General features: G+C 58.1%; 180 protein-coding genes, 2 tRNA genes and 1 rRNA gene (2 of these 183 running past the window's edge). 94 read left to right on the top strand and 89 right to left on the bottom strand.

The genetic code is table 11. The features are described 5' to 3' along the window. Nucleotides 1-353 carry the end of a SusC/RagA family TonB-linked outer membrane protein gene (locus tag MWH26_RS13180; RefSeq protein WP_247974647.1) on the top strand. 2,836 nt of this gene lie to the left of the window's left edge, so the window shows 353 of its 3,189 coding nt (coding positions 2,837-3,189); its start codon lies off the left edge, out of view; it ends in the stop codon at nt 351-353. Between the two features lie 54 nt (nt 354-407). Beyond that, on the top strand, nt 408-1,892 hold the full coding sequence (locus MWH26_RS13175; RefSeq protein WP_247974646.1) for a SusD/RagB family nutrient-binding outer membrane lipoprotein: 1,485 nt from the start codon (nt 408-410) through the stop codon (nt 1,890-1,892). Between the two features lie 73 nt (nt 1,893-1,965). Here MWH26_RS13175 and prfB read toward each other — a convergent pair. The 8 genes from prfB to MWH26_RS13135 form a co-directional block, all read right to left on the bottom strand. Further along, a protein-coding gene (gene prfB / locus MWH26_RS13170; RefSeq protein WP_247974645.1) for a peptide chain release factor 2 occupies nt 1,966-3,043 on the bottom strand; the annotation gives its coding sequence in 2 pieces (ribosomal slippage) (nt 1,966-2,982 and nt 2,984-3,043; 1,077 coding nt in all). A 178-nt stretch (nt 3,044-3,221) separates the two neighbouring features. Beyond that, complete coding sequence (locus MWH26_RS13165; protein ID WP_247974644.1) at nt 3,222-4,286, bottom strand: branched-chain amino acid aminotransferase; 1,065 nt, start codon at nt 4,284-4,286, stop codon at nt 3,222-3,224. A gap of 170 nt (nt 4,287-4,456) precedes the next feature. Continuing rightward, nucleotides 4,457-5,005: a cob(I)yrinic acid a,c-diamide adenosyltransferase gene (locus tag MWH26_RS13160; protein WP_247974643.1), complete on the bottom strand. Its 549-nt coding sequence runs from the start codon at nt 5,003-5,005 to the stop codon at nt 4,457-4,459. Between the two features lie 94 nt (nt 5,006-5,099). Continuing rightward, entirely contained in the window at nt 5,100-5,819 is a 720-nt protein-coding gene (locus MWH26_RS13155; protein ID WP_244697065.1) for an ABC transporter ATP-binding protein, read from the bottom strand. A gap of 15 nt (nt 5,820-5,834) precedes the next feature. Continuing rightward, nucleotides 5,835-8,891 (bottom strand): tetratricopeptide repeat protein, encoded by a 3,057-nt coding sequence (locus MWH26_RS13150; RefSeq protein ID WP_247974642.1) that lies wholly within the window; start codon nt 8,889-8,891, stop codon nt 5,835-5,837. A gap of 6 nt (nt 8,892-8,897) precedes the next feature. Continuing rightward, nucleotides 8,898-9,185 (bottom strand): Asp-tRNA(Asn)/Glu-tRNA(Gln) amidotransferase subunit GatC, encoded by a 288-nt coding sequence (gatC, locus tag MWH26_RS13145; protein WP_110977075.1) that lies wholly within the window; start codon nt 9,183-9,185, stop codon nt 8,898-8,900. A gap of 70 nt (nt 9,186-9,255) precedes the next feature. Next, nucleotides 9,256-10,101, bottom strand: coding sequence for a lysophospholipid acyltransferase family protein (locus MWH26_RS13140; protein ID WP_247974641.1), 846 nt, complete (start codon nt 10,099-10,101; stop codon nt 9,256-9,258). Between the two features lie 148 nt (nt 10,102-10,249). Next, nucleotides 10,250-10,813, bottom strand: a complete 564-nt coding sequence (locus MWH26_RS13135) for an NUDIX domain-containing protein (RefSeq protein WP_244697062.1) — start codon at nt 10,811-10,813, stop codon at nt 10,250-10,252. Nucleotides 10,814-11,254: 441 nt separating this feature from the next. On the opposite strand from MWH26_RS13135, the gene MWH26_RS13130 reads away from it, so the two are divergent. Further along, nucleotides 11,255-11,497: a hypothetical protein gene (locus MWH26_RS13130; protein ID WP_244697061.1), complete on the top strand. Its 243-nt coding sequence runs from the start codon at nt 11,255-11,257 to the stop codon at nt 11,495-11,497. A gap of 185 nt (nt 11,498-11,682) precedes the next feature. Continuing rightward, nucleotides 11,683-12,258 carry a ribonuclease HII gene (rnhB, locus tag MWH26_RS13125; RefSeq protein ID WP_244697060.1) on the top strand — a complete coding sequence of 192 codons (576 nt, stop codon included), beginning with the start codon at nt 11,683-11,685 and terminating at the stop codon, nt 12,256-12,258. A gap of 233 nt (nt 12,259-12,491) precedes the next feature. Here rnhB and MWH26_RS13120 read toward each other — a convergent pair whose 3' ends face one another. From MWH26_RS13120 to MWH26_RS13110, 3 genes are all read right to left on the bottom strand, one after another. Further along, nucleotides 12,492-12,935: a response regulator gene (locus tag MWH26_RS13120; protein WP_244697059.1), complete on the bottom strand. Its 444-nt coding sequence runs from the start codon at nt 12,933-12,935 to the stop codon at nt 12,492-12,494. A gap of 88 nt (nt 12,936-13,023) precedes the next feature. Next, nucleotides 13,024-14,529, bottom strand: coding sequence for a sensor histidine kinase (locus tag MWH26_RS13115; protein ID WP_247974640.1), 1,506 nt, complete (start codon nt 14,527-14,529; stop codon nt 13,024-13,026). Between the two features lie 27 nt (nt 14,530-14,556). After that, on the bottom strand, nt 14,557-14,922 hold the full coding sequence (locus tag MWH26_RS13110) for a CZB domain-containing protein (protein WP_247974639.1): 366 nt from the start codon (nt 14,920-14,922) through the stop codon (nt 14,557-14,559). Nucleotides 14,923-15,166: 244 nt separating this feature from the next. Between MWH26_RS13110 and gcvT the strand changes: the two genes are divergently transcribed. The 4 genes from gcvT to mltG all read left to right on the top strand — a co-directional run bounded on the left by gcvT (nt 15,167) and on the right by mltG (nt 20,048). After that, entirely contained in the window at nt 15,167-16,273 is a 1,107-nt protein-coding gene (gene gcvT / locus MWH26_RS13105) for a glycine cleavage system aminomethyltransferase GcvT (protein ID WP_247974638.1), read from the top strand. Nucleotides 16,274-16,423: 150 nt separating this feature from the next. After that, a complete protein-coding gene (locus tag MWH26_RS13100) occupies nt 16,424-17,158 on the top strand; it encodes a 2-phosphosulfolactate phosphatase (RefSeq protein ID WP_247974637.1) in 735 nt (244 codons plus the stop codon). A gap of 306 nt (nt 17,159-17,464) precedes the next feature. Further along, nucleotides 17,465-18,949 carry a helix-turn-helix domain-containing protein gene (locus tag MWH26_RS13095; RefSeq protein ID WP_244697054.1) on the top strand — a complete coding sequence of 495 codons (1,485 nt, stop codon included), beginning with the start codon at nt 17,465-17,467 and terminating at the stop codon, nt 18,947-18,949. A gap of 64 nt (nt 18,950-19,013) precedes the next feature. Next, the gene (gene mltG, locus MWH26_RS13090) at nt 19,014-20,048 is read left to right on the top strand and encodes an endolytic transglycosylase MltG (RefSeq protein ID WP_247974636.1); all 1,035 of its coding nucleotides are present in this window, start codon (nt 19,014-19,016) and stop codon (nt 20,046-20,048) included. Between the two features lie 98 nt (nt 20,049-20,146). Here mltG and MWH26_RS13085 read toward each other — a convergent pair whose 3' ends face one another. Further along, complete coding sequence (locus MWH26_RS13085) at nt 20,147-21,616, bottom strand: hypothetical protein (protein WP_247974635.1); 1,470 nt, start codon at nt 21,614-21,616, stop codon at nt 20,147-20,149. A 174-nt stretch (nt 21,617-21,790) separates the two neighbouring features. Here MWH26_RS13085 and dtd point away from each other — a divergent pair, with 174 nt between their 5' ends. Further along, nucleotides 21,791-22,237: a D-aminoacyl-tRNA deacylase gene (gene dtd / locus MWH26_RS13080; protein ID WP_247974634.1), complete on the top strand. Its 447-nt coding sequence runs from the start codon at nt 21,791-21,793 to the stop codon at nt 22,235-22,237. Between the two features lie 88 nt (nt 22,238-22,325). Next, the gene (locus MWH26_RS13075) at nt 22,326-22,652 is read left to right on the top strand and encodes a nucleotide pyrophosphohydrolase (RefSeq protein ID WP_244697050.1); all 327 of its coding nucleotides are present in this window, start codon (nt 22,326-22,328) and stop codon (nt 22,650-22,652) included. A gap of 78 nt (nt 22,653-22,730) precedes the next feature. Here the strand turns inward: MWH26_RS13075 and MWH26_RS13070 are convergent, their stop codons facing one another. Next, nucleotides 22,731-23,906, bottom strand: a complete 1,176-nt coding sequence (locus MWH26_RS13070; protein WP_247974633.1) for a ribonuclease D — start codon at nt 23,904-23,906, stop codon at nt 22,731-22,733. Between the two features lie 304 nt (nt 23,907-24,210). Here MWH26_RS13070 and MWH26_RS13065 point away from each other — a divergent pair, with 304 nt between their 5' ends. Beyond that, complete coding sequence (locus tag MWH26_RS13065) at nt 24,211-27,279, top strand: SusC/RagA family TonB-linked outer membrane protein (RefSeq protein WP_247974632.1); 3,069 nt, start codon at nt 24,211-24,213, stop codon at nt 27,277-27,279. Nucleotides 27,280-27,331: 52 nt separating this feature from the next. Next, the gene (locus MWH26_RS13060) at nt 27,332-28,720 is read left to right on the top strand and encodes a RagB/SusD family nutrient uptake outer membrane protein (protein WP_247974631.1); all 1,389 of its coding nucleotides are present in this window, start codon (nt 27,332-27,334) and stop codon (nt 28,718-28,720) included. 76 nt (nt 28,721-28,796) lie between these two features. On the opposite strand, the gene MWH26_RS13055 is transcribed toward MWH26_RS13060, so the two are convergent. Continuing rightward, nucleotides 28,797-29,279 carry a hypothetical protein gene (locus tag MWH26_RS13055; protein WP_247974630.1) on the bottom strand — a complete coding sequence of 161 codons (483 nt, stop codon included), beginning with the start codon at nt 29,277-29,279 and terminating at the stop codon, nt 28,797-28,799. A 172-nt stretch (nt 29,280-29,451) separates the two neighbouring features. Between MWH26_RS13055 and MWH26_RS13050 the strand changes: the two genes are divergently transcribed. Further along, nucleotides 29,452-29,712: a hypothetical protein gene (locus tag MWH26_RS13050; RefSeq protein WP_244697046.1), complete on the top strand. Its 261-nt coding sequence runs from the start codon at nt 29,452-29,454 to the stop codon at nt 29,710-29,712. Between the two features lie 94 nt (nt 29,713-29,806). Here MWH26_RS13050 and MWH26_RS13045 read toward each other — a convergent pair whose 3' ends face one another. Further along, on the bottom strand, nt 29,807-31,753 hold the full coding sequence (locus tag MWH26_RS13045) for a CocE/NonD family hydrolase (RefSeq protein ID WP_247974629.1): 1,947 nt from the start codon (nt 31,751-31,753) through the stop codon (nt 29,807-29,809). Between the two features lie 183 nt (nt 31,754-31,936). On the opposite strand from MWH26_RS13045, the gene MWH26_RS13040 reads away from it, so the two are divergent. After that, nucleotides 31,937-34,537 (top strand): M14 family metallopeptidase, encoded by a 2,601-nt coding sequence (locus MWH26_RS13040; RefSeq protein ID WP_247977097.1) that lies wholly within the window; start codon nt 31,937-31,939, stop codon nt 34,535-34,537. A gap of 82 nt (nt 34,538-34,619) precedes the next feature. Here MWH26_RS13040 and MWH26_RS13035 read toward each other — a convergent pair whose 3' ends face one another. The 3 genes from MWH26_RS13035 to MWH26_RS13025 all read right to left on the bottom strand — a co-directional run bounded on the left by MWH26_RS13035 (nt 34,620) and on the right by MWH26_RS13025 (nt 37,690). Next, nucleotides 34,620-34,937, bottom strand: coding sequence for a hypothetical protein (locus tag MWH26_RS13035; RefSeq protein ID WP_188559146.1), 318 nt, complete (start codon nt 34,935-34,937; stop codon nt 34,620-34,622). A gap of 570 nt (nt 34,938-35,507) precedes the next feature. Further along, on the bottom strand, nt 35,508-36,740 hold the full coding sequence (locus MWH26_RS13030; protein WP_247974628.1) for an S-adenosylmethionine:tRNA ribosyltransferase-isomerase: 1,233 nt from the start codon (nt 36,738-36,740) through the stop codon (nt 35,508-35,510). A gap of 176 nt (nt 36,741-36,916) precedes the next feature. Further along, nucleotides 36,917-37,690, bottom strand: a complete 774-nt coding sequence (locus tag MWH26_RS13025; RefSeq protein ID WP_244697042.1) for a class I SAM-dependent methyltransferase — start codon at nt 37,688-37,690, stop codon at nt 36,917-36,919. Between the two features lie 227 nt (nt 37,691-37,917). On the opposite strand from MWH26_RS13025, the gene MWH26_RS13020 reads away from it, so the two are divergent. Next, on the top strand, nt 37,918-38,505 hold the full coding sequence (locus MWH26_RS13020) for a hypothetical protein (protein WP_247974627.1): 588 nt from the start codon (nt 37,918-37,920) through the stop codon (nt 38,503-38,505). 167 nt (nt 38,506-38,672) lie between these two features. Next, nucleotides 38,673-38,873, top strand: a complete 201-nt coding sequence (locus tag MWH26_RS13015; protein ID WP_247974626.1) for a hypothetical protein — start codon at nt 38,673-38,675, stop codon at nt 38,871-38,873. A 16-nt stretch (nt 38,874-38,889) separates the two neighbouring features. On the opposite strand, the gene priA is transcribed toward MWH26_RS13015, so the two are convergent. The 6 genes from priA to rpsF form a co-directional block, all read right to left on the bottom strand. Then, complete coding sequence (priA, locus tag MWH26_RS13010; protein WP_244697039.1) at nt 38,890-41,436, bottom strand: replication restart helicase PriA; 2,547 nt, start codon at nt 41,434-41,436, stop codon at nt 38,890-38,892. A 70-nt stretch (nt 41,437-41,506) separates the two neighbouring features. Then, entirely contained in the window at nt 41,507-43,528 is a 2,022-nt protein-coding gene (locus MWH26_RS13005; RefSeq protein ID WP_247974625.1) for a thioredoxin domain-containing protein, read from the bottom strand. A gap of 112 nt (nt 43,529-43,640) precedes the next feature. Further along, nucleotides 43,641-46,025, bottom strand: a complete 2,385-nt coding sequence (locus MWH26_RS13000) for a GSCFA domain-containing protein (RefSeq protein ID WP_247974624.1) — start codon at nt 46,023-46,025, stop codon at nt 43,641-43,643. A gap of 295 nt (nt 46,026-46,320) precedes the next feature. Beyond that, nucleotides 46,321-46,764 carry a 50S ribosomal protein L9 gene (gene rplI, locus MWH26_RS12995; RefSeq protein ID WP_188559153.1) on the bottom strand — a complete coding sequence of 148 codons (444 nt, stop codon included), beginning with the start codon at nt 46,762-46,764 and terminating at the stop codon, nt 46,321-46,323. Nucleotides 46,765-46,785: 21 nt separating this feature from the next. Then, nucleotides 46,786-47,037 (bottom strand): 30S ribosomal protein S18, encoded by a 252-nt coding sequence (rpsR, locus tag MWH26_RS12990; RefSeq protein ID WP_044002832.1) that lies wholly within the window; start codon nt 47,035-47,037, stop codon nt 46,786-46,788. Between the two features lie 8 nt (nt 47,038-47,045). After that, a complete protein-coding gene (gene rpsF / locus MWH26_RS12985) occupies nt 47,046-47,420 on the bottom strand; it encodes a 30S ribosomal protein S6 (RefSeq protein WP_247974623.1) in 375 nt (124 codons plus the stop codon). Nucleotides 47,421-47,799: 379 nt separating this feature from the next. On the opposite strand from rpsF, the gene MWH26_RS12980 reads away from it, so the two are divergent. The 19 genes from MWH26_RS12980 (at nt 47,800) to MWH26_RS12890 (ending at nt 73,354) form a co-directional block, all read left to right on the top strand. After that, complete coding sequence (locus MWH26_RS12980; protein ID WP_247974622.1) at nt 47,800-49,149, top strand: c-type cytochrome; 1,350 nt, start codon at nt 47,800-47,802, stop codon at nt 49,147-49,149. A 153-nt stretch (nt 49,150-49,302) separates the two neighbouring features. Then, on the top strand, nt 49,303-52,335 hold the full coding sequence (locus MWH26_RS12975; RefSeq protein ID WP_247974621.1) for a TAT-variant-translocated molybdopterin oxidoreductase: 3,033 nt from the start codon (nt 49,303-49,305) through the stop codon (nt 52,333-52,335). 78 nt (nt 52,336-52,413) lie between these two features. Beyond that, a complete protein-coding gene (nrfD, locus tag MWH26_RS12970) occupies nt 52,414-53,871 on the top strand; it encodes an NrfD/PsrC family molybdoenzyme membrane anchor subunit (RefSeq protein ID WP_247974620.1) in 1,458 nt (485 codons plus the stop codon). Next, nucleotides 53,864-54,388, top strand: coding sequence for a DUF3341 domain-containing protein (locus MWH26_RS12965; RefSeq protein WP_244697035.1), 525 nt, complete (start codon nt 53,864-53,866; stop codon nt 54,386-54,388). Before nrfD ends, MWH26_RS12965 begins: the two co-directional genes overlap by 8 nt. Further along, the gene (locus tag MWH26_RS12960; protein ID WP_311136862.1) at nt 54,388-55,131 is read left to right on the top strand and encodes a c-type cytochrome; all 744 of its coding nucleotides are present in this window, start codon (nt 54,388-54,390) and stop codon (nt 55,129-55,131) included. The genes MWH26_RS12965 and MWH26_RS12960 overlap by 1 nt, the downstream gene beginning before the upstream one ends. A 9-nt stretch (nt 55,132-55,140) precedes the next feature. Further along, nucleotides 55,141-56,469, top strand: a complete 1,329-nt coding sequence (locus MWH26_RS12955) for a quinol:cytochrome C oxidoreductase (RefSeq protein WP_244697034.1) — start codon at nt 55,141-55,143, stop codon at nt 56,467-56,469. An 86-nt stretch (nt 56,470-56,555) separates the two neighbouring features. Beyond that, nucleotides 56,556-57,626, top strand: a complete 1,071-nt coding sequence (locus tag MWH26_RS12950; protein WP_247974619.1) for a cytochrome c oxidase subunit II — start codon at nt 56,556-56,558, stop codon at nt 57,624-57,626. A 25-nt stretch (nt 57,627-57,651) separates the two neighbouring features. After that, nucleotides 57,652-59,511 (top strand): cytochrome c oxidase subunit I, encoded by a 1,860-nt coding sequence (locus tag MWH26_RS12945; RefSeq protein WP_244697032.1) that lies wholly within the window; start codon nt 57,652-57,654, stop codon nt 59,509-59,511. A 177-nt stretch (nt 59,512-59,688) separates the two neighbouring features. Then, nucleotides 59,689-60,771: a COX15/CtaA family protein gene (locus MWH26_RS12940; RefSeq protein ID WP_262921954.1), complete on the top strand. Its 1,083-nt coding sequence runs from the start codon at nt 59,689-59,691 to the stop codon at nt 60,769-60,771. Between the two features lie 54 nt (nt 60,772-60,825). Beyond that, nucleotides 60,826-61,677 carry a heme o synthase gene (gene cyoE / locus MWH26_RS12935; RefSeq protein WP_247974618.1) on the top strand — a complete coding sequence of 284 codons (852 nt, stop codon included), beginning with the start codon at nt 60,826-60,828 and terminating at the stop codon, nt 61,675-61,677. A gap of 102 nt (nt 61,678-61,779) precedes the next feature. Further along, nucleotides 61,780-62,367 carry a cytochrome c oxidase subunit 3 gene (locus MWH26_RS12930; RefSeq protein WP_247974617.1) on the top strand — a complete coding sequence of 196 codons (588 nt, stop codon included), beginning with the start codon at nt 61,780-61,782 and terminating at the stop codon, nt 62,365-62,367. Nucleotides 62,368-62,390: 23 nt separating this feature from the next. Continuing rightward, nucleotides 62,391-63,161 carry a cytochrome c oxidase subunit 3 gene (locus MWH26_RS12925; protein WP_247974616.1) on the top strand — a complete coding sequence of 257 codons (771 nt, stop codon included), beginning with the start codon at nt 62,391-62,393 and terminating at the stop codon, nt 63,159-63,161. A gap of 75 nt (nt 63,162-63,236) precedes the next feature. Next, nucleotides 63,237-63,578, top strand: a complete 342-nt coding sequence (locus MWH26_RS12920; protein WP_244697028.1) for a cytochrome C oxidase subunit IV family protein — start codon at nt 63,237-63,239, stop codon at nt 63,576-63,578. Nucleotides 63,579-63,582: 4 nt separating this feature from the next. Continuing rightward, on the top strand, nt 63,583-64,242 hold the full coding sequence (locus tag MWH26_RS12915; RefSeq protein ID WP_247974615.1) for an SCO family protein: 660 nt from the start codon (nt 63,583-63,585) through the stop codon (nt 64,240-64,242). Then, entirely contained in the window at nt 64,229-64,783 is a 555-nt protein-coding gene (locus MWH26_RS12910; RefSeq protein WP_247974614.1) for a DUF420 domain-containing protein, read from the top strand. Before MWH26_RS12915 ends, MWH26_RS12910 begins: the two co-directional genes overlap by 14 nt. A gap of 90 nt (nt 64,784-64,873) precedes the next feature. After that, nucleotides 64,874-65,134, top strand: a complete 261-nt coding sequence (locus MWH26_RS12905) for a CAMCR motif-containing small membrane protein (RefSeq protein WP_188559167.1) — start codon at nt 64,874-64,876, stop codon at nt 65,132-65,134. Then, entirely contained in the window at nt 65,127-65,522 is a 396-nt protein-coding gene (locus MWH26_RS12900) for a DUF983 domain-containing protein (RefSeq protein ID WP_247974613.1), read from the top strand. The genes MWH26_RS12905 and MWH26_RS12900 overlap by 8 nt, the downstream gene beginning before the upstream one ends. A gap of 101 nt (nt 65,523-65,623) precedes the next feature. Next, nucleotides 65,624-69,364 carry a sensor histidine kinase gene (locus MWH26_RS12895; protein ID WP_247974612.1) on the top strand — a complete coding sequence of 1,247 codons (3,741 nt, stop codon included), beginning with the start codon at nt 65,624-65,626 and terminating at the stop codon, nt 69,362-69,364. A 126-nt stretch (nt 69,365-69,490) separates the two neighbouring features. After that, entirely contained in the window at nt 69,491-73,354 is a 3,864-nt protein-coding gene (locus MWH26_RS12890; protein ID WP_247974611.1) for a DUF8818 domain-containing protein, read from the top strand. 94 nt (nt 73,355-73,448) lie between these two features. On the opposite strand, the gene MWH26_RS12885 is transcribed toward MWH26_RS12890, so the two are convergent. The 7 genes from MWH26_RS12885 to MWH26_RS12855 all read right to left on the bottom strand — a co-directional run bounded on the left by MWH26_RS12885 (nt 73,449) and on the right by MWH26_RS12855 (nt 82,610). Further along, nucleotides 73,449-75,560 (bottom strand): beta-N-acetylhexosaminidase, encoded by a 2,112-nt coding sequence (locus MWH26_RS12885; protein WP_247974610.1) that lies wholly within the window; start codon nt 75,558-75,560, stop codon nt 73,449-73,451. A 205-nt stretch (nt 75,561-75,765) separates the two neighbouring features. Continuing rightward, nucleotides 75,766-77,121, bottom strand: coding sequence for a DUF58 domain-containing protein (locus MWH26_RS12880; protein ID WP_247974609.1), 1,356 nt, complete (start codon nt 77,119-77,121; stop codon nt 75,766-75,768). A 139-nt stretch (nt 77,122-77,260) separates the two neighbouring features. Then, a complete protein-coding gene (locus MWH26_RS12875) occupies nt 77,261-78,253 on the bottom strand; it encodes an AAA family ATPase (protein WP_262921953.1) in 993 nt (330 codons plus the stop codon). A gap of 210 nt (nt 78,254-78,463) precedes the next feature. Next, nucleotides 78,464-79,741 (bottom strand): DUF4350 domain-containing protein, encoded by a 1,278-nt coding sequence (locus MWH26_RS12870; protein ID WP_247974608.1) that lies wholly within the window; start codon nt 79,739-79,741, stop codon nt 78,464-78,466. Between the two features lie 14 nt (nt 79,742-79,755). After that, nucleotides 79,756-80,565, bottom strand: coding sequence for a DUF4129 domain-containing protein (locus MWH26_RS12865; RefSeq protein ID WP_247974607.1), 810 nt, complete (start codon nt 80,563-80,565; stop codon nt 79,756-79,758). Nucleotides 80,566-80,581: 16 nt separating this feature from the next. Next, nucleotides 80,582-81,613: a hypothetical protein gene (locus MWH26_RS12860; RefSeq protein ID WP_247974606.1), complete on the bottom strand. Its 1,032-nt coding sequence runs from the start codon at nt 81,611-81,613 to the stop codon at nt 80,582-80,584. A 46-nt stretch (nt 81,614-81,659) separates the two neighbouring features. Beyond that, on the bottom strand, nt 81,660-82,610 hold the full coding sequence (locus tag MWH26_RS12855; protein WP_247974605.1) for a stage II sporulation protein M: 951 nt from the start codon (nt 82,608-82,610) through the stop codon (nt 81,660-81,662). 105 nt (nt 82,611-82,715) lie between these two features. Here MWH26_RS12855 and MWH26_RS12850 point away from each other — a divergent pair, with 105 nt between their 5' ends. Further along, nucleotides 82,716-83,453, top strand: coding sequence for an RDD family protein (locus tag MWH26_RS12850; RefSeq protein WP_247974604.1), 738 nt, complete (start codon nt 82,716-82,718; stop codon nt 83,451-83,453). 84 nt (nt 83,454-83,537) lie between these two features. Here MWH26_RS12850 and MWH26_RS12845 read toward each other — a convergent pair whose 3' ends face one another. After that, on the bottom strand, nt 83,538-85,550 hold the full coding sequence (locus tag MWH26_RS12845) for a DUF4394 domain-containing protein (protein ID WP_247974603.1): 2,013 nt from the start codon (nt 85,548-85,550) through the stop codon (nt 83,538-83,540). A gap of 257 nt (nt 85,551-85,807) precedes the next feature. After that, nucleotides 85,808-87,451, bottom strand: coding sequence for a bifunctional GNAT family N-acetyltransferase/carbon-nitrogen hydrolase family protein (locus tag MWH26_RS12840; RefSeq protein ID WP_247977094.1), 1,644 nt, complete (start codon nt 87,449-87,451; stop codon nt 85,808-85,810). Nucleotides 87,452-87,763: 312 nt separating this feature from the next. On the opposite strand from MWH26_RS12840, the gene MWH26_RS12835 reads away from it, so the two are divergent. Further along, nucleotides 87,764-88,240 carry a hypothetical protein gene (locus MWH26_RS12835; RefSeq protein ID WP_247974602.1) on the top strand — a complete coding sequence of 159 codons (477 nt, stop codon included), beginning with the start codon at nt 87,764-87,766 and terminating at the stop codon, nt 88,238-88,240. Between the two features lie 171 nt (nt 88,241-88,411). Here the strand turns inward: MWH26_RS12835 and MWH26_RS12830 are convergent, their stop codons facing one another. The 8 genes from MWH26_RS12830 to MWH26_RS12795 form a co-directional block, all read right to left on the bottom strand. After that, nucleotides 88,412-89,068 carry a CoA transferase subunit B gene (locus MWH26_RS12830; RefSeq protein ID WP_244697007.1) on the bottom strand — a complete coding sequence of 219 codons (657 nt, stop codon included), beginning with the start codon at nt 89,066-89,068 and terminating at the stop codon, nt 88,412-88,414. 107 nt (nt 89,069-89,175) lie between these two features. Continuing rightward, entirely contained in the window at nt 89,176-89,880 is a 705-nt protein-coding gene (locus MWH26_RS12825; RefSeq protein ID WP_247974601.1) for a CoA transferase subunit A, read from the bottom strand. 169 nt (nt 89,881-90,049) lie between these two features. Continuing rightward, nucleotides 90,050-90,994, bottom strand: a complete 945-nt coding sequence (locus MWH26_RS12820) for a bifunctional riboflavin kinase/FAD synthetase (protein ID WP_247974600.1) — start codon at nt 90,992-90,994, stop codon at nt 90,050-90,052. 65 nt (nt 90,995-91,059) lie between these two features. Beyond that, a complete protein-coding gene (truB, locus tag MWH26_RS12815) occupies nt 91,060-91,920 on the bottom strand; it encodes a tRNA pseudouridine(55) synthase TruB (RefSeq protein ID WP_247974599.1) in 861 nt (286 codons plus the stop codon). Between the two features lie 139 nt (nt 91,921-92,059). Beyond that, entirely contained in the window at nt 92,060-92,848 is a 789-nt protein-coding gene (locus MWH26_RS12810; protein ID WP_244697004.1) for an undecaprenyl-diphosphate phosphatase, read from the bottom strand. A gap of 108 nt (nt 92,849-92,956) precedes the next feature. After that, nucleotides 92,957-93,283: a DUF3098 domain-containing protein gene (locus MWH26_RS12805; RefSeq protein ID WP_244697003.1), complete on the bottom strand. Its 327-nt coding sequence runs from the start codon at nt 93,281-93,283 to the stop codon at nt 92,957-92,959. A gap of 147 nt (nt 93,284-93,430) precedes the next feature. After that, nucleotides 93,431-94,318, bottom strand: a complete 888-nt coding sequence (locus MWH26_RS12800; protein ID WP_244697002.1) for a cell division protein FtsX — start codon at nt 94,316-94,318, stop codon at nt 93,431-93,433. Between the two features lie 91 nt (nt 94,319-94,409). Continuing rightward, nucleotides 94,410-98,999, bottom strand: a complete 4,590-nt coding sequence (locus tag MWH26_RS12795; RefSeq protein WP_247974598.1) for a translocation/assembly module TamB domain-containing protein — start codon at nt 98,997-98,999, stop codon at nt 94,410-94,412. 334 nt (nt 99,000-99,333) lie between these two features. Here MWH26_RS12795 and tsaD point away from each other — a divergent pair, with 334 nt between their 5' ends. From tsaD to MWH26_RS12775, 4 genes are all read left to right on the top strand, one after another. Then, nucleotides 99,334-100,341: a tRNA (adenosine(37)-N6)-threonylcarbamoyltransferase complex transferase subunit TsaD gene (gene tsaD / locus MWH26_RS12790; RefSeq protein WP_247974597.1), complete on the top strand. Its 1,008-nt coding sequence runs from the start codon at nt 99,334-99,336 to the stop codon at nt 100,339-100,341. A gap of 175 nt (nt 100,342-100,516) precedes the next feature. Further along, nucleotides 100,517-100,990 carry an SsrA-binding protein SmpB gene (gene smpB, locus MWH26_RS12785; RefSeq protein ID WP_244696999.1) on the top strand — a complete coding sequence of 158 codons (474 nt, stop codon included), beginning with the start codon at nt 100,517-100,519 and terminating at the stop codon, nt 100,988-100,990. A gap of 172 nt (nt 100,991-101,162) precedes the next feature. Beyond that, nucleotides 101,163-101,969: a C40 family peptidase gene (locus MWH26_RS12780; RefSeq protein WP_247974596.1), complete on the top strand. Its 807-nt coding sequence runs from the start codon at nt 101,163-101,165 to the stop codon at nt 101,967-101,969. A gap of 109 nt (nt 101,970-102,078) precedes the next feature. Then, nucleotides 102,079-102,573, top strand: coding sequence for an HNH endonuclease (locus MWH26_RS12775; RefSeq protein ID WP_188559190.1), 495 nt, complete (start codon nt 102,079-102,081; stop codon nt 102,571-102,573). A gap of 330 nt (nt 102,574-102,903) precedes the next feature. On the opposite strand, the gene MWH26_RS12770 is transcribed toward MWH26_RS12775, so the two are convergent. Then, nucleotides 102,904-103,770, bottom strand: coding sequence for an alpha/beta fold hydrolase (locus tag MWH26_RS12770; protein WP_247974595.1), 867 nt, complete (start codon nt 103,768-103,770; stop codon nt 102,904-102,906). A gap of 143 nt (nt 103,771-103,913) precedes the next feature. Here MWH26_RS12770 and MWH26_RS12765 point away from each other — a divergent pair, with 143 nt between their 5' ends. From MWH26_RS12765 to cphA, 6 genes are all read left to right on the top strand, one after another. Next, nucleotides 103,914-105,182: a PdaC/RsiV family protein gene (locus tag MWH26_RS12765; protein ID WP_247974594.1), complete on the top strand. Its 1,269-nt coding sequence runs from the start codon at nt 103,914-103,916 to the stop codon at nt 105,180-105,182. 181 nt (nt 105,183-105,363) lie between these two features. Further along, nucleotides 105,364-106,428, top strand: coding sequence for a fatty acid desaturase family protein (locus MWH26_RS12760; protein WP_244696993.1), 1,065 nt, complete (start codon nt 105,364-105,366; stop codon nt 106,426-106,428). 86 nt (nt 106,429-106,514) lie between these two features. Further along, nucleotides 106,515-106,961, top strand: coding sequence for a DUF7878 domain-containing protein (locus MWH26_RS12755; protein ID WP_247974593.1), 447 nt, complete (start codon nt 106,515-106,517; stop codon nt 106,959-106,961). 171 nt (nt 106,962-107,132) lie between these two features. Beyond that, nucleotides 107,133-108,959: a 30S ribosomal protein S1 gene (gene rpsA, locus MWH26_RS12750; RefSeq protein WP_244696991.1), complete on the top strand. Its 1,827-nt coding sequence runs from the start codon at nt 107,133-107,135 to the stop codon at nt 108,957-108,959. Nucleotides 108,960-109,289: 330 nt separating this feature from the next. Then, nucleotides 109,290-109,360 (top strand) — tRNA-Cys (locus MWH26_RS12745). A 278-nt stretch (nt 109,361-109,638) separates the two neighbouring features. Beyond that, entirely contained in the window at nt 109,639-112,263 is a 2,625-nt protein-coding gene (gene cphA, locus MWH26_RS12740) for a cyanophycin synthetase (protein WP_247974592.1), read from the top strand. Nucleotides 112,264-112,430: 167 nt separating this feature from the next. Here cphA and MWH26_RS12735 read toward each other — a convergent pair whose 3' ends face one another. Then, nucleotides 112,431-113,378, bottom strand: coding sequence for a DUF8428 domain-containing protein (locus tag MWH26_RS12735; protein ID WP_247974591.1), 948 nt, complete (start codon nt 113,376-113,378; stop codon nt 112,431-112,433). Between the two features lie 113 nt (nt 113,379-113,491). On the opposite strand from MWH26_RS12735, the gene MWH26_RS12730 reads away from it, so the two are divergent. Next, on the top strand, nt 113,492-114,112 hold the full coding sequence (locus MWH26_RS12730) for a methyltransferase domain-containing protein (protein WP_247974590.1): 621 nt from the start codon (nt 113,492-113,494) through the stop codon (nt 114,110-114,112). Between the two features lie 68 nt (nt 114,113-114,180). Further along, nucleotides 114,181-115,005, top strand: coding sequence for a 3-deoxy-8-phosphooctulonate synthase (kdsA, locus tag MWH26_RS12725; protein ID WP_247974589.1), 825 nt, complete (start codon nt 114,181-114,183; stop codon nt 115,003-115,005). A 463-nt stretch (nt 115,006-115,468) separates the two neighbouring features. On the opposite strand, the gene MWH26_RS12720 is transcribed toward kdsA, so the two are convergent. Together MWH26_RS12720 and apaG are read right to left on the bottom strand one after the other, a co-directional pair. Continuing rightward, on the bottom strand, nt 115,469-116,299 hold the full coding sequence (locus MWH26_RS12720) for an O-methyltransferase (protein ID WP_247974588.1): 831 nt from the start codon (nt 116,297-116,299) through the stop codon (nt 115,469-115,471). A 183-nt stretch (nt 116,300-116,482) separates the two neighbouring features. Next, nucleotides 116,483-116,869, bottom strand: coding sequence for a Co2+/Mg2+ efflux facilitator ApaG/CorD (apaG, locus tag MWH26_RS12715; RefSeq protein WP_188559201.1), 387 nt, complete (start codon nt 116,867-116,869; stop codon nt 116,483-116,485). Nucleotides 116,870-116,980: 111 nt separating this feature from the next. Between apaG and ung the strand changes: the two genes are divergently transcribed. After that, entirely contained in the window at nt 116,981-117,646 is a 666-nt protein-coding gene (gene ung, locus MWH26_RS12710) for a uracil-DNA glycosylase (RefSeq protein WP_247974587.1), read from the top strand. A 189-nt stretch (nt 117,647-117,835) separates the two neighbouring features. On the opposite strand, the gene lepB is transcribed toward ung, so the two are convergent. From lepB to MWH26_RS12680, 6 genes are all read right to left on the bottom strand, one after another. Next, nucleotides 117,836-119,044 (bottom strand): signal peptidase I, encoded by a 1,209-nt coding sequence (gene lepB / locus MWH26_RS12705; RefSeq protein WP_247974586.1) that lies wholly within the window; start codon nt 119,042-119,044, stop codon nt 117,836-117,838. Nucleotides 119,045-119,204: 160 nt separating this feature from the next. Continuing rightward, on the bottom strand, nt 119,205-119,924 hold the full coding sequence (gene dapB / locus MWH26_RS12700) for a 4-hydroxy-tetrahydrodipicolinate reductase (protein ID WP_247974585.1): 720 nt from the start codon (nt 119,922-119,924) through the stop codon (nt 119,205-119,207). Nucleotides 119,925-119,991: 67 nt separating this feature from the next. Beyond that, nucleotides 119,992-120,570, bottom strand: a complete 579-nt coding sequence (locus MWH26_RS12695; RefSeq protein WP_247977093.1) for a DUF5683 domain-containing protein — start codon at nt 120,568-120,570, stop codon at nt 119,992-119,994. 281 nt (nt 120,571-120,851) lie between these two features. Next, a complete protein-coding gene (locus MWH26_RS12690) occupies nt 120,852-121,808 on the bottom strand; it encodes a ParB/RepB/Spo0J family partition protein (RefSeq protein WP_247974584.1) in 957 nt (318 codons plus the stop codon). 257 nt (nt 121,809-122,065) lie between these two features. Next, nucleotides 122,066-122,881 carry a ParA family protein gene (locus tag MWH26_RS12685; protein ID WP_188559207.1) on the bottom strand — a complete coding sequence of 272 codons (816 nt, stop codon included), beginning with the start codon at nt 122,879-122,881 and terminating at the stop codon, nt 122,066-122,068. Nucleotides 122,882-122,984: 103 nt separating this feature from the next. Further along, on the bottom strand, nt 122,985-123,665 hold the full coding sequence (locus MWH26_RS12680) for a metal-dependent hydrolase (RefSeq protein ID WP_247974583.1): 681 nt from the start codon (nt 123,663-123,665) through the stop codon (nt 122,985-122,987). Nucleotides 123,666-123,751: 86 nt separating this feature from the next. Here MWH26_RS12680 and MWH26_RS12675 point away from each other — a divergent pair, with 86 nt between their 5' ends. Continuing rightward, complete coding sequence (locus tag MWH26_RS12675) at nt 123,752-125,425, top strand: ABC transporter substrate-binding protein (protein ID WP_247974582.1); 1,674 nt, start codon at nt 123,752-123,754, stop codon at nt 125,423-125,425. Between the two features lie 504 nt (nt 125,426-125,929). Here MWH26_RS12675 and yidC read toward each other — a convergent pair. Next, on the bottom strand, nt 125,930-127,774 hold the full coding sequence (gene yidC, locus MWH26_RS12670) for a membrane protein insertase YidC (protein WP_247974581.1): 1,845 nt from the start codon (nt 127,772-127,774) through the stop codon (nt 125,930-125,932). A 7-nt stretch (nt 127,775-127,781) separates the two neighbouring features. On the opposite strand from yidC, the gene MWH26_RS12665 reads away from it, so the two are divergent. Then, nucleotides 127,782-127,943 (top strand): hypothetical protein, encoded by a 162-nt coding sequence (locus MWH26_RS12665; protein ID WP_247974580.1) that lies wholly within the window; start codon nt 127,782-127,784, stop codon nt 127,941-127,943. A 213-nt stretch (nt 127,944-128,156) separates the two neighbouring features. On the opposite strand, the gene pyrG is transcribed toward MWH26_RS12665, so the two are convergent. Together pyrG and MWH26_RS12655 are read right to left on the bottom strand one after the other, a co-directional pair. Beyond that, on the bottom strand, nt 128,157-129,800 hold the full coding sequence (pyrG, locus tag MWH26_RS12660; protein ID WP_247974579.1) for a CTP synthase: 1,644 nt from the start codon (nt 129,798-129,800) through the stop codon (nt 128,157-128,159). Nucleotides 129,801-130,041: 241 nt separating this feature from the next. After that, nucleotides 130,042-131,478, bottom strand: a complete 1,437-nt coding sequence (locus MWH26_RS12655; RefSeq protein WP_247974578.1) for a Gfo/Idh/MocA family protein — start codon at nt 131,476-131,478, stop codon at nt 130,042-130,044. 328 nt (nt 131,479-131,806) lie between these two features. Here MWH26_RS12655 and MWH26_RS12650 point away from each other — a divergent pair, with 328 nt between their 5' ends. After that, a complete protein-coding gene (locus MWH26_RS12650) occupies nt 131,807-133,168 on the top strand; it encodes a D-alanyl-D-alanine carboxypeptidase/D-alanyl-D-alanine-endopeptidase (RefSeq protein WP_247974577.1) in 1,362 nt (453 codons plus the stop codon). Nucleotides 133,169-133,351: 183 nt separating this feature from the next. On the opposite strand, the gene serA is transcribed toward MWH26_RS12650, so the two are convergent. The 3 genes from serA to gloA2 all read right to left on the bottom strand — a co-directional run bounded on the left by serA (nt 133,352) and on the right by gloA2 (nt 137,281). Next, entirely contained in the window at nt 133,352-135,253 is a 1,902-nt protein-coding gene (gene serA, locus MWH26_RS12645; RefSeq protein WP_247974576.1) for a phosphoglycerate dehydrogenase, read from the bottom strand. Between the two features lie 98 nt (nt 135,254-135,351). Then, nucleotides 135,352-136,800 (bottom strand): ATP-binding protein, encoded by a 1,449-nt coding sequence (locus MWH26_RS12640; protein WP_247974575.1) that lies wholly within the window; start codon nt 136,798-136,800, stop codon nt 135,352-135,354. Between the two features lie 88 nt (nt 136,801-136,888). Next, the gene (gene gloA2 / locus MWH26_RS12635; RefSeq protein WP_244696977.1) at nt 136,889-137,281 is read right to left on the bottom strand and encodes an SMU1112c/YaeR family gloxylase I-like metalloprotein; all 393 of its coding nucleotides are present in this window, start codon (nt 137,279-137,281) and stop codon (nt 136,889-136,891) included. A 45-nt stretch (nt 137,282-137,326) separates the two neighbouring features. Here gloA2 and MWH26_RS12630 point away from each other — a divergent pair, with 45 nt between their 5' ends. After that, a complete protein-coding gene (locus MWH26_RS12630) occupies nt 137,327-138,121 on the top strand; it encodes an alpha/beta hydrolase (RefSeq protein WP_247974574.1) in 795 nt (264 codons plus the stop codon). 34 nt (nt 138,122-138,155) lie between these two features. On the opposite strand, the gene MWH26_RS12625 is transcribed toward MWH26_RS12630, so the two are convergent. From MWH26_RS12625 to MWH26_RS12615, 3 genes are all read right to left on the bottom strand, one after another. Continuing rightward, a complete protein-coding gene (locus MWH26_RS12625; protein WP_247974573.1) occupies nt 138,156-138,869 on the bottom strand; it encodes a DUF421 domain-containing protein in 714 nt (237 codons plus the stop codon). 112 nt (nt 138,870-138,981) lie between these two features. After that, nucleotides 138,982-139,458 carry a GNAT family N-acetyltransferase gene (locus MWH26_RS12620; RefSeq protein ID WP_244696974.1) on the bottom strand — a complete coding sequence of 159 codons (477 nt, stop codon included), beginning with the start codon at nt 139,456-139,458 and terminating at the stop codon, nt 138,982-138,984. A gap of 255 nt (nt 139,459-139,713) precedes the next feature. Beyond that, nucleotides 139,714-140,664 carry an aldo/keto reductase gene (locus MWH26_RS12615; RefSeq protein WP_247974572.1) on the bottom strand — a complete coding sequence of 317 codons (951 nt, stop codon included), beginning with the start codon at nt 140,662-140,664 and terminating at the stop codon, nt 139,714-139,716. A 143-nt stretch (nt 140,665-140,807) separates the two neighbouring features. Between MWH26_RS12615 and MWH26_RS12610 the strand changes: the two genes are divergently transcribed. The 3 genes from MWH26_RS12610 (at nt 140,808) to MWH26_RS12600 (ending at nt 143,978) form a co-directional block, all read left to right on the top strand. Beyond that, the gene (locus MWH26_RS12610) at nt 140,808-141,332 is read left to right on the top strand and encodes a YdeI/OmpD-associated family protein (protein WP_511186308.1); all 525 of its coding nucleotides are present in this window, start codon (nt 140,808-140,810) and stop codon (nt 141,330-141,332) included. Between the two features lie 69 nt (nt 141,333-141,401). Then, nucleotides 141,402-142,217 (top strand): class D beta-lactamase, encoded by an 816-nt coding sequence (blaOXA, locus tag MWH26_RS12605; protein WP_247974570.1) that lies wholly within the window; start codon nt 141,402-141,404, stop codon nt 142,215-142,217. Nucleotides 142,218-142,397: 180 nt separating this feature from the next. Further along, on the top strand, nt 142,398-143,978 hold the full coding sequence (locus MWH26_RS12600) for an N-acyl-D-amino-acid deacylase family protein (protein ID WP_247974569.1): 1,581 nt from the start codon (nt 142,398-142,400) through the stop codon (nt 143,976-143,978). A gap of 48 nt (nt 143,979-144,026) precedes the next feature. Here MWH26_RS12600 and MWH26_RS12595 read toward each other — a convergent pair whose 3' ends face one another. From MWH26_RS12595 to MWH26_RS12575, 5 genes are all read right to left on the bottom strand, one after another. Further along, nucleotides 144,027-145,373 carry an alpha-amylase family glycosyl hydrolase gene (locus MWH26_RS12595; protein ID WP_247974568.1) on the bottom strand — a complete coding sequence of 449 codons (1,347 nt, stop codon included), beginning with the start codon at nt 145,371-145,373 and terminating at the stop codon, nt 144,027-144,029. A gap of 202 nt (nt 145,374-145,575) precedes the next feature. Continuing rightward, nucleotides 145,576-146,982, bottom strand: coding sequence for an alpha-amylase family glycosyl hydrolase (locus MWH26_RS12590; RefSeq protein WP_247974567.1), 1,407 nt, complete (start codon nt 146,980-146,982; stop codon nt 145,576-145,578). 302 nt (nt 146,983-147,284) lie between these two features. After that, entirely contained in the window at nt 147,285-147,677 is a 393-nt protein-coding gene (locus MWH26_RS12585) for a DUF983 domain-containing protein (RefSeq protein ID WP_247974566.1), read from the bottom strand. Nucleotides 147,678-147,768: 91 nt separating this feature from the next. Continuing rightward, nucleotides 147,769-148,674, bottom strand: coding sequence for an AraC family transcriptional regulator (locus MWH26_RS12580; RefSeq protein WP_247974565.1), 906 nt, complete (start codon nt 148,672-148,674; stop codon nt 147,769-147,771). A gap of 53 nt (nt 148,675-148,727) precedes the next feature. Next, nucleotides 148,728-149,189: a hypothetical protein gene (locus tag MWH26_RS12575; protein WP_247974564.1), complete on the bottom strand. Its 462-nt coding sequence runs from the start codon at nt 149,187-149,189 to the stop codon at nt 148,728-148,730. 688 nt (nt 149,190-149,877) lie between these two features. Here MWH26_RS12575 and MWH26_RS12570 point away from each other — a divergent pair. The 4 genes from MWH26_RS12570 (at nt 149,878) to MWH26_RS12555 (ending at nt 158,863) form a co-directional block, all read left to right on the top strand. Next, entirely contained in the window at nt 149,878-156,921 is a 7,044-nt protein-coding gene (locus tag MWH26_RS12570; RefSeq protein WP_247974563.1) for a cadherin-like domain-containing protein, read from the top strand. 413 nt (nt 156,922-157,334) lie between these two features. After that, nucleotides 157,335-157,676: a hypothetical protein gene (locus MWH26_RS12565; protein ID WP_244696960.1), complete on the top strand. Its 342-nt coding sequence runs from the start codon at nt 157,335-157,337 to the stop codon at nt 157,674-157,676. Nucleotides 157,677-157,804: 128 nt separating this feature from the next. Then, on the top strand, nt 157,805-158,188 hold the full coding sequence (locus tag MWH26_RS12560) for a hypothetical protein (RefSeq protein ID WP_244696959.1): 384 nt from the start codon (nt 157,805-157,807) through the stop codon (nt 158,186-158,188). 309 nt (nt 158,189-158,497) lie between these two features. After that, on the top strand, nt 158,498-158,863 hold the full coding sequence (locus MWH26_RS12555) for a hypothetical protein (protein ID WP_244696958.1): 366 nt from the start codon (nt 158,498-158,500) through the stop codon (nt 158,861-158,863). Nucleotides 158,864-158,959: 96 nt separating this feature from the next. On the opposite strand, the gene ggt is transcribed toward MWH26_RS12555, so the two are convergent. Then, nucleotides 158,960-160,693 carry a gamma-glutamyltransferase gene (gene ggt, locus MWH26_RS12550; RefSeq protein ID WP_247974562.1) on the bottom strand — a complete coding sequence of 578 codons (1,734 nt, stop codon included), beginning with the start codon at nt 160,691-160,693 and terminating at the stop codon, nt 158,960-158,962. A 171-nt stretch (nt 160,694-160,864) separates the two neighbouring features. Here ggt and MWH26_RS12545 point away from each other — a divergent pair, with 171 nt between their 5' ends. Beyond that, on the top strand, nt 160,865-162,922 hold the full coding sequence (locus tag MWH26_RS12545; RefSeq protein WP_247974561.1) for an alpha amylase C-terminal domain-containing protein: 2,058 nt from the start codon (nt 160,865-160,867) through the stop codon (nt 162,920-162,922). Nucleotides 162,923-163,017: 95 nt separating this feature from the next. On the opposite strand, the gene MWH26_RS12540 is transcribed toward MWH26_RS12545, so the two are convergent. After that, nucleotides 163,018-163,500, bottom strand: coding sequence for a YdeI/OmpD-associated family protein (locus MWH26_RS12540; protein ID WP_244696956.1), 483 nt, complete (start codon nt 163,498-163,500; stop codon nt 163,018-163,020). Continuing rightward, complete coding sequence (locus tag MWH26_RS12535; RefSeq protein ID WP_247974560.1) at nt 163,497-164,639, bottom strand: glycosyltransferase; 1,143 nt, start codon at nt 164,637-164,639, stop codon at nt 163,497-163,499. The genes MWH26_RS12540 and MWH26_RS12535 overlap by 4 nt, the downstream gene beginning before the upstream one ends. Nucleotides 164,640-164,858: 219 nt before the next feature. Between MWH26_RS12535 and MWH26_RS12530 the strand changes: the two genes are divergently transcribed. Then, nucleotides 164,859-167,291, top strand: coding sequence for a glycoside hydrolase family 31 protein (locus MWH26_RS12530; RefSeq protein ID WP_247974559.1), 2,433 nt, complete (start codon nt 164,859-164,861; stop codon nt 167,289-167,291). Nucleotides 167,292-167,588: 297 nt separating this feature from the next. Here the strand turns inward: MWH26_RS12530 and MWH26_RS12525 are convergent, their stop codons facing one another. The 4 genes from MWH26_RS12525 to MWH26_RS12510 form a co-directional block, all read right to left on the bottom strand. Next, complete coding sequence (locus MWH26_RS12525) at nt 167,589-168,740, bottom strand: esterase/lipase family protein (RefSeq protein WP_247974558.1); 1,152 nt, start codon at nt 168,738-168,740, stop codon at nt 167,589-167,591. A gap of 158 nt (nt 168,741-168,898) precedes the next feature. Continuing rightward, nucleotides 168,899-169,831 carry a T9SS type A sorting domain-containing protein gene (locus tag MWH26_RS12520; protein WP_247974557.1) on the bottom strand — a complete coding sequence of 311 codons (933 nt, stop codon included), beginning with the start codon at nt 169,829-169,831 and terminating at the stop codon, nt 168,899-168,901. A gap of 93 nt (nt 169,832-169,924) precedes the next feature. Further along, entirely contained in the window at nt 169,925-170,770 is an 846-nt protein-coding gene (locus tag MWH26_RS12515; protein ID WP_247974556.1) for a rhomboid family intramembrane serine protease, read from the bottom strand. A gap of 109 nt (nt 170,771-170,879) precedes the next feature. Continuing rightward, nucleotides 170,880-171,728: a hypothetical protein gene (locus MWH26_RS12510; RefSeq protein WP_247974555.1), complete on the bottom strand. Its 849-nt coding sequence runs from the start codon at nt 171,726-171,728 to the stop codon at nt 170,880-170,882. 156 nt (nt 171,729-171,884) lie between these two features. Between MWH26_RS12510 and MWH26_RS12505 the strand changes: the two genes are divergently transcribed. From MWH26_RS12505 to MWH26_RS20155, 5 genes are all read left to right on the top strand, one after another. Then, entirely contained in the window at nt 171,885-172,190 is a 306-nt protein-coding gene (locus MWH26_RS12505; RefSeq protein WP_247974554.1) for a hypothetical protein, read from the top strand. Between the two features lie 29 nt (nt 172,191-172,219). Continuing rightward, complete coding sequence (locus MWH26_RS12500; RefSeq protein ID WP_247974553.1) at nt 172,220-172,438, top strand: hypothetical protein; 219 nt, start codon at nt 172,220-172,222, stop codon at nt 172,436-172,438. A gap of 137 nt (nt 172,439-172,575) precedes the next feature. Further along, entirely contained in the window at nt 172,576-173,790 is a 1,215-nt protein-coding gene (locus MWH26_RS12495; protein WP_247974552.1) for a serine hydrolase, read from the top strand. 84 nt (nt 173,791-173,874) lie between these two features. Further along, the gene (locus MWH26_RS12490; RefSeq protein ID WP_247974551.1) at nt 173,875-174,507 is read left to right on the top strand and encodes a M15 family metallopeptidase; all 633 of its coding nucleotides are present in this window, start codon (nt 173,875-173,877) and stop codon (nt 174,505-174,507) included. 227 nt (nt 174,508-174,734) lie between these two features. After that, nucleotides 174,735-176,513: a glycoside hydrolase family 10-like protein gene (locus MWH26_RS20155; RefSeq protein WP_262921952.1), complete on the top strand. Its 1,779-nt coding sequence runs from the start codon at nt 174,735-174,737 to the stop codon at nt 176,511-176,513. A gap of 108 nt (nt 176,514-176,621) precedes the next feature. Here the strand turns inward: MWH26_RS20155 and MWH26_RS12475 are convergent, their stop codons facing one another. The 3 genes from MWH26_RS12475 to MWH26_RS12465 form a co-directional block, all read right to left on the bottom strand. Further along, a complete protein-coding gene (locus tag MWH26_RS12475) occupies nt 176,622-177,893 on the bottom strand; it encodes a hypothetical protein (RefSeq protein WP_247974550.1) in 1,272 nt (423 codons plus the stop codon). 31 nt (nt 177,894-177,924) lie between these two features. After that, nucleotides 177,925-179,490 (bottom strand): SusD/RagB family nutrient-binding outer membrane lipoprotein, encoded by a 1,566-nt coding sequence (locus tag MWH26_RS12470; protein ID WP_247974549.1) that lies wholly within the window; start codon nt 179,488-179,490, stop codon nt 177,925-177,927. 102 nt (nt 179,491-179,592) lie between these two features. Beyond that, entirely contained in the window at nt 179,593-182,733 is a 3,141-nt protein-coding gene (locus MWH26_RS12465; RefSeq protein WP_247974548.1) for a SusC/RagA family TonB-linked outer membrane protein, read from the bottom strand. A 401-nt stretch (nt 182,734-183,134) separates the two neighbouring features. On the opposite strand from MWH26_RS12465, the gene MWH26_RS12460 reads away from it, so the two are divergent. From MWH26_RS12460 to MWH26_RS12450, 3 genes are all read left to right on the top strand, one after another. After that, entirely contained in the window at nt 183,135-184,313 is a 1,179-nt protein-coding gene (locus MWH26_RS12460) for an acyltransferase family protein (RefSeq protein WP_247974547.1), read from the top strand. 75 nt (nt 184,314-184,388) lie between these two features. Then, on the top strand, nt 184,389-184,892 hold the full coding sequence (locus MWH26_RS12455) for a DUF2059 domain-containing protein (protein WP_244696937.1): 504 nt from the start codon (nt 184,389-184,391) through the stop codon (nt 184,890-184,892). Nucleotides 184,893-185,677: 785 nt separating this feature from the next. Further along, nucleotides 185,678-186,736, top strand: a complete 1,059-nt coding sequence (locus MWH26_RS12450; protein ID WP_247974546.1) for a phage holin family protein — start codon at nt 185,678-185,680, stop codon at nt 186,734-186,736. A 169-nt stretch (nt 186,737-186,905) separates the two neighbouring features. On the opposite strand, the gene MWH26_RS12445 is transcribed toward MWH26_RS12450, so the two are convergent. From MWH26_RS12445 to MWH26_RS12425, 5 genes are all read right to left on the bottom strand, one after another. Then, entirely contained in the window at nt 186,906-187,211 is a 306-nt protein-coding gene (locus MWH26_RS12445) for a hypothetical protein (RefSeq protein WP_247974545.1), read from the bottom strand. A gap of 68 nt (nt 187,212-187,279) precedes the next feature. After that, nucleotides 187,280-188,194, bottom strand: a complete 915-nt coding sequence (locus MWH26_RS12440; RefSeq protein ID WP_247974544.1) for a DUF6565 domain-containing protein — start codon at nt 188,192-188,194, stop codon at nt 187,280-187,282. Between the two features lie 320 nt (nt 188,195-188,514). Then, the gene (locus MWH26_RS12435; RefSeq protein ID WP_247974543.1) at nt 188,515-191,673 is read right to left on the bottom strand and encodes a serine hydrolase domain-containing protein; all 3,159 of its coding nucleotides are present in this window, start codon (nt 191,671-191,673) and stop codon (nt 188,515-188,517) included. A gap of 204 nt (nt 191,674-191,877) precedes the next feature. After that, complete coding sequence (locus MWH26_RS12430; RefSeq protein WP_247974542.1) at nt 191,878-194,787, bottom strand: endo-1,4-beta-xylanase; 2,910 nt, start codon at nt 194,785-194,787, stop codon at nt 191,878-191,880. Nucleotides 194,788-195,080: 293 nt separating this feature from the next. Next, nucleotides 195,081-196,106: an alkaline phosphatase D family protein gene (locus MWH26_RS12425; RefSeq protein WP_247974541.1), complete on the bottom strand. Its 1,026-nt coding sequence runs from the start codon at nt 196,104-196,106 to the stop codon at nt 195,081-195,083. Between the two features lie 197 nt (nt 196,107-196,303). Between MWH26_RS12425 and MWH26_RS12420 the strand changes: the two genes are divergently transcribed. The 4 genes from MWH26_RS12420 to MWH26_RS12405 all read left to right on the top strand — a co-directional run bounded on the left by MWH26_RS12420 (nt 196,304) and on the right by MWH26_RS12405 (nt 201,357). Further along, nucleotides 196,304-196,684: a hypothetical protein gene (locus MWH26_RS12420; protein WP_247974540.1), complete on the top strand. Its 381-nt coding sequence runs from the start codon at nt 196,304-196,306 to the stop codon at nt 196,682-196,684. Nucleotides 196,685-196,802: 118 nt separating this feature from the next. Next, nucleotides 196,803-199,181, top strand: a complete 2,379-nt coding sequence (locus tag MWH26_RS12415) for a TonB-dependent receptor (RefSeq protein ID WP_247974539.1) — start codon at nt 196,803-196,805, stop codon at nt 199,179-199,181. A 179-nt stretch (nt 199,182-199,360) separates the two neighbouring features. Then, nucleotides 199,361-200,920 (top strand): PepSY domain-containing protein, encoded by a 1,560-nt coding sequence (locus tag MWH26_RS12410; RefSeq protein ID WP_247974538.1) that lies wholly within the window; start codon nt 199,361-199,363, stop codon nt 200,918-200,920. Then, nucleotides 200,920-201,357 carry a hypothetical protein gene (locus MWH26_RS12405; RefSeq protein WP_247974537.1) on the top strand — a complete coding sequence of 146 codons (438 nt, stop codon included), beginning with the start codon at nt 200,920-200,922 and terminating at the stop codon, nt 201,355-201,357. Before MWH26_RS12410 ends, MWH26_RS12405 begins: the two co-directional genes overlap by 1 nt. A gap of 312 nt (nt 201,358-201,669) precedes the next feature. On the opposite strand, the gene MWH26_RS12400 is transcribed toward MWH26_RS12405, so the two are convergent. Next, the gene (locus MWH26_RS12400) at nt 201,670-202,419 is read right to left on the bottom strand and encodes a superoxide dismutase (RefSeq protein ID WP_244696927.1); all 750 of its coding nucleotides are present in this window, start codon (nt 202,417-202,419) and stop codon (nt 201,670-201,672) included. A 252-nt stretch (nt 202,420-202,671) separates the two neighbouring features. On the opposite strand from MWH26_RS12400, the gene MWH26_RS12395 reads away from it, so the two are divergent. After that, complete coding sequence (locus MWH26_RS12395) at nt 202,672-203,889, top strand: carboxypeptidase-like regulatory domain-containing protein (protein WP_247974536.1); 1,218 nt, start codon at nt 202,672-202,674, stop codon at nt 203,887-203,889. 81 nt (nt 203,890-203,970) lie between these two features. Here the strand turns inward: MWH26_RS12395 and MWH26_RS12390 are convergent, their stop codons facing one another. Next, complete coding sequence (locus MWH26_RS12390) at nt 203,971-204,687, bottom strand: 3-ketoacyl-ACP reductase (protein ID WP_244696925.1); 717 nt, start codon at nt 204,685-204,687, stop codon at nt 203,971-203,973. A gap of 425 nt (nt 204,688-205,112) precedes the next feature. Here MWH26_RS12390 and MWH26_RS12385 point away from each other — a divergent pair, with 425 nt between their 5' ends. The 4 genes from MWH26_RS12385 to MWH26_RS12370 all read left to right on the top strand — a co-directional run bounded on the left by MWH26_RS12385 (nt 205,113) and on the right by MWH26_RS12370 (nt 209,977). Continuing rightward, the gene (locus tag MWH26_RS12385; RefSeq protein ID WP_247974535.1) at nt 205,113-206,432 is read left to right on the top strand and encodes a hypothetical protein; all 1,320 of its coding nucleotides are present in this window, start codon (nt 205,113-205,115) and stop codon (nt 206,430-206,432) included. Between the two features lie 191 nt (nt 206,433-206,623). Next, entirely contained in the window at nt 206,624-208,477 is a 1,854-nt protein-coding gene (locus MWH26_RS12380; RefSeq protein WP_247974534.1) for a DUF885 domain-containing protein, read from the top strand. A gap of 94 nt (nt 208,478-208,571) precedes the next feature. Continuing rightward, complete coding sequence (locus tag MWH26_RS12375) at nt 208,572-209,078, top strand: hypothetical protein (protein WP_247974533.1); 507 nt, start codon at nt 208,572-208,574, stop codon at nt 209,076-209,078. Between the two features lie 389 nt (nt 209,079-209,467). Beyond that, nucleotides 209,468-209,977 carry a DUF4126 family protein gene (locus MWH26_RS12370; protein ID WP_244696921.1) on the top strand — a complete coding sequence of 170 codons (510 nt, stop codon included), beginning with the start codon at nt 209,468-209,470 and terminating at the stop codon, nt 209,975-209,977. Nucleotides 209,978-210,102: 125 nt separating this feature from the next. Here the strand turns inward: MWH26_RS12370 and MWH26_RS12365 are convergent, their stop codons facing one another. Continuing rightward, the gene (locus tag MWH26_RS12365; protein ID WP_247974532.1) at nt 210,103-210,423 is read right to left on the bottom strand and encodes a hypothetical protein; all 321 of its coding nucleotides are present in this window, start codon (nt 210,421-210,423) and stop codon (nt 210,103-210,105) included. A 105-nt stretch (nt 210,424-210,528) separates the two neighbouring features. Here MWH26_RS12365 and MWH26_RS12360 point away from each other — a divergent pair, with 105 nt between their 5' ends. The 5 genes from MWH26_RS12360 to MWH26_RS12340 all read left to right on the top strand — a co-directional run bounded on the left by MWH26_RS12360 (nt 210,529) and on the right by MWH26_RS12340 (nt 214,075). Beyond that, the gene (locus MWH26_RS12360; protein WP_247974531.1) at nt 210,529-211,296 is read left to right on the top strand and encodes a Dph6-related ATP pyrophosphatase; all 768 of its coding nucleotides are present in this window, start codon (nt 210,529-210,531) and stop codon (nt 211,294-211,296) included. Between the two features lie 56 nt (nt 211,297-211,352). Next, nucleotides 211,353-211,763 (top strand): thiol-disulfide oxidoreductase DCC family protein, encoded by a 411-nt coding sequence (locus MWH26_RS12355; RefSeq protein ID WP_244696918.1) that lies wholly within the window; start codon nt 211,353-211,355, stop codon nt 211,761-211,763. A 46-nt stretch (nt 211,764-211,809) separates the two neighbouring features. Next, complete coding sequence (locus tag MWH26_RS12350) at nt 211,810-212,811, top strand: zinc-binding dehydrogenase (RefSeq protein ID WP_247974530.1); 1,002 nt, start codon at nt 211,810-211,812, stop codon at nt 212,809-212,811. Between the two features lie 209 nt (nt 212,812-213,020). Further along, the gene (locus MWH26_RS12345; protein WP_247974529.1) at nt 213,021-213,650 is read left to right on the top strand and encodes a hypothetical protein; all 630 of its coding nucleotides are present in this window, start codon (nt 213,021-213,023) and stop codon (nt 213,648-213,650) included. Between the two features lie 143 nt (nt 213,651-213,793). Beyond that, nucleotides 213,794-214,075, top strand: a complete 282-nt coding sequence (locus MWH26_RS12340; RefSeq protein WP_247974528.1) for a hypothetical protein — start codon at nt 213,794-213,796, stop codon at nt 214,073-214,075. Nucleotides 214,076-214,189: 114 nt separating this feature from the next. On the opposite strand, the gene MWH26_RS12335 is transcribed toward MWH26_RS12340, so the two are convergent. Together MWH26_RS12335 and rfaD are read right to left on the bottom strand one after the other, a co-directional pair. Next, nucleotides 214,190-215,599, bottom strand: coding sequence for an FAD/NAD(P)-binding protein (locus MWH26_RS12335; RefSeq protein ID WP_262921951.1), 1,410 nt, complete (start codon nt 215,597-215,599; stop codon nt 214,190-214,192). 249 nt (nt 215,600-215,848) lie between these two features. Next, the gene (gene rfaD / locus MWH26_RS12330; protein ID WP_247974526.1) at nt 215,849-216,814 is read right to left on the bottom strand and encodes an ADP-glyceromanno-heptose 6-epimerase; all 966 of its coding nucleotides are present in this window, start codon (nt 216,812-216,814) and stop codon (nt 215,849-215,851) included. 176 nt (nt 216,815-216,990) lie between these two features. Between rfaD and MWH26_RS12325 the strand changes: the two genes are divergently transcribed. The 4 genes from MWH26_RS12325 (at nt 216,991) to lpxB (ending at nt 220,660) form a co-directional block, all read left to right on the top strand. Next, nucleotides 216,991-217,911, top strand: coding sequence for an ABC transporter substrate-binding protein (locus MWH26_RS12325; protein ID WP_247974525.1), 921 nt, complete (start codon nt 216,991-216,993; stop codon nt 217,909-217,911). A gap of 18 nt (nt 217,912-217,929) precedes the next feature. Next, nucleotides 217,930-218,931, top strand: a complete 1,002-nt coding sequence (locus tag MWH26_RS12320) for a FecCD family ABC transporter permease (RefSeq protein ID WP_247974524.1) — start codon at nt 217,930-217,932, stop codon at nt 218,929-218,931. 89 nt (nt 218,932-219,020) lie between these two features. After that, nucleotides 219,021-219,437 carry a 6-pyruvoyl trahydropterin synthase family protein gene (locus MWH26_RS12315; protein ID WP_244696907.1) on the top strand — a complete coding sequence of 139 codons (417 nt, stop codon included), beginning with the start codon at nt 219,021-219,023 and terminating at the stop codon, nt 219,435-219,437. Between the two features lie 113 nt (nt 219,438-219,550). Further along, nucleotides 219,551-220,660 carry a lipid-A-disaccharide synthase gene (lpxB, locus tag MWH26_RS12310; RefSeq protein WP_247974523.1) on the top strand — a complete coding sequence of 370 codons (1,110 nt, stop codon included), beginning with the start codon at nt 219,551-219,553 and terminating at the stop codon, nt 220,658-220,660. A 155-nt stretch (nt 220,661-220,815) separates the two neighbouring features. On the opposite strand, the gene clpX is transcribed toward lpxB, so the two are convergent. From clpX to MWH26_RS12290, 4 genes are all read right to left on the bottom strand, one after another. Continuing rightward, nucleotides 220,816-222,039: an ATP-dependent Clp protease ATP-binding subunit ClpX gene (gene clpX, locus MWH26_RS12305; protein ID WP_244696906.1), complete on the bottom strand. Its 1,224-nt coding sequence runs from the start codon at nt 222,037-222,039 to the stop codon at nt 220,816-220,818. 237 nt (nt 222,040-222,276) lie between these two features. Beyond that, nucleotides 222,277-222,984 carry a ClpP family protease gene (locus MWH26_RS12300; RefSeq protein ID WP_262921950.1) on the bottom strand — a complete coding sequence of 236 codons (708 nt, stop codon included), beginning with the start codon at nt 222,982-222,984 and terminating at the stop codon, nt 222,277-222,279. A 113-nt stretch (nt 222,985-223,097) separates the two neighbouring features. Then, the gene (gene tig, locus MWH26_RS12295) at nt 223,098-224,426 is read right to left on the bottom strand and encodes a trigger factor (protein ID WP_247974522.1); all 1,329 of its coding nucleotides are present in this window, start codon (nt 224,424-224,426) and stop codon (nt 223,098-223,100) included. Nucleotides 224,427-224,552: 126 nt separating this feature from the next. Next, nucleotides 224,553-224,634: transfer RNA gene (locus MWH26_RS12290), tRNA-Leu, on the bottom strand. Nucleotides 224,635-224,954: 320 nt separating this feature from the next. Here MWH26_RS12290 and MWH26_RS12285 point away from each other — a divergent pair. The 5 genes from MWH26_RS12285 to MWH26_RS12265 all read left to right on the top strand — a co-directional run. Further along, nucleotides 224,955-227,162, top strand: coding sequence for a RelA/SpoT family protein (locus MWH26_RS12285; RefSeq protein ID WP_244696904.1), 2,208 nt, complete (start codon nt 224,955-224,957; stop codon nt 227,160-227,162). Nucleotides 227,163-227,328: 166 nt separating this feature from the next. Next, on the top strand, nt 227,329-227,820 hold the full coding sequence (locus MWH26_RS12280) for a Fur family transcriptional regulator (RefSeq protein WP_188559270.1): 492 nt from the start codon (nt 227,329-227,331) through the stop codon (nt 227,818-227,820). Then, nucleotides 227,817-228,164, top strand: coding sequence for an STAS domain-containing protein (locus tag MWH26_RS12275; protein WP_188559271.1), 348 nt, complete (start codon nt 227,817-227,819; stop codon nt 228,162-228,164). The genes MWH26_RS12280 and MWH26_RS12275 overlap by 4 nt, the downstream gene beginning before the upstream one ends. Then, the gene (locus MWH26_RS12270; protein WP_247974521.1) at nt 228,164-229,435 is read left to right on the top strand and encodes an adenylosuccinate synthase; all 1,272 of its coding nucleotides are present in this window, start codon (nt 228,164-228,166) and stop codon (nt 229,433-229,435) included. Before MWH26_RS12275 ends, MWH26_RS12270 begins: the two co-directional genes overlap by 1 nt. Nucleotides 229,436-230,373: 938 nt before the next feature. Continuing rightward, a 16S ribosomal RNA gene (locus tag MWH26_RS12265) occupies nt 230,374-230,686 on the top strand (it continues 1,202 nt past the right edge of the window).

The following is a 230,686-nucleotide window of genomic DNA, read 5'->3' as shown; positions in this document are numbered from 1 at the left end:
GTGTAGTGCGTAATGCTGACGGTACTTTTTCGCCTAATACAGTGCGTGTCTCCTCAATGGACTGGCACCAAGCGTACTACTACAACGTGCGCTCTAGCAGCGTATATGATGCTTCGTTTGTGAAACTTCGCGAAGTGCGTTTGGGTTACCAACTACCTAAATCTCTTATCGAGCGCACTCCTCTTAAAGGTGTAGGCTTCTCATTTGTGGGCCGTAACCTATGGTTAATTGACTCGAAGGCGCCGGGTATTGATCCTGAAACGTCGTTTAACAATGGCAACGTGCAAGGACTTGAATCCACACAGATTCCTTCAACTCGGAGCTACGGTTTCAACGTGAACCTGACACTGTAATGATTAGGGCCGTTTACAAGGCGGCTCTTTCCTCTCTTTTTAGCCTTCCTCCCTATGTCATTTACTAACAGCAAACTCGCGCTAGTTCTACCGCTGGTTCTGGGCCTTAGTGCCTGCGAGAACAATTTTGACGCGCTAAATACCACCCCCAATAATTCAGAGGTTTCTAACCCTGCGTTTATCTTAACGGGTGCGTTGCGTTCAAATGTATTTCGCCTTTACGATGTACCCGCAAGTCAAGATGGTGCATTGCTGATTATTCAGCATTGGGCCAAAGTGCAATACACTAACGAAGACCGTTACGCATTCCGTGCAGGTTCGTATCAGAGCATCTGGGATGGTTTCTATGCCGGTGGTTTGCAAGACTTCAACTTGCTTGTTAGAACGGGCCAGGAGCAAAACAATCCGAATATGCAGGCAGTAGGTCGCATCATGCGCAGCTACTTCTTCTCTATTCTGACTGATTACTACGGAGATATTCCTTATTCCCAGGCGTTGCGGATTGAAGAGAATGTTTTGACGCCTAAATATGATACTCAGGAGCAGGTATATACCGGACTGCTTACTGATTTGAAAGAAGCATCCAACCAGATCCAGATCAACGGTCCAGCGGTGGGTGGGGACATCCTGTATAACGGTGACATGGATAGATGGAAGCGCTTCGCGAATTCGTTGCGCTTGCGTTTGGCCATGCGGATATCAGATGTTAAAGAAGCCCAAGCTCGTGCGGAAATAGCCGAACTCCTAAACGGTTCTACTCCACTTATTAGCAGCAATGCCCAAAACGCGCAGTTAGTTTTCTCGGGTTCAGCCCCTAATACTAACCCAATTGCCGTAAACCGTTCAACACGGGATGATCACCGAGTAAGCCGTTCGATTACAAAGCGTTTAGCTGTATTGAACGATCCACGCTTACCAATTTATGCTAAACCTGCCGAATGCAAAGCATCTAACGATGCAGCCGCACCCGATTCCACTGGTTTATTCCGCGGGGTACGTAATGGTCTAACAAATGGCAACGCATTGGCCTTAGGACCTTTGTGTAGTACTTCTAAAGTCGGTGATGCCTTCACCAAGGCTGATGCTCCTGGAGTACTTATGACGTACGCAGAAGTATTGTTCCTAAAGGCAGAAGCGGTTGCCCGAGGCTTCGTAACCGGCGTAGCTCAAGCAGAATATAATAACGCTATTACTGCTTCGATGAACCAATATGGGATTACGGGTGCTCCTGTAACCGCTTATTTGGCTCAGCCCTCTGTAAGTACTCCAATTACGCAAGCTAACTACCGTGAGGTCATTGGTAATCAAAAGTGGATTGCGCTTTACGGCCAAGGTAGCGAAGCTTGGTCGGAATGGCGTCGCCTTGATTACCCACGTTTACCTGTAGCAGCAGCTTCGACGGGTACGGGTGGTCGCATTCCAGTTCGTTTCCGCTACCCTGCAAATGAGCAGTCGCTAAATACAGCTAATTACCAGGAGGCTGTAGCCCGTCAGGGTGCTGATCTGCTAGTGACTAAACTTTGGTGGGATAAATTTTAAGCCTATCAGATAGTAAGTAAAAAGCCCGTTGGTGATTGACCAACGGGCTTTTTACTTACTATCTGATAGATACTCAGTTCTGCATCAAATAACCCTTGATATATTCCTCTAGGTCACCGTCCAATACATTCTGCACATCGGTGCGCTCGATGCCGGTACGGAGGTCTTTGATGAGCTTGTAGGGGTGCAGCACGTAGTTGCGGATCTGGGAGCCAAAGTCAATGCGCTTTTTCCCCGCCTCTACTACTGCCCGGGCTTCGTTGCGCTTGTCCAACTCTAGCTGATATAGGCGCGACTTTAGCATGCGTAAGGCGTGTTCTTTGTTCATGAGCTGGCTGCGCTCAATCTGGCATTCGATGATAATGCCGGATGGTGCATGGCGCAGGCGGACGGCCGTTTCTACCTTGTTTACGTTTTGTCCGCCGGCACCCCCAGCCCGGTAAGTGTCCCACGTAATGTCGGCTGGGTTAATCTGAATATTGATGGTATCATCTACCACGGGGTAGGCAAAAACCGAGGCGAAGGAAGTATGGCGGCGGCCGCTGCTGTCGAAAGGGGAGATGCGCACCAAGCGGTGAACCCCAATTTCGCTTTTAAGGTAGCCGTAGGCAAACTGACCGTCGATTTCCAACGAGGCGGATTTAATACCGGCTCCTTCGCCGGGCTGGTAGCTAACCTGACGCACGGAGAAGCCTTGCTTTTCACCCCACATGATGTACATGCGCATGAGCATTTCGGCCCAATCCTGGCTTTCCGTACCTCCAGCACCGGGGTTGATGTCAATGATGGCGGAAAGCTGGTCCTCCTCATCGGAAAGCATGCGCTTAAACTCCAGTCGCTCCACGGCCTGCTGCGCCCCCTGAAACTCGCGTTGTATTTCCTCTTCCTCTACGTCGCCTTCGCGGTAGAAGTCATAGAGTACCTCAACGTCGCTAACGAGCTTCTCAACGGCCTCGTAATCATCCGTCCAGACTTTAACCGATTTGATTTCCTTCATAACGGCCTCGGCTTTTTTGGAGTCATCCCAAAAGCCGGGCGCTGTGGTTTGCTGCTCGGTGGCTACTATTTGCTCTTTGCGGGCATCGTAGTCAAAGATACCTCCTCAGGGCCTCGGCACGGCCCTTCAACTCCTTCACCTGGTCGTAGGTCATGGAAAAAAGAATGAATGATAAAATGAATGAACGGGGCGTAGCATCTACCGATGCACGAAGGCAAATGTCCGGATAAATTGCGAGGGTAGTCTTACCGTACTAAAAACACTGTAAACAAGAAAAGACGGCCCCATGTGGGGCCGTCTTTTCTTGTTTAATCGAAAACTGGTTAACGGAGCTAGACTCGCACCATCCAATCGTGCTGGTCGGCAGCTTCGCCGCTACGAATGGCGGCCAGTGCAGCCGATACCCGGTGCGAGAAAGCGTCAGCCGGTGGGGTGGGGAGGGCATAGTCCTGGCCCTGGTAGCCGATGGTAGCAATAGGAGCAATGGTAGCCGCCGTGCCTACCCCGAAGGCCTCTTGCAGAGTGCCGTTGGCTTGTGCTTCCAAAATCTCTAGGGCCGACACTTTGCGCTCCTCTACGGGCATACCCCAGTCGTGGGCTAGCTGCAGCACACTACGACGAGTGATGCCGTCAAGGATGGAGGTGCTTAGGGCCGGCGTTGTCAACCGGTTGTTGATAACGAACATGGCGTTCATTGTGCCCGATTCCTCTACGTACTTGTGCTCCGAGGCATCGGTCCAGATGAGCTGATTATAGCCTTCCTGCTGGGCCAGCTTGGTAGGGTACATGGCCGCACCATAGTTACCCGCATTTTTGGCAAAGCCTGCCCCGCCTTCGGCCGAGCGCACGTATTTCTCCTCGAATCGTACCCGCAGCGGCTTGTTGTAATACAGGCCAACCGGGCACGTGATGATCATGAAGCGGTACGAATCTGAGGGGCGGACGCCCAGCATGCCATCCGTGGCAAACATGAAGGGGCGAATATAGAGGGCACTACCCGTGAAATTCGGTACCCACTCGGCATCCAAGCGAATCAATTGGCTCAGGCCTTGCATGAAAATTTCTTCCGGCACGGCCGGCATGCACATACGCTCAGCCGATAAGTTAAGCCGGCTCAGGTTGTCGTAGGGCCGGAAGATGTAAATATCGCCCTGCTGATTTTTGTAGGCCTTCATACCCTCAAAAATGGCCTGACCGTAGTGCAGAGCCGAATTAGCCGGGCTTACCGTCATGTCGCCGTAGGGCACAATTTGCGGCTCCTGCCACTCGCCATCATGGTAGTCAACTACCAGCATGTGGTCAGAGAAGGTCTTGCCGAATTCGAGCTGGTCGAAATCTACGGCAGCCAAACGCGAGGCGGTAGTCCGCTGCGTGGGAATAGTGAACGTGTCGAGCATGAGGAGTGGGGTGGGAAAAGGGTAACAGGTACACAACCAACATGTCCGGAGCCAACGGGTGGCCCTAAGAAGTCAGGTTGTGTTGGCGTGGGTGGGAAGAGGATCGGTGCGGTATGGTAAAGGTGCAGAATTTCTTCCGAACACTTGTTAGTTTAGATCAGTGCCAGCCTTTACATACGAGGCTCCCACTTCACTTCCTCGGCCTGTAGCTCATGGGCCATCTGGCGGCTTAGCACGAAGAGATAATCGGAGAGGCGGTTGAGGTACATCACCACCAGATCGGCCACGAATGAATCTTCGCGGAGCTGAATAACCAGCCGTTCCGCCCGCCGGCACACGCAGCGGGCCACGTGGGCAAAAGACACCGACTGATGGCCCCCAGGAAGCACGAAAACCCGTAACTCGGGTAGGGTTTCGTTCATGCGGTCCATCTCGCGTTCCAGCAGGGCCACATCCTCGGCATGTAAATCCGGAATTTTCATCTTGGATTTCTCCGGGTCAGAGGCCAAAGAGGAACCGATGGTGAACAGACGGTCCTGAATTTCTTTGAGCAAGTCGCGGCGACTAGCATTTACCGCTTGGTCACGGACTAAGCCCACGTAGGAATTCAGCTCATCCACGGTGCCGTAGCAGTCAATGCGCAGACTTGATTTGGGCACGCGGGTGCCGCCGATGAGGGAGGTGAGTCCCTGGTCGCCCGTTTTGGTATAGATTTTCAACAGGAAGGCAGAAAACAGTGGAACGTAAAGTCCAACTACTACTTATTGGCCCTAAATGTTAGAATCCGGACCACGTCTTGGGGGCGGCGCAAGGCTAAGAAGTAGTTAACTGCTGGGTAGCCACCGCGTTATTCACCACATCTGATTCAATCAAGCCGTCGCGCAGGCGCACGATGCGGTGGGCGTGGCGGGCAATATCCTCCTCGTGCGTTACCATAATAATGGTGTTGCCGCGCACGTAAAGGGCCTCAAATAACTCCATAATCTCGTGGCTGGTGCGAGTGTCAAGCGCCCCGGTAGGTTCATCAGCCAGAATGATGCTGGGGTTATTGACCAAGGCACGGGCAATGGCTACGCGCTGACGCTGACCACCGCTAAGCTCATTGGGCTTGTGCATGGCACGCTCCGCTAAGCCTACGCTCCGTAAGGCCTCGCGGGCCATTTCCTGCCGCTCACTTTTTCCGTAGCCAGCATAAATGAGAGGAAGCGCAACGTTGTCGAGTGACGTAGCCCGGGGCAGCAGGTTAAACGACTGAAACACGAAGCCAATTTCCCGGTTGCGCACATCGGCAAGCTGGTTGTCGGTCATGTTGCTTACGTCCTTGCCATTCAGAATATAGTGGCCGCCGGAAGGCGTGTCGAGGCAGCCCACTATGTTCATGAGAGTAGATTTGCCCGAGCCGGAAGGGCCCATGAAGGCAACATATTCGCCGCGCTGAATGGTAATGGATACCGATTGCAGAGCGTGAATCTCCTCGGACCCCATACGGTAGACCTTGGAAATGTCAGTGGTTTCAATGACGGGATACAGCATAACCAGAGGGCCGGGTTAGTTCCAGGGAGCGGCGGAAGTGGCGTAAGACGCACGACGTGCCTCGTACTGTGTACGAAAGGTAGCGTAATCTGCGGGTGAAAGCAATGCCCCCAAGTGGGCCAATGGCGCAGCAGCGTATTCGGTAAGCCCCACAGGAACAGCCGCCAGCACATAGGCCTTGAGTAAAGCAGCCGACTCCGGGTTGTACTCAATTCCGCGCAACAGGGTGTTATAGGCCGCCGGAAAGTCGCGCTGCCGGGTGTGAAAGTTAGCCGCCGCTACCAGGCCATTTTCTACAAACGGAGCCTCGCGGACCAGCTGGGCGTAGAGGGCCGCTGCTTGCTTGGGCTGTTTGTCCGTCTCGGCCAAGGCGGCTCGAAAATAGAGGCGGTAGAATTGGTCGAAACCCTCAAAAAGGCCTTGCTTGACGAGCTGCCGTAGGGCAGGCCATTGTTGAGCCCGTGCGTACAACTCGCCCCGCAGCACGTTCCAGGCCGAAGCATTCGGTGCCGTAAGGACCGGCGCAAACTGGTTAAGTGCCTGCTCAGCTGCTGGTAACTGACCCGCCTGAATAGCCCTCGGTAGCTGGGCCAGCAAGGCAACCTGCCGGAGAGCAGGAGCCGTAATAGCGGTGGCCGCCGACAGCAGTTCAGTTGCGGGTAGCTCGTCGCCGCGCAGGACCACGTATTGTACCCGTAAAGAGTCCGGCGCTTGCTGAAAACTGGCCCGGAAATCTGGCTCCAGCACTACTTGTAACCGGCGCGCCGGTCTGATACTGGCCAAATCTGGGCCGGTAGCAGCCCGCCGCGCAACACGCCGCGCCGAGTCGGGTTGGTTGCTGAGGGCCAAAGCATACGCGGCCGGTAGCGCGGCCGAAGCGGTGCCATTCTGGCGGGCCTCGGTCAGACGGCCGGCGGCCGGCGCGGGTAGGTGCTGATCCAGGAGCCACAGGCCCTGTAACTGCTGATAATAGCCAGTAGCTGATCCTGAGCCGGTAGCCAGCGGTAGGATAGTTGTTTGAGCCGCAACGGGCCGACCCCCGTAGTGCTGGGTAAAGGCGCGCAGGAAATTTAGCTGGTCGAGGTAGGCGCTGTTCGCGGGCTGAGCCGTCAAATAAGGCAGTACCGACAACAGAGTGGTGTCGTGGCGAAGGGCGCGGTTCAGCCCGTCGTGGTAGAGGCGGGCAAACCGGACGGGGGTAAGCGCCGCCGCAGTATCAGGAACCGGAGCGGCAGTAGAAGTCTTGTTGGTGAGGCGGGCCAGAAGCAGGCCGTTGCTTTGCAAGGCCTCATCCGGGGAGGCGGCGTTGCGCTGGGCCAGTTGGGTGGCGGCGGGCCACTGCTGCTGCCCGATGAGGTAGGCCAGCCGGTTGGCCTGTAGCACAGCATCATCGGGAGCGGCAGCTTCGGCGCGGTCCTGGTAGTATAGCACCGAGTCGGCAATGGCGGAGCGAGTGTAGAGCTGAGCCAAGTCGCCGTTGAGACGGGCGCTCCGGGGCGTGGCTTTCAGGGCCTCGCGCAGCACGGTGAGCCGGTCGAAGAAATCCTGGGGCTCATTGTAGAGCGCCGCCAACCGGAGGGAAATCTTCTCGGACGGACGGCGGCTCAGCGCGCGGCGCAGGATGTTAATTTCGTTTTGTCGCTGCAGGCGAAAGCGGTACAGGGCTGCCCGGCCCAGGCTGGCCTTGTGGTTGTGCTGATCGAGGGCGTCACTTTCGGCGTAGTAGCGCTCGGCTAGCAGCGCCTGCGAGAGGTCATCGGGCGTTACCTCGCTTTGCAGGCGGGCCAAGTCGCCAAGGTTATTGTAGTAACCCGCCTTTACCTGATCGGCAATGATGAACTGGTTACGCAGCAGCACTACCCCTAGCAGCGCTACGCCAAGAGCATACATGGCATAGAAAGGAAAGCGGCGCGGCTCATACACCACCCGGTACACGGGTAGCTTCTGGCGCAGCAGAGTAGCAAAATTCAGCAGAATGTAAATCAGAAAGGCTCCGCCCACGCACAGCAAGGCCAGCGCCGTAAAGTCGCGGGCGGCCAGCAGAAGCGGGTCATTGGCCGTAGCCAGGGCATAGCCCAGAGCTGCTGCCCCAAGCAGTACCAGCACCGGAAACAAATGAATCATGCCCGGCTGGTACGGCACCCACGCGCCGTAGGTAGCTGCTCGTCGCCGTAGGCCCAGCCAGCTCACTACCACCGCCGGTACTAGCAGAATGAGCGGATCGAGGTGCCAGCCGGGCAGCACTTCTACCACTCCATTGTTCCAGTAGTACATGCCCAGGGTGCCGAGGTATAAGCCACTGGCCAGCAAAAACGGTAATAGGCCGAAACGGCCCGCTGGCGTTTCGGCCTGGGTATTGAGCCACAAGAGGCCGTACACATTCTCGAACCCAACCCACAGCACCAGCAGGGCAAAAGCCACGGCCCCGCTCACGGTAAAAAAGCCGCTTAAGTGTAGGGCCGTAACTTCAGCCGGGTTGGGATTACTGCCAAACAGTAACGCCCCTAAGCCCAGCACCAGCACGCCAAACAGCAGCAAGCGCTTGCCTAGTGCAACGTTGGGCCGGAAGGCGTGAAAGTAGTAGGCCGGCAAAGCCAACACGGCCAATGCCAATACCAGAAAATACTGCTGCCCAGCATCGAACACGCCCAGCAAGTCGGCGTTGAGCGACATCAGGAGGAAAATAACCAGTGCCATGCCCGCCACGAAGGCCGGCCGGGCGAAGCTGCTTACTACCGCTAGGAAGTATACCAACGCTACCCCCAACAACCCAACCAATACCAGCGCCGCTTCCGTTTGCAGAAAGGGGCCGGCCACGTCGTAGGTTTGGGTAATGAGGTAGGTGTTGGCCTGCACGGGTAGGGCCTCTAGGCCCACGCGCACGGTGGCTACGGTGGTCGGGACGGGCGTTAGCTGGGCCACCGGGCGTACCGGCAACACCGTGTCATCGGCGGTGACATAGTACCAGCCAGCCGCTACTACGGCCAGCACGGCACACAGCGCCAGCAACAGGAAGGAGCCGCGCCACCAGCCGGGGCGGGGCGCAGTGGCGGAAGAAGCGGGAGCAGGCACCAACAGTTAGTCCAGTACTTTAGGTACGCGGAAGTAATCGGAGTCTTTGCGCGGAGCGTTGCGCAGACCATCCTGGTGACTCACCGTGTTCTGGGGCTCGTCGGGGCGTAGCACATTGATTTCCTGTGAGAGGTGCACCAGAGGTTCCACATCGGTAGTATCAAGCTGACGCAACTGGTCTACCCAATCCAGAATCTTGTTCAGGTCGCCGAGCATCTGCTGCTCTTTCGTGTCGTCAAATTCGAGGCGGGCCAAATGGGCTAAGCCGCGGAGAGTAGCAAGGTCGGTGCTCACGGGTAAGAGAAGGTAAGTAGGTATGATGAGGAAATAAGCCAGGCAATTCCGCTTTGATGCGGCCTGAGGCTTAATGGCGGTTGGCCAACAACTCAGGCTGCTGCGGGCTTGGGGCGGCGGGGCTAGCCAACTGCGGCCCTGGCCCGCGCCAAGTGCTTGGCTCCGGAATGCCACCTGCCTCAGGGCGGAGGGCACTGGCAATGGTCGTATACACCTGCTGCTTAAGGGCCAGTGCATCAGCGGCCGTAAGGTTGGTGGTAGGAATAGGTTCGTGCAGAATGATGGCCAGGGGCGAGTAGCGTACCCGCAGCCCGTCAACATCGGGCATGAAGCGGTGGTTCAGGGGCATGGTAATGGGCACTACCGGTACCCCAGCCGCAATGGCCAGTTGAAAGGCCCCATCTTTAAACGGTTCCAGCTGCTGACCGGGCGTTTTGGAAATGGCACCCTCCGGAAAAATAACCACTGAACGCCCCGCTTCTAGGGTCCGGCGGGCTTGCACCATGGCCCGGCCCCGGCTAATGGCACTGTCGCGGTCCACGGTGATGTATGCCCGCCCGAAAATCGGCCCCCAGATGGGCACCTTCGCCAGGGAGCTTTTGCCCATGATGTTCAGCCAGCCCGGAATGGTTTTGAACAGCAGCGGAATATCGATGTAGGAGCTGTGGTTGGCCACGTACACGCAAGGCTGCCCGGCTGGCAGCGGGTGTTTGCGCACTACTTCCACCGGCATCCCCCACATGCGAATGAAGAGCTTGCTCCAGTAACGGTTCAGCGTGTGCAGGTAGCGGTGCCACTGGGGCCGCCGGCTCAGGGCCCACTGCAGCGGATACGTCAGCACGAACGGCATTACAAACCAGAACGTAGCCCAAGTGGTATACAATCGGTGGCCGATAAAGCGGAGGAGGCGCGACATAGGTGCAAAAGTACGGGGAATATGAGAAGGGCCCTAGCAGCACGTAAGAACAGTACCCGCGCCGGAGCCCGGGTTGCATCCTGCCCGCCTACCACGCCGCCCCGGCTCAAGCCTGTAATACAACAACCTCAGGCGTCCGGCGGGCCACTTACAGGTTCAGCAGGCGGGCCGCTTTCAACAGGCCGGCCACGCTGATAGCGTCCGTGATGCGGCTGTCCATAACCAGTTGCACGGCCTCGGTTAGCGGAAGTTTCCAGAGACGCAGGTCCTCGGTTTCCTCGGGCTCCACCTCGCCCTGAGTTAGCTCCTGAGCCAGGAACACGAACCCTTCCTCATCGGTAACTGAGTTGGAGGTGTGCAGGCGCATGATGTTAGTCCAGCGGGCGGCGCTCAGGCCGGTTTCCTCGCGCAGTTCCCGTTGCGCCGATTCCAGAATATCAAGCTCCACCGGACCGCCGCCCATCGGTATTTCCCAGCTGTACTCGCTCAAGGAGTAGCGGTACTGGCCCACTAGCCAGGTATTACCCTCCGCATCCACGGGAATGATGCCCAGGGCTTTATTCTTCATCGACACTACCCCGTAAATACCTGGGTTACCAGCCGGGTTAATGATTTTGTCTTCCCGGACCCGAATCCAGGGATTCTGGTATTTGATTTCGGAGCCCAGCAGCTGCCAGGGGTTATGGGTTTCATCAACAGCGGGAGCAGCCATAGCAAACGGACAAGTGGAGTAACGAACAAGTAGCGTGAACCCTGCAAAGGTAGGGCGCGGCGCGGGCTTACCGGGCTGTTCAGCTACCCTCGCCGGTTGGAACAAGCTGTTGGCCGGCGTAAGGAGGCTGTTAGTCCAATATTGCAGCGCAGGGCCTAAGTGCGGGCATACCTTTGACTCATTAAGTATTCAGCGCGCGTAGGGTTTATGGAAAGGAAGGCTCGTACCGCGTAGTGTTGACCCCGGCAAAAGGAGTAGGGTGGATGAATGATAATTGCCGGCCAATGCGACGGAAAAGGCCGCTGCCTCGGGCAGCGGCTTTTTTATTTTCTGGCGGCCAGCTGCCCAAATCATGTAAGCAACTCCTGCCAACCTCTACTGTGTAGCGCGCGTAGGAAGCCAGTATCGGTCGTTCATTTCCCGGCCGACACTGTACTTTTTATGGCTAATCAACCAAAAAACCAGGCATCTCAACTACAGGAAGGCGACCCACTGTTCAATCTGAAGCACGCCCAGGCCGAATCTGAGCTGGCCGAAAAAACGGGAGGCTTAGGCCCCACTACCAACGTGTACATCACCACCGATGAGGATGACGCCATTGATGAAGGCCCCCGCGACAAGCAGGGTTTCCGCCGCGGCGAATCGGCTGGTCCGGATGCGGGCACTACGGCTGGCAGCCACTAGCCCTGCTGATTTTTAGGGCTAGATATTCCCTTTAGCCCATTAGTTTTTACCCATAGAAAAGCCTCCGCGGGTGCTTCGGCCACCGCGGAGGCTTTTCCCGTTTTCGGGTGGTGCTCCGTGGTGGCTGGTCAAATTGTGTCATTCAGTAGCCGAATAGCATGGTCTGAGCCGTATTTTTGGGGCATATGCTACTAGTTTCTTACTCCGGCGAGCCCCTGGAAGCGGGCCTCGATGAAGCCGGCCGCGGCTGTCTGGCCGGGCCTGTGTTTGCCGCCGCCGTTATTCTGCCGCCCGACTTTGCCCCCCGCTACCTCAACGACTCCAAGCAGATGACAGCCAAGCGCCGGGAGCAGGTGCGGGCCGAAATATGCCGCGAAGCCGTGGCCTGGGCTGTAGCCGAAGCCTCGCCTCAGGAAATTGCCAGTATCAATATCGCCCAGGCCAGCTACTTGGCCATGCACCGCGCCGCCGACCAATTACAGCCGCGCCCCACGCACCTGCTAGTCGATGGCAACCGCTTCCGCTCGCACGCCACCCTGCCGCACACCTGCATCATTGGAGGCGACGGTATCTACCGCAACATTGCCGCCGCCTCCGTGCTGGCCAAAACCTTCCGCGATGAGCGCATGCGGGAGTTGGCGGCTGAGTATCCGCACTACGGCTGGGAGCAAAACGCAGGCTACCCCACCGCCCGCCACCGTACCGCCATCCGCGACTTTGGTCCCACCGAGCACCACCGCATGGGCTTCCGCCTTTTGTGAAGCAGTGAGGTGGTGAAGTAGTCAGGTAATGAAATGGCGAATGAATTTTCCGTGCTGTCATGGCGAGGCACGAAGCCGTCCTTCCTGACCAGTGCGCTACCCTGCTAAAATGTGACAAGCCCTTACTTCCGCGCTGGAAGTAAGGGCTTGTCAGGTTATTGAGCTTCGGGCAAATGAGAGGAAGGGTGGCTTGGTCGTGCCTCCTCGCCAGGACAACTCACTCAGTTACCATTTCACTCTTTCAGGCGCAGTAGGTCTAAGAAGAGGCTGAAGCCGTCTACGGTGGTGCCGCCCTCGCCGAAGCTGTCGAAGCTCAGGGGTTTGATGATGTAACCGCTAACGGCGAGGTCCTGGGCCTTGAGGCGGTCGGTTTCCAGGTCAGACGTTGTGGTGATGAAGACGTTAAGGCCCACGAACTCTGGGTCAGAACGTAGGGTAGAGAGCAGTTCCAGCCCGTTCATGCGGGGCATGTTTAGGTCCAGCATTACCACGCTGGGCTTGGGAATGGCCTCTTGGCCACCCTCGCCGCGCAGCATGTTCAGGGCCTCGCGGCCGTTGCGGGCAATGTGCAGGGGCACGTCCACGTTATGCTTGCGCAACTCGCGCTGCACGTTCATTATATCCATCTGGTCGTCCTCGACGAGCAGAATACTGGGTTGATCAGGGGTAGAAGCCATAAGGAAAGGAGCAGGATAAATACCAGGTGGCAGCGGCATTTTTATACGGCAACTACCGCATAATGGCGGTGTTCGGAACCAGCGCGGCTCAGTTTTCCAGGCGGCGGGTACGCTCCTTAGGCCAGGTGAAGATGAAAGTGGCCCCCTGACCCTCAGTTGATTCAACGCGAATGGTGCCGCCCTGGCGCTCCACAATTTTCTTGACAATTGCCAGGCCTACCCCGGTGCTTTCCAGGGTATCACGCTCCGTTAGGGTCTGGAAAATGACGAATATCCGCTCGTGGTACTCCGGGGCAATGCCCGGCCCGTCGTCGGCTACGGAGAAGGTGTAGAACTGCGGCCCCTCTATGCAACCGATGCGCACGTTGCCGTGCTCGGGGCGGTCGTGGTATTTTACGGCGTTGCTGATCAGGTTGGTAAATACTTGCTGGAGCTGAACGCGGTTTGTGTGTAAGGTCGGCAGGTAAAATGGCAGCTCCACCTCGAAACCCACGGGCAATTCCAGGGAGTCAATGATTTCCCGCAGCAGCTGGCGTACGAAAACCGGCTCGTCGGCCTGGGGTGTGCGGCCTACCCTAGCTAAATCCAGAATACCGGAAATCAGGCTTTCCATGCGTCGCACCCGGGTACGCATCAGCTTCAAGAACTCCCGGATGTGTTCAGGCAAGTCTTTGCCCATATCCTCTTCAATCCAGCGCGAGGCCGTTTCAATGCCCCGCAACGGCGCCTTCAAGTCGTGCGACACCACGTAGGCAAACTGGTCCAGCTCCTGGTTGCGCCGCTCCAGCTGTCGGATGTTCGTGTTAATGGTGTCGGTCATGGTATTGAGCGAGTCGGCCAGCTCCGTAAGCTCATCCTGCTCCGTGTCGTGCACTTGGGCCGTATAGTTGCCGGCCGCAATGCGCTGGGCCTGGCTCACCATGCCCCCAATGCGGCGCGCGAGCTGCCGCACCAGGTAGGAGGCGTACAGCAGGCCCAGAAAAATGGTGGCCAACGTAATGCTCACCGATAGAATGCGGGTTTCCCGGATACTGTCGCCCAGCTTCACGCGCTGCTTAATGCGAGTTTGGGTTTCTACCTTCTCGAAGGCCGCGAACAGCACCCGAATCTGATCCATCAGGTTCTTGCCCGTCAGATCGGTAGTCAGGTTGCGGTGCTCCAAGCCATCGAGGCCGGTTTGGCTGGAGTTGCGGCGCAGGGCCTCCCGTTTCTCGCTGATGAGCAAGTGGGAGTAAGCGGCCCACTGCTGGAACAGTTGCTGGGCCCGAATCATGCGCTCGTACTGGGGCGTGGCCACCGTTAGCTCGTCGCGCAGCTGGGCAAACCGGCCCAGCAGGTTTCGTTCGCCTTCGTAATAGGGCTCCAGCACGGTTTCGTTGCCGATGAGCAGGTAGCCCCGAAAACCGGTTTCCATGTCGATGATGTTGCGCAGCAGGGTAGTGGCCTCGCCCGTAATGCGCGTGGAGCGCTCTACCCGCTGCGAGTTGCGCAGCACCGCCCGCGAGAGTTGGTAGTTAATGGCAACTACCCCGGCAAACAGCACCGAGATGGCCACGAAACCGGCAAAGAGTTTAGTAGAGATTTTTAGCTTCATGCAGCACGGTAACAGGAAACCGGCCGTTTACTGCTCGGCGCGGAGTTTTTGCTCCATCGTACGCAAGAGCTTGGTAATATGATCAGCCAGGGCGTTTATTTCCGACAGGCCCGCAATAGCTTCTTCCTTGTGGCCACGTTGGTGCAGGTCCATGAGCCGGTTGGCCACGTGGTGAATCTTGATGTGGGCGCGGTCTAGCTCCCGCGTTTCGGGCAGATGCCCAAAATCCGGCAGGGCCCGCTCGGCAATCCAGTGCCCAAAAATGCACGCCTGTGGGTCGCGAATGGGCGCCTCACTCGTGCCGCTGCCGTACAAAAAAGAGCGCAGCTTCGACTTAAAAAGCAGATGCTTAATGCTGGCTGATTCGAATTCCTGTTTTAAATCGTAGGGCATGGGAGGGGAGAAACTCTGAACCATGCCGCGGCAGGGAACAAGCGGGGAGTGGCAAAAGGCTAGGCGGCTGGAAGCAGCATTCCAGGAGGAACAAAGATAACAAACCTGCTCGCGCCAGCCCGGCATAATTGGCTACTTTCGCCCTGCCAATGGCTTGCTGGCTTCCCAGCCCGGGCCCCGTGGGGCTAGCCGCCCCGCTTGGCTACCAACCTCAATTTGCTATTTCTACCTCATTTCCCACCCCATGTCTGAAACGCTCAAAACCGTTCCTCTCAACGACGTGCACCAGCAGCTAGGTGCCAAAATGGTGCCCTTCGCGGGCTACAACATGCCGGTGCGCTACTCCTCCGACCTCGACGAGCACCACACGGTGCGGCGGGCCGTGGGTATCTTCGACGTGTCGCACATGGGCGAGTTCCGGGTACGCGGCCCCCAGGCCCTACCCCTAATTCAGCGCGTGACTTCCAACGATGCCAGCAAGCTCAGCCCCGGCAAGGCGCAGTATTCCTGCCTGCCCAACCAGGAGGGCGGCATCGTGGATGACTTGCTGGTGTACATGCTGGGTGAGGAAGACTACCTGCTGGTGGTTAACGCCTCCAATATTGACAAGGACTGGAACTGGATTCAGCAGTTCAACACCGACGGCGCCGAGATGCAAAACGTGTCGGACGACATCAGCCTGTTTGCCGTGCAAGGGCCCAAAGCCATTGCCGCGCTCCAGGGCCTGACCGATACCGACCTGAGCACCATTCCCTACTATTCTTTCGTGCAGGGTACCTTCGCTGGCGCGCCTAACGTCATTATCTCGGCCACGGGCTACACCGGGGCGGGCGGCTTTGAGCTGTACGTTCCCAATGAACACGCCCAGCAGGTGTGGCAGAAAATTATGGAAGCCGGCCAGCCCCACGGCCTGAAACCCATCGGCCTGGGAGCCCGCGACACGCTGCGCCTGGAAATGGGCTACTGCCTCTACGGCAACGACATCACCGACGAAACCTCACCCCTAGAAGCAGGCCTCGGCTGGATTACCAAATTTACTAAGGAGTTTACCAACGCCGACAGCCTGAAAAAGCAGAAGGAAGCGGGCGTAGAGCGCAAGCTGGTGGGCTTCCTGATGGACGGCCCCGGCATTCCGCGCGGGCATTACGAACTGGTGAACGAAGCCGGCGAGAAAGTAGGCGACGTAACCAGCGGTACCCAGTCGCCGAGCCTGAGCAAGGGCATTGGCCTGGGCTACGTGCAAACCGAACTGAGCACACCCGGTAGCAAGATTTTCGTGCAGGTGCGCGGCAAGCAACTGCCCGCTACCGTTGTGAAGCTGCCCTTCGTGAAAGGCACCGAGGAAGCGTAAGTGACTTCAACCAGAAGATAAAACGTACAGGAACGTCATTCCGAGCGAAGCGAGGAATCTCGCGTGCTGATGTTGTAACGGTTACTCAACATCAGCACGCGAGATTCCTCGCTTCGCTCGGAATGACGTTCTGCTTAATTACTGCATGGTATGTCATCCTCCCGTCTCCCCACTCTCGACATCTGCTTTTCGCCTGAGCTGCTACCTGTGTTCAATCTGCAAGGTAGGGTAGCAGTAGTGGTGGATATTTTGCGCGCTACTTCTTCCATTGTAACGGCGCTGGCTCAGGGCGTTACCCACTTGGTGCCGTTCAGCGAGCTGGCCGACTGCCAGGCTATGGCGGCCGAGGGTTACCTCACGGCCGCGGAGCGCGACGGGCAACAAGCAGCCGGCGTGGACCTGGGCAACTCGCCCTTCGGCTACCTCAATGGGGTAGTGCCCGTGCGCGGCCGCGGGGTCGCCATTACTACCACCAACGGCACCCGCGCCCTGCATCTATCGGCCGCCGCCGAGGAAATTGTGGTGGGCGCGTTCCTGAACATCGGGGCCGTGGCGGAGCATCTGCGGCAGGTGGGGAAAGATGTGGTAATAGTGTGCGCCGGTTGGAAGGGTAACTTTTGCCTGGAAGATACCTTGTTCGGAGGAGCCCTGGCCGCCCGCCTGCAGGCCGATTTCCAAACCACGGACTCCGATGCCACCCTGGCCGCCCTTGATTTGTGGGCCCTGGCCCAGCCTGATCCGGCGGCCTACCTGCTCAAATCTTCACACGTACGACGCCTAAACTACCTGGAGGCCCACAAAGACATGGAGTTTTGCATGCGCCAAGATGAATACGCGGTAGTGCCCGTGTTTCGGAATGGGCAAATAACGAGTCTGCCGAAGTAGGTAGCCCCACTCCCCCCGTGACGCAAGTAGCCGGCGAGTAAGAAGGCGTTAGCTGTGGCTGATAACGCGACTACGGTCAGGTGAAGATTCGCTAATTTCTTAAAGCCGATGCATAGGCCTAGATTTGTAGGTTTTTGATGTAAAATGTGCTTGCTTCCTGACTCGGCTGTTCCGTCGGTAGTCGTGCTACCTAGCAAATAGCCCGCACAGGCATCATGTATTTGCCTTAATGAGGCAGCCGATGCCCCAGTCAGGACGTCCATCACCGCATCTTTACCCGCCACACGTTCTACCTCATTCCTAGTTATGCTGAGTCACGGTCAGGTTGTCCGGTTGATTTTTGGGCTGAAACTGCGGGAGTTGCGCCAGGAGCGCGGCTACACCCCCGCGGAGCTGGCCCGCGCCTGCGACGTCTCGGTTTCCTACCTCAATGAGATTGAGAAGGGCAAGAAATACCCCAAGGCCGATAAAATTCTGAGCCTGAGCAAAGTATTGGGCGTCAGCTACGACCAGCTCACCTCCCTGACTCTGAGCCGGCGCTTGGAACCCATTTCCGAGCTGCTGCAGTCGGACTTGCTCAAGGAGTTTCCGCTGGACATGTTCGGGCTGGACCCACTGCGCATTGTGGAGCTGATTGCCGATGCGCCAGCCAAGATGAACGCCTTTATCAGCACCCTGTTTGAAATTGCGCGCAACTACGAAATGCGTCAGGAGCACTTTTTCCTGGCTGCGTTGCGCTCTTTTCAGGAGATGCACGACAATTACTTTGAGGAGCTGGAGCAGGATGTGCGCACCTTTATGGTGGAGCACAAGCTGCCCGCCGCAGCCCCCCTCGACCGGAGCCAGCTGGAGCGGGTGCTGGTGGAAACCTACGGGTATACCATTGACCGGAGCGGCCTGGATCAGTACGCCCACCTCGGGCGACTGCGCTCCGTATTCCAGCCCAAAGCCAAGCGCTTGTTGTTGCGGCCCGGCATGAGCGGGGCCCAGGAAGGTTTCGTGTTGGGCCGGGAGGTAGCGTTCAACTACCTCGCCCTGCGGGAGCGGCCCTACGTGAATGCCTCCTTCCCGGTGCGTTCCTTCGAGGAAGTACTCAATAATTTTAAGGCATCGTACTTCGCAGGGGCTTTGCTCATGGACGAGGAAATGCTGGTGCGTGACCTCACGCGCTTTTTCAACTCCAAGAAGTGGGACCCAGCCTTGCTGCTGGAGTTGCTGGCCAAGTATGATGTGTCGCCGGAGATGTTCATGCAGCGTATTACCAACCTGCTGCCGCGCCACTTCGGTATCCAGAGCCTATTTTTCCTGCGCTTCGACCAAGCCAATGCCTCGGCCGGCTACAAGCTAACCAAGGAGCTCCACCTCTCGCGCCTGCATAACCCCCACGGCAACGAATTGCACGAGCACTATTGCCGCCGCTGGATTTCCCTGCGCATGATTGCCGAGTTGCGCCAGCAGCCCGCCACCCACGCGCCGAATTATACGCTTGGGGCCCAACGCTCCCACTACCCCAACAACGACGAGTACCTCTGCCTGACCCTGGCCCGCGCCGGCGCCGCTACTGAGCCCGCCGTGAGCGTTACGGTGGGTTTGCTCTGCGACGAGAACCTGCGGCAGAAAATCCGCTTCCTCGACGATGTGGTTATTCCCCAGAAGGAGGTAAACGAAACCTGCGAGCGGTGCACCATTCCGAACTGTGAGGTACGTGCGGCGGCTCCGGTGGAAGTGGAGCGCCGCCAGCGCCAGCAGGAGCTGGAAGCTGCCGTAGCGGCACTGGTAAACGGGGCCTAGGGCTAAATCGGCTATTTTTGGAGTTTACCTATCCCGTTTTCGTTTGACTGCTGCTCGCTCCCTTATGCAACGTCTCCGGTGGCCGGCCCTGCTTGCTGCCTTGTTGCTGCTTCTGGGGGCGCTGGGAGCGGCCTGGTACGCGTTGTGGAAGCCCAACGTGCGCTACTCTGCCTTCGGGCCGGCCTACCTTTACATCCGGACCGGCACGGGCTACGGGGCCGTGCTGGATTCGCTGCGCAAATACGACCTCCTGCACGATGTAAGCACCTTCGAGCGGGTAGCACGCTGGCGCGACTATCCGCAACAGGTAAAGCCTGGGCGCTACCTGCTGCGGCCGGGCCTGAGTAATGCGGCGCTGGTTGAGTTGTTGGCCCGCGGGGAGCAGGACACCGTTGCTTTCACCCTCGATGTCTTCAAGTACAAGCCCCAACTGGCCCGGCAGGTAGCCCGCCAACTTGAAACTGACTCGCTCCGTTTGCGCCGGTTGTTGCAGGACAACGCCTACCTCCAGCGCCGCTACCAACTCGATACCACCACAATTCTGACCCTGTTCCTGCCCGGGCCCTACCGCCTGCTCTGGACTACCTCGGCCCCGCAGTTTCTGGATTCGGCCGCCGCTACCCACCGCCGTTTCTGGACGGCGGAGCGTCGCCGCCGCGCCGACTCGTTGGGCCTCACGCCGGCGCAGGTGCACGTGCTGGCCAGCATTGTACAGCGCGAAACGGCCAAAAAAGAAGACAAGCCGCTGATTGCCGGCACCTACCTCAACCGCCTCCGCCGCGGCATGCGCCTGCAAGCCGACCCTACGCTGCTCTGGGCCATCGGTAACTTTGGCGTGAAGCGGGTACTGAACCGGGATAAGCTGGTCGACTCGCCCTACAACACTTACAAGCACAAGGGGCTACCGCCCGGACCTATCACTTCCGCCAACCGTCAGAGCCTCGACGCCGTTCTCAAGCCCGCCCGGCACGATTACTTCTTTTTCTGCGCCCGCCCAGGTGGCAGTGGCTACTCTGATTTTGCCGCCACTTTCGCTGAGCACAAGCGCAATGCCCGCCGCTACCAGCACTGGCTCGACAGCCTGGGAGTGAAGCGGTGATTCGGTGAATGAGTGACTGAATGAGTTGTCATGGCGCGGACAGATGGCTTCGGTACCCTTGCCATCCCACAAGTTCGCCCAGTCACTACCTCAGACTTTTACAACCTGATAAGACGTAACTGCACTGAGTCGCGGCGGGCTGCTTGCTGCCGGGCTAGGGTTGCCTCATACCCCAAACCCGTAAACTCTGAGTGCTCCAGAAAGAGAAGGGGAGAAGTCAGCAGCGGCTCGCGCCAGGCGGCTACAACGGGTTGACGCTGCAGCGTGTCGAAGGCGGCTACATTGGTTACGCGCCAGTAACTATCCAGCAATACGTATTGGTAGCCGCGCTGGCGCAGGGCCGGCAGCGCCCGACTGGACACTACGGCGCGTACCGAATCGGAAGGCCGCTGAAACGGCGCCAACCCAAGCCCAACAGTACTCACTACGGGGCCGGCCTGGTGAGCTTGTAACCAAGCTGCCACAGCGGGGTAGCTGGAGGGGGAATACGCGTAAATCTGCTGCTGAATACGGTGCAGGTTCAGCCCCACTGCCCCGAGAACTAGGACCACCATTGGCACGGCCGGTAACCGTCGGAGCTGCAGGAAGGCCAGCGCGTACCAGATGCCGTAGCCCCAGAGCAGGCCCCGCGGCGCCTTAATCAGCAGCGACATGCCTGCCAGCAGGCACCATCCCCAGCTTGCCAAGTACAGCTCCAGCGAGAGTGCCTTACCGCGCCGCAGCTGGCGAAGTGCAACCAAAGGCCCCAGCAGCCCCAGCCATACTAGCCCCGACTCGAAATCCCAGAGGTAGCGCAGGTAATAAAGCCCATCGGGCCGGATGGTAGCGGCCCGCCCCGCTGCGTTGGCCGCATCAGGAAAAGCCACTTTGTAGTAGATGGCAGGCCACAAGTACCAGGGCAATCTGGCTAGTACTCCTACCACGCCAAACAGCAGGTAGGGGGCGGCCAGCAGCCCGGCCACGCGCCACCAGTGCCCACGGCGCCAAAGTAAGCCATCGGCCCGCCACCATTCCAGCACCCCCAGAATGGGGAGGGTAAGCAGGAACTTGTAGTTAAAGCACAACCCCAGCACCAGCCACCCTACTGCCCAGAACAACGTCGCGGCCGTAGCCTGCCGAAGCCGCTGGTAGTAAGCCCGTAGCAAGCCCGTAAAGCACAACAGGCTCCATGAACTCATCGTGAAGTCGCGGCCGGAAAAGGTAAGAAACAGGCTCGTGCCGAGCAGAATGGTGAGCAAGCCAACTTGCCAGCCGCGCAGGCCAGCTTCGCGGGCTATAAAGTCGGCCATAAAGGCCAGGGCCGCTACGGCCACTAGCGCGTTCAGATGCTGAAATACACGATAATCCGTGGTGAGCCACACTACTGGGGCGTACACCAAGGAAAATAGGGGGCTGCCATGATGGAATAGGTGGCGCAGGTTGCCGTGCGCCACTTCCTGCACAATTTGCCAGTTGCGCACCGAGTCGTAGTCGGGCAGGGCGGCATCAGCCAGCCCGTGCAACCGCACGGCTGCTACCAGCAGCAAGGCCGGTAGCAACCAGAGCGCACGAGAATAGGGTGAAGGCAAGCTAGGCACAAGTCAGGGGTGAGGTGCTCCGCCAAGCGGCGGCAGTAGGGCAATACTAGGTTTTCGGGTTCAATAGTACGAACTGCTACCTTCAAGAGCGTACTTGCAGCTGTAACGGCCGCCAACGCGTAGCACGGCCGAGAGCTACTGTTTTCCTTTATCACCTTTTTCAGTATGCGTATTGTGCTGCAACGTGTCCGTCAGGCTAGTGTTACCGTGGCTGGCCGCGTAACCGGCCATATTGGCCCCGGACTCCTAGTGCTGGCCGGCTTTGCTCCCGCCGACACCCCCGAGGCCCTGGAATGGATGGCTCGAAAGCTGGTAAACATGCGGATTTTCTCGGACGAGGACGGCAAAATGAACCGCTCCGTGCTTGATATAGCCGGCGAGGTTCTGGTAGTAAGTCAGTTCACGCTGCTGGCAGATGCACGCAAGGGCAATAGGCCCAGCTACATTGGCGCAGCGCCGCCGCCGCTAGCTATTCCCTTGTATGAGCAGTTCGTGACGCTAGTAGCTGCGCAGCTCGGGCGGCCCGTAGCTACCGGCGAGTTTGGGGCCGATATGCAGGTAGAGCTCCTCAATGATGGCCCTGTCACCATCGTGCTCGACTCGCCCGAGTAGCCCTTAGGCTCCTGCCTCTGCCTGCCGTGAAACCTGCTACGTAAGCCGCCGCCTCATTCCAGAACTCATCTTTATTTTCCTGCCAAGTATGACAATCGAGGAAGCCCAGCACACCGTGGACCAGTGGATCACCACTACCGGCGTGCGCTACTTTAATGAACTAACCAATATGGCTATGCTGACGGAAGAGGTAGGCGAGGTAGCCCGCATCATTGCCCGGCAGTACGGGGAGCAGTCGTTCAAGGAGTCGGACAAGGACAAGGTGCTAGCCGATGAGCTGGCTGATGTGCTGTTTGTGGTTATCTGCCTGGCCAATCAAACAGGCGTTGATTTAACCGAGGCCTTGCGCCGGAACCTGGACAAGAAAACCCAGCGCGATGCTACTCGGCATCAGCAAAATGAGAAGCTTCGGTAACATTCCCGCGCACGTAAAAACCCGCCGGCCGATACGATGATTACCGTATCAGCCAGCGGGCTTTGTAGTACTGGTTAGCTAAGCCTTCAGGTCGAAGGGTAGCGCTACGTCCTGGAAATTGATGCCGTGCTGGATAGCAGTATGCTGCAATAGCTCATGCTGCCAGGGCCGCAAGGTAGCATCAGCGCCCTGCTCAATAATGTCGGCAATCAGGCGGTTACTCAGTACCAAGTTGGCCATAACGGGGCTGTGGTCTTCTGCCAAATGCGTTTTCAGCGCCATCAGCAGCGCTTCGCGGGCATCGGCCTGGGCCGCTTTGGCTCCCGTGAGCCGCCGCCGAAAGGGAAAGCGCCGCTGTTCGGCGGGCAGGGGAGGCTCCGGCTCCCGGTCTTCCTGGGTCAAGGAAATCAGGCGCTCCGCATACGGGCTGCGCTTTAGCTCCGGGTGCAGCCCGGGAGCGTTGCGCAAATGGCCGGAGCTGGTAACCGGTAGGCGCGTAAGTTCGGCCAGGCGGTCATTACTGGCTACCATATAGGTGGGCCGGTCGATGGAGCGCGCTACCTCGTCGCGCAGCAGAAACAAATCCCGAAACAACGGCAGCTCCTGGGGCTGAATGCGGTATTTGCCAGCCAGACGCAGGTAGGGCCGTTCATCACGGGCGTAGCGCACTTCTTCTAGCGCCCGGTTTTCCTGCTCCGACCAGCTCGTGCGGCCCAAAGCAGCCAGCTTGTCGGCCAAGCGGTCAGCCAGCTCAAACAGATAAAGGACGTCGTTGGCGGCGTAGTGCTTTTGGGCCTCCGTGAGCGGGCGCTTCAGCCAATTCGACTTCTGCTCGCCCTTATCTACTTCCAGCCCTAGTTCCTGTTGAATCAGGCGCCCCAAGGAAATATTATTGTCGGCTTCTGCTAAAAGCGTATATTGAACACTTGTATCCGTAATGGTGCGCACATGCACGCCGTACAGCTCGTCCAGAAGCAGGATATCGGATTTGCAGCTATGGAAGACTTTCTCTACGGCGGGGTCCCGGAGTACGGCCCACAGCGGCTCTAGCTCCTGAGCAGGATTAGTAAGAGGAAGGGGGTCGATCAAAAAAACAGTTTCACCGTCATAAATCTGAATCAGGGCCAAATTGCGGCCGTAGCGGTGGCGCATGTCATCAAATTCCAAATCGACGGCCACGCGGGCGCGCTGGTGAAGGGCCTGGGCGGCTTGTGCTACATCAGGTCCTTCCGTGATATACTGTATATCAGGCATTAATACGACGGGTTCGGGGGAGTAGAAAGTTGGCGAGCCGATAGGCAGCTTCACCTAGCAAGTAGTAAAGGTAGTCAGCCCAAGCTATCAAAACCACAAGCAACAGTCTGGATGAAGCCCTACTTTTTCCAGTTAAGATTTTATGTTGCTAATTGCGAACATCCTAGTTCCCACCCGATCCTAGCTGCTAGCATTTACGATGCATGCAGAATAAAAGCATGTACTTTGCATGCTTACCCGCTTTTGCCGGAACAGCGGACCGGCTTTTTTTCACTCTAATCGGCCTCAAGGAGGGCCAGGTTGTATGAAACAAAATTTCCTCATCCCACTAGCGTGTGGGGTGCTGTTGGCTACTTCCGCAACAGCTCAGACACGCACAGTAAGTGGACGCGTAACCGATGCTACTGGCTCGGGCCTACCCGGCGTAACAGTGCTGGAACGTGGTACCACTAATGGTACCAGCACCGGCGCTGATGGCAGCTTTTCACTGACCGTGCAGCCCGGCGCTACTCTCGTACTCAGCTCCATCGGTTTCGAATCGCAGAGCGTAGTAGTTGGCGACCGGACGACGGTGCCCATTACGCTGCGCAGCAGTGCTACTGAATTAGGCGAGGCAGTAGTTGTGGGCTATGGTACACAGTCGAAGGCGGACCTGACCGGCTCGGTGACACAACTCAGCAGCAAAGACGTAGGCAACCAGCCCGTACAAAGCTTTGAGCAGTCCATCCAAGGCCGTGCGGCGGGGGTATTTATTGAAAACAGCAGTGGTAAGCTGGGTCAGGGTATTCGGGTGCGGGTACGAGGCGTTTCTTCCATTAGCGGTGATACTCAGCCCCTGTACGTGGTAGACGGTATTCCGGTGCTCGCCGACAACCTCTCATCAACTTCAGCCGCCACTAACCCTATTGCCGATATCAACCCCAATGATATTGAGAGTATCACGGTGCTCAAAGATGCTTCTGCATCGGCAATCTATGGCTCACGAGCTAGCAATGGGGTAGTGCTTATTACAACAAAGCGCGGTAAATCAGGCGCCACCCGATTTACCTTAGGTTTCCAAACCGGTAATAGCAGTCCAACTCGCAAACGGGAGTTTCTCAATAGCCAGGAATACGTTACCCTACTAACAGAAGCCTTGGTTAACAGCGGCCGTTCCGCATCGGCTAACACCACCCGCCTTCGGACATATGCAGCTGGCGCAACAGACCCCTTGACCTACAACACTGATTGGCAGGATCAAGTGTTCCAAGATGCTCCGTTCAGCCAGTATGACCTAAGTGCCAGCGGCGGCAATGAAAAAACCAGGTTTTTCGTCTCGGGACAATACAGCAATCAGAATGGCATCATTGTAGGCAACAAGTACGAGCGTATTTCAACTCGTTTTAACGTTGACCACAAAGCCAATGATAAGCTTGCCATTGGTATAAATGCTGCCTTGTCTCGTTCGCGGAACCAGCGTCTGCCAAACGACAATGCTTTTAGTAACCCAATGCAAATTGTGGCGCTAGCTCCTATTACTCCGTTGATAGACCCACGCACTGGCCTCCTAAGCGGCTCTTTGGACCCTGCTACGGGGCAGCCTAACACCACATTTCCCTTCTACTACAACCCGCTACTGAGCATCGAGAACGGTTCTTATAATACTATTGTATATCGGACGTTGAGCAATGTCTACGCTCAGCTAGATATCGTGAAAGGACTTTCCTACCGTTCAGAGCTTGGAGTTGACGTATTAAATCAAAGCGAAGATCAGTTCTTAGGCCGTGTCACGTCCCGCAATACAGGTCCAACTAATGGTTTCGGCTTTAGTGCTCGCTCTACCAACGCCCGAGTAGTAGTCAATAACTTCGCTACATACCGCAACACGTTCAGTGAGCAGCACTCGTTAGAATTGACGTTGGGCACTTCTTTTGAATCGGCTCAGCTTACGAGTAACAACGTTACCGGTACCCAGTTTGCCTCCGATGCCTACAAGACCCTGGCCAACGCTAGCTTGATTACCGCTGGTGGCTCCAATCGCACCAACAATACTCTAGTTTCCTACTTTGGCCGGGCTAACTACGCCTTTGCGGGTAAGTACCTGATCGGAGCAAGTGCCCGTTATGATGGATCCTCCCGTTTTGGAGCCAACAACCGCTACGGTTTCTTCCCGGCTGCTTCGTTGGGCTGGCTGGCAACGGAAGAAGCTTTCCTGAAGGATAACGCGGTGCTAAGTATGCTCAAGCCTCGAATCAGCATCGGACGGACGGGTAACCAAGGTTTCACAAACTTTGCCTCGCGCGCCTTATTTGCGGGTACATCGGGCTACGTTGGCATACCCGGTCAGCGGCCTATATCCTTAGCTAGCCCTGACCTAACTTGGGAATCCACTACGCAAGCTGATGCTGGTATCGAGTTTGGCTTCTTCAAGGACCGTATCTCAGGCGAGATAGATGTATACGAAAAGCGTACTACGGACTTGGCATTATTCGGACCAGTACCAAGCACTACTGGTTTCACCTCCCTATTCCGCAATATTGGCAGCCTACGCAACCGTGGTGCTGAATTTTCGCTTACTACCCGCAACTTCGTGGGTGACTTCACTTGGACTACTTCGTTTAACGCCTCGCGCAATATTAATCGGATTACTGACCTCGACGGCCCGCCTATCCTAGGTAGCTTCCTCAGTCGTGCTCAGGAAGGAGAGCCACTAGGTGTGTTTGTTGGCCCTGAGTATGCCGGTGTAAACCCCGATAATGGAGATGCACTTTACTATTTGAATTCGACAAATGCAGACGGAACTGTCAACCGCGCTACCACGAATAATATAAACGAGGCTACGTCGGTAGTGGTAGGAAATCCTAACCCAAAATGGACAGGCGGCATAACAAATACTTTATCGTTTAAAGGATTTGATCTGACCGCGACCTTGGTAGGGGTGTTTGGAAACAGTATTTTCGATGGAGCAGGCCAGTATTACTCGGTAGGCTTTAACAACGGTCCAGATAACCAAACCCGCGACCAACTGCAGCGCTGGCAGAAACCCGGCGACATTACGAATGTTCCCCGCGCTGAATACTTAGGCGGTAATGGAATTGGTTTGTCTTCTCGTTTCGTGCGAGACGGGTCCTATGGTCGTTTGCGAACGATAGCGCTCGGCTACAACCTGCCAGCTGCTTGGGCTCAGAAAGTTTTTCTACAGTCGGCACGGGTATTTGTGCAGGGTCTGAATCTGGTGACGTTTACGAAGTACAAAGGCTGGGATCCTGAAGTAAGCACTGACTACTTAACTGGGTCAGCTAGCCAGAGTCAGAATAATATTAACCAGGGTATTGACTTCTATACTGCTCCGCAGCCGAAGACTTATACCTTTGGGGTAAACATCGGATTTTAAAGCGTAAAACAGCTTTTATTAGCGCTTTTCACTTTCCTAGCGAGCATTCATCATGAAAAAAATACTGTACGGGCTGTTCACTGCCTGTCTGCTTACGGGATCATTCACCTCTTGCAATAGTAAGCTCGACGTTGAACCTACAGACAGCATCGATGCCACAAACGCTCTAAGAACTTCTGCTGATGTAGAAGCCGCTCTGGTTGGCTGCTATACGGGCCTTCAGAATGCGGATGCTTATGGCGGTAATATCCAGTTGCTGTCCGATCTGCTGGCTGATAATGGCGAAATTTCGTTTGTAGGCACGTTTATTCCTCCTAACCAGGCTGCCCGCAAACAAATCCTGAAGGATAATGGCTTTGTTACATCTATTTGGACTAACGCCTATGATGTCATCAATCGCACGAATAATGTCCTAGCCAACCTGGACAAGCTTGACACGCCCGCAAAGCAGGCCCGGGTAGAAGGAGAAGCCAAGTTTATTCGCTCCTTGCTGTACTTCGATCTGGTTCGTCTGTACGCCCGCGACTGGAACGATGGCAATCCTCAAACTAACCCTGGGGTGCCACTTGTGCTTGTGCCTACCACTATAATTTCAGGAGAGAGCCAAGTACGTCGCAATACAGTTGCGGAAGTGTATACCCAGGTTGTGACGGACCTCACAACAGCGGAAGCTCGCTTGATAACGGCTAATCCTGCAAACAATAATGGATTTTTTGCTAACCGGTACGCCGTAGCCGCCCTGCTTTCTCGGGTGTATTTGCAGCAAAGCAAATTTGCAGAATCTGCTGCTGCCGCTAATCGGGTAATTAGTTCCGGACGCTACTCACTGGTTCCCAGTTATGCCGATGAATTTACCTCTTCAAATGATTTATTAGGTAACACGTCGGAGGACATCTTCGCTATTCAGATTAGCTCGCAAAGCGGACTAAATGAATTGAATACGTACTACTCGGTTAACCGACGGGCTGATGTAAATATCAATGATCAACTGATTAATCAGTTTGAGCCTGGCGATGAGCGCCTGGACTTGATTTCCATTGATCCGACAGGTGGACCTGCCTACTCAGGCAAGTATGATGTGCTATATGGCAATATCAAACTGTTCAGACTGGCAGAAATGTATTTGAACCGAGCAGAAGGTAATTTTCGAGCCGGTACCTCCGTTGGCGCTACGCCTTTGGCTGATATCAACCGCATTCGTCAACGCGCCGGCTTAACTCCGCTGACCATGCTGACCATCAATGATATTTTGAAAGAGCGTCGGCTAGAGTTGGCACTAGAAGGTTTCCGCTTAGGAGACTTGAAGCGGAATAAGGAATCAACGGTAGACTTGAGCAATCCTCCCGTTACGCTACCTTACAACTCGCCTCGCTTAATTTTCCCTATTCCATTACGGGAAATTAATGCTAACCCTAACTTGGTGCAAAACGAGGGATACTAGCTTTAGCAATCATAGTTGTACATAAGAAGGCCCGCTTCAAGATCTTGAAGCGGGCCTTCTTATGTACTAGTGGTGTTTACCCCTCATCTTCGTCTTCCTCTGTTAAGTGAGTGAAGTCCAGGTTAGGAGCTAGCTTCAGAGCCTCGCGAATCACATCGTCCATAAGGGGCTGGGAGTCGGCGTCGAGGGCACGCTCGAAGAGATTTAGGAGCTGCTCGCCTTCTTCGTTAACGTACAGATTGGTGTACAGGCGCTCGAAAACATTGGCTTCCTTGGTAATGGTGGCGTCAATGGCGGCAACGGAAGGTGCCCGCAGCGCCCGGTGCAGCACATCTAGCACACGGCGGCTTTCCTCCAGGTCGCCGAGGTCGGAGAGCAGCTTCATCAGGGCTAGTGCTACCCCTAGGCGCACCCGCTCAAAGCGGTAAACTAGCTCGGCGGGAGCTGCCTGCTCGAAGGTGCGGTAGGCGGCTAGTGTGGTGGGGTGGAGGTAGTGAGCGGCGTCGGCTTCGGAAGAGAAGGCCAGCTGCAGTAGCCGCTGATAGGGAGGAACAAGCATAGGTAGTAGGTAGCGGGCAGGAGCCTAGCTGCGCGGAGTTAGGCAAAGATTGATGAGGCTACATGTAACCCCACGCCACAAAGGTACGATTGTGTACTTTGAGGTAGCCAACGTTTCTTATCTGCCGTTGCAGTCGTACCTTCCCTTATCACCTACCAGCTCCCTCCCTCCAATGACGCACAAAGAAAAATGGTTAGCATTTGCCCCCGCCGGGCTGATAGTAGTTGGCTTTGGTACCTGCCTTGTACAGTGGGCCACGGAGAAAAAGCGCCGGGGAGAGTCAACGGGCGAGTGGGTGGCAGCGGGCACGGCGGCCCTGACGGTATTCAACGCAGGGCTTTGTCTGTTTGGACGAGGAGTAGCAGAAAGCGTCTTGTATCAGATAAAAGAAAAACCGCGCGAAATGGACTACGGCAACGTAGGCCGCCTCTAGCGGTGAGATAGTGAACTAGTGAGATGGTGAGTTTACGGTTCTGTTTGTGCTACCTGCGCGGACAGAACCGTAAACTCACCATCTCACTAGTTCACTATCTCACCGCTAGCACCCGCACTTTAAGCTGTGAGGCGTGCTGGGGTGAGTGGTAGAGGCGGTGGGTAGCGGCCTGGAAGTCCTTTTCGTCGGCCTCGAAAATATTGGGCACGAAGGTTTGGGGGTTGCGGTCAACGAGCGGGAACCAGCTGCTTTGCACCTGTACCATTAGGCGGTGACCCTTCCGGAAGGTGTGACACAGGTCCTGAACGGTGAAAGGCACGGCCGTTACCTGGCCTGGAACAAAGGCCTCGGGCTTGCTGAAACTGTTACGAAACCGCCCGCGCATCACTTCAGAACGCACCATTTGCTGGTAGCCCCCCAGTTTCACGGCGGGGTTCAGGCGGCTATTGTTGGGCGTATTGTCGGGGTACACATCAATGACCTTAACGACCCAGTCGGCATCGGTGCCGGTAGTGGCTACCTGTAGCAGGGCCTCAATCGGGCCGGCCAGGGTCATATCCTCCGTAAGCACTTCCGTTTGGTAGGTTAGCACGTCGGGGCGGCGGCTAGCGAAGCGCTGGTCGTCGGTCATGTACTCGCGGGTCATGCCCGTGGCCGTAGCCTCCGTAAAGGGTACCGGGTGGGCCGGGTCGCTGAGGTACTGGTCGAACTCAGAGCCAGTGCTAGGCTGTTCGAAGCCGATTTTGCCGTTGGGCTGAAAGTACAGGGTGCGCTCCTTGGTTTCGGTAGGCGGCCACGCCGCAAAGGTGCGCCATTGGTTGGTGCCGCCCTCAAATACGGTGGCTTCGGGCGTAGCGGCCGGCTTGCCATCCTTCAGGTAAGACTTGAAAAACGGCGCCTCAATTTCCTTTTGGTAGTACAAAGAAGGCGATTCGCCGTAGGCCACGTTGCCTACCACCTCGCCGGTGCCACGGGCCCAGCCCCCGTGTACCCACGGGCCCATCACCAGGCCGTTGCGCATGCCGGGGTTTTGCTTTTCAATGGTTTCGTAGATTTTCAGAGCCCCAAACAAGTCCTCGGCATCGTTGAAGCCACCAACAGTAAGCACGGCTGTGCCTTTATTCAGGTTTTTGAGGTGGGGCCGCAAGTTGCGTGCCTGCCAAAACTCGTCGTAGTTGGGGTGCTGGGTCATTTCGTTCCAGAACGCCACCTTGCCCTTGTAATACTGAGCATCGGCATTTTTCAGCGGCCCCATGCGCATAAAAAAGTCGTAGCCGTCGGGGGTGCCGTGCTGAAAGGCCGGGTTGCCGGTAGGGGTAGGCTGGGGGCGAGGTAGGCCAAAGGAGGCCAGGAAGTTGAACGCGTGCGGCAGGAAGAAGGCCCCATTGTGGTGGAAGTCGTCCCAGAACCAGTCGGCAATGGGAGCCTGGGGCGAGGAAGCTTTCAGGGCCGGGTGGCGGCTGAGCAGGCCAGTAGCAGTGTAGTAGCCGGGGTAGCTGATCCCCCACTGGCCCACCCGACCATTATTTTTCGGGCCTTTTTTGAGCAGCCACGCAATGGTGTCAAACGTGTCGGTGCCCTCGTCAATGTCATTTTTGCCCTTGTAGGTGTCCTTCTCGGGCCGCACATCCACAAACTGCCCCTCCGACATGTACCGGCCCCGCACGTCCTGGTAGGCGAAGATGTAGCCTTCGTGCATCATGGTGCTGCTTGGGCCTAGGCTCTTTTTGTACTTCCCCGGACCGTAAGGGCCTACCGCGTAGGGCGTGCGGTTCAGCATAATGGGGTACTTAACCTTATCGGCGTCCTTAGGAGCATATACAATGGTATAGAGCTTTACTCCGTCGCGCATCGGAATTTGGTACTCCAGCTTGTTGTAGTGCTGCTGAATGTAGAGCGTATCGGCTATGGTAATGGCCAACTGCTGCTTTTCGGTCTCGGAGGGAAGGGGGTAGGTAACAGGGGTTTGCGCCTGAGTAATGCAGGCACCGCTGGCGAGTAGGGCGGCCAGGGCAGCGGGGCGGAGGTAGGGGTAGAGCATACGGTGGAGGATGGGGTAGAAGTAAAGGGATGAGGTGAGGTTAAGGTAAGCAGTAGCTGGCACGGTAGCCCTACACGCCCCGAAGAAAACGGGCAGCCAAAGTGCCTGTGTAGCATCTTTTCCGGCATTACACCGCACATTCTGCTTTCTTTGACTAGCAAACCTTTCCTTAATCCGCTGGCCATGGCCGGCGCTACCCCTACTTCCGTGCTTTACTCCCGATTACGCGCTGCCTGGCTTTGGCTCTGCGGTCTGTTGCTGGCGGCGTCGCCGGCGTTTGCCCAGTCGGCCGCTACCTCCGCCGGCCCGTTGCTTACTCCCCGCCAATTCCTGGGCTATGAACTAGGTACCCGGTTCACGCCCCACGCGGAGCTGCTCCGCTACGTCGACCACGTAGTGCAGCATAGCCCCAGTCAGATGAAGCTGCAGCGCTACGGCCGCACCTACGAGAATCGGCCCCTGGAACTGGTATATGTGGCTACCCCTGCCAATCTCAGCAGCCTCGATGATATCCGGCGCAACAACCTGCGCCTGGCCGGCCTGGAAAGTGGTGCTGTTGCTACCAAGCAGCCGGCTGTGGTGTGGCTTAGCTACAACGTGCACGGCAACGAAGCTGTGTCGTCGGAAGCCGTGATGCAAGTGCTCTACGACCTAGCCAATCCCCAAAACCAGCAGATGCAGCAGTGGCTCCAGAACCTGGTGGTAATTGTGGACCCCTGCGTCAACCCCGACGGGCGCGACCGGTACGCGCAGTGGTACAACCGCGTGGCCAACCAGCAGCCCAACGCCTCGCCCCTGAGCTGGGAGCACCACGAACCCTGGCCCGGCGGGCGCTACAACCACTATTACTTTGACCTGAACCGCGACTGGGCCTGGCAAACCCAGCAGGAAAGCCGCCAGCGCATTGCCGTATACAACCAGTGGCTGCCCCAGGTACACGCCGATTTTCACGAGATGGGCCCCAATAACCCCTACTACTTCTCGCCCGCGGCCAAACCTTTCCACGCCGACCTCACGGAGTGGCAGCGCAAGTTTCAGAACATCATCGGCGACTACAACCGTAAGGTGTTCGATAAAAACAACTGGCTCTACTTCACCCGCGAAACCTACGACCTGTTTGCCCCTTTCTACGGCGACACGTGGCCTTCCTTTAATGGAGCCATTGGCATGACGTACGAGCAGGGCGGTGGTGGCCCGGCCGGCATCAGCTACACCAAAACCGATGGCGATACGCTGACGCTAACCCAGCGCATTGAGCACCACCACGCCACTAGTTTGGCTACCATTCAGGCTGCCGCCGACCGCCACGACGAGTTGATTCGGGAGTTCCAGAAGTTCTACACCGATGCCCGCACCAAGCCCCGCGGCGAGTACAAATCCTACGTACTAGCTGGCTCCTCTGACCCCGGTCAGGTGCGCGCCCTCACCCAATACCTCGACCGTCAACATATCAGCTACGGATACGCTACCAAGCGCAGCAAGCAGCAAGGCTACAACTACGCTACCGGCAAAACCGAAGGCGTACAAATTGAGCCCCGCGACATTGTGGTGAGCATGTATCAGCCGAAATCGACCTTGGTAAAAGTGCTGTTCGAGCCCCAGGCCGCGCTGGAAGACTCCTTGACCTATGACCTCACGGCGTGGTCCTTACCGTATGCGTTCGGCCTGAATGGCTACGCCCTGAAAAGCAAGGTGGAGGCAAATGGCTCGCCAGCCGCCACTCGGCAACCGACATCGGCCAACTCGCAACCAACAGTTAATCAGCCTTACGCCTACCTGGCGCGTTGGAATAACCTGCAGGATATCCGGTTCCTGGGCCGTTTGCAGCAGCAAGGCGTGAAAGTGCGCGTGGCCGATGAGCCATTTGAAACCGAGGGCCAGAAGTATCAGCGGGGTACGCTCATCATTCCGCGGACCGGTAATGAGCGACTTGGGGGGCGCTTTGATCAGCTGGTGCGCGCCCAAGCCGATTCGGCGGGGGTGCTGGTGCAGGCCGTGCAATCGGGCCTTTCTACCACCGGCGGCGACCTAGGCTCTCGCTCCGTACGCCCCCTGAAGCAGCCCAACGTGGCTATTCTGGCAGGCCCCGGTGTTGATGCTACGGCTTTCGGAGAAGTATGGCACTTCTTCGAGCAGCAAATCGGCTACCCCGTGTCGGTGCTAGGTACCGACTACTTCAACAGCGTGCCGTTAAGCAATTTTGACGTGCTGATCCTACCTGACGGGGGCTACGACAACATCCTGACGGAGCGCGGGCTGGAAAATGTGAAGACATGGGTTCGGGCTGGGGGCCGGCTGATTGCCTTGGAAGGAGCGTCGCGCTTTTTGGCGGGTAAGAAGGATTTTCTGCTGAAATCGAAGCCGGCTGATTCCGCTGGGACCAAGAAAAGCAATCCGTACGCCTGCTTGCGCCGCTACGCCGATGCTGAACGGGAACAGATTGGAGAGCGGGTGCAAGGCAGCGTCTACCGCGTACAGCTGGACAATACCCATCCTCTGGCGTTTGGCTACGGCAGTACCTACTATGCACTGCTGCGTGATACGCCTAATTACCGCTTCCTGCCCCAAGGGGGGTGGAATGTGGGCGTGTTAAAGAAAAACAGCTACGCCGCCGGCTTCACTGGCCGCAAAGCCCAGCGCGCCCTCACCGACACGTTCGTGCTGGGAACTCAGGACTTGGGCCGGGGCCAAGTAGTGTACCTAGCCGACAACCCTTTGTTCCGAGCCTTCTGGCAGGGCGGAAAGCTGCTGTTCGGCAACGCTGTATTCATAGTAGGGCAGTAAATACCAGTACTGTGCTAGATATACAAAAGGCCCCGCCGATAGTACCGGCGGGGCCTTTTGTATATCTAGCACAAAGAGCAGATTAATCTACTACGTCTTCGGCTTTGTTTTTAACAGCTTTAGCACCCTTTTTAACGGCACGGCCGGTTTTGTTGGCACCTTTCTTTACTACGCTACCCGTTTTCTTGCCAGCGTACTTTACGTCTTCTTTGGTGTTGTATGCCTTTTGGCCAGCTTTCGTGCGGCCCGAGCGGGCTTCTACTTTCACCGTGCCATTGTCACGCTCTTCAATGGTTGTTTTAGCACCGGAAGCGTCGTCGCGGACAGTAGTTTTGTCGCCTTGAGCGAAGGCAGCCGTCGAGAAAACCACAGCGGCAGCCAGCATTAGTATCTTTTTCATGAGGAGAGTCTGATTGGAAAATAGATTCTGTGTCCTTATACGGCGTGGTAAAAATTGGTTGTGGAATCCTGCAGTCGTCCGGGATTCATCTAGCTGATGGAAGTGCCGCGGAATATCCTCTTGCCCAAAGCATTTTGCATGCTATATAGCAATGAAGAGCGTGAGCCCTTTGCGTGAGGTCACCACAGATTCGTCACTTCCAAGTAGAATTATGAAGATGTGAGAGACCTTACCGGGTTAGCCTGAATGGCCTTTTATTGCATGCAGTGCAGGTTTTTGCGCTGCTTTTTATTTGAGCTTTATAATATACGAAAAAGAAAAAATCGTAAAGCAAAGCGGGGTGTTTTATGCTTCACTATATTGCGTATTTCAATATAGTGAAGCATAAAACACCCCGCTTTGCTTTACTTATATAGAAAAATTGCATCAGTAAAGCGCCTGCAAAAAGCGCTCAGGAGCGTAGCCAAGCGCTTTATAGCGGCGGCAAGATAAGCCAGGCCGCAATAGGTGCAAGTATTCTGAGGTAGTCGCGCGGGAAAAGTGCCTTTCGCTTCCGCTATTACAAGCGCCTTAGGGAAGCAACAAGGAAGAGTCGCCGTAGCTTAGGAAGCGGTAGTTGTGGGTTAACGCGTAGTCATACACGCGCCGCCAATCCGGGCCAATGAGGGCCGCCACGAGTAGAAGTAGTGTGCTTTCGGGCTGGTGGAAGTTGGTGATGAGGCCGCGCACTATCCTGAACTGATAGCCAGGAGCAATCAGCAGTTGTGTGGTGGCGTGCAGCGTGTCGGAACCAGTGGCCTCCAAGTGCGCTAGTAAGGCAGTTAGTGCATCAGTAGTGGCTACAGCTGGCCGGCCCTCGTAAGGTTGCCACTGGCTTACGTGCCAGGTAGGCTCGGCGGTGGGCTGCTCCACTAATCGAGCCCCGAGCCAATACAGGCTCTCCAGCGTGCGTAAGCTGGTAGTACCCACCGGAATAATAGGGTGGGGCATGTGTTCCAACAGGTGGCGCAGGGTAGCAGCTGTCACGCTGATGGGTTCCCCGTGCATGGGGTGGCCGGCCATCGACTCGGCCTTGACTGGTTGAAAGGTGCCCGCGCCTACGTGCAGGGTCACGTGCGTGGTAGCAACCGCGCGGGTTGTCAGCTCGGCCAGTACCGCAGCGGAAAAGTGCAGTCCGGCTGTGGGGGCGGCTACGGCTCCTTCATGAGCAGCGTATACGGTTTGGTAGCGGACCGCATCGGCCGCCGTATCGGTTCGGTTGAGATAGGGGGGGAGAGGTAAGTGGCCGGCTCCGCGCAGTACTTCCGCAAAGGGCAATTGAGCCGGTTCCCAGCTAAACTGGATCAGGGCATAGCCTTCGCCTTGCTCTATCCGCTCCGCCGCAAGCAAGGAGGGTTGACCTGCTACCTCGAATTCTATCGTTACCAGGCCGGTTTTCCACCGCTTACCGTTGCCTACCAAGCATTTCCACACGCAACTACCCGTTTGCTGCATGGCCGGCTCGATAGCCCGGTGAGGGGCTACCGGCTCCAGGCAGAACAACTCCACTATTCCGCCCGTCGGCCGCCGGGCAAACAGCCGGGCCTGCACTACCTTGGTATCATTGAAAACCAAGAGGCTGTGGGGCGGTAGAAGCGCCGGCACTTCTACGAAGTGCCGGTCCGTCAGCGCGCCACCTTGGTACACCAAGAGCCGCGACTGGTCACGGTCGGGCAAGGGCTCAGACGCAATTTGTGCTGGGGGCAGCTGGTAGGTAAAGTCGTGGATGGAAAGCTGACGGGGGTCGGGCGTAGGAGCACTCATAGCCCGCAAAGATACTCCAGGGCGTAGCAGTATGACCTACTATACAGCACGGGACGAAACGCACAATGTCTATTGTATAGAGTCTTTGACTCTATACAATAGACATTGTAGTGTTAAAAACGGCCTTTTCTGCTACCCCGCCACTCGTTCGAATAAATGTTGTGCCAATGCGCCTGCTATTTCTGGAAAAACAGCAAGTGCTGCTGGGGTAGGGTTTCAACGGAATCTGTAAGCCGCAGCCCTATGGCCGCCATTTCGCGCCGGACCTGGGCTACGCTCATCTTGTGAATGCGTTTGATGGCAACTTTCGGGTCTTCGGCTCGATACTCAACCAGTGCTACCCGGCCCGTAGGAGTTAAAGAATTACGGATGGCACGCATCATTTCCCGGGGGTGGTCAAACTCATGGTAAGCATCTACAATGAGCACCAGATCGACGCCTTTGGCCGGGAGGTTCGGGTTATCAGTCGTGCCCCGCACCGGTACCACGTTATGGATGTGTCGTTTCTCGGTGGTTTCGCGCAGGGCGGCCAGCATTTCCGGCTGAATATCCACAGCCAACACTTTGCCTTTAGGCACCAGCGGACTCATGCGAAACGTGAAGTAACCCGTGCCGGCACCAATATCAGCTACCACATCCGTTGGCTTTAGTTTTAGCTCTCGTAACAGAATATCGGTACCTTCCTCCTGCTGCCGGTCACTGCGTTCCAGCCAACTGGCACCTTCGTGGCCCATTACGTGCGCAATCTGCCGGCCCATGTAGTAGGTACTGATGCCATTAGGATCCTGAGGGGCCCGCCGCTCATAACCGCTTGTATCGGGTAAGGCGCGGCGCTTTTCTTCCACCAGCTGCGCGGCAGTGCTTTCGGTGAGCGGCTGCGTGCAGGCCCACTGCCCGAGTAGGAAACCGGCTGCGCCTAGGGAAAGCAAGTACTTTGTTGGGAGAGACATATGCACGGGTGCAAATAAACAGCGCAACCTTAACATCCTGACGAGCGGAACCGTTCGACTAGGCCAAAATCAACAAAAAATAACCCTCGCTTGCATGCCTGCGTAGCCGAATAGAGGCCGAATTCAGGGAAACAGAACCACAGATTTAATCCAGCTTTCTGTTTTCGTTTTTTACTTTGGCCCGTACAAGACCCGTTTCCACACTATTCACCCTAATTTTTTCGCACATGAAACACCTATCCGGACTCCTGCACAAGCTGACGGCCGTAGCTGCTGTGGCCGTAGCCCTCACTAGCTGCAACCGCGCCGAGTATGCCTTGCTGCCCAAAACCTCATCTGCCTACCACGGCACCCAGCGGGGTGTGGTAGTAGCCCCTGCTGTTACGCCCGTTGCCCCGGAAACTACTGTCTCGGCTGCTTCGGAAACGGTAGCAGTTGAGGCTCCGGCTACCACCGCTACCCCCCAGGCGCCGGCAATGGAACGCAAAGCTGTAGCTAGTGCTCCCCGCAAAGTAGCAGCGCCGGCTAAAACAGCTGCTGCACCCAAGCTTAACTTCGCTCAGAAAGCCATGGTAGCTAAGCTGACTAAGAAGGCTGATAAGCTGGCCGCTAAAGTGCAGGTAAGCAAGAAGTCGGAAGTTGCTTCAAAGGAAGACGCTAACGCCATTAGCCGCAACATCAAACTGGGTATTATTCTGCTGTTGGTAGGTGCTCTCATAGGTGGCATATTCAGTGGTATCCTTGGTTTGCTGGGTGGTCTTATTGCTATTGTTGGTGTAGTGCTGATTGTACTAGGCCTGCTCGACGAAGTATAAGCTCATTACTTGTCTAAATAAAAAGCTCCGACTGTTAATACAGCCGGGGCTTTTTTCGTAAAAAGTACTCTCGAGCTTAGAGCAATATTTCCTGCATCCCTATTCCATACCGTTGTTCTTCTAAGGAAAACGGCCGGCGTCGTTTGCGGCGGGAAGCTCGAAAAAACATGACCCAGCCCGTGGGTAAACCGACGGCCGTTTCATCCGGCGACAATCCTCTGCGGCGGGTAGGATTAGGCCTGATTATCGGTGGTGAGCTACTGGCCGTAGCTGGCCTCGTATTAGGCGGTATTGGGGTAGGCTTGCTGGGAATTCCAGCCGCACTGCTGTTGATAACCGGTCTGGTGCTCTACCTTATTGGCTTCTAATTCGCACGACCTGACCCTACATCGGGTCCACGTCGGCGGCTATGCGCACCTGCTTGAACTCCTTCTGGTCGCGCACTAGCTCTACGGCCGCTTGAATATCGGCTTTGGCTGCGCGCAGAACCGTGTGCTCACGACTGAGTTTAATGGTGATTTCCTGCAGGTAGAAGTTGCGAATACGGAAAATGTAGGGTGCTTCCGGCCCTAACACCGCTTCCCGGCCCAGCCGCTCGACTAGCTCTTGGGTGAGCAACAGGGCGGCCCGCTCGCCTACTACAGCATCCATGTGTTTTACCGTGAGCCGAATGATGCGCATAAACGGCGGGTAACCATGCTCGCGTCGCTGCAGAATTTCGTACTCGTAAAACTCCAGGTAGTCGTTGCGAATTACCTTATCGAAGATGACCTGCTGCGGGTCGCCTGTCTGAATAATAACTCGACCCTTCTTGCCTTTGCGGCCTGCCCGCCCGCTTACCTGCACGAACATCTGGAAGGCCCGCTCATGGGCCCGGAAGTCGGGGTAATGAATGATGGAGTCGGCATTGATGATGCCTACCAGGCTCACGTTGGCAAAGTCCAGGCCCTTGGTTACCATTTGGGTGCCTACGAGTACGTTGGTGTTTTGCTTCTCGAAGTCGGCAATGATTTGTTGGTAGGAATTCTTGGCGCGGGTGGTGTCCAGGTCCATGCGCTGCACGTTGGCCTGGGGTAGCATTACCTTCAGGTCGTCTTCCAGCTTCTCGGTGCCAAAACCCACAGTTTTTACGTTGCGCGACCCGCAAGCCGGACACTGCGCCACCATCCGCTCGTGGTAGCCGCAATAGTGGCAGCGCAACTCGTGGCTATGTTTGTGGTAGCTCAAACTCACGGCGCAACTCTTGCACTTGGGTATCCAGCCGCAGTCGAGGCAGTTGATGAAGGGCGCGTAGCCGCGGCGGTTCTGAAACAGAATTACCTGCTCTTTGAGGGCTAGCTTGGTTTCCATTTCCGCCATCAGCTCCGGCGTGAAGTGGTTGTGCATGGTTTTCTGCTCCCGGCTCTTACGGGTGTCGACCAGCACAATTTCCGGTAGCCCGGCCTCGCCGAAGCGCTTAGTAAGAGAAACGAGGCCGTAGCGGCCGGCGCGAGCCTGGTAGTAAGTTTCCACGGCGGGCGTGGCCGAACCCAGCAACGTCTTCGAGCCCTGAAAGTTGGCCATCATTAGGGCTACTTCGCGGGCATTGTAGCGCGGCGAGGGGTCGTACTGCTTGTAACTCGACTCGTGCTCCTCATCCACAATGGTCAAGGACAAGTTATCGAAGGGCAGAAACACCGAGGAACGTACCCCAATTACCACTTGAAACCGCCCCGACAGCACCCCATTCCACACTTCCACCCGCTCATTGTCGGAGAACTTGGAGTGATACACGCCCAGCCGCGAGCCAAACACGCGCATCAGGCGGGTTACAATCTGGGCCGTAAGGGCAATTTCGGGCAGCAGGTACAGCACCTGGCCGCCTCCATCCAGCGCTTGCTTGATTAGCTCAATGTAGATTTCCGTTTTGCCCGCACCCGTTACGCCGTGCAGCAGCACAATGTCCTTTTCCTGAAACTGCCGCATGATGTCGTCGCGGGCTTCCTGCTGGGCGGGGCTCAGGGTGAAGTGCATCTTGGCCTCCGCGTCGTCCTCGTCCAGCGGAAAGCGCGACACGATGGTATCAAACTGCTCCAGAATGCCGTTTTTGATGAGCGTATTCACGGCCGAAGGCGAGAGGTGGGGCGCCGAGGTCAGGGCCGCCTTTTCAATGCCCTTGTGGTTGGCATGTTCGCTCTGGTACACCGGCACCCGCTGCAGGTAGCGCATCAGCACGTCCAGTTGCTTGGCTTTGGAGGACAGCTGCGCGAATAGCTGTTCCAACGCTGCCTCCGCTACCAAATGGTGGGCCAAGCGTACTTTCTTCACCACTTTAGGCGAGTACTTATCCTGCAGATGCTCAAACAGAAACACCACGTCCTTTTGCATCAGGGACTTGATGTACTTGTGAAAAGAAGCAATACCCAGCAGGTCGCCTACCTCAGTAAAGGTCAGAGACTTTCCTTCCTCGCCGGTGCTTAGCGCATCCACTACCTTCTGTTCCTGCTCACCAAGGGGGTAGGGGTTGGTTTCCGCGTCGAAGGCTGGGTGGAGCTGTACGCGGCTTTCGGAACTGAGCTTCAGGGCCGAGGGTAGGGCCGCGTTGATAACCTCGCCTAGGGTGCAGAGGTAGTACTCGGCCATCCAGCGGAAGAGCTTCAACTGGGGCTGCGTTACTACCGGCGCGTCGTCGATAAACTCCAGTATGTACTTGGCCTGATATTCCTTGGGCGGCGTTTCGTGCACGGCGGCCACAATGCAGCTGAGCGTGCGCTTGGCCCCAAACTGCACAATCACGCGCCCGCCTACTACCACTTGGTCATTCAGCTCGAAGGGGACGCGGTAAGTGTACAGCTTGGGCAGCGGCAGCGGCAGAATCACGTCGGCAAACAGCGTTACGCGGTCAGCGGCGGGTTCCGGCTGGGGCTGAACAAAGTCAAACGTGAGGCTCAAAGGGAAATCGGACTGGAAGCGGAGGGTAAAGATAACACGGTGGCGGCCGGAACCGGCAGTTGCTTGGGCATCAAAGCTGGGCCAACGCCTCCGCCACGGAGTGCACCGGCTGCTGACAGGCCCGGTTAAAGCAGACATAGATGGTGGTCTGTCCGTTCCGGGCAGTGCGGTCTTGCAGCAGGGGCAGAGAGCTGCCAGCGCTGCCGCCGGACACCACCGCGTGGGGTAAGTAACGGCGGCTTAGCTCCTTGCGAAAATCTTCCGCTTCCGGCCCAACAATAGCAATTTCTGCTGCCGGCCGAAGTAGGGTTGTGTACAGGCCGGCCCAGTTGGCCATGCTCTGGGGCTCGTGCACAACTAAGGGTAGCACCTGCTGGAGCATGGTAGCAGCCAGTTCCAAGTATTGACCGTTTTCCAAATGCAGGCCTAGGCGATGCAGGTTGCGCGCCATTACGGAGTTGGATGCCGGAATGACATTATCAAATAACTCTTTTTTGCGCGCAATCAGCGTTTCTCCATTATCAGCCGTGAAGAAGAACAAGTTTTCCTGAGAATCTAGGAAATGGTCGAGCACGTAGGCTTTCAGGCGGTCGGCTTCGCGCAGCCACTCCTCCGCAAAAGTTGCCTCATACAAGCTGAGGTAGGCCTGAATCAGCAGAGCATAATCCTCTAGAAAAGCCGGAATGGTTGCACGCCCGTTTTTGTAGTTGCGGTGCAAGCCCTGGTCAGTACAAAGGTGAGTGCGTAAAAAACGGGCATTCCGGAGCGCCAGCGCCAGAAACTGCGGCTCAGCGAAGGCGCGGTAGGCATCCAGTAATCCCTGCAAGGCCAGCGCATTCCAGCCCGTCAGAATTTTGTCGTCCAGGGCTGGGCGCACCCGGGCCGCGCGGGCCACCAGCAGCTTCTGACGCCAGCCTTGGGCCTGTTCCGCTAATACTTCAGGGGGAAGCTGATGCGCTTGGGCAAAGGCAGCATCCGGGGTGCTGCGGTGCAGAATATTTACGCCATGCTCCCAATTGCCTTCGGCAGTACACTGGTAATAAGCAGCGGCCAGTTCGGCTTCCGTACCCAACACCTCTCGTAGCTCATCCATCGTCCAGACGTAGAACTTGCCTTCCTCGCCTTCACTATCAGCATCCAGGGAGGAATAAAATCCACCTTCCGGGCTTGTCAGCTCACGGCTCAGAAAGCCAACGGTGTCGTATACAACGTGGCGGTACAAGGGGTCGGCAGTTACCTGGTAGGCCTCCGCATACAAGCTCAGTAGCTGCCCGTTGTCATAGAGCATCTTTTCGAAGTGAGGCACTAGCCACTGCTCATCCACGGAGTAGCGAGCAAAGCCGCCACCAACCTGGTCATATAGTCCCCCCCAGGCCATGTTGCGGAGCGTCAGGTTGAGTTGGGCAAGTATGGCAGGACTGCCGGAAACGGCGTGGGCCTGCAGTAAAAAGCGCCAGATGCTGGGCATGGGAAACTTTGGGGCCCGGTTCAGGCCGCCTTGCTCCCGGTCGAACTTAGCTGCGAGATTGTACACCAGCAGCTTAAACTGCTCGTCTGATACGCCGGCGGTAGTATCGGGAGCCCGGTACTTATCCAACTCGCTGGCCTGAAGCACTTGCACAAACTGCTCGGCGGAGGCATTCAACTCGGCCCGGTACTCCCCAGCGTACCCCCGACCGATACTGGTAAGCAAGGACAGCCAATTGCCCGACGGAAAATAAGTGCCGCCGTAAAACGGTTTGGCATCGGGGGTAAGAAAAACATTCAGCGGCCAGCCGCCCTGTACCCCCATGGCGTGCAGGGCATCCATATACACCTGGTCCACATCAGGCCGCTCCTCCCGGTCTACTTTAATGCACACAAACTGCGCGTTCATCACCGCCGCTACCTGCAGATTCTCAAATGATTCGCGCTCCATCACGTGGCACCAGTGGCATGCCGCGTAGCCAATACTGACAATAATGGGCTTCCGCTCGCGCTGGGCCCGCTCCAAAGCCTCCTGCCCCCACGGGTACCAATCAACGGGGTTGTGAGCGTGCTGCAGCAGGTAAGGGCTTGATTCCTGGGCGAGGCGGTTCGGGTGAGCAGCCATGGGTAGTAAAAGTTGGAGCGAAGAAAAGGTCAGGCTTGCCCACTGGCAAGTAAAGGCAACGGCAGTGAGCAGCGCAAAAAGAAAACCCGGCCACTAGTGGCCGGGTTTTAAATCAGGTGTTTTCCGGAGCCTGAGGATCCGCGTCGGGCTTGCGGCGCGGGGGGCGGGCTCGACGTTTGGGAGGCTCCGGGGCGGCTTCTGGCGCAGCTTCCAGGGTAGGCGCACTAGAAGCGGAAGCTTCAGCAGCAGGAGCTGGACGGCGCGGGGCTCGTTTTTTAGGAGTAACCGGCGAAGCTTCAACCGAAACTGGAGCAGCAGGAGCCTCGGCCGGAGGAACTGAAGCTTCCTGGGCCGCTGGGCGCTTCCGACTACGAGCTTTGGGAGCCGCTGGCGCTGCGGGCGGAGCTACCACAAGTGGTGTTGTGTCAGTAGGTGTTGGCGGAATAGGGGCGGCAGACTCGACAGGAGCGTCTTCAGTAACTGTGGCTGCTTGAGGCTTTTTAGATCGGGCCGGCCGATTTGGGGTAGCCGGGGCTGTCGAGTTCCGATTGCGGCCAGTGGGTTTAGCCGCTACCGTAGGCTCTGCTTGGGCTGCTACTGGCTCTGGAGAAACACTTGGAGCGGCTGAGGAGTCAGCATCTGAGGAAGATACTATGGGAGCCGGTGTTGCTGGTGTTTCTGCAACAGGAACAACTGCAGATTCTGGAGCGGCAGGCTGGGAAGTTACATTGGCCTCATCTGGTACGGATGAGTTTGCCTCTACCTCATCCGGTGCAGCGTACAGTGGCCGGCGGGAAGTGCGACCAGCCGGGCGGTCTGCTTGCTCTGGCCTAGGCTCCCGTCGTTTGTTGCGGCTGCGTCGGGGGCGTACTTCCATAGTATGCTCGGAGGCAGATTCAGTGCTGTTGGCTGTATCGTGTTGCTCAATTACTTCTGGAGCTGGCTGGCTGACTTCGGGTTCTGGCTCAGGGGTAGGAGTAGGGCGGTTGCCCCGTCGCAGCTCCTCTTCCGTGATATACACCACTTCTGAGTCCGGCTCAGTAACTGATACTTCCTGGACCTCTGCAAGTGCCGCGGGAGGAGTAGGCTCCGTAGCTTCCTCCGCACTAACCGAAGAGGTAGCAGCGCCAGCAGTGTTTTCAGCGGCCAGGCGAGCGTGTTTACGCTTGGTGCGCTTGGCTCCCCCTCGGGAACGACGTTTCTTTTTGCGAACGGGCTCGTCGGAACTCTCCACCGAATCAGTATCGGCCGATTCCTCTGTCTCGTCGTCCTGGTCTTCGGCTTGGGCTAGCGTGTACGCGTGCTCATAGGCTGATTCCGGGGTAATATTAGCCTCGTCCTCAGCTTCTTCATCGACTTCCTCCGGCTCAACTAGTAGGCCAGCACCGGGGCGCACTAAACTAGCGGCCGATTCTTTGCCTTCCGCTTCCTCATCAGGAGCTACGCTGCCGATATCTATCCGCTCTTCATCGTCATCATACTCGTCTACCTCCGGCTCCTCTGGTTCAGGCGCTGGAATGGGTAGAGCTGCTAGCTCACGTTCCACATGCAGCATTTCCATGCGCACATCGGCCTGAGAGCTAATTTTGCGCAGTCGCTCCAGCGTTGCTTCCAAAAACTGGCGGTGCTCAGGAGCAGCCGCGTGTAAAGGTCGGTGGCCCAAAGCCTGCCGAATACCTTCCCACTCCTTTTTAAAGCGCCCGAAAGCGGTATCAAAGTAAGTACGGGTAAACCGCTCCCAGATGTAATTTTCCGCTACCTCCGAGGGGTGAAGCATGTCGGAAGCGTAAAACCGGTAGTCGCGCAAATCATCCAGCAGCAACTCGTAGGCTGGGAAGTAGGAAACATCCGGTAGCAGCTCGCTGAGGTAATGACACGCCACCCGTAGCATCGACTTGCTAGCGGAGTTCAGCACCAAGGTTTCCTTTAGGTGCCGAACTGGGCTTACGGTCAGGATGAAGCGCAACTTGGGGTTGATGCGCCGCAAATAGGCATGCGTTTCTGCTACGGCTGCAATAATGTCATCGGCCGTGAGCATTTCCCGCTCAAACTTCTCAGCCGGGACCTTGTGGCAGTTGCTGATGATTTCATCCGTTTCGCGCAGGCGGTAGGCGTATGCCGTGCCTAAGGTAAGCACAACGGCATCGGCCGTTGCCAGAAACACACCAGCCTCCCGCGTAAGGGTTTGGATGTGTTGAAGCAGAGCTACCGGATTATCAGCCCCTACCTCGGCGTGCAAGTCATAGCTCTGCCAGCGGCCCCGGGCTTCCACCACATGTTGTTGCCAGTCTATGTCCTCGCCCGCTGCGGCTCGCAGCAGTTTGCAAGCCGAAAGTGGGTTGAACACGGTTCCGAAGGGATTTACCATCGTCGCAACCTTAAAGTCAACGAGGCGCGAGCCAATAGAATCCGAAAAGCAGGAGCCTATAGTCAGCACCCGCGCCGAAAGGGGCAGCTGTTGCGAATGGGGCGTGAGCGGTAGTTCAGTACGAAACATGTGTGTGAATACGGCCTTTGGCGGGCCAACGGATAGGCAACCTACTCAACATCCCGCGTTCAGCCAAAAGTGCTGTCCAAGGAGAGAAGGTAGCCACCAGGGGAGAGGCGAGGATAGAAATTAGCTATACGATAGAGAAACCCCGATATGTTTCTCATTGCTAGTGCCACCCGCTTAATGGCAGCCTGTATTGGCCCAACCGTGAGGCGGCACAGGTTTACCTAAAAAGAATAAAGTAAAAGCGCCCGGCTGCCAAAGCAACCGGGCGCTTTCAAAACGCTGGTTCGTGCGTAGCTTACTCGGCTACTACGTTAAAGCGAACTTTGTGCTTCACCTCGCGGTGCAGATCAACCGTGGCGGTATACGAACCTACTACGCTGGGCTCTGAGTCGAACGAGAGACGCTTGCGCTCCACGTCAACACCTTTCGCCTTGAGGGCGTCGGCCAGCTGCAGGGTAGTTACGCGGCCGAAGATTTTGCCGCTCTCACCTACTTTGGCAGGAATGTCGAGTACTACGTCACCGATTTTGTCGGCAATAGCCTGCGCATCGGATTTCACCTTCTCAGCCTTGTGGGCAGCCTGGCGTACGTTCTCCGCTACGATTTTCTTGTTGGTTTTGTCAGCCAGAACGGCCAGACCCTGCGGGAGCAGGTAGTTACGGCCGTAGCCGGGCTTTACAGTAACAACGTCGTTCTTGTAGCCCAGGCCTTTAACGTCGTCTTTCAGAATTACTTCCATGTCAGTACTACGGTTGGCGGGTTACTTCAGCGAATCAGTTACGTAGGGCATTAGAGCCAGGTGACGGGCTTTGGCCACGGCCTGAGCAACTTTGCGCTGAAACTTCAGGCTGGTACCAGTGATGCGACGGGGCAGGATGCGGCCCTGCTCGTTTACGAACTTCAGCAGAAAGTTCGGGTCTTTGTAGTCTACGTACTTAATGCCGTTCTTCTGGAAGCGGCAGTATTTCTTGCGCGTATCCTGCTTGTGGATTTTTTCGTTGGCGAGGCTCATCTTTTCTACTACTGGGCTACGGCTTCCGATTGTTTAGCTTTCTGCTGGTTCATTTCGCCCTTGCGGCGACGCGCACCGTAGGCTACGGCGTGCTTGTCCAGTACAGTGGTCAGGAAACGGATAACCCGCTCGTCCCGGCGGAACGCAAGTTCCAGCATGTCTACGACGTTACCTTCGCCGGTGAACTCCACGAGGAAGTAATACCCGGTGTTTTTTTTCTGAATTGGGTACGCCAGTTTCTTGAGGCCCCAAGCTTCAGTGTTGATGATGTCGGCGCTATTTTCCTTAAGCACCTGCGAGAACTTCTCGACCGTCTCTTGCACTTGGCTCTCGTTCAACACGGGAGTCAGAATGAAGACCGTCTCGTAATTTCTTACTGCCATTACGACGGGGTGAAAATTGTGTGAAAAACTAAATGAGGGGCAAAGATAACAGGATTTGCCGCAACAACTACGCTACCCTCCAGTTAAAATTACAAAACCCAAAGTTCTAAGATTTTGACTCTCAGCAATGAAACCTTCTGCCGCGTGAGAAGTTGGCAAGTAGGAGGGTGTCGCAAACTGAGGTTGAACTAAGGAAGACAGCTAGTTTGCTAGCACATACACCTATATATAAGGTGAGTGATTTCTGCATTTTAGAATGATTCTAAGCTTGCCAGCACGGGCGAAAATTAGCCAAGCCTGGTTTGTTCTCTGGGTTTCCCGACCTACATTTGTGGCCTTGAAGCACCCCCGCGTTTCTTTTTTCCAGTCAAATTGTGCTATGAATAGCATCCGACTTCGTCCCCTTTCCCGCCTTTTTCTCGCTCTGTTCCTGACCGTTGCTACCCTTGGTGATTCTTTCGCCCAGGCTGTGGGCTCGGCTCCGGGCGTGAGCAAGGAAGGCGTGGCCCCCGGCGCTACGGCTGCCGCAACTCCCGCCACGGCGGTCGCCCCCGCTGCCGGTGGTGGCGACGCTGCTGCAATTGCAGCTGGCGATGCTCTTTTCAAAGGTAACTGCGCCCAGTGTCACGCCGTGAATGAGGTGATAGTGGGCCCAGCTCTGGCTGGTATTGCCAAACGCCGGCCCATGTCCTGGATTATTCCATGGGTGAAGAACTCCAGTAAAATGGTAGCCAGCGGCGACGAGTACTCGGTGAAAATCTTCAACCAGTACCAGAAGCAGCAGATGCCTAGCTTCCAGCTGTCAGATCAGGAAATCACTTCCATCGTGGCCTGGGTTACCTCGCAGGAGGGTCAAGCTACGGGTCCGAACGACAACGCAAACGGTACGGGTATTAAGCCCGGTGAACAGGGTCCCGCTGGCGCTGACGTAGCTGACGCTGGTGCCGGTAGCAAGTCGATGAACATCCTGCTCATCGTGCTGGTAGTGGTGCTGATTGTACTGGTGGTAACGCTGGTCATCATCGCCAACATTATGAAGGACGTGCTCCGCGGCCGCAAAGACCTTGATGGTCGCGACCGGGAAGTACTTGAGCAGCGTTTCGATTTCTCGAAAATCTATAAGTCGACGGCTGTTCGTGCTATTGTGGGTGTTGTATTCGTGTTGGCTGTGCTGTACGAAACCATCCAAGGCGCTATGGGTGTGGGTCTCACCCAGGGCTACCAGCCTACCCAGCCGATTGCTTTCTCGCACAAACTGCACGCCGGTGAGCACCAGATCAACTGTGCTTACTGCCACACCTCGGTGTACAAGAGCCGTTCGGCTAACATTCCTTCGGCAAACATCTGCATGAACTGCCACTCGCAGATCAAAACGGAGTCGCCGGAAATCAAGAAGATCTACCGCGCCATTGAGCGTAAGCAGCCTATCCAGTGGGTGCGCATTCACAACCTACCTGACTTGGCTTACTTCAACCACGCCCAGCACACGCAGGTAGGTGGCGTTGAGTGTCAGACTTGCCACGGTCCAGTCCAGAACATGGACGTTGTGTACCAGTATTCTCCCCTGACTATGGGTTGGTGCATCAACTGCCACCGCGAAACGCCGCTCAACACCAAAGGCAACGGCTACTACGACAACCTCGTGAAACTGCACGATAAGTCGAATGGTGCTGTACCCTTTACAGTGTCGTCGAACGGTGGTACGGAATGCTCGAAGTGCCACTATTAATATCATAGGGCCTCCGGCTCTGGAAACTTGGAAATCATTGCCAAATTCCTAGAGCTGGAGACCCCACTTCCCTTTAAAAAAGCCTGCTTAGAGACCGTACGGAGCTGATATCCGCGTCCCTAAGTCTCTAAGACCCTAAGTTCCAAAAACACGATGCAAGAGTCGCCTAAGTACTGGAAGGGAATTGAGGAACTGGAGAACTCACCGGAGTTCGTGAAGAATGCACTCACTGAGTTTGCTGACTTCCTGCCGGTGAAAGAATCCCATGGCAGCGCTGATGCCACGGTTGCGCCCCGCCGCGACTTCCTTAAACTAATGGGCTTCGGTCTTGCCGCTGCCACCCTCGCCAGCTGCGAAACCCCCATTCGAAAGGCTATTCCCTACCTCAACAAGCCAGAAGAGGTTGATCCGGGTATTGCCAACTTTTACGCTTCCACCTTCTTCAACGGCCAGGATTACAACAGTATCCTGGTGAAAACCCGCGAGGGTCGTCCGATTAAGTTTGAAGGCAACCCCGAATCGCCCATTACCCGTGGTGGTTTATCGGCTCGTGCCCAGGCGGTAGTACTCAGCCTCTACGATGGCGGTCGTCTGCAGCACTTCGCTAAAAAGGGAGTTAAGATTGACAAGGATCAGTTGGACCAGGAGGTACGTAATGCTTTGGCTGGCGCTGGCCGCGTAGCTATTGTATCTCCTACCATCATCAGCCCTTCTACCAAGAAGGTTATTGCTGAGTTTGGCGCCCGTTTCGCGGGTACTGAGCACGTAATGTATGACGTCGATTCGGCTTCCGGTCTGTTACGGGCTAATGGTGGACTCCTACCAGCCTACGACTTCAGCAAGGCCGATGTAATCGTGAGCTTCGGTGCTGATTTCCTAGGCACGTGGTTGTCACCGGTTGAGTACGCTCGCCAGTACATCACAAACCGCAAGGTGTCGCGCGAGAAACAGACAATGTCTCGTCACTTCCAGTTTGAGAGCAATATGTCGCTGACCGGCTCCAATGCCGACGTGCGCATACCGCTCAAGCCCTCAGAAATGGGAGAGGCAGTACTGGCAGTCTATAACGGCTTGGTCGGCGGTGCTACTTCAACCGATAAGCGTCTGCAGACGGCCATCTCTGAGCTGAGCCGGGCCGGCGCGCGTGGCTTGGTAGTAGCAGGCTCTAACGACCCGGCTATTCAAACACTGGTAACGGCCATTAATCAGCGCCTTGGTTCAGCTGCTGTTGATGTTGCGAATCCTTCCATGGTTCGCCAAGGCGACGATGCTCGGATGGCTCGGTTGCTCAATGACATCAAAAATGGTCAGATAGGTGCGGTTGTTTTCTACCATGCCAACCCTGTGTTCGACCACCCCATGGGTGCTGACCTGGCCGCCGCCTTGAAGGCTGGTAAGGTTAAGACTACAATTTCGCTTAACGACCGGCTGGATGAGACCGGCGAGCTATGCACGTATGCTGCTCCCGATCATCACTTCCTGGAGTCATGGAATGACTACGAGCCAAAACGTGGCTCTTTGAGCATCGCGCAGCCCGTAATTACTCCGCTATTTGCTACCCGTCAGGCGCAGGATTCACTGCTGACTTGGGCCGGCAGCCCCACCACTTACTACAACTACTTGCGCACGCAGTGGCAAGGTGTACTGGGCGGTGACTTTAACAAAGCTTGGGACAAAGCAGTGCACGATGGTGTGGCTACGGGAACAGCTTCCCCAGCTCCAGTAGCTCAAGTTGGTGCCGCTTTAGACGTCAATGGAGCTATCAGTGCCATCAAGTCGGCACCCAAGCCTTCGGGCATTGAGCTAGTAATTTATGAAAAGGTAGGTATCGGTAACGGTTCGAACCTCTTCGCAAATAATCCCTGGTTACAAGAGTTGCCTGATCCGGTAACAAAAGCCACTTGGGGTAACTACGTGACAGTACCACGTGCCTACGCTGCTGAGCAGAAGTGGGAGCAAGGCGACGTAGTTAAGGTTACAGCCAACGGTAAATCAGTTGAGTTGCCCGTGCTGATTCAGCCAGGCCAGGCCAAAGGAACTGTAGGCATTGCATTAGGGTACGGCCGGGTGCGCGGTGGTAAAGTGGCCAATGAAATTGGCGAGAACGTGCTACCGCTGGCTACGATGCGCAATGATGCCATCATCTACAGCAACGCCGTTCAAATTACCCCCACGGGAGCTAAGTCGCCAATTGCGCAGACGCAGACTCACCACACCATCATGGACCGCAAGCAGGTAGTTCAAGAAGCTACGCTGAAGCAGTACATCAAAGACCCCAAGGAGGTAACGGAATACGAAAAGATTTCTACCCCCGAAGGCTTGGAGAAGCCCAACAAGGTTTCTCTGTGGCAGGACTACGAGTATAAGAACCACCATTGGGGTATGGCCATCGACCTCAACTCCTGCATTGGCTGCGGCTCATGCGTGATTGGGTGTCAGGCTGAAAATAACGTTGCCGTAGTTGGCAAGCAGGAGGTAATCAACCGGCGCGAAATGCACTGGATGCGTATCGACCGATACTACAGCTCCGCTGCGCACAAGTCAGACTTCGAAGATAAAGGCAAGCTAGATACCTATGCAGCCATGGAAGATCCTTCGGAGAACCCGCAGGTGATTTTCCAGCCCATGCTGTGTCAGCACTGCAACCATGCTCCCTGCGAAACGGTGTGCCCAGTATTAGCTACTACGCACAGCTCGGAAGGTCTCAACCAGATGACCTACAACCGTTGCGTAGGTACGCGTTATTGCGCTAACAACTGTCCGTACAAAGTGCGTCGTTTCAACTGGTTCTCGTACTACTCTAACGAGAAGTTCGAAACTGTGAACGGCCACATGTTCACTGACCTCGGCCGCATGGTGTTGAACCCGGAAGTAACGGTTCGGGCCCGCGGTGTAATGGAGAAGTGCTCGTTCTGCGTGCAACGGATCCAGCTCGGTAAACTGGAAGCTAAGAAGCAGAAGCGTCGTCCGCAGGATGGCGAGGTTGTTTCAGCCTGCGCCCAGTCCTGCCCCACGCAGGCCATCGTGTTCGGCGACATGCGCGACCCCAACTCCCGTATATCGCAGATTCTGCGTCGCGAAGATGGTGAGCGTGCATTCCACGTGCTTGACACCATCAACACGCAGCCGAACATCACGTACCTGACGAAGATCCGAAACACGGAGTCGTCGGAGTTTAACGCCTAGAATTTGAGCCACGGGGGAGGGCAGTAGTGCCTAGTGTAGTATTGCCCTCCCCATCTACTCCTTTAAGTCCAAAAAACTATGCAGCACGTATCGCCTGTACGGGAGCCGCTCGTTACCGGGGGGAAAACGTACCACGACGTCACTCAGGACGTGTGTCGCCAGGTAGAAGCCGCCCCAAACATCCGCTGGATGGCCGCTTTGAGTGTCGCCCTCTTACTCCTCGGTGTCTTCTTCTATTCCGTTTACCGCACCCTATGGTATGGTATCGGAGAGTGGGGCCTAAACAAAACCGTTGGTTGGGCTTGGGACATCACCAACTTCGTGTGGTGGGTAGGTATCGGTCACGCCGGCACCCTGATTTCAGCAGTATTGCTACTATTCCGTCAGAAATGGCGTACCTCCATTAACCGGGCAGCTGAGGCAATGACCATCTTCGCTGTAATCTGCGCGGCGATGTTCCCAGTTTTGCACATGGGCCGCCCCTGGCTGGCTTTCTGGGTATTTCCTTTCCAGAATACTTTCGGTTCGCTGTGGGTAAACTTTAACTCACCACTGTTGTGGGACGTGTTTGCCATTTCGACCTACTTCTCTGTGTCGCTGGTGTTCTGGTATACGGGTCTGGTTCCTGACTTTGCTACTATTCGTGACCGGGCCAAAGGTCCAATTGCTAAAGTTGCTTACTCGCTGTTGAGCTTTGGCTGGAAAGGTTCGGCTAAGCACTGGTCGCGCTACGAAACGGTTTCGCTGATTCTGGCCGGTGTTTCTACCCCGCTGGTACTATCGGTACACACCATCGTATCGATGGACTTCGCAACTTCGGTTGTACCGGGTTGGCATACTACCATCTTCCCTCCCTACTTCGTTGCGGGTGCAATCTTCTCCGGCTTCGCCATGGTGCTCACGCTGATGCTGATTACCCGTGTAGTATTCAAGCTGGAAGACTACATCACGATTGAGCACATTGCCCTCATGAACAAAATCATGATGATAACGGGCTCCATTGTGGGGGTAGCGTATATCACTGAATTCTTCATTGCTTGGTACTCCCAAGTTGAGTTTGAGCAGTACGCCTTCATTAACCGGGCCACGGGTCCTTACTGGTGGGCTTACTGGTCGATGATGACCTGCAACGTAATCACTCCGCAGTTGGTGTGGATCCGCCGCGTACGTTATAGCATTCCTCTGACTTTCATACTGTCCATCATTGTGAACATCGGTATGTGGTTCGAGCGCTTCGTAATTATCGTAACCTCACTACACCGCGACTACCTGCCTTCGAGCTGGGTAATGTTCTCACCCTCCATTATCGATATCGGTATTTACGTGGGCACGATTGGTCTATTCTTCACCCTGTTCCTGCTATTCGCCAAGTTCTTCCCCGTGATTAACATGGCCGAAGTGAAGTCGGTATTGAAGTACACAGTGGATAATGGCCCGACGTACACCGGTCACGATCCGCATCACCACACTCCTCAGCCTGCTACCACCCACGGAGTTCCCGCCTCGGCCTCTGTAAACTACGATAAGCATGACTAAGCGCTTCGCCCTCGGCATCTTCGACGACGAAGACGTGCTGCTGCACGCCGTTGAAAACGTCCGCGAAGCGGGCGTTAAGATCTACGAAGTTTTTACGCCATTCCCCATCCACGGAATAGATGACGCTCTTGGTATTGAGCGTTCACGCCTTCCTATTGCGGCCTTCTTTTTCGGCCTCACTGGGTTGAGCTTTGCCCTCTGGATGCAGATCTATATGCTGGGTTTTGACTGGCCTATGATCATCGGTGGTAAGCCTCACATTGCCCTACCGGCTTTTATTCCTGTATCCTTCGAATTGACGGTACTGTTTTGCTGCCACGGTATGGTGATTACTTTCTATACCATCAGCAAGCTTTATCCGCGTTGGAAAACACCCGTGCTGGATGTGCGCTCAACAGACGACAAGTTTGTGATGGCTATCGAAGTAAATGAGAACACCGATATGACGAAGCTAACTCAGTTGCTGCGTAATAATGGTGCTTCGGAGGTGAACCAAAAAGAAATGTCTAAGTTCTAATGACGCATTCGCTGAAAGTAACTCTGCAAGCGTCGGCGGTTCTGCTGGCATCGGTGTTCACCACCGCCTGCAACCGAGCCGATGACCCCGGTTTGGAATATGCTCCTGAGATGTACGCCTCACTTCCGTATGAGCCGTTGAAGCAGGAGCAATCCAACAAGATAAATCCCATGGGCCTGAACATGCGCGTTCCGGCAATAGGAACAGTGCCGCGTGGAAAAGCCAACTACTACACGCACATTGCCAAGGATGATATTGCTACGGCTGAAACAAGCCTGCGCAATCCTTACTCCTACACCAAAGACGCTTTGGAGGAAGGCAAAACGCTCTACGTCCGTAATTGCCAGCATTGCCACGGCGAATCGGGGGCTGGTGATGGACCGGTAGGAGCGAAATTCAAAGGTGTTCCGAATTACTCGGTAGGGACCTACAAAACCATGAATGACGGGCATATTTACCACGTTATTCAATGGGGAAAAGGCCGTATGATGCCCCACGGCTCCCAGGTCAATCCGCAGGAACGCTGGAAAATTGCCATGTACGTTCGCATGCTGCAGCAAGGTAAAGGCCCAGATGGAATGACTGATTTCCTCAAGGCTAGCGGTGTGGCGAATGCCTCTGTTGCGGATTCCTCGCAGACTACCGATTCTCAAACGCAAGCACCCGTACAGGAAGCTCAGGCCGATAAGGCCTCTCAGACTCCTGGCGCAGGTGACAAAGCACGTAACGGCACGGCACTTTAATCTACTCCTATGGCAACTCTGACGCATCACGAAAGCGTTACGGCTGAATACCTGGAGGTTTCGCCGAATGCTCGTAAAAAGTTTATCCTGATCATCGTAGCCGGTGTCATTGTTCTAGCAATCGGCTTATTGCTGGCTGCTTTAGGAATTGGCGCTGAGCACCACGAAGGTGCCGCAGCTGCGCATGGCGCTACTAGCCACGGGGCCGGCCCCGCTGCTGGTCACCACGGTAGCCCCGCTTGGCTGAAACGCCTTATCGTAAGCCTTTGGCATAACAACGTATTCTTTACCGGCGTTTCAGCCATTGGTACGGTGTTCATGGCTATTCAGTATGTCGCTTACGCTGGCTGGTCGGTGCTGATTAAGCGTATCAACGAAGCACTTAGTGCTTGGCTGCTTCCTGGCTTGGTAATCATGGTTGCCGTATTTCTGGTAAGCTTGATTAACAATGACATCTTCCATTGGACGATGCCTGGCATCATGGAAAAAGGCAATGCCAACTACGACGCAATTATTGCTGGTAAGTCGGGGTTCTTGAATATTCCGTTCTATCTGATTCGGATGGTCTTGTTCCTAGGCCTGTGGGCGTTCTTCACTAAACGCCTGCGTGACCTATCATTGGCCGAAGACCTAAATGGTGGTACTGAGTACTTTCACAAGAGCATCAATGTCTCGGCTTTGTTCCTAGTTATCTACGCGGTTACGTCGTCGATTTCCGCCTGGGACTGGGTAATGTCGGTTGACACGCACTGGTTTTCTACTATGTTCGGCTGGTACGTATTCGCCTCTTGGTGGGTATCAGGTATTGCTGCCGTAACACTGTGCACCATTCTGCTTAAGCAAGCCGGCTACCTGCGTTTTGTGAAAGAAGGCCACTTGCACGACTTAGGTAAGTTCATGTTTGGCTTCAGCATCTTCTGGACCTACGTGTGGTTCTCCCAGTTCATGCTGATCTGGTATGCTAACCTGCCTGAAGAATCAGTGTATTACAATCAGCGCTTAGGCGGCTTCAACGGCCAGTATACTTGGATGTTCTTTGGCAACCTGATTATCAACTTTGCATTCCCCTTTCTAGTGCTCATGACTCGGGATGCAAAGCGGCAAATGATCATGCTCAAAATTGTAAGCATTGCTATTCTAATTGGTCACTGGTCGGACTTCTATCTAATGCTGATGCCCGGAACGATGAAGGCCGAAAACGGGTTTGTAATTGAGATTGGCACGGCTTTGATCTTCCTTGGTGCATTCTTGCTTCTAATGACGAAGCGCCTTTCTCAGGCGTCCTTAGTACCGGTTCACCATCCGTTCTTGGATGAAAGCGTCCACCACACCACCTGATTTCAGCCGCTGAGTTGGGAGTGGAGAGGAATGAAGCTCTTCTCTTCTCACCACTCGCTCTCAGTACTCACTTCTACCTCCTGATAATGACTACTCTTGGTATTCTTCTGGTGCTGGTGTTGCTGCTGGTCGTGTTTGGCCTGCTGTTCCGCCTCCAGATTCTAACTTCAATCTTTTCGGGTAGCTCAACCCGAGAAGTAGGGGTTAGCAACCGTGTAAACGCCATTCTTTTCATCATATTCCTAGTTGTTGGAGGAGCTGCTTTTGCGTGGTCTTTTGCTGACAACTACGATAAGATGAACCCACCCATTGCTTCCGTACACGGTCATGCCACCGAACGGATGTTTTGGACTACCATGATTATCCTGGGCATTGTGTTCACGCTGACCCAGGTATTGCTGTTCGTGTATTCTTACAAGTATCAGCATAAGGAAGGCCGTCGGGCTTTCTTCTTCCCACATAACAACAAAATCGAAGTAATCTGGACGCTGATTCCTGCCATTGTAATGGCAGGCTTGGTATTCGCTGGTTGGAAAGAATGGACGCGTATCACTGGTCCGGCTCCTAAGGACGCCGTAGTGGTAGAGGTTATGGGCAAGCAGTTTAACTGGTTAGTTCGGTACCCCGGCCGCGACCAGAAGCTTGGTGTAGTTAACTATCGTCTGATTGATGCTACCAACGAGTTTGGTTTTGACCTAAGCGACCAAAACGGCATCGACGATTTCGTGGCACCTGAAATTCACGTTCCCAAGGGACATCCAGTGCTATTGAAGATTCGTTCGCGTGATGTGCTGCACGCTGTCTACATGCCTCATTTCCGTGTGCAGATGTACGCTGTACCTGGCATGCCGACTAAGTTCTGGTTTACGCCTACCATGACAACTGACGAAATGCGTGCTCAAACTGGCAATCCAAAATTCACTTATGAATTGGCTTGCAACCAGATTTGCGGACGTGGCCACTTCGCTATGAAGCTGAACATTGTAGTGGATGAACCAGATGACTATGTTGCTTGGTTTGCCCAGCAGAAGTCTTTCTCGGAGCAAAATCCCGATGTACTGGCTAGCTTTAAACAGAAGTCGGATAAACTGGTTGAAAAAGAAACTACTCCAGCTGCGGCGGCTGTAGTTCCTGCTACGGCCAAGGCTTCGCTCTAATCTCATTTAATTGCACGCTTCTACTATGGCTGCTAATCTTCCTACTCAAGCGCAAGTGCAAGGCGGCGCCGGTGTAACCGAGCCGGGTATTTCGCACGACGAGCACGCGCACCACGACGAGCACCACGAGCAAAGCTTTCTGCAGAAGTATGTCTTCAGCACGGACCATAAAGTAATTGCTAAGCAATTCCTGATTACAGGTATTATCTGGGCAATTATTGGTGGTACCCTGTCGAGCCTCTTCCGTCTGCAGCTGGGTTGGCCCGAGTCTACCTTCGAATGGCTTTCTCCGTTCTTGGGCAAATGGATTGAGGCTGGTAAGCTGAACCCAGAGTTCTACCTAGCATTGGTGACAATGCACGGCACCATCATGGTGTTCTTCGTGCTGACGGCTGGCTTGTCGGGTACATTCTCCAACTTCCTGATTCCGCTGCAAATTGGTGCCCGTGATATGGCTTCGGGCTTCATGAACATGCTTTCCTACTGGTTCTTCTTTGCTTCCAGTGTAGTTATGTTCGTTTCACTGTTCCTGGAAACGGGTCCTGCTTCTGCTGGTTGGACAATTTACCCCCCGCTGAGCGCATTGCCTCAAGCTATTCCTGGTTCGGGCGCTGGTCAGACATTCTGGCTGGTATCTATGGCCTTGTTCATTGTTTCGCAGTTGTTGGGTGGTGTAAACTATATCACTACTGTTATCAACCTGCGTACCCAAGGCATGAGCATGAGCAAACTGCCGCTCACTATCTGGGCTTTCTTCTTGACGGCTATTCTTGGTCTGCTTTCTTTCCCGGTACTTTTTTCGGCAGCTCTACTGCTGATTTTCGACCGCAGCTTCGGCACCTCGTTCTTTCTTTCGGACATTTACATTGCCGGTCAGGCATTGCCAAACACAGGTGGTTCGCCCATCCTGTTCCAGCACTTGTTCTGGTTTTTAGGTCACCCCGAGGTGTACATCGTAATTATGCCTGCTATGGGTATGGTATCCGAGATTCTGGCTACGAATGCTCGTAAACCTATCTTCGGTTACCGCGCCATGATTGGCTCCCTGTTGGGTATTTCGTTGCTCTCCTTTATTGTGTGGGCTCACCACATGTTCGTGACGGGTATGAACCCTTTCCTGGGTTCGGTCTTCATGTTCCTGACTTTGATTATTGCCGTTCCTTCAGCAGTGAAAACTTTTAACTGGTTGGCAACCCTGTGGCGTGGTAATATCCGCTTTACCTCAGCTATGTTGTTCTCCATCGGTTTCGTATCGTTGTTCATTGCTGGTGGTCTGACGGGTATCGTACTAGGTAACGCTGCTCTCGACATTCAGATGCACAACACGTACTTTGTGGTAGCTCACTTCCACTTAGTAATGGGTTCGTCGGCTTTCTTTGGTTTGTTTGCCGGTGTGTACCACTGGTTCCCGAAGATGTTCGGTCGTATGCTGGACGAGAAGTTGGGCTACGTACACTTTTGGCTGACCTTCCTCGGTGTATATCTGGTGTTCTTGCCGATGCATTATGTTGGTATCGCTGGTTTCCCCCGTCGCTACTACGCTTGGACTGGCTTCGATAGCTTCAGCCAGTTTGCTGATCTGAACAAGTTTATCTCGGCCGCTGCCATTATTGCCTTCTTCGCTCAGTTCGTTTTTATCTTCAACTTCTTCTACAGCATCTTCCGTGGTCGTCGGGCTACCGAGAATCCTTGGAATTCGACGACGCTGGAGTGGACGACACCGGTAGTACCCGGCCACGGCAACTGGCCTGGTGCAATTCCAGCCGTACACCGCTGGCCCTACGACTACAGCAAGCCTGGTGCTGCTGAGGACTTCATTCCCCAGCATATACCATACTCGCAGACGCAGTCTTCTAACTTGCCATATGAGAAGGAAATGGAATAAGTGCTTTGAGCACTAGCCTCCTAAACGGGCCGCTGTACCAACGGCGGCCCGTTTTATTTGCTTCCGCTAAGGGAAATTCGGACCGGCTGCGCCGAGATGAGTTTCCCTTCAGTTTTATAAGCAAAAAGCTGATTCAGCAGTTTATATAATGAATTTTCTTGCTTAGTCACGTTCAGCATGTCAACTCCCACATTCGTGCGCCGTTTCCGATTTGTTGGAATTCTGACGGTAGCAGCCGTGTACGTTCTAATCTTGGTTGGTGGTATAGTTCGGAGTACTGGCTCCGGAATGGGCTGCCCCGACTGGCCAAAGTGCTTTGGTAGTTGGGTACCGCCTACGCACATTAGCCAACTACCCCCTAATTATAAGGAAGTATACACTGCACAACGGGTTGAAAAGAACAAGAAGTTGGCTGCGAAACTGGAGCGCCTGGGTTTTCATCAAGTAGCTGGTGAAATTTTTGCCCATCCTACCCAGTACATTGAGACTGATTTCAACCCGGTGAAAACGTGGATTGAATACGTGAACCGACTAGTAGGAGCACTGATTGGCGTGTTCGTCTTTGGCACAGTGCTATTTGCCTTACCCTACTGGCGCCGCGACCGTGCGGTGTTCTGGCTAGCTTTAGCGTCTTTCCTTTTGACTGGAGTACAGGGCTGGCTGGGCTCATTAGTGGTTTCCACGAATCTGCTGCCAATTATGGTGACCATTCACATGGGCCTAGCCTTGGTAATTGTAGCTATGCTGTTATACGCCGTTGACCGCTCTCAGCGGGGGCTGGAAGCAGAAATGCGTCCCGTGCGAGAGGTGACAGGACTATCTGGTGTGTTGTGGCTGGCTGTATTGCTCACTTTTGGTCAGATTGTATTGGGTACGCAGGTGCGTGAACAAATTGACCTGGTTGCCTCGGCGGCTAACTACCTTAATCGAGGAAGCTGGGTAGAGCAGTTGGGCAATGTGTTTCGTTTTCACCGCTCTTTCTCGGCGCTGCTCCTGCTTATAAATTTATACTTGGCGTATCGGCTATACACACTACCCTCACGCCGCCTACATGGTTTAGCCACGGCCATTTTGGTCTTGATAGGAGGGGAAATAGTGGCGGGCATTGTTTTAGCCTACTTCTCATTCCCGGCCGCGGTGCAGCCCGTTCACCTCACGCTGGCTACCTTACTCTTTGGCGCTCAGTTTTTAGCTGTAGTAGCGTATCGGCAAGCCACGAAGTTGCGGCGGCAGGTGGCTACTCCGGCCGTTGTTGCGTAACTTTGCGGCCCCGTTTGGCGCATCTTCTCGCCGCGCACTCTGTTCCACCCGTTGATGAGTAAGGCTAGGGCTTTCTTCCAGTTACTTAAATTTCGCCTGGCGCTTACGGTGGCCTTTTCCAGCGCCATTGGCTACTTGCTGGGCGCTCATGAGCTGAACTGGGGGCGGGCAGCGTTAGTGATGCTGGGCGGATTGGCAGTTACGGGCTCGGCTAACACCATTAACCAGATCTTTGAGATAGATCTGGACAAAATGATGAAGCGTACGGCTCAGCGGCCACTGCCTTTAGGGATTTTGAGTATTCGGGAGGCCTGGGTATTTGTGGCAGTTCTTGGAGTAGCGGGACTATCTTTGCTAGCCTACTTTTTCAACCCAGTAGCTGCCGCTCTCTCCCTTATATCCCTAATTCTATACGGCTTCATTTATACCCCACTGAAAACAATTTCACCTATTTGTGTAGCGGTAGGGGCTATACCAGGAGGAATGCCGCCGCTAATTGGCTGGGTGGCGGCTACGGGCTTCCTAGGGTTAGAAGGGTGGATCTTGTTCGGAATTCAGTTCATGTGGCAGTTTCCGCACTTCTGGGCCATTGCCTGGGTGCTAGACGATGACTACAAGAAGGCGGGCTTCAAAATGCTGCCTACACCCGGTAAAAAAGACCTGCGCACGGCGTTTCAAATCATGACGTACACGCTGGTACTCATTCCGCTCAGCTTGCTGCCGTTTTACTTTGGCATGACCAGTACTACGTACCCTATGGTAGCTGCTATTTGCGGAGTATTGTTCTTAATGCAGACTTTCTACCTCATGCGCACCATCAGTAAAAAGGCGGCCATGAGCATCATGTTTGGTTCCTTCCTCTACCTGCCCATTGTGCAGATAGCGTTGGTACTGGATAAGATATAATCAGGTTCAGAGTGCAAACTAAGCCGTGAGAAGCGGGACAAAGCGTCGCCAACTCATGTTTACTAGCTGACACTCTTTTGTCCTACAACTCATTTCTTCTTTATGCATTCCTCCGAAGCATTAAACACCAAGCAGCCAGCCACGGGAATTCACCCGTTGCGGTTTGTGCTGGTGCTGATGATGGTCAGCATCTTCATGATTTTCGCTGCGTATACCAGCGCTTACATCGTGCGGCGCAACGAAGGCAACTGGCTAGAATTCAATTTGCCCTTTGGCTTCCTGATTACTACCCTGATCTTGGCCGCTAGCTCCGTGACTGTACAGTGGGCGTGGTTCGCGGCTCGTAAGGATGAACTCAAGCAAGTGCGCACGGCACTTATCCTAACCACCGTACTAGGTATTGCCTTTCTAATTGGGCAGTGGGAACTGTGGGGCGTCTTGGTGGGGCAGCGCATCTTTTTTGCGGGCACTGATGCCAACCCTTCCGGCTCATTTCTGTATGTATTAACCGGCGTCCATGCATTTCACCTGGTTACGGGACTTATCTTTCTGCTGATCGTATTGCGTAAAAGCTTTAACTATCAGGTGCATTCCCGGCAGATGCTCTCCATCGGCAACGTCACGATCTACTGGCACTACCTTGGCGCGCTTTGGTTGTACCTGTATTTGTTCCTACTTTTGAACCACTAGAATTTCGTCAACCCCCGCACGCTATGTCCACCATTTCCACGACGCAGGTAATTTCTGATTCCGCCCTGGATAAGCCGCGCACCGGCACCTGGGACGGCGGGAACGAGCCTTTCAAAGCAAGCTACGGCAAGCTGATGATGTGGTTCTTCCTGTTGTCGGACGCCTTCACGTTCGCCGCCTTCCTCACCACGTATGGTCTGATTCGTCACCGCCACGGCGTGTACGAGGGTACGGCGGAAGCCTTCAAGTTCTCGTCCAACTACTGGCCCATCCCCGAGAAAGTATTTGATGCCTTCCCCGGTCTGCACGGTTACCACCTACCGCTGGGTTTCGTGGCCTTGATGACGATGATTCTCATCTTTAGCTCGGTAACGATGGTACTGGCAGTAGAAGCTGGTCACCGCTTCGACAAGAAGGACGTACAGAAATGGCTGCTGTGGACGATATTATTCGGGGCTACCTTCTTGAGCTGCCAGGCCTGGGAGTGGAGCCACTTCATCCACGGCACCCAGGAAGGCACGCTGATGAACGATGGCTCGGTATTCCACGGCGCTAACCTGGCCATGAACCAGTACGGCCCGGTCCTGTTTGCCGATCTGTTCTTCTTCATCACCGGTTTCCACGGCACGCACGTATTCTCGGGCGTTTGCCTGCTGATTTGGGCGTTTATCGCCACTACGAACGGTACGTTTGAAAAGCGCGGCCACTATGAAATGGTGGAGAAAATTGGCCTGTATTGGCACTTTGTAGATCTGGTGTGGGTGTTCGTTTTCACCTTCTTCTACCTCGTTTAATTTGATTGAGTACCGGGGCGAGCAACTGCTGAAGTTGTTCGCCCCGGTGTTTACTTCCTTAGCTACTCCATTACCATGGCTCAGCACGCAACGCACGATCCTGCTCCGACTGGCGAAATTCCTAAGCCCAATACCGCCTGGATCTGGAAAACCTTCTGGATTATTTCGGCTATTACGGCACTGGAATTTGTTATTGCCTACATCATGCCCGCCAGCACGTTCCGCAATTCCATCTTCATCATCCTGACCATTTTCAAGGCCTTCTTTATCGTGGCTGAATTCATGCACTTGAAGCATGAGACGAAGGGCCTGATTTGGACCATCTTGATTCCAATGTCTTTGCTCATCTGGCTGCTCGTGGCCTTGATTACGGAAGGCTCCTACATCGGCGAGGCAGTACAGAACCTAGTCAGCTAGCAGTATGCGGCCCCAACAAGTTTTAGTGTTGGGCCTGATTCTGCTGGTCCCGGTTCTGGCTTTCCTGTTCCTCAAAAGCTTCGGTACCAACCGTTACGCGCTGCCAACTTTCCTGCCCGACCGAGTAGACTCTACTCAGGTTGCGGGAAAGTGGCAGCGCGATACTGTTTATCACCAAATCGGTGGTTTTCGGTTAGCGTCGCAATCAGGCCGGGAAGTGACAGGGGAGGAGATGCAGCGGAAAGGCCTATACGTAGCTAATTTTTTCTTTACCACCTGCCCTGGCGCCTGTCCGCGCGTAACCAGCCAATTAGTGCGGGTGCAGGAGAAGTTTCGGCAGGAGCCCCGGGTAGCTTTGGCATCAATTACTGTAGATCCGGCCCACGATTCCGTAGCGGTGCTAGCGCGCTATGCCGAGGAGTACGGGGCCATTGCCGGCAAATGGTTTTTCCTGACTGGTGACAAAACCGTTGCTACCCGGTTAGCTACTGAGGAGTTCCGTCTTGCACCCAGCATTGACCCCGGAAGCCTGCACAGCCAGCAAGTCTTTCTGGTTGACCGCGCCGGGCACGTGCGCGGCCGCTACGACGGGACCAGCGAGCGGGACGTGAATCGCCTCATCACCGAAATTGAAGTGTTGCTTTACACCTATGACCACCAATAACACTGCCGTTAACCCCGGCAACTTCACCAAGTACAAAATAGCCGCTGGCGTCCTGGGAGCCGTGGTGCCCCTGGCCGTGGCCGTGCTTTACTTTCTGCCCGGCGTTTTTCGTATTCCCGGCGCCAATGTAAAAATGCTGCCGGCTGTTAATGCCGTGCTTAATTCCCTCACGGCGGTTTTCCTGATGCTGGGCTACTACTTCATCCGGCGCAAGAACGTAGCTAAGCACCGCGCCATGATGGGCATGGCTTTCCTGCTGGGCTCCTTGTTTCTGGTGTCTTACGTGGCGTACCACTCCCAAGGCATTGTGACGAAATACGGTGGGGTAGGCCTGATGCGCGGCGTCTACTACTTCATCCTAATAACCCACATTCTGCTGGCGGCCATTACCGTAGCGCTGGTGCTATTTACGCTGTATTTCGCCCTGACTGAGCAATTTCAGAAGCACCGCCGCATTGCCCGCTGGACTTACCCAGTGTGGCTCTACGTTTCTATTACGGGCGTAATTGTGTACTTCATGATTGCGCCTTACTACACCTAGTACTTTTCGCAAACATCTTCATGAAGGCTTCTGGTAACGAACCAGGAGCTCACCCAGACGGTTATTCTTGCAACGAAATCAGTTGATGTCATGAAAAAAGTAGTTTATAGCGGACTGGTAGCCTTGTTTTTGGGAGTGTTGTTGAGTGTACTACCCTTGAGTGTGCAAGCGCAGTGCACCATGTGCAAAACTCAGGTGGAAGCTTCGCGCCAGGAGAAGGACGGATACGACACAACCGGCCTCAACAAGGGAATTTTGTATCTGATGACGATTCCCTACGTACTGATTGGAACGGTTGGTTATTTCTGGTACCGTCACAGTCAGCAGAAGAAAAAAACGGCCCATGGCTAACTCCGATTCTACCCTGGTAAGCGTTCTGCAGCAGCGCTGTCCGCGCTGCCACCAGGGGCAACTGTTCACACACTCGGCCCTAAACCTGGCGCATTTCACCGAAATGCCGCCCGCCTGCCCAGTATGCGGACAAGCCTATGAACCGGAGCCAGGGTTTTATTGGGGAGCTATGTATATCAGCTTTGCCTTTTCCACGGCTATTATGCTGGTCGTCGGTTTTGCGGTGTACTACCTGCTCGATGACCCGGATACTTGGGTATACATTACGGCCGTGGCCATCTTCTCTTTGCTGTTCACGCCCTTGAGTTTGCGCTATTCTCGCACCCTGATGCTGTATTTGTTTGGCGGGGTGCATTATGATGCGCGCTACGCCGCTAGTCGCCGCTAAACTCGCTCCTTCTAACCAGAGCTAGGAAATGCCGCCGTGGGGCGGCATTTTTGTTTGGTATCAAGGTTGCTACTGTCCCGATTCCATCATTTCCCCTCCCGTTGAAATTTTTCCGCTTCCCTCCGGTCTGGCTGCTATCACTGGCCCTGCTTTGTTTCGGGGCTGCTTACCTGAGCAACCGCTATAGCCAGAATCCGGAGGTAGTACTGCAAGCTTCGGCTACCCGGCTGCAGGAGCTGTTGATGGAGGCCGAGCTTACGGGGGAGCGGGAATCGACGGATGTACTGCAGCGGCTGGCAACGCGCCAAGTCAGCTTTCAAAGCCTGACTAGCCACACGACCTACCCCACCTTCATTTTCCGGGGCGAGCAGATTGTCTACTGGTCTGACCATAGCGTGCGGCCCGACCCAGAACAGGCCTTGCAGCGCTACCACGAGCGCCTGCTGGAAACCCGATTTGGTAAGTTTCTGGTGCTGCGGCACACGGAAGGCGAATACGTCATCCTGACTTATATTCCGCTGGAAATCAGCTACGGCATTAGCAACCGTTACTTGCGGGAGGGCAACGGCCAAGGACTCTTCCAGGGGCAGAATGTGCGGCTGGTAGTGGAAAAGACTACCTCTAACCGTCCGCGGCTAGTTTCCAATGAAGGCAATTATCTCTTCTCAATAGAAAGCCTGCAGGCCGACCCCATTACGGGCAAGTACGTGCCGCTGCTGCTGCTGCTACTTGGGTTCGGCTTTTACGTGGCCGGCTGGAGCTACGTGGCCCGGCAGCAGTTTGCACAAGGGAAGGTGTGGGCCGGAGCACTGGCCGTGGTGGTTCCGCTGGTGTTGTTGCGCGCGGTAATGCTCTCATTGGGGCTGCCGTTTTCCTTCTTGGAAGTCCGCCTGTTTGACCCACGCGTGTACGCGGCTTCCTGGATTTCGCCTTCCCTAGGCGATTTGCTCCTGAATGCCGCATTGTTCGTGGTGTCTTCGTACTACGTGCTGCTGCTCTTCCGGCGCTACGGCGTGCTGCGCATCACTCAACGAATTCGCCGCTGGCCCCAGCGCGTGGGAGTGGGTGCGCTTACCGTGCTCGGGTTTTATGGCCTGCTGGAGCTGCTGTTCGACTTTTACACTAGCAGCTTCACTAACTCTCAACTCATCCTGGACATCACCCAGGATATTCAGGTAAGCGTCTTTAAGTCCCTGCTGCTGCTAGCCATTGTGCTGCATACTGGCAGCTATTTAGTGGGGTTTTACTTACTCTCGCAGCTGTTTACCGGCATAGTTCGGCCCTCTACCCGCACTATTGGGTTGCTGTTGCTATTTGTGACGGCAGTAATTTTCCTGTCCACGGGGCTGGGGTTGGGGCTGGTGCACTGCACTATTTTGGGCATCACCCTGCTGTTTTTCTTCGTGTTGCGCCTTACGGGGTTGAAGTCAGCGGGCGCGGTGCTGCCTTATCAGGTGTATCTGTTCATCTTCCTGATGGTAGGCGTCAGCTCGGCGGTGGGTGGCTTGGCTCTATACGAGCACTTTAACCGTCAGCTGCAGCTCAACAAGCAAAACCTAGCAAGTAATCTGCTTACTGACAATGATTTGCAGGGTGAATACCTGCTGGTTGAACGGGGCCAGGAAATGGCCCAAGACCCGGTGTTGCGCACTATGCTGGCTAGTCCGTTCATTAACCTGGACCTGATCCGCCAGAAAATTGTCAAGTACTACCTACGCGACTACTTCAATAAGTATGAGGTGCGCGTGATTCTCTTTAATCCGGCGGGGCGGGGTGTGGCCGTGGGCGGCAGTTTAGAGCAAACGCGTGAGTTCCTGCTGCAAGGTGCCACCCGCACCGACCACCCCAATATCTACCTCATCCGGGATGGGAACAATTCGTTTAGCTCCCGCCGGTACGTGGCCTTTGTGCCAGTGCCTACCCCCAACCCGGAGCTAGATGCCGGCAACAGCACGATAGTGCTGGAGCTGACCCTGAAGAAGCTGACGGCCAACAGCGTGGTGCCGGAGCTACTGGTAGATCAAAATTTCTTTCAGCCCCGCCTGGGCACGGAGCTCAGCTACGGGGGCTACCAGAAGGGCCAACTGGTTTACAGCGAAGGTGACTTTGATTACATTAACCGCTTGCCCACCAGCCTATTCCGTGACCCGCGGCTTTATACGACTGGAGTGGCGCTCGGCGGCTTCCATCACCTGGGCATTCGGGCCACGGACCGCTCCGACCGGATGGTGGTTGTTACCACGGCCACGTATTCTTTCTCCGACTGGCTGGCGAATTTTTCCGCGCTATTTCTACTGCACAGTTTCTGCTGGCTCTTGCTCATGGGGGCGTTTCTGCTGGCGCGGGGCCAGTACCGGGAACTGCTGCGCACCAACTTCAGCACCAAGATTCAACTCTTCCTGAACTTCGGCATTCTAGTGCCCCTGGTTGTGGTGAGCGTGGCTATTGCCAGCCAAGTTACCAACTCCTACAAGCACGATTTGCTGCGGAGCTACCAGCGCCGGGGGCAGGCTGTGCAGGAAAATCTGCTCAAAAACCGCAACCTACTCACGGAGTCCGGCAACCGGGCCGACCTAGTAGACCTGGCCGAAAACGTAGCCGCCCTCACCGAAACCGACCTAAACCTCTACGATGCCCGCGGCGAGCTGCTAGTGAGCAGCCAGCCCCTCATTTTCGAGGCCAGCCTGCTCAGTACCCTCATGAACCCCCAGGCGGTGGCGGCCCTCACCGAGGATGGACAACCACGCATTCTGCTCACGGAGCAAGCCGGCACGCTTTCCTTTAATGCACTGTACTTGCCGCTCCGGGCCGGAGCCGTGCAGTCGGGGCGGCCGGGCGCGGTGCTGGGCTACGTTGGAATTCCCTTCTTCGACTCCGAAAAGGACCTTGATAACAAGCTCACGGAGCTGGTATCTACCATTCTGAACATCTTCACCGTGATGTTTATCCTGTTTCTGGTGCTGGCCTTCCTGGCGTCCCGGATTCTGACGGAGCCGCTTAAGCTGATCACCGAAAAGCTGCGTCAGACCACGCTTACGGGCCAAAACGAGATGCTGGCCTATGAATCGGAGGACGAAATTGGCTTGCTGGTGCGCGAGTACAACCAGATGCTGCTGAAGCTGGAGGAAAGCAAGCAGGAGCTGGCCACCCAGGAAAAGGAAGCCGCCTGGCGCGAAATGGCCCGGCAGGTGGCCCACGAAATCAAGAACCCGCTTACGCCCATGAAGCTGAGCCTGCAGTTTCTGCAGCGCGCCATCCAGGATCAACGTCCCAACCTGGATGAGCTGATGAACAAGGTGTCGCAAACGCTTATCACCCAGATTGACGTGCTGACCGACATTGCTACCTCCTTCAGCAACTTCACTAACCTGCCCGCCATGCGCCCCGAGCGCCTGGACGTGGCGCCCATTCTGCGACGGTGCGTGGGTTTGCACCAGGGGGGCGCGGCCGGAACGGGCATTCGACTCACCTTGCCCGAGGACGCCGATACGGGTCGTTACGTGGTGTACGCCGATGAAAGTCTGCTGGTGCGTACCTTCAATAATCTTCTGATTAATGCCCTGCAAGCCATTCCGCCCGACCGGCGGCCGGAAGTGGAAGCGCAGCTACAAGCCCAGCCGAACAACCGCATCCGCATCTGCATCCAAGACAATGGCACCGGCATTCCGGCCGACGTGCAGGACAAAGTGTTTGTGCCCAACTTCACTACCAAGGAGAAAGGCTCCGGTATTGGGTTGGCCGTGGCCCGGCGTGGCATCGAGAGTGCCGGGGGCACCATCTGGTTTGAAACCAAGGAGGGCGCTGGAACACTGTTCTGCATCGAGCTGCCGCTGGCCGGGTAGGAGCCCGCACCTACGCACACCCAAAAGTCCTGAATAGTAAGCAACTGTTGAGGTAGGAATTGGCACGAATTCAGGGCCTTCCGGCGTTATGGTGGCCCCGACGTCTTGGCCTCGTATTTTTACTGAATGATCAGCAGCTCTACGCCCTCTTTTCTGCGCTTGTGTGGGCTGCTGATGGGCCTGTGGTGGTGGGGTAGTGCGGCGGCCCAGGCCCAGCAGCGCCCCGCCGCCCCGCCTACTACCCGCCGCTGCACCTGGGTACGCCTGGCCCTTAACCGGGATACCACGGAGTTCGGCTTGCGCGACTCGCTGACAATAGTGCCGACCTCGGTGAGCGTGGACGGCCGCGGCCTGGCGTATGACGCCCGCACGGACCGTTACCGATTTGTGCGGCCTAGTACGCGGTTTCCTTCTCCCGAGCCGGGCCAGCCCGATATGGTGCTGCCCGGTGGCCCCGACTCGGTGCTGGTGTGCTACCGGGTACTCCCCGTGCAACTGGCTGCGCCCCGGTCCCTGCGCCCCGCTCGCCTCATGGACAGCGTGGATTTCTGGCGGCGCCCCTCAGTAATGGGCCTAGAGGACTTTGCGGTGAAGGAGCAGATTCTGAGCACGCCCGGCATTAACAAAACGGGTAACCTGTCCCGGGGCGTCTCGTTTGGCAATGCCCAGAACGTTTTCGTTAACTCCTCACTTAACCTGCAGCTAGAAGGTCGCCTCACCGACCAGATTACGCTCACGGCGGCTATTTCCGACCAGAACGTGCCTTTCCAGCCCGAAGGCAACACCCAGCAGCTCCAGGAATTCGACCGGATTTACATCACGCTTACCCACCCGCGCTGGAACCTGACGGCCGGCGACGTGGTGCTGCGCAACAAGCCCGATTACTTCCTGCGCTTTTATAAAAACATTCAGGGAGCGGCCCTGGAAACCAACTTTGGGCGGCTGCCCACCGGTGGGTTTGGTGGCGGAAGCGGGCCGGGCGTGAGCAATCCGCAGCTGTTTCAGTACCCCAACGCCAGTGGTACCAGTACCGGCACCTTCGTGACGGTGCCGCCCACCGTACCCCCGCCTGCCGGCTCAGGCGCCACCCAGAACGGCCAGCCAACCAGCCCGGCCAGTCCTAACGGCATTACGCCCAACGGGGTAGGGCCAAACGGAGTCAGCCAAACGGTAACCAGCGCCACCAGTGCCCCCCGGCGCAACGGTTTGCTTGGCTTCAGGCCCGGCGAGGCATTTGCCACTACCTCCGTGGCGGCGGGGGTAGCCAAGGGCAAGTTTGCCAGCATTGATATTGCCCCCCTGGAAAACGTGCAGGGCCCCTACCGCCTGCGCGGGCCGAACGGGGAGCAGTTCATTATTATTCTGGCCAACTCCGAGCGGGTATACCTGGATGGCCGGCTCCTGGTGCGCGGCTTTGATTTCGACTACGTCATCGATTACAACCAGGCCGAGCTGACGTTTTCGCCTCGCCACCTGATAACCCGCAATTCCCGCATCAAGGTCGATTTCGAGTACTCCGATTTCAACTACTCCCGCTCCCTGCTCCAGGCCAGCCACTACCAGCAGCTGGGCCGCCTGCAGGTGCACGCCAACTTCTACCGCGAGTCAGATAACCCCGATAACTCGCCCAACCTCAGCCTCAAAGAGTCGGAAAAGCAGCTGCTGCGCTCCATTGGCGACAATGTCAGTCAGGCCGTGGTGCCGGGTGTGGATACCGTAGCTTACGACCGGCAGCAGGTGCAATACCGCCAGGAAACCCAGCTCGACCCCACTACCCAGCAGCCAGTGACGGTGTTCGTGTATCCGCCCCAGGATACTACCCGGGCCGTGTACAACGTGCGTTTCACCAACGTGGGGGCGGGCCAGGGCAGCTACAACCTGGGTACTAGCGCCGAAGAGGCCCGCGCCAATGGCCGCGTGTACCAGTTCGTGGGCCAGGGGCGCGGCTCCTACGAGCCCATTCGGGTACTGCCCACGCCCTTGCAAAAGCAGCTGATGACGGTGGGCACCAGCTACCAGCTTGATTCCACGGCCACGGTGTTCGTGGATTTGGCCGCTTCCGACCTGGATTTAAACCGCTTTTCGCCGGAGTCGGCGAAGGGGCGAGCTATGCGGGTGGGCTACGTGGTGCAGGACCGGCCCGTGCGCCTACCCGGCTTGCAGGGCTACAAGCTGCGCAGTGCCCTTGACTACGAGTACACCAGCCGTCGTTTTGCCCCCATCGACCGGTACCGCGACATTGAGTTTGACCGTAACTGGAGCACTTCTAACACCCTCGTTACCAACAATCAGCAGCCCCGCGAGGACAATATTCTCAACGCCTCGGTGGGGGTAGTAAAAGACGCTAACAATGCCCTAGGCTACCGCCTGAGCCGACGCTACCGGGCCGGGGAAGTTAGCGGAGTGCAGCACTGGGTAGATGTGGCCCGGCAGGTGGGCCCGGTGCAGGTGCGCGGCAACTTGTTTCTGCTCAACTCCGAGGCCGGCAGCCGCACTTCGCGCTGGGCGCGGGGTGAAGGCACGGCCCGCTACGTGGGCGGCCCCGTGGTGCCCGGCTACGCCTACCGCTTCGATAAAAACCGCGTTGCCAAGTCTAGTGGTGACTCGCTGACTTCGGCCAATTACTTCGACGAGCACGCTCTGTTCCTGCAAAGCCGCGACTCGGCCCGTACCCGCTTCCGCCTCGACTACAGCTACCGCCGCGACCAGACCCCAAACCCCGAGCAAACCCGGCTGCAGGAGCGGGGCCGGGCCCAAACCTGGCAGGGCACACTCGTCTCGCGCCTGAGTGCCACCCAGGACCTGGCTATACTGGCTACCTACCGCGACCTGGCGGCCCGCGACTCGGCTCGGCAGCGCACCGTGCTGGGCAAGCTCGACTGGAACGCTAGCTTTTTTCAGCAACTGCTTCGTTCCGAACTGAGCTACGCCGTGGCCACGGGCCGGGAGCTGAAGCGCGACTACACGTTTCTGGCCGTGCCCAACGGCCAGGGCACGCACTACTACGGCGGCGACGTGGCGACCAGTAACCGCCCAACCAACAACCGCCAGGACAAGGACGAATTCTTTGAGGCCCAGACCCCCGACGCCCAGTACCGCACCCATATCAAGGTGTTTCTACCTACCGACGACTATATTCCGGCCTTCACCAACCGCTTTAGCTACCGCCTCACCACTACTGCCCCGCGCGGGTGGCGGGAGCTGCCGGGTTTGCGCGGCTTCGTGGGGCGGTTTTCGGCCCTGAGTACCATCACCCTGGACCGCCGCACCACCGAAAATACCCTGTCGTCGCGCCTGAACCCGTTTGCCTTCCAAACCGCCGATTCCCTGCTACTGAGTTTGAACAAGCTGCTGCGTAACACGCTTTATTTCAACCGGTCCAATCCTATTTTTGGGGCCGAGCTGACGGTGCAGCAAACCCAGCAGAAGGTGCTGCTGACCCAGGGCTCCGATACGCGCAACCTCGCCAACCAAAGCCTGCTGCTCCGCCGGACCTTAGCACAGTCGTTCACGGGGCGCTTTACGGCTGCACGCAGCATCCGCGAAAACCTATCGAACTACCTGGAAGCCCGTAACTTCCGGGTGCTGCAGTACGAGCTGGCGCCCGAAATCAGCTACCAGCCCACCAACGTGCTGCGCCTGACGGGCACCTACCTGCGCACCACCAAGCAAAACACCAACGGCCCCGACGAAGACGCAGCCGGTACGTTTGATGAGTTGGGAGTAGAAACCCGCGTCAGCCAGGTGGGCAAGCGCACCCTGTCGGCTACTACCCGCTACGTGCGCGTAGCCTTCGAAGGTGACCAGGCTTCCCTGGTCGGGCTGGAAATTCTGAACGCCCTGCGCCCCGGCAGCAACTTTACCTGGAACCTGAACCTGGAGCAGCGCCTCAGCAACGGCCTCAACGTAACCCTAGCCTACGACGGCCGCAAAGCCAACGGCCTGAACGCCGTGCACACCGGCCGCATGCAGGTATCGGTGCTGTTTTAAAGGTCAACTAGTGAGATGGTGAACTGGTGAGTTGGCTGTTCAACCCGCGCAGGTAGCGCTTATTGAACAGCCAACTCACCAGTTCACCATCTCACTACTTCGCCTCCACCAGCCGCCGGATGGCGGGAACTACGGCCAGCTCCGTTTGGCCGGCGGGGGCTTTGGCGGCATCGAGTTGCTTGAGGGCATTGGCTTGCCAGGCGGGGGTAGGGGCTTGGCCCTTTTCCAGCATCTTGAGGCGTTCCAGGCCCAAGGTGGCAATGGTTTTCAGGCGGACAGAATGCGGCGCGTACTCCTGCAGGCTGGGGTTTTGCTTCAGCAGGGGCTGCAGTAGCGCATCGTTGGCCTGCCAGTACTCCAGCTCGTTGCTGAGGTAGGCGACTAGGGCCTTGCCGGGTTGACCCCGGAACCGGTCGGAGCTACCGGCGGCAGTGCGTCCGTAGGCCAGCAGGCCATCCACGGCCACGCCAAACTGCCGGGCCTCTTCTGATTCAGCCGGGGCGGCGTCCACCAGGCGGTTCAGTGGGGTTTGAGTCGTGTATTTGAAGCCCTGAAAGTGGCGCTTGTACTCCTTTACCGGCTCCAGCACGTGGGCCAGGGTGCGCAGGGGCGCCACGGCCGTCTGCCGGCCACCGGCCTGGGTCAGGAGCTGCTCCGGGGCCCGGCGGTGCTGCAGGCCTAGGCTTTCCAACTGCTGGCTTACCAGCCCGAGGCGGCGGTACATATCCGGCACGTCGCGGACGGTAGCGGCGCTCCAGAGTCGCTCGGCTACGGCCGCGGCCCGGGGCCAGATGCGCGAATCTACGATGATGGAGTCGGCAAACTCGCTCCACATGGTGGCCTCGCCGCCCAGTACTAGCTTTTGCTGTTCGGGCGTTAGGGGAGCATCCTGGGGAAGCGGGTCGGGGGCGTAGTGCGAGGCTGCCGTCAGAAATAGGTCGATGTAGTAACCGTTGGAAAGCAGGGTAGGATGGCCGCTTTTCGCCGCCTCATACAGGCCTTTTTTGCCGCGCCAGCTCTGTATTACCGCTTCCGGAGCCAGGCCCGGACCCAGAATTTCGTCCCAGCCCACCATGGTTTTCTGGTAGCGGGTCAGCATCTGCAGCACCCGGCGGTTGTAGTAGGTTTGCAGGGCGTGCTTGTCGGGCTGGCCTTTGGCGTCCACCATGCCTTGCTGCTTCATGAAGGCCACGATGCGCGGATTTCGCTTCCACTGCCGCCCATCGTTTTCATCGCCCCCAATGTGAAAGTAGGGGGCCGGAAACAGCCGAGTCATTTCGCTTAGCAAGGAATCGATGAGGGTATAGGTAGTTTCCTTGGTGGGGTCCATGGCAATGTTGAGCACGCCCCATTTGCGCGCTACGCCATAGATGGAATCGTTGGAGGCCAGGCGGGGGTAGGCCGCCAGCCAGGCCGTGGCGTGACCGGGCATGTCGAACTCCGGAATTACTCGAATGCCGCGCCGGGCCGCGTAGCGGATGATGTCGCGCACCTGGCTTTGCGTGTAAAACTGTCCTTCGCCGCCCACCGTGTGCAGGCGCGGCAGCAATTTGCTTTCCACCCGGAAGCCCTGGTCGTCGGAGAGGTGCCAGTGCATGACGTTAAACTTGGTAGCCCACATGCCGTTGAGGTTACGCTTTATCACGGAAACGGGCATAAAGTGGCGGGCCGGGTCCATCAGCAGCCCCCGCCACGGAAAGCGCGGGGCATCCAGCACATCTACCTCCGGCAGCCACACCGCCTTCTTTTCGGTAGTTGCTAGCTGCCGCAGCGTTGCCAGTCCGCGCAAAATACCCAGGTGGGTAGGCGCATTCAGGGCCACGCCCATGGGCGTCACGCGCAGGGTATACGACTCATCCTCGCCCAGTTTCAGCAAATCAGCGGGACGACCATACTGCAGTACTAAGCTGGCTGTAGGCAAGGGCGAAGTCTGACGGCGCGACGCGGCCAGCCCACTACGGCCGGGCAGTAGCACCGGCAGTACTAGTTGTTCCACGGCTTCGGCTACGGCAGAGTCGGCGGCCTGGGCCGCTGGCGTTTGGGCGGGCGTAAACACCTGCCACGACAAATCTGGCTTGATGGTAAAGCGGCTCGCGCCCCAGGTCGCCTGGGTTGGCACCGGCAGCAACGTGCGGGTATCGGGCGTTTGGGCGGCAAGCGGGTAAGTCAGAAGTAGCAGGAGGTAGAGCAGGAAAGGACGCATCATCGGGAAAGCAAAGGGCAGGAGGGTAGAGCCCGAAGGTAGCAAGCCCCGGGCCAGAAGTAGCAGTGAACAGAACGAGGTACTATCTGAAAAGGCCGTCATCCAGCATAAAGCAAAGGACCTTCCTACGCGTCAATAAGTTGGGCTGACGTGAGAATGCACTTCGCGCCACGCAGGATGACGGCCTCTTTCATGACCAGAATAGCCGCTAAATCAGTCCGCGGGCCTTGAATTCTAGGTACTTGTTGATGGTGTTTACCGTCAAATTCTGGGGGGCGGTGAGCAGGGCGTGGATACCGTAGCGGTTCAGCTCCCGCACAATCTGGCGTTTTTCCTGGGCAAATTTCTCAGCTACCGTCTGGTTGTAAACGTCCTGGGTAGTGCTGGTGGGGCCGTCGAGGTAGGCGCGCAACTCAGTATTTTCGAAGAACACCACCAGCAGCAGGTGCTCTTTGGCGAGGCGGCGCAGGTAAGGCAACTGGCGCTGCATGCCGTAGAGCGTCTCGAAATTGGTAAACAGAATCAGCAGGCTGCGCTGCTTAATCTGGGTCCGGACCGACACATAGAGCCGCTCGTAGTCGGTTTCGAGGTACTTGGTTTTCTGGCGGTAGAGCACTTCCAGTAGCTTGCGCAAGTGGCCGCTACGGCGCTCGGCCGGTACCAGGGTGCCGGGCTGGTTGGAGAACGTCAGCAGCCCGGCCTTGTCGTGCTTGAGTAGGGCAATGTTGCTGACGACCAAGGTGGCGTTGATGGCGTAGTCGAGCAAACTCAGCCCCTCGAAGGGCATGCGCATCACCCGGCCCTTGTCAATGAGGCAGTACACCTGCTGGGCCCGTTCGTCCTGGTAGTGGTTGACGACGAGGGCATCGGCCGCGTGCGGGGTAGTGGCACGGCGGGCGGTGGCTTTCCAGTTAATGGCCCGCGGGTCGTCGCCGGGCACGTAGGGCCGCACCTGCTCAAACTCCATGCTGTGGCCCACCCGCCGGATGCGCTTCACGCCGGCCTCCGTGAGGCGGTTATGAATGGCCAGCAGTTCATACTGGCGCATCTGCAGAAACGAAGGATACACGGGCACCACCCGGCTTTCGTCAAACCGAAACCGCCGCCGCGCCAAACCCAGCGGGGAAGCCACGTACACGTTCAAGGCGCCAAACTCGTACTCGCCACGCTTGGTAGGCCGCAGCTGATAGCGGATGATACTCGTCTCGGCGGGCCGAATGCTGGCCCGAAACAGCACGTCGCGGCGCTGAAATTGGTGCGGAATCTCATCAATGATGTGCGTGCTAATCGGAAAGCGGTAGCGGTTCTCGATGTAGAGGGCCACGTCATTGTCGGAACCATTGGCCAGCTTGTCGCCCAGCACCCGCCGCCCGAACACGCCCCCACCGCCGGCCGCCGTTGTACCGTAAAGCAGCACGAGGTCTAACAAGATGAAGGTCGCCAGCAACCCCGCAGCCAGCTGCAAGGGCACTAGCCATCCAGGCACGAAAAACGCCACCACTAGCCCGGTAATCAGAGCTAGCAGGAGCAGGAAAAAGCGGCGAGTGAGAAATAAGGACTTCAAAAGGAAGGAAATAAGGTATTGTCCTGCTGAACTAGTCGGAGCATCTCTACCGCCTCGTCGCCTTACTTGAGTTAGCCAGCGGTAGAGATGCTTAGACCAGTTCAGGATAACATGCTGTCTGCTTGCTGCCTATTCGCATTTACCTCGGAACCTCGATTTGCTGCAGAATCTGCTTGACAATGTCGTCGGGAGTGCCGCCTTCCATTTCGCGCTCCGGCGTGAGTTGGATGCGGTGGCGCAGCACCATAGGAGCCAGGTACTGTACGTCTTCGGGCGTCACGAAGTCGCGGCCCCGCAGGGCAGCCAGGGCTTTGGCGCCGTTGAGCAAAGCCAGGGAAGCCCGGGGCGAGGCGCCCAAGTAGAGACCCTTGTGGGCGCGCGTCTGGCCTACGAGGCGGGCAATGTATTCGAGCAGCTTGGGCTCCACGTGCTGGCGGCGCACCTGCTCACGCAGCTGCTGCAGGTCCTCGGCTGATACTACGGCTTGCACGGCCTCCAGGGGCGTACCGCCGAAACCTGCGTGATGGCCCTGCAAAATGGCTACTTCTTCTTCCACCGTGGGGTAGCCTACGCTCAGCTTGAACAGGAACCGGTCGAGCTGGGCTTCGGGCAAGCGGTAGGTGCCTTCTTGCTCAATCGGGTTCTGGGTGGCCAGCACCACAAAGGGCGCGGGCATGGGGTAGCGGGTGCCATCTTGGGTTACCTGCCGCTCCTCCATCACCTCAAATAGCGCCGACTGGGTTTTGGCCGGGGCGCGGTTAATCTCATCAATCAGGACGATGCTGGCGAAAATGGGGCCGGGCCGAAACTCAAACTCCGACTTGTTAGGCCGGAATACGGAGGTGCCTAGCACGTCGGAAGGCATCAGGTCGGGGGTGAACTGCAGGCGGCTGAAGGGTACGCTCAGGGTGTGGGCCAGCAGTTTGGCAGTAAGCGTTTTGGCTACCCCTGGCACGCCCTCCAACAGCACGTGGCCATCGGCTAGGAGGGCCGTGAGCAACAGTTCCGCCAGGTCCTGCTGTCCCACAATCACCTTGCTCAGCTCCCGCCGGATAGCCTCGGCATGACGGCTCAATTGGCTGAAGTCGGTGCGCGGGGCTTGGGTTTCGGCAGCAGAGGGTACCGCACTCATGGCAGTAACGGGTGGTAATGAACTAGGAGGTGTAGCGAAAGAATCCGGAGTATTTTCCATCTTACAGAAGTTAAAATCAGTAAACAGAATAGAACATAATTCAATTAGGTGAGCTATATGTATAGCGAAATACTTGTGCTAGTGTTAAGAGAGCAGTTATAAGAATAGTTATAAATAATTTAAGTGCAATTTTATGTGATAGTGCAAAAATTACGCAGCCTCATTACGAAACTGGTTAATGGCGCGGTTTAGCTCCAGCAATTCCACGTCCGAAACCTGCCGGGCGGTTCGTATCAAATTAATGCGGCGCACTAAGGCATCCACAGTTGCGCGAGGCAGCCCCGACTTTTGTGCCACCCGCTCCCGAGTAGCTTCGTCGGCCAAGTCCAGGGTAGGCTCGTGGTAGCGGGTGCGCAGATATTCCAAGAACAGCCCAATTTTCTTTTCCGCAATTAGGGCGTGGTTGGAGCCCTGCCGGTACAGGCCCGCCACCGTGCGCGTAAACAGTAGGGTAGTATTTGGGAGTGGCTGGAGTATGGGGATAATACGCTGACGTCGGCGGGCCTCAAACACCACAAAAAGCACGGCTCCCAGCAGCCCAAGCCACAGGGCCCAACGTAGCGCCTCGTGCTGCTTTATAACGCGCAGCAAAGACTGCTCGCCCAAAGGTCCTTGTTTCTGATACTCATCCCAAAAAACCGGCCGTGCCGCTGGCAACCCCGACAGCGCCGCAAAGGCGTAACCGGCCGTAGCGGGCCGCAGCAGCAACAGATTGCTGAAGGCAGCGGGGGTAGTACTCAGCAGCAGGCCTCCCCGGCCGATGGGCGCCCACACCAGTACCGGCCGCCGGCGCTCGTCATGGGCCAGTACCGTGGCGCGGGACCCCTTGCGGGCCCGGAAATAGGCGGGCACTTCGCTTTGCGGAAACCGGTAGCGGCGGGCCGCACCACGCGGCGGGTTCACGAGCGTGAGCGTGGTTGTAGCGCGGCTCAGGCCGTGGTTACCCTGGGCCCGACTCAGCAGCAGACTATCTAAATCCAGCACCGGCTCAATATCCAGGCGCAAGGTGTCCAGCAGCTGACTGGTCATGCGCTCAGCGGCAACAAAGGCTTGGTTGCCGCGGCTCAGGTACCGCAGCAGCGCATCCCGATCAAGACGGGAGCACACAAACTGGTCGTTGACAAAAAGGTAGGTAGCCGCTTCGCGGCGCAGGACGGGGCCGTGGACCGTCAGGGCGGAGTCACGGTCTGCATCCACGCCGAGGGTAGGCAGGAGCTGATTGGCAATGGGCAGGCGAACAGCGGTAATTGGCTGACCCGGAAAAAGGGTAGGCAACTGGTCGTAGAGCACGTAGGTGCCGTAGGGAATTTTGTCGCGGTTGATAAAGGTAGGCGACCAGTCCGTGGGTTGGGGGCGGAAGTACTCCACGGCAATGAAGGCCCCAAACAGCAGCCCCAGGCCCAGCAGAAAAGCACGAAAACGGGTCATGTCAGGCAACTAACTCAAGCCGCAGCGCGGGTAAGGTGGCGAATAAATTCCTGCCGGGCCTCGCGCAGGGCGGGGTAGGCCGGGGCAGTAAGCAGCGTCTCCCCGTACCACACGTACTCAAACTGGCGGGTTAGCTCCTGAAATGCAGCAAACCAAGGCGTACCACGCAGCTCGCGCAGGTAGTCGTGGTTGGTTTTGTCGGGCTGCCACCGGATCAGGCCCCGCTCGGTGAGGTGGCGCAGGCTGAGCAAATAGCCCAGCCGGACCGCCAGCCGGTAGTTGCCAGTGGCTTCAGCTTCTGCCAGCGCGTCTTCAAAATCAACGCCGTGAATCTGCTCCCCGGCCGTATCGTAGGGCAGAGGCACCGTCTGGCCCGGGCGATGAAACAAACCCGTCAAATCCAGGCGCAGAAGCCGCACTACTACGTACAGGAACGCCGCGCCAAAAAGCGCATATACCACGTAGCGGCCCCGATGCTCGTAGCCCGGCCCCGAAAACAGGCCCAGGAACCACTGGATCAGCCGCCACCAAAACCGCGACCAAAGGCTGCTGCCGCTGCCCGGCTCCGGCGTCTCGGGTTCAACGTATTGAAATTCGCGCTGCCCGCGCAACTGCCGCAGCCGAGCGGTTTGGGGCGCGCGCATGGTTCCGGCCGGCCGGGTGTCGGCGGGTAGGCTTATAAAGGTGGAGCGGGCTGGCGCCGCTGCCAGCGTATCGGCCGGGGGAGGAGTCAGCACGGGTTTGGGCGGCTGGCTGGCGCGAGCCGAGCCTACCGCACCGGCCAGCAACAGCCCAGTCAGGAGCGCCGGGCAGCTTCGTCCCAAGGCTGAAAAAAGCCGGTTAGTATTCACCTTCGTCGTCGGGGCGCAGGGCCTGCGGGGCAGCCGTTGGGGCGGTTTGGCCAATAGAATCAACCAGCAGCCGGGTGCCCTCGCCGTCCCGGCGCTCAACCAGGTTGAAGTACTGGAAGCTGATGGCAATCATAATCAGGGGGTAAAAGACCAGCGAAATCAGGGTCTGGATGGCGGAATAGACTATAAACAGTACCCGCACCAGGGGCGAAAGATCAGTGGAGCGCCCGCTCATTAAGTCGGTAAACGGCAGGCCTGCCGTGGACAGGACCACCAGTACCAGCACCATAATCAGCCATAGCATCAGAAACATAACCATGATTAGGCCGAAGGTAGACCACCACTTACCCCAAACCAGCTGAAAGCAGCGCCGAATAGAGCCAAAAAAGCCACGTTCTTCGCGCAGCCACACCACAAAGTACAAGCTCAGCGCCACCATGGCGTAAATCATGAACAGGTAAATTGCCAGCACTGCCACAATGCCCACCCAGGCCCCAGCTACGGCTGCTAGCGCAACGGAAAATAAGCCGATGAGCAGGCCTACTGCCATCATGCCCACGATAAAGAGCACGCCCAAGCCAATAAATGACCCAACCATGCCCAGGAAGCGGCTTTTTACCAGGGCCCACACCTCGGCGGGCGTCACTGGGGCATCAGAGTCGGTTTTGCTGGCGCGCAGCACCACGTAGCCGTATACCACTAGGTGCAAAATCACAAAGAGCAGCAGGCCGCCCAGCATGGTTATCCAGAGGCTAGGCGAAGTGAAAATGGGCGGCAGAATGTCGCGGGGTAGTCCCAGCCGAGCCTGGCGGGTCATGTCGCCGAAAGTGGACAGCATCTGCCCTTGTAGCAGCCCTACCCCGATGCCGGTAACCAGGGCCAGGGGAAGTACCAGCGTAGCCAGCACCCGCCCCAGCGGAGTAGCATGCACGCGGATGAAATCAAAGGTAGCTTCAATCTTCTGGCTGAAATCCCGCTCGCGCAGAAAATCAGTGGGTTTGGTAAACGCGAGGTGGCGCATGAACAGGGTAGAATTGGTACCGGTAAGCAAGCAGAAAAATGAAAAATCAGGCGGCTGGACGCTGGCGGTGCAGCCACCACGGATACACCACAAAGTAGCCCAGAATGAAGGCCCCCGATACGCCAATAATGCTTAGGCTGGCGTACAGCGGCATTTCGGTGTGGCGCGTCACGAAGCCTTCGAGAAAGCCCGCTACCACAAAAATTGGGACCAGGCTCAGCACGAGCTTCATACCGTCGCGGGCCCCGCGGCGCAGGGAGTCGCGGCGGGAATAGGTGCCAGGAAACAGCAGGCTCTGGGCCATCACGGCGCCCGCCCCGCCCGCCAACACAATGGCCGATATTTCCAGAGTGCCGTGAATCCAGATGGTCAGCACCGAGGGCAGCAGCACCCCTTTCTGGTAGAAGAAGTACTGGAAGGAACCCAGCATCACCCCGTTCTTGAACAGCATAACCAGTGTGAGCAGGCCGGCAGTAATGCCGCCAGCAAAGGCGTAGAGAGCTACCTTCACGTTGTTGAGCGTGATTTGCAGAAACATCACCGTTTCCTCCTCGCCCTTGTAAATAGCCATGGGGTCGCCCTTGTCAATGTTGGCGAGGGTCTGGTTCACGTAGTTGTCGCCGAGCACCACGCGCACGAATGTTTCGTCGCGAGCCGCCGACAAAGCCCCTATGAAGGTCGCCAGCACGAAGAAGGCCAGCGTACCCAGCAACACCCGGTGGTGGCGGATCAGCACCTGGGGTAGCTCGTGGCGCCAGAAGTGGCCCAGGCGGTTCGTCTCCTGCTTTTTGTTTTTATAGAGGGCCTGGTGTAGCTTGCCCGTTAAGCCATTCAGGTAACTGGTCGTGGCCGAGTCCGGATAAAAGGTGCGGGCATACGACAAGTCGTCGGTTAGCTCCACGTAGCGCCGGGCCAACTCATCGGGGCCGGTAGGCGGCGTGGCCTCGTACTGTTGCCACCGAGCTTGGTTCAGGCGTAAGAATACCGTTTCGCGCATAACTAACATACTGCCTCAGCGGCATCTATAAGCACTGGCCCGCGGGGCGCGCCGGGCTAAATATACAGGATTCAGGCGGCCCTTGGCAGGGCATTTTCTTACTTTATGAGCACCATCCGCATCCACACTACCCAAAACGTTGTCCTGGAATACGAAGCAGCCAGCGTGGGCGACCGGGTAGTAGCCCAACTGCTAGACCTGCTGGTGATGGGCCTCTGGGCGCTGGTAATTGGGTTTTTGATTGAGCAGCTCACCAACTCTTCCAATGAGCAGCGGATTATTTCTTATGTGCTCGTCTCGGCGCCCTTGCTGGTGTATCATCCCATCTGCGAGGCGTTTTTCAATGGGCAGAGCCTGGGCAAGCACCTGCGCCACCTCAAAGTAGCCCGCCTCGATGGCACCCGTCCTGGCCTCGGCGACTACCTGCTGCGCTGGCTAATTGGGCTGGTGGAAATTGGGCTGACCGTAGGTTCGCTGGCGCTGGTAGCAACCCTGCTTAACGGCCGGGGCCAGCGCCTGGGGGATATGGCCGCCGGCACTACCGTGGTGAGCCTGCGCCCGCGCACGCCCGATGTGCAGGCCATTACGGCCGGAACTCAGGTACCGCTCGGGTACCAGCCGGTGTTCCAGCAGGCCGCTTTGCTCTCTGACCAGGATGTGAACTTGGTACGGCAGCTCCTGCACCAAGCTGCCCGGCGCGACGATTTTCTGCTGCTCAACGAAGTAGCCGGCAAGGTAAAAGGCGTTACCGGCATCCAAACCGACCTGCACGACGAGCCCTTTCTGCGCACCATCCTGCGCGACCATGCCTACTTCGCCTCCCGCGACAGCGCCCACGGCTAAGTAAAGCGGTATTCTACAGAATACTGCATAAAAAAAGAGCCGCGCTACCTCAGGTAGCGCGGCTCTTTCTGTAACAGGCTCAGCTTATTGAACAACTACACGCTGGGTGCCGGCCGTTTGACCGTCTACAGTCAGGCGCAGGAAGTACACGCCGGCACGGTGACTGGCGGGCTGCCAGTTCAGAGTGTGGGCACCGGCATTCAGGGTTCCAGCGGCTTTGCGCTCCACCGTCCGGCCCAGCGCATCAACGAGGGTCAGTTCTGCCTGGCCAGCGCGGGGCAGGCGGAAGCTTAGCTGCGAAGTAGCGCTAACCGGGTTTGGGTACAGCGAGAAGCCAGTGGCCACCTGGGGCTGGCGGTTGCCCGTCGTGACGCCGGCAGCGCCCGCAATGGCCAGGTCCCGGACCGTAATACCATTACCAATCAGCATAGGAGCCGTAGCGGCACCCGAGGTCAGGTTCAGGGAGTACAGGCTGGAGTTAGCGGAGGTGCCCGAAGAAGCTACTAGGTAGGCCGTGTTGGTATTCTCAGCGGTGCTGAAAATGTCCATGTCCACGTTAGCACCGGCAGTTACCGTAACGCCCGAACCGCCTATGGTATTCAGGGTGCCGTTATTCGGTGGGTCCTGACGTACGAGTATGTTTAGGGCCTCGTCGTAACCGAAAAGAGTAGTGGTCCGGGGAGCCGTAGCAGTACCAACTCCACCCGGGTAGCTATTGGTGTAGGCCACTGAACCGATGGCCGGGGTAGCAGCGGCGTTTGCGTCACCGGTGGCGTAAGTGAGCTGACCATCCACAGTGGGCGCGGCCGAGGCATCATTCGGGTTGATGCGGAAGTTGGCGCGGTTTACACCTTCCACCCGAATCCGGTCGACGGTGGGGTTGAAGTCAAAGGCAATGCTACCGGTGCCGAGGGGCAAGGCCAGGGCGCTACCCAGAACGGTGGCTACCCCCGTGGCGGCATTGATGGTATAGAGCTGCCCGGTTTGGGCGGTGGCGTCATAACCCAGGGCGTACAGGGCATTGTTCAGGGGGCGCACATCCATGCCCACAATCGTCTGGGTAGTTGCTACCCCCGTAATGGCCACCGAAGTCCGGATGGTGCCGGGCATAGCGGTATCAAAGGTGACCAGGTTGTTGTTGCTGGTCAGAGCATAGGCCAACTGGCCCGTTACAGCCGGCAGGGTAGCCGGGCGGCTGATCTGGAAGGCAATATCCGTTACAGCTACCAGGGGAGCGGCACCGATGGTGCCCACTGAGGTAGCAGCGCCCGTGGTCAGGTTTACGGTGTACAGTGTAGTTGAGGTGGCTGTGGCGCTGGCTGTGGCTACGGTCATGTAGGCCGTGTTGGTGCCGGTAGTCGGATTGAAGTAAATATCTAAGTCCGAGTTCTGACCAGCGCCGTTGAGCGTTACGCCCAGTGGAGCAGTACCCACCGTGTTCAGGATACCATCATTGGGCGGAACCTGAGTTACGAGGCGGCTGTTCGTTTCGTCGAGGTTGTAGAGGGTAGTGCCAGTAGCGCCAATGTAGCTGTTCGTGTAGGCGGAAGAGCCGATACCCGGCGTTTGGGCGGCATTGGCATCACCCGTGGCGTACGTCAGTTGCCCATCCGTGGCCGCTAGAGCGCCGTTGTTGGGGTTAAGGCGGAAGTTGGTGCGGGCGCCTGAGGTTACCCGAATGCGGTCAACCGTGGGGTTGAAGTCAAAGCCAATCCGATTTAATTCCGTACCCAAATTCAGGGTCAGGGCCGAGCCCACGGTGGTTGCTACGCCGGTGGTGCGGTTGATGGTATACAGCTGGGCCTGCGTGCCAGTAGCGGCGTAGCCTAGGGCAAATAGCTCACCAGTGTTCGGCCGGAAATCGATGCCTACTACCGTTTGTCCCGCGGTAATGCCGGTGATGGGCACAGTAGCAGTGAGGGTGCCGGGAGTAGCCGCATCAAAAGAAACCAAGCTAGTTGCTGCCGGAGCGGTAGCAACGGATAAGCCATACACAGTTTGAGCCTGCGCCGTGCCTACGGTAGCAGTTAGGGCCATAGCGCCCAACAGGAAGCCGCCCCGACGGGCCACCTTCCGGCGAGTAGAATGTGTAAACATGAAATAAGTAGAAGTGGTGAATGGATGAGCGCGTAAGGTGGAAAGCCTATATAGGCACGTCTAGATACGGGGTAAAACAAATTCTGGCTTTAGGTTCGGCAGTAATTAATGCTTTTTTAATACTATTTGCCAAGGAAGCCGGCTTCCGCTCCTAAAAGACAAAAAGCTATACCCATAGCAGACAACGAAACGGCCTGTCAAACTACTTGACAGGCCGTTCGTAATACGAAAAAGCTTTGGCTTTAACAAGCAAACACTTAGCCTGCCGCTACCGCTTTGCGGCGGCTAGTGCTTTTGGGGGCGCGCTCCTCGCCCTGGGCCAGAAGTTCGTCGTCGCGCTCCGTTTTCTTGGCCCAGCTCAGCGAGTACAGGTCCTTGCGCCGGTCGCGGAGGTTGCGCACGGCCCCGCTCGTGTTCAGGTCCTTGAGCAGGTCGAGGTCGAGGTCGGCAATGAGGGTCATTTCCGTGTTCGGGGTTGCTTCGGCCACAATGGCGTCGTGGGGAAAGGCGAAGTCCGAGGGGCTGAACACGGCACTCTGCGAGTACTGAATGTCCATGTTCTCGACGCGGGGCAGGTTGCCCACCGAGCCCGTGATGGCCACGTAGCACTCGTTTTCAATGGCCCGAGCCTGGGCGCAGAGGCGCACGCGCTGGTAAGCATTCTTAGTATCGGTCCAGAACGGCACGAACAGAATCTTCATGCCCTCATCGGAGAGCATGCGGGAGAGTTCAGGGAACTCCACGTCGTAACAAATCAGGATGCCTATTTTGCCGAAATCCGTGTCGAAGCAGCGTAGCTTGTCGCCGCCACGCATGCCCCAGTAGCTGGCTTCGTCGGGGGTTACGTGCAGCTTGTACTGCTCGTCCACAGTACCGTCGCGGCGGCAGAGGTAGCTGACGTTGTAGAGCTTGCCATCATCATAGAGCGGCATGGAGCCGGCAATAACGTTGATGTTGTAGCTCACGGCCAGCTCCATCATCTTGGTTTTGATGGGTTCGGTGAAGGCCGCCATCGAGCGGATAGCCACCGAAGGCGACTCCTCGTTGGTAAGCGCCATCATAGGAGCGTTGAAGAACTCCGGGAACAGCACGCAGTCAGCCTTATAGCCCGACACGGTGTCCACGAAAAACTCCATTTGCTGGAAAAAGTCCTCCAGATTTTTGGTAGCCCGCATCTGCCACTGCACAATGCCAATGCGCACGTTCGACTTCTGGTTACCAATCAGCTTGTCGGATTCCTCGTCGTAGTACACGTTAATCCACTCCAGCAGGGTAGCATACGCCTTCGACTCGGAGTCGTAGGGAAGGTAGCCCCGAATGATTTTACGAACGTGAAACTCGTTGGAAAGCTGGAACGTGAGAATGGGGTCGGTTATTTCCTTGGCCCGCACCATTTCTACGTACTTAGCCGGCGTCATTTCGTTGGCATAAGCCGCGTAGCCCGGAATCCGGCCGCCGGCTACCATAGCGCGCAAGTTCAGGTTTTCGCAGAGCTCCTTACGAGCGTCGTAGAGGCGGCGGCCCAAACGCAGGGAGCGGTACTCGGGGTCCACGAACACGTCCACGCCGTAGAGCGTGTCACCGTCGGGGTTGTGGGTGTTGAACTTGCCGTGACCCGTGATTTTAGCGTAGGTGTGTCGGTCGCCAAAGTCGGAGTACTGCACAATGATGGCCAAAGCGGCAGCTACTACCTGCCCGTTGTCCTCAATGCAGATCTGGCCCTCGGGGAATTTCTTCAGCAGGGCGTTGTACTCGTCCTGCGACCAGGAGCCCTCCATGTTGGAGTACACCTTGTCCATGATTTCCTTCACGGCCTTAAAGTCGCCACGCTTTAAGGTGCGCAACACCAGCTTGTGGGCCGGAATGGCCGTGGGCGTCAGCAGCTCCGGATTCGAGGGCATGCCGGGTAAAGTTTGTTTTTTGGCGTGGGCACCATTGGCCTTGCCGTTAGAACTCGTTGCCATAGAAGTGTCAGAGGAGAATGTCGGGGGAAGAAGCGCAAAGATACCGCCCGGTTCTTGGGCGCGGCGCTTGTCTTACGACGACCTAACAAATTAGGTAGTAAAAAGGCTCATTACGCCTTTGGTAGAAAGTTAACCCGGAGCGGCCCCACTACCAGAAGACAAACAAGTCCGCACAGGCTACCAAGTGCCGGGAGTTGCCAAAAGCCTGGTGGTACATCCCCATCCGCCGGTATCGTCGTACCTTGCCGTATGCTACCGCCCGAAGAACGACGTCTGCAAACGCTGGAGCGCATCTTGCGTGCTCCGGAGGCGTTTCTGCCCACGGCCTGGCTGTGTGCCCCGCCGGATACCACACGTTGGGCCCCCGAAAGCCCCGCTGCCGTGCTGCTGACCGCCGTGGCAGGCCAGGCCGTGCCCGCCCCTCACGGCCTGGCCCGCACCATGTTCATGGATGAAGTGCAACTGCTGATGGAGCGGCTGCTGCGGCAGGTACCCGGTGCTTCGGCCGAACTGCGCGTTTCTATCCTGAGCCGCTACAAAGACCACCATGAATTTCCGGCCCTCACTGGCCAACCCGACACGCTAGCCCTTTACCTGGCCGATGCCGTGCGAGCCGGCGGCCTTACTCCGCCCGAGGCCCTAACTCATTTCCGCCGCCACTTTTCCCACTTTACCCTGGAAGCGGCCAAGCACATCATGGCCAAGGCATTTTTCAACTCACAGTAAGTAGTAGCAAGTAAACCGGCATTATAAAGCGGCTGCGCCCCGGCGGGGCAACACCAATCGTTGAATAATTGGTGTTGCCCCGCCGGGGCGCTGCCCTATACATTATAGCTTGTTCTGCCATTATGCGGCTCCGCTGGGGCTAGCGGAACGCCAAATCAACCACTTAGCGGATTAGACACCAGTCATTTCGGGTACCTCATCTGGTACCACCAGTTTCCCCGCCGTGGCGGCTTTAATCTGCTCTACGGTGACGCCGGGCGCCCGCTCGCGCAGCACAAAGCCGTCGGGCGTAACGTCTAGTACGGCCAGCTCGGTCACGATTTTCTTGACGCAACGCAGACCGGTAATGGGTAGCGTACAGGCGGGCAGCAGCTTGCTGGAGCCGTCCTTGGCTACGTGCTGCATGGCCACGATGATGTTTTTAGCCGAGGCCACTAGGTCCATGGCGCCGCCCATGCCTTTCACCATTTTGCCCGGAATCTTCCAATTGGCAATGTCACCGGTTTCCGAAACCTCCATGGCACCCAGAATTGTCAGGTCCACATGCTCGCCGCGGATCATGGCGAAGGAGTCGGCGGAGCTGAAGAGGCTAGAGCCGGGCAGCGTCGTTACGGTTTGCTTGCCGGCGTTGATGAGGTCGGGGTCTACCTGGTCATCGGTGGGGAAGGGGCCCATGCCCAACAGCCCGTTCTCGGACTGCAGCTCCACGTTGATGCCCTCGGGGATATAGTTGGCAACCAGCGTCGGAATACCAATGCCGAGGTTGACGTAGGAATTGTTTTCTACTTCTTGCGCAATGCGCCGGGCAATGCCGTGTTTGTCGAGCATGATTTCAGTTAAAAACGAAGAATTAAAAATCAAAAATTGAGGTAAAAACTGGTCGTCGTCAAGTGCGCTGGAGCGAGGCCGTGTGACCAGTTTTTACTTTTTAATTCTCAATTTTTACTTGAAGAAACCGTGCGCTGCTCAATGCGCTTCTCGTAGTTTTCGCCTTCGAAAATACGCTGCACGAAGATGCCAGGCGTATGAATCTGGTTGGGGTCCAGCTCGCCGGCAGGCACTAGCTCCTCCACTTCCGCTACCGTGATTTTACCGGCTGTAGCCATCATGGGGTTGAAGTTGCGGGCCGTGCCTTTGTAGATGAGGTTACCGGCCGTGTCGCCTTTCCAGGCCTTCACGAAAGCAAAATCGGCGTGCAAGGCGGTTTCCAGCAGGTACATTTTGCCATTGAACTCCCGGCTTTCCTTGCCTTCGCCTACCTCCGTGCCGTAGCCAGCCGGGGTGTAGAAAGCCGGAATGCCCGCGCCGCCGGCCCGGCACCGCTCGGCCAGGGTGCCCTGCGGAATCAGCTCTACTTCCAACTCGCCCGAGAGCAACTGGCGCTCAAACTCGGCGTTTTCGCCCACGTAGCTGGAAATCATCTTGCGCACCTGCTTGGTTTGCAGCAGGCGGCCAATGCCGAAATCATCGACGCCGGCATTGTTGCTGATGCAGGTAAGGTTGCGTACGCCCAGGCGCAAAATTTCTTGGATGGAGTTTTCGGGAATGCCGCACAGGCCAAAGCCGCCGAGCATCAGGGTCATGCCGTCGGTGAGGCCGCGCAGGGCCTCGGCCGGACCGGCCACTACTTTGTTGATCATGGGGTGGGAAGAATTTGGAGCAGCAAGATAAAGAAGTGAGGTAACAGGTGAGGAGGTAAAGAAGTGATAGGTAAGAAAGAACGTCATTCCGAAGGGAGTGACGTTCTTTCTTACCTATCACCATTATGAGGTTGTGGCCTTTACCTACTATGCTTCAACTCAACACCCTTTACAAAGCCGCCCGAGCTGCCTCCGCATCTTGGGCTAGCTGGGCTTTCAGGGCGTCAAGGCCATTGAACTTCTGCTCATCACGCAGGCGGGCTACGAATTCTACTTTTAGGCTCTGATCGTACAGGTCGCCCTCAAAGCCTAGCAGGTGGGCCTCTACCGTTTGGTCGAGGCCACCGGCCACGGTGGGGCGCACGCCAATGTTGAGCATGGCAGGGTAGGTAGCGCCCGCGGCCGTGGTGGCGCGCACGGCGTACACGCCCCGAGCCGGAACCAGCTTCAGGGGCTCCGGGCAAACGATATTAGCTGTCGGCCACCCGATGGTGCGGCCCAGCTGCCGGCCTTTCACAACTAGGCCCGTGAATGGGTAATTGTAACCCAGGTAGCGGTTGGCGGTTTGCACGTCGCCGGCCTCCAGGGCCCTCCGGATGCGGGTGCTGCTCACGCCCACGGCGTCCACATCCTCGCGCGGAATCTCCTCTACGCTCATGCCGTAGCGGCCCGAGTGCTGGCTCAGGTACTCAAAGCCGCCCTCCCGGTTTTTACCGAAGCGGTGGTCGTAACCAATAACTAAGGTGCGGGTGCCCACCGTGCGCAGCAGAATGTTCTGAATGTATTCCTCGGAGGTCCAGGCGGCAAACTCGCGAGTGAAAGGAACAATCAAGAGGTAGTCGACGCCTAATTCGGATAGCTTGGCACTGCGCTCCTCCAGGGTATTGAGCAGGTACAGGTCCAGAGGCTCGGGGTGGGTAGGCGGCGGAGCCAGCACCAGCCGGGGATGGGGCCAGTAAGTAATAACTACCGTGGGGCCGCCCGTGTGCTGCCCCACCTCGCGCAGGCGCCGCAAAATCTGCTGGTGCCCCACATGAACCCCGTCGAAGGTGCCGCTGGTAACCACGGCATTGCCAAGGTGCGGAAACTGCGTGGGGTCCTGAATGACGTGCATCAGCGGTGAAGTAGTGAAAGAGTGAGTGGGAGAGCCCTACTGTGCTAGAGTGTACTGGCTAGAACCTATTGGGGTTCGTTGGGAGGAGTACCGTGGGTGGCGTTAAAGTAATCGAGGCCGGCCCGGCGCTCCGGTTGGCGCTGCCGCCGCGGGCGTTCCGGGCGCTCCGTTTCTCCGGCCGGGCGCGGCGGACGCAGGGCCTGAATGGCCTCCATGGTCAGGGCGTCGGAGAGCCGGTACTGCCCAATGCGGGTGCGCACCAGCTTGGTTAGGTGGGCACCGCAGCCCAGGGCAGCCCCGTAGTCGCGGGCCATGCTGCGGATGTAGGTACCCTTGGAGCACACCACCCGGAAGTCAACCTCGGGCAACGCAATGCGCGTCAGCTCAAACTCCCGAATGGTAATCTGCTTGCTTTTGATTTCGGCCTCGCCACCCCGGCGAGCTACTTCATACGCCCGCTCCCCGTTCACTTTCACGGCGGAAAAGAGCGGGGGCGTTTGCTCAACCAGCCCGGTAAAGGGTTGCAGGGCGGCGCGGAGCTGCTCCTCGGTTAGCTGCGCGTAAGGCAACTCCTGGTCCACGGGGGTTTCCAGGTCGAAGCTAGGAGTCGTTTGGCCAAGGCGGAACGTGCCGGTGTACTCCTTTTCCTGGGCCTGAATTTGGTCGATTTCCTTGGTTTTCTTGCCCGTACACAAAATCAGCAGGCCCGTAGCCAGCGGATCAAGGGTGCCCGCGTGCCCGATTTTCTTAATGCGCAACGTGTTCTTGACCTTACGCACCACGTCAAAGGAAGACCACGTCAGGGGCTTGTCCACCAGGAGCACTTCGCCGGCTTCAAAGTCGAAAGCCGGCAGCGGGGTAGCGGGCGGCGCGGTAGCTGCGGCATCGGCGGGCAACGGCGCAGAGGAGTGTTCGGGGTGTTCCATAAGCGAAAGGGGGTAGGGGCTCGGCCAACTACCCTTTAACAAGCGGCGACCTGTCCCGTCGACGCCGGCAGAAGCTGGGTTAAGCCGTTGAACTTAGTAACTCAGCTTCCTCCGGCGTCGGAAGGACAATACAACGTGCCTAAATGATTTGAAGCGGAATGCCCAGCGCCAGCATCACCAGAATGATAACTCCTACTACAATGCGGTACAGGCCAAAGGCCCGAAACCCAAAGCGCGACACAAAATCGACGAAGGACTTAACGGCCAGTAGGGCCACGATGAAGGCCACGACGTTGCCAAAAAGCAACACTTTAATGTCTTGAGCGCCCGGAGCAGCTATTTTGAAGGTTTTGTAGAGCTGATAGGCCGTGATGACAAACATGGTGGGTACGGCCAGCAGAAAGGAGAAATCGGCGGCTGAACGCCGGTCAAAACCCTGGGCCAGACCGCCCACAATAGTAGCGGCGGAGCGCGAAACACCCGGAATCAGAGCAATACACTGGAACAAACCAATACGTACGGCCTGGGCAAAACTGGGCGTAGTAACCTGCTTCCGCTCCCCGGTGAAAAGCCGGTCAATGAAGAGGAGCACCACGCCGCCCAGCACCAGAGACCAGGCTACTACCGCTACGTTCTTCAGGAGTGCCTCAATGACATCTTTTAGCAGAAACCCCAGGATGCCAAAGGGAATGAAGGCCGCCGCCAACTTCAAGTAGAAGTCAAGGCTCTGCAGAAAACGCCGCCAGTAAAGCACCACTACCGAGAGAATAGCACCAAACTGGATGGACGTAATAAAGGTATCGGTGAAAGACAGCTGTCCGATGCCGAGCAGGTTGGCGACGATAATCATGTGCCCCGTGCTGGAAACGGGTAGAAACTCGGTCAGACCTTCCACAATAGCTAGCAGCAGGGCGTGCCAGTACGACATAGTCAGGAGATTAGGATCAAGGCGACGTGGGGCTTGGGGGCTGGCGTGTGCTGTCCAATGCAATTTTATTGCACGACACGCAGGCCCTAAGCCCTACGTCCTCAGAAATTAACGCTTATAGCTAGGAGCTTGCGGAGGCACCGTGGGCGCTACCGGCGCGGCCGGTACGGGCTGGGAAGGGACGGTAGTGGTGGTAGTGGGGTCCAGAGCCGTTGGAGCCGTAGTGCCGGGGCGGGTCATGATGGCCCAGAACTCAATCACGAAGCCGATGGCCAGCAGAATGGGACCCAGCGTAATGCCCAGAAACCCTTCGCCGTAATCTTCCGAGTCCAGCATCATCGTGATAAAGCCCGCAGCCAGCACAGCCAGGCCAATAAACATCAGCCGGTAGTTGCGCGGCCCGAAGGCAAAGCGAGGGGTTGTGTTCGGTTCCATAGGGCAAAGGTAGGGAATGTGAGGTGGCGAAATAGTGATTGTGAGGTGATGAATGAGTGAGTGAGCTACAACCGCCTGTTATCCTTTGCTAAGCTCAAGATGACGGTCTTGTTGTAACGGCTAACGCACCAGCTTACCACCTCACCTTTAATACAATTCATCGAGCGACATGCTGGTGTACTTGCGCACGGCGCGCCAGGAACTAAGGAAGCCGATGCCCATGCCTAGCACAATAAGCGCCGCCACCAGAACCCCAATCAGCTGCTCGTCGCGGAAGAGACGTAGTTCCTCCAGTTGCAGGTAGGCGTACTGCAGCAGAGCCAGTAACAGCAGCCCGGCCAGCACGCCACTTACCAAACCCTGCCACACCGCCCGCCGCAGAAAAGGCCACTGAATAAAGGAAGAGGTAGCCCCCACTAGTTGCATGCTCCGAATCAGAAAGCGCTGGGAGAACAGGGCCAGCTTGATGGTATTGTTGATAAGGACCACCACCACAAACGTCAGTACTGCCGCAAAGCCGAGCAGCACCAAGCTCACGTTGCGCAAGTTTTTGTTGACGGAGGTAATCAGGCTTTCCACGTACTCCACCTCGAACACGCCCGGCTCTTGCTTCAGCTCCTGCTTGATGCGGGCCAGGTTTTGGGCATCGGCGTAATCGGCGTTGATTTTCAGCAGGTAGGCGTCGCGCAAAGGATTGTCGCCGAGAAACTGCTGGAAATCCTCGCCGGTCTGGTCGATAAGCTGCTTGGCGCCTTCTTCCTTGGAGAGGAAGCGCACCTGGGGTTGGCGGGCTTTCACGGCCACGTAGGGCTTGCGGGAGAGGTCCTGCTGGAGGCGTAGTAGCTGGGTTTCGGGCAGGCCGCGCTCCAAGTACACCTGCATTTCCAGGTTCTCTTTTACCAGGGTCGAAATCTTGTGGGCATGAATCAGCAGCAGCCCGAACAAGCCAATCACCAGCAGGGCCAGCGTGATGCTGAACACCACCATCGTGTGCGGGTAGCTGCCCAGCTTCTTCTTGCGGGTTGGTCGGTTCATGGATAAGAGTGAAATGGTGAAGGGTGAAGTTGTGAAAATGTGTGAAGAGTGCCTTGTGTATTTCACAACTTCACCCTTCATAATTTCACCTTTACATAGCCGTTCGGGGGTCGTCGTCGATTTGTAATTCGCGGGCTTTGCGGGCGTTCTGGTCGCGGCGGCGCAGGCGCTTGCGGGCCACCAGCTCCCGGAACGAGTCGAATTGCTCGGTGTGTAGCAGCGAGACGCCAGCGCGGGCCTGATTAGCTTGGCTGAGGCCGGTTAAGTCGCGCGGGGTTGTTTCGTAGCGCAGCTTGGCCCGGAATTTTCCGTCGGGGCGCAGGTAGTATTCCAGGCTCAGGTCGCCGAGTAGGGAGCTTTGCGCGTTGGCAATGGGTTGAGTGCCGCCCCCAGCCACGCCATTGCCCACGTTGCCGCCTAGGCTGCCCTCGCGGGTGATGCGCAGGCGGCCGTTCAGAAAGGAGTAGCTCAGGCGCAGCTGCAAGGCTTGCAAGTCCTCGGCCGTCAGACCGTTCAGGTTAAAGCTAATTTCCAGGTTGGGGTCAATCTGGGAGGTAAGCAGGCCAAGTTGGGTGGAAATAATCTGGCCCAGACTATTGCCCAAGGCATTGTTGCCGCCTTCCAGCCGAGTAACGGCCAACGAGCCCACCGGCGTCAGCTGCCGGAATACTACTAGGCTGAATACTTGGCGATTAAGCTCCTGCTCATCGTTGCGAATGGCGGAGAGGAAGGGCGCTAGGTCGCCTTCTAAGGAGGAAGGGATGTCGTTAAACTCCAGGTTCAGCCGGATAATGGGTTGCAGCAGTGGCCCGGTCAGGTTCATTACGGCTGTTACGGGTACCACTACCGTGTTGGTGCCCGTGGAGCCCGTATTAAATACAATAGGGGCCAGGGAGGTACGCTGGGTGTAGGTGGCCGTCACGTTCATTTCGCCGGCCAGCGGGTCGCCGTTCCAGACAATGGTACCACCGGGACGTACCACAAATTCCTTGTTCACCAGCCCTTGCAAGGTGAAGTTGTAAGCTCCGCGCACAATCTCTACCTGCCCGTACATATTGAAGTCGCCGCGGGTATCAATGTTCAGGCGCAGCTGCCCAGTAGCCGTACCCCGGATAATGTCGCCGGTGCTTTCATCAAGCAGCAGCTCCACGTAGGCATCAGGCGTAATATCCAAGTTCATGTTCAGCCGGATACCGGAAATATCCGTGGTGCCGGCTACCTCCACCCGGGCCGTACGGGCTGTGTCGGACAGGTTGCGGTTCACGAACTTGATGTACTTGGCTTGCTCGGCCTTGGCGGCGTTATCAAAGGGTAGGGAAACGCGGGTACCCGCTTCCGAGCGGGCCGTCACGTTTATGAACAGGTTGTCGGCGGGGCCGCGCACGATGGCTGTGCCCGTAGCGTAGGCCTGCCCGAAATACAGCTCGTTGTCCTTGCGGGTAGTGTTGAGCACCTGCAGCTTGCGGAACGAAGCATTCAAATCTAGCCGCATGTCCTGAAAGCCCCGTTGGAAAATGCTGCCGTTTACTACCCCCGTATTGCCCTGGGGGTCACGAACAGCAATATTTTGCAGGGCAATCCGGTCTTCCAGGAAGCGAATCCGGTCGGCGAAGGTGTAGGTGGTGCCCAGGTAGATAAAGGTCAGCTGTCCATTCGTCACGTCGAGGTTGCCGGTGAGCACGGGGGCAGAGAGCTTGCCGGTCAGGCGCAGGGTGCCCACGGCCGTGCCCTGCAAGTCTCGAAACAAGGTGTTCAGGAAGGGCTCAGCCAGCTTAATCGGCGCATTATCAAGTACGCCGGTCAGGTTGAGCTGCTGGGTTTCGGCGCTGGGCGTGTAGGTGCCCGTTACCGTAACGGCGCGCTGCTGGTCTCGCTCCACATCCAGGTTCACGGCCAAGCGTTTGGCGCCGTTGTCCCAGTCACCGCGGCCCTGCACGTTGCCGATGAGCACGTTATCCATGTGCAGGGAGTCAACCTTGAGCGAGGAATTGATAACCAGCGGCCCGTACACGCCGCTGATGGTTCCCAGGGCATTTACTCGGCCCGCAAACTTCTGCCCGCCCGTCAGCCCATTCAGGGTAGAAAGCTCAAAGTCCTTGACCGTGAGGGCCAGGGGCTTGTTGGGGTTTTGGGAAAGGAAACCCTGGGCGCTGATGCTCTGGCTGCCGTTACTCAGAGTCACGTTCTGAAAGTCGAACTCCTTGCCGCCCCCCGAAATCAGCAGGGAGTTATCCGGCGCAATGGTCCATTCCTTGCCCAGCACATTCACCCCCGATTGCCGGAAAGTAATCTTGACGGCATCTTCCAGGAAGGCCAGCGCCCCGTTAATCTGGGCTTTGTTGGTGGTACCAGTTTGGGCCAGGGAGGTAGAAAAGTTGATCCGTTCCTGGTCCCAGACGCCCTCCACGTAGAACTTCTCGGTAGCGCCCAACCCCGGCACCCGCTGCCGGGCGGAGGTGATGTTGGCCTGGGCCAGTACCTCGGGCTGGTAGGGTAGCTTGGACGTGTTGAGTTCGAAGTCGCTGTCCGTGAGCTGCAGGCTGTCGTAGCGGAACTGATCCACGTGGCCCCCGAGCTGGAAAATAGACGTCTGCCCGTTGCGGAAGGACCCATCGATGCGGGTTGAATCCGAGATAGACAGCTGAGGCATGAACAGGCGCAGCACCGGGTTCGGGCGCTTCAGGTACAGGTTCAGGGCAATCTGGTAGTCGGGAAGAGGACGCTGGCGTTTGCGGCGGTAGTAGGCGGCAATGTCGGCGTCGTTGCTCCGGAAGTTGAGCTTATACTCCGCTACCAGCGTGGTTACGTCGCGAATGACCGTGGTAGGCGTGAAGTTGCCGGCCAAATCCAGGTTCAGCACTTCAGAGCGCACCGTAAGCAGCCGCTGCCCATTCCCGTAGCGGCTGATGATGTCGAGGGTATCCACGGGTACAGTGCGGCCGGCGTAGCTCAGGCGCGAATTGCGCAACCGCGCGTAGCCCAGCAGGTTGTCCAGCTTCAGGCCCTGAAACTTCACGTCGGCGGTAGTGGCTATGGTCACGCTTTGCTTGGTCAGGCCCAGGGCCCGCAAATCGGCGCGGCGCACCCGGGCCCGCAGGTCGAAGGCCTGGCGAGCCTTGTTGAGGTCAATGGTTCCGTCGGCGTCAAACTGCAAGCTGGGGTCGTTGGCGGCCACCTGGCCCGTGAACGACTCCCGGCTGAACTTGCCGTTGGTGGTGATGTTGCGGTAGCGGTAGCCGTTCAGCCAGATGCTTTGCACGGTGGCATTGGCCGTGAGGCGGGCCGTGCGCGCATCAAAGCCTACGCCGGCTACCTTGCCGTTCATGGTGATGTCGCGCACCATGCTTTCGTTGCCCAGCAGCTTGCCCAGCTGGAAACCGGTCGTGCGCACCTGGCCCTCGTAGCTGGAGAAGCGCGGGTCGTCCTTGAACTTCAGGTTCACGTCGGATACCACTGAGCCCAGGGCCGTTTGGAAGGAGCCGTTGGCCACGAAGTCGTTGTAGAAACCCAGGAACTGACCTTTCAGCCGCACCGTGCCCAGGCGCTGCACGTAGGGCCAGCCCGAGGCCGGAATGTAGCGCCGAATGTCACGGCCATCGACCACGGAAGGCTGCAGGCGCATTTCTATGAAGCTCTCCTTGAAATTCGGCAGCCCTTCCACGTTAATGTCGCCCTTCACCCGGGAATTGCGCCCGTATTGGATGTCGAGGTTTTTGGTGGTGAAGTTGCGCACATAGCCCTTGGCCTGCCCCGAAATCAGCACAGTTTCCTTCAGGTCGCGCATGAAGGGCTGGGGCGCGAACTTGGCAATGTCGTCGGAATAAACGCGGCTGGGCTGCAGGCGGGCAATAACCTTTACCGAGTCGTTGAAGTCCGTGAAGTTGAGGAAATGGTCGTACTCGAAGCGGATGTAGTCGTGGAGTTGGCTGTTCTGTACTCGCAACATCAGCTTGTCGAACTCCCAGAACTTGCCCGCGTAGGTCATGTTCGAGGTCAGCTCGCGCAGGCGGGTGCCGGAGGGCGTGTCCACGGTGCGCAGGCCCCGGATGTTGGCGTGAATCGTGTCACCCTTAAACCAAAGCTGGTCGGCATCGGCGTAGATGCTGTCCAGCTGCATATGGGCGTAGTCCATGGTGCGGCCGTACTCCGGGATGCGCGGTACATCCTGGCGCTCCAGCACGAAGCGGCCGTTACGCAGGCCAATGGCCTCAATCTTGAAATCGAAGGGCTTGCTGACCTTGGTGGTATCCGGCGGGCCCAGCAGGCGCTTGATGGAGCTAATGAATTGGGTAAGGGTAGTGGAGTCGGGCTGGTCTTTGTAGGTAATCAGGTTAAAGCGCGGCTCCTCCAGCGTGAGCTTGCCCACGTGTAAGTGGCTGGGGTCGAAGACGGTAAACAGGCGAATGTCCGCGTCGGCCCGGCCAATGTTAAACAGCTCATTGCCGCGCCTATCCAGCACCCGCACGCCTTCCAGCAGCACCCGCGAGAACGGGCGCACATCTACCCGGCCCACGATTACCTGCTGCCCGAGCTTGTCGGTGAGGATGCTGGCGGCCCGCTTGGCCAGGTTGGTTTGTACGCTAGGCACGCGCAAGGCCACCAGCGCACCCACCACCGCCAGCAGAACCAGCAGGAGCAGGGCAAACAGAACCTTGAGCGTTACGGACAGAAAACGAGGCACGGACAGGCGAAACAGGAGAAGCGAAGGGCAGCCCGAAGCAAAGATACAGGGTTCACCCCGACCGTTGCCTGGCAAGTTGGCCCCGCGCAAAAACGTTACCAGCGGGGCCAGGGTTAACGTAAAACGCCGGAAAGCGGCAATGTGGTGTTTTGCCCCGACCTTTGAAGGGAATTAAGAATTAGGAATGAAGAGTTGAAGATGGCGGACACTTGTATGCAGGTGGCGCTTGTCTATGCTTCTTAATTCCTTGTGGTCGTCTCCCATTCACCACTACCAACCGCAACGTAGGGCCAGCCCAGTTCTTCCTTCCTCATTCTTCATTTTTAATTCCTCCATGCATCCCGTCATTCTCGCCATTGAGTCTTCCTGCGACGATACGTCGGCGGCCGTACTGGTCGGCGGCGAAATCCGCTCCAACGTGGTGGCTACCCAGCAAGTACACGAGCAGTACGGCGGGGTAGTGCCGGAACTGGCGTCCCGGGCCCACCAGCAGCACCTGATTCCGGTGGTGGAAGCCGCCCTGCAGAAAGCCGGCATCCGCAAGCAAGATCTTGATGCGGTGGCCTTTACTCAAGGGCCGGGCCTGCTAGGTTCGTTGTTGGTAGGCGGCATGTTCGCCAAAACCCTGGCCCTGGCTTTGGGCAAGCCGCTGATTGCTGTGAACCATATGCGGGCCCACATTCTGGCCCACTTCATTGACGCGCCCCGGCCCGTATTTCCCTTTCTGTGCCTGACCGTGAGCGGCGGCCATACCCAGCTGGTAGTCGTGCGTAGCGCCCTCGACATGGAAATCATCGGCCAAACCATTGACGACGCCGCCGGCGAAGCTTTCGACAAAACGGCCAAGCTGCTTGGGCTGCCTTACCCCGGCGGCCCGCACTTAGACAAGCTGGCCCGCGAAGGAAATTCGACACGCTTTCCGTTCCCAGTTGGGGCTATGCCCGGGTACGATTTCTCGTTTAGCGGGCTGAAAACGGCGGTGCTGTACTTCCTGAAAAAGGAAACCGCTCAGAACCCCAATTTCATCCAGGAAAACCTGCCCGACCTCTGCGCCAGCATCCAGCATACCATCATCCAAACCCTGCTGCGCCAGTTACGCCGCGCCGCCCACGACCAAGGCCTGGCCCAGATTGCCCTGGCCGGTGGGGTAGCCGCCAACAGCGGCCTGCGCCAGGCCTTGCAGGATGAGGCTACCACCCAGGGTTGGCAGGTGTTCATTCCGGCCTTTCAGTACTGCACCGATAACGCTGGCATGGTGGCTATGACGGCCCAGTTTCAGTACGAGGCCGGCGACTTTGCCGACCAGCTCGTCAGCTCCGATCCGCGCCTGAAGCTGGCGTAGCCCGGCCCGGGAGAAAGGGTTGTTATTCCGAGCGGAGCGAGGAATCTGGGTTTACTACCCAACGGCTTAATCCGGATTCCTCCTGCGTCGGAAGGACAGGTAAGCACGCCTGATTTCTTTGCTCCGGCCAGCCTCCTCCGTGAAATCAACGTAATCTTGCCTAATCAGTAGTTTTATGGCAACCAAAAAAGACGATACGCCTAAGCGCGTCAATATTCTCAACCGCCGCGCCAGCCACGAGTATGCTTTCCTAGTAAAGTACGACGCGGGCATCATGCTGCAGGGCACCGAAATCAAGAGCATCCGGGAGGGTAGCGTCCAGATTCAGGACGGCTTCTGCACTTTCCACCCCGACGGTAGCCTGTGGGTGCACAACCTCACCATTGCCAAGTACACCGAGGGTACCTACAACAACCACGAGCCCACCCGTGCCCGCAAGCTCCTGCTCAACAAGCGCGAGCTGAAGCAGCTAGCCAACAAAAACCAGGAGCAGGGCCTCACCATCATTCCCATTCGCATGTTCGTGAATGAGCGGGGCTTTGCCAAGCTGGAAATTGCCCTGGCCAAAGGCAAAAAGCTTTTCGACAAGCGCGACGACCTTAAAGCCAAAGATCAGAAGCGCGAAATGGACCGCGCCCGGGATTATTAAGTGAGATGGTGAAATTGTGATTCAGTGAGTTTTTGGATAGATGTTTGGCTGGTTGCCGATTAAGCGGGAGCTTCGCGTCCGTATATTAGCAGCCGACTACCCACGTAGGTAGTCTACTTCTGCGCATGGTGAACAGCAACTCACCATTTCACCATCTCACCAGTTCACCGTCTTGGATTACGGAATCTGCGCCCTGAGCGCCGTGCCGGTACGAGCCGAACCTTCCGATAAGGCCGAAATTGTCACCCAGCTTATCTTCGGAGAGTGCTATACCATTTTGCGCGCCCAGGAGCAGTGGCGGCAGATTCGGCTGGCCGCCGACCAATATGTGGGCTGGATTGATGGCAAGCAGCACCTGCCCGTAACGGCGGAGTACCTGCAGGCCTGGCAGGCCCAGGACCATCCCCGCACCCTCGACGTGGTGCAGATGGTAAGCGACGAGGCCACCCGCGTTCCAGTAACGCTGGGCGCCCGCCTACCCTTTTTCGACGGCATGACCCTACGCCTGGGCGAGCGGCAACTGTTTTATAACGGCGCCGCTACCAACCCGCAGAACGGCCACGGCCCCCACGGCCCCGTCGACCAGCGCCTCCGGTTGCTGCAGAAAATGGCGCTTACGTTTCTGAAAGCACCCTACCTGTGGGGCGGTAAAACCCTGTTCGGCATCGACTGCTCGGGGCTGATGCAGCAGCTGTATGGCTTGGTTGGGGTGCAGCTACCCCGTGATGCCCACCAGCAAATCAACTTGGGGCAGCCGGTGCACTTCGTGGCCCAAACCCGCCCCGGCGACCTTGCCTTCTTTGATAACGCTGAGGGCCGCATCATTCACGTGGGCCTGCTGCTGGAAGACCAACAGATATTGCACGCCAGCGGAGAGGTGCGCATCGACCCCTTGGACCACAACGGTATCTTCCGCCGCGACCAGCAGAAGTACAGCCACAAGCTCCGCCTGATTAAGCGAATTTTACCCGACGAATAGTCGGGCTTGCTGTCCGCATTAGCCTACCGAACTAAACCGGGTAGCTATTGTTAATACGCTAAGAATCATCTAGCTTTCTGCCAGACCAGATTCCTTTTTCTTAGCGTGTATGGACCAAAAAGTGCTTGTGTTGAATGGTGACTACACGGCTATTACGCTGTGCAGTGTACAGAAGGCCTTTGTACTTCTGTTTTTAGAAAAAGCCGAACTGATTGCCAAGTCGGAAAACGGGGTGTTGCGCACGGTAAGCAAGGCGTTTCCCAAGCCCAGCATCATCCGGTTGCAGCGCTACGTGCGGGTGCCGTACAAGGGCATTGCCCTGAGTCGGCACAACGTCATGAAGCGGGACCATTTCGAGTGCCAGTACTGCGGCTCCACGAAAAACCTGACCCTGGACCACGTGTTGCCCCGAAGTAGGGGCGGCGACTCGAGTTGGGCTAACCTGCTCACGGCTTGCGCGCGGTGCAACCACGCCAAGGGCCACCGCACCCCCCAGGAAGCCGGCCTTACCATTAGGCAGCAACCCAAAAAGCCTACCCTCACCGGCTTCCTCAAACTCAGCGCCGGTACCCTCGACCAAAACTGGCACCCCTACCTTCACTAACAAAACCGGCAGCCCAACGGCTGACCGGTTTTTTTGTGCCTAGTGAGGGTACCAGAATGGTGTGTGCTACTGACTAACCTTCCACGCCACATAAGAACGTCATGCAGAGCCGGAGGCGAAGCATCTCGCGTGCTGAGGTTGGGAGTAGTACTTATACCTCAGCACACGGGATGTTTCGTCTTCGGCTTTGCATGACGTTTTTCAGTTGTGCACCCAGAACTGCCGTATGGGCGCCTCAGATAATGAAAGTCTTGGCTTGAGGCACATAAAAAAAGCGCCCCTAGCGGATAGCCGGGGGCGCTTTTTTATAATTCCAGTCGGAAACTACATCTAGTACTGATCAGATGTGCCGCCTACGGTGCCCCCGCTGGCAAAGGCCAGCAAGTCGCGGTTCAGGCGGTCTTTTTCCGTTACAAACAGGCCGTGCGGGGCGCCGCTGTACTCCACGAATTGGGCGTGGGGCACGTATTGGGTCATCCGCTCCCCGCTGTTTTTCGGCGGCACGGTTTCGTCGCTGCTGCCGTGGATAACAAGGGTCGGTACTTTAAGCGAAGCTAGGTCCTGGCGGAAGTCGGTGGCGGCAAAGGCGTATACGCACTGCTCCGTGGCGCGGGGCGAGGCCAGCTGGCACATCGACTGCATCCAATCCAAGGTAGCCTGGCTAACCGGGTGTTTGATGACGCCCACACCGAAAAACTTTTTCCCGAAGCTCTGCAGGAAATCGAACCGGTCTTTGCGGATATTCTCCACCATGTCGTCAAATACCGATTTATCGGCCCCATCGGGGTTATCATCGGTTTTGAGTAGGAACGGCGTTATGGCCGAAACAAAGGCTACGCGCGCTACCCGGGCCCCGCCGTAGCGGCTCATGTAGCGGGCTATTTCGCCCCCACCCATGGAAAAGCCGACCAAGGTTACGTTCTGCAGGTTCAGGGTTTCCAGCACCGCATTCAAATCGTCGGCAAACGTGTCGTAATCGTTCCCCTCCCAGGTTTTGGAGGAGTTACCGAAGCCTCGGCGGGTGTAGGCTACTACCCGGTTGCCGTGCTTAGGCAGCTCGGCCAGCTGATATTCCCACATTTCATAGGTAGCGGGCCAGCCGTGAATCAGCACGATAGGGTTGCCCTGGCCCTGGTCAATGTAATGCAGTTTAACGTCTTCGCCGTTGGCGTCTTGGCCTGCTTTAATGTAGCTCATAGGAAAGAAGGTGAAAGGTGTTAGGAACAGCGTACAAAGGATACAATGTCTGTACATACGCTTGGGCTTAGTGGAGGATAGACGGATGCCAAGATGTTGCACACCCCTGTAAGAACCGCCCGAATTCTGCGTTCTTTGGGCCGATGAGCCTCTCCTTTGTTCCGCGCCTGCGTGCCCTACCGCGGCTGTTACTTTACACCGCCGCCGCCCTCGGGTTACTGCTAACCGGCTGCAATTCCAACCCCAATACTTCCGCCGCGCACACCACTACCGCCAAGTCGCCCGTAGCGGCTGGCAGCGCCGAGCCGACTGATTCGCCGGGCACCTGGTACCGGCAGTATAGGGGCGTGCTGCCCGGCTCCTCTGACAGCATCACCCTGCACCTACAATGCTTACCCGAAAGCCTGGGGGAGGCCTCGCCCAGTCGACTTGTCGGCTTTTATTCCGCCGCCGATGGACGCCCGTACGAGGTTATAGGCAACCGGTCAGCCGCCACCGACAGTCTTACCCTGCAGGATATGAGTGCGGAAGTAATGCCGCCACATCAGGAGGGGCCGCGCTGGCAGCTTGCCTTTCAGGGCCCCGATTTAATGGGTACCCGCGCCGGCAAAGCGGTGCTTCTTCGGCGGATACATGTGCCGTTGGGTATGCAATTAGTTTCGCGCAGCTTCACGGCCAACGTACCGGCCCGTCCCAATCATCCGGAAGACACCATCACCGGTAGGGTAGGGCTGCATGCCTTGCTACCCGTGGCAGGTGGTAGCCGTGCTGCATTAACGGCCACCATGCTGCAGGACCTGCGCGGCGACTCCCTCACTACCCGCCCGGCGCCTACTCTACGCGCACTGTGGGAAAAACAGCTCAGCAGCTTCACCCAAGACTATCAGCAGGAAGCCGGCCCCATGCTAACCGAACTGGAAGCGGATACTAGCACCTACCGCCCGCTGGCTGCCTTCCGCTACGAGCAGCAAACCAGCACCCATGTGCTCTGGAACGAGGGTACTTTACTCAGCATCGGGTATGCCAGGTATGATTACAGCGGCGGTGCCCACGGTAACTACGCTACCACCGTTTGCAGCTACGATACTCGCACCGGCCGCACCCTGCGCTACCCTGACATTTTTCTTCCTGGCACCGAGGCCCAGCTAGAGCAGCTGCTAGGCCGTTACGCGCGCCTAGTTTTGGGGCTGAGGCCAGGGCAACCGCTCTCGGAGGTACTGTTTGAGAACACGCTACCCGTTACCCGCAACGTGTACCTGACCAGCGGCGGGGCCGTGTTTGTATACTCGCCCTATGAGGTAGCGTCGTTTGCCCAAGGAGAAATTCGGGTGTTTGTACCCGTATCCGCGTTACGACCCCTGCTAAAGCCGGATTTACCGCTTGCTGGTAAAGCAGAACTGGTGCGGAAATGAACGAAGCGCATCTGCTTGGGCTTACAGAGGTGGCGCGGCCCTGCATACCCAGCGAACAGGGCACCTCGCCTCCCGCAAACGAGCCAATCATGGTGGTGCAAAATCCCGCCTTTCCTACCCCAAACGCCGAAGAGGAAACCTGAACCGGTATCTTTGTCTTCGTTCTTCTTGACCACCCCTTATGCAAGCACCCAAATTCGCGGCTTCCCGCTCCTTTCACCAGGAACTGAAGCGCCGCACCAACGCCTACTTTGCCGAGGCTGGCAAATCCACTACGGGAGGTAAAACCCTGTTCTTCAAAGCAGTGTTGCTAACGGCCGCTTTTGTAGCCGTTTACCTGCATCTTGTGTTCTGGACGCCCACTGCCTGGGTAGGCGTGGCTGAATGCGCCCTGCTGGGCTTTATTGGAGCGGCCATCGGCTTTAACGTCATGCACGACGGGGCCCACGGTTCCTTCAGCAAGAAAAAGTGGATGAACCAGTTTGCCGCGTTTACCCTGAACGTAATGGGCGGCAACTCCTACATGTGGAACGCCAAGCACAACCTCATCCACCACATGTACACCAACGTGGAAGGTGTGGACGACGACCTCGACGCCCAGCCCTGGCTGCGCCTGAGCCCGGAGCAGCCCCGTCGCAAGCTCCACCGCTTCCAGCACCTCTACTTCTGGTTTTTCTACGCCTTGCTCTTTATCGCCTGGATTTTCTACATGGACTATCAGAAGTATTTCCGCGGCAAAATCGGGGAGATGCCCATCAAGAAAATGACGGCCTCGGACCAGGGCGTGTTCTGGGGCTTTAAAGTGCTGCACCTGGGGCTGTTCGTGGCCCTGCCTATTTATATGGTAGGCGTGGTAAGCTGGCTAGTAGGCTTCCTGGTATTCATGGCCGTAGCGGGTTTCACCCTGAGCATCGTGTTTCAGCTAGCGCATACGGTAGAGCACACCAGCTTCGTAGTGCCCCACGAAACCACCCGCAAGATTGAGGACGAGTGGGCCATCCATCAGATCAAAACCACCGCCAACTTCGCTACGGATAACAAGGTGATTAGCTGGCTGGTAGGTGGCCTGAACTTCCAGGTTGAGCACCACCTGTTTCCTAACATCTCCCACGTGCACTACCCCGCCCTGAACAAAATCATCCGCCAGATGTGCGCGGAGTTCGGCGTAGAGTACAACGAGTACCCCAAGATGCGCTACGCCGTAGCCTCCCACGTTGCCCACTTGCGCGAGTTGGGTAGGGCGTAAGGTTAACTAGAGTTTCAATAATAGAAATAGCGGCTTTACTTGAAGCCGCTATTTCTATTATTGAGCTACCTGATATTTCAAATCCAATGATAGATACAGAACTCAAGTTGGAATTTACTATTCAAAGATGCCCAGTTGATGATCAAATTAAATACGCTGTAGCGTACTTGGAAGGAGAATTGATGATCAAAATTGACGGACAGGTATTTTTTCAGGAGCCCGATATAATGTTAGTCGAATTCGGAACTGAATTAAATAAGTGGCTAGGAAAGCTTATTGCAACAAAAAAGCCAGTGTCTATGGAGTATTTCACAATGGATCATGATGAGGCAGAAGGAGCAATACTGACACTAGAACCTGTTGCTAATACTCGTTACCTCATTCATTCTATCTGGCAAGAATTTACCTGCTCTAGGTCTATTAGTGAGCATGAGTTGATAGTGGCAACTACGACATTTATAGAAGGACTAAATATAGAGTTAGGCCGGAGAGGCCTAGTAGGGTTGGGTAACACACTGTCTCAGATAGGATAAAGTTGGTCGAGTAATAACCCTTTGTACTGTAGCAAATAGTCTCAAACTCCGTATCTTTGCCGCCCCGCCAGGGTGGCGAGGCCGGCGCTTCGGTGCTGTGTATCAAACAAAAACGCGCTCCGGGGGTGGGCCCTGCGCCGGACGTGTACATGAGGGCCACTGCATCATATCATGGCAGAAATAGTAGACAACTTCGACTGGGACAACGTTGGAGCAAACAGCTTTGGTGGTAACTACACCGCTGAGCAGCGCGCCGAGATGGAGGAAATGTACAGCGGCACGCTGACTACCGTCCAGGAGGAAGAAGTAATTAAAGGCACCGTAGTGGGCATCACTGACCGCGACGTAATCCTGAACATCGGCTTCAAATCCGATGGTCTGGTGCCCCTCTCCGAATTCCGCGACCTGCCCGAGCTGAAAGTGGGCGACGAGGTGGAGGTGTTCATTGAGGACCAGGAAGACCAGAACGGTCAGCTAATCCTGAGCCGCAAAAAGGCCAAGATTAAGCAGGCTTGGAAAGCTATTTACGACGCTTTGGAGAATGACACCGTTCTGGAAGGCGTAGTAAAGCGTCGCACCAAAGGTGGTCTGATCATGGATCTGGACGGCGTAGAAGCCTTCCTACCCGGCTCGCAGATTGACGTGAAGCCCATCCGTGACTTCGACATCTATGTAGGTCGTCGTATGGAAGTGAAAGTGGTGAAAATCAACGCCGCTTTCGACAACGTGGTAGTTTCGCACAAAGTCCTGATCGAGAAAGACCTCGAGAAGCAGCGCGAAGCCATCCTCAACAACCTGGAAAAAGGCCAGATCCTCGAGGGCGTTATCAAGAACATGACCAACTTCGGTGTGTTCATCGACCTCGGTGGCGTAGACGGTCTGCTGCACATCACCGACATCTCGTGGGGCCGCATCGCTCACCCGAGCGAAGTACTGCAGCTTGACCAGAAGCTGAATATCGTAGTGCTTGACTTCGACGAAGCCAAGAAGCGTATCAGCCTCGGCCTTAAGCAGCTGACTCCCCACCCATGGGATTCGCTGGGCGCCGACATGGGCGTAGGCTCGAAGGTGAAAGGCCGCATCGTGAACGTTGCCGACTACGGTGCGTTCATGGAAATCATTCCCGGCGTAGAAGGCCTGATCCACGTTTCAGAAATGAGCTGGAGCCAGCACCTGCGTAACCCGCAGGACTTCATCAAGCAGGGCGACGTAGTAGAGGCGCAGATCCTGACCCTCGACCGCGAAGACCGTAAGATGAGCCTGGGTATCAAGCAACTGAGCGAGGATCCATGGACCCGCGGCGACTTCGCTACGAAGTATGCGGTAGGTACCAACCACAACGGTCTGGTGCGCAACCTGACCAACTTCGGCCTGTTCGTAGAGCTGGAAGAAGGTGTGGACGGCCTCGTGCACGTTTCAGACTTGTCGTGGACCAAGAAGATCAAGCATCCTTCGGAAGTAGTGAAGGTGGGTGACCGTCTGGACGTAGTAGTTCTGGAGCTGGACGTAGCCAACCGTCGTCTGGCCCTGGGCCACAAGCAGCTGGAAGAAAACCCCTGGGATACGTTCCAGACGGTATTTACTCCCGGCTCGGTGCATAAGGCTACCATCACCGAGAAAAACGACCGTGGTGCGGTGCTCGAGTTGCCCTACGGCATCGAAGGCTTCGCGTACCCCAAGTCGCTGGTGAAGGAAGACAACAGCAACGCTGAGAACGGCGAAACCCTGGACTTCCGCGTAGTTGAATTCTCGAAGGATGACCGTCGCATCGTGCTGTCGCACACTGCTGTGTTCAACCAGGCTCAGGAAGAAGACTCCCGCGCTTCGAAGTTCGCGAAGAAGAAGCCTGCTACGGGTGCCGCTGCTGGCGCTCAGGGTGAAGGCAAACTAAGCGACCTGAAGAAGCCCGCCACGGCTGAGAAGTCGACCCTCGGTGATCTGGACGCTCTGTCCGCACTGCGCGACAAGATGCTAGGTAACGAGCAGGGCGGCGAGTAATTTCGCCAGCCATTTGGCTTGATAAACAAGAGGCCCCGGAGCAATCCGGGGCCTTTTTGTTGCAGAGGTAAGCAAGGCTGTTTTTCCGAGCCTGGGCGCATCAAGCCAGTGACGAGGAATCAGGGTTCCGACTAAAAGGCCAATCCAAATTCCGCGTTACTAGCTTGATGCGCCATAAGCTCGAAAGTACAGTTCCCGCTGTCGCGGAAACGAAAGAGCTATAAAATTTGCCGCAGAAATCCAGTAACTTAACCGGTTAACAAGCGAAAATACGCTGATTAGCTTGGCTGAAGTCGGATTAAGGCGTATGTTTGCATCCTCAAAACCACTGGTGACGTGACCGAGTGGCTAGGTAGAGGTCTGCAAAACCTCCTACAGCGGTTCGAATCCGCTCGTCACCTCTTTTTCCTGTTTTCAGAGTGCCTAGTGCCCCGGTCGATTAGCCCCGACCGGGGTTTTTGCATTTAATAGCCTTAAAGCAGAGTTGAGCTTGCAGCCAGCCTGTTGCAATGTAACAGAACTAAGGGACGGCAGCTTGTAATAAATATTTATACCGCAAATATTGCCACGGCGTGGATTATCCCTCCAATAGGCTAAAAATGATTACAACGGCATTATCCCTACATTTCATTCCCGCGTAGAGAAGCGTACATCCTTATTCCCTTTTCATCTTTTTCCCATGAAGATTATTGACCTCCGCACAATGCGCGGCCCCAGCTACTGGTCTGTGAAACATCACAAGCTGATTGTGATGAAAGTAGACCTGCAGGATCTGGCCGATACGTGGTCGAACAGCGTGCCGGCCTTAGCTGAGCAGCTGCCGAAGCTGTTGCCTGAACTAGCCCAACCGCAGACCGGCGATTTAGATAAATCGTCGACGAAAAACCCACCGCTTACCGAGGAGCAGCTAGCCGACGGTGAACCCCTGGGCTACGTAATTCTGCAGGTAGCGCTGGCCCTGCAGCGCACGGCTGGTATGCCGGTAATCTGGGGCAAGTCGTACCCGGCGCATCAGGAGGGCGTAGATTTTGTGGTGTTCTGCTACCAGGAGGAGCGGGCCGGGCGCGTGGCCGCTGAGGCCGCCGTGCACATCGTGGAGGATCTATGCAAAGGCCAGCCAGTGGACCTGAAACCCATCATTGAAGAGCTGCACGAAATCCGGGAAGAGGAGTTTTTTGGTCCGAGTACCTACAGCATTGTGGCCGAAGCGGCTTCGCGCAACATCCCCTACATCCAACTCAAGAATAGCAATATTATCCAACTGGGCTACGGAGTTAACCAGAAGCGCATTTGGGCTACTACTACCAGCTATACTTCCCACGCGGGCGTAGAGGTAGCGGGTAATAAAAACCGCACCAAAGCCATGCTGAAGGACGCGGGCGTACCCGTTCCCTATGGCACCACAGTGTACTCGGAGGCGGGCTTGCGTGACGCCGTGGAGGACTTGGGTTTTCCCATCGTGACCAAGCCCCTGGATGGCAACCACGGCAAAGGCGCTACCATCCGCATCATGAATTGGGAAGATGCCGTGGAAGGGTTACAAGCCGCGCAGAAGTACTCACGGGCCGTTATTGTGGAGCAGTTCATTGAGGGCCACGATTATCGGCTCTTGGTAGTTAATGGTAAACTCATTGCCGCTGCCAAGCGCACTCCGGCGGCCGTAACCGGGGATGGAGTTAGCACCATTCAGCAGCTTATTGATAAGATTAACGAGGACCCACGCCGCGGTGTCGGCCACGAAAAGGAGCTGACCAGCATCAAAGCTGATCAGCACACGCTGGACATTCTGCGCGTGCAGGACCTGACCATAGATTCCGTGCTGCCCGCGGGCAAGGAACTCTACCTGAAAAGCACGGCTAACATCAGCACAGGCGGCACCGCCACGGATGTCACTGACCTGGTACACCCGTACAATGTGTTACTAGCGGAGCGGGTAGCCGGCATTATCGGCTTGGATATCTGTGGTATTGACCTACTGACGTCTGACATTGCCATTCCGCTGAACGAGACGCGCGGGGCCGTTATTGAGGTTAACGCGGCGCCTGGTTTCCGCATGCACATTGCCCCCACCGAGGGCCTGCCCCGGAACGTGGCCGCGCCGGTAGTGGATATGCTATTCCCAACCGGCAGCACGGCTCGTATTCCGATTTTCGCTGTAACCGGTACCAACGGCAAAACCACTACTACTCACTTGCTCTCCCATATTGTAGCGTCCAAAGGCTACAAGGTAGGCCACACTACCACCAGCGGCATTTATATACAAGGTGTGCAATTGCAGAGTGGGGACTGCACCGGAGGGCAAAGCGCGGAGTTTGTGCTGAAAGACCCGACGGTAAACTTTGCGGTGCTGGAAACGGCGCGGGGCGGCATGCTTCGCTCAGGCCTGGGCTTTCATACCTGCGACGTGGCCATCGTAACCAACGTAGCGGCTGACCACCTGGGGATGCGCGACATTTATACGGTGGAGGAAATGGCGGCCGTTAAGGGCGTATTGCCTCGTACGGTGCACAAAAACGGGTGGGCTGTACTCAACGCCGATAACGACTTGGTGTACGCCATGCGGGAGAAGTTGGAGTGCAAAGTGGCGCTTTTTAGTATGAATGAGCACAGCCCCCGCATCCGGGAGCACGCCGAAAGTGGTGGGCTGGCCGCCGTGTACGAGGAGGGCTACATCACCATTTATAAGAACAGCTATAAGCTGCGCATCGACCGCGCCTCGGAGTTCCCCATCACGTTTGGGGGTAGGGCTACATTCAACATTGAAAATTCGCTGGCTGCGGCCCTGGCTTGCTACTGCTACGGCTTCGACAAGGACGATATCAAGCAAGCCCTGCGCACGTTTATACCCTCGGCCGCCAAAACGCCGGGCCGCATGAATGTATACAAGTTTCCGACCTTCGAGGTAATTGTGGATTATGCCCACAATACCCACGGCATCGAGAAATTTGCCGAGTTTCTGAACGCCACGGAGGCGACCCGCAAGGTAGGGGTGGTGTCGGGCCTGGGCGACCGGCGCGACGAGGACACGCTTAGCTTCGCCCGGGTGGCGGGCCGTATTTTCGATGAGGTGGTGCTGCGTCAGGATCGGGACTTGCGCGGTAAAACCGCCGAGGAACTCCACGAAATCATGACCCGCGGCCTACGCCTGGATAACCCGGAGCTACCCATTACCTACATCGAAAACGAAATGGACGCCATTGACCACGTGCTCAACACGGCGCAGCCCGGCTCGGTCGTCGTGCTGTTCACGGAAAATATCAAGGCTACCCTCAAGAAGCTAGACGACTACGAATCACAGATTTAGCCGGATTCGTCGGTTTACACGGATTTGCTCTACGTCCTGCATCCTCCAAATAAGAAAGGCCTTCCAGATGGAAGGCCTTTCTTGTTGTCCTACTCTGTCATTCTACTCTGCCCGCAGAAGGCTAGAACGAATCCGTGGCATTCAATAAATCAGGCTAAATCCGTGATTTATTTGAGCGTGAAGGTGGTTTTGCCAATCATTACGCCGCCTTCATACAGCTCTACGGTGTGGAGGCCGGTTTTGTAGCCGGCACCTTTAGCGTACAGAAATTGCACGGGCTGACGGGTGTTGTCGAATACGAGGTCCTGTTTGGCAGTGTAAAATGCCTCGGCGCCGTCAATCATGAAGGTGCCGCCCCCGGTGCTCAGGTTGTATAAGGCGGCGCCGTCGGGCTCAATCAGACGCATCAAAATCTGCTTGGTTTCCTTCGGCGACACGTCGTTGCGAGCGAGGTTGAAGGTCACCTTAATTTTCTCGACACGCTTGGCCTTGAACTCGTTGTCTTCATCCGACTTTTCTTTCTCGCGGCTGTTGACAACTCCCACCCGAATGTTTTCAGCTTGCAGACGAGAAGCAATAGTTACCTTCTCATTTAGCTCCTGGTTGGAGCGCACTACCGTTGAAATAGTGTCCGTAAGCTTGTTTTGGCGCTCTTTCAGCGTGGTCGTCTCGGTGTACAGCGCTTCGTTGTCGGCTTTCAGCTGGGCAATTTCCTCGTCTTTCTTCCGCAGTTGGGCCTCGAAGTTGGTGGCGCGCTGCTTGAACCGATTCTGCTCGGCAATGCTGAAGCTACCGGCCCGGAAGGAGCGAAGCTTCAGTAGGTCGGCGTTAATTTGGGCTAGCTTGGCCTCCAGCGAGTCATTGGCTAGGCCCATGCCCTGCACTTCCTGGCTTTGCCGCTCATAATCGGCTTTCAGGGCCTCATACTGCTTAATCTGCTCTTCCAGCTTGGCATCCTTGGTTACTACGTCGGCTTGGAGCTGTTCATTCTGCTTGGATTTCTGCTGATTCATGTAGAAAAGCAGGCCGTTGATGCCAAGCAGCACCAGAATCAGGGCCACAATCAGGAGGACGCGGTTGTTGTTCTTCGGCTCGGGGCTCTGGTCTTGTTCCATCGCAAGAGGGGTTAAGTGAGGCCCGGAGAGTCCGGGCGGAGGTAGTACCTTTAGGGCAAAAATAACGGAGTTCCGTACCCAGGCAAGTGCCGAAGGTACAACCTCGCTACAATATGCACCCGGATTCGCAACTTGACGCGGCGTATTGGCAGCAGCGCTACTTGGCCGGGCAAACCGGCTGGGATGCGGGCAGCATAACGCCACCGCTGCTGGATTATTTCAGGCAGCTAGGACTACCCGACGAGCGCCGCATCCTGATTCCGGGCGCCGGCCGGGCCTACGAGGCCGAATACCTGCACCGCCAGGGCTGGCCCAACGTGTGGGTGGCCGATGTAGCGCCCGCGCCCCTGCACGACTTCCAGCAGCGCGTCCCGACTTTCCCGGCGGCTCATTTGTTGCAGCAGGATTTCTTCGCCCTGGAGCCTACCCCGGCGTTTGACCTCATTGTGGAGCAGACCTTCTTTTGCGCCCTCGATCCTAGCCTGCGGCTGGCTTACGCCCGGCAGTGCGCGCACCTGCTGCGGCCCGGCGGCACCCTAATGGGCTTACTCTTCGATACAGAGTTCAGCCAGCCGGGCCCGCCCTTCGGTGGCTCCCGCGAAGAATATCGTGCCTACTTTGCGCCCTATTTCGACTTCGCTCATTTCGAGACGGCCACCAACTCCTTGCCCCCACGCCGGGGGCGAGAGTTGTTTATATGTTTAAAAAGGAAGCGGCTGCCGGGTTCTTACTAGCAACTCGCTCAACCGCTTTCCATTCATTTACTAGCTGCCACGCTTTAGGCGGCCCATCTTCGTCTACCATGATTCAAGCTCTTGCCAACGTTCTGCCCCATTTTCGCCACACCGATTCCGGTCAGTTTTTCCTGATGGCGGGCCCCTGCGTGATTGAGGGTGAGGACATGGCCCTACGTATTGCCGAGCAAGTCCGCACCCTTACCGATAAGCTGCAGATTCCCTACATCTTCAAGGGCTCTTACCGCAAAGCCAACCGCTCCCGCCTCGATTCTTACACGGGCATCGGCGACGAAAAAGCCTTGCGCATTCTGCAGAAAGTAGGGCGGGAAATCGGGGTGCCTACCGTGACGGACATTCACGAGTCGGAGGAAGCCGCGCTGGCCGCCGAGTACGTGGATGTGCTCCAAATTCCGGCTTTCCTGTGCCGGCAAACGGATTTGCTGGTAGCCGCCGCCAAAACCGGAAAAGTCGTGAACGTGAAGAAAGGGCAGTTCTTGAGCGGCGAATCCATGCAGTTTGCCGTGGACAAGGTGCGCCAGTCGGGCAACGAAAACGTGATTCTGACCGACCGGGGCAACTCTTTCGGCTACTCCGACCTGGTAGTGGACTTCCGCAACCTGCCCGCTATGCGCGAGTTTGGCGTGCCCGTGGTGATGGACGTGACCCATTCCCTGCAGCAGCCCAACCAGAGCAGCGGCGTGACGGGCGGCAAGCCCCAACTCATTGAAACCATTGCCAAAGCTGCCATTGCCGTAGGCGCCGACGGCCTGTTTATCGAGACCCACCCCACGCCGGCCACCGCCAAATCGGACGGGGCCAACATGCTGGCCCTGGACCGGCTCGAAGATTTGCTCGTGAAGCTCACGCGCGTGCGCCAGGCCATCCGGTAGCTTAGTTGCAGGTAGGGGAGCCTGGCAATTTGCTAGCCGGAAACCCCCAACGAATGGTATAACTTGTTTGCCAAAACATCCAGTATATTTGCTTCGTTGAAAACAAAAGTAGCAGGAGGCTTACCGCCCCCTGCTACCGTTACCGCTAAGGATTAAACAGGAGGTACAAACCTCCCATTCCGCCTAAAGCGGCCACTACCTTTACTACAAAAGTAGTGGTCACATGAATGGAGCATTGGAAACGAAGCCCATCCATGTCAGTACGACCCTGTCCCATACCAATGGATTTGAGGGTGGCCTAAACACCCTACTTATCCCGAAGCCCGTGCTACAACACGGGCTTCACTGCTTTTAAGGCAGCCGTGTTGGCGGGGTGACAACCGCACGTATGCCAAATATACTAGTATTCGGCGGCTTTGTTTTGCTATTTATTTTAGTAATTCTCTTGCGGTTGAGCTTACCACTACGAAGCAAGCCATTTAACTCGCTCTAACAGGTTATCAAACGGGTTATCAAAACGAAGCGAAAAATGCTGTTTTGGCTGATTTCGGCGAAAGAAAACTAGGCCGATGAAAAACAGATCCACGGTAACAGTCACGTCGGGGTGCTGCTTGATAGTAGCCCAGGCCTGCTCCATTTCTTCGGACCAATGAATGTCGTCCAGCACGAACACGCTTAAGTCGGTGCGGTAGCGGTTCAGCTGCTCGAAGTAGCGCACTGTGGGCTCGTAGCGGTGGTTGCCGTCGAAGAAGGCAAAGTCGACGGGCGTGGGTAGTGCGGCGAGGGTAGGGGCTAGGGTATCATCCAAGTTGCCTTCTATGAGCTCCACGGCCGGCAGCTCCAGCTGCTGAAAGGTCTGGCGGGCAACGGCGGCAGTTTGAGGGCAGCCCTCGAAGGTGAGTACGCGGGCCCTTGAGTTGGCGGCGCTGAGGTAGGCGGTTGTCAGGCCCAGGGAGGTACCCAGCTCCACAATGGTGCGCGGCTGAAAGTGGTTGACTAGGCGGAATAGCAGCTGCCCCAGCTTGGGCGGCTTGGCGGCTGTCCGGGCAATATCGCGCAGGCGGCGGGTGCGGCCCGCCCCAGTGTGAGAGCCCGCTCCGAAGTCCCGCACCTGAATAGAGGTAGGGTCGGCTAACAGCTCCTGGCGCCGGGTTTCTACGGCCTCATACGCCGCGAAATGCCCGCTGTGGTTGACTACGTGCGCGTACAGGCCGAATACAAACGGCGAATGGAGCCCGTGCGCGTTACCGGACCCGGCCAGAAAGCGGAGGTAGCTGAGAATCTGAAATAGCAACGGCGGAGAAGCGCAAGAACCCGGCGCGGGCGAGTTGTGGTAAAATGAAAGAAACTGCTGGGGCGAAGATACAGCACGCGCCGTCGAAGCCGGCTAGGAAATCAGAGGGAGCAGCCAGGCACAAAAAAGCCGCCCCGAAAGCTCGGAGCGGCTAAAGGTGCAGGCTAGCAAGCGCCAACTGCGCTAATTGAGGCGGTAAGGCACCACCAAGGTAAACTCCGGAATTTCGACCGTAAACTCGCTGCCATCCATGAGGCGCTCCATTTGGTAGGTGCCGCGCATCTTGCCCAGCCCCGACTTTAGGTTGCAGCCCGACACGTACTGGTGCGACTCGCCGGGCTCCAGCACGGGCTGCTGGCCCACTACGCCTTCGCCCTCCACCTCCCGAACAACCCCGTTGGCGTCGTAGATGTACCAGTGACGACGCAGCAGTTTAACCGTGTATTCGCTGTCGTTGCGGATATCAATTTTGTAAGCAAAAACGTAGTGTTCCTGACCCGGACTGGAGTAGTCGGGTAGGTAGTTGGTGGTAACGCTAACGGTTACTCCCTGGGTGGAAATGGTATTCATAGCGCCTGGGGTACGGGTAGAAAAAGCTAACAGCCGTATGCGGAATTTGGTTTATCTACGTAGCCACTGCACTGCAAGGCCCACTCAACCGAAAAAATAATCCTCTCCCGTATGTCTGTAAAGATAGAAGAAAGCTGGCGCAAGGTCCTAGCGGCCGAATTCGAAAAGCCGTATTTCAACCACCTCATTGCCTTTGTAAAAGGCGAATACGCAACCGCCACGGTGTATCCGCCCGGCCCGCAGATATTTCACGCCTTCGACGCCTGCCCCTTTGATGAGGTGAAGGTGGTTATTCTGGGCCAAGATCCCTACCACGGCAAGGGGCAGGCGCACGGCCTGAGTTTTTCGGTGGCTGAAGGCGTCCGGACTCCGCCTTCCCTGCAGAACATTTTCAAGGAACTGCAGAGCGATTTGCCCGGTACCCCACCCGCTCCCAACGGCAACCTCGACCGATGGGCTCAGCAGGGTGTGCTACTGCTGAACGCCACCCTGACGGTGCGAGCTGGGGAGCCGGCCAGTCACCAGAAAAAGGGCTGGGAGCAGTTTACCGATGCCGTTATTCAACAGATTTCCGACCACAAGAAAAACGTCGTATTTATTCTCTGGGGAGCTTCCGCTCAGAAAAAAGGTGAAATCATCGACACCCGCAAACATTTGGTGCTCAAAGCCGCTCACCCCTCACCCTACGCCGCCGATCGGGGCTTTTTTGGCTCCCGGCCCTTCAGCCAAACCAATGCCTACCTAGAGCAACACGGTCAAGCTCCCATCAATTGGTAAAGCACAGTTTTAGCCGGATTTGTCGAATGCCACGGATCTGTTCTGCGTCCAACATGTCACAACAAAAAAGGGCTTTCCAGCTGGAAGGCCCTTTTTGTTTTTCAAGTTCTATTTATCCGGCTTCAGAAGTAGGTCATGTCTAGAACGAATCCGTGGTGGTATCCGACAAATCTGGTTAAATCCGTGATGTTAATTGACTAGGTCGAACAAGCGGTTCCAGCGGATTTTCTGGGCGAAGGAAGCAGTAGGATCTACGGACATCCAGATAAGCACGGCTTTGCCTACAATGTGGTCTTCGGGCACGAAGCCCCAGAAGCGGGAGTCGAGCGAATTGTGGCGGTTGTCGCCCATCATGAAGTAGTAGTTCTGCTTAAACGTGTAGCTCTTCAGAGGCTGACCGTTCTGCAGAATCTGGCCGCTGGCATCCACGCTCATGCCTTCATTATGCTCGTAGCGCAGAATGATTTTCTGGTAGATGGGCGAGTTCTGCGGGGTTAGCTGCACCGTCTGGCCCTCTTTCGGGATTTGCAAAGGCCCGTAGTTGTCCTTGTTCCAGGTAGGGAAGGGCGGGGTAGTTAGGGGCTGGCTATAGGGCGAGTCGGGGTTGTTGGGGAACACCTGCTGGCGCTCGGGCTGGCCCACGGGCGTCTTCAAATCAATGATGCCCTTGATGTAAGGCTGCTGCTTGAAGTACTCGTAAGCAGCTTGGGTCATGTGCACCTCGTAACCCAGCCCGTATTGGGCCGTCTGCATCTGAAAGGGCATGCCATCGGGGGAGCTTTGCTCCCACACACCAAAGCGCTTGAAGGCGTCGGCTAGGTCGTCGTTGGGCTGCGGTACTTGCAGAAAGTAGCTGCTCTGCATCTCCGGATAATTAGCAGCCTGCTTTCCATTCACAAACACTTGCCCCTGTTTAATTTCCAGCACGTCGCCGGCAATAGCAATGCAGCGCTTGATGTAGTTTGTGCGCAAGTCGGCGGGATGCTCCGCCTCGAAGGGCACGTTGAATACCACCACGTCGTTATTCTTCACCTCTGAGAAACCCGGCAGACGGTAGCTCGGCAGCTGAATTAGGTCAGAGTAGCTTTTCAGGCTGGTTCCCCAGATAGTTTGGTGCGTTAGGGGCACCTGCAGGGGCGTTTGGGGCGTGCGCGGGCCGTAGTGCAGCTTGCTCACGAACAGATAATCGCCCACTAGCAGAGAGTGCTCCATGGAGGGCGTCGGGATGGTGTAGGCCTCAAAGGTGGCCCAGCGGATAAGCGTAGCCGCCACCACCGCAAACAAAATGGCATCGCCCCATTCCCTAACCACGCTCTTGCGCTTTTTAGGTTCTCCTGCGGGAGGCGCGGGCGCCGGCTTATTCTTCTCGAGGTATTTCTCCCAGGATTGTACTGCCATAATGAATCAGAGGCCAGAAAATACGAACAGCCGGCACGCGCCGGCCTCTTTCCGGATGAACGCCGGAAGATGCGAAATAATGCGGGAAGCGGTGAAGTTGCGCAAGGTGAAAGTGTGAAAGAAGCATTTTTCACACTTTCACCTTGCGCATCTTCACCCATTACAAGCCCAGCAAGTCCTTCATGCCGAATACGCCCTGGCGACCGGGAAGCCACTCAGCCGCCAACAGCGCGCCCTGCACGAAGCCTTCGCGGGTATGAGCCTCGTGCTTAAGCTCAATGCTGTCGGCGGGGGAGGAGTAAGTAACGATGTGGGTACCTACTACCGCCCCCTCGCGCTCCGAAAGAATGGCCAGCTCCGTGGGGGTAGTAGTTGCTTCGTTGCGCCACGTGGTTTTGCCGGGGAAATGACGCAGGATGCCTTCCGCCGTTGTTAGGGCCGTTCCGCTGGGCTGGTCCACCTTCTGGGTATGGTGAATCTCCCGGACCTGCACATCGTAGCCACCAAACTGATGCATTTTGGCAGCTATGTATTCATTGAAGTGAAAGAACAGGTTTACGCCTACGCTGTAGTTGGAGGCATAGAACAGGGGGGTAGTCGTTTGCTGGCTCAAGGCCTGAGCCTCGGGAAAATGATGCAGCCAGCCGGTGGAGCCGCATACTACCGGAATGCCCTGTTTCAGACAAGCTACCACATTTTGGAAGGCCGCGTCGGGATGGGTAAACTCGATGGCCGCGTCAACCTGCTCGGTTGTAAAGTCGGAGATGCGCACATCGGGCCGGGTAGGGTCCACGATGCCGGCTATCTGGTGGCCCCGGGCAATGGCCTGGGCTTCGATGGCCCGGCCCATTTTGCCGTAACCAATCAGGAGGAGCTTCATTGAAAAAATGCTGGCAGCGGACAGCTGGTTGCGGCGGCTGGGACAAGCAGCGCCGGAGGCAGGTGCGCTATTTTAAGTAGAAAGTTAGTGCCAGCCCTGTGCGTGGCACTGGTGAAGCAGAAGGAAGCAAGGCGGGGTCAAGACGCAAACTTAAATCTTCGCTGATGTCAAAGTCGCGCAAGTGGGCATCAACCAACGCGTCCAGAATGGTAATGCCGTAGGCTAGGGCCGTGTAAGCAATAAACGTGTCGCGGGAGGTACGGTAGTTATTCAGGCCCGTTTGGACGCCTTGAGCATTTACCTCGTCAACTAGGTTATTAGTAACCTGCGCTACCGTCTTGCCGGCGAGAAGTTCGTTTTTGGCCTTGGCGTAGGCCTTGTAGCGTATCTGGTAGAAGTACAAGCCGTAGCCCGTGCCCCCAATGGCCCCGTACACCAAGGGCAGCTTCCAGTACTTGTGATTATATACCTGCCCGGCCCCCGGTAGCACCAAAGCCAGTAGAGCAGCTTTTTGCGGCCGGGTAACGCGCATCCCCAGCAACCGCTCCGTGCGCCGCGACGAATCGGGGACAGCCTGGGTAGCTACCCGGGCTGAATCGGGGCCAGCCGTGACGGTTTGTGCCTGCGCACTCTTTCCCAGCAGCACCAAACCAACCAGAAGCAGTAGCTGAAGGAAAAGACGTGAACAGTGCATAAATCGTGTTTCTGCTCGGGCCCACAACAAGGGGAAGGCTACGGATAGGTGAGGTTGACTACGCTTTCGAAACCCGGACCCTATGACTTCGGCCATAAAGCTTACCATCGGCTAACGCCTGGTTTGTCCGGTTAGTCTAACGGCAAGCAGGGAGGGCCGAAGAGCAGATTTTCGGCCCGCGCCCTGAAACCACCTGCGTAGCAGGCAAGCAGGTAGGCGCGGAACTAGAGGGTTTACGCGGGCTGCAGGATGTGCAGAATACGCTGCATGTCCTCTACTGAGTCGAAGGCAATTTTGATTTCGCCCCGACCTTGGGGCCCGGGCTTCACCATCACGCGGCTGCCGAAACGTTCCGAGAGGTGACGCTCGGCGCGCTTGAGTTCCGCCGGCGGTACTATTGGGGCTGCTGGTTGGGTAGGCTTCTTTTCCGTGTCGGGGGTAGCGCCGGCACCGGCGCGCACCAGCTGCTCCACCCGGCGCACGGAAAGGTCCTCATCCACGATGCGGCGGAACAGGTTAATCTGCTGCTCGGTGTCCTCCACGTTTACCAGGGCCCGGGCGTGGCCCATGCTGATAACATTGTCGCGCAGGCCGATCTGGATATCGGGGGGGAGCTTGAGCAGGCGCAGGTAGTTGGTAACGGTAGAGCGGTTTTTACCCACCCGGTCGCCCAACTCTTCCTGCTTCAGGTTGCACTCACTCACGAGGCGCTGGTAGCTCAAGGCAATTTCAATGGCGTTGAGGTTCTCGCGCTGAATGTTCTCGATGAGGGCCATTTCCAGCATCTGCTGGTCATCAGCCTTGCGGATGTAAGCCGGAATGGCATCGAGTCCGGCCAGCTTGGAAGCCTGCAAACGCCGTTCCCCCGAAATAAGCTGGTAGGCATTCGTGCCGGTTTGGCGAACCGTAACGGGCTGAATGATGCCCTGCAGCTTGATGCTTTCGGCTAGCTCCTGCAAGGCCGCCTGGTCGAAGTGGGTACGGGGCTGGTAGGGGTTGGCCTCAATCTGATTCACGGCAATCAGGCCCACCGAATTGACGGGATGCGGGACCAAGCCCAGCCGCTCGCTTTTCTTCTCGTAGCTGCCCTCAATCAGTGCATTCAGTCCCCGGCCCAAGCCGCCAACCTTGCGCTTAGCGGCTGCGGAAGCCGCGGCCGGCGTATTCTTCTCTTCGTTTTTCTCTGACATACCTGCAATCAGCCCTCGCCCAATAGCACGGGGCGAAAGCGGGATTCAAAAATACACAAACGCCTGGGATGGCGGGGAAATTTTGTTCCACGTCTTTAAAAAACGTGAAACACTACCTGTCAGCTACCTATTGTTTAAGTACAGAAGGGTAATAGGGTGGCACAAGGCGATGCTGAAAAGAAAAAGCCCCGGCAAGATGGCACCTGTCGTTGAACGATTCAGTGCCGTCTTGCCGGGGCTAACCATCTGCGGTAGCGCTACGCGGCCGTGTCTTCCGCGGCCTGCTCCTGCTCGGGGTCAGCCGAAACCACGTTCTTCTCCACAATTTCGCGGGCCAGGTTGAGGTAGCTGATGCTGCCCTTGCTTTCCGCATCGTGCAGAATAACCGGAATACCGAAGCTCGGCGACTCCGACAGCTTCACGTTGCGCGGAATGATGGTATCGAAGACCAACTGCTGGAAATGCAGCTTTACTTCCTCCACTACCTGGTTCGAGAGGCGCAAACGCACATCGTACATCGTGAGCAGAATGCCCTCAATCTCCAGTTCCTCGTTCAGGCGGCTCTGGATGATTTTGATGGTGTTCAGCAGTTTACCCAAACCTTCTAGCGCGAAGTATTCGCACTGCACCGGCACAATCACCGAGTGCGCGGCCGTAAGGGCGTTTACCGTAATCAAGCCCAGGGAAGGGGAGCAGTCGATGATGATAAAATCGTACTGATCGGCTAGGGGGCGCAGGGCCTCCTTCATCTTCTCCTCCCGGTTGGGCAGGTTGATCATCTCAACCTCGGCCCCTACCAGGTCAATGTGGGAGGGAATCAGGTCGAGGTGGGGTAGCAGGGTTGTTTGCAGGATGATGTCCTGCACGTTAATCCCGTCTACCATGCACTCGTAAATGCTGTTCTGAATGTCCTTCGGGTCGAAGCCCACGCCGGAAGTGGCGTTGGCCTGGGGGTCGGCATCCACGAGCAGGGTCCGATATTCCAGCGCCGCCAGCGAGGCCGCGAGGTTGATCGAGGAGGTGGTTTTACCGACCCCGCCCTTTTGGTTGGCTACCGCAATGATTTTGCCCATGTGGTTGGAAGCTGGTGGCTAGCAGCGGGAAGCTGTTAGCTTGTCTCAGGTAATGCAAGAAATAAAAAAAGCTGGTAGCTAACCGAAGTGAGCTGCTTGCTTTTTACAGCGTAATCGTTTCGCCAATGTTCAGCAGCACCAGCTCTTTGCCGGCCTGCTGGGCCTGGGTTTTGGCTTCTTCGTGGTTGATAACCAGGGGCGGGAACGTGTCGTAGTGCATCCCAATAACCTTGGGAGCACCCGTCCAGTCGGCCGCAATTAAGGCATCGTCCACGCCCATGGTGTAGTGGCCTCCAATGGGTAGGATGGCAAAGTCAAGCTGGTGCCGCTCCCCAATGATTTTCATGTCGTAAGTCAGAGCTGTGTCGCCGGCGAAGTAGAAGGTTTTGCCTTCGGTTTCGATGACAAAACCGGCCGCTAAGCCGCCGTAAGAGCCGTCGGGTAGGGAGCTGGAGTGCGCGGCGGCTACCATTTTCACCGTGCCGAAGGGCAGCTTTACCGTGCCACCCAGGTTCATGGAGTAGGTAGCCTTCAGGCCTTTCTGCTCAAACCAGCCCAGCACTTCCACCATCCCGAGCAGGTCGGCGCCGGTGCGCTGCCCGATTTCCTCCGCGTCGCCTACATGGTCGCCGTGGCCGTGGCTGAGCAGAATGAAATCCGCCTCAATTTTATCCACGTTCACGTTCTGCGCCAGCGGGTTGTGGCGGATGAACGGGTCGAAAAGCACTTTGCTGCCACCGGCTTCGAGCAGGAAGCAAGCGTGGCCGTAGTAGGTCAGGTTCATAAAGAAAGGCTAGGTAGGCGCCGCAGGGGGGCCGCAAACCCCGGATGTGGGATACCTTTGCAAATATACACTGTTTCGCCGTTCCCATGCTCCCGTTTTCGCGCTGCGCCGCTGGTTCCGCTTTGCTCCTGACCGCCCTGCTGGCCGCCTGCTCGGGCCCTACCGCTACCACCGATGCGCGCCGGGTGTTTCGCTACAACCAACCCGAAGGCCTTACTTCCCTCGACCCCGCCTTTGCCCGCAACCAGGCCAACACCTGGGCCGTGACCCAGCTCTACAATGGGTTAGTTGAATTGGATAACAGCCTGAAGCCAGGTCCTTCCTTGGCCCGCCGCTACGACATTAGCCCCGACGGCCGGCGCTACACCTTCACCCTGCGGCCCAACGCGTTTTTCCACGATTCGGAGGTGTTTGCGGGTGGCAAGGGGCGGCGCGTTACGGCTCAAGATTTCGTGTACAGCTTCCGGCGGCTACTAGATGGGGGCACGGCCAGCCCCGGCGGCTGGATTTTCCGGGGTAAAGTGCTGGAAAACAGCCAGGGCGAGCCATCGGATACCTGCTTTGTGGCCGTGAATGACTCCACGCTGCGCATTCATTTGCAGGAGCCGTTCATTCCATTCCTGGGCATCCTGACCATGCCTTACGCCTACGTGGTGCCGCGGGAGGCCGTGCAGAAATACGGCAAAGACTTCCGGGAGCATCCGGTGGGCACGGGGCCGTTTCGGTTCAAGGAGTGGGACGAGGGCAACGCCATCATCTACCACCGCAACCCCACTTACTGGAAAAAAGACGCGCAAGGAAAACAGCTGCCCTACCTCGATGCGGTGCAGATTAGCTTTATCCAGGACCGCAAATCGGAGTTCCTGACGTTTATGCAGGGCAAGCTCGACTTTGTGAGTGGCATCCGCAGCGGCTCCCGCGACTTAATTCTCTACCCCGATGGCACCGTGCGGGAAGACTTCCGGGGCAAATTCCGGTTCCAGAAAGTGCCCTACCTTAATACCGAGTACCTGGGCATGCAGCAGGACCCCACCAACCTGCGCGGCGACAATGCCGAAACCGGCCGCGCCCTCCAGGACAAGCGCGTGCGCCAAGCCCTGAACTACGCCCTCAACAAGCCCGAGTTTCTGGCCTACTTCCTGAACAATGTAGGCAAACCCGGTAACTCGGGCTTCGTGCCGGCTTCTCTGCCTTCCTTCAACGCTACCCTCGTGCCCGGCTACACCTACCAGCCCGACAAAGCCCGGCAGCTGCTGCGCGCCGCGGGCTACGGCCCCGGCAAACCGCTGCGCCTGCGCCTGAGCACCGTGGCCGAAACCAAGGAATATTGCGAGTACTACCAGAAAAAGTGGGCCGAAGTAGGCGTGCAGGTGGACATTGACGTCAACCAGGCCGCCGCCCACGGGGAGCTGATCGACAACGGCCGCGCCGCCTTCTTCACCCGCAGCTGGCTCGGCGACTACCCCGACGCGGAAAACTACCTGGCCCTGTTCTACAGCAAGAATTTCGCCCCGGCTGGCCCCAACAAAACCCATTTTAAAAGCGCCGCCTACGATAAGCTCTACCAGCAAGCCAAGCTGGAGCAAGACACCGAAAAGCGCTACGCCCTCTACCAGCAAATGGACCGCCTCGTGGTAGAAGAAAGCCCCGTTATTGCCGTGTACTACGATGAGGTAGTGCGCCTGACCCAGAACAACGTGCAGGGCCTCACGCCCAACCCCATGAACCAGCTGGTGCTGGAGCGGGTGCGGAAAGAGTAAGTCTGGTTATAGTACTAGGAGCAGTAGCAATACAAGTAGCACCATCTGTCATTCCGACACAGGAGGAATCTGGGTTAAGGCATCCGATGGATAACCCAGATTTCTCACTGTGCTTGGAATGACAGGAGAGAGGAACTGCTAACGTCAACTCAAAGGCCGTCATGCAGACCGGAGCGAAGCATCTCGCGGGCTGACGTTGCCAAACTAACTGTCATGCTGAGCGCAGCCGAAGCATCTCTACCGCTTCGTCTGAGCAAGCGTTGGAATTAGCCAGAGGTAGAGATGCTTCGCTCCGCTCAGCATGACGGCCTTGTGCAATCCATAAGCCTTGGCTGTTCACTCGGCTTAGTTAACCGGATATAAGGTAGGTCGCTGCAGAAAAGAACAACAGGCGGTACTGAGGGGTAGGGAGCTACCTCACTCTATATATAGACCACGTAAAACGACAACGCCCTGCTACCGGAAGGCAACAGGGCGTTGTCGTTTCTACGCTACTGCTCCGAATTACGACCGGCGCGTTTTGCGGGGGCGCTTGGGCGAAATATCCGAGGCACCGGTGCCGGGCTCAGTGTCAGAATCATCCGTATCATCGGCGGCGGTGTTGCGGCCGGCCTGGCGAGTCTGGGCTTCTTTCTCCTGGGCGGCTTTCATGGCGTCGGCGAGGCGGGCACCCAAGCCGGAAGGCTTCTTGTCTTTGTTCTTCACCTTGTTGGCTTCCAGCTTGGCGCGCACCTTAGTGTCGTCGACGAACCGGCGGGTGAGGGCCTGCTGGCCCAGAGTTACCAGGTTCGAAACCAGGTAGTACCAGGTCAGGCCCGCGGCGAAGTCGTTAAGCACGAAGAAGAACACCAGCGGCATGAGGTAGCTGTAAAACTTCATCGGGCCCTGCATGGCCGCCGGGTTGGCCTGGTTGCTCTGGTAAGTCATGGCCAGGGTCGAAATCGTCATCAGCAGCGTGAACAAGCTGATGTGGTTGCCCAGGAAGGGTACGTTGAAGGGCAGCTTGATCAGGTCGTCGTAGGTGCTCAGGTCATTTGCCCACAGGAAGTGCTCCTGCCGCAGCTCAATGGCGTTGGGGAAGAACTGGAACATGGCGAACAGGATCGGGATGGTCAGCAGCGTGGGCACGCAGCCGCTCAGCGGCGAGACCCCCATGGTCTGGTAGAGCTTCATTTGCTCCTGCTGCTGCTTCATCTGGTCGTCGGGGTACTTTTCCTTGATGGCATCCAGCTCGGGCTTGAGCACCTTCATGCGGGCCTGCGACTCGTACGTCTTATAGGTCAGGGGCCAGGTCACTAGCTTAATCAGCACCACCAGCAGGGCGATGATGATGCCGTAGCTGCTCACGAATTTCTCCAGCACGTGGAACACGGGCAGAATCACGAACTGGTTAACCCAGCGGAACAAGCCCCAGCCCAGGTACACGTTCCGGTCGAAGCCGGGCGTTACTTCCTTCAGGATGTTATAGGCGTTCGGCCCGAAATAGAAGCGAAAGTTAGCCTTGCCCTGCTGCACGTCGGCAGCTGGAATGCTCAAAGTAGAGCTCAAGGTCTTGAGGTAGGTCGTGTCCTCCAGGTTCACCGAGGAGTTGAACTGCCCGTTGCTGAACTGGTTATCGGCAATGATGCCGGCCACGAAGAAGTCGTGCTTGTGGGCGGCCCACTTCACGGGCTCCGTTATCTTTATTTCCTCCGGATTCTCGGAGGCCTCGGTCAGGGCGGCATGGTCGCCGGAAGCGAGGTAGTGGTTGATGGTGGTGTGGTTGCGGTTCTGCTTGGCCACCTGCTCGGTCTGGCGCACCCGGTCGAGGAAGGTGAACGTTACCGGCTCCTGGGCTAGGGTCGCCGTCAACCCGTTGAAGCGCAGCTTGTAGCCTACCTCAAAGCTATTGGCGGGTAGTGTATACAACTGCTCGATCTGGCCGCCGGCCACGTCGGCCACGAAGCGCAGTTCGTTGCTACCCTGAGGCTCAGGGCGGAAGTACAGGTCGGAAAGCTTGATCTGGCGGCCGTCGGTGGTGCGGAAGCGCGTATCCAGCTGGGCGCTCTGAGCATCGAGCAAATCCAGGGGCTGGCCCCGGAAGGTCTTGTACTTGTTCAGGCGCACGGCCTCAATCCGGCCGCCTTTCGACGAGAAGGTAATCGTCAGGTTCTCGTTTTGCAGCTGAGCGGTTTGGGCAGTGCCCTGGGCCGCGGCGGCAAACGAGCCAAGCTGCTGGGCCAGAGCCGCCGAATCGGGAGCCACCGGAGTGGCACCGGGCGTGGCCGCGGCAGTTTTGGCGGGCTGCAGCGCGGGCTCGGGTTTCGGCTTGGGCGCGAACTGCAGGTAAATCAGAAGCAAGGCAGCCATCAGGAAGATGCCTATTGCTGAATTTCGGTCCATTCAAATACTAGTGAAGGCGAATAAAGAAGAGAAGGTACGCCGCCAGCAAAAATCCGGCGCCGCTGCCGCAAAGGTCGGACTTGTCAGGCGAATATTTTTCGCGGCGGCACTTTTGTCAGGTGGAAAGGCGAAATAGAGGGGTAGGTAGAAGCCAAAGTGAGTTAGCTACAGCCAGAAAATGCAAAAAGAACGTCATGCCGAGGCGCAGCCGAAGCATCTCGCGTGCTGACGTTGTAGTGATAACTCAACGACTCGAGCGAGATGCTTCGGCTGCGCCTCGGCATGACGAATAACTAGTGAGTGAATGAGATGTACCAGCTCACTAGTTCATCATTTCACCTCACCGCTGCTACCCCTTGCGGTTCTGGATAGCGGCGCGCACAAAGCGCACGAACAGCGGGTGGGGGTTCTGGACGGTGCTTTTCAGCTCGGGGTGAAATTGGCCGGCCACAAACCACGGGTGGTTGGCTAGCTCCACTACTTCCACCAGCCCGGTTTCGGGGTTGAGGCCCGAAGGAATCATGCCAGCTTCCTCGTACTGCTTCAGGTACTCGTTGTTGAACTCGTAGCGGTGCCGGTGCCGCTCACTGATGTGGTTACGGCCGTAGGCTTTGGCTGCTTTCGAGCCCCGGCGCAGCTCACAGTCGTAGGCCCCGAGGCGCATGGTGCCGCCCTTCTGGGTAATGCTTTTCTGCTCCTCCATCATGGCAATGACGGGAGCCGGCGTCTGGGCGTTCATCTCCGTAGACGAGGCTTCGGGCAGGCCCAGCACGTTGCGGGCAAACTCTACTACCGCTACCTGCATGCCCAAACAAATACCGAAAAACGGAATGTTGTTCTCGCGCACGTGCTTGACGGCCAAAATCTTGCCTTCGAAACCTCGCTCGCCAAAACCAGGTGCTACCAGCACGCCATCCACGCCGTGCAGCAGTTGGGCCACGTTGTCGGGGTTGATATGGTCCGACTGAATGCTGCGCACCGTCACTTTGCACTCATTCTGGGCGCCGGCGTGCACAAAGGCCTCATTAATAGACTTGTAGGCGTCGGGCAGCTCCACGTATTTGCCCACCAGCGCAATCGTCACTTCCTCAGTGGGGTTTTTCAGGCGGCCCAAGAAGTCTTTCCAGGCTTCTAAGTCAGGTTGGGGCGCGCCACCTTGCAGCTTCAGCTTCTTGATAACCCGCTCATCGAGGTGCTCTTTCAGCATGAGCAACGGCACGGAGTAGATGCTGTCCGCGTCCAGGCTCTCGATTACGGAGTTAATGTTGACGTTGCAGAACAGGGCAATTTTGCGGCGCATTTCGGCCGGAATCGGGTACTCGGAGCGGCACACCAGGATGTCGGGCTGCAGGCCGGCGCTGCGCAGGTCGCGCACGGAGTGTTGGGTGGGCTTGGTTTTCAGCTCGCCGGCCGCCTTGAGGTAGGGCAGCAGGGTGAGGTGAATAACCAGGGAGCTGTTTTCGGGTAGCTCCCAGCGCAACTGGCGCACCGATTCCACGAAAGGCAACGACTCAATATCACCAATGGAGCCCCCGATTTCGGTAATTACCACGTCGAAGTCGCCGGTCTGGCCCAGCAGCAGCATGCGCCGTTTAATCTCGTCGGTGATATGGGGCACCACTTGCACGGTCTTACCGAGGTAGGCGCCCTCGCGCTCCTTCGTGATGACGTGGTCGTAGATGCGGCCGGTCGTGACGTTGTTAGCCTGGGAGGTCGGTACGTTCAGGAACCGTTCGTAGTGGCCCAGGTCGAGGTCAGTTTCGGCCCCGTCGTCCGTGACGTAACATTCGCCGTGCTCATAGGGGTTGAGCGTGCCGGGGTCGATGTTGATGTAGGGGTCGAACTTCTGGATGGTGACGCGGAAGCCGCGGGCCTGCAGCAGCTTGGCCAGGGAGGCCGAGATGATGCCTTTGCCCAGCGAGGAGGTCACTCCACCGGTGACGAAAATGTACTTGGCCGTTGCAGCCGTGGGGGTAGGGGTTCGGTCTGGCATAACGGGAAACAAAGTTAGCGGATATATCCAGGCGGAGCCGCGAAACTTTGTGCTACGCGCGAAGGGGCAAGTGTGCAGTTCGCTTTCCAGGTCTATCTTGATGTGCTTATCCCCAAAGCCTGTCATCCTGAGCCCAGCGAAGGACCTTATCACGCTGAAACGACTATCGTAACAACGACTCGTCCTGGCGTGATAAGGTCCTTCGCTGGGCTCAGGATGACAGGGTGTTTAATCAGGTGTTTTACGCCTGTTTCGGTTCGGGGCCGCGGAATACATCGGTGCCTTGCACTGGCGTCAGCTTTACCGGGCGGCCCTCACGGGCCGATTGGTAGATGGCCTCCATGATGCGCTGGTCCTGCAAGCCTTCCTCGCCGGGAGTGTGGGGCGGCTTGTCTTCCAGCACGCACTCTGAAAAGTGGTCCATTTCAGCGGCAAACTGGTTCTTCTCGCTCAGCACCACCTGGTTTTTCATCTTGGCGGGCCCTTCGGCGTGGGAGGTTTGCAGCTGCTGGCCGGTGTAGGCGTAGGCGTTATCCACGTGAATCCAGCCTCGCTCGGTGTTCACGCGGTAGAAACGGGAATCGTGGGTATTGTAGTGGGTAATGCAGTTGACAATGACGCCGTCGGGGAAGCGCATCTGCCACGACATGGCTTCCTCTACCTCCTTGAACAAGGGGTTGCCGGGCGTGCTGTGGGAGTAGGCAAAAACCTCGGTGGGCTCCGTGCCCAGCACAAAACGGCTGGTATTGAGACAATAGAGGCCAATATCGGGGAGGGCACCGCCGCCGGCCAGGTCCTGTTTGTGGCGCCAGTGGTCGGGGTTGGCGGAGCTCTGGCTGTTCTGGGCTTCGATGTACTTGGGCTTGCCGAACTTGTTGCCGCGCACCATCTCTTTTACCTGCCGGTTGTAAGGCTCGTACTGAATGCGGTAGGCCACCATGAGCTTTTTATTGGCTTTTTTGCAGGCCGCAATCATGGCCTCGCACTCGGCCGAAGAGTTGGCCATGGGCTTTTCGCAGAGGATGTGCTTGCCGGCCTGGGCCCCCCGGATGGTGTACTCAGCGTGCATGGAGTTAGGTAGTACAATGTAAATAACCTGCACTTCGGGATTGTCCTTGAGCTTATCATAATCCTGGTAGCTGTAGCAGCTTTCGGGCTTGATGCCATATTGCTGAGCCACTTTCTTAAGCTTCTCCGGTGAGCCGCTGACCAAGGCCACCGGCTTCGATTTTTTGCATTCTCCAAAGGCTGGCAGTAGCTCCTCCAGGGTGAGGTGGCCCAGGCCCACCAGGGCGTAGCCCACGCGTTTGTCGGGGGGCAGGGGGGTAGGCACCGGCCCCGATTGGGGGTCCACGTCCGACTTCCAGGCTTCCAGTTCGATGGGCTTGTTCAGGTCGGCGGGTACCTTGGCCGGCGGCGACACTGCCTCGGAAGAAGGTATCTGCTGGCCACCTGGGGCCGCATACACCGTGCTGGCATCTACCTCCGAGGCGGGCGTGCCCGTAGTGGGGGTAGTAGCGGCCGAAGCGGAAGCCGACTTATCCTGGCAGCTGGCTAGCGTGCTGGTTGCTACGCCCACAGCTAGCCCGCGTCCGGCAAGGCTCAGAAACTCCTTGCGCGAAACCTCTTGGCTGGCGTGGCGCAACACGGTATGGAACAGTTCATTGGTGATGGACATAGAAGCAGGCTGTAGGTGATGGATATACCAACTCATACTGCCAGGTTGTGAGCGGGTTGCCTTTGCCCGCGGGGCCACCCCTACGAAATTATGGCTTCCCAAGGCGCGGGCTCGAGGAAATGACTGTCTATTGCCCGGGGAATAGTTGGGTTTGCAACTGATTACGAGGCAAAACTGCCCTGGCGCAGATAATAGGTAAAAGCCCGTCGTGCCGGGCGCAGCGAAGCATGATAGTAGAAGCCTCTACTACCCTCAAACAAGCGCAGCAGTTGAAAAGCGCGGTGGTTTTGCCCAAGTTGCGGGTGTTTTGCTTATCACTTCTGCCTTGATGCCGTTTTTTCGCTTGCTGCAACGCGCCTTGCTCGTGCTGCTATACCTGCTGCTTGGGTTTCCTGTTACTGCCCAAATACTGCCCACTGCTACTCCTGCACCTGCTTCTGGTTTGCCGTGGCTAGAGCAGTTGCTTACTTCTTCGGCGGTGTTGCGGCGGCACCACGTGGGCGTGTGCCTGACGGATGTAGCCACGGGGCAGCAGCTATTTGGGCTGAATGACGACCGATATTTCACCCCGGCCAGCACCATGAAGCTGTTCAGCCTCTACGCCGGGCTGCGCTTGCTACCCGATTCCTTGCCCAGCCTGCATTACGTGGTGCGCCCCGACAGCCTCGTGTTCTGGGGAACTGGCGACCCTACCCTGCTCCACGGCGACGTACCCTTCCGGCGGGCTTTCATCTTCTTGCAAAATAGGCCCGAAAAGCTGTTCTACGCCGAGGTGCCCACCGTTACCGCCTTCGGGCCGGGGTGGAGCTGGGACGACTACAACTACTACTTTCAGCCCGAGCGCGGGGCCTTTCCGGTGTACGGCCACACGGTGCGTTTTTACGGCAAACCAGGTCCGGCGCTACCCCGCGTGCATCCGCGCTTCTTCCGGCCGCTCACAGAACTGGCCCCGGCTGGCACGGCTAATCCGGCCGATGACCACGTGCGCCGTACGCCGCTGGAAAACCGCTTCACCGTGTTTCCAGCCACGAAAAACTGGGTCGATGAAACCCCGTTTCGAACTAGTTCGGCGCTGCTCCTGCAACTGCTTCAGGACACCCTGCGCCGCCCCGTGCTTCCCGTGCCGCTGCGCCTGCGGCCCCAGGATGCAGTGTACACGCTGCGCGGGCTACCCGTCGATTCGCTCTATCGTCGCATGATTCGGGTGAGCGACAATTTCCTGGCCGAGCAGCTCCTGCTGCTGTGTTCCTCCTCGCTCCGCCTTGACTCTTTGAACACGGCCCGTACTATCCAGGTAGTGCAGCAGCGCTACCTCGCGGGCTTGCCCGATGCCCCAGTGTGGGTTGATGGCTCCGGCCTCTCGCGCCTCAACCTCGTGACGCCTCGTACGCTGGTGGCGTTGCTGTTGCGTCTGCACCAGGAGGTAGCGGAGCCGCGCCTGCTGAGCCTGCTGGCCGCCGGCGGCGGACAAGGTACTCTGCGTCGGCGCTACCGCCCCGTGGCGGGTAAACCTTGGCTGTGGGGCAAAACTGGTACGCTCACCAACAATCACAACTTAGTAGGCTACATCAGGACCAAGTCCGGTCGGCTGCTGGCCTTCAGCTTCCTGAACAACAACCTGCCCGGCGATGATGCTCCCGTACGCGCCGAGATGGAGAAGATCCTAGGCCAGGTTCGGGAGCGGCTGTAGAAACGGGGGTAAGATCTATCTTGTAAGAAGGCGTGTGAATTTATTTCACGAAGGCTGTCATGCAGAGCCGGAGGCGAAGCATCTGGCGTGCTGACGTCTGAGTACTATGGCAACGACTGCACGCCAGATGCTTCGCCTCCGGCTCTGCATGACGGTCTAGTGAATCTTCTTAGGCACACGCCCTTAATACAGCACTCGAAACTTAATGGTGTGCTTCACCTTGCGCAGCTCGCCGATTACCTCCGACTCGTACTGCTTGTCGATGTCGGTGATGACGTAGCCGATGTGCTCGTTGGTTTTCAGGTACTGCCCCAGGATGTTGACGTGGTGTTGGGCCAGCACGTTGTTGATGCGGGCCAGCACGCCGGGCACGTTGTGGTGAATGTGGATGAGGCGGTGGGCCTGCTGCTCGGGCAGCTGAATGTTGGGGAAATTGACACTCTGCTGGGTGTTGCCGGTGTTCACGTACTGCATAATCCGCTCGGGCACAAACTCGGCAATGTTGCGCTGAGCTTCGGCCGTGCTACCCCCCACGTGGGGGGTGAGCAGCACATTGGGCAGGCCGCGCAGCTCACTCTCGAAGCTTTCTTGGTTAGTTTTGGGCTCGTAGGGAAACACATCCACGGCGGCCCCGCCCAGGTGGCCGGAGCGAAGCACGGCGGCCAGGGCCGGCACATCGACCACGTGGCCGCGGCTATTGTTGAGCAGCAGGGCGCCGGGCTTCATCATGGCCAGCTCCGTGGCCCCGATGAGGTTGGTATTGGCCGGGCGGCCGTCTACGTGCAGGGTTACAATGTCGGACTGGCGGAGCAGTTCCTCCAGGGTGCGGCACTTCACGGCGTTGCCGAGCTGCAGCTTCTCGGCCACGTCGTAGTACAGCACCTGCATGCCCACGGCCTCGGCCACTACCGAGAGCTGGGCGCCGATATTGCCGTAGCCGACGATGCCCAGCTTCTTGCCCCGGATTTCAAACGACCCCTTGGCCGATTTATCCCACTCGCCCTCGTGCATTTTGGGGCTTTTCTCGGGGATGCGGCGGGCCAGCATGATGATTTCGCCCAGGGCCAGCTCCACCACTGAGCGGGTGTTGCTGAAAGGGGCATTGAATACGGCCACGCCCTTTTTCATGCAGCCCGTCAAATCAATTTGGTTGGTACCGATGCAGAACGCCCCGATGCTGATGAGGCGGTTGGCGGCCTCCAGCACCCGTTGCGTTACCTGGGTTTTGCTCCGGATGCCCAGAATGCTCACGCCCTCAATCTGCTGCACTAGCTCGTCTTCGTCGAGGCCACCGGGCACGGTATCTACCTGGTAGCCTTCCTGGCGGAACAGCTCGGCGGCGCGCGGGTCGGGGTTTTCGAGCAGCAGAACTTTGATGCGGTTTTTGGGGTAGGAGAGGGTCATCGGGAGCTTGTTCTGGTAGAGAAATTCGTCGAAGGAAGGCAGCACCTCATCGGCGCGGGCTACTACGGCTGCGCGGTGCACGTTTTCGGTGAAGGCGTAGAAGCGGTTGGCCAGCCCAGCCTCCCGAATTTGGTAGTCGGTGTACCCGTCGCCGAGGGCGTACACGTCGCCGTCCAGGTCGAGCTGGCGCAACTGCAGAATCTTGCCCCCGTCGCGGCTGAGCACGTTTTCGGGGTCGAAGCCGGTAATGCGGCCCTCGGCATCGAAGGAGAAGGTATTGGCCAGCACGTGCGCGGCGTCGATGCCAAACTCGGCCACCACCGGCTCAATAAACTCCCGGAAGCCGCTGCTGACAATGTAAATGCGGCCCTGAAACTTCTCAAAAAAGCTGCGGTTACGCTGAATGCTTTCGGATACTTTGCCGCGCAGGCGCTCCACTAGCAGGGGCAGGTGCTCCCGCCGGGCCGGCAGCAGGGTCAGCCGCTGCTTCAACGACTCCGAGAAGTTTAACTCCCCGCTCATGCCCCGGTCCGTCAGGGCCCGGATGGCGCTTACTACCTCCTCCCGGTTCGGCTGACCTGTCAGGGCAATGTCGGCCAATTCATCGAGGCCTTCTACCTGCGTGAAGGTGCTGTCGAAATCGATAATGAGGTAGGGGAGTGGTTGCGGCTGGTTGGGCATAGTAAGGGGAGTTACATAACCGTTACATAAAAAAACAGATAGTATGGGATGGAAATGGCGTTTTTATATTCGCCAGTTACACAGCCGTTACATAAGATTTAGTTTAAAACTGGTACATACCGAGCTTGCTTTTTCGACTTGTTATCCGGATCATATGGTTTTATAAGACCAGCTTCTAGTGTATCAGAGATAATACGTGAAGCCATAGGATAGTTTTTTTCAGCTATTCCCATTCTTTCTCTAAAAGACTGGTTGGACATAGTTTCACCATTAGCTAGCTTTAAACAAGCATGTTGGTAGCACGCTCTTACTTTGTCTCGGGCACTCATTTCACGTAGCAGCCTAGGCGCGTATAAAATAGCTTGGGTAAAATTGTCCCCCCGAATAAAATCTGGAGCTGGGAGTAAGTGTTTTTCACACTCCTCTACAATGCGGTCAATACCACTACCTCGTCGTTCGCAAAAGTCAAGGGCATGCATAGTGGCTGCAATAGCTTCATTACGACTAACCGGCAGATGATTGAGAAACTGAAGCACGTTAATTAAGGGCACACCAGGATTACTTACTTCAATACGATTAGTAAATACTTCGACCATTGGTGCAGAGCCAGATGTATCGAAGTTCTGATGAATTAATGCATTGGCCAATAGTTCTCTAATAGCTTTGGGTGGATACGTAGCAATATGTACTCGTCTTGCCGAACCAATTTCCTCTCGGTTAGGTAGCTTTTCATTCAGCCAATTGAGTGCGTTTTCAAACCCTAGAGCATACCCACGATGACCTGTGTGCTCTTGCTTACCTCCGGTGCGGCCAGTGCCGTCATAGAAAATTATCCGTAGCCGTTTGTATTCTAACTGGTCAAACTGTCGTAAGTCGCGGGCAAATAACACTGCGCCAAGGTTAGTAATATGAAGAACTTGATTCTCTCGGATCACTATCTTATCCATCACGAAACGAGCGACAACATCCTGCGCGTTGGTGGGCTTTGGATAGTTGAAAAGTTTGTAGTAACCCTCCCAGTCGAGTAGACTAAGGATATGCGAAACGCTAGCATTAAGGAATGCAAAACGACGCTCAAATGGCGTAATGGTTTGACCTTGCCATTCAAGACGACGACGCTCATCGGGGTTCAACGGACCTAGACTTTCACCATCGCGGCCGTAGTAATGGCCTTTCCAAGAAGTAGGGGAACCTAGAGCAGCAGGAGGAATTTCAAACAGAAGTACTCGTTTTTCCTCACAAAATATTTCGTGTATTGCACGAAATGTGAGCCGGTTGCCTGTTTGGTCAGCAATTTCGCGGTAAAGACTCTGCAACTTACCACTATCCTGCCGAAACGAAGTCCCTACTACTTGCTTCTGATCATCGACCCCAAAAACAAGCCAAGCCGCTTCCGTACCCTGTAAGCTAGCTTCGTTGCTTAACGCACTGAAATACTGGCCTAACTTGTCGAAGTCGAACGTGTTTTTTGCCTCTTTGAACTCAACAACTTCGTTTTCACTATGCAGCTGTAAAAGCTGATCTAATTGGTCAGAACCATCTCTCATACTGTTGTTGTCATTAGAAGCGAGCTAATGCATAGGTAAGGGATAAATGGATAGATATGGCTCTGCAATATAGCTCCAACCAGCTGAGTTAATGAGTCTCATAAAACTCCAGCGGCAGCCCGTCGGGGTCCTGAATGAAGGTGAAGCGGCGGCCGGTAAACTCATCTACCCGCACGGGCTCAGCGGCTACTCCGTGGCTGGCGAGGTGGCGCACGGTGGCTTCTATGTCCGACACGGCGAAAGCCAGGTGGCGCAAGCCAGTGGCCTCCGGCTGACTAAGACGGGCGGGCGGGGCAGGAAACGAAAACAGCTCAATACTATACTGCTCGCCTAGCGCTAGGTCTAACTTCCACGACTCCCGCTCGGCCCGGTGCACCTCCCGAATGATGCGCAGGCCTAGCACCTGGGTGTAAAACTGCTTCGAGCGGGCGTAATCGGCGCAGATAATGGCAATGTGATGAACGCGGAGCAGGGGTAGCATGGGCAACAAGAGAAAACAAGCAGCGAAGAGGCGCAAAGCTATACGATGCGCTGGCAAGCGGGCCCTACGGAGAACCTCAGCGGCATCCATTTCGGGCCGGAGCAGTACACCTTACCAAGTACCACCAACGCCGGCGCACCCATGGCACAGCAGCAACCGCAAGAGTATGAGTTAGAAGTCGTAACGCTAGACCGGTACGCGGCAGGAGTAGAAGAGCTCACCCTGCACACAAATGCCGGCCCAATAACCGCCCGCCTGCACCCGGCTACCCCCGGCGCGGCCGTGGTAGTGTGGGTAGGCGGTTCGGGCGGGGGCCTGGATGGGCCCGCTGGCGGGATGTATCCGCGGCTGGCGGGGCAGCTGGCGGAGCGCGGTATTGCTTCCCTGCGCCTGCATTACCGCCAACCTAATTACTTAGAGGACTGCGTGGTTGATGTGCTGCTGGCCGTGCAATACCTGGCGGAGCAGCGCGGCTACGGGCCAGTTGGGTTAGTTGGACATTCGTTTGGGGGTGCCGTGGTAGTGAGTGCCGGTGCCCTGAGCCCGGTGGTGGGAGCAGTGGTAGCCATGAGCAGCCAAACCTATGGCACCGACCTGGCCTCACAAGTAAGCCCGCGGCCCCTGCTGGTTTTGCACGGCACCGACGATGAAATACTACCTCATCGGTGCTCGGAGAACATTTACGAACGGGCCCAGCAGCCCAAAGAACTGCTGCTTTATCCCGGTTGCCGCCACGGCCTAGATGAGTGCCGCGACCAAGTGGATGCAGACGTAGTACATTGGCTGACTACTCAGCTACGCACCGCGTCCTTGCCGCCCGTAGGCGACGCCGGAGAGTAGCCGCCGCTTTCTACAGTGATTGAAATGGAGTGCGTTACTGCACCCGCTTGTCGTCGCAGGTGGGCACCCACTTGTCGCACTGGCAGCTGGGGCAGGTGGCGACGCCGCCGCGGGGCAGCAGCTGCACGGTGCCACACTGGGCGCAGGCAAAGTTGCCGGCCTCACTCACGCGGCGCACGGCGGCGTCTACCCGCTCGGGCCAGATGGGGAGGCCAGGTCGCACGTCCGTATCATCGAAAAAGAAAATGCTCATTTCGCCGGTGGCCTCAATGTATACGCGCCGCACCTGGCCCAGGTGTTCGATCTGCTGCTGGCGCAGCTCCCCGAATAGTTCTTTCTGGTTGAGGCGTTGCTTGCGGAAGTTGCTCATGTTCACGACCCCTTCCTCTACCAACAGCACCGGGGCACCCTCCAGCCAGTCAGAAAAGCGCGGCAGGTGCTCGGTGAGGCGGTTAAAGCCGACGTACATGAGGGCCACGGCCGCAAACACCACCACGACGTGGCTCAGGGGCACGTCGTCGTAGAACATGGCGTCGCCGGCCGCCGAGCCCAGAGCCAGCACAATGCTCAACTCAAACAAGGAAAGTTGCTTGACCCCGCGCCGCCCGGTAATGCGCAGCACCCCCAGTGTCAGAATATAAGTGAAAACGCAGCGCGCCGCCACTTCCAGAAGGTACAGTGGCGGCGCGTCGTCGGACCAAAGGATGCGGTTCCAGTCGAAGGGGGTAATGGAGGCGGCAAGGAGCATACACAGCGAAATGGCAAACCGGCCGATACGGCCGTGTTTGGTCTAACGCAGGTAACAACCATACAGTTAATTAAATCGGCATTAACCCCACCCAAGCCGGAAAGCCAGCGCGTTAGCGCGGCGGCGTCAGGGGCAAGACGAAGTGGTAGGTGGAAGGCGCAAAGCCCAGCGCTGTCCAGAACTGCACCCCGGCCGGGTTGGCCACGGCCACCTGCAGCTCTAAGTGGTCGGCGCCTTGGCGGGTAAGCCAGTCTTTGGCCGTCTCAAACAGCAGCCGGCCCAGGCCGTTGCGCCGGTACTGGGGGCGCACAATGGTTTCGGCAATGTAGCCGCGCCGGTTGAAGTGCATGCCGTTGTTGCCAATCTGGTACATGGCCACGAGCAACCCCATCAGACCGTCCGCATTTTCCACCACAAAAAACCGGGTGTACGGCTCCTGCAAGCGTTGGAGCAGCACGCGTTTCAGCTCCGGCTCAGCCTGGCGGTAGTACCCGAAAACGGGGTGGTAGGCCTCGTGGGAGTCCATTAACTCACACCAGATGGAATACAGGGCGTCAAGGTCGGGCCGGGTAGCGGTACGAATGGTCATAGGTAAAAGCCGGGGAAGCGCAAAAGTTGCAGAAGGAAGGTCACAAACCAATAGCTTCCCGTCGTTGGTTGCAGGCTTGTCGGCAGTAAGCACCTACCTCTTGCCTTCAGTTGGGGCTGGCAGAAGTTGCCGGACCGGAGTACCAGGCCCTTGCCTCGCGGCAACGTCTAAACCCAAAACCTTTCACAACTGCATGCGCCGCGAGTAGGGTAGCTGTTCCCTCATCCGCGGCGCATGTGGTTGTGGGGGCATAAGCTAGGCGCTGGCCTCGTTCAGGGTTTGTATATCGTCGGGGCTTAGCTGCAGCTCGGTGGCGTGCAGCAGCTCCGTTACCTGCTCGGGGCTGGTGGCGCTGGCAATGGGTGCCGTAAGGCCGGGTTGGGCCATAATCCAGGCTAGGGCCACCTGGGCGGGCGTGGCTTGCTGGCGGGCCGCCACGGCATCAAGGGCGCCAAGAATTCGCAGGCCTTTTTCGTTCAGGTATTTCTGGCCTACGCCGCCCCCGCGGGCACTTTTCTGCAGGTCGGCCGCGGTGCGGTACTTGCCAGTGAGGAAGCCCGCCGCCAGCCCGTAGTACGGAATCACGCCGATGTGGTGCTCCTGCACCAGCGGTAGCAGCTCCTGCTCAAACTCGGCCCGGTCGTAGAGGTTGTAGAGTGGCTGCAAGGACTCGTAGCGCGGGAAACCCAGGCGGGCGCTAGCTTCCACCGACTCCCGGAGGCGGGCCGCATCGAAATTCGAGGCCCCAATGACGCGCACCTTGCCTTGCTGCACTAGCTGGGCGTAGGCTTCCAGGGTTTCCTCCACGGGTGTCGTGGGGTCGTCTTTGTGCGACTGATAAAGGTCGATGTAGTCGGTTTGCAGGCGCTGCAGGGAGCCCTCCACGGCCCGCAGGATGTAGTCTTTTTTCAGGCCCTTGTTTTCGGGGTTTACTTCCCAGCCGACTTTGGTGGCAATAACTACATCGTCGCGGCGGCCGCGCTGGCGCAGCCACTTCCCAATAATAGTTTCCGACTCGCCGCCGACGTGGCCCGGCACCCACACAGAGTAGCCATCGGCGGTGTCAATGGCGTTGCCGCCCCCGCCCACAAAGGCGTCGAGAATACGGAAGGAAGTAGCTTCATCGGCGGTCCAGCCGAAGACGTTGCCGCCCAGCACAAGCGGGGCAATGCGCAGGCCGGAGCGGCCCAGTTCACGGTGTTGCATAAGTAGGTACGTAAGGAAAGGAAACGATACCGTAAACCGGCGGGCCGCCCGGAGGTTAGGACGAGGGCGCGCCAGCTCGTATTTTCCCGGATGGCTACCAAACTCGATATCCTGGAAATAGTAGATGCCCCCAGTCGGGCGGAGTGGCGGGCGTGGCTAGCCGCCCACCACACCCAGCCGTAGGTATCTGGCTGGTACTCTACAAGAAAGGCAGTGGACCTCAGCGCCTTTCATACGCCGAAGCCGTGGAGGAAGCCCTGTGCTTCGGCTGGATCGACTCTTCACCGCGCAAAGTTGATGACACGTGCTTTCAACTGTACTTTTCGCCCCGAAAAAAGGGTAGCGTGTGGTCGGCGGTTAATAAAAAGCGCATTGAGCAGCTAGCCGCCGCGGGCCTGCTCATGCCGGCCGGGCAAGCCAAAATAGCCGCCGCCCAGCACGACGGCAGCTGGGCCGCCCTGGATGAGGTAGATGCCCTGCTAGTGCCGCCCGACCTGGCCGCAGCCCTGGCCGCTACCCCTGGCGCTGAGCAGCACTTTGCCCGTCTGGCCCCCAGCCGCCGCAAACAGCACCTTCAGCAACTGGCCGCCGCGCGCCGCCCCGAAACGCGGCAGCAGCGTATTGCGCGCCTTATTCAGCAGCTCGTCCCGCCACCGCCGGCCCAATAGGAGTTCTGAAAGCGCAAAAGCGTAGCTGCCGGCGCGCCCGGCTGCGGTGCGGCTCCTATCTTCGCGGCCATGCTACGGATTTGCTACCTTCTGCTAAGCCTCGGTTGTTTGCTGCTTGGTGCCGCGCCCACGCCCCGGGTTACGGAGCGCAACCTGCAGCAACACTTCGACCAGTACGGGGTGCGGGGCTCATTTCTGCTCTATGAAACGGCTACTGGGCGCTTTACCGCCTACCAGGAAAAGCGCTGCCGCCAGGGCTTTCTGCCGGCCTCCACCTTTAAAATTCCGAACACGCTCATCGGCCTGCAAACCGGTGCCCTGCCCGATACGGCCACCATCTGCCGCTGGGATGGAGTGCAGCGCTACTTCCCGCAGTGGAACCAGGATATGCCTTACGCCCGCGCCCTGCGCGTTTCCTGCGTGCCGTGCTACCAGCAGCTAGCCCGGAAGGTGGGTGTGCCGGCCTACCAGCAGTGGCTGCGGAAGCTGCGCTACCCCGGCATTGTCGTCACGCCTGGTACCCTCGATACGTTTTGGCTCGATGGTAACTCGCGTATCAGTCAGTTTGAGCAGGTGGATTTCCTTCGGCGCCTGCAGGCCGAAACCTTGCCCCTGGCAGTGCGTCATCAGCGGGCGGTAAAGCAACTGCTCATCTTGCAGAAAACGCCGGCCTACACCCTGTATGGCAAAACCGGCTGGCGCTTTCACTCGGCTACTAACCCCGACAACGGGTGGTTTGTGGGCTGGGTAGAGCGTGCCGACGGCCGCACGGCCATTTTTGCCCTCAACGTGGAGCCTCAGCGCGGCCCCAAAGCCGACGAGCGGTTCCTAGCCGGCCGCCGAGCCCTCACGGAAGCTATTCTGCGGGAAATGCAGTGGCTGTAGCAGAAAGCCTCAGGTGCCACGCTTGGCGTTAAAACAGCTAACGGCAAGCCGCGAGGCACTGGTCAGCGCTGCCAGGAAGCGCAGCTCGACAACCGCACAACGAAACCAGGGCTACCTGCACCACGCTGCACCTGTAGTGGATTCGAAAAGTAGCCTGCTCTGGCGCTACCTTACGTTTCTATGCGCTGCACCCTGCTGATTTTCCTTCTTTTGCTTACTGGCCTGGCCGCGGCCCAAACCCCGCGGGCCGACATCCTGATCCGCAACGGCCGCCTCTACGATGGCACCGGCAACGCCTGGACGCTCGGCGACGTGGCCGTGCGGGACGGCCGCATTGTGGCCGTGGGCCGGCTGCCCGCCGATTACCCCGCTGACACCGTGCTGGACGCCCGCGGCCTGGCCGTGGCCCCAGGCTTTATCGATGTGCACACCCACATCGAGGACGATGAAGTGCGCCAGCCCACCGCCGATAACTTCCTCTACGACGGCGTCACGACCGTAGTGACCGGCAACTGCGGCTCCTCCCGCCCCAACCTGGCCCGCTACTTCCGCACCCTCGACAGCCTGCATCTATCCGTAAACACCGCTTCCTTGGTGGGCCACGGCACCGTGCGCAAAGCCGTCATGGGCCGGGCCCAGCGCCAGCCTACCCCCGCTGAGCTAAGCCAGATGGAAAACCTAGTGGAGCAGGCCATGCAGGCCGGTGCCGTGGGGTTATCGTCGGGGCTGATTTACGTGCCGGGTACCTACTCCCGCACGCCCGAACTGGTGCAACTGGCTCAGGTAGCGGCCCGCTACCACGGCCTCTACGCCACCCACATGCGCAACGAAAGCGACAGTGTGCAGTTGGCCATGCAGGAAGCCCTGCGGGTAGGGCGGGAGGCCGGGCTACCCGTCCAGATTTCCCACCTCAAGCTGGGCGGCCAGCAGAACTGGGGCCGCACCGCCGAGATGCTGGCCCTGCTGGATCAGGCCCGCCACGGCGGTCAGCAAGTCACCATCGACCAGTATCCGTACACGGCCAGCTCTACCTCCCTGAGTACCCTGCTGCCCGATGCCGTGCAGGCCGATGGCCGCGACTCCCTGCGCCAGCGCCTAGCCCGCCCCGCCGTGCGCCGGGCCGTGGAGGCCAGCATGCTGGCGCGCCTGCGGGGGCGCCAGCTCAAGCACTTTAGCTACGCCGTAGTAGCCAGCTTCCCACCCGATACCAGCTACCAGGGCCTGAGCATCGAGGAAATCAATCGCCGCCGGGGGCGCCCGCACAAGGCCCGCGCCGAGGCCGCCACCATTCTGGAGCTGGTACTGCAGTACGACGCCGGCATGGTATTTCACGGCATGAGCGAAACCGACGTGCAAAACATCCTGCGCTACCCCCAGAACATGGTAGCTTCCGACGCCAGCATTCGGGTGTGGCGGGAAGGCGCGCCCCACCCGCGCGGCTACGGCTCCAATGCCCGGGTGCTGGGCCGCTACGTGCGCGAGCTGCGCATCATTACGCTGGAAGAAGCTATCCGCCGCATGACCAGCCTGCCGGCTCAAACCTTTGGTTTCGCGGACCGCGGGCTACTGCGCCCCGGTTTTGCCGCCGATGTGGTGGTGTTCGACCCCGCCACCGTGCAGGACCGCTCTACCTTCGAGCAGCCCCACCAGTATTCCACCGGCATGAAGTACGTGCTGGTGAACGGCCGCCTCACCGTCCGGGCCGGGCAGCACACCGGCCAGCGGGCCGGGCAGGTGCTCTACGGACCAGGCAAGCGGTAGCCCGGTAAGGTAGAGACGTTCAGAAGGATGCTACAGGGTAGGCGGACCTTACTGTTTTTCCAGCACCCGCCAGCCCTGGGGTGGCAACATCAGTTCTTCGCCTGACCGGAACATGAGCTGTTCACCGCTGAACGCATCTAGCCAGGTGCCGGCGGCCTCCGCGGGAAGGTGAAGCACCTGCGGCTCAGGGCTGCTATTAATGCCAGTGAGTACGGCCGCCAGTCCCTTGCTGCGCAGAAAACAGTACGTGTCATCAGGGCCCGGCAGGCGCTGGAAGCGGCTGAGCGGGTCGCCGTTCTGCAGGGCAAAGTGACGGCGCTTGAGTTGGAGCAGGCGGGTATAGAATTCCTGGAGGGGGTAGTTCTGCCAGTCGACGGGGTCTTTATCGAAGAAGGCCAGACGCTTGTTGAGGGCCGCTTCCTGGCCGGTGTACACCAGCGGCATACCCGGCAGCAGCACCGTGAGCACGGCGAAGGGGAGGGCCAGCGGGCCGAGGCGCTCGTACTCGGTGCCGTCCCAGCTGTTTACATCGTGGTTGCTGGTGAAGTGCATGAGGTACACCGAGGGTGGGTATTTGGCCCGCTCATCGGCCAAGTACTCGTCAATTGCGGAAAGTGGCTGCTTGCCCTCGGCAATGTGGTCGAGCAGGTAATGCAGGCGCAGTCCAAAGGTCATGTTAAAGGCCTTTTCCAGCAGCTTGGTGTCGGAGTTGAACTGCTCCCAGCTCAGGCCGCCCGAGGGGTACAGCTCGTCCCACTCAGCTAGCATAAACAGGGGCTTCACGGCGTCCAGCTCCCGGCGGGCGGCGTCCCAGAAGTCGGTGGGCACCAGCCCAGCCACGTCGCAGCGGTACCCGTCAATGTCGGCCTCGCGCACCCAGTAGAGCAGGGCATCGGTCATGTAGCGGCGCAGCTCGGGGTGGCTGTAGTCGAAGGCTACTACATCAGTCCAGTCGGCTACGGGAGGCACCAGCTGGCCGTGTTCGTCGTGCTGGTACCACTCGGGGTGTTCCTGCACCAGTAGGTTATCGGGGCTGGTGTGGTTGGCTACCCAGTCGAGCAGTACGCGCAGGCCTAGTTGGTGGGCGGTGTGCACGAGGTGGCACAAATCGTGGAGGGTGCCAAACTCCGGGTTCACCCCGAAGTAGTCGCGCACGGCATATTGGCTGCCCAGCGTGCCCTTGCGCTCCACTTCCCCAATCGGGTGGATCGGCATCAGCCACACGATGCTGACACCCATGGAAGCCAGCCGGGGCAAGTGGGCCTCAAACGCTCGAAACGTACCCTCCGGCGTGTATTGGCGCAGGTTAACTTCGTAGATGGTGGCGTTGGCGGCCCAGTCGGGGTGGCGCACCTGAAACAGGTGGGCGCTGGGGTGCAGTTGAGGTTCAGACACGGTACGAGGGGTAGGTGAGAACAAGTAAAACTGCTTCTGCCTACGCGAAATCAGCATGCTATAGCCGAAACCAGGGAGTGTCTACCTCATCCTGTAAGGTAGAGGGGCAGGAACAAAAGAACGTCATGCCGAGCGCAGTGCAGGAGGCTCGCGTGCTGATGTTGCCATGCTAATCTGGCCGACAATACCCGAGATTCCCGGCCTAAAACCAACTGTTATCCGGGTTTGGGAGCTGCTCATATACCTGGTAGCTGTGCGGGGTTAGCAGCAGGCGGGAGCCTGAGCCTAGGCTAAGCACCTTGCCCGTAAATACCTCCCGGTAAACGCCCGGACCCAACCCGCTCAGGAGCAGCTCGTGGGGCTGCTGGCCTAGGTTAACGGCCGTCAGGACGCCCGCCGGGCCTTTGCGGCGCACGAAGGCGTAGGTATCGGGGCTGGCCGTGGGGGCCATGCGCGTAAACTCGCTGCACGGGTCGCCGTTGCGCAGGGCCGGGTGGCGCTTCTTGAGCTGGAGTAGGGTGGTATAAAAGTCCTGCAAGGGGTAGTCGTTCCACGGAATAGTGTCCTTGTCGAAGAAGCGCAGCCGCTTTTTTAGGGCCGCTTCCTGGCCGCTGTACACCATCGGGATGCCGGGCAGCAGGGCCGTTAGCACGGCCTGGGGCAGGGCGTCCTTGCCCAGGCGCTCATACTCCGTGCCATCCCAGCTATTGATGTCGTGGCTGGTGGTGAAGTACATGAGGTAGGCCGAGGCGGGGTAGCGGGCGCGCTCTACCTCCCGGTAGGCATCGAGGGCCGTGAGGGGCTGCTGGCGCCGGCTGATGCTGTCGAGCAGGTAGCGCATGCGCAGGGCGTAGGTAGCATCGAAGGCCTGCTCCAGCATGCCGGTGTTGGGGTTGAATTCGCCTTTTTTGAGGAAGGGCGGGTCGTGCAGCTCGTCCCACTCGGCCAGCATGAACACAGGCTTTACCTTTTCCAGCACGGGGCGGGTCTGGTTCCAGAAATCCATGGGTACGAGGCCAGCCACGTCGCAGCGGAAGCCGTCGAAACCAGCTTCGCGCAGCCAGAACACCATGGTTTGCTGCATGTACTGGCGCAGCTCAGGCTTGCTGTAATCCAGGTCGATGACGTCCTGCCAGTCGGCCACGGGCGGCACCAGCTGGCCCTGGGCGTTGCGCGTAAACCACTCGGGGTGCTGTTGCAGTAACTGGCTGTCCCAGCTGGTGTGGTTGGCTACCCAGTCCAGAATGACGTGCATGCCCAGCTGGTGCGCCGTCCGGATCAGGTGGCGCAAATCGTCCAGGGAGCCAAACTCCGGGTTTACGGCCCGGTAGTCCCGAATAGAATACTGGCTGCCCAGCGTGCCTTTGCGGTTCAGCTGACCAATAGGCTGCACCGGCATCAGCCACAGAATCCCCACACCCATTTTCTGGAGGCGGGGCAGGTGGGCCTCAAACGCCCGAAACGTGCCCTCCGGCGTGTATTGCCGAATATTGACCTCGTAAATACTGGCCGAGTCGGCCCACTGCGGGTGACGGATGGTATAGGCGTCGGGAGCGTCGGGGGCGCAGGTGATGCTGGGCTCCTGGCGGCAGGCACCAAGTAGCAGCAAAGGAAATAGCAGGCAAAGAAAAGCACGGGACATGGCGAAACTTACCGCTTTTCCCGCATTTGCCAGGGAGAAGGGGTAGCAGGAGGCGCGGGCCAGCGTAAACTGAGTAGCGCAAGGAGCTAGGCAGTGTCAGGACTAGGTCGTGTGAACAGTCAGGGCTTGTGAATTGCATCAGCCCGTCCTGCGGAGGTGGAGCCGAAGCATCTCGCGGGCTGACAGCTGAGTTACTAGCCAACTGTTTGAGCGAGATGCTTCGGCTCCGCCTCTGCAAGACGGTCGATTTTCATTACCGACCACTACTCCTAGCTGGGTTCCAGCTCTCGGTGGCGGTAGGCAACACCGCCGAACCAGTACAGCATTATGGTGCGGGAGTAGCGCAGGCTAAGCGGGGTCAGGAGCACGGCTACCACGGCTACGCTCGTCACGTACACCCACACGGCCGGGTCGTGGAGCAGGAAGTACACTAAAAACCCCGTTATCAGCATAATGGCCGTGGAAAAGGCGTAACTGATGAACATGGCGCCCCAGTAAAAGCCCGGTTCCGGCTCGTAGGCTTGCCCGCACACGGGGCAGTGCTCGGGCATTTCAGCAAAGTGCACGGGGTTGAGCGCCGAGTGCGTAAACAAGGGGCCTTCGTGGCAACGGGGGCAGCGCTGTTGCAGCATGGCCAGGGCCGTCGAATCTAGCTTTGTCATGATTTCTTATGGAGGTGGTGAAATCGTATGACAAAGGTAAAATGCCGCCCACGCGCCCGTAAGAGCTATTTCCGGGTTTGTGTGGTACAAATCAACGCGGGCTACTTGGGGCTGGGCGGCCTTCCTGCTGCTGCTCCCGAAACGCCTCGGGTGAGTGGCCGGCGTGCTTGCGAAAGTAGCGGCTGAAGTAAGATGCATCGTCGAAGCCCAGAGAGTCGGCTACCTGCGCCACGGTAGCGGGCGTGTGGCGCAGCAGACGACGGGCTTCAATGAGCAACCGCTCCTGAATCAGGGCGCTGGCGGTTTTGCCCAGGTGGCGCCGGCACAGGGCATTGAGGTGGTTGGGCGAAACGTGCAGCAAATCGGCGTAGAGCTGCACCTCGCGCTGAGTGCGGAAGTACTGGTTAATCAGGGCCCCAAACTCGCGAAGCAGCTGTTGGGCGTGGCGGGGCTCCCCGGCGGCAGCTGGCTGATCTGGGCTGGTGGGGTAGTGGCGGGCGGCTAGTTCCAGGCAAATGTGCAGGTAGGAGCGAAAGACTTCGTCTTGCTGGGGAGCGGGCGCCAAGTGCTCCTGCCACATGCGCTCAAACAGCGGTAACAGCTCGGTTTCGGTGGGGCCCAGTTGCAGCACCGGTGGGTGGCTGTGCTGAAAGAAAGGGTAGTCAAACAGCCGGGCGCCGGGGTAGCGAAACAGGTAGAAATCAGCCTCGAACAGTACCACGTAGCCCTGGGCGCCCTCAGAAAGCTGCCAGTGGTGCACCTGTCCGGGCGTCATGAAAAACAGACTACCCGGCCGCAGCTCGTAACGAACCAAATCAATGGTGTGGGTGCCGTGGCCGCCAGTGACGTAGAGCAGCAGGTAAAAGTCGTGGGCGTGGGGCTGACTAACGCCGGGAAAGTTGGCCACGTGCCTAGCTAGCTGCTCCAGGTACCAGGGCCGCGGCTGCCCCTGCGGAAATGAGTTGAGGGTAAGAACGGGCAGGCCAGGCGGGTTCATGGGCGCAGGGTGGGGTAGGGGAGCCAGCAACTCAGGCCAACTAAGCCCGGTAGTTAGTCGCCGAAATTACGCAGGCGCTTCTTGCTGAGTTCGTAGCTGATGATGGCGGGAATGTAAAAGGTCACGTCGGCCGCGAACTTGGCCAGCAGCACGCCGCCCGCCCGGCTGCCGGTCCAGCGCGGTAGCCAGTACAATAGAGCCGGCCGAATCAGCAGGCTGTCCAGTAGCTCTGCCGGCCCAAATTCCACCACCAGCGCCCGCAGGTTGCGCCCCAAGCTGCGGCGGGTATAAGGGCGGCCCTGGGCCCGAAGAGTACGGCGGGCCAGCTGCACATCCTGCCCCAGCAGCCAGCCAAAGTAGGCTACGTTGCCGGCCCAGGTGCCCGCCAGCGCTGCCCGCAAGTCCTGATTTGGGGCCAGGTGCCACACCAGGCCCGCCCCGGCTAATGTGGCCCCCACGGAAAGCACCTCGGCCAGCAGGTAACGGCGTAGCCACTCCCGAATTTTCTGTTTCATAAGCGGCCAGCGGAACCTACCAATGCAAGGCGCCTGGTGAGTTACAGCCAAAAATAGCAAGCTGGGGCAGAAGAGTAGCCGGTTTACGCCCCCGTTTCATAAGGAAGCTAGCCCGTAAGTAGTAGGTAACGTGCGTAGCTGATGGCTACCAGCGCCGCTGTGCCCCGCAACTTCAATCGTGGCATAATGGGCTGCTCTGGGGCCAGCTCCGCAGCGCTTGGCGGTGGCATGCTGTGGATGGTGCCGAAAAGGTAGTAGTAAGCTGTCAGTCAGGTGGTAAGAGTGGGGTATAGCGGGCCTATTGGCAGCTAGATTAGTGGGCTGCCAACAAAAAAAGTGCAACAATCAGAAAAAAAGTGAGCGAAAAAGGATGCTCACTCCTCCCAAATTGAAACAGGAAGTCTAGCGGATAATGAGGTTTAAGAAGACGCATGCATGTCTGGTTTCATAATTGGATATAATCATTGTAATACGATTCAATATGGGATGATATTCCAAATATTAGAATTGCATGTAAAGTATTAATAATCAAACAAATAAGCTTACAAAACTTGATTTATGGCTCATTTTACGGGATGCACTGGACTGAATATGAAATTGAACTTTATAAGGTATATGGTAGTAAATTTGGCATTGCTAGCGGGGCAGCTTGTGATGGATGCCCTCAGATACACCTATTTATTTCTGCATGAAGACACCTTTACGCTACTTGTTCCCCTTGGGGCTCGTTTTGGGGGTTGGAACTTGGAACCAGGCAGCGGCCCAGTGCGCGGCTACCACTACGTTCGCTTTTTCCAGCGACGCGGCCAACGGCGACTGGAAAGCACGTCCGGCCTTAGCAGTGCCCACGGGCTCTGCCCTGACTACTCTTGGCAGTGAGGGCTACTACTCCGGCGCTTCGGGTACCAACGCGGTGTTGCGCACCCAGGCCGTAAACGGGGCCGACATGCTGAGCTGGTCCAACGACTACCCCGACAACTCAGCTGCCAACGAGCGGTACTCTACCATCACGTTTACTTTCAACCGGCCCGTTGCCAACCTCACCATCCGGTTGCAGGACGTGGATATGGCCGCTGGCTTTACCGATGAGGTAACGTTTGCCGGCAGCAACGGCGGGATGCCCGTAGTGCCAACGCTTACCAAGCCTACCGGCAGCAGCACGGCCATTTCGGGAGCTATAGCTACCGGCACGCAGAACGTGGACAACAACACGGGCGGCACCGTAACGGCCAGCTTCGCCGGGAGTATTACCCGCCTGACACTTACTTACCGCAACACCGTTAGCGGGGTGCCCGGCAACCACATGGTTGGCATTGAGCAGATGACGTGGTGCCGTAGCGTGCCCGTAGCGGCCAACGTAACCAACGCAGCCAGCCTGGCTAACTCCCTGGGCCAAACCGACATCGACTCGCCCACGGCCCAGGCCGAAGGTACCATTACGGGCTACACCGTTACGCAATTGCCGCCGGCCAACGAAGGGGTACTCTATTACAATGCGCCCGTACTACTGGGCATCCCCAACTACATTGCCCTGCCGGCCGGCACCACCATTTCGCCCGATCAGGCGGTTGGACTGCGTTTCGACCCGGCCCCGACTTTTGCGGGTGGCACTACCACGTTCCGCTACACCGCCACCGACAATGCCGGTCTGGTGTCGGCCGCCGCTACCTTCAGCATTCCAATTCAGGCCATTGCCGGTCCGGCGGGTTGCGCGGCTTCGTATTTCGACAACACCAAGTCGTCCAGCGGCCTGACGGCGGAATACTACGCGGGCTACTTCAACGACAACCTCGCCTTCTTCGGTGGGCGCACGCCCAACCTGCGCCGCATTGATGCCCAGGTCAACTTCCCGGAAACCAACAGCTTCGGTAGTGACCTGATTAGCACAAACGCCGCCGCCGGCACTGCCGCCAACCCCGAGATGTTCAGCACCCGCCTGCGGGGTAGCATCTACGTGCCAGTTTCTGGTAGCTACACTTTCTATATTTCCTCCGATGACGCCGCTTACCTGTGGCTGGATGCGGCGGCCCTAGCAACTACCCCCACCGCGGCCACGGCTACCGTTGACAACGGCACGGCCCACACCGTGCGCGAGCGGCAAGCTACCGTCACCCTGTCGGCGGGCCTGCACAACCTGCTGCTGGTGTACGGCGACAATGACCGTGAGAACAGCCTGGTATTCTCTTACTCCAGCGCCATTTCGGGCGCTAGCATCTCCAAGCAACCAGTTCCGACCTCGGCTCTGTGCGCGGGCCCCAGCAACCTGCCGCCGGTGGCAAACAACGTGACGGCTACGCTGCCCACGCTGGGCTACGCGCTGGCTCCGCTCAGCGGCACCGACCAGGATGGTAGCATTACCAGCTTCACCATTGAAACCCTGCCCGCCAACGGCCGGCTACTGCTCGGCAACACGGCCGTAACGGCTGGTCAGGTAATTCTAGCGGCTAATGCCGGCAATCTGACTTTCGTGCCGAATGCGGGCTACGTGGGCACCGCCAGCTTCACCTACACTGCTACCGACAACGCCGGGCTGCGCTCCAACCTGGCCGCTACCTACACCGTGAATGCCCCCAACCGCCCGCCCGTGGTGGCTGGCGACTCCCGCGATGTGCCCCTGAACACGGCCGTGAACGGCAACGTGGTGCTCAACGACTACGACCAGGAGCAGAACGGCTTCACTGTAGCCCTGGGCACGGCCCCAACCCACGGTACGCTCGTGCTCAACGCCAACGGCACCTACACCTACACGCCCGCCACGGGCTACACCGGCCCCGACAGCTTCACCTACACCGCCTGCGACAACGCCGCTACCCCTCTCTGCTCGGGCAGCGCCACGGTAAGCCTGCGCGTATTCAGCACGAACACGGCCTGTACCTCCGCTACGGGCTCCAACCTGCTAGCCAACCCCGCCTTCACCAGCGGCAACACCGGCTTCGCGACCAACTACAGCTACGTGGCTTCGGCTTACGTAGCGGGCAACACTAGCACGGGTATTTATCCGGAGGGCACGTACACGGTGGGCCCCAACGCCACCACCTACCACCCCAACTTCCAGGGCACCGGCCGCACGGGCGGCACCTCCGATAATTTCCTGATGGTAAACGGCGCCGCTTCCATCCGGACGCTGTACGCCCAGACCGTGACCGTGCAGCCCAACCGCTACTACACGTTCTCGGCCTTCTTCAACAATCTGCTGGCCCCCAACAGCGGCCAGGGTATTCCGGAGCTGGGCTTCGTTATCAATGGCGAGTCTGTGTCGGGTACGATTCAGCTGAACGAGTCACCTGATCAGTGGGTGCAGTTCTCGGACGTGTGGTACTCGGGCAACAGCACCTCAGCTACCTTCGAGATTCGCAACGTGAGCACCGCTACCGGCGGTAACGACCTGGGCGTGGACGACGTGTACTTCGGCTCCTGCAACCTGGCCCCCACGGCCGTAGCCGACGTGGCCGCCACTACCTCGGGCGCCAGCACCAGCCTGAACGTGCTGACCAACGACATCGACCCCGAGAATTCATTTAACGTGGCTACCGTCGACCTGAACCCCGGTCAGGCCAACCGCCAGCTCAGCGTGACTACCGCCGAGGGCACCTTCACGGTGGACAACAGCGGCGTAGTAACCTTCGCGCCGGTAGCCGGCTTCGTGGGTACGGCTACGGCACCCTATACCGTGCAGGACGCGGCCGGAGCTCCTACCAACCAGGCCAACATTGTGGTGATGGTGCAGCAGGCCACGGCCGATGTAGTAGTAGCCCTGACGGCTCCGGCCAACAACGCTACCGCCACGGCTGGTCAGCCAATTACCTTCACGGTGCAGGCGACCAACAACGGTACCGTAACGGCCAGCAACGTAGCGCCTACCCTGCAACTGCCCGCCGGCCTGCGCGGCCTGGGTGCCAACGGCGCCCTCACGTTCAGCCACGGCGGCACGTACAACAGCAGCACTGGTCTGGTAACCTTCCCGGCGGTTAACCTCGCGGGCGGTGCCAACGCTCAGTACAGCGTGACTTTCCTGGTGCCCGGCTCCGGCCCCTTCATGGGCACGGCCAGCGCTGCTTCCGCCGCCGTAGCCGACCTAACCACCGGTAACAACACGGCCAGCGCCACGGTAAACGTGACGCCCGCCTTCGACCTAACGACTACCCTGCAAGCCCCCGCCAACGCGGCTACCGGCTCTACGCTCACTTACACGGTAGTAACCCGTAACAACGGTCCTTCCCTGGCAACGGGCGTCGTGCAAACCGTATCGTTGCCCGGCAACCTGACCGGCCTATTTGTGTCCAACAACGGCAGCTACGTTTACAATTCGGCCTCGAACACGACGGACGTTACCTTCCCGAGCATTAGCGCCCTGCCCGCCGGCCAGACGGTGAGCAACACCATCAGCCTGACCGCTCCGGCCACGGCGGCTACTTTCACGGCTACGGCCAACGTAACGGCCAACGGCGAGACGGTGCCCGGCAACAATTCGCTCACGGCTTCCACGGCCGTAGCGGCCAGCGCCGACACGCCGGCCAACGTATACACTTCCCTGGCCCTGACCAGCAACGGTGTGGCCGTAACCTCGGCCGCTCCCGGCGCCCAGCTGACTCTAACGGCGGCAGTAACCAATGCTGGTCCTGGCACCGCCACTGGGGTAGTGCAGCAGCTTGCCGTTCCCGCCGATTTGGCGCCTAGTGCTCTCACGATTTCCGGCGGCGGCACCTACAACGCCAGCGCCGGCGTGGTTACCTGGCCCGCTACCAGTTTGGTGAGCGGCACCAGCCAGACAAATACCGTGCAGTTGAACACCCCGGCCTATGGTCCGGTGCTGTTCAACTCCAACGCGGCTACCACTACTCCCGACCCCGTTGCCGGTGACAACATTGCCAGCCTCATGCTCACGGTTCGGCCGGCGGCTGATGTGGTGACGACCCTGGTAGGCCCCACGGCCGTAACGGCTGGTCAGCGCGTGACCTACACCCTGACGACGACCAACAACGGTTCCGTAGCGGCCGCTAACGTGCAGCAGTTCCTGCGCGTGCCCCCAGCCGTAGCCAACCTGACTTACTCCAGCAACCTGCCGGCCGGCACCACCGGCACGGTAGACGTGCAGCCCAACCAAGCTCTGCTGGCCTACCCGGTTATCAGCAGCCTGGCTCCCGGCCAGACGGTAGTGAACATGGTGTCGTTTGATGCGCCCGCGGGCTCTTTCACCAACACGGCCTTCGTTACCAGCACCACTCCGGATAACGCCACGGCCACCAATACCAGCACCCTGGCCGTTACGGCCAGCCGCGCCTCGGATGTGGTGGCCACCATTTCGGGTCCGGATGTGGTAGTAAATGGTACCCCGGTTGTGCTGACGGTGCGCACCCTGAACACCGGCACCTCGCCGGCTGCTGGGGTAACAACTACGGTGCAGCTGCCCGTCGGCCTAACGGGTGTGACGGTGCGCGATGCGGCGGGCGTAGCTATTAACAGCGCTTACAACGCCACCACCGGCCGCGTAACCTTCCCCGCGCAAACGGAGGTAGTAGCTGGCCTGGCCGGTTCTGTAACGAACACCATTACCTTCAACGCCCCCGACGTGGCCGCCATCAGCGCCACGGCCATTGCTACTGCCAGCTCGGCGACCAACGACGTGAACGGCACCAACAACGCCACCACGTTCACCACCAGCGTACTGCGCCCGACCCTAACGGCCGCCGATGTAGTGGAAACGCTCAGCTCGAATGTAGCCAGCCAGACGGCCGGTCAGCCGATACTCTTCACCCTAACGGCCACTAACAACGGCACGGCTCCAGCCACCAACGTGGTGCAGCGCGTGGCTCTGCCCGCCGGCCTCGACCCAGCTAGCCTGAGCATCACCAACGGTGGTACCTACGACCCGGCTTCCGGCCTGGTAACCTTCCCGGCCCTGACCCTGCAAGCCAGCGGCACTGCCGGCAACGCCCAGACCAGCACCATTACGGTAGTAACGCCCGGCGTGGGTCCTGTGACGGCCGTGGCCAGCGTAGGCTCGGCCTTCAGCGACGGTACGCCCGCCAACAACACGGCCGTAGCCAGCGTAACGGTTAACTCGCTCAGCAACGTGCGCGCCATTGTACGCGGCCCCAGCGCCCAGACCTCGGCCCAGGAAGGAACGGTGCTGCCGGGCCAGCCGGCTACCTATCTGGTACGCGTGCTGAATGATGGCCCTTCGGCCGCAACCGGCGTGAGCATTTCGGCCCAGATTCCGGCCGGCCTGAACCCAACGGATGTAGCTATTACGGGGGGCGGCAGCTACGCTCCCGGCACGGGCACAGTGACGTTCCCGGCCGTGGGCACCCTGGCTGCCGGTCAGGCCGCCTCGGTAGGCTACACCATCACCTTCCCGGTGCCTGCTACCGCCGCTTCATTCCCGGTGTCGGCCACGGTAGGCGCATCCTCGGCGCAAACCACCACCGCCGACGACACCCAGACCTACACGACCACCCTGGCCAACCAGGTAGCCGTGGCCAACCAGGTGGTGAACAACCTAACGGCCCCCGACGGCAACACCGCCGTAACGGCCCTGGCCCTGTCGCCGCTCAGCGCTTCCGATGCCGATGGTTCTATCACGAACTACGTCATTACCTCCCTGCCTGATGCCGGCACCCAAGGCACCCTGTTCTACGCCGCCGACGGCACCAACTTCGCGCCGGTAGCGCTCAGCAACGGCCGCTTCACGCTGGCCGCCGCTACGGCCGGTAACCTGCGCTTCGATCCAGTAGCCTCCTTCGTGGGTAACGCCTACTTCACTTTCTTGGCCATTGATAACAGCAATGCTGAGTCGGCGCCGGTGCTCTACACAATTCCGGTAGGCCAGGACAACACTACGGTCTTCACGGCGGCTACCGTAAAAGGTGGCAGTAACGGAGCCTATCAGAACGGTGACGTAATTACCAGTGCCTTTGATGCCAACGGCGGCGAGTACAGCCTGAACACCACTACCAAGGTGAACAGCGTGACCGACACCGGCATCCGGGTTGCTACCACCGATGCCGCCAGCACTACCCGCCTGGCGAGCATGGGTCTGGCCCTGAATGTGGCTACCGGCACCATCACGGTGGCCGACCGTACCCTGCTGCGCACCGGCAGCTACGACCTGACCGTAACGACCACCGACGAGTTCGGGGGCACGAGCAGCCAGCTGGTGGCCTTCACCATTGGCGGGGCTCCGCTGCCCGTGCAGCTGGTGAGCTTCTCGGCCAAAAGCCAGGGCGCTAACGCCCTGCTGACCTGGGCTACCACTCAGGAGCTGAACAACGCCCGCTTCGAGGTGGAGCGCTCCGTAAATGGTAAGAGCTTCGAGAAAATCGGGCAGGTAGCCGGCCACGGCACCACCACGGCAGCCCAGCAGTACAGCTTCCAGGATGCCGGCGCCAGCCGCCACGGAGCCGTAGTGTACTACCGCCTCAAGCAGGTAGACACCGATGGGGAAGCCCACCTAACGGAAGTGCAGGTAGTGCGCTTCGAGCTGAGCCAGACGCCGGAGCTGGTACTCTTCCCGAGCCCCGCCACCGATGTGCTGCACGTGCGCCTGTCGGCTACGGCCAGCCAAGCTAGCGTAACGGTGTACAGCGCCACCGGCGCCCAGGTGCTGCAAGCCCAGCTAGATGCGGCCCTGAGCACCACGCTTCCGGTAAGCAACCTGCCCGCCGGTACCTACCTCGTGAAAGTGCAGACCTCAAACGGCGTTTCCCTGATGCGTCGCTTCGTGAAAGAATAGATTAGCCTCCTGTAAGGCCTAAAAAAGCCGCGGTCTTCTAGGCCGCGGCTTTTTTCATATTGGTTTATCAGCGTTATGAGGAAAGCACAAACTACTTGCACGGCTAGCGGCACAGATGGCTGCCTCAAGATGCCTCGGCAAACTCCTTGAAACGTCATGCAGAGCCGGCGGCGAAGCATCTCGCTCGAATCGTTGAATTACTACTCCACATCAGCCCGCGAGATGCTTCGCCGCCGGCTCTGCATGACGGCCTTTTAGGTTGGTTGTAGCTCACACACTCTGAGTAGTATAAGTAGGGAAGGCTTCTCTGCCTCGTGCGCTGATTCTTCACTGACGGGGCGGTCAAGGCAACGCCTGGGCCGCTGCTGGCGTACAGTTCCACTACCTCTTCATTCTTCCCAACCTCCCGCGTTATGAACCACGCCGACCGCATCGAAGAAACTATTGAGGGCATCTACCGTGCCCTGGAGCAACACAGCAACCACCCCGTTGATGCCGGGCTAGGACATATTGACAGCTGGATTCAAGCCCTTGATGGGCTGGGCGGCTCGGCCCTCACGGGTTTGCAAGGTGAGCTGCGTCACCTGCGTACCCACGTGGAGCGCGACGACCGGCCCGCCATTGCTGCCTCCCTGCAGCAGCTGGGCCAGCAAACCTCCCTCATTGCCCGCGACATGCACGACGGGGTAGGTGACCACCTACGCCACCTGGGCCAGACGCTCATTGCCGCCGCCGGCAACCTGAAGGTTTCCTAAGCTACCACGTTTTTGACCGCCCCAGTGCCGCAGCCTTGCCTACCGGGCGAGGCTGTTTTTTTACCGGTTTGGCCGATTTCGGCTCAGGTCATATAATCGATTTTCTGTCACTCAATTTACTTACTGATATGAGCACGAACTCCCCTGACGCGGGTGCCGGGCATGCCCCCGGCTCCGTTCTGGCCGGCAGCCAAACTCACTTGGAAGCCACCCTGCACGCCCTGCAAACCGACCAGCTACCCCACTTACTGCCGGCCGCCGGCGACAACCTCTACCGCTGGATGAATCTGCTCCAGACCGTAGAGGGTGACCGGTTCGCGCCTCTGATTGAGGAACTGCAGAACCTTTACAACGCCATCGACCACGGCAACCCCAACGGCGCCCAGGTAAAGGAGTGCCTGCACAACCTGGCCAACCTGACTACCCAAGCCGCCGCCAGCGCCGATGCTCAGTCGCAGCCCAAGCTGCAGCAGCTAAGCCAGGCCCTCCAAAACGCCGCCGCCACTTTATAACCTCCTTTTCCCTGCGCCCTCATCGAAGTCGGCCTACTTCCTAAGAGGTAGGCCGCTTTTGTGGAAGAAGGGATACAGAACGCAACGCAGCCGCGCTGGCGTGTTTAGGCCAGCGCGGCTGATGGAACAAGTGAGGTGAGGCTGCCGGGGGAGGGGTGAAAGGCAATTTACCTGCCTTCGAAGCGGGTGCAGCGCACGCAACGAAGCTGAACTACAAGCCAAATGTTGTACCCTGGTTGCTACCAACCCTGAGAGTAAGGAAGTAGTACACAGGCTAGTATCTCTGTGTTTCACTCAACCTCCTTTCCTATGTCCATTTCGCATTCTGCCAGCGCCGACCAACTGGAGGCAACCCTCCGCATCCTTCGCAGTGAAGACGTAACGCAAGTGGTAGCCCGGGCTACGGAGAACATCGACGGCTGGATTCAGATGCTGCGTTCCTCCGGCGAAACCGCCCACGCTACCCTCGCCGCCGACCTGGTAAAGCTCAAAGGCTTCTTTAGCGGCACAGACCCCAACCCCATCAGCGACGTGCTGCAAACGCTGGCCGAGCACATCAACAGTTTCGTGGACAATGCCAACCCGCGCTACATCGAATCCCTGGACCAACTTTCCAAGCAGCTCACCGAGGTAGCCCGCAACCTGCAAACTGCCCGCGACGCCCAGCAGCAGTAAGCAATCCGCTTCCGGCTCCAACTCAAAACCCACCTAGCCTTGCAGTATGCAAAGCCGGGTGGGTTTTGAGCTGATAGGCGGTAGACCAACAGCCGCTTAGTAACCGGCCGCAGCGTCGTCGCCGCGGGGGTCGGCGCCGCCTTCTAGCTGGCCACCGGGCAGCACCCGAATCACCTCTACCCGGCCCCAGGGTGCACGCGGGTTGAATAGGTAACCGCGGGCCCGCAGCGTGTCTTGAGCGGCGGGTAGCAGGGCGCCGGCTTCCACGTCAATCTGGTCGGGGAGCCACTGGTGGTGCAGGCGCGGGGCGGCCACGGCTTGCTGGGCGTTCAGGCCGTAATCTAGGGTGTTGAGGATGGCCTGCATGACGCTGGTAATGATGGTGCTGCCGCCGGGCGTGCCCACTACCAGGGCCAGTTTCTTGTTTTTGGTGAGAATAGCCGGCGTCATGGAGGACAGCATGCGCTTGCCGGGCGCAATGGCATTGGCCGCGCCGCCTACCAGTCCGTAGGCGTTAGGTGTGCCAGGTTTGCTACTGAAATCGTCCATCTCGTTGTTAAGCAGAAAACCCGCTCCGGCCACTACCACCTTGCTACCGTAAGCCCCGTTGAGGGTGGTGGTGCAGCTGACCGCGTTACCCTGCGCGTCCACAATGTTGTAGTGCGTGGTCTGGTCCGACTCGTAGCCGGGCAGGCCTGTGCCGGCCGTTACCTGGGCGCTGGGTGTGGCCCGGTAGGGAAGGATAGAGGCCATGCGCCGCTGGTTGTACGATTTTTCGAGCAGCTGCGCCACCGGCACCCGTCCAAAGTCTGGGTCGCCGAGGTAGGTAGCGCGGTCGGCGTACACGCGGCGTTCGGCCTCCGTAATCCAGTGCGTGGCCTGGGGCGAATGCCAACCAGCCTTACCTAGGTTGTAGGGCTCCAGCATCTGCAGCATTTGCAGCAGGGCTACCCCGCCGGAGCTGGGCGGCGGAAACGTCAGCACCTCGTAACCCCGGTACTTGCCGTGCAGGGGCGTGCGCCACTTGGGCTGGTAATTCGCTAGGTCCTGTTTGGTGATGATGCCCTTGCCGCGCTGCATCTCTGCCACGATATAGTCGGCAGTAGCGCCTGCATAGAAACCGGCGCGGCCCTGGTCGCGGATGCGTTCCAGCGTGCGCGCCAGTTCACTCTGCACGAAGTTTTCGCCGGTTTTCCATTCGTCCTGGGGACGGATAAGGGCGGCGCTTTGGTTTACCTTCAGGAACGTGTCGCGCTGGCGGTTCAGCCCGGCGGCTTCCTTCTCGGTCAGCACTACGCCCTTGGCGGCTAGGTCCACGGCGGGCTGCACCACGTCTTTCCATGGCAGCTTACCCAGTTTTTGGTGCAGCTCTGCCATGCCGGCCACGGTGCCGGGCACGCCGGCGGCCAGGTGGCCCAGCGTGCTCAGGTCCGGAATTACGTTGCCTTGCTTATCTAGGTACATGTCGCGGGTAGCGGCGGCGGGGGCGGTTTCCCGAAAATCTAGGGCGCCCTCCTGGCCATCGGCGCCACGGTAGAGCAGAAAGCCCCCGCCCCCGATGTTGCCTGCCACGGGAAACACCACCGCCAGGGCAAACTGCACGGCCACGGCCGCATCGTAGGCGTTGCCACCCCGGCGCAGAATCTCTACTCCCACGCGCGTGGCCTCCGGATGCGCCGATACAACCATCACCTTATCCGTGACGACGGGGGTAGCTGTGGGCACCGGGGCGGCCAGGGTAGCGGCAGCGCCGGGGGCAGTAGTGTGCTGCGGGGCTGAGCAGGCCGCTAGCACCGCCAGGAGGGCCAGCGGGGACAAAAAGCGTTTCATGCCCGCAAAGCTACGGTAAGTTTAGGACCCCCGGCGCGGCCTGGCCCGGCCGGTTCCGCTCCCATCCCTCTCTTGGGTCAGATGTTGCGTATGTGCCTCCCGGCCGGTTTGTCCTACTAAGACTTCCCTGAATCCTGTAGCTTTGGGCCGGACCAGACTTGTGACTGCGCTATGACTCCCGACCTGCCTACTGCCCCCGGTGCTACCGAAACTGCCCCTGCGCTGCCCCTCGTGCAGCTCGACCCGTGGCTGGCACCCTACGAGCCCGTACTCCGCCGCCGCCAGCAGCGGCTACGGCAGCGCCTCTCGGAAATTACAACCCAGTGCGGCTCCCTCACCAAGTTTGCCCAAGCCCACCAGCGCCTGGGTCTCAACTACGACGCCCGCCGCCGGGGCTACTGGTTTCGGGAGTGGGCGCCGGCCGCCGAAGCCCTGTTTCTGGTGGGCGACTTCAACGGCTGGGACCGGCAGGCCACGCCCCTAACCCAGGGCCCGGAGGGCGTATGGGAAGTGTTCCTGCCCGATAAGGACTACCAGGACCGGCTCACCCACCACTCGCTCTATAAGGTGCACGTGGTAACCCACAAAGGAGGCAAAGATCGGCTACCCGCTACCCTGCGTCGTGCCGTGCAACATCCCGAAACTAAAGACTTTGCCGCCCAGGTCTGGAGGCCGGAAACGCCCTTTGCCTGGACCGACCAGAAGTTTCGGGTGCCCAATTTTGTGCGTGAGCCCCTGATTTACGAGGCCCACGTGGGCATGGCCTTGGAGGCCGATCGGGTGGGCTCCTACCTGGAATTTGCCGCGCAAATTCTGCCCCGCATTCAGGCTGCCGGCTACAACTGCCTGCAGCTGATGGCCGTGATGGAGCACCCGTATTACGGCTCCTTTGGCTACCACGTGGCCAATTTCTTTGCGGTATCCTCGCGCTTTGGCACCCCTGAAGAGTTGAAGCACCTCATCAACGAGGCCCATAACCGTGGCATTGCCGTGCTGCTCGACGTGGTGCACTCCCACGCCGTGAAAAACGAGGCCGAAGGACTGGCCGACTTTGATGGCTCCGGCGGGCAGTATTTCCACGAAGGCGCCCGCGGCAACCACCCCGGTTGGGACTCCAAGCTTTTTGACTACGGCAAGCCTGAGGTGCAGCAGTTTCTACTCAGCAACCTGCGCTACTGGCTGGAGGAGTTTCACTTCGATGGGTTCCGCTTCGATGGCATCACCAGCATGCTCTACCACCACCACGGCGAAGGCGTCAGCTTTGGCTCCTACGACCAGTATTTCGGCCCGGAGGTAGACGAGGACGCCATTCTGTACCTGCAGCTGGCCGCTACCCTGGTGCGGGAGTGCAAGCGCAGCGCCCTGCTCATTGCCGAGGACATGAGCGGCATGCCCGGCCTCTGCCGGCCCATTGCGGAGGGCGGTATCGGCTTTGATTTTCGCTTGGCCATGGGCATCCCCGACTACTGGATCAAGCTCCTCAAGCACACCCGCGACGAGGACTGGAACCTGCACGACCTCTGGTATACCCTCACCAACCGCCGCCTCGGCGAGAAAACCGTGGCCTACGCCGAGAGCCACGACCAAGCCCTGGTGGGCGACAAAACCCTGGCCCACTGGCTGCTGGACAAGGCCATTTATGAGCACATGCACAAGGACGATGCCGACCCCATCACGGCCCGCGGCATTGCCTTGCACAAGCTTATCCGGCTGGCTACCCTGAGTTTGGGCGGCGAGGCTTACCTCAACTTTATTGGTAATGAATTCGGCCACCCGGAGTGGGTGGATTTTCCCCGGGAAGGCAACAACTGGAGCCACTACTTCGCCCGCCGCCAGTGGAGCCTGGCCGACAACCCCGACCTAAAGTACCAGTACCTGCTCAACTTCGACCGGGCCATGATTAAACTGGCCAAGTCGGCGCGGGTATTGGCCGGCGGCCCGGCTCACGAGCTCAACATCGACAGCCACAACCAGGTCCTGATTTTCGAGCGGAGCCACCTGATCTTCGTGTTCAGCTTCCACGTCGAGCGGAGCGTGCCCGACTACCGCTTCTACGTGCCCCAGCCCGGCCGCTACCGCATCCTGCTCACCTCCGACGACGCCGACTTCGGCGGCTTCCAGCGCATAGACACCGCCCTGACCTACGAAACCTTCGAGGAAGACGGCGTCAATAAGCTCAGCCTCTACGTCACGAACCGCACGGCCCTGGTGCTGGCGCGCGTGTCGTAGTCAACGCTTAATAGAGCAAAAAGGCCAGTGGCTTCTTTCCTGCATAGGAAAGAAGCCACTGGCCTTTTTAGTGAAAGTTGGGAAAAGACCTAGAACTAGTGCCGGGTTTTACGGCCGGACTGGGCCTGCTCTAGGGCGTCCTCGATGCGCTGGGCGCGAGCTTCGGGCTTTTTGGTGCGGGCTACGCGCTGGGCCAGTTCCTTGCGCTGGGTGTAGGGTAGGGCGTCGAAGCTGACCTGCAGGCCGGCCCGTTCCAGGGCGTATTTGAGGTCGTCGGGCAGCTCAATGCCGCTGGAGTCGTTGTCGCGCTCCAGCACCACGTGCACCGTGTCGGTCCAGGTTTTATTGATGGCGTTGCGCACTTCCTTGCGGATGCTAATCATGTGCTGACCGTCGCCCATGGGCACCAGGTTCAGCCGGATGGGGAAGCCATCCACGGTGCCGCGCACCGGCAGCGGGCCTTTGGTGCCATATACCTCAGGTACGCTGAAGGGAACTACCAGGAAAACGCCGCTGTCGGCGCCGTCCATTTCCATAGGAGCATCGAATTCGTGGCGGATGGGCGGGTCGGTACTCATGTAGTAGGGGGAAAGAAAGGTGCGGCAAGCTGGCGGCCGGGCAGGCCATTTTCTAGCTGGCGCAGGGTGGTAGTAAGCGTTTCAATATCCGTGGGGTCGAGTACTCGCAGGCGGCTACCCAGGGCCGGGTAGCGCGTGCGCAGCAGGGCGGCTACCTCCTCGGAGGCGGCCAGTACCACATCGGCCCGCCGCAGGGTTAGGCGTTCCAGTTCCAGGGCCCAGCCCCGGTCGGCGGGGGTAGCGCGCTCCTGGGCCAGGCTGTGCACGTGCAACACCAGCGGCCGGCCCGTTTGCTGACGGATTTCCAGCGCGGCCAGCCAGGTAGGCCAGTCGGAGGCGTAAATCACGGAAAAGTTTTCCAGCAGAGCTCGGCGCGTAGCAAAGCGGGCGTACTGAATCACCTGAAAGTTAAAGTCGGCGGGGGCGGCGGAATCGGTGCCCAGGGCTGCCAAGGCTTCCGGCAGCGAGGCTAGCTGGGGCAGAACTTCGGTGGCTGGCGCGGGAGTAGGCTCTGGCACCAAGTCGTCGGCCGGCTGGCTCAAGGCCGCGGCTTCGGCTCCGTCTGGCTCGGCAGCCGCGCCGGCAAACTCGTCCTGGTTTAGCTGCAATTCCTGCTCCGATAGCTCTGGCGCTTCCGAGGTGGGAGGCGGGGTAGGCGTAGCGGCAAAAACGACGCTGTCCTGCGGGCGCGGAGTGGGTTCAAGGTCGGGCAGCACGGCAATGGTTGTGGCAACTGGGGCCGTGGCTGCTGCCTCAGCTGCTACCGTTGGGGGCGTTGCGCCCAAATAAGGCGCTGCCGGCGCTTGCCAGGAACCATCGGAAGCGGCCAAGAAAGGCGTTGCTGCACCCGCAGTTTCGCTGGTCCCGAGGTAGGGAGCTGCCGGCCGCTGCCAGGCGCCGGGGCGCTCGTCGGGGTGGGGGCGGGGGGCGCGGGCTTCGGCCTGCGTGAGGTTGGCCAGGCCCGTTACGCGGGTAGCGGCGGGGGTAGCCAGCGGGGGGTAGGGCAAGTGGGGCAGCATTACCGAAAGCGGCAGGCGCCCGGCCAACTCTTGCACAAGAGCCCGCACGGCGGGCCGGCCGGCCGCCACGGGTGCCTCATTCCAGCCAAGCAACAACACGGAAAATGGAGCAGGAATCATAGAGCGGGGAAATGAGCGGCTGGCACGGATGAGGTATGGCAAGGTAGAGAAAAAAGTGCCTGCCGCCGCTTCTAATGGCAGTTTCTGAAAAAGTAGCGCGTAAGCTGCTCCGTTGTAGCCCGAATCAGTTTTACCTTGCGGGCTACTACCGGGCACTTCCGGCCGGGCCGGAATTTTTCTGCCTTCTTACCCTCTGACTACCTCCGACACCTCCCCGTAATGGCCGACAATATCCAGGAGAACAACTACATGGTCAATGACCTGGCCGCCCAATCCAAGCAGGAGTTCTACCCCGGCCGGGTAGTGCAGGGCGAACGGCAAGGCACTGACTTTATCTTCCGCTGCGACAATGGCGTGCAGCTCAGCCTGCAAGTAATTACCGATAAGGTCCTGCGTTTCCGCTACGCCACCGAGGCCGGCTTCGGGCCCGATTTCAGTTATGCCTTCCCCGCAGGAGTGCCCGCCCGCCAGGACCTAGAGTTTCTGGAGTTCCGGGAGAAGCCCGACCACTACCGCATTACCACCGACCGCCTGATTTGCGTCGTCGATAAGGAAAACCTGCGCACCCGGGTGCTCAACCGCTCGGGCCTGGTACTGAGCGAGGACGAAAAGGGCTTCCACTGGGAGTACGAGTACGAAACCGGCAACGACATCGTGAAGATGAGCAAGCTGGTGCAGGGCGGGGCCCACTACTACGGCCTCGGCGACAAGCCCGACAACATGAACCTGCGCGGCAAGCAGTTCACCAACTGGGGCACCGATACCTACGGCTACCAGAAAGGCTCCGACCCGCTCTACAAGAACATTCCCTTCTTCCTGGGTCTGCACCAGAAAATTGCCCACGGCATCTTCTTCGATAACTCCTTTAAGGCCAGCTTCGACTTTGCCGCCGAGCGGGCCGACGTGTCCTCGTTCTGGGCCCAGGGCGGCGAGATGAACTATTACTTCATCTACGGCCCCAGCCTGCTGGAAGTAACCCAGGAGTACACCCGCCTGACTAGCCCGCCCGAGCTGCCCCCGCTGTGGGCCCTGGGCTACCACCAGTGCAAGTGGAGCTACTTCCCCGAGAGCAACGTGAAAGCCATTGCCCAGGGCTTCCGCGACCGAAAAATTCCCTGCGACGCGCTGTATCTGGACATCGACTACATGGACGGCTACCGGTGCTTTACCTGGAGCCCGACCCACTTCCCGGAGCCCCAGCGCATGGTGCGGGAGCTGGCCGAAGATGGCTTCAAAACCATTGTCATCATCGACCCCGGCATCAAGATTGACCCCGACTACTCGGTGTACCAGGAGGGGCTAAAGAACGACTACTTCTGTCGCCGCGCCGATGGGCCGCTGATGAAGGGCTCCGTATGGCCCGGCCTCTGCAACTTCCCCGACTACACCCGCCCTGAGGTGCGCGAGTGGTGGGCCGGGCTGTTCAAGGGCCTCATCCAGGAAACGGGCGTGAAGGGCGTGTGGAATGATATGAACGAGCCCGCCGTGTTCGAGAAAGGCACCTTCCCCGACGACGTGCGCTTTGGCTACGAAGGCTACCCCGCCTCTCACCGCAAGGCCCACAACATCTACGGCATGCAAATGGCCCGCGCCACCAACGACGGCGTGAAGCAGTTTGCCTACCCCAACCGGCCCTTCACCATCACGCGCAGCACCTACGCCGGCGGGCAGCGCTACTCCTCCGGCTGGACCGGCGACAACATCGCGTCCTGGGAACACCTGTGGCTGGCCAACATTCAGTGCCAGCGCCTGAGCATCTCGGGTTTCTCGTTTGTGGGCTCTGATATTGGGGGCTTCATTGACACGCCCGACGGCGAGCTGTACGTGCGCTGGGTGGCGCTGGGGGCCTTTCATCCCTTCTTTCGCACCCACAGCTCCGGCGACCACGGCGACCAGGAACCCTGGTCGTTTGGGGAAAACTTTGCTGAGCTAGCGAAGGGCTTCATCGAGTTGCGCTACCGCTTGCTGCCCTACATGTACACCACGTTCTGGCAGTACAACCAGCAGGGCACGCCCATGCTGCGCCCCCTGGCTTTCCTTGACCAAGCCGACACCGATACCTACCTGCGCATGGCCGAGTTCAGCCTCGGCGACCACCTGCTGGTGTGCCCCATCACCCAGCCCGGCGCCGATGGCCGCTGGATGTACCTGCCCCGCGGCAACTGGTTCTACTACTGGACTGATGAGGCCAAAGCCGGTGGTGCCGAAGTGTGGGCCGCTGCCGACCTGACCCGCATTCCACTCTTCATTAAGGCCGGGGCCGTGGTGCCCATGTACCCGCTGATGCAGTACGTAGGCGAGAAAACGGTGGAAGAAGTCACCCTGCACGTGTATTACAAGCAGGGCTCGGAGACCAGCGTCCTCTACGAAGACGGGGGCGAAGGCTACGGCTACCAGCAAGGCCAGAGCACCACGCGTCGTTTCACCGTAACAGGCTCGGAGAAAGGCCTGCTCCTGCAACAAACCATCGAAGGCGACTTCCAGCCCACCTGGGCCACCTACCGCGTAGTGCTGCACGGGCTGCCCTTTGCCGCCGCCGCCTTCAGCACCGACGGGCAGCCCGCTGAAGCTGCCGAGGTAACCACCGAAACCGGCCTCACTTTGCCCGGCGTGGTAATAGGCGCCAGCTTTACGGAGCTGGTAGTAGGGTAGTCTGCTTTTACTCCTTCGGTCACCCGGAGCAGAATCGCGCATCAAGCCCAAACGAAGAACTTATCACCTGAGAATAATGGTCGTGACAACGTCCTGTTGCAGTGTGCTGAGTCCTTCGTCTGGGTTTGATGCGCGACACGTTTAGGACACGACGCAATGGCAGTGCTTTTTACCCGCTTGATGGCTGTGTTTTCACTGGCCAGGTCGCCTCTCAGCGGATAGTCTTTGCACCTTTAGTCGCACGGTGCCGCCTACCGCTGGTAGCCCGTGGAGGTTAGCGGCTGGCCCTGAACCAGGTTACTCCGCTAGCTGCTCCCGGATATACTGATAGACTTCCGGATTGCTGAGCAGGGTACCGTGGTGCAACCGCGGATATACGCGGGTGGTGATTCGCAAATCGGGCGGAGCGGCGGGGTCGCGGAAGATGCGGCCGCGGGCACTGCCGGCTCCTACCAGTCCGTCGCCGAAGTAGTCGTGCAGGGCCGAATCAACGGTTTTCATGAGGGAGCCCACCAGCACGTGGTAGCGCACCCCGGGCAGGGGCGGCACCACCGTGCGGGGCGGAAACAGATCGTCGGCGTGCTCGTTCTGCCAGTCCTCGTCGGTCAGGCGAGCGAAGCGCAGGTCCTTGATGCCGTTGCTACGCTTGTCAATCAGCCCACTAATAGCGCGGGTCGGCCAGATATTAATTTTGCGCAGAATCAGGGCCGTCAGGTGGCTGTTTTGCTCCAAAAAAGAGCCATCGTTGGGCACACCCAGCAGGAACACGTCGTGCAGGTAAGGCAGCCACTTACTTGCTGGTCCGGTGGCTAACCCAGGTTCAAGGGCGGCTGATGAAGCTGCGGCAACGGAGTGCTCCTGCGCGGCATAGTAGCCCGCTGAGCGGATGACCAGCCCGCCCATGCTGTGGCCGATCAGTACCAGTTCGCCGACTGCTGCCGGGGAGGTCTGGACCAACTCGGTAAGGAGCTGATGCAGACGACGGCCGTTTTCCGAAATGTGCAGGCCGGAGTTGTAGCGCACGTACAGGCAGTTGGCGCCCAGCTCCTGTTGCAGGCGGGGGCCGAAGCGCACATCTTCCGGGCCGGCGCCGGTTTGCCAGATGATTTCGTCGCCCATCAGCCCGTGCAGAAAGACCACCGTTTTGCGTCCCCTACCCTCGGGGGCAGGCCCTAGCCGCAGGTCCGCCACGGCTATATCGGCCTCGTGGCGGCGGAAGCTCATCTGAATAGCCCGGCGGTCGTGGCGGGCCGCTAGCTGGTCGCCGAAAGCTCCGTTGAGCACTGGCAGCGTAAAGTGCAGATTCTCCTGACCAATGCGGTAGAGCAGGCCCGCTCCGTTGAAGGGGGCCTGCGCGGCGCGCCCCACTGCTGCCGCCACCCGCCGCCAGCGCGAAGGCTGTTGGTTGGGGCCGCCAGAGAGTTCAGCCGATTCCTCAGGTTCAGTCATAGCGGCAAAGGTAGGGAGCCCCGAAAACGTGCGCTGATCTAAGAAAGATGCGAAAGGTTACCGGTGCCTTGCGGGGTAGGGCGGGGCTTCGGTTCAACAAAAAGCCCCGCCGCGGCGCAAAGCCAGCGGCGGGGCCGTATATCTATAGCACCCAAAAGTTACTGTATCACCAGCTTGCGCGTCACTAGTCCGTCGGGGGTTTCCAGCTGCAGCAGATACACGCCGCTGCGTTGCTCCCGCAAATCAACCAGCCGGCCGCGCGCGACGCTCAGCGGAGCCTTGCCCTGGCGCAGCACCACGCGGCCCGTGGCGTCCGTAACCGTGAAGGGCGCCGTGGAAAGCGCGGCATCGGTTAGTGAGGCCAAGGAAAACTCGCCGGTGGTGCTGGGGTTGGGGTACACCTGCAGCACCGATTCGGTGACCGGGTTGCGGGTAGCCGTAATGCTACCAGTCAGTTGAATATCGTCGACTAGGAGGACAGTGCCTTCGTGCAGCTCGTCCGCAATGCCAGAGTCAATTTCTATCAGCATGGAATCGGGGGAGATGCCAAGCGGGGTATAGTCGAAGGGCTGACTGACGAGGGTATAAGCTGCCGCTGGCGGGAGGATGAGCTCACTACTGGCAATTAACTGGGTAGTGCCGCTTACGTTACGTGTTAGCAGAGCCCCGGCAAAGGCAGAATCGGCCCGTGCATCGGGGCCCGTGAGGCGGTACCAGAACTGCAAGCGGGCGGGCCGCGAGGTGTACGGCGTGCCAAAGCCCTGCGGCGTGCCCGTCACCAGCACCCCGGGTACTACCAACGGCCGAGTGCTACCTATGTCGATGTTCGTTAGCTCGGCGGCAAACGTCCCCTGGCGCACCGTCGTAGATTTCTCCACAAACCCGACGTTCGGGAGCACCTGCTGCACCAGCGGCTCCAGAATGTCTTCGGTCGTAACCCAGCTCCGGGGTACCTCGCGCTGGGCTGCGTTGCGAATTTCCCAAGTGTCTAGGTTTCCGTTAGGAACCGGCGCGGGCGACTGCGCCAGCGCTGCCGAGCTGGTGGTCAGCAGGCCTATTCCGGCCAAAAAAGAGCGTAGCAGATGGCGCATAAGGGCAACAAGTGAGGTGAATGAAAGGGAATACTGGCAATTTAAAAGAATCAATAGTATAGTAGCGGGTTACGCTAGTCTAATTTCCATACGCTACTCCATATTCTGCCGGGAAGATGCGGATGGGGAAGCCAGTAAACCCAACAGGCTGCCGGTAAGCAGGCCACCTACGTGGGCGGCGTTATCGGTGGTGTGGGCTTGCAGGCCACCGGCCAGGCTACTGGCTAGCAGGTAGAAAACAAACAGCAGCATGGTGTAGCGCCCGGTCCGGGTGAAGGTAGCGGGGCGCCGCACCAGGGTAGCGAGCAGCAGGCCGTACCACCCGAAAATAGCCCCCGAGGCCCCCACGGAATTTAAGCCCTGAGAATGCCAGTACCAGCTCAGCAGGCTGCCGCCCACCCCGCTCAGCAAGTAGCCCACCACCAGGCGGCGCCCACCCACGAAACCCTCGGCAAGCAACCCCAGAAACACCAGGGAAGCCATATTCAGCAGAAGGTGGGCGGCGCCCCCGTGCACAAAGCAGCTGGTGAGCAGGCGCCAGGGCTGGGTAGGGGTTAGGGGCGAGAAGTTGGAACCCCAGCGCACCAAGTCGGCCCCGGCGGGCTGCCAGGCATGTACGCCGGTGGCTACCATGGCCAGGTACACCAGCACGTTCAGCCAGAGCAGCAGGGGCGTTACTCGGTAGCCGGGCCGGGGCCAGCTCACGCCCCGCAAGGCGCGCCAGGCCAGGGTGCCCGCGCTAGGTTCGGGTGCTGGCACTTCGGCAGGGCGCGGCACCGGGCCGGCGGGCAGCTCATCCGGAATCAGTTCGCGCCGTTGCAGCTCGCGCACGGCGGCCTGGCCTACCACGGGCGGGTACTGGTGGGCGTGCTGGGCCAGGTAAAGCAGCTCAGCGTCCGTCTTCTGGGCGAATAAGGCAGCGGGGTCGGGGGCAGACATACGCAGGAAATACAACGAGGCCGCGCCCGCTACAAAGCGCCGGCGCGGCCTCATTGGCGCGTCATAAATCCTGCCAGCCCCCGCCCACCTGACAGGATTGCGCCCGCGCCTACAGCTCCGTGATGTTGCCGCGCAGGGGCTGCTTGCGTTGGTAGTGGCCGCGCAGTTCCTCGGCCAGGCCAATGGCTTCCTGGTTTACCTTCTCCTCCTGCGGGTCCAGTAGCTGCATCTGAGCCTCGTAGCGGGACTTGAATACCTGCAGGGAGCTACGGCGCAGGGTTAGGCCCTGCTGCATGAGGTTCAGGCGCTCCTCCATGGTAGCGGTTAGGTGCTGATTGTAGGCCTTAGCCCGCATAAACCAGGTAATGCGCTCCAGCGTGAGGTCAACCTGCCCAGGAAATACGGCCGTTACGGCCCCGGTGCGGGCTTGGCTGGTGAGGTGGGCCGCGGCGTTTTCTGCCAGCCAGTAGCGCCGGGCCATGCGTAGGTAGCGGCCGGTGGCGGTAGTGTCGGCGCGGTCGGCGGCCGGGAGCAGGCGGCGCAGCTCCGCCACTTGGGCAGCCGTTTTGGCTTCGAAATCGGGTAGGCGCTCGGTTTTTACGGCTTCCAACACAATGGGCTCGGCCTTTTTGGCTGCTACCGATGCGGGCGGCGTAGCAGGTTTCGTTGGAGTGTGCAGGCCCCACCAGCCCAGCCCCAGCACCGCGGCAGCCAGCACGCCGGCCGGCCACCACCGGGCCCCGGCAGAGGTTTCGGGCACTGACTCAGGGTAGGCAGACTCTGGGGCAGCAGTGGCCTCCGGGGTAGGGGGGGGCGGCAGGCTCGCCCCGCGGCGGCGCAGCTCCCGGCCGGCTTCGGCTACCAAAGAAGGATGGTACAACTCGGGGTTCTGCACCAGGAAAAGCAGCTCCTCGGTTGGTTTTTGCAGGAAAGAGTCGGGGGTAGAAGAGGCAGCCATGCCGAGGTAACAAACGGATAAGGGTGTAAAATCCCCCCAAATTGGTAAAAAACGCCCGGACTACCGCTGCCTCCTTCCCAACGCGGCCGCCGGGCTTGCGTATAGCCAAAGCCGGGCCCCACCCGCCCGTTTCCTTCACCTTTACGCACCTTCCTCATGGATACTCCCCGCGAAGAACCCCTGGACGCTAGCTCCCTGCCGAACCGGCCCGACGCCCTCTCCAACGACAGCCAGCCCGAAGGCCGCATCTTTCCCGGCAGCCACGATACCGGCCTTAACGCCGATGATAACTCCGGCAGCGGCAGCACCGAAGGCGGCCAAGCCATCAGCGGCGCCCGGGTGCGCTCCGGTGCTCCTAACTACGACGCTCCCGGCAACGCCCAGGACGGCGACGTCGGCGGTAATACGGCCAGTGCCGGCACCGGCGTATCGGGCGGCGAAACCGGCAAGGTAAACCTCTAACCATCAGCTTTCATCCTACTTCCTCTATCATGGCTAACGACCAAAACACCCCGCAACCCCAGGGCCAGCCGGACAGCAACCCCGCTACTACCCCCAAACAACCCGCCACCACCCAAGAAGAGCTGGCAAACGACAGCGGCGCCGGCATCCGCGGTGGCTACGGCGACAGTGACCAAACCAACGGCCTGGAAGGCGGCGGCCAAACCAAATCGGACCGCTCCGACATCCAGCAATCAGCCCAGGAATAGCTTGCCCTGACAAGCCCTGGTAGCTACTCCCACGTTGCCCGCTCTAGGGCGCTTGACCTTCATGTAAGGCCAGGCGCCCTAGAGCGGGCAACGTGAATTTATAGCGTAGTTGGGGGTTGCTGTGTACTTTGCTTCTGATGAGAAAACACCTCTGCTGGCTACTGGTGAGCTGCCTGCTGCTACCCTTGGCTCAGGGACGGGCCCAGAACCCCTTGCGCCAGTTGCTGCGGTCCGATTCTGTGCTGGCGCCCGTGCTTGGACAGGCCGCTGCCCACCGGGTTCAGATCCTGTACACCCAAATCCGCCGCGACTCCCGGGGCCGGGCGCACTTCCGGAGCTACGGCTACCGGTTGCGCCCGCGGGAGTACTTCTATCCGGCCAGCTCCATCAAGCTCCCAACTGCCGTGCTGGCCCTGGAAAAGCTACACGCCCTGAGCGCGCAGGTGCCGGGCCTAACCAGCGAATCGCCCTTGCGCATTGACTCGGCCGCCTGGGGACAAACACGGGTGGTGCGAGATACCAGCAGCCAAACTGTCCGGGCTTCTGTGGCCCACTACGTGCGCAAAGTGCTGTTAGTAAGCGACAACGACGCCTTCAACCGGCTTTATGAATTTGTAGGCCCGACGGGGCTGGTGGCTGGTCTGCGCCGCCACGGCCTGCGCCACACGCTGGTGCGCCACCGCCTTTCCGTGGGCGACCAGGACTCCACGGCTCGGCGCACCAACCCGCTGGCTTTCTTCGCGGATACCAGCCTTACCCGTCCTTTGTACCTGCAACCGGCCGCTACCTACGCCGGGCCCTGGCCCCGGCAGCCGAGGCGGGGCTGGCAGGTAGGGCGGGCCCATCTGCAAGGCAGCGCGCGGGTAGAAGAGCCACTGGATTTTCGCAGCAAAAACACCACTTCCCTACCTGACTTGCAGCGCACCCTGCGGGCCGTGCTCTTTCCCGAAACGGAGCCTGCGCGGCGGCGTTTCCAGCTAGCTTCCGCCGATTATGCCCTGCTGCGAGACTACCTGCACCGCCTCCCCCGCGAAAGTGCGGCCCCCCGCTACCCAGTGGCCCAGTATCCGGATAATTACGCCAAATTCTTGCTGGCTGGCGGACCCGCGGGCCCGCTCCCGGCCGGCGTGCAGATCCACAACAAAATAGGCCAGGCCTACGGCTTCCTGGTTGATAACGCCTACATCACCGACTCAGCGCGCGGGGTAGAGTTTCTGCTGAGCGCCGTGGTGTACGTAAACCAGGACGGCGTGCTCAACGACGACCAGTACGAGTACGATACGGTGGGTTTGCCCTTTCTGCGGCGCCTGGGCCAGCGGGTGTATCAGTATGAATTGCAGCGCCGCAAATAAGCTGAAAAAGGTAACGGTAGCGCTTAGTTGAGCGTAAGAGCGTCCATTATTCTTGTCCAGTACGGCTCCGGGCCCTTGTGTATAATGTCTGCCAATCCGTTTGGACTAGTTCTGATCAGCTCCCCTGAAGAGTACCACCAGCGGGTAGCCGCGGATGCTGAGCACCAGCTCGTGAATCTGCTGGATCTAATTCCGGATCTGGTGCTTGATATTCGGTACGCTACCTCCCGCAACCTGCTGGGCGAGGCAGTGTATCCGTCGGCGAAGGCCTACCTGCGGCGGCCGGTGGCCGAGGCCCTGCAACGGGTGCAGCAGGCCCTGGCGCGGCAGGGCCTGGGCTTGTGCGTGTACGACGCCTACCGCCCCTACAGCGTGACGGTACGCTTCTACGAGCACATCCGCGACGAAAACTTCGCCGCTCCTCCCTGGCGCGGCTCCCGGCACAACCGCGGCTGCTCCGTGGACGTGGGCCTAGTGGAGCAAGCCACGGGCCGCCACTTGCCCTTACCCACTGATTTCGATGAGCTAAAGCCCGCCTCGCATGCTACCTTCAGCGCGTTGCCCAACCACGTTATCCTGAACCGTAGCACGCTGCTGGCGGCCATGAAGCGGCAAGGCTTCGTCAATTACCCCAAGGAGTGGTGGCACTTCGATTTTCACCGCTGGGCCGATTTTGACCTACTAGACCTCTCCTTCGAAGCCCTGGACATGCGCTGAGTGAAGGAGTGAGGGAGTGAGTGAAGTAGCATATACCGGTACGTCATCCTGAAGCGGTAACCGAAAGACCTTCTCACGCATAAACGAGTCGTTGTTACGACTGTCGTGCTGACGTGAGAAGGTTCTTTGCTGCACTCAGGATGACGTACCATTTATTTACCGGCTTACTCATTCACTCACTCACCATTTCACTATTTCACCAACTCACCGTTCGTAACTTCGCGGGGATGTTTCGATTACTTGCCGCCGGCCGTTTCCTGTTTGCCCTAGTTCTGAGTGTGTATTGCCTAGTCGCCAGCCAGCCGGCTGGTGCCGCCGACGGGCCGCCCAAGCGCGAGTTGCGCGGGGTCTGGATTGCCACCGTGGAGAATATTGATTGGCCTAGCTCCCGCAGCCTCACGCCCGAGCAGCAGCGCCGCGAGTACTGCCGCATGCTCGATGACCACCAGCGTAGCGGCATCAACGCCCTATTCGTGCAGGTGCGCCCCGCTTCCGACGCCTTCTACCAGAGCAGCCTGGAGCCCTGGAGCAAGTGGCTGACGGGCCAGCAGGGCAAGGCACCCGCGCCCTACTACGACCCTTTGCCCTTCCTCATCGAGGAAGCCCACAACCGGGGCATGGAGTTTCACGCCTGGTTTAATCCCTACCGCGCCACCATGGACACCGTGACGCGGCGGCTGGCCCCCAACCACCCTTACCGCAAGCACCCCGAGTGGTTTCTGCGCTACTCCGGCAAGCTGCTTTACAACCCTGGCCTGCCCGAAGTGCGCAACTACATCAGCGAGGTGATTCTGGACGTAGTGCGCCGCTATGATATCGATGGCGTACACTTCGACGACTACTTCTATCCCTACCCCGAAGCCGGGCAGATAATTCACGATGAGGACGCTTTTGCCCGCTTCAACCCCGACGGCCTTAAGCTGGCCGACTGGCGCCGCCAGAATGTGAACACCCTCATTCACGAACTGCACGACACCATTCATCACACCAAGCGCTGGGTGAAGTTCGGCATCTCGCCCTTCGGGGTGTGGCGCAATCAAAGCACGGACCCCAATGGCTCGGCCACCAAGGCTTTTCAGGGCTACGATGGCTTGTACGCCGATGCTCTGGAGTGGCTGCGTCAGGGCTGGGTTGATTACGTGCTGCCCCAACTGTACTGGAGCACCGGCTTTCGGGTGGCGCAGTACCCCGTGCTGGTGGAGTGGTGGGCCCGCAACAGCAATGGCCGCCACCTCTACATCGGGCACGGGGCCTACCGCATGTCGGAGAGCACGAAGTCGGACACCGTATGGCGCAACCCGCGCGAGCTGCCCCGGCAAGTGCGCCTGAACCGCACCTTTCCCACGGAGGTAAGCGGCAGCGTGTTCTTTAGCTCGAAATCCTTGATGGCCAACGTGCTGCACACTACCGATTCGCTGCGTCAGCACGAATTTCGCTACCCGGCTCTAGTGCCCACTATGCCCTGGCTTGATGCCGTACCCCCGCGCCCAGCCCAGAACCTGATCGTCGCGACGGAGGCCGCCGCCAACACCCTGACTTGGCAGCCCGGCCCTGCCGCCGCCGATGGTGACCAGGCCGCCTACTACGCCCTCTACCGCTTCGCCGACGACCAGACGCCTACCCCCGACGACCCCCGCAATCTGCTCACCGTGTTCCGGCCCCAGCCTGGCCGCAGGCTAAGTTTTGTAGACACTACAGCCCGCTCCGGGCGCGCTTACGCCTACTATCTCACCGCCTTCGACCGCCTGCACAACGAAAGTCGGCCTATCTCGGTGCGCACTACCGGCCGCGCCACCGAGGTAATTGTGGCCCAAACGGCCCCGCCCGAATCCGCGCCGTCGCCTGCCGCACCGGCTCCTGTCCCCAGCCCAATGCCCCCGACCCGGCCTACGCCGCGCCCCACGGCCCCACGCCCAACCACCACAGTCAACTCACCAACTAAGGTCAAAGTCAAGACCAAGCCCAAGCGCCGCGGCTTATTTGAGCGCATATTCGGCCGGCGGTAACAACGCATCTCCCGCGGGTAAGCGGCTTCCGGAAGAAAGCCAGCAAGTAAAACAAAAAGGGAGGCCTGTGCGGGCCTCCCTTTTTGTTAGATAAATACGCCGGAAAATTTACAGCGTACGGTACTCAAACTTCACGCGGCCTGTGGAGCCAGCGGTACTGGGTTTTACGCCTGTAATGCGCAAGAGCATCATTTCGCCGGTGCCCCGTACGCGCACGGCGTACACATCGTTGACAGCTACCGTGCCCAGGTCGGCAAGGTTAGCGGTGGCGTTTTGGTAGAGCAGGTTGCCGACTGTGTTGGCAGTGGCCGTGTTGTAAAAGCCAGTGGCTAGGGTAGCGGCGGGTACCTTGTAGTAGCGGGTGCCGTTGGCGGCGCTCAAGGAAACCGTACCGCCCGAAATACCACTAACCAACAGGTCCTTGGCCGTAACCGGGTTAGCCGCCGGCTCGTTAAGGGCGGTGCGCAGGTTAAACGCCAACGAGTCGGGGGAGGAACTGGAGCCAAAGCTGACGCGACCGGTTTTCAAGCTGGCAAACGCAGTAGGCTGCGCCACGGTAATCGGAGCTGAAATGATGGTCGTGGTCTGGGTTTGGGCAAAAGCTACGAATACGAACTGGATAGCAGTACCAGCCGTGCGAACTGGCACGCGCACGTCCACGGTGCGGTTGGTGGCTGCCCCGTTGGAAGGAGCCGCTACTACGCCCAGCCGGAAGCTCTGACCCGCGGCGTTGCGGTAGCCGTAGGCCAGGCTGTCCACGTTCTTGAAAAGCGTAGCCGTAGAGGTAGCCGGCGGCGTAGGCAGCACTCCAATTCCGCCTTCGTTAATCACCAGCGAATAGCCAATAATATCGCCTTCGGCCTGAGCGGTGGCGGTTAAGCCGTTGCGGTAGGTGGCAGGGGTAGTCCCAAACTTCAGGGTAGGTGTGGCTGCCACCGTGTAAGTAAAGCGGCGCATGCGCTTGCCGCCATTGGCGAAGTTCATGGTCACATCCACGCGCACGGGCGTCTTGTTGGCCAGGGTTGTCGGCACCACGTAGGGTACTTGCTGGGTAAAGTTCTGGGAGGATTGGTTGAGCTGTCCGTTGGCCGGGTAGGTGCCTACTACCGCCGAATCCTGCCGGTTGACCACCTGAAACACCGTAATATCTTTCAGATCATCCGAGGGGTTGTAAGCCACGATCAGCGGCACCGTTTCGCCGGGGGCGTACTTGGTGGAACTCAGGGTGGCAATTGTCGCGAAGCCCGGCTCGGCCGCTACTTGGTAGTGGTCATCGAAGGGTTCTTTTTCGCAGCTGGCAGTTGCTAGCCCTGCCAGGGCCAGGAAAGCGCCCGGCAGCAGGCGCCGCCAAGAAGAGGTGAAAGCAGAAAATATCGTCATCAGAAAGAGAAGTACAGATAGAGGAGGAGAATTAGGGACGGTCCCACCACAGGGGCTTGCTCACGTAATCGTCGTTGGAAGTGGCCTGCACATCGGAGAACAGCTTGGCTACAGCTTGCGGATTATACAGCACCTCCGTGGCGCCGGGCAGCATGCGGCGGGGCCACCGGTCCTTGTAATCAGCTTTGCCCGCCAGCGTGGCGTTGGCGTTGTTGGGGTAGCGCAGGTTCACGTAAATAGCGGGGTCGAAATCCAGGCGGCGCAAATCCGACCACGACTCTGGGTTCAGGAACATGGCAATGTACTTCTGCTCCATAATGCGCTTCAGATCCAGCTGGGCCTCATTCTGGGCCACGGCCGCGCTGGCTAGGTAGGCGTCAATCTGGGCTTGGGTGATGAGCGGGAAGGTCACGGCCGGGTTGCCGTTCGAGCCGCCTACCCCAATCTTCTGCATGTGCGCCCGGATGCCCGCGCGGTACGCGTTAAGGGCCCGGCCTTTGTCGCCGGCCCGGAACGCCGCTTCGGCCTCAATGAACTTCAGCTCGTGGAAGGTCATCACCTCGAAGTAGCCCAGGTCGCGGGCGTACCAGGAGCTGTAGAAGTCGGTGAAGCCGTTTACAATGTTGGCTGTGGCCGCCTGGGCTACGCCGGGGTCGTTGCCGGTGCTGGTGGCCGTGGCCATAATGGGCAGGCGTGGGTCAATCACGCCGGGGTAGGCGGCCCCGCCCACGTTGCCGTTCAGGTACTTGATGATGTTGGTGGAGAAGGTAGCCGTAGCGTAGTTGTTCCGCGTGGTACCGAAAATGTTGGTGGTGGCCGTAAGCGGGGCCACAGCCTGGATAAACTGAATCTGGGCGTCGTCGGCCGAGCTGGTCATGCTCTTGCCTACCAGGTCCAGAATCTGCTGGGGGTTGTAGGAGCTTTTCTTCACTAAGTGGTTAAGCTGGCGGGCCTTCAAGCCGTTGGCAAACCGGATCCACTTCTGCGTGTCGCCCCGGAACAGAATGTCGCCGGAAACGCTGGGCGAGGTCACGTACAGGGGGCGGAAGTTTTCTGCCGCCGGCTTCTGCATCAGGGCAATGCCCTCGTCGCAGAGCGTCAGGATGGTCTGGTAAATCTGCTCCTGCGGGTCGTACTGTGGGGTGTAGTTCTGGGCCCCTTTAAACGCCTCGGTGTAGGGAATGTCGCCGAGCATGTCGGTGGCGTGGGCCAGGTCCATGGCCAGCATAATCTTGCCGGCCCCAATGTAGTAGGGCGAGCCTTCCTGCTCAGCTGCCGCCGTCATTGTTGGGATGGTGCCCGCCGAGTAAAAGTAGGTGTAGTTAAAGGTATTGGTGCTGTTGGCGTTGCTGAGCGTAAACTGGTCGGTGCTGCTGGCCGGCGTTTTGCGCACCGTGTACTGGGTAATGTAGGTAGTCGTCAGGGAGGTGAACATCTGCGTTTGAAAGCCCTGCGAAATAATGCTGGGCAGCAGGAAGTTCGGGGTCGACGTAATGGGGTTGTTGGGGTCGGTATTCACGTCCAGGAAACTTTCGCAGGAGGTGAGGCCCAAGCCTCCACCCAGCGCCAGACCTAGCAAGAGAAGGTATTTTTTCATTGAGTTGAGTTGTTGAGGTAGGGTAGCGTAGGGCTGAACGTTAGGCCGGCCGCTACAGCAGTAGGCCACATCCAGCTTTTCGGTACTAAGCGCTACAAGCCACTAAAAATTCACGCGCACGCTCATATCCACGCCGCGGGTGCCGGGAATGCTGCCGTAATCGAAGCCACCGGAGCCGCCGCCGCGCACACCTGCGCCCGCCGAAGCCGTTTCGGGGTCAACGCCGCGGTACTTAGTGAACAGCAGCAGGTTGCGGCCCGTCACGGACAGCTCCACGCCGCGCACCGAGGTAGAGTTCGTAAACAGTGTAGCGGGCAGGCGGTAGGTCAGGGTAGCGTAGCGCAGGCGCGTCCAGGAGCCATCCTCCACGAAGGGGGTTCCAACAACTCCCAGAATGGTCTGGTAGTAGGTTTGGTTAAGCTCCACCTGCCGCGTATTGGGGGTGTAGGTGGTGCTGCCATCGGCCGCTCGGCCGGCCACTACGCCATCAAACACGACGGTTTTGTAACGGTCCAAAGTCCGCTCGCTCAGGCCCGTGCGAGTAGCAAACCAGTCGTTGCCGTTTACTACCATGCCGCCCTTGCGGAAGTCCCAGAGGAAAGACAAGGAAAGGTCTTTGTAAGTGAGCGTATTGGTTACCTGCACGGTGTAGTCGGGGGCCCGGTCGCCGGCGTACACAAAGGTGCTGGTGTTTACTAGGGGGTAGCCGGTGGTGGGGCTGATGAGGATGCGGCCATCGGGGGCGCGCTGGTAATCCAGGGCACTAACTGAGGAAATGGGCTTGCCGGGGAAAGCACCGCCGCGGGCCACGTCAATCACCCAGGAGTCCGACTGGTATACTTCGGTCAGGAAGCCGGGCAATTTGTTGGCTTTGTTGCGGTTGGCGTAGAAGTTGGCCACCACATCCCAGGTAAAGCCTTCCTTCTGAACGGGCGTGCCGCGCAGGGCCACTTCCAGGCCCTTGTTTTCCACAGTGCCGCCGTTGATGTACTGCAAAATGAAGCCGGTGGCCTGGCTCACGCGGGGCGCAATCAGCTGGTCGCGGGTAATTTGCTGGTACACGTTGGCTTCCAGGCCCAGGCGGTTTTGCAGAAACTGCAGGTCAATTCCTACTTCATACGCGCGGGTACGCTCCGGTATCAGCTGCCGATTTGAGCCGTAGAAGCCGTTGCGGAAACCGCCCCCAATGTAAGTGGCCTGGGCCAGGGGCGAATCAACGCGGTAGGGGCCAGTGTCTTTGCCCACCTCCGAAATCGAGCCCCGAATCTTGCCGTAGTTCAGCCAGGGGTTCTGGTCGAGGCCCAGCAGCTTGGTAAACTGCCAGCCCGCCGAAACTGAGCCGTAGCCGAAGGGGCGGCCGAAGTTCTTGTTTTCCTCAAACCGGGGTAGGGTTGAGGACTGATCTAGGCGCCCGTTCATTTCCAGGTTCACCTGCTGAAACAAGTTAATGTTCAGACGAGCAAAGTTGCCGATCAGTCGCCGCTCCGTGTTGGTAATAAGCGTGTTACGATTGACGGTGTTGTTGATGGAGGGTACTACCGGATTGGGGTTCTGGAAAATCAGGCCCAGGTTGTCGGTGGCCTCGTTGCGGCTCATTTCTACCGTATTGCCCAGCACCAGGAAGCCCCCTAAGTTCTCGGAGAAATCGTGCTTGAGCGTAACCAGGAAGTTGGAGTTGAGCAGGCGGTTGAGGGTAGTGGTTTCGGCAATACCGCCGTCCTGGTTACCCGTCAGGGAAGTGCCCACGGCCCGCACCGAGCGGTCCTTCTGCACGTAGAAGTCGGTGCCGATGTTGTAGCTCACACCCAGCCACTTCAGCAAATCCAAGTTGGCCTGCACGTTGCCGATAAAGCGGTTGGTGCGGGTAGTCTGGGGGTTGCGGTAAATGGTGAAGTAGGGGTTGTCGGCATCGGTGGCGGCGGTAGCGGAACCCAGCAGGCGGCGGCGGCTACCATCGGGGTTGAGGTACACCCGGGCGTCATCGTTGCGAGGCCAGTTCAGCAAGCTGACCAGATAGCCCCCGCTCCCCCCGAACAGGCCAGGGCCCTGCACTGGGTTGCGCCCGCCGGCATTGAGGTACTGGGCTGAGCCCGTAATGGACAGCTTTTCCGTCATTTTAGACGTGCCGGCCAGGCGCAGGGTCGTTTTATCGTAGAGGCTGGTGGGGGCCACGCCGCTTACATCGGTGCGTGAGCCCGAAAACAGGAAGGTGCTGCGGTCAGTACCGCCCGAAACGGTGAGGTAGTGCTGCCAGCTCTTACCCTTCTGGAAAAAGTCGCCGAGGTTGTCGTATACCGTTTCGCCGGGCTGGAAGGCCGGGCCCCAGGAGCCCCGGGTGCCGGCGTCGAACAAGCCCAGGTTGCCCTGCTTGTAACGGTCCTGAAGTTTGGGTAGGCGGCTCACCTCATCCACCGAAAACTGCGTGCGGTAGTTGATGGTAGCACGGCCGGAGGTGCCTTTTTTGGTGGTGATGATAACCGCCCCGTTGGCGGCCCGCAGTCCGTAAATGGCGGCGGCGGCCGGACCCTTGAGCACCGTCATGGAGGCAATGTCCTCGGGGTTTAGGTCGCCGGCGCGGTTCTGGTTGGCCTGGGAGCGGCCCAGCACCCCGTTGAAGCCTGAGCCCCCACCGGGGGCCGTGCTTTCCGTGAACGAGGAGTTATCCATGATGATGCCGTCAATCACGAACAGGGGCTGGTTGTTGCCATCCAGGGAGTTCCCGCCCCGAATTACGATGGCCGCGCCCTCGCCCGGTGCTCCGCCCGAAGACGTAATGCTTACGCCCGCTACTTTGCCCTGCAGGGCATTCACGATGTTGGTCTGGCGGGTTTCTACCAGTTCCGAACCTTTCACTTGCGGAGCGCTGTAGTTGAGCTCGGCCCGCTCCTGCTTGATGCCATAGGCCGTTACAACTACCTCGTTCAGACTTTTGGAGTCGGGGGCCAGGGTAATGTTGGCCGTGGTGCCCGCGCCTACCTTGTATTCCTGACTGTTGTAGCCAATAAAGCTGAAGACCAGGGTGCTGCCAGCCGGCACGTTGGGGAGGGAGTAGCGCCCATCAACGTTGGTTTGGGTGCCAATAGCGGTGCCCTTTACCAGCACGTTCACGCCGGGCAGGGGCTGTTGGTCGTTGCTGGCCGTAACGGTGCCTTGCATGGTCACGGTGGCCTGCTGGGCCCACGCTACGGGCGCGGTCAGCATCAACCCCAGGGCCAATGGGGCGGACCATAAACGTCTTTTCATACGCAGTGCAAAAGAAGGTGAGAAAGTGAGAGAAACAGAACGAAACGGCACTCGATACGCAGCCGAGTTGCAGTTGGATTATGACCAGATGATGGGAGTGTTATGCCGGAAGAAAGGAAAGAAATCCAGCGGGCCAGAGTCTGGCCGGGCAGCACAAAAAGGGTGGGTAGGAGAGGCGGGCGGCGGAAATGCGTACGAAAGAGGGGACCAACGTAAGCGCGAAAGCTAAAACTACGGGATGCAACGTAGTGAAGCAACTATATATGGTATTTTTTGAAGGCGCAATTTGGTTTTGAATCCCGGTAGTAAAGCGCCAACTTTCCCGGCCTCCGTTAGCTGCCAGCCCCGACCCTGGAACCGGTGGCGGAACCGCGCTTTTCGACTTTGCCCTGCTTCTCGTTATGCAAACCACTACCCAGGCCGCTATCCACACCACCGGCGCCATGCCCCTGGCGGAGGCGTCCCAGCCCGGCCGCCTCGTCAGCCTCGACGTGTTTCGGGGCCTGACGGTCATGGCCATGATTCTGGTGAACAACCCCGGCGACTGGGGCCACATCTACGCTCCGCTGGAGCACGCCCACTGGCACGGCTGCACCCCCACCGACCTGATTTTTCCCTTCTTCCTGTTCATCGTTGGGGTGAGCATTGTGTATGCCCTGGACGGGGCCCGTCGTCAGCCGGCAACTCACGGCCGCACCCTGGTGCGTATTTTTAAACGGTCAGCTATTCTGTTTGGACTGGGGCTGTTTTCGGCCTTGTTTCCGAAGTTTGATTTTGACACCGTGCGTATTCCGGGCGTGCTGGCTCGCATTGCGGTGGTGTTTTTGGTGTGCGGCATCCTGTTCCTGAAAACCTCGCGCCGCCAGCAAATTGGGCTGCTGGCCTTCGTGCTCGTCTTTTATAATGTGCTGCTGCAACTGGTGCCCGTGCCCGGTTACGGGCCCGCCAACCTGGAGGCCGGTACCAACCTGGGCGCCTGGCTTGATAGAACGGTGCTCGGGGAGGCTCACCTCTGGAAACAGAGCCGCACCTGGGACCCGGAGGGGCTGCTGAGCACCTTGCCCGCCATTGGCACCGGTTTGCTGGGGATGCTGGCTGGGCAGTGGCTGCGCCGCCGCGAGGTAGAGCCCGCCACCAAAGTAGCCTGGCTGTTTGTGGCCGGTGGGGCCTGCACGGTGCTGGGCCTAATCTGGAACGGCTGGTTTCCCATCAACAAAAGCCTCTGGACCAGTTCCTACGTGCTCTACGCTGGCGGCTTGGCCCTGGCCGTGCTGGCGGGCCTGTACTGGCTGACCGATGTGCAGGGCTACCGCCGCTGGATTAAGGCCCCGCTGGTGTACGGCGTGAATGCCATTACCGTGTTTTTCCTCTCGGGCCTGATTCCGCGCTTGCTGAACATGGTGAAGGTGGCGGGCCCAACCGGCCAGCCCACCGGCCTGCGCGACTGGCTGTACCAGACCTTCTTCGTGCCTTACTTCAGCCCGGTTAATGCCTCCCTGGCCGGGGCCATAGCCTGCATGCTCATATGGCTAGTCGTGCTCTGGCTGATGTACCGGCGCAACATCATAATCAAAGTGTAGCGTAGGGTTATGCCGGCCGTGGCCTCCTACTACCGGCGCGTCATCCTTCTAACTTCTATTTCGTACCTCTGTAGTATGAAGAAACTATTGATTCTGGCGACTGGGCTAGCCCTGGCAGTTCCAGCGGTGCAGGCGCAGTCTACCGCTTCGGCTACGGGTACGGCCGCTGCCATTTCAGCGGGGCAGCGCAAAGCCGCCGAGGAGCTACTGGCGGCCACTGACTCCGAGAAAAACCTGTCGGCCACCATTGACCGGATGCTGGCCGCTCAGCTGGAGCAGAACCCGGGCATGAAAGCCGTGGAGCCGGAAATGCGCGCCTACCTCACCAAATACATGAGCTGGCCTTCGATGAAGGAGGATATGGTGCAGCTTTACGCCCGCGAGTTCACCGAAAAAGAACTAAAGGAACTCACCAAGTTCTATCAGACGCCGACCGGCCGTAAGACCATTACCAAAATGCCCGCGCTAATGGCCGCCGGCATGGAAATCGGCCAGAAGCGCATGCAGGAACACCTCCCCGAGCTGCAGCAGGCCATTGCTGAGAAGCTGAAGTCGCAGGCGCCGGCCAAAACGGAATAAGCTGCTGGCGCCATCCGCCCGGCGCGCGGCACCGCTACCCCTGCTCTATCCTATTGAACCAGCTCTTACTTCTGCTATGGAAGTAAAGGCTGGTTTTTTGTTCGAGTACCGGCGAAGACATCCTGAGCTGTCCTGCCGACTCACGCGAGAAACCCGGGAGCTGGCTTCAAGCCCGCCAAACACCCACTTGGTGTCAGAATGGCGCAGCACATGTGTACTACCTACCTCGGGTAATGCCTCACACAGGTGCAGCGCAGGCATGAAGCGGGGGAAGGGTAGCCACGATACATGCGCCACGATGGGAATTCCACCTGTGAGACAAGCAGAGCCTAAGCTGGGCGATGGTAGGCCAGTAAACAAGTGTGCTGTTCCTCTGGACTACTTGATAAGCAAATCCTAACTGACGGGCTTAAGCGCCGACGAGAAAAATTATACATAACTGATGTAGGCTCAGTTACTTGGCTCTTGCATGTAGTGCCTGCTTCCTATAGCCCGTTGTTTGGAAGACCGGCCATAAGCCTGCACTATACCGTGAACTACTGGAGTTCAGAAGGATAAATAGGCCTTGAACGCGCCCCGCATGCCCTAGAAAGGCCGCTGACGCCTTTTCACCGCATGCTTAGAAGTAGCAAAGATTCAAGAAATTGAATTGGATAAATACAATTAGTTCGTATTTAAGTCAAACTGAGGGTAGTGCCAGACGTATAGAGGGCTGTTCGACCTGCGAATATCCTTCTCTACACAAGTAGCGGCTTAAGCCCCGCTACTACAAACCAAAACATGTTATGGCAACGAGTACTGATCCACAAGACCACCAGCGCGTGGTTGCAACTTACACCGATACGCCTTTGTCGGCGCGTCCGGGGGTAGCGGGCGTAGTGCCTGCGGTAAAGCGTATTTCATGGGGTGCCATCTTGGCCGGAGCCGTGCTGGCTCTGGTTATTCAACTGGCATTGAGCCTGCTTGGGCTAGGTATTGGCCTGGGCACCGTCGATCCGTTGGAGGAGCAGAATCCAATGGCGGGCATCGGTATTGGCGCTGCCATCTGGTGGGTAGTCAGCATGCTGGTTTCCTTGTACTTGGGTGCCACGGTAGCGAGTCGGCTGGCCGGGATTCCACGTCCCATCGATGGCTTGCTGCACGGCCTACTTACCTGGTCGGTGGTTACGCTACTCACGTTTTATCTGCTTTCAACGGCGGTAGGACGTATTATTGGCGGGGTGACGGGCGTGGCCGGTCGGGCCCTGACTGGGGCTGGGCGCGGTATTGCGGCCGTGGCACCCGAGGCCGGCGAGGCCATTAAGGACGAGCTGCAACAGCGCGGCATTGACGTAAGCGACTTGAAGCGCGAAGCTCGTTTGCTGCTCCGTCAGACCGGCAAATCGGAACTGAACCCCGATAGACTGGAGCGGGAAGCCAAGGCCGCGGGCCAGGAAGTACAATCAGAAGCCTCGCAGAGTGCTCAGAACCCCCAGGGTGCCGATGATAACTTCGACGACGTAATTGACCGCCTCACCAGCCGGGCCGAAAATATCGGCAATGCCGCCGACCGCGACGCTGCGGTAAACGTGGTAATGCGCCGCACGGGTAAGAGCCGCGCGGAGTCGGAACAGATTGTGGATAACTGGATTAGCACCGCCCAGCAAGCCCGCGCCAAGTTCGACCAAGCCAAGGTGCAAGCCGAAGCCAAAGCTCGCCAGACCGGCGACCAAGCCGCCGAAGGCCTTTCCAAAGCGGCATTGCTGGCTGCGCTGGGCCTGGGCCTGGGAGCTGCTGCCGCGGCATTTGGCGGGCGCCGGGGCGTCCCGCACGACCTGGCTGTAGCCGGAGCCCCGGTAGCGTAGTTGGGCCAGTAAGATGCGCGGGCCGTTCAAGCGCACCGCTTGTTGTACTGCTCATCTGCACCCGGTAGTATGTACCAGCTTACGCGAAGAAAGCGCCTCGCCAATTGGTGGGGCGCTTTTTTCGCGTAAGCTGCAAGCGTAGGTAGTGCAGCAAAGCGCCTGCTAGAACTTACGGGCGCTGCTGCAGAGAATTGCGCCAATTAACGGCATTCAGCGCCTGCCAGGCGGTAAAATCTTTGTCAACAGTAACATAGCCACTGGGCGAAATGCGGCGGCCAGCGCTGGTTACGGAACTAGACTTCAGGCGTAAGGTCAGGCGCATGGACTGCTGGTTCCGGTCGGCCAGGCCCAGGGCAAAATTCGCCAGACTTTCGCCGGTTTGCTCCCCAAGCACGTCGCGCAGGTTGCCTTCCAGCGTAATGAGCGCCAGGGTTGGATAGGTTAGGACCTTGGCGAAAGCAGAAGTGGTAGGCAAGTGCCTGCAAAAAAGCCGGCTTCTGCGTGCAGAAGCCGGCTGTTGCGTTCCTGTGGGGGCACGACGTGCTACTCCGCTTTCTTTTCGTCTTTTCCGTCGAATACGTCCTTCACGGCGCCGCCTACTTTCTTGCCTACTTTCACGGCTCCCTTGCCAACGTCCTTGCCGGTTTCTTTGGCGTCCTTGGCAATGCTAACGGCGTCGGAGCCGGCGTTGCGAGCCGACTGCCCCACCTTTACGCCCCCGCCTTTGGCCTTGGCCTCGTCCAGGTCGCCGGTTACTACGTCGCCGCCCTGCGACACCCGCGACTCCGTCTTGTCGTACGACTTAAAGGCCGCGTACTTCAGCTTTTCCTTGGAAATTTCAGCCTTGTCTTTCGTGCTGACCTCGTCCTTGATCTGGTCGTATTTCTTGTCCATGGCGCGCCACTCCGCATTAATTACGCGCCAGTCGCCAATTTCGTACTTGTCCTCGTTGGCTTTCACCCGTTGAATGAAGGCCTCGTACGTCTGGCGGGCGTTGGCTGCCGTCATGGCCGTAGCGGGGTTGCTGGCTTTGTAGAGCTTGGCTGGGGCCTCGTTTGCCGGAGTTGAGGTGGCCGCCACCGAGGTAGTAGTTGCCGACTCCGTGGTCATCATGGCGCCAGTTGTGTCGGTGCTGGCCGTGGCGCTGGCAGAAGCACTGCTACCACTTTGGGCGCGGCTGTAACGCTCCTGCAGGCGCTGAATTTCTGCCTGCTGGGTGGTATCATACTCGGCATTGTACTGCTGGGCGGCGGCCAAACGAGCCGCGAATGTATCGGGAACGGTAGTCGTGGGGTTTGTTTCGGCCTCGCTGACGTAGGCTTGCAGGTTGTCGTAGGCCCGCTGTCCTTGCTCCGATACTTCTTTTTTGTCCTTGGATGAGCAGCTGGTGAAGGTAGTGGCGCTGCTGGCTAGCAGCAGGCCAGCCAGTACAGCGGCATTGATGTGTTGTTTGAACATGAGCAGGTAAGAAAAAGTAGATAACTAAAACGCTTGTTTACAATGTCTTAAAGAATTAACGCAGCTCGGGTTGTACCCAAAAGCCAAGGCGTTGGCGCGAGTCTTCCGGTGTTTACTGCCTTTCTTAAGCCGCTCATACTAGTTATTGACGCCGTTTCGGTAGTGAAGTAGGGAGGTAAGGCTGGCCCTCAATAGGTAGGCGTACCGGGCCTGCTCACGGGCTTTTGGGCGACAGTGCTTAGCCTTGGTAACGCTCAACACGGCGCAAAAAAAAGCCCCAGCTGATTTAGCAGGGGCTTTTTTGAGGTAGTAGACTTCGGTTAATTTTCCTGGGGCACAGTGCTTTCCACGGCCTGTTTCCGGGCCTGCTGAATGCTTTCCAGCGCCACCTGCAGCACTCCAGACCGCACGCTCAGCTCCGTGATTTTATTGTTGCGGCGGGTGGGGTTCACGCGGTTGGTCAGCACAATACACGTCAGCTCCTCCTTGGGGTCAACCCAGAAGTAAGTGCCCGTGAAGCCCGTGTGGCCGTAGCTGAGCTGAGAAACACTCCTGGCCGAATTCACCGTGGGATTAGCAGCGGGCCTATCGAAGCCAAGGGCGCGGCGGTTGTCGGGGCAAAACTGGCAGCGGGTGTACTCGGCCAAGGTTTCCGGCTTAAGCAGCTGCTGCCCACCGTAGCGGCCATTCCAGGCGTAGAGCTGCACCACTTTGGCCAGGTCGTTGGCGTTGCCGAACAGGCCCGCGTGGCCCGAGAGGCCGCCCAGCAGGGCGGCGCCTTCGTCGTGCACGGTCCCGTGCAGCTGGGCGTGGCGGAACAGGGAGTCGTACTCAGTGGGCGTGATGCGGCTGAGCGGAAAGCGTCGGGTAGGGTTGTAGCCCAGGGTAGTGGCGCCCAGGGGCCGGTAGATTTCGTCCGTCACGAACTGGTCAATGGTCTTGCCCGAAGCCGACTTCACGAAGCGCGGGTACATGATAAACGACAAGTCAGAATACACGTAGCCCGGCTTCTCATTCAGCGGCGACTCGGCAATGGCTTTGGTGATGCGCTCCGGGAAATCTTGGCGGGCCCAGAGGCTAGGGCCGGCCGGCAGCGGGAAGCGGGCCGAGGAATCGGGGCGGAAATAACGGCGGCTCATTGCGGCGGGCCTGGTGGCCGAAACGTCCTTGGCATCGGGACTCTTGCCGAATAGGGAGTTGAACAGGCCGCGGGGCTTGGTGTAGTCTTTCCAGAACGGAATCCAGGCTTTCAGGCGCGCTTGGTGCGTGAGTACGTCGCGCAGCTTCAGGCTTTCCTTGTTGGTGCCCTTGAACTCCGGAAACAGTTGGCCCAGGGTCATGTCGGGGTTGAATTTGCCTTCATCCTGGAGCTTCATCAGGGCCGGCAGCGCCGCCGATACTTTGGTCACGGAGGCCAGGTCGTAGAGGTCGGTGTTGCGAACCGGGCGGGCCGTTTGGCCCGCGGCGGCAGGGTAGGAGTGGGTGCCGTAGCTTTTGCGCAGCACCACTACGCCGCGGCGGGCAATAACTACCTCGCCGCCGGGAAAGGCGCGGGCCGCTACTGCTCCGTTCATAATGGAGTCCACGCGGGCTTCCAGGTTGTTGTTCATGCCCACGGCCTCGGGGAAGCTGTAGCGCAGCCGGATGCCGCCCTTGGTAGCCAGCCCCGCCCCGTATGGGTACCGGTCGGAAACCGTGACGGGTAGCTTGCCGCTGGCCGATATGCCCCCGAAAATAACCTCGGCGGCTACGTCCTGGGCGTTTTTGCTTTCCTGGTAGGCCAGCACCACCGCGTCGGCGCGGTCCAGGTCCCGGACTTTTGCCACGGCGTACGCCGAGCCAAACACCGTCACGACCAGCTTCTGACCCTTGCCGCCCAGCTCCCGCAGCAGCACGTTGGTTTCGGGCGCTACCCCAAAGTTGGTAGCGGGTAGGCGGCCCAGGTTGTTCAGGCCCACCAGCACCAGGTTGTAGGGTTTCAGGGTTTCGCGCATGCGCGTCAGCTCATCCATGCTAGGGGCGGCGGGCAGCCAGAAGTGGCGCACCGGGGCGTAGTCGGCCGCCATGCGCTGGAAGTCGGTGGTATCCTTGGTACCGATGGTGAGGGTAGCCAAGCGCAGCGTGTCGAGGCGTTGCAGGGGTAGCAGGCTCTTCTGGTTGCGGAGCACCGTCACGCTCAGCTCCGTGAGGCGCTGGCTCAGGTACTGGGCGTGGGGCGTGTTCAGGTCGGCTGTAAGGTTGCGCAGGTCAATGGGACGGTACCTGTTCAGGCCGGCCCACTCCTTCAGGGCCAGCACCTTGCGGCAGCGGGCATCCAAGTCGGCCTGGCTGAGTAGGCCTTTGTTGATGGCTTCGCGCACCATCTTCAGGGCCAGCGGAATGTTCTTCGAAAACTCCAGAATGTCGTTGCCGGCCAGCAGGGCGCGCAGGTCGGCGTCGCCGGGCGGATACTTCGAGATGACGCCCTTCATGTTCATGGCGTCGGTGAAGATGATGCCCTCGAAGCCCAGCTTCTGTTGCAACAGGCCCTGGATGATGGGCTTGGAGAGGGTAGAAGGCAGGCCCGTCGTATCGAGGGCTGGAATGTTAAGGTGAGCCACCATCATGCCCCCAATGCCGCGCTTAATCAGGCTTTTGAAGGGGTACAGCTCCAGGGTATCAATGCGCTTCTTGTCGATGCGGAGCAGGGGTAGGGCCAGGTGCGAATCGGTGTCAGTGTCGCCGTGGCCGGGAAAGTGCTTGGCTACGGCCAGCACGCCCGCGTCTTGCATGCCCTTCATGTAGAGGTAGCTTTTCTCCGTGACGCCTTCCCGGTTTTCGCCCCAGCTGCGGTAGCCGATGACGGGGTTCTGGGCGTTGTTGTTTACATCGACTACTGGCGCGAAGTTGACGTGCATGCCCAGGCGCTTGAACTGGGCCGCTACCTCGGTGCCCATATCATACACCAGCTGGTTTTCGCGAAGGCCGCCCATGCTCATCTGGTAGGGAAAGCGCTGCACGCTGTCCAGGCGCATGCCCACGCCCCATTCGGCATCCATGGCTACCAGCAGGGGCACTTTGCTCTGGCTCTGGTAGCGGTTCAGGAGCTTGCTCTGGCGTATCGGTCCGCCCTGGAAGAAGATGAGGCCTCCAATGCCATACTGCTGAATCAGGGCCGAAATAGAGTCCTCATCAATGCGCTTGCGGTTGGAGTAGGCCGCCACCATGAACAACTGGGCTACCCGCTGGTCGGGCGTGAGGGTTTTCATCACCGAGTCAACCCACCTGGACTGGCCCAGCTGGCCGGCAAAGGGCACCGGCTGGTTGCGGCTTTTGGCGGGGGTAGGTTTTCTCAGCTGCGCCGCCTTACTGGCCGCCGTGGGGGCCTTGGCAGACGAGCTGCGGCCAGAGGTAGTGGCGGTTTGCTTAGGTGCAGGTGACTTTTTGCGACGCTGAGCCGAGCTGTCGAGCGGGCCCAGCAGCGCTAACAGTAACCACAAAAACGGGAGTGAGCGGGTAAGAGGCAAGGGTAGGGGCAGCAGTTAAGTGGGGGTAGACTGCGAATTTAGGAGAAATGCCAAGGATGGAGGAGCCTCGTAGGGCAGCGGCACCGCGCCGGCACTTCGCCTTTCAGGCCAGTACATAAAAAAGAGCGGCTGGATTCAGCCGCTCTTTCAGAAGTGTTGCTTGAATAAACTAGTGGTTTACTTCACCAGTACCAGGCGCTTGGTTTCGATGCGTCCGTTTGTGAGCAGGCGGCAGGTATAGATGCCTTCCGGCAGGCCGTGGCCTTCCAGGGTGGCCGTGTACTCCTGGCCGGCCTGAGTTGGGCCCGTAAACAGGGTAGCCACCAACTGCCCAACCTGGTTGTAGACTTGCACCTGTACCTGGCCCGATTCGGCGGAGCGGAAATGCAACACCGTGCGTTCCGTGAAGGGGTTCGGGTAGGCTTCAAACAGCTGGCCGGGGCCGTTCAGACTTGCCCGCGTATCGGCAGACATCTGGCTAGCGGAGCTGCTGACCTCGTCAGGCGTGCACGAGCCCAAGGCATTGGTATTCTCCGTGTTGACGTGCGCAGGCACCGCCTGCACGGATACGCAGATTACCTTGCCATTCTTGCACACCAGCACCTTGCCGGAGTTGGGATTGTTGCTGCAGCGTACATCCAGCACGGTCAGCGTTACTTCCTTGGTAGCGGAGCAGCCAAACGCATTGGTCACCGTTACCTCATAGCGGTACACGCCCGGCTGGCTGGCCGTGAAAACTGGTTCGGCGGCCGTGGTGCTGCTAAGCCCCTCCGGACCGCTCCAGCGGTAGCTGCTGCCCCCCGAGGCCGTAAGCGTCACGCTCTGCGGACCATAGCCCAGGTATAAGGTAGTCGGAACGCTGCCCGTGTACACCTCGTTGGCAGGGGTAACGGTCAGGCGGGGGGTGGGCAGCGGATTTACGGTAACCACCGCTTCACCCGCCAGCGAGCTGCCCGTGCAGGAAGCATCCGCAACAGCCGTGAGGGAGTAGGAGCTGGTGCCGGCGGGGCTCACCGAGAACGTGTAGGGCGAAGCCGTAATGCCCGTAACAGTAACCGGGGTAGTGCCATCGGTATACGTCAGGGACCAAGGAGCCGTGCCCGTCAGGGCCACGCTTAGGGTGGCGCTACTACCCGCGCAGATGGCCGTTGAGCCGCTCAGCGTGGCCGTGGGTAAGGCGTTGATAGTTAGGTTGGCGTGATTGGCATTACCGAGTACCACGGGGGACGCACTAACTACCCGGATGCGGTAGCGCGTGCCAGGCGCTGCTGCGGGCGGCAGGGTAGCGGCAACCGAGTAGCTGCCAGCTCCCGAAGCCGTAACCTCGCCAATGGGAGTAGGGGTAGCAAAGCTGCCGGAAGCGTCGGAAAGCTGGGCCGTGAAGGTGCGGCCCGGAGTAACGGTGCCGGCCACGGTGAAGGGCACGCTCAGGCTGCTACCCGCGCAAAACGTGGTAGAAGCCAAGGCGGCAGTGGTAATAGTTGACAATTGAGTCTGCTGCACGTACTCGCGTAGCCATTTCAAGGCGGGGCGCTCGGCGCCGTTTTCGTAGGCTAGGTAGGCGCCCTGGGCCGTACGCCAGTGGCCGGGTCGGTACCCCCAGAGCGTAATACCCTTCACGGCCGGGTGCTCCCAGAACAGCGGAAAAATGCGCTGGTAGTCCGTGAGCTGAACCTGGTCCTGCAGGCCATCAATATCGAGCTCCGTGATGTAGATGGGCAGGCCGGAAGTAGCCAGCAGGTTCAGGTTGCTGGTGAGGGTAGCCGAGGAGATAGGCTGGGTAGAAAAGGCGTGCCCCTGAATGCCAATTACATCAATCAGGTTTTGCTGCTTCAGCAGATTAATAATGCCGAGGTAGCGCTGGGCGTTGGTCGCCGTGTTTTCTACGCTGTAGTCATTCAGCATCAGCTGCGTATTCGGGAAATACGTGCGGGCCAGCTTAAACGAGGTAATCACCCAGTCCCAGCCGGTAGCGCCGCTCCCGCCCAGTGCTTCAATATAGTTGCCGCTGCCTTGGTCGGTGGCGTTGCGCTTGAGCGGTGGGTCGTTGGTGGGCTCGTTCACTACCTCCAGAAACGCAATGTCGGGGTAGCGCTGGGCTACGGCCGCAAACCACTCCTTTATTTCCGCCAGCTGCTCGGCCGGGGGCAAATTCTCCAGCCAGGCTGGCTGCTGATTGCCCCATACCAGCACGTGCATCCGGAATGGAATATTCTGCCGCCGGGCCTGGTTGTAGGCCGAATCCAGGCCCGTCCAGTTCATCACGTTGCGGGTGGCTTCTACGCTGCCCCACTTTCCATCATTCTCTGATACTACCTGATTCCAGTACTTCGAGAAGTTGACTTTCTGGACGTTGCTGTACGCGCCGCCCAGGAACTTGGGCTTGCCCGTGGCTATTGGCGGGCCGGGCGGGGTGTAGGGCGGCGGTGGAGGCGTAACCGAGCCCTGTTGGCCGTTATCAAGGTTGTTAACCGTAAAAAATACCCCGGCCGCCCCAAACACAAACTTGTCAATATCGAGCCCATTTTCCCGGCTCCCAATTTCGAAAGTTTGCGTTAGGCTGCTGGCGGGCACCGTGAAGCTGCCGCCCCCGAAGGCCGACATTCTCACCCACTTCCAAACGTTGGTGGTTGAGGCGGTGCCCGCGCCGTTGACTATATCCGAGCCGGTAGTGTACCCTCCGCCGGCCAGGCCGTTGGCATTCACCCAGCGGCTGGTTTCGAAGGCCGAGCGGCTGCCAAAGGAGTTGGGGATGTAGTAGCTGTCATCGTTGAAAGCGCCCGACCCAACCCGCACCCGGGCGTATAAATCGTAGGTTCCGGCCCCCGGAAACGTCACGGAGTACGAAAGGACCCGGTTTTCCGCGTTGGGGCTTTGGGTTACGCCATTAAGCGTGACAAAGTCGCCGACCACCCGCACAAAGCCGGTTCCGGCTTCAGACGAGAAGGTAAGGGCTACGGGGGTAGTTGTGGCATCCCGCACGGTCCCGGCTTCGGCCTGCACCGTGACGGGGGCGTTCTGGCCATAGGTGGCCAAGCTGGAGAACAGGAGCGCCGGAAACGCAAGTAAGCGTCGGAGTGGAAGCATTCGTTGGTGGGTTGAGTGAACAAAACACAGGAGCAGCATACTAGATGAAGGCAATTTCACCTTGTATTTTTCCTAAGATACAGTGCCCAAAAATTCCACAAACTGCTTACAGTGAGCTAGTTTAAAGATAAACTATGCAACCGATTGTGATATTTCTTTGCAATCGGTTTCGGTAGGTGATTATTCTAAAAAGCCAAAATTCTGTAAGCACCAGCCGCGTTGACTTCTGACTGGTAAGGCCGTGCTGGTTGGTAGGAGGCCTGCGTTTTGCGCAGTGCCCCGGTGGCTGCTTCCTACCGCGGATTCAGTTGAATTTTTTCTGAGTAGAACACCTTGCCGTCGTCGCCTCGCAGGGAGGTGGTAAGCAGCAGCTTGCGGCCCTTGGGCTGAAACTGGAACAGGGCATAGTGCTTGTCGTTAACCAGCGGACTGACGCGGTACTGGTTCGGCTCCGAGGTGTTATGGGTAGCCGGGTGGGTTAGGCCGCTAGACGTGACTTCGTACACGGGGTAGGGCACGCCGGGCACGGGCACTTTGGAAACCTCCCCGATGTGCCGGTCGCCGCTGATGAGGACTACCCCTTTGGCCTGGGTAGAGGCCAGTAGTTCCAGGAAACGCCGCCGGGCCGCCGGGAAGTTGGCCCACTTCTCGAAGCGGTGCTCCTGGGGTAGGAACTGAATGCCGGAAGCAATGATGTGAGCGTCGGCGTCGGAGTGCTGGAGCTGCTGCCGAAGCCACTGCCACTGCGCTTCGCCCAGCACGTCGCCGGTGGGGTTGGGGTGGTACACCTGCTGGGCGTCGCGGGTGAGCGGGTCCTGGAAATACCGGTCGTCGAGCAGAATCACCTTAACTTTTTTCTTGCCAGCCTGATACTCGTAGGCGGCATACATGCCCTCTTGCTGGCGGCGGGGACTACCGGCGGGCTCCTGCAAAAAGTCGAGGGCCAGTTGCTGATTCTGGGCCTTAAAGGGGTAGTTCTTGTCGCCGTCGTTGCGGCCGTAGTCGTGGTCGTCCCAGGTCCCAATAATGGCCGTGCCTTGCTCGCGCAAGGAGCGGTAGCCGGGGTTGTTGAATTCTGCCTCGTACTTGGCCTTGAGCACCGCCGGGTCGTCGGAGTCCCCATAAATATTGTCGCCGAGCCAGATCCACACATTGGGTTTATCTCGGGCAATATCGTCCCAGAGGGGTTGGGGCAAATCGTGGCGGTTGCAGGAGCCAAAGGCGATGCGCAGGTCTTTGCCAGCTTTTTGCGCGGTAGCCGCTGGGGGCAGCAGTAGCAGAGAGCCAGCAGTCAGCAGGTAGGTCAGGGTTGCTTTCATGCGGTAAAGATGCACCTGGCCGTTGCCTTCGCGCGTGAGGTAGCAATAAGGTAACAAGGCGGCTAACACCCCGCCCGGCCACCGCATGCTGCTAATTGAACGGTATAAAATCTCGCTGCTGCCGGATAATACTTGGTGCCAACCCGCTTCCGGTGTTCCTTTGCAACGTGTACCCATAGTGCCTAACCCTTGCTTGCGTGCGTAAGGCCATAGCCATTCTGCTGCTGTTCTCGCTCTCGGTGCATTGCGCCGGGCAGCTGGGTATTGCAGCTAGCTGGTGGCTGAACCAGGACTACATTGCCCGGGTGCTGTGCATCAACCGCGACAGACCCCAGCTCAAGTGCAACGGCAAGTGCCACCTGCGCAAGCAGCTCAAAGCCGTAGCCGAGCACGAAAAAAAGCAGCAGCCCAGCAGCAAACAGGTTTTTCCCGAAATCACCCTGTTCTGCGTGGTGGCCGCGCCGCTGCGGGTTAGCCCCCCGGCGCATTTTACTACCCCTCTGCGCTACGCCACTTACCGCGTAGCCCACTACGCCTGGGACCGGCCCGGCCCCGACCACCCGCCCGCCGAGGGCTAATTGACTTCGCTTTTCCTGAATCTGGCGGGCCCGCGTAGCCTTGCCCGGCACCGTGCGCGTGTCCGGGGCGCGGCGCGGCCTGCCGTCAATTAGCCTCGCTACTACCTTGAAAAAAATCATGCTGTTGCCCCTGGCCCTGTGCGCCAGTCAGGCAGCCTGGGCCCAACGTGCCCTTACCGGCCGCGTGTTCGATGCGGCCACGAAAGAACCCCTGGTGGGCGCCACCATCCGCACGCCAGATGGGCAATTAGGCACTGCCAGCAACGCTACCGGGCAGTTTTCACTCGCTACAACTGCCACTGAACTGGTGGTATCGGGGGTGGGCTACGAAGCGGCTACCGTGAGCGTGCCTGCAGATGGAGCCGCCCTGCGCATTGGTCTGAAACCGGCGGTGCAGGACCTGCAAACCGTGGTGGTGACGGCCAGCCGCGAAGCCCAGTTGCGCACCGATGCGCCCGTAGCCATTGCCAAACTCTCGCCTACCGTGGTGCAGGACACCAAGCCCACGCTGCTGGCCGAGCTGATTAACAAGGTACCGGGCGTGGTGATGCTCAACTACGGCAACGAGCAGCACGCCATGGGCATCCGCCAGCCCTTCGGTACCAGCGCCTACTTCCTGTATTTAGAGGACGGAATTCCGCTGCGGCCCATGGGCGTGTTCAACCATAACGCCCTGCTGGAGTCCAACCCCTTAGCCATCAACTCAATTGAGGTGGTGAAGGGTCCAGCTTCCTCGCTCTACGGGCCCGAAGCGGTAGGTGGGGCCCTGAACCTGCTCACCAAGCGGCCAACTGCCGTGCCCACGGCCAGCGTGGGCGTGCAGGCCGACCAATATGGCTACCGGCGGGTGCAATTTGGAGGAGGCGGGATGCTTACGTCCCGGCTCGGCGGCTTTGTGAGTGGGTACGTGGCCCGGCAGCGCAACTCCTGGCTCGCCAGCTCCAACTACGACAAGGTAAGCTTGAACGGCCGGCTGGAGTACGCCCTGGGCACCCGCACCCACCTAACAGCCGCCGCTTCCTACAACGATTACGACTCCCAGACCAGCGGCTCGGTGGACAGCGTGGCCTACTACCGCCGCGAGTACAGCAGCCCGACCGACTTTACCTACCGCAAAACCTACGCCCTGCGGGCCCGCCTGACCGCCGAGCAGCAGTGGAATGCGCAAAACCAGACGACGCTCACCGGCTTCTTCCGCGACAATAGCATCGGTCAGAACCCCTCGTACGGCATCCGGTGGCGGTCCGGCGCTACTACCGCTACGGGCGAGGTCAACGAGAACAGCTTCCGGAGCTACGGCCTGATTGCCCAGCATAGTGTGCGCTGGAATTGGCTTAGCGCGCGCCTGTTGGGCGGGGCCAGCCTCGACTATTCGCCCACCGAGTACGATGCCCACCAGCTTGATTTGGCGGCCCAGCTGCGGCCCGATAAAAAGTCGGTGGAGAAGTACACCATTACGGCCGACCGGCCCGACCTGCTGCTTGCCGACTACGACACCAAGCTGCTAAACTCGGCCATGTACGCTCAACTGGACTTCCATCCGCTGCCCAAGCTCCAAGTAACCCTGGGCGGGCGCTTCGATAGGATGTCTTTCGACTACAATAACTACTTGGATAAGTCGAGCGGGACGAAAGCCTTCCAGCAGGCTACCCCTAAAATCGGGCTGACCTATGACTTGGGGCGCGGGCGTGGCCTGTACGCCAACTACTCCCAGGGCTTCTCGCCGCCGGGCCTCACGGCCATCTTCCGCAAGCGGCCCGGCACCGGCATTACCACAACCACCGGGGAGGTGGTGCCCGCCGAGTTTTACTATAACCTGCGGCCCGCGCGCTTCTATAACCGCGAAATTGGGGGCTGGGCTTCCGTGTTGAACAACAAAGTGTACGTTGATATAGCGCTCTATCAGCTAGATGGGCGCAATGAGCTGCTCAGCATCCGCCAGCCCGACAACTCCACCGACTACCAAAGTGCGGGCAAAACCCTGCACCGCGGCATCGAATACAGCCTGACTTGGAAGCTTACTGCGGGACTATTCTTCCGCTTCGGCGGCACCAACGCCCTGCACCGGTTCGAGGATTTCACCCTGAGCACCAGAGCCACGGATGCAGTCAAGGACGTGAATGGCAAGCAAATGCCCCAGGCCCCGCACTGGGTAGCCAACACCGAGCTGACCTACAAACCCCAGTGGCTGCCGGGCCTGCGCACCTCCCTGGAGTATCAGCGCATTAGCAGCTGGTACCAAGACCAGGTAAATCAGGTTCGCTACGACGACCGGACTTTGTTCGGGGCGCGTGGCGTGAGCGTGCTGAATCTGCGGGTGGGCTACAGCTGGCGCGAAACCCTGGAGGTGTTCGTGAACGTGCTCAACCTCTCCGATGAGCTGTACGCCAACGCCGCCACCCGGGGCAACGCCACCACCGACCGCACCACCTTCACACCCGCCGCCCCACGCACGGTAGCTATAGGAGTGCAGTACAACTTCATTGGAAAGAAGTAGGGTAGGCGGTAACAAGTGAGGGCTGACGAGTGACAGGTGACAAGCTACCGCCAGACCAGGCAGGACAGATGCTTTTGCAACATCACCATACGAGGAATCTAAGGCCTGCGTCAGCACACACCAGCTTCCCCATAACACGGACAAACAGGGCCCTTAGGCCTTGAAAACATACTTTTCTTATGCAAACAACCCAACAAGCCGCGCCGGCTGCCCGGGCGGCTAGCCCGTTGAAGCGGGCAGTACAGCGCAATATGTTCCGCTGGCACCGCATCATCGGGCTGCTGACGGTGGTACCAGTTGTTCTCTGGACCCTGAGCGGGCTGGCGCACCCGCTAATGAGCAACTGGTTACGGCCCAAAATTGCCCGCGAGGCCCTGGCGCCTACCCCCGCGGCCAAACCTAACGTGTCGCTGCGGCAAGTGCTGGCGCAAAACCAACTAGCCAGTCTGCGCAACGTGCGGCTGGTGCAGTGGCAGGGGCAACCGGCGTACCAGGTACAACTAGGTACGGACGCCGCTACGGCGGTACCGCGCTACTTCAGTGCCGCTACGGGGCAGCCGCTGCCCGCCAGCGCCGACCAGCAGTTTGCCGAGCAGCTGGCCCGGTATTTCGCCCAGGACTCAGGGGCGGCGGTGAGCAGTGCCGTGCGCCTCACGGAGTTCGACCAGGACTACAAGTTCGTGAACCGGCTGCTACCCGTGTGGCGCGTTGCCTTCAATCGGCCCGATGGACTAGTGGTGTACGTGGAAACCGCGCCGGCCCGGCTGGCGACGTTTAACAACACCGGCCGCAGCACCTTCATTCGGGTGTTTGATCTGTTCCACAACTGGTCGTGGCTGGAGCTACTTGCGGGCAATACGTTTCGGGTGGTAGTCATGCTGGTGCTGCTGGGTGTTATCATCGCCTCGGCCCTGAGCGGACTAGTGATTTACGGGTTCCTGTGGGGCAAATTCCGTACGCCCCGCAGCGCCCAGGACCACGTAGGCTGGCTGCGGAAGTACCACCGGCAGGTAGGGTTGGCCGTGGCCCTAGTTACATTCACTTTCGCGGGCAGCGGGGCTTTTCACGTCTACCTCAAGCTTCACCCCGATGACCGGCTGCGCTACCAGCACGCGCCAGTCATACCCGCTTCGGCCCTACCCGTGGACCTAACGGAGCTGCCCGTAGCCTGGGAAACTGTGCAGCAGGTTGCCCTGGCCGAACTTAACGGGCAGGTGTACTACCAAGTGTTTCAGCTACCTAGGGCCGAAGCAACAGATGCTACCCCCGGCGCTAGCACCGGGCAACCAGTGGAAGCCGTGCGGGCTACTCCGGTGGCCTACTACAGCGCCGCTACCGGTGAGCTGCTGCCCGATGGGGCCTCGCGCTACGCCCGCAGCCTGGCCGATTCTTTCCTGCGGCAGGCCGATGGGGCTACCCCCGCCCTACGCGGCAAGCCCGAGCTAATCGACCATTTCGAGGGTGAGTATGGCTTCATCAATAAGCGCTTGCCAGTTATGAAGGTAGCGTATCAAACCCCGCAGGAAACGACCCTGTACGTGGAGCTGGCTACGGGGCGCCTGGCCGCTCGGGTTGAAAATACCGCCCGCTACGAGGGCCTCAGCTTCGCCTTTCTGCACAAATACCACGCCGCCGGCCAGCTTGGCAAAAACATCCGCGACATCATCACCATGCTGGCGGCGGCGGGGGTGCTGGCCGTGTCGGTGCTGGGCTTGTGGCTATTTATCAAGATGAAATAATGCGCCGAATAATGTTAACTACGTGGCTAGCTGGTAGCGCAACCCTGCTGCTGCTGGCCTGCCAACCCCAGAACGACCACCCCGCGGAAAGCAAAACGCCCGCTACCCGCGCCGCCGTCATGCGCCAGCATGATGACCTGATGGGCCGCATGGATGCCCTTACTACGGAGCGCCAGCGCCTCACCGCCCAACTTGCCGCCACCGACTCGGCCACTACTACCGGCTACCGCCGCGCCCAGCGCCTGCACCGCGCCATTGCCGCCCTACGCCGCGCCGATGCCGCCATGCTAACCTGGATGCACCAGTACCAAGAGCCGGATACCGTGCGGCTTACCGCCCACCAGTACGAAGATTTCTGGAACACGGAAGCCGAGGAGTTGCACGAGCTAGAACGCCACATGGCGGCCGCCCTGGATTCAGCCAAGTCCGTGCGGTAGGCCATAGCTGAACTATACCGCTGCCCAACGATGCGTATTTCAGCGCGAGCTACCGGTGTTTAGGCGGTCATTACGACGCAGGAGGTATCTGTGAGTCAAGCCGTTGCATGGTGACGATGACCCCAGAATCCTCGTCACTGGCTTGATGCGCCACCTGCTCGGAAAGACAGGAAAGTTGGCTTGAAACGCCAGGCCGGTTCTGCTAACGCTCCAGCTTGAACCGCCAAGCCGCGGCGCGTTTCGATGCTGAAAAGAAAAAGCGTCTCCGATGTATCGGAGGCGCTTTTTCTTTCGTGAGGCAGGAGAATTTACTTATCCTTTGCGGGCTTCGTCGAAGCGGCGGTTCACTTCGGCCCAGTTGATGACGTTCCAGAAGGCTTTCACGTAATCTGGACGTTTGTTTTGGTACTTGAGGTAGTAGGCGTGCTCCCACACATCCAGGCCCAGCAGCGGGGTGCCGCGTTGAATGCCCGAGAGGTCCATAAGAGGGTTGTCCTGGTTGGGGGTAGAAGTAACGGCTAGCTTGCCCGCCTTCTTGTCGTGAATCAGCCAGGCCCAACCTGAGCCAAAGCGGCCGGTAGCGGCCTTCGTGAATTCCTCCTGGAATTTCTCGTACGAACCGAAATCCTTGTTGATGGCCGCGGCCAGGGCTCCGGTGGGCTGCCCGCCCCCTTTGGGGTCCAGCAGCAGCCAGAAGAAGGAGTGGTTCCAGTGGCCGCCGGCGTTGTTGCGGATGGCATCGGGCTGCTTGCTGGCCGAGGCCAGCAGTTGGGCCAGGCTCAGCTTTTCTTCGGGCTTGCCGGCTACGGCCTCATTCAGCTTGGAAACGTAGGTTTTGTGGTGGGCATCGTGGTGAATCTCCATCGTCTTGGCGTCGATGTGAGGGTCCAACGCATTGAAGGCGTAGGGTAGGGCCGGTAGGGTGAAGGGGCCATCGGCTATGGGGGTGGCGCGGGCTTCGCGCAGCAGCTTTTCTTCGTGGGCCGCGGCCAAAATAGCAGGGCTCACCAAAGCACCTACTACGGTTAACAGGCCGTTTTTCAGGAAATCTCGCTTCAGCATGACAGTAGTAGAGAAGGAAAGGTGAAAGGACTGACAACCCAACGAACGTCGAAGCTGCGGTCCAAGGTACACTACTTACCCGCATTAGGGCCGGGCTGTTGCGTTTAGCGCCTACTTTTGTCGAAGCGGGCACGGTTTTGGGTCAGGCCCGCGTTATTCCGGTCGGTGTACCGTTTTCTTTTTTCGCTGCTTGCTATGCTGCCAGTTCGCTTGCCTTCTGTATTGCGCCGGTTCCTCGCGCGCCCTTCCGTTGTGTCCTTCTTCCTGCTGGCGTTTCTGCTCGGCGCGGCCCACCTAAGTCAGGCCCAGGTGCAGCTGCGCGGGGTCGTGCGCGACAAGGAAACCAAGGAAGTACTACCCTTTGCCAGCGTGGCCGTGCCTGGCACCACCAACGGCACCACTACCAACATGGAGGGTGAGTTCTTTCTGGTGGTGAAAGAGCTGCCCGCCACCCTGCTCTTTTCAGAGCTAAACCACGTCCGCGACACGGTGCGGGTATCTTCCAACGCCATTCTGGATATCATGCTGGCCCCGGCCACGGTGGTGCTGCCTGAGGTGAAGGTGGCCAGCTTCCCCTTTCAGCTCGTAGACCGGGCCTTCCGCAACCTGCAGCGCAACTACCGCCGCTCCTACTACGGCAAAGCCTTCTACCGCCAGGTTACCCGCATCGACAACGAGCCCACGGAGTTGCAGGAGGTAGTTTGGAACGTGAAATCGAACCCGGCGCGCATTGATGGCACCACCCTGGCCCAGGGCCGCTACGCCGGCCGCCCGGCCGCCATTAACCTCAGCAACTTCTCGGTGTACACCCGCAAGTTTGGCCTCTTCGATGCCCAGCAGGACAGCACCACGTCGCTGGCTTTGCTGAGCCCGAACGTGGAGAAAAACTACCTGTTGGAGCTGAAGGGCATTGTGGGGGAAGACTCGACGGGTGGGGTAGCGGAAATTTCGTTTGAAACCCGCCCCGAGGTCAAGTATCGGGCCCAAGGCACTATCTGGATTGACATTGAAACCAACCAGGTAGTGCGCTACCGCATGGTGCAGCCCAACTTCACGGGTTCCACCAACAACCCCCGGCAGAAGTTCGAAAACGCCAAGCTGACCATCGAAATGTCCTTCCACCCCGGCGGCAAAGGCAGCGTGGCGCCCTTGGAGCTGATGAAAATGGACCTGACCACGGACCTAACCGAGCCTGGCAAGAAGCCCCTGGCTCTTACCGTCTCGTCGTTTACCTTCTTCTACGACCAGTCGACCACGCCGGCCCGCTTGCCCTACGCCCGCGCCAGCCTCACCGACCGGGACCTAGACGCCATCCGGGCCAAGCCCTACGACCCCGAGTTCTGGGCCAACAACCCGGTAGTAAAGCGTACGCCCGCCGAAGATGAGGTTATTGCTGCCTTTGAAAAGCGCGGCGCTTTTGGCACCATGGTTAAGAAGCCCGCCGCCAAACCCACCAACAAGCTGCAATAGCCCGCAATACTTTCAACCACAAAAAAGGCCCGTAACAGCAGTTACGGGCCTTTTCTTTGCTGTAAGCTTCTTCTGCCCTAGTTACGGGTTGGTGCTCCACATGCCGGCTTCCTTAATGAAGATGCGGCGGTTGAGCTTGAGCTGGGAAACCACGAACTCGGCCAAGTCTTCGGGCTGCATGACTTTCTCGGGGTTGCCATCGGTGAGCTTGTTGCTGATGGCCAGTTCCGTAGCCACGGTGCTCGGCGTGAGGGCCGATACCCGGATGTTCTGCTTGCGCACTTCCTGCATCAAGGATTCAGTAAGGCCCAGAATGGCAAACTTAGAGGCACTGTAGGCGCTAGTAGTGGCGGCCCCACGCTGCCCAGCCGTGGAGGCAATGTTGATAATGTCGCCGGTTTCGCGGGCAATCATCTGGGGTAGCACGGCGCGGGTAGTGTAGTAGGTGCCCAATAGGTTCACCTGAATGATCTTCTCCCACTCGGCTGGGTCCATGTCAACCAGCTTGGCGAAGGTGCCGATGCCGGCGTTATTAATCAGGATGTCAATTGAGCCCAACTCCTGCAGGGCCTGGGCCACGGCAGCTTCCACGGCGGCGCGGTCGGCCACGTCGGCTGTTACGGCCACGGCTTTACCCCCGAATTCCGCTATTTCTTGTGCTACCTCCTGCAGCTGGCTTTCGGTGCGAGCCAGCAGGGCCACTTGTACGCCTTCCCGGGCCAGGGCCACGGCTATGGCTCGCCCAATTCCTTTGCCTGCGCCCGTTACCAGGGCCGTTTTGCCAGTGAGTACTTCCATCTGTGTGTGCTGTGTTATCAATGATGTGGCTGTATAACCGAACCAGCCCGATTCAGTTACGGCGGCTACCGGTGCAGGGTGGTCACTAGCTACTCTAGCAGCCACTAACTAGAGGGCAACACCAGGCATTGCACTAAAAAATAGTAGCTATCCTAGAAAATTTTTACGGGTCGACGTGGGATAATCACGTTTAATATTATCAAGATTTAATATAATAATAGTGAAACATCATGCTTGCTGTTAGGCTTATTTGTAAATTTGTAATAGGAATAGTTATATTATTGATATTGCTGGGTTAATCAAAATAGTTATATATGAGAAAAAGAATGTTGTTCGTGTGCTACGGATCAGGTGAATCGTAAAGTGCTGTGTTTCGTATGAATCACGGCATCAGACACCGTAGTCTGATTTGATAAGTAACGCGAATGAAAACTCCCATACTTTCTTTTGTCCTGTTTTTTGGTTCTTTCTTTGGTCTGCAGGAGCAGCTGCATGCCCAGACTACCTTTACCTCCAAGCCTGGAGGGGGTAAGTGGTCTGATCCAAACACGTGGGTAGTAACCAACGGCACTGGTGGGCGCACCGTACCAACCAACCCCACTACTACCCGGACCCACGATGAAAACAACGACGTCATCGTCATTAACTCGGCCGTAATTCTAAACCAGAACTACAGCGTAGCAGGTAGAGATGGTAAACTGACCATTACCTCCAACGGCTCTTTGGTGGAGGATGTGCCTGGCCGAACGCTGAGCTTCGGTAGCCAGGCTGGTGCCGATGAAACCCGCCTAATTACTAATGGCACCTTGCGCGTTTCGTCGCTGAGCTTTTACAAGGCCGATGCCGATATTAACGCACCCCTACAGGCCGCGTGCAGTATTACGCTAGCTAATCAGTCTACGCTCAACATCGACAGCAGCGTGGATATTGATGGAAACTTGGTGTTGCTACAGGGCAACAGCTACATCACCACCGATGCCGACAACACCGCCCAGCTGTCGATTGACGGCTGCGTAATGACCCAGGGCAATGGTAAAGGCCTGGTGAGAGACTTGTTTGATTCTGGTCTGCGCGTGTGCATCACAGGACAAAGCTCAGATTGCGGCGCGGTAGGTATCAGTGGGTTGGAGTGCAACTCCTACGCTACGGCAGAAATTACCTTGAACGGCTGCAGTACTTCCAGCCCCCTGCCCGTGCAGTTGGTAAGCTTTACGGCTCGCAGCCAGGGCAACCGGGTGCAGCTTAATTGGGCCACGGCCACTGAACTTAACGCCGCCACCTTCACGGTAGAGCGCTCCGCGGACGGCACCAGCTTCCAGCCCGTAGCTACGGTGCGGGCGGCCGGCAACAGCACCACAGCCCGCAGCTACCAATCAGCTGACGTGTCTCCACGACCTGGTACTACCTATTACCGCCTGCGCCAAACTGACTTGGATGGTACAGTAGCGTACTCCCAAGTAGTACCCGTGGAAGTTAAGGCAGGCAACGTAGCCCAGCAGGTGATGACGGTGTACGGCAACCAGTCGGCTGTAACGGTAGAGCTGGAAACGAGTGGCGTGTGCCAAGCCATCCGAATCATGGATAGCATGGGCCGGGTACTTCGCACGGAGCAGATGCCTGCCGGTCTCACCGGCGCATTTAGCCGGCAAGTAACGCTGGGGCGGCCCGTACTGGGTGGTGTCTACATCGTGCAGGCACTTACTACCCAAGGCGCCATCAGTCGCCGCGTACTGCTCACGGAGTAGTTGACATTAGGCTCCCTCAACAGAACACCGCAGGGCTCTCGGAACAGTTGTTTCAAGAGCCCTGCGGTGTTCTGTTGAAGGAGCCTACCAACTCGCGCAGAAGAAGTAGAAATGTTCTGGACCGGGAGCCATGCTTGGCATTTGGCTTCGGCTACTTACCTTCCGGCCTCACCTTTACTTTCCTTGCGTTGATGAAAAAAATTGCCCTGACCGGCCTCTTGGCCGGGGCACTGCTGGCTGGCTGCAACCCCCAACAAAAAAACGCGGCCGAAACCGGCAGTGCTACCGAAACCAACCTGGCCGACGTGAAAAACCTGCCCGAGCTGTTTACGGCCTACTGGGAAGAAAATGCCCGCCTGTTCCCCCTGGACGCCACCACCCAGGGCGACAACCGCTACAACGACCAGCTGCCCAACGACGGCACCAGGGAGTTTCGGGGCAAGCTGCAGGCCTTCTATCAGAAGTACCTCGATGGGCTCCAGAAGTTTAACCGTGAGGAGCTGTCGACCAATGATAAAATCAGCTACGATATTTTCCAGTACGACCTCGAAAACAAGCTCGAGGGCCTGAAGCTGAACACCTGGATGATACCTTTCCAGCAGTTTTGGGGTTTGCCCATCACTCTGGGCCAGTTTGGCTCGGGCGAGGGCGTGCAGCCCTTCAAAACGGCCAAAGATTACGACAACTGGCTGGGCCGGGTGCGCGGCTTCACGGTGTGGGCCGATACGGCCATCGGCAACTTCCGCCAGGGTATGAAAGCCGGCGTGGTGCTACCCCGCACCCTAGTGGATAAGATGATTCCGCAGATGCGGGCCATGGAAACCACTGACCCTACCAAGAGCCTGTTCTACGGCCCCATCAACAAGCTACCCGAAGGCCTGAGCGACGCCGACAAAACCCGCATTACGGCGGCGTACAAAAAGGCCATTCTAGAAGAGCTGGTGCCTACCTATAAAAAGCTGGGCGACTTTCTGGAAAAAGAGTATCGGCCCAAAGCCCGACTCAGCACCGGTATTTCCGCTATTCCGGGCGGCCCCGAGTTGTATAAGTACTATGTGAAGACGTGGACTACTACCGACAAAACCCCGGAGGAGATTTACCAGACGGGCCAGCGGGAAGTAGCCCGCATTCGGGGCGAGATGGAGAAAGTAAAGGCGCAGGTGGGCTTCAAAGGCGACCTGAAAGCTTTCTTCGCCTCCCTGAAATCGGACCCCAAGCTTATGCCCTACAAAACGCCGGAAGAGGTGCTGGGCGCCTTCCGGGCTATTCAGGCCAAAATGCAGCCCAACCTGAAAAAAATGTTCGGCCGCACGCCCAAAACGCCGTTCGAAATTCGGCAGACGGAAGCCTTCCGCGCGGCCTCTGCTTCCGCCGAGTACAATCAGGGCAGCCCCGACGGCTCCCGGCCGGGCATCTTCTACATCCCCATTGTTGACGCCACGAAGTTCAACGTCACCTCGGGCATGGAGTCCCTGTTCCTGCACGAAGCCATTCCGGGCCACCACTACCAGATTTCTTTGCAGCAGGAAAACACCGAGCTGCCCAAATTCCGCCGCTTTGCTTGGTACGGGGCCATGGGCGAAGGCTGGGCGCTGTACACCGAAAGTCTGGGCAAGGAGCTGGGCCTCTACCAGGACCCCTACCAGTACATGGGTGCCCTCGGCGACGAAATGCACCGCGCCGTGCGCCTAGTAGTAGATGTGGGCATGCACACCAAAAACATGACCCGCGAGCAGGCCATTGACTACATGCTGGCCAATGAGGCCATCAGCGAGGAAGGAGCCATTGCTGAAATTGAGCGCTACATGGCCATTCCGGGCCAGGCCCTGAGCTATAAGATTGGGGCCCTGAAAATCCGGGAGTTGCGCGAGAAGTACGAGAAGCAGCTCGGCGCTCATAACGACCGGCTACGGGAGAAATATGTAGGGCAGAACCGGGCCCACTTCAGCCTCAGCAATTTCCATGATGAACTGCTCAAGGATGGCGTTATGCCCCTGGCCGTGCTCGAGCGCAAAATGGATACTTGGGCCGCCAACCAGAAATAACCCCACGTTACCCCGCACTACAGAAAAGGCAACCCATTGGGTTGCCTTTCTTGTATGCCGACGTTGGAACGCTTAGGTAGTTCCGCCGCCGCCCGTGGTGCCGCCTGAAGTAGTTCCGCCACCGGTAGTAGTGCCAGTCGTGGAGCCGGTCGTGCTCGTTGTGCTACCAGTTGTGCTACCAGTCGTGCCCGTTGTACTGCCGGTAGTACCCGTCGTGCTACCTGTTGTTCCCGTCGTGGTACCAGTAGTACTGCCGGTGGTTCCAGTGGTGCTACCGGTAGTTGTGCCCGTTGTACTGGTGGTGCTGCCAGTAGTACCCGTAGTGCTACCGGTGGTGGTTCCTGTAGTGCCCGTCGTCCCAGTTGTACTGCCAGTAGTGCCTGTTGTACCTGTTGTGCTACCCGTCGTACCTGTCGTGCTACCAGTAGTTCCAGTAGTTCCAGTGGTACCCGTTGTTCCGGTTGTGCCGGTAGTACCCGTTGTGCCGGTAGTACCCGTTGTGCCGGTAGTGCCTGAAGTAGAGCCGGAGGTGGTACCGGTAGTAGTACCCGAACCCGAATCATCGTCGTCATCGCATGAGGTCAGGGCTAGGGAGCCCTAAAGCATGGAAGCAATTAGAACGGACATCCATTTGTGTTTCATAGCTGCTGAGTATTGGTGTGAGAAGAATCGGTGTAGAGATACTACGCAGATAAGAGGGGCGGATTTACTCGTAAATCGACCCGAGAAGTACGGTTTATTATCCGTGTAAAAACGTAGCAACTACCTATGGATGAGCTAAATAGATGAGCAATAACTGGCTATTAACAGACGCAATATCCGTAGCCCAATACCCTGTCCGGGGGAGCTGAAGTAACGGAGTAATAGAAGGGTAGAGCAGCTCCTGAGGAAGGCACCAGCCGCCCCAGCCGTCAATTAGCGTGACCTATTCAGCGGGGTGCCCGTTAAAGGCAGCAGGTTTCGTTGAGTTCACCCGCAATACCTTTTACTATGAGTAAGCATCTGTGGCAAACTGTGGGGCTTGGTGCCATTGCCGGCTTTCGGAGCATGACAGCGCCGGCCCTACTGAGTAGCAACCTCTTGCAATACCATCCGCAGGCTCTGGCTGGCTCCCCGCTGCGCTGGCTGCAGAAGCCCCTAGTAGCCCACGGGCTGAAAGTGCTGGCCGCCGGCGAAATGACGGCCGACAAACTACCCCAAATGCCTGACCGCATTGCCCCGATGGTTCTGCTAGGCCGAGCCGCCGCCGGCGCCTTAGTTGGCGCTACGCTCTACAAAATCAACCACGACAAACCACTAAGCGGCGCCCTAGTAGGTAGCGTAGCGGCTGTAGCGGCCAGCTACCTCAGCTTTGTGCTCCGCAAAAAAGCTACTGAAGGCTCCGGGCTGCCCGGCGGCCTGATTGGTGGTCTCGAAGATTTGTTTACCCTCGGCACCGGACTGGCCCTCACCAAAGGCACCCACGTCGGTCAGCCCGAGCCCCGGCACTGGGTGCTGTAAGCTCGGCTATCGGGCTATACCAAGCCAAAAAGCGGCTCCGAACTAGTTCGGAGCCGCTTTTTGGCTTGATTGACGAGCTGTAATCAGCCACTTCATGGGCGGGCTGCTGGAAGTATAAATCCCGCTTATTGTTCGCGGGTAGTGCTTTTAACCTCCGTATTGTCGGACGGCATGTCGCCCACGGGGGAATTAGCATTGTTGGGCTGGCCTTCCAGGGCCGCGTCCGTAGATTTTTTCTGATCCTCCGCCGAGCCAGTGCCAATGGGCGTGTAGGCCTCGTCGCCGTTGCTCACACTGTCGCGGTTAGTTTCGGCGGGACGCGCCTTTTGGTAGGTCGAGAAATCTTGGGTGGTCTGCGGGTCTTTGCCCGGTGTGTTGGAGTAGTCGCAGGAGGCGAGGGAGGACAGCAGGCCGGCGGCAAAAAACAGGGGGAAGATGCGTTTCATACTATGGTTGCAGAAAGTCTGGAGAAAAAAGAATATATGGGTAAGACGGGAAGCCGCCGGTTTCAGTTACACGGATAAGCCCGCGCCGTCGTTGTATTATTGCGCATGACCCTAGCTGCCCCGGCCCCCGCCCTGCTGAATTGGAGTGGCGGCAAAGATTCGGCCCTCGCCCTCTACCATGCCCTGCGCAATCCGAGCCTGCAGGTAACTACCCTGCTGACCAGCATAAATGCCCACTACAACCGCGTATCCATGCACGGCGTGCGGGTAGAGCTGCTCGAAGCCCAGGCCCGCCGCATAGGTCTGCCACTCACCAAATTAGAGCTGCCCGAAATGCCCGACATGGTCGAGTACGAGCAGCGTATGCGTGCCACGCTGGCACCCTTGCAGGCCCAGGGCATTCAGCACTCCATCTTCGGGGATATTTTTCTGGAAGATTTACGCCGCTACCGGGAGCAGCAGCTCGCCCAGCTGGGTATGCAGGCCGTGTTTCCGCTCTGGCAGCGCCCCACGGCCGACGTGCTGCGCGAATACTTGGACCTGGGCTTCCAGGCAGTGGTCGTGTGCGTCAATGAAAAGTTTCTGGATGCCAGCTTCTGCGGGCGCCTGCTCAACGAGGAGTTTCTGCGAGATTTGCCGGCCGGCGTTGATGCCTGCGGGGAAAACGGGGAGTACCACAGCTTTGTCTTCGACGCGCCGTACTTCAGCAGCCCTGTCCCATTCGAGCGGGGCGAACTGGTGCGCCGCACGTATCAGGCCCCGGCTAGCAGCGCCACTACCTGCCCCGGCCCCGACGGTGAGCCCACCGATTCGCCCTTTGCCACCGGCTTCTGGTACTGCGACCTGCTACCCACCGAGCCAGCTGCACTATAACAAACCGCCGGGCCACGCGGTATTCCACTACCACCTCCGGCTTAGCTCGTTTTCGTATGTCGTCTGCCCCTTCCGCCACCATCCTATTTGATGGAGTTTGTAACCTGTGCAATGGTTTTGTGCAGTTTGTCATTGAGCACGATGCCGCCGGCTATTTCCGGTTTGCTTCCCTGCAGTCGGCGGCAGGCCAGGAACTGCTCCGGGCCCACGGTCTGCAACCCCAAACGGAGCCCGACTCAGTGATTCTGGTAGAAGGCGGGCGGGCCCATACGCACTCGGCGGCCGCGCTGGGGGTGTTGCAGCGGCTGAGCGGGGGCTGGGGCGTAGTAGGTACCCTTGGCAAGTTGTTTCCCCGCTTCCTGCGCGACGCCGTGTACCGCCTTATTGCCCGCAACCGCTACCGCTGGTTTGGCCGCCAAGATGCCTGCTGGTTGCCTACCCCGGAGCTGCGGGCCCGGTTTCTGTAGCCTCCCCTGTCTGTTTGTTTTCTTTATTCACCCCTTACCCCACTGCATGCAAGCCCTCGTGCTCGAAGGAATCGGTCAGCCCGTCACGCTTCAGGAAGTTCCTACCCCACAACCCGGCCCCGGCCAAGTGCAAGTGCAGCTGCACGCTGCCGCCCTTAATCACCGCGACGTCTGGATTCAGAAGGGCCAGTATGCCGGGTTGAAATTCCCCATCATCCTCGGTTCCGATGGGGCCGGCACGGTTTCCGCCCTCGGCGAGGGAGTTGATGCCAGCTTGCTGGGCCAGTCCGTTGTGATTAATCCCGGCCAGCACTGGGGCAATAATCCCGCCGCCCAGGGCCGCGACTTTCAGATTCTGGGGCTACCGCAGGATGGCACCTTTGCCGAGTTTGTGTGCGTGGCTGCTGAGCAGGTGCAGGCCAAGCCGGCCCACCTGAGCTTTGAGCAGGCAGCGGCATTGCCCTTGGGTGGCGTTACGGCCTACCGGGCAGTGTTTACCCGGGCCGGTCTGCAGCCCGGCGAGCGGGTGCTCATTAGTGGGGTAGGGGGCGGCGTAGCACTGCTGGCCCTGCAAATGGCCGTGGCCAATGGCGCCGACGTATGGGTCACCTCGGGCTCGGAGAAGAAAATTGCCAGAGCCGTGGCCCTGGGCGCCAAAGGCGGCATCAGCTACAACGCCGAGAAGTGGCCCGCCACCCTCAGCAAGCAGGCCGGCGGCGGGTTCGACGTAATCGTGGACAGCGCCGCCGGCCCCGGCTTCAACGACCTGATTGACGCCGCCGTCCCCGGAGGGCGCCTCGTGTTTTACGGCGCTACCCAGGGCGACATTCCCGAAGTAGCAGCTCGTAAAATATTCTGGAAGCAGCTTTCCGTGCTGGGTTCCACCATGGGAACGGCCCAGGATTTTAGCGCTATGGTCCGCCTCTTTGAGCAGCACGCTATTGTGCCCGTGGTTGATGAAACCTTCCCTTTGGCTGAAGGCGAGCAGGCCCTACGCCGCATGGCTGAAGGGCTGCAGTTTGGCAAGTTGGTGCTGCAGATAAAATAGGCATAGTCAGCGTTTTACAATATCAACGGTATGTCCAGGAAAAATGAAACACTGATGAAAATGTGGCCTATGCTTTGGTTCCGGTGCGGTTGTGTACCATCTTTATGAGGTAAAGCATCCTGGTTCTACTATACTTATTGCATCTTCTCTACCGGATTTTTCGGTGGGCCAAACTTCGCTCTATCTTTTCCTCCTTATTCACTATTTCCATGTTCATACGTACCGTATGGTACCTATCAGGCTTGCTGGCTCTAGGGCTCCTGAGCAGCAGTTGTTCCTTTTTTGAGCACGGCCAAACTACCCTGGCGGGTAGTGTTGTCGATTCCGTCACGGGTCAGGGCGTGGGCCAAGCCCAAGTCGCCGTATTCGCCAACCCGCGGGGCGGATTTTATTCCACCTTTACGCAGGTCGGGAACTGGCGCGACACGGATGCACAGGGGCGCTTTGCTTTTGCCTTCGAGGCGGAGTCAGGCACTGATTATGTCATTCGAGCCTCGTCACGGCGGGGTGAGACGCCCTATCTTTCGGCCCCCTTTGTGAAAGCCGGACGCCGAAATAAAAGTCTCCGGGTGCCCGTGCTAGCCCACGCCTGGGTGGCCATACATCTACGGGACGAGGGCGTCCGCTCGGACGCGGTCAATATTAATGTTTGGGGCTTTGCGCAATCTATCACCATCCGGCCGCCGCTGGATACGCTCCTGTACTGGCCGGTGCCAGCCGGAGACAAGAACGTGGTGGGGTGGCAACTCAACGGTAGCCGCACAGTATCTGATACGCAGACGCGCATTCCGTTCACGGTTGCTGGTATGGACACGGCCCGCTTTGACATCCGGTACTAATCAGCCTTTCGCTGAGCCTTATATTTGCTGATAATCAGCGCGTTAATTTCTTGAAAAAGTAACAGAAAGCCCCGGTATTTCGGAATGAAAAACCGGGGCTTTCTGTTACTTATCCGACATCTGATACTTAGACTTGCTGCCCGATGAAAGCTCCTGCTGACTACCTGAATTGCCCGGTTTTCGAACTGACCTACCCCACTGGCGAAGCCGCTGAGTCGGTGCCGGTGGTGGCGTATGATGATGCTGTGCGGGCCATTGAAGTAGCCTTGGCCGACGCGGAGAAATACAAATATCTGCTGATGCGCGCTCTGCGCCGCCATGCCACCGATACCCAGGTTTCCTACCCCGCAATGCCCCAGTTGCCTCTCCCCGAGGAAGCCACCGACACCCCCGTTCGTCCGCTGTACCCGGACTTAGCGGCGTAAGTTTTTCTGGCAGTGTTACGCTGAACAAAACAAGGCCACTCCTACCTAGGAGTGGCCTTGTTTTGTTCAGCGTAACACTGCCAGTGGCTACTCAGGCAAGCGCTGACCCAGACACTAGCGTATCTCGGTGTTAGGTAGCAGCCGCCGGCCTAGCTCTTGGGCCAGCGCTACGGCTTGCTTGCGCAGCTCCGGTACGGCCGTCGACTCAAATGAAACAGGGCGGCGGCTTGGGCCAAGAGTGAATAGAACCGCAGAGGCGTCGCCTTGCGCCGTGAGCAAGGCGCCGTGCGCATCGGTTTGAATTCCTAAGCCAAGCTCATCCGGCACCAAGTGGCCCTCAGTGCGCAGGCCTGCTACCACGGCATCCTGTACGCGGCGGTAGTCGAGTAAAGGGCCCGTGCAGGTAATAACGTGCTGAGCTACTAGCTGGCGAGTTGGCTGCTGGGCCTTGCGCACGGTTACGGCCAATCCATCGGCGGCAGGCTCAATGGCCTGCACCCGGCCCCGCTCCAGCCGCACCAGCCCAGAGTCCAGCATTTCCTGCACGGCCGCGGCATTTTGGGGCGGGCTGCGGTGGCGCACCACTGACCATATGCCTGCCACATGCCGCAGGAAACGAGCCTGCTCCGGCCGGGGCCACGCCGCCCAAATACGGCCTAAATCTGGGCGTAGTGAATCAATAACAGCCTGCCAGCTAATGCCCTGCTGCTGGGCCCGCTGCACATGTCGCCGTATTACCCGGAGCACATCGGCTACGCGGGAGAGGCCGGCCAGTTCTGTTGCGTAGAAGCTGGGGTAACTAGCCTCCTGCTCGGCATGCGTTGCGGGCCAGCGGCCGTGGCCCGACACTACCGTTATCTGGCCCCGGTGCCCATCGGCCCGCAGGCCCAGCAGCACATCAATGGCCGTTAAGCCCGTGCCAATCAGCAGTACCGTTTCGTCAAGGCCTATGCTACGCAGGGCCCCCCGGGCCCAAGGGTTGCCGTGGTAAGTAGGGTGGTTTAGGTAGCGAAGGTCGTGGCGGGCTGGGGGCAAAGGCGGAAAGTTGCCCAGGGCCAGCACCACGTAGTCGCTGTGAATTTCGGTGCCGTTGCTGAGCTTCACCACGGCCGAGCGGCCATCTGGCAGCACCCGGATTTCCTTGGCAGCTTGGTTGTGCCACTGGCAGCGAATTCCGTTACTAGAGGGCCATTCTAGCACCTGGCTGATTAGCTGCTGCAAGTAGCGCCCGTAGTTTTGGCGGGAGCAAAAGGAAAAGTGGCAGGGCTCAGATTGGGTAACGCGGAGCCAGTTTACAAAGTGGTCGGGCTGCTCTGGGAAAGCACTCAGATATTCGCTGCGCACATTCAGCAGGTACTCCGGCCGGTGGGCCGTGTACGCCAACCCCGGACCCGGCACGGGGCGCGGCTCCACCAAGTGAACGTCACAGGCAAAAAGCTCCTGATTAGACAACCGGGCTAATTGAAGTGCCAGCATGGAGCCGGAAAAGCCGCCGCCTACAATAGTTATGCTTTTTCGTTGCACCGGCCTGCGAGAGTAAGATGAACTGGGGGCCGGAAGTTACTCTGGAAAAAATGATATTAAAATTAATTTTTACTATATAAACCTCGACATATTATCATTTCCTGCGCCAATTCAAATGGTAAGCAGCTTACACTCAAAGAATACGCCATGCCCCAAGAGTAGGAGCATGGCGTAAGAAAGGCTGCTGAGACCCTGTGTATAAAATTGGCCCGCTGCTCCCAGAGTGGCAGGAGCAAGCCAATGCTTCAGCTAGTAATACTGGCCCGGAACCAGGTAATTGCGCACGTAATCCGAAATGCCATCTTCCAGGCGGGTGAAGGGCCGGTCGTAGCCAATGCCGCGCAGCTTGCTCATGTCGGCCTGGGTGAAATACTGGTAAGTGTCGCGGATGTCCTCGGGTGTGTCGCGGAAGCGGATGTCGGCGGTACGGTCTAGGGCCGCGAAAGTGCTCAAGGTCAGGTCGAGGAAAGTGCGCGCCTCGCCGGTGCCCAGGTTGTAGATGCCGGAGTTGCGGCGGTTATGCAGCAGGAAAAAGCACACTTCCACCACGTCCTTCACGTACACAAAGTCGCGCTGCTGCTCCCCGTCGGCGTACTCCGGGTTGTGGGAGCGAAACAGGGTCATGGAGCCCGTGTCCTGAATCTGGCGGAAGGCGTGCAGAATGACCGACGCCATGCGGCCCTTGTGGTATTCGTTGGGCCCGTACACGTTAAAAAACTTCAGCCCGGCCCAGAAGAAGGGCTTGGCCGGCTGTTGCACGGCCCAGTTGTCGAAATCGTTCTTGGAGTCGCCGTAGGGGTTAAGCGGCCGCAGTAGGGGTAGCAGGGCGTCGTCATCGGAGTAGCCCAAGGTGCCCGAGCCATAGGTCGCGGCCGAGGAAGCGTACACCAGCGGCAACTGATACTTGCAACAGGCCAGCCACATTTGCTTGGAGTACTCCAGGTTAAGCACGTTGAGCACGTCGCGGTTTTGCTCAGTGGTATCGGTGCGGGCCCCCAGGTGGAAGATGAATTCTACCTGCTGGTGGTGAGTTTCCAGCCACTCAAAAAACCCCTCCCGGTCCACATACTCGCGCAGGTGCTTGCCGGTCAGGTTGGCCAGCTTGCGCTCGGAGGTGAAATTATCGACCACCACGATATCGTTAAAGTTGGCGGCATTGAGGCGGGTAACAAGACAGCTGGCAATAAAGCCGGCGGCTCCGGTAACAACAATCATAAGGCAGAGATTTAGCTCAAAAGTAGTGAGATGCAATGGAAGCGCCGTAGTGCGGCTGCCGGTGGCAGGTAGCTAACTTCAAAGCGGTGGGGCTGGTTGTAGCTGCCAACTGGCTTTGAATACGGCTCCTGCGGCAACAAAGCCGAACCCGCGAAACCTTGCGCTACCTTTGCCCCATGCTCTGCTCGCCCCGTCTAGCCGCTTCGTTGCGGCCATTTCTGCCGCTGCTCCTGCTACTTGCAGCCGCCTGCCAGCCCGATAAAGCCCCTGCCTCGGAAGCTGCCGCTCCGGCCCAACAGCTGCGCGACGACCTGGGCCGCGCCGTGGTGGTGCCGGCTCAGCCCCGCCGCATCATGGCCTTAGCCGCTTCCATGACGGAAATGCTCTACGCCGTAGCCGACACTGCTACCATCGTAGCCCGCACCCAGGTGTGCGACTACCCCGCGGCCGCCCTGCGTAAACCCGTCATTAACAGTTACCCGCTGGATTTGGAGCGGCTGGTAGCCCTCCGGCCCGATGTGGTATTCACGACCGACGGCATTACCTCCCAGGCTGATGCCCAACGCCTGCAGGAGCTAGGTATTCCGGTGTATTACCAGCATTATACCAGCGTAGAGGATATTTTTCGGGGCCTCAACGACCTGGGCCGCATCCTGGGCCGCCAGCCCCAGGCGCGCCGCCTCACCGACTCGCTGCGCACGGAGTTGGCGCGTCTGACTCCTGGCCCGACTGCCCCCTCGGCCCCCCGGGTACTGGCCATTACCTGGTCGGACCCAATTTATGTGTACGGTCAGAATACGCTGTTTACCGATAAAATAGCCATAGCCGGCGGGCAGAATGCAGTGCAAGAGAAATTTGCTCAACCCTACCCGGCGCTAACCCGCGAGTACGTGCTCAAACTCAACCCGGATATTATCATCGGGGGTACTTTCGGCAAAATGGACAGCACCTTTTTCCGGTTGTATCCGGAGCTGAAACGCATCCGAGCTTACCAAACCCGCCGCATCTACCGCGTCACCGACGACCTGATGTCGCGCCCTACCCCGCGGGTAGTGGAGGGAGTGCGGGAGTTAAAACAGGTAGTTTCGGGTTCGTAGCCAGTCGCTTCTTTCCTCATGCCCCGTCCCGCCCTGCCCTGGATTTTGGCCTGCCTGCTGCTCACGGTGGGGCTATTGGCCGTGGGCCTGCGGGTGGGCAGCTACGAAACCGACTACGACCTGATCCGCCGCGCCCTGTTGCACTACGACCCCCGCGACCCGGCCCAGCTGGTGCTCGTGGAGCTGCGGCTGCCGCGGCTGCTGCTGGCTCTGCTCGCCGGGGCTGGGCTGGCCGTCAGTGGCTACATCATGCAGGCCATGGTAAACAACTCCCTAGCCGATCCTTATCTGCTGGGCACGGCTTCGGGAGGGGCCCTCGGGGCTAGCCTGACGTTTACTTTCGTGCCTACGCTTACTTTGGCAGGCGTATATCTGCCCCCGCTGGCAGCGCTGGCTGGTGCGCTGGGTACTACCCTCGTTGTCGTTGTTATTGGCAGCCGGCGGGGGCGTATCATCCCTACCCAGTTGCTGCTGGCCGGAGTTGCGGTGGGTTCCCTGACTACCTCTCTAGGCGGCCTGCTTACCTTTCTGGCTGCTACGGAGGAGAAGCTGCGTACCATCACGTTCTGGGCCCTGGGCGGCTTCGATAAGGCCAGTTGGGCCATTCTGCCGTATCCAGCGGCGGCCCTACTGTTGGGACTGGGGGCCCTGGCCCTGCTGCACAACAACCTAAACTTGTTGCTACTAGGGGAGGAGCGGGCTACGGCCCTGGGGCTACCCGTGGCGCGCACCCGCTGGTTCTTACTGCTTATTGCCTCGGGCCTTACAGGGTGCGTAGTGGCGCTGGTCGGGCCCATTGGCTTTGTGGGCCTGGTTATTCCGCATAGTACCCGGTGGTTGTTAGGCACCGTAGGGCGAGGCAACATACTGGTTTGTGCCCTACTGGGCGGCAATTTCCTGCTACTCTGCGACCTACTGGCCCGCCTGCTCTATCCACCGGCCGGGCTACCCGTAGGCTTGGTCACGGCCCTGTTCGGCGTACCGTTCTTCGTATATTTGCTGCGAAAACAAGGGTCTTAGGGGCTTGGGGACTTAGGGTCTTGGTTGATATTAAAATTCACCTGCCAAAATCCAAGACCCCGAGACCCCAGATCCTAAGACCCCAATCAATGGTTTACATCAGCCGACAGGAACACTTCAACGCGGCCCACAAGCTCTACAACCCGCAGTGGAGCGATGAGCGCAACCGTGAAGTCTTCGGCCCCTGCGCCAACGCCAACTGGCACGGCCATAACTACGACCTCGTCGTGACTGTCAAAGGCAAGCCCGACCCCGAAACTGGCTTCGTCATCGACCTTAAGCAGCTCAGCACGGTTATTCGCACCCACGTCGTGGACCAGGTCGACCACAAAAACCTGAACCTCGACGTGCCCTTCATGCACGGACAGCTAGCCAGCACTGAAAATCTGGTAATGGCTTTCTGGAAAATTCTGCAGCCTGAAATCGAGCGGATTTCCCCGGCCCGTCTGCACAGCATCAAGCTCTTCGAAACCCCGCGCAACTTCGTGGAATACTTCGGTGAATAAATAAGAGTGAAGAGTGAGTAGTGAAAAGTGCCGCCCAGAGACTTCATCTGTCGGTCGTGCTGCTCTGATTGCTACCAATTCTTGATTCTTAGTTCTTAATCCCTAATTCGAAAATGAAGTACTACCTGATAGCTGGCGAGCGGTCCGGCGACTTTCACGCCGCCAACCTCATGCGCGAGCTGCGCCACCAGGACCCCACCGCCGAGTTCCGATGCTGGGGCGGCGACATGATGCAGGCGGCCGGTGGCGAGTTGGTACACCACTACCAGGAAATGGCCATCATGGGCTTCTGGGAAGCGGCTACTAGCATCCTTAAGTTTCGGGGCTACCTCAAGGAATGTCAGCGCGACTTGCTGGCCTACAAGCCGGACGTTGTAATTCTGGTGGATTACGCCGGCTTCAACATGCGGATTGCCAAGTTCGCTAAGGCCAATGGGCTGAAGGTGTTTTACTACATTTCGCCTAAAATCTGGGCTTGGAACCAGGGCCGTGTGCACAAAGTGAAGGCGCTGGTCGATAAAATGTTCGTCATCTTGCCCTTCGAGGAGGAATTCTACCAGCGCTTCGATTATAAGGTAGACTACATCGGTAACCCCACCGCCGACGCCGTAGCGGAGCACCGCAAGTCTGACGACTTCTACGACCGGAACAACCTCGACCCCCTGCGGCCCATTATTGCGGTACTACCCGGTTCCCGCAAGCAAGAAATTGAGGAAATGCTCTACGAGATGGTGGCCATCCTGCCGCCCTTCCTCGACTACCAGTTCATTGTGGCCGGCGTCGACAACCTCGACCGGAATTACTACGCTCACTTTGAGCGCAACAACGTCCGCATCCTCTTCGACCAGACCTACGACCTGCTGGCTCACGCCACGGCGGCTCTCGTCACGAGCGGCACCGCTACCCTCGAAACGGCCTTGTTTGATGTGCCCCAGGTCGTATGCTACCGCACCAGCGCCGTGTCGTACACCATCAGCAAGGCCGTTATCAAGGTGCCCTACATTTCCTTGGTTAACCTGATTGCCGGCAAGGAGGTAGTAAAAGAGCTGATCCAGAGCGAGTTCAACGCCCGCAACCTCGTCACGGAACTCAAGAAAGTTACCGCCGACGAAGATTTCATTGCCCAGCAAAAAGCCGGTTACGCCGAAATCCGCGCGAAGCTAGGCCAGCAAAAATCTGCTGAGAAGGCCGCGAAGCTGATGGTGGGGTATTTAAAAAAGTAACGCCCGTTTGATAGCTGCTGGCAGGGCAAACTTAAGATGTCTGTATCATTTCAGTAACATCTTCATTGTTATGTAGAGGAGCGGCATTGCTACTAAAAGTGAGGGGCCCAACAGATTCATCTGTTGGGCCTCTCACTTTTAGCAGCCTAACCTGTCTACGCCGCCCGTAGCTGCTTCAGCGCCGTCTGCTCGAACTTGCTCCGAGCGTATTCCTCATCGATTACCAACTCCTTCACGCCCTCCTCGGAAGGCATATCGAACATAGCATCCGTCATGATGGCTTCGCAGATACTGCGGAGGCCGCGGGCGCCGAGGCGGTACTCGTCGGCCTTCACCACAATGTACTCTAAGGCACTCTCTGAGAAGCTCAGCTGAATGTTTTCCATATCGAACAAGCGCTGGTACTGCTTTACGATGGAATTCTTAGGCTCCGTCAGGATTTTGCGCAGGGTAGCGTGGTCCAGCGGGTTCAGGTGGGTCAGGACAGGTAGGCGGCCGATGAGCTCGGGGATGAGGCCGAACTGCTTTAGATCCTGAGCCGTCACGTAGCGTAGGAAATTCTGAGTATCCACCTTTTCTTCCAGCTGCGTTTTGGCAAAGCCAATGGGCTTGGTGTTGAGGCGGTTCTTGATGATGCGCTCGATGCCCACGAAGGCCCCGCCGCAGATGAAGAGGATGTTCTCAGTGTTCACCGTAATCATCTTCTGCTCGGGGTGCTTGCGGCCGCCGTGCGGGGGCACGTTCACCGTGGTGCCTTCCAGCAGCTTTAGCATGGCCTGCTGCACGCCTTCGCCGCTCACGTCGCGCGTAATGCTAGGGTTGTCGCTCTTGCGGGCAATCTTGTCAATTTCGTCGATGTACACGATGCCGCGCTCAGCGGCTTCCACGTTGTAGTCGGCGGCTTGCAGCAGGCGGGTCAGGATGCTTTCCACGTCCTCGCCCACGTAGCCGGCTTCCGTCAGTACGGTCGCATCGGCAATGCAGAAGGGCACCTGCAGAATGTTGGCCAGCATCTTGGTCAGGAAGGTTTTGCCCGTACCCGTCTCGCCTACCATGATGATGTTCGACTTTTCGATCAGGACATCATCCTTCTGGGGCTTCTGCATCAGGCGCTTGTAGTGGTTATATACCGCCACTGACATTACCTTTTTTGCCTCGTCCTGACCGACTACATATTGGTCGAGGTACTCCTTCATCTCGCGGGGCTTCACGAGGTTGAACTTCGGGGTCTTGGAGTTGGCCCGAATCTTATTCTCCTCGTTTAGGATTTGCTGGGCCTGACCTACGCATCGCTCGCAAATGTGCGCGTTGATGCCGGAAATCATGACCGAGACGTCTTTTTTGCTCTTACCGCAGAAGGAGCACGTGATATCTGCCATTGTCAGGGAAACTCTCAGGATAGGGGAGGATAGGTAACTTTCGCTAACCTAGCTCAAAGGTACGAAAAGGCCAACGCCCCGCGCCGTTAAAAAAGTGCCGTTGGGCTTTACCTCTACTAAAAACAAAAAGCCCACCAAGGCGGGCTTTTTGTTTTTATCATTCCAAGCGAGACGAGGAATCTAGCTTATACACAAGATGCTAACTCAGATTCCTTACGAGGGCCGGAATAACCGGAATTATGCTTTCTTTTTCTCCAGCACCTCATCAATCAGGCCGTACTCTTTGGCCTCGTCGGCTCGCATCCAGTAGTCGCGGTCCGAGTTGTCGTGGATTTCCTGGTAGGTTTTGCCCGTGTGCTCGGCCAGAATGTCGTACAGCTCCTTCTTGAGCTTGAGGATTTCGCGGGCCGTAATTTCGATGTCCGACGACTGGCCTTGCGCGCCACCCGAAGGCTGGTGAATCATCACGCGGGCGTGGGGTAGGGCCGAGCGCTTGTCCTTGGCGCCACCAGCGAGCAGCACTGCACCCATGGAAGCAGCCAGACCGGTGCAAATGGTGGCCACGTCGGGGTTTACGTACTGCATCGTGTCGTAGATGCCCAGACCTGCGTACACCGAGCCGCCGGGCGAGTTGATGTAGAGCAAGATGTCCTTCTTGGCATCCACTGACTCCAGGAACAGCATCTGTGCCGTCAGGATGTTGGCAATGTAATCGTCCACGGCCGTGCCCAGGAACACAATCCGGTCCATGATCAGGCGCGAAAATACGTCAATCTCGGCAAAGCGCGTGGGGCGCTCTTCAATTACCGAGCGGGTCATGCCCGTAGGCAGTATCAGACCGTTGCGGGTCTGGCCCTCTACGTGCTGGATGTATTGGTCAACGCCTAGACCGCTCAGGCCCTGGCCTTTCACGGCAAACTTGCGGAACTCTTCTTTATTCAGCATGTCAGAAAATTAGGAGAAGTAGTAAGGTGGCAAACAAAACCGCAAGGGCAACAAAAAAGCCCATACGACAAGTAAGGGCTTTTTTGTTGGTCTAAAACCAAAAATGTTAGCGCTTAGCCAGCATTTTGATTGCGGAAGTCCTCAGCCGTAATCGGGTTGTCATTAACAACAACTTTGCCGCGCAGGTTTTCCAGCACTTTCTCTGCCAGAATGGCTTCGTACTCGTTCACGTAGTTCTTGCCGTTCTCCTGACGGAGGAAATTGTCAGCAAAGCCGCGTACCGACTCTTCCAACTCCGGGGTCATTTCCATGTTGAATTGGCCCAGAATCTTCTGCATCGTGCGGTCCACGATTTCCTCGTTCGATACTTTCAGCTCCTGCGCTTCTACTACCTTGTTGCGGATCAGGGACCATTTCAGCTCCTTCTCGTAGTCTTCGTAGTGCTCCTCAATCTGCTCCGGCGTCAGCTTGCCTTCATTGGCGCGCAGCAACCACTTCTTGAAGAACTCCTTGGGAATCTCAATGGTAGTGCTTTCCAGCATCTTATCGATGATCTGGCGGTTCACTAGGTTGTCAGACTCTCGGTCGTAGTTCTCCTGTACCGTCGAGCGCACCTTCTCGTCGAAGTCCTCTTTCGACGTTACGATGTCCTTGCCGAATACTTTGTCGAACAAATCCTGGTTGAACTCAGCCGGCACCGAGCGCTGCACTTTGCCCACGGTTAGGGTGTACTCGCCCTCTACCCCCTCAACTTCTTCTTTGCTGAGACCCGAGAAGTTAGAAATAGCAGCCGTGTCGCCGTCGAAAGCGTTTTTGAGGTCGAACGTAACCACGTCGTCCGCCTTAACGCCCACGAACTTGTCAGCGTCATTCTTCAGCTTGTTGGTTGGCAGCAGCACCACGCGGCCTTCACCTTCTTCACCCGCCTTTTTCAGCTTGCCCGAGATGTAGTCACCAGCTTCTGCGGTTTCTGGCTCGGAGGTTTCTCCGAACTGGCGCTCCAGCTGCTCGTAGGTTTCCTTCAGGGTATTCTCGTCGAGGTCAACTTTGTGACGGTCAACAGCTACGGACTGATCAGCTGGTAGTTCGAACTCGGGCAACAGGCCCAGCTCAAACTGAAAAGAGTAATCTTTCTGGTTGTCGAAGTCCACGTCGGAAGGAACCGGTAGGGGCTCACCCAGAATCTTCAGGTTGTTTTCCTTAATGTACTCATCCACGGACTTGCTCAGCAAGCCGTTAATTTCTTCCACCAGAATGCCTTTGCCGTACATTTTGCGAACCAGCGTTACCGGCACCTTGCCCGGGCGGAACCCTTTGATCTGCGCCTTTTTGCTGTATTCTTTCAGCTTCGACTCCACGGCAGGAGCGTAATCAGCCTCCGTGAGGGTTACTGTCAGGATGGCATTCAGCTGGTCGTCTTTCTTGTCGAGGGTAATGTCCAAAACGAGTGGTCGGTTAAGGGTACTACTAGTGGTGTCAAAGGCGGGGAAACTCCCGGGTAAAAAGAAACCCCCAACGGGTGGGTTGAGGGTTTAGAAGCGGTTTTTACAAAGAAAAACCAAAATAAGTGCGGATGGAGGGACTCGAACCCACACGCCTTGCGGCACCAGATCCTAAGTCTGGCACGTCTACCAATTTCGCCACATCCGCGTCTCAAGGCCAACTGCCTCGGGGGCGCAAAACTACAAAAGCCAATTGTAAAAACAAGAGCGAAAAGTAAAATATACTGCTGGGCTAGTAATTCAGTGAGCGGTAGCAAAGCTTGTTTGAGACGGCTCAGGCGTTAATCTGTCGAAAATAAGGCTCGCAAATTCTCTCTTTATTTATTCTGCACCAACTCCTCGGCGGCTGTGTTCTACTAGAGCTTCTCGCCAGTAGGAGGCAAACCGGTAGGTAAGAAGTTAAGCTTGCCGTACAAGCCGTACCTTAGCAGTCTATAATTTCGGCACCTTGGGTGTCGCCCGCGTACCATGTCCACCGTCATCGACCCTGAAGTAGAGCGTCAGGAAATTCTGCGCCACTACCGCCGCCTTCTGCGCACTGCCAAGCCCTACCTAAATGAGGGCGATGCAAAGCTTATTAAAAAGGCGTTCAATACTTCTCTGGAAGCCCACAAGGAGATGCGCCGCAAATCCGGCGAGCCGTATATACTGCACCCGCTGGCCGTAGCCCAAATTGTGGTGGAGGAAATTGGCTTGGGCACTACCAGCATTATTGCGGCTCTGCTCCACGATGTAGTAGAAGATACGCCCTGGGAGGTAGCCGACGTGGAGCGTGAGTTTGGCTCGAAGGTAGCGCGCATCGTGGACGGGCTGACCAAAATTTCTGGCGTGTTCGAATACGGCACCTCCGAGCAGGCTGAGAACTTCCGCAAAATGCTGCTGACGCTCTCCGACGATGTGCGCGTCATCCTGATCAAGCTGGCCGACCGTCTGCACAACATGCGGACCCTGGACTCGATGCCGCGGCACAAGCAGCTCAAAATTGCTTCCGAAACGATTTACCTCTACGCGCCGCTGGCCCACCGCTTGGGCCTCTACGCCATTAAAACGGAGCTAGAAGATCTGTACCTGAAATACACCGACACCGAAATTTATACGGAGTTGGTAAACCGGGTCCGCCAAAGCCGCGCCGCCCGCAACCGCTTTATTAAGGAATTCGTCCAGCCCATTGATGAGGAGCTGAAAGCTCAGGGCTTCGACTATGAAGTGAAGGGTAGGCCCAAAAGCATTTATTCTATTCTGCGTAAGATGCGCAAGCAGAACATCACCTTCGATGAGGTGTATGACCTGTTCGCCATTCGGGTAATTCTGGACGTGCCGCCAGACCAGGAGAAGGCCGCCTGCTGGCAGGTATACTCCATCGTGACGGACTTCTACCAGCCCAACCCCGACCGTCTGCGTGACTGGGTGAGCACGCCCAAAGCCAATGGCTACGAGTCGCTGCACACCACGGTCATGTCGCGGACTGGGCAATGGGTAGAGGTCCAGATTCGCAGCCGCCGCATGGACGACATTGCCGAAAAAGGCTACGCGGCGCACTGGAAATACAAGGATACGGGCGTGCCCCAGCCGGAGTCTACCCTGGAATCGTGGATTAATAAGGTGCGCGAAATGCTCGAAACCAATAACTCCAGCGCCCTGGAGTTCATGGACGAGTTCCGCCAGAACCTCTTCGTGAAAGAGGTGTACGCCTTTACACCCAAAGGCAAGCTGGTTATCCTGCCCGATAAGGCTACGGCCCTAGACTTCGCTTTCGAAATTCACTCCCACATCGGCTTGCAGTGCCTTGGGGCCAAAGTAAACCAGAAGCTCCAGCCACTCAGCTACCAACTGCGCAATGGCGACCAAGTCGAGATTCTGACCTCGCATAAGCAGAAGCCCACGGAGGAATGGCTGCAGTATGTGACTACCTCCAAAGCCCGGACGCGCATTAAGGATTGGCTTCGCGACGACCGACGCAATAAATCAGAAGATGGCCGCTTTATCGTGGAGAAGCGACTGGAACTGCTCGGAATTGAATACAACCAAGACAACCTGAATCGACTGCTCGCCCATTTCAACACGAGCCATGCCCAGGAGTTCTTCTACAGGATTGCTATTGGGCAGATCGATGGCCGCGAGATTCAGAAGAATCTGTTTGATTCTGTCATTGAAGCGCCGCGCCTACCCTCCATGCTAGAGCCTAAAGCCTTTGACCATGAGGTGCAAAAGGTGCGGGGAGTCAATGCTAACATGCTGGTTATTGGGGAGCAAACTGACAAGTTCGACTACACCATTGCCCCTTGTTGCAACCCCATTCCTGGCGATGATGTGTTTGGCTTCGAGACCGACCAAGGTATCGTAATTCACCGCACCTCCTGTCCTAAGGCCGTGCAGATGATGTCCAACTACGGCAACCGCATTGTGCGGGCTAAATGGACGGAGCAGTTGGAACTGGCGTTTCTGGCCGGAATTCGGATCAAAGGCTCCGACCGGGTTGGCTTGGTCAACGATGTTACCCGCATCATCAGCAACAGCCTGAAGGTAAATATGCGCTCCATCACTATTGACTCAAATGATGGCATGTTTGAAGGGCAGATTATGGTGTTCGTTAATGATACCGACCACCTAACCAAACTAATCCAGCGGCTCTCTAAAGTAAATGGAGTACTCCTTGTTGAGCGCTTCGATTCCTAAAGAAGTTCTAAAAAGTTTTCTCAAAAAGGAGAAGTACAAAACGGTACAAAAGTAGTCCGGATAGGTGCGGCTTCACCCATTTTTTTGGCTGACTACCTATGCTCGTAGCGAAGCCAAACTTCTCTCAATTTTGCTTGTTTTCACTCCTTATATATAAGGTCTCAATATGTCTGTCACAGAGAAGCATTTGGACAAGGAAAAGTACGAGGAGGTGAAGAAGATTTTCACTGCTTACCTCGAGAATAAAGGACTGCGCAAAACGTCGGAGCGCTACGCAATTCTGGAAGAAATCTACTCTCGCACGGGACATTTCGACGTGGAAGAGCTGTACGCGGGTATGAAGGAGCAAGGCTTGCAGGTTAGCCGCGCTACCGTGTACAACACCTTAGACTTGCTAGTTGAGCATGGGCTGGTCAGTAAGCACCAATTTGGCCGTAACCTGGCGCAGTACGAGAAAAGCTACGGCTACCGTCAGCACGACCATGTAATCTGCACGGAGTGTCATAAAGTGGTAGAGTTCTGTGATCCGCGCATCCACGGCATCCAAACGATGGTAGGGGAGTTGCTCAACTTCCATATCTTGCACCACTCTTTGAATCTTTATGGCGTGTGCGGCGACTGCCGCGCTAAAGCCGCTGCCCGCTCTCTAGCCGAATGAAAACTGAAACCGCCGTCCGGGACGGCATCCTCTTTGTGCGCCTAACCGGCGACTTAATCGGTAGCCCCGACACCCAACAACTCCTGCAAAGCGTCGACCAGCACCTCGGCGACGAACTGCGCCACTGCACCGTTGACTTGTCGGGCATTCGTTACATCAACAGCACCGGAATTGGCGTGTTGGTATCCTTACTGACCAAGTTCCGCAGCCGGGGCGGGGAAATGGTTCTGATTAACCCCGCCGACCATCCGCGTAAAATGCTCGCGCTAACCAAGCTGAACGCTATTTTTTCTATTGCGGATGACGAACAGTCGGCCGCTCAACAACTGAAAGTCGTAAGCTAATGCCCGTTGATGTACTAGTAGGATTGCAGTGGGGTGACGAGGGCAAAGGCAAGATTGTTGATGTACTCGCCCCTACTTACGACGTAGTAGCCCGCTTCCAAGGTGGTCCGAACGCCGGCCACACCCTTACTTTTGACGGGGTTAAGCACGTGCTGCACCAAGTGCCATCAGGCATCTTCCATCCCCATATTGTTAACGTAGTAGGTAATGGGGTAGTGCTAGACCCTGTTGTCTTTCGCCAGGAGCTTCAAAAGCTCACGGACCGGGGCGTGAACTGGAGCCAGAACCTCTATGTGTCCCGCAAAGCACAACTGATTCTGCCTTCTCACCGGGCTCTTGACCGCATCAGCGAGGAGGCGCGTGGGGGTAGTAAAATTGGCTCTACCTTAAAAGGCATTGGTCCTACCTATCAGGATAAGATCGGTCGTACTGGCCTGCGTGTGGGAGATATTCTACTGCCCGATTTTCAGGAACGCTACCAAGAGGCTGTTGCGCGTCACGCCACTCTTGCTGAATTCCACGGCCGCGGCCTCGAAATTGATGAATTCGAGGCCGATTTCTTTTCCGCCATTGAGTTCCTGCGTACCCTTCAGCTTGCTGATACTGAATACCTGCTGAATGACCTGCTGAAGCAAGGTAAAAGCATCTTGGCGGAAGGTGCCCAAGGCTCCATGCTAGATATTGACTTTGGCACTTACCCTTTTGTTACGTCCTCTAGTACCATCGTAGCCGGTGCTTGCACAGGCTTGGGTATTGCGCCACGCCACATTAATAAGGTATACGGAATTAGCAAAGCGTATTGTACTCGTGTGGGTAGTGGCCCCTTCCCAACCGAATTACACGACGAAGTAGGAGAACAGATTCGCGCGGCTGGCAGAGAGTTTGGTGCCACTACTGGGCGTCCCCGCCGCTGTGGCTGGATCGATCTACCTGCCTTACGGTACAGCATCATGCTCAACGGTGTAACTGAAATTCACTTGATGAAGGCCGATGTGCTAGATGAATTCGACGAAATTCAGGTGTGCACTCACTACCGCTTGCCGAATGGCGAAGAGACAGATCAACTTCCAGATCATGGAGATCTGCAGAACCTGACTCCAGTTTACACCAAAATAGCGGGCTGGCGCACGGAACTGCAAACAATTACCGACCCCCAAGCATTGCCCCAGCAGCTAAAAGACTATGTTGGCTTTCTTGAGCAACACTTATCAGTGCCAGTTAGCATCGTTAGCGTAGGGCCTGACCGAGTTAGTACCTTACACCTTAACTAGTGAGGTCTCGTTAACTCTCTTATACATGAGAAAACCGCCTTCTAGGCGGTTTTCTTCATTATAGAGTATGCTCTATCCTGCCAGGACTAGGTGGTGTAAAAAAATATTTCTGAGTGGTGAACTTAAACAAGTACTTAAAGAGTTTACCATCAGCCAGCTATTTAAAACCTAGTGAGTGTAAATAATGGCTTGATGAAAAAAAGTGTGGGCAGGGTTTGGAAAACTGAATTCGAAGTGCCACTTTTGCACTCCCAAACCGGAACGCGGTGGGGCTTGAGTGAACACGCGGTGCGACTCGCTTCCAGTAACAAGCAGGTATTGATGAGACGGGTAGGAAACGGATGAAAAAAAGTTTTCTGCTGGATTTGCAAAGTTGAAGTGGACAGTGCTACCTTTGCACCCCGATTCAGCCGGAAGCGGGCCCGGGAAGACGAAAAAACTTTCGCTACTTCCTTGCAAAAGCCAACTAGTTGGTGGTACCTTTGCACCCCGCTTTCGAACGAGAAACCGGATTCTGAGCAAGCAGGCCGCGAAAAACGAGAAAAAGTTTTTCTGCTGTGAACTTGGAAAAAGCAAAACGAGTTGTACCTTTGCAGCCCGCTTCAACCGGAAGCTGGCGCGAGGAAAAGAAAGCAAGTCACTTCGAGAAAAAAGTTTTTCGAAACGATTGCGAAATAAAAATTGGGTGTTACCTTTGCAACCCGCTTCGAACGGAAGCTAGCTTGCCTAACACACTCGGCCTCTTTCTGGAGGCGCACGGTTAGACCCAACAGGGGTCTGGCACACGTTCTTTGAATGATTGGAAAAGACAAATTGGTAAGGCCTCTGGCTGCCTACGGGTACTAGAGGCAAGAAGCGTAACAAACGAGGTAACTCGTTAAGACGAGTCGGATCAGCACTTGACATCAGCTAGTCTTCGGGCTAGTGCAGTAAGTTATACAATGGAGAGTTTGATCCTGGCTCAGGATGAACGCTAGCGGCAGGCCTAATACATGCAAGTCGAACGGGTGGTAGCAATACCACTAGTGGCGCACGGGTGCGTAACGCGTAACCAACCTGCCCAGATCTGGGGGATAGCCCGCCGAAAGGCGGATTAATACCGCATAAGCCCACAACATGGCATCATGTAATGGGTAAAGATTTATCGGATCTGGATGGGGTTGCGTAGCATTAGCTAGTTGGCGGGGTAACGGCCCACCAAGGCGACGATGCTTAGGGGACCTGAGAGGGTGATCCCCCACACTGGCACTG

Source organism: Hymenobacter sublimis, from assembly GCF_023101345.1.
In the GTDB taxonomy this organism is placed as follows: domain Bacteria; phylum Bacteroidota; class Bacteroidia; order Cytophagales; family Hymenobacteraceae; genus Hymenobacter; species Hymenobacter sublimis.
This window is presented reverse-complemented; position numbering and strand designations above follow the sequence as displayed.

Coding starts and splice junctions, on each gene's coding strand:
- MWH26_RS12505 (WP_247974554.1), top strand. CDS start 171,885: ATGGATACTCCCCGCGAAGAACCCCTGGACGCTAGCTCCCTGCCGAAC.
- MWH26_RS12530 (WP_247974559.1), top strand. CDS start 164,859: ATGGCCGACAATATCCAGGAGAACAACTACATGGTCAATGACCTGGCC.
- MWH26_RS12490 (WP_247974551.1), top strand. CDS start 173,875: ATGTCTGCCAATCCGTTTGGACTAGTTCTGATCAGCTCCCCTGAAGAG.
- MWH26_RS13000 (WP_247974624.1), bottom strand. CDS start 46,025: ATGTTTCGTACTGAACTACCGCTCACGCCCCATTCGCAACAGCTGCCC.
- tsaD (WP_247974597.1), top strand. CDS start 99,334: ATGCATCCCGTCATTCTCGCCATTGAGTCTTCCTGCGACGATACGTCG.
- MWH26_RS12380 (WP_247974534.1), top strand. CDS start 206,624: ATGAAAAAAATTGCCCTGACCGGCCTCTTGGCCGGGGCACTGCTGGCT.
- MWH26_RS12350 (WP_247974530.1), top strand. CDS start 211,810: ATGCAAGCCCTCGTGCTCGAAGGAATCGGTCAGCCCGTCACGCTTCAG.
- MWH26_RS12830 (WP_244697007.1), bottom strand. CDS start 89,068: ATGCTCGACAAACACGGCATTGCCCGGCGCATTGCGCAAGAAGTAGAA.
- MWH26_RS12535 (WP_247974560.1), bottom strand. CDS start 164,639: ATGATTCCTGCTCCATTTTCCGTGTTGTTGCTTGGCTGGAATGAGGCA.
- MWH26_RS12460 (WP_247974547.1), top strand. CDS start 183,135: ATGCAAACCACTACCCAGGCCGCTATCCACACCACCGGCGCCATGCCC.
- rpsF (WP_247974623.1), bottom strand. CDS start 47,420: ATGGCAGTAAGAAATTACGAGACGGTCTTCATTCTGACTCCCGTGTTG.
- MWH26_RS12735 (WP_247974591.1), bottom strand. CDS start 113,378: ATGGAACAAGACCAGAGCCCCGAGCCGAAGAACAACAACCGCGTCCTC.
- MWH26_RS12515 (WP_247974556.1), bottom strand. CDS start 170,770: ATGTCTGCCCCCGACCCCGCTGCCTTATTCGCCCAGAAGACGGACGCT.
- rnhB (WP_244697060.1), top strand. CDS start 11,683: ATGCTACTAGTTTCTTACTCCGGCGAGCCCCTGGAAGCGGGCCTCGAT.
- MWH26_RS13175 (WP_247974646.1), top strand. CDS start 408: ATGTCATTTACTAACAGCAAACTCGCGCTAGTTCTACCGCTGGTTCTG.
- MWH26_RS12620 (WP_244696974.1), bottom strand. CDS start 139,458: ATGACCATTCGTACCGCTACCCGGCCCGACCTTGACGCCCTGTATTCC.
- MWH26_RS12425 (WP_247974541.1), bottom strand. CDS start 196,106: ATGAAAGCAACCCTGACCTACCTGCTGACTGCTGGCTCTCTGCTACTG.
- dapB (WP_247974585.1), bottom strand. CDS start 119,924: ATGAAGCTCCTCCTGATTGGTTACGGCAAAATGGGCCGGGCCATCGAA.
- MWH26_RS13070 (WP_247974633.1), bottom strand. CDS start 23,906: ATGCCTGATATACAGTATATCACGGAAGGACCTGATGTAGCACAAGCC.
- MWH26_RS12600 (WP_247974569.1), top strand. CDS start 142,398: ATGCGCTGCACCCTGCTGATTTTCCTTCTTTTGCTTACTGGCCTGGCC.
- MWH26_RS12800 (WP_244697002.1), bottom strand. CDS start 94,318: ATGAACCGACCAACCCGCAAGAAGAAGCTGGGCAGCTACCCGCACACG.
- MWH26_RS12575 (WP_247974564.1), bottom strand. CDS start 149,189: ATGAAACAGAAAATTCGGGAGTGGCTACGCCGTTACCTGCTGGCCGAG.
- MWH26_RS12625 (WP_247974573.1), bottom strand. CDS start 138,869: ATGCTCCTTGCCGCCTCCATTACCCCCTTCGACTGGAACCGCATCCTT.
- lepB (WP_247974586.1), bottom strand. CDS start 119,044: ATGGCAGTACAATCCTGGGAGAAATACCTCGAGAAGAATAAGCCGGCG.
- MWH26_RS12850 (WP_247974604.1), top strand. CDS start 82,716: ATGAGCACCATCCGCATCCACACTACCCAAAACGTTGTCCTGGAATAC.
- MWH26_RS12755 (WP_247974593.1), top strand. CDS start 106,515: ATGATAGATACAGAACTCAAGTTGGAATTTACTATTCAAAGATGCCCA.
- MWH26_RS12540 (WP_244696956.1), bottom strand. CDS start 163,500: ATGAGTACCGACCCGCCCATCCGCCACGAATTCGATGCTCCTATGGAA.
- gcvT (WP_247974638.1), top strand. CDS start 15,167: ATGTCTGAAACGCTCAAAACCGTTCCTCTCAACGACGTGCACCAGCAG.
- truB (WP_247974599.1), bottom strand. CDS start 91,920: ATGGAACACCCCGAACACTCCTCTGCGCCGTTGCCCGCCGATGCCGCA.
- MWH26_RS12270 (WP_247974521.1), top strand. CDS start 228,164: ATGCCCGTTGATGTACTAGTAGGATTGCAGTGGGGTGACGAGGGCAAA.
- lpxB (WP_247974523.1), top strand. CDS start 219,551: ATGAAGTACTACCTGATAGCTGGCGAGCGGTCCGGCGACTTTCACGCC.
- MWH26_RS12820 (WP_247974600.1), bottom strand. CDS start 90,994: ATGCACGTCATTCAGGACCCCACGCAGTTTCCGCACCTTGGCAATGCC.
- MWH26_RS12955 (WP_244697034.1), top strand. CDS start 55,141: ATGGCAACTCTGACGCATCACGAAAGCGTTACGGCTGAATACCTGGAG.
- MWH26_RS13020 (WP_247974627.1), top strand. CDS start 37,918: ATGAAACACCTATCCGGACTCCTGCACAAGCTGACGGCCGTAGCTGCT.
- gloA2 (WP_244696977.1), bottom strand. CDS start 137,281: ATGCTACCCCTGCTCCGCGTTCATCACATTGCCATTATCTGCGCCGAT.
- MWH26_RS12565 (WP_244696960.1), top strand. CDS start 157,335: ATGAACCACGCCGACCGCATCGAAGAAACTATTGAGGGCATCTACCGT.
- MWH26_RS12430 (WP_247974542.1), bottom strand. CDS start 194,787: ATGCTTCCACTCCGACGCTTACTTGCGTTTCCGGCGCTCCTGTTCTCC.
- MWH26_RS12655 (WP_247974578.1), bottom strand. CDS start 131,478: ATGTCCATCACCAATGAACTGTTCCATACCGTGTTGCGCCACGCCAGC.
- MWH26_RS13045 (WP_247974629.1), bottom strand. CDS start 31,753: ATGCTCTACCCCTACCTCCGCCCCGCTGCCCTGGCCGCCCTACTCGCC.
- MWH26_RS12730 (WP_247974590.1), top strand. CDS start 113,492: ATGCACCCGGATTCGCAACTTGACGCGGCGTATTGGCAGCAGCGCTAC.
- rpsA (WP_244696991.1), top strand. CDS start 107,133: ATGGCAGAAATAGTAGACAACTTCGACTGGGACAACGTTGGAGCAAAC.
- MWH26_RS12510 (WP_247974555.1), bottom strand. CDS start 171,728: ATGGCTGCCTCTTCTACCCCCGACTCTTTCCTGCAAAAACCAACCGAG.
- MWH26_RS13110 (WP_247974639.1), bottom strand. CDS start 14,922: ATGCCCTACGATTTAAAACAGGAATTCGAATCAGCCAGCATTAAGCAT.
- MWH26_RS13120 (WP_244697059.1), bottom strand. CDS start 12,935: ATGGCTTCTACCCCTGATCAACCCAGTATTCTGCTCGTCGAGGACGAC.
- MWH26_RS13015 (WP_247974626.1), top strand. CDS start 38,673: ATGACCCAGCCCGTGGGTAAACCGACGGCCGTTTCATCCGGCGACAAT.
- clpX (WP_244696906.1), bottom strand. CDS start 222,039: ATGGCAGATATCACGTGCTCCTTCTGCGGTAAGAGCAAAAAAGACGTC.
- MWH26_RS12870 (WP_247974608.1), bottom strand. CDS start 79,741: ATGACCCGTTTTCGTGCTTTTCTGCTGGGCCTGGGGCTGCTGTTTGGG.
- MWH26_RS12885 (WP_247974610.1), bottom strand. CDS start 75,560: ATGATGCGTCCTTTCCTGCTCTACCTCCTGCTACTTCTGACTTACCCG.
- MWH26_RS12770 (WP_247974595.1), bottom strand. CDS start 103,770: ATGAGCTACATTAAAGCAGGCCAAGACGCCAACGGCGAAGACGTTAAA.
- ung (WP_247974587.1), top strand. CDS start 116,981: ATGTCTGTAAAGATAGAAGAAAGCTGGCGCAAGGTCCTAGCGGCCGAA.
- mltG (WP_247974636.1), top strand. CDS start 19,014: ATGCAACGTCTCCGGTGGCCGGCCCTGCTTGCTGCCTTGTTGCTGCTT.
- MWH26_RS12665 (WP_247974580.1), top strand. CDS start 127,782: ATGCCTATTGCTGAATTTCGGTCCATTCAAATACTAGTGAAGGCGAAT.
- blaOXA (WP_247974570.1), top strand. CDS start 141,402: ATGCTACGGATTTGCTACCTTCTGCTAAGCCTCGGTTGTTTGCTGCTT.
- MWH26_RS13165 (WP_247974644.1), bottom strand. CDS start 4,286: ATGCTCGACACGTTCACTATTCCCACGCAGCGGACTACCGCCTCGCGT.
- ggt (WP_247974562.1), bottom strand. CDS start 160,693: ATGAAACGCTTTTTGTCCCCGCTGGCCCTCCTGGCGGTGCTAGCGGCC.
- apaG (WP_188559201.1), bottom strand. CDS start 116,869: ATGAATACCATTTCCACCCAGGGAGTAACCGTTAGCGTTACCACCAAC.
- MWH26_RS12920 (WP_244697028.1), top strand. CDS start 63,237: ATGGCTCAGCACGCAACGCACGATCCTGCTCCGACTGGCGAAATTCCT.
- MWH26_RS12675 (WP_247974582.1), top strand. CDS start 123,752: ATGCTCCCGTTTTCGCGCTGCGCCGCTGGTTCCGCTTTGCTCCTGACC.
- MWH26_RS13135 (WP_244697062.1), bottom strand. CDS start 10,813: ATGGCTGCTCCCGCTGTTGATGAAACCCATAACCCCTGGCAGCTGCTG.
- MWH26_RS12580 (WP_247974565.1), bottom strand. CDS start 148,674: ATGAACCCGCCTGGCCTGCCCGTTCTTACCCTCAACTCATTTCCGCAG.
- MWH26_RS12495 (WP_247974552.1), top strand. CDS start 172,576: ATGAGAAAACACCTCTGCTGGCTACTGGTGAGCTGCCTGCTGCTACCC.
- MWH26_RS13075 (WP_244697050.1), top strand. CDS start 22,326: ATGACAATCGAGGAAGCCCAGCACACCGTGGACCAGTGGATCACCACT.
- serA (WP_247974576.1), bottom strand. CDS start 135,253: ATGCCCAACCAGCCGCAACCACTCCCCTACCTCATTATCGATTTCGAC.
- MWH26_RS12825 (WP_247974601.1), bottom strand. CDS start 89,880: ATGATCAACAAAGTAGTGGCCGGTCCGGCCGAGGCCCTGCGCGGCCTC.
- MWH26_RS12300 (WP_262921950.1), bottom strand. CDS start 222,984: ATGCTGAATAAAGAAGAGTTCCGCAAGTTTGCCGTGAAAGGCCAGGGC.
- MWH26_RS12950 (WP_247974619.1), top strand. CDS start 56,556: ATGACTACTCTTGGTATTCTTCTGGTGCTGGTGTTGCTGCTGGTCGTG.
- MWH26_RS13095 (WP_244697054.1), top strand. CDS start 17,465: ATGCTGAGTCACGGTCAGGTTGTCCGGTTGATTTTTGGGCTGAAACTG.
- MWH26_RS12570 (WP_247974563.1), top strand. CDS start 149,878: ATGAAGACACCTTTACGCTACTTGTTCCCCTTGGGGCTCGTTTTGGGG.
- MWH26_RS12905 (WP_188559167.1), top strand. CDS start 64,874: ATGAAAAAAGTAGTTTATAGCGGACTGGTAGCCTTGTTTTTGGGAGTG.
- MWH26_RS12410 (WP_247974538.1), top strand. CDS start 199,361: ATGCAAACAACCCAACAAGCCGCGCCGGCTGCCCGGGCGGCTAGCCCG.
- MWH26_RS13155 (WP_244697065.1), bottom strand. CDS start 5,819: ATGCTGTATCCCGTCATTGAAACCACTGACATTTCCAAGGTCTACCGT.
- MWH26_RS12680 (WP_247974583.1), bottom strand. CDS start 123,665: ATGAACCTGACCTACTACGGCCACGCTTGCTTCCTGCTCGAAGCCGGT.
- MWH26_RS20155 (WP_262921952.1), top strand. CDS start 174,735: ATGTTTCGATTACTTGCCGCCGGCCGTTTCCTGTTTGCCCTAGTTCTG.
- MWH26_RS12940 (WP_262921954.1), top strand. CDS start 59,689: ATGTCAACTCCCACATTCGTGCGCCGTTTCCGATTTGTTGGAATTCTG.
- MWH26_RS12835 (WP_247974602.1), top strand. CDS start 87,764: ATGCTACCGCCCGAAGAACGACGTCTGCAAACGCTGGAGCGCATCTTG.
- MWH26_RS12960 (WP_311136862.1), top strand. CDS start 54,388: ATGACGCATTCGCTGAAAGTAACTCTGCAAGCGTCGGCGGTTCTGCTG.
- MWH26_RS12475 (WP_247974550.1), bottom strand. CDS start 177,893: ATGACGATATTTTCTGCTTTCACCTCTTCTTGGCGGCGCCTGCTGCCG.
- MWH26_RS12875 (WP_262921953.1), bottom strand. CDS start 78,253: ATGAGTGCGGTACCCTCTGCTGCCGAAACCCAAGCCCCGCGCACCGAC.
- rpsR (WP_044002832.1), bottom strand. CDS start 47,037: ATGAGCCTCGCCAACGAAAAAATCCACAAGCAGGATACGCGCAAGAAA.
- MWH26_RS12650 (WP_247974577.1), top strand. CDS start 131,807: ATGCCGTTTTTTCGCTTGCTGCAACGCGCCTTGCTCGTGCTGCTATAC.
- MWH26_RS12415 (WP_247974539.1), top strand. CDS start 196,803: ATGCTGTTGCCCCTGGCCCTGTGCGCCAGTCAGGCAGCCTGGGCCCAA.
- MWH26_RS12455 (WP_244696937.1), top strand. CDS start 184,389: ATGAAGAAACTATTGATTCTGGCGACTGGGCTAGCCCTGGCAGTTCCA.
- MWH26_RS12385 (WP_247974535.1), top strand. CDS start 205,113: ATGAAAACTCCCATACTTTCTTTTGTCCTGTTTTTTGGTTCTTTCTTT.
- MWH26_RS12440 (WP_247974544.1), bottom strand. CDS start 188,194: ATGTTCAAACAACACATCAATGCCGCTGTACTGGCTGGCCTGCTGCTA.
- MWH26_RS12925 (WP_247974616.1), top strand. CDS start 62,391: ATGTCCACCATTTCCACGACGCAGGTAATTTCTGATTCCGCCCTGGAT.
- MWH26_RS12980 (WP_247974622.1), top strand. CDS start 47,800: ATGAATAGCATCCGACTTCGTCCCCTTTCCCGCCTTTTTCTCGCTCTG.
- MWH26_RS13035 (WP_188559146.1), bottom strand. CDS start 34,937: ATGAAAAAGATACTAATGCTGGCTGCCGCTGTGGTTTTCTCGACGGCT.
- pyrG (WP_247974579.1), bottom strand. CDS start 129,800: ATGCCAGACCGAACCCCTACCCCCACGGCTGCAACGGCCAAGTACATT.
- MWH26_RS13040 (WP_247977097.1), top strand. CDS start 31,937: ATGGCCGGCGCTACCCCTACTTCCGTGCTTTACTCCCGATTACGCGCT.
- MWH26_RS13115 (WP_247974640.1), bottom strand. CDS start 14,529: ATGAAGCTAAAAATCTCTACTAAACTCTTTGCCGGTTTCGTGGCCATC.
- MWH26_RS12365 (WP_247974532.1), bottom strand. CDS start 210,423: ATGAAACGCATCTTCCCCCTGTTTTTTGCCGCCGGCCTGCTGTCCTCC.
- MWH26_RS12340 (WP_247974528.1), top strand. CDS start 213,794: ATGAAAGCTCCTGCTGACTACCTGAATTGCCCGGTTTTCGAACTGACC.
- MWH26_RS12910 (WP_247974614.1), top strand. CDS start 64,229: ATGACCACCAATAACACTGCCGTTAACCCCGGCAACTTCACCAAGTAC.
- MWH26_RS12630 (WP_247974574.1), top strand. CDS start 137,327: ATGCGCTGGCAAGCGGGCCCTACGGAGAACCTCAGCGGCATCCATTTC.
- MWH26_RS12405 (WP_247974537.1), top strand. CDS start 200,920: ATGCGCCGAATAATGTTAACTACGTGGCTAGCTGGTAGCGCAACCCTG.
- MWH26_RS12585 (WP_247974566.1), bottom strand. CDS start 147,677: ATGACAAAGCTAGATTCGACGGCCCTGGCCATGCTGCAACAGCGCTGC.
- MWH26_RS12275 (WP_188559271.1), top strand. CDS start 227,817: ATGAAAACTGAAACCGCCGTCCGGGACGGCATCCTCTTTGTGCGCCTA.
- cyoE (WP_247974618.1), top strand. CDS start 60,826: ATGAGTAAGGCTAGGGCTTTCTTCCAGTTACTTAAATTTCGCCTGGCG.
- MWH26_RS12685 (WP_188559207.1), bottom strand. CDS start 122,881: ATGGGCAAAATCATTGCGGTAGCCAACCAAAAGGGCGGGGTCGGTAAA.
- MWH26_RS12855 (WP_247974605.1), bottom strand. CDS start 82,610: ATGCGCGAAACGGTATTCTTACGCCTGAACCAAGCTCGGTGGCAACAG.
- MWH26_RS13100 (WP_247974637.1), top strand. CDS start 16,424: ATGTCATCCTCCCGTCTCCCCACTCTCGACATCTGCTTTTCGCCTGAG.
- smpB (WP_244696999.1), top strand. CDS start 100,517: ATGGCAACCAAAAAAGACGATACGCCTAAGCGCGTCAATATTCTCAAC.
- MWH26_RS12810 (WP_244697004.1), bottom strand. CDS start 92,848: ATGTCGTACTGGCACGCCCTGCTGCTAGCTATTGTGGAAGGTCTGACC.
- MWH26_RS12860 (WP_247974606.1), bottom strand. CDS start 81,613: ATGCGCCACCTCGCGTTTACCAAACCCACTGATTTTCTGCGCGAGCGG.
- MWH26_RS12320 (WP_247974524.1), top strand. CDS start 217,930: ATGCCCCGTCCCGCCCTGCCCTGGATTTTGGCCTGCCTGCTGCTCACG.
- MWH26_RS13030 (WP_247974628.1), bottom strand. CDS start 36,740: ATGAGTGCTCCTACGCCCGACCCCCGTCAGCTTTCCATCCACGACTTT.
- MWH26_RS12805 (WP_244697003.1), bottom strand. CDS start 93,283: ATGGAACCGAACACAACCCCTCGCTTTGCCTTCGGGCCGCGCAACTAC.
- MWH26_RS12470 (WP_247974549.1), bottom strand. CDS start 179,490: ATGAAAAAATACCTTCTCTTGCTAGGTCTGGCGCTGGGTGGAGGCTTG.
- rfaD (WP_247974526.1), bottom strand. CDS start 216,814: ATGATTGTTGTTACCGGAGCCGCCGGCTTTATTGCCAGCTGTCTTGTT.
- MWH26_RS13055 (WP_247974630.1), bottom strand. CDS start 29,279: ATGCTTGTTCCTCCCTATCAGCGGCTACTGCAGCTGGCCTTCTCTTCC.
- MWH26_RS12285 (WP_244696904.1), top strand. CDS start 224,955: ATGTCCACCGTCATCGACCCTGAAGTAGAGCGTCAGGAAATTCTGCGC.
- MWH26_RS12890 (WP_247974611.1), top strand. CDS start 69,491: ATGATCAGCAGCTCTACGCCCTCTTTTCTGCGCTTGTGTGGGCTGCTG.
- MWH26_RS12355 (WP_244696918.1), top strand. CDS start 211,353: ATGTCGTCTGCCCCTTCCGCCACCATCCTATTTGATGGAGTTTGTAAC.
- cphA (WP_247974592.1), top strand. CDS start 109,639: ATGAAGATTATTGACCTCCGCACAATGCGCGGCCCCAGCTACTGGTCT.
- MWH26_RS12945 (WP_244697032.1), top strand. CDS start 57,652: ATGGCTGCTAATCTTCCTACTCAAGCGCAAGTGCAAGGCGGCGCCGGT.
- MWH26_RS12560 (WP_244696959.1), top strand. CDS start 157,805: ATGAGCACGAACTCCCCTGACGCGGGTGCCGGGCATGCCCCCGGCTCC.
- MWH26_RS13005 (WP_247974625.1), bottom strand. CDS start 43,528: ATGGCTGCTCACCCGAACCGCCTCGCCCAGGAATCAAGCCCTTACCTG.
- MWH26_RS12315 (WP_244696907.1), top strand. CDS start 219,021: ATGGTTTACATCAGCCGACAGGAACACTTCAACGCGGCCCACAAGCTC.
- MWH26_RS12765 (WP_247974594.1), top strand. CDS start 103,914: ATGAGCCTCTCCTTTGTTCCGCGCCTGCGTGCCCTACCGCGGCTGTTA.
- MWH26_RS12325 (WP_247974525.1), top strand. CDS start 216,991: ATGCTCTGCTCGCCCCGTCTAGCCGCTTCGTTGCGGCCATTTCTGCCG.
- MWH26_RS12360 (WP_247974531.1), top strand. CDS start 210,529: ATGACCCTAGCTGCCCCGGCCCCCGCCCTGCTGAATTGGAGTGGCGGC.
- MWH26_RS12390 (WP_244696925.1), bottom strand. CDS start 204,687: ATGGAAGTACTCACTGGCAAAACGGCCCTGGTAACGGGCGCAGGCAAA.
- MWH26_RS12965 (WP_244697035.1), top strand. CDS start 53,864: ATGACTAAGCGCTTCGCCCTCGGCATCTTCGACGACGAAGACGTGCTG.
- MWH26_RS12370 (WP_244696921.1), top strand. CDS start 209,468: ATGAGTAAGCATCTGTGGCAAACTGTGGGGCTTGGTGCCATTGCCGGC.
- MWH26_RS12450 (WP_247974546.1), top strand. CDS start 185,678: ATGGCAACGAGTACTGATCCACAAGACCACCAGCGCGTGGTTGCAACT.
- MWH26_RS12615 (WP_247974572.1), bottom strand. CDS start 140,664: ATGCAACACCGTGAACTGGGCCGCTCCGGCCTGCGCATTGCCCCGCTT.
- MWH26_RS12760 (WP_244696993.1), top strand. CDS start 105,364: ATGCAAGCACCCAAATTCGCGGCTTCCCGCTCCTTTCACCAGGAACTG.
- MWH26_RS12690 (WP_247974584.1), bottom strand. CDS start 121,808: ATGTCAGAGAAAAACGAAGAGAAGAATACGCCGGCCGCGGCTTCCGCA.
- MWH26_RS13130 (WP_244697061.1), top strand. CDS start 11,255: ATGGCTAATCAACCAAAAAACCAGGCATCTCAACTACAGGAAGGCGAC.
- MWH26_RS12520 (WP_247974557.1), bottom strand. CDS start 169,831: ATGCGCCATCTGCTACGCTCTTTTTTGGCCGGAATAGGCCTGCTGACC.
- MWH26_RS13025 (WP_244697042.1), bottom strand. CDS start 37,690: ATGTCTCTCCCAACAAAGTACTTGCTTTCCCTAGGCGCAGCCGGTTTC.
- MWH26_RS12465 (WP_247974548.1), bottom strand. CDS start 182,733: ATGAAAAGACGTTTATGGTCCGCCCCATTGGCCCTGGGGTTGATGCTG.
- MWH26_RS12915 (WP_247974615.1), top strand. CDS start 63,583: ATGCGGCCCCAACAAGTTTTAGTGTTGGGCCTGATTCTGCTGGTCCCG.
- MWH26_RS12975 (WP_247974621.1), top strand. CDS start 49,303: ATGCAAGAGTCGCCTAAGTACTGGAAGGGAATTGAGGAACTGGAGAAC.
- MWH26_RS12400 (WP_244696927.1), bottom strand. CDS start 202,419: ATGCTGAAGCGAGATTTCCTGAAAAACGGCCTGTTAACCGTAGTAGGT.
- MWH26_RS13060 (WP_247974631.1), top strand. CDS start 27,332: ATGAAAAAAATACTGTACGGGCTGTTCACTGCCTGTCTGCTTACGGGA.
- MWH26_RS12900 (WP_247974613.1), top strand. CDS start 65,127: ATGGCTAACTCCGATTCTACCCTGGTAAGCGTTCTGCAGCAGCGCTGT.
- MWH26_RS12930 (WP_247974617.1), top strand. CDS start 61,780: ATGCATTCCTCCGAAGCATTAAACACCAAGCAGCCAGCCACGGGAATT.
- dtd (WP_247974634.1), top strand. CDS start 21,791: ATGCGTATTGTGCTGCAACGTGTCCGTCAGGCTAGTGTTACCGTGGCT.
- MWH26_RS12840 (WP_247977094.1), bottom strand. CDS start 87,451: ATGCCCTCGAATCCGGAGCTGCTGACGCCCACGGCCATTCCGGCCCAC.
- rplI (WP_188559153.1), bottom strand. CDS start 46,764: ATGGAAGTAATTCTGAAAGACGACGTTAAAGGCCTGGGCTACAAGAAC.
- MWH26_RS12555 (WP_244696958.1), top strand. CDS start 158,498: ATGTCCATTTCGCATTCTGCCAGCGCCGACCAACTGGAGGCAACCCTC.
- MWH26_RS12500 (WP_247974553.1), top strand. CDS start 172,220: ATGGCTAACGACCAAAACACCCCGCAACCCCAGGGCCAGCCGGACAGC.
- MWH26_RS13050 (WP_244697046.1), top strand. CDS start 29,452: ATGACGCACAAAGAAAAATGGTTAGCATTTGCCCCCGCCGGGCTGATA.
- MWH26_RS12345 (WP_247974529.1), top strand. CDS start 213,021: ATGTTCATACGTACCGTATGGTACCTATCAGGCTTGCTGGCTCTAGGG.
- MWH26_RS13065 (WP_247974632.1), top strand. CDS start 24,211: ATGAAACAAAATTTCCTCATCCCACTAGCGTGTGGGGTGCTGTTGGCT.
- MWH26_RS13140 (WP_247974641.1), bottom strand. CDS start 10,101: ATGTCGCGCCTCCTCCGCTTTATCGGCCACCGATTGTATACCACTTGG.
- yidC (WP_247974581.1), bottom strand. CDS start 127,774: ATGGCTGCCTTGCTTCTGATTTACCTGCAGTTCGCGCCCAAGCCGAAA.
- MWH26_RS12545 (WP_247974561.1), top strand. CDS start 160,865: ATGACTCCCGACCTGCCTACTGCCCCCGGTGCTACCGAAACTGCCCCT.
- kdsA (WP_247974589.1), top strand. CDS start 114,181: ATGATTCAAGCTCTTGCCAACGTTCTGCCCCATTTTCGCCACACCGAT.
- MWH26_RS12280 (WP_188559270.1), top strand. CDS start 227,329: ATGTCTGTCACAGAGAAGCATTTGGACAAGGAAAAGTACGAGGAGGTG.
- MWH26_RS12775 (WP_188559190.1), top strand. CDS start 102,079: ATGGACCAAAAAGTGCTTGTGTTGAATGGTGACTACACGGCTATTACG.
- MWH26_RS12845 (WP_247974603.1), bottom strand. CDS start 85,550: ATGTTTACACATTCTACTCGCCGGAAGGTGGCCCGTCGGGGCGGCTTC.
- MWH26_RS12640 (WP_247974575.1), bottom strand. CDS start 136,800: ATGAGAGATGGTTCTGACCAATTAGATCAGCTTTTACAGCTGCATAGT.
- MWH26_RS12525 (WP_247974558.1), bottom strand. CDS start 168,740: ATGACTGAACCTGAGGAATCGGCTGAACTCTCTGGCGGCCCCAACCAA.
- nrfD (WP_247974620.1), top strand. CDS start 52,414: ATGCAGCACGTATCGCCTGTACGGGAGCCGCTCGTTACCGGGGGGAAA.